This is a genomic window from Streptomyces sp. NPDC041814, from assembly GCF_055590565.1.
In genome coordinates this window covers 42,344-269,631 of record NZ_JBVJAM010000001.1, presented here as the reverse complement: position 1 = coordinate 269,631, position 227,288 = coordinate 42,344, and the positions used below count along the sequence as shown (strand labels likewise).

Here is a 227,288-nt window from a genome sequence, read left to right as displayed (position 1 = left end):
ACATCGGCAGCTCCAGCTGGAGCAGCAGCAGATCCGCCTCGGCGATGGCGGCCACCTCGCCCGGGCCGAGCGCGGTCATGGTGCCGTTGGCGCCGGGGATCACCACGATCGCGTTGGAGCCCTTGGCGTCGACCACGATGTGCGCGGTGCCGCTGGGGCCCTCGGCGGTGTGCAGCAGATCGGTGTCGACGCCGGAGTGCTCCAGGTTCTCCCGCATCCGTACGCCGTACTCGTCGTCGCCGACCGCGCCGATCATCAGCACGTCACCTCCCGCGCGGGCGGCGGCGACGGCCTGGTTGGCGCCCTTGCCGCCGGGGATGGTGCGGAACTCCCGTCCGGTGACGGTCTGGCCGCGCTCCGGAGCCCGGTCGACGTAGGCCACAAGATCCATATTGGTGCTGCCGAGCACCGCGATTCTTGTCATGGGCGGAGTGCCTCCTCGTGGGTGAGCCGGTGGGTCAGGGCGGCCAGGGTGTCGAAGCCGGTCCCGTCGAAACCGGGGACGGACGTGGCGAGCCGGTTCTTCAGCGGGGTGGTCCACCGGTCGGGCAGCGCGTCCGGCCGCCCGGCGAGCAGTCCGGCGAGCGAACCGGCGGTCGCGCCGTTGGAGTCGGTGTCCCAGCCGCCGGACACCGCCTTGCAGACCGAACCGGTGAAGTCGCCGTCGGCGTGGGTGAGGGCGGCGGCCAGCAGGGCCGCGTTGGGCAGCACATGCACCCAGTGGTACCTGCCGTACGCCGCGTGCAGCCGGTCCACGACCGTATCGAAGTCCCGCTCCTCGCGGGCGGCTTCGATGCCGTCCCGTACCGCTGCCGCGAACCGCGAGCGCGGCGGCACCACGCGCAGCCCGGTGGCCAGACAGCCGTGCACGTCGGTCTCGCCGGTGGCCGCCTCGGCCAGTGCCGCCGCCGTGAACATCGCGCCGTAGACACCGTTCCCGGTGTGCGTGAGGACCGCGTCCCGGTACGCCTGCCCGGCGGCGCCCGCCGGGTCGCCGGGCCGGGTCCAGCCGTGCATGTCGGCCCGGATCTGCGCGCCGATCCACTCCCGGAACGGGTTGCGGTGGCGGGCGGTGTCCGGGGGCTCGATGCCGTCGAGCAGATTGCGGTACGCGATCCGCTCGGCGGTGAACGTGCGCCCTGCCGGGAGCTCGTCCAGCCACAGCCGGGCCAGGTCCGCGGTGGTGAACGCGGTGCCGTGGCGCTGGAGCAGCAGCAGGGCGAGCAGCGGATGGTTGAGGTCGTCGTCCTCGGGCATCCCGTCGATGTTCTCGGCGAGCGAGGTGGCCGCGGAGCGCCGGTTCCACGGGTAGGTGGCGGCCAGCGAGGGGGGCAGGCCCCGGGCGGTGAACCAGGTGTTCAGCGGCCAGTTGCCGGTGGCCCGGGCCAGGGCGCGGATGCCTTCCAGCGGAAGCTTCTCGACCGGTTTGCCCAGCAGGCAGCCGGCGGCCCGGCCCAGCCAGGCGGCGTGCAGCCGCTCCCGCCCGGCCGGCCGCACGTCGCGGGCGCGCGGCCACTGCGGGCAGGCGGCCCGGATCGCGGCCAGGCCGTCCGGCTCGTCAGCGGCCAGCGGGGATTCGAGCAGGGCGAGTTCGTCCAGCAGCCGTTCGGCGACCGCGCGCAGTCCGGGCGGGGCGGCGGCGCCGGACGCGCCCGCGCGCTCCGGGGCGGGGGAGCCGCCGGCCTCGTACCACCGGCGGGCGATGTCGCGGGCGTCGCGGCCGTCCTCGGCGGCCTGGCGCAGCTCGTGGCCGACCAGGTCCTCCGGCTGCACCCAGGTCACCCGCACCGCCGTGGTCACGGGGTGCCCGCCAGCGTCGCGAAGGCGGCCTCGTGGGCCCGGCGGCGGGCGGTGTCCCGGGCGAACACCTCGCGGGCCACCTCGGCCAGGGTCCGGGCCGGGGCGCGCAGATCGAGGCGGCTGGCCTCCGCGACCGTCGCGGCCCATTCGGCGGGGACGGCGCTCTCGCCGTGCAGGGCGCCCGCGAGCGCGCCGCTCATGGTGGCGATCGAGTCGCAGTCGCGGCCGTAGTTGACCGAGCCGAGGACCGCCTGCCGGTAGTCCCCGTCGGCCGCCAGCAGCATGCCGAGGGCGACCGGCAGTTCCTCGATCGCGTGCAGCCGGGACGGGCGCCGGGCGCCGAGCGAGGGCGCGCGGTAGTCGGGGCCGACGGTGTCGAAGGGGGCGACGGCCGCGCGCACCGGGACGAGCGCCGACTCCACGTCCCGGTGGCGGGAGGCCGCCTCGCAGACGGCCTCGATCGCGGCGCGGGTGCCGTCCTTGGCGAGCGACAGGCACGCCTCCACGACCGTGGCGGGTGTCGCCCCGGGCACGCAGGCCGCGGCGAGCCCGGCCGCGAAGACGCCCGCCGCCTCCCTGCCGTAACTCGACTGGTGGGCGCCCGCGACGTCGATCGCCTCGGCGTACGCCGCCTGCGGATGGGCGGCGTTCACCAGGCCGACCGGGGCCATGTACATCGCCGCCCCGCAGTTGACGATGTTCCCGGAGCCCGCCTCGCGCGGGTCGACATGGCCGTAGTGCAGCCGGGCGACGATCCACTTCTCCGCGAGGAAGACCCGCTGGAGCGGCAGCGCCTCGGCCTCCAGCTCGGGAATCCAGCGCGGTTCGCCGATCATCTCCGGCACGAGGTGGTCGGCGACCGCGTACGCGTCGAGATGGCCGCGCACCTTTCCGTACACCCGGACCAGCGCGTGCGTCATCAGGGTGTCGTCGGTGACGTGCCCGTCCCCCTTGTGGTACGGGGCGATCGGGCGGGCGGTCCGCCAGTCGTCGCCGTCCCAGGGGCCGACGATCCCGGTGATCCTGCCGCCGTGCCGGGCCGTGATCTGCTCCGGGGAGCGGCCCTCGACCGGGCCGCCCAGCGCGTCGCCGACGGCGGCGCCGACGAGGGCGCCGGTGATCCGGTCATCGAGCGTGGGCGCCCCGGGAGTCCCGGGCGTCGTGGCTGTCGTGGGGGAGGGGGACGTCGTGGGCGCCAGGGGCACGGTGGATGTCATGTCCGAATTGTCCACCCGTGGAGGCTGGTTCCGTGGCTGCCAGCAGCCCGGCGAGTTCGATCAGATCCGTACCGGCGAACCGGGGGAGGGCACAGCCCGCCAGCGTCCGGCAGGTCTCGCGCCAGCCGTCGGGCACGGAGGCGATGGAGCCCAGCGCCCCGGTCAGCGCACCAGCCAGGGCGGGCGCGGAGTCCGCGACCCGGGACAGGCAGGCCGCCGCGGGCACGGCCTGCGCGATGTCGCCCCTCGACGCGGCGGCCAGCGCGAGGGCGACCGGTACGGTTTCGGCGGCGGCGATCCCGTAGCTGTAGACGTGGTCCACGATCTGGTGTTCCAGGACCGGGACGAGCGCGAACGCCCCGGCCCGCTCCCCGGCGAACTCCCGGGCGATCCGCACCGCGTGGGCCGCGTTGCGGGCGATCTCGGTGCCGTCGGGAAGCTGGGCCAGCGCGGCGTCGACCGCCGTGTCCACGTCCGCCCCGCCCAGCGCCTCGGCGCTCGCGGCGGCCATCGCCCGCGCCCCGTGGACCCCGTCGCCGTCCTGCGTGAAGCGCGCGTCGAACTCCGCGAGCTCCGCCGCCGCGTGCGGGTCGCCCGGGTGGACGACCGCCAGCACGGCCGCCCGCACGCATGCGGCGTCGTCGAAGTAGTGCGGGTTGTCGTGCCCGGTGGCGGGCGGCCGCAGCCCGGCGGCGAGGTTCCCGAGCCCGGCCCGCACCGAGATCCGGGCGCGCAGCGGCAGCACGGCCGCCTCCACCTCGGTCGCCCGGGCCGCGGCGGCGGCGACCTCGGCGGCGAGCGAGTTCCAGGCCCCGGCGACGGCGGCCCGTACGTGCCGGTCGTCGGCGGCGGGGGCGACCCGGGTCCGCCCGGGCCCGGCGGCCGGGGCGTCCCGCGCCCGCCCCGCCGCCAGCACGGTCCCCGCCGCGAACGCGGCCCACTCGGCGTCGTCGGACGGCCCGAGCCGCAGTGGCTCGGGCGGCTGGTTGAGCGCGATGGGCACGGGGAGCGTGGTCGTCGCGTTCTGCTCGGCGAAGGTGTCCAGCTCCCGGGTCAGCCGCCGGGTCCACTCCGGCATCCGGGCCGCCCGGTGCCGGGCAGCGGGCCACCCGGCGGCATCCCCGGCCGCCAGCCCGATGAGCAGCCCTTCGACGCGGGCGCGCCGGTCCCCGCTCACCGGGACACCGCCCCGGTGCCGAGTCCCCGGCGCGACTCCCCGGCAGCCGGGACGGGGTTCGGCGCACCGGCCGCGCCGTCGCCCGGTGCCGGGGCGCGATCCCGTGGTCCGTCCGTCGTGGCCCCCTCGGCGGCCCCGGCGAGCAGGTCCGCGACATCCACCACGTGGTACCCGCGCATCGACGGCAGGCAGCTGCCGCGTACCGGGCCGATCGCGTCCGACCAGAGGGGCGGGATCGCCGAAGCGCCGTGCAGGGCGCCGGAGAGGGCCCCCGCCACCGCCGCCGTCGTGTCGGCGTCGCGGCCCATGTTGACGGCCATCAGCACCGCCGTACGGAAGTCGCCGCGGGCCGCCGCGAAGGCACCGAAGGCCAGGCCGACCGCTTCGGGGGCCAGGTCCGTCCACGGGTAGCCGCCGACCACCACGGCCGAGCGGACCGCGCGTTCGCCGGTGAGGCGGTCGGGGTGCGGGCGCTGCGCCGCCGTCACCGCGCGGCGCAGGGAGCGGGCCGTCCAGGAGTCCATGGGGACGACCGAGAGCGCGGCGGCGATCACCGAGGTGACCGAGGCGCCGGTCATCGCGGCGGCCACCCCGGCGGCCACCGCCTGCCCGCCGTAGATGCCCTCGCCCTCATGGCTGACCGTGCCGTCGACCGCGACCAGCCGGGCCGCCTCGGCGGGGCGGCCGGCCGCGAAGATGCCGAAGGGCGCGGCCCGCATCGCCAGCCCGTCGCTCCAGGCGTGCCGGTGCTGGGCGGAGATCGGCGCGGCCAGACCCCGGCGCAGGTTCTCCAGCGTGCCGCGCTCGCTGAAGCCGGCGCCCCGGAACGGCCCCTCGTCCAGGTCGGCGATCCACAGCCGCCAGGCCCGCTCGACGTCGGTGACGGTGAGCTCCGAGCCGTGCCGGGCCAGCAGCAGCCCGGAGAAGATCGCGTACTCCGTGTCGTCGGTGCCCGCAGGGTCCTCGCTGACGAAGCCCTCGATCCGGCCCCAGCGGCGGCGGATCTCGGAGGGCCGCATGTTCTCCGCCGGGGCGCCGAGCGCGTCGCCGACCGCGAGGCCGAGCAGCGCGCCCCTGGCCCGGTCGACGGGCCCGCCCGGTTCCGGGTCCGCCGGAAGCCGTGCCGTCTGTGCGCCGCCCGCCCGCGGCGTCGTCGGATTTCCTGCGACCGTCTCCATCGCGTCGACCCTTCGCTCGTACCGAGCCAGTACTCGTCCCTGTGGGATCCGTTCCACGCCGAGCGGGGACGAAGGCCGGAAACACACACAAAAGGGCCACTCGGATGACAGCTTCCGGACAGCAAGGCAAGCCGTACCTATCTGGTTACACAGGGTGGTAAGTACGGCCTTCCTTGCTGGCAGGAGTGATTTTTCGTGCGTACTTTCGATGGTGTCGAGCGGGGAAGGGCGGGCAGAAGGCCCATCTCCGGAGCAGGGGAGAGGGACAAGCCGTGGCCATCATCGAGACCGACGCCGTACTGCACGAGGCGCACCGGGACAACCACACGCACCGTGACGTCAACGGCGGCTGGCTGCGTCCGGCGGTCTTCGGGGCGATGGACGGGCTCGTCTCCAACCTGGCCCTGATGACCGGCGTCGCCGGCGGCGACGTCTCGCACCGCACCATCGTCATCACCGGCCTCGCCGGACTGGCCGCCGGCGCCTTCTCCATGGCGGCCGGTGAGTACACCTCGGTGGCATCGCAGCGCGAGCTGGTCGAGGCCGAGCTGGACGTCGAGCGGCGCGAACTGCGCAAGCACCCCGTGGACGAGGAGCGGGAGCTCGCCGCGCTCTACGAATCCCGGGGCGTCGAGCCCGCGCTCGCCCGCGAGGTGGCCCGACAGCTCTCGCGCGACCCGGAGCAGGCCCTGGAGATCCATGCCCGCGAGGAGCTGGGCATCGACCCGGGCGACCTGCCCTCGCCGCTGGTGGCCGCCTTCTCCTCGTTCGGCGCCTTCGCGCTGGGCGCCCTGCTGCCGGTGCTGCCGTTCCTGCTCGGCGCCGACGCGCTGTGGCCCGCCGTGCTGCTGGCGCTCGCCGGACTGTTCGGCTGCGGTGCGGTGGTGGCCCGGGTGACCGCCCGCAGCTGGTGGTTCAGCGGACTGCGCCAGCTGGCGCTGGGCGGCGCGGCCGCTGCGATCACGTACGGCCTGGGCGCCCTGTTCGGCGTGGCCGTGGGCGGCTGACCCCGCGCTCTTGTCCCACGCGCTTCCTCCTCGTAACGGGCCGGTTCACGCAACCGGCCCGTTACGCGTACGCCACGCGTGTGACGTACGTCTTGGCCCGCGCCCCTGGGCACGGCCGTGCCGCGCACCGTAAAATGAGTCCCTATGCAGGGCTGCACATAAGTAGCCACTATCCGGCGGTTTCGTTTTCTCCGCCACCGGGCATGAGCCGTAGACACCGCAGGCAACGACGCCTGCTCTCCGCGTCTCCCGGGCGCCGATCCTCCGACAGCGACCCACTCCACCGTCATCGACGGTGTCCGCATGTTGGAATGGTTCATCCGCTTTTTGAGAAGCGCCCCATCATGTAATCTGCACGAAATTTCGCAGAGGGCCAACGTCGTCCCTCGGCAATGCATATGCCACGACGACGACGGGAGAGCCGATGCGCACCGACGCCTGGTCGCCCATGGACGGTCGCCCCGCCCCCCAGGGGATGTACGACCCCCGCAACGAGCACGACGCCTGTGGCGTGGGGTTCGTAGCCACTCTGACCGGTGTGCCCGGCCACGAGATGGTCGAGCAGGCTCTGACCGTGCTCCGGAACCTCGAACACCGCGGTGCCACCGGCTCGGAGCCCGACTCCGGTGACGGTGCCGGCATCCTGCTCCAGGTCCCGGACACGTTCCTGCGCGCCGAGGTCCCCTTCGCGCTCCCCGAGGCCGGCGCCTACGCCGTCGGCATCGCCTTCCTGCCCGCCGACGACTCCACCGGGGCCGTGCGCGAGCTGGAGAAGATCGCCGCCGAGGAGGGCCTGACGGTCCTCGGCTGGCGCGACGTCCCGGTCACCCCGGACATCCTCGGCAACGGCGCCCGCGCCACCATGCCCGAGTTCCGCCAGCTCTTCGTGGCGGACGGGGAGAGCACCGGCATCGCCCTGGACCGCAAGGCGTTCCTGCTGCGCAAGCGCGCCGAGCGCGAGGCCGGGGTCTACTTCCCGTCGCTCTCCGCCCGCACCATCGTCTACAAGGGCATGCTCACCACCGGTCAGCTGGAGCCCTTCTTCCCGGACCTCTCCGACCCCCGGTTCGCCACCGCGGTCGCCCTGGTCCACTCGCGCTTCTCGACCAACACCTTCCCGAGCTGGCCGCTCGCCCACCCGTACCGCTTCGTCGCGCACAACGGCGAGATCAACACGGTCAAGGGCAACCGGAACTGGATGAAGGCCCGCGAGTCCCAGCTCGCCTCCGGCCTCTTCGGCGACGCGCCGCTCGACCGGATCTTCCCCGTCTGCACCCCGGACGCCTCCGACTCCGCGTCCTTCGACGAGGTCCTGGAGCTGCTCCACCTCGGCGGCCGCTCGCTGCCGCACTCGGTGCTGATGATGGTCCCCGAGGCGTGGGAGAACCACGACTCCATGGACCCGGCACGCCGCGCGTTCTACCAGTACCACTCCGCGATGATGGAGCCCTGGGACGGCCCGGCCTGCGTCACCTTCACCGACGGCGTCCAGGTCGGCGCGGTCCTCGACCGCAACGGTCTGCGCCCCGGCCGCTACTGGGTCACCGACGACGGACTCGTCGTCCTCTCCTCCGAGGTCGGCGTCCTGGACATCGACCCGGCCAAGGTCGTCCGCAAGGGCCGCCTGCAGCCCGGCCGCATGTTCCTCGTGGACACCGCCGAGCACCGCATCATCGAGGACGACGAGATCAAGGCGTCCCTCGCCGCCGAGCACCCCTACCAGGAGTGGCTGGAGAGCGGCGAGATCGAGCTGGAGGACCTCCCCGAGCGGGAGCACATCGTCCACACGCACGCCTCCGTCACCCGCCGCCAGCAGACCTTCGGGTACACCGAGGAGGAGCTGCGCGTCATTCTCGCCCCGATGGCCCGCACCGGCGGCGAGCCCTTGGGCTCCATGGGCACCGACTCGCCGATCGCCGCGCTCTCGGCCCGCCCCCGGCTGCTCTTCGACTACTTCACTCAGCTGTTCGCGCAGGTCACCAACCCGCCGCTGGACGCCATCCGCGAGGAGCTCGTCACCTCGCTGCGCTCCGTCCTCGGCCCCTCGGGCAACCTCCTGGAGCCGGGCGCCGCGTCCTGCCGCAGCGTCGCCCTGCCCTTCCCGGTGATCGACAACGACGAGCTGGCCAAGCTCATACACATCAACGCCGACGGCGACATGCCGGGCATGAAGGCCGCCACGCTCTCCGGCCTCTACCGGGTGCACGGCGGCGGCGACGCGCTGGCCGCCCGGATCGAGGAGATCTGCAACGAGGTCGACGCCGCCATCGAGGACGGCGCCCGCCTGATCGTCCTGTCCGACCGGCACTCCGACGCCGAGCACGCGCCGATCCCCTCGCTGCTGCTCACCTCCGCCGTCCACCACCACCTCATCCGCACCAAGCAGCGCACCCAGGTGGGCCTGCTGGTCGAGGCCGGGGACGTCCGCGAGGTCCACCACGTCGCGCTGCTGATCGGCTACGGCGCCGCCGCGGTCAACCCGTACCTCGCCATGGAGTCCGTCGAGGACCTGGTCCGGGCCGGCACCTTCATCGAGGGCATCGAGGCCGAGCAGGCCATCCGCAACCTGATCTACGCGCTGGGCAAGGGCGTCCTCAAGGTCATGTCCAAGATGGGCATCTCCACGGTCGCCTCCTACCGCGGCGCCCAGGTCTTCGAGGCGGTCGGCCTCGACCAGTCCTTCGTGGACCGCTACTTCAACGGCACCGCCACCAAGATCGGCGGCGCCGGCCTCGACGTCATCGCCAAGGAGGTCGCGGCCCGGCACACCAAGGGCTACCCCGCCTCCGGCATCTCCGCCTCGCACCGCGCGCTGGAGATCGGCGGCGAGTACCAGTGGCGCCGCGAGGGCGAGCCGCACCTGTTCGACCCGGAGACGGTCTTCCGCCTCCAGCACTCCACCCGCAACCGCCGGTACGACATCTTCAAGAAGTACACGGACCGGGTGAACGAGCAGTCCGAGCGGCTGATGACGCTCCGCGGACTGTTCGGCTTCAACTCGGACCGCCCCTCGATCGACATCGAGGAGGTCGAGCCCGTCTCGGAGATCGTCAAGCGCTTCTCCACCGGTGCCATGTCCTACGGTTCCATCTCGCGCGAGGCCCACGAGACCCTCGCCATCGCGATGAACCAGCTGGGCGGCAAGTCCAACACCGGTGAGGGCGGCGAGGACGCCGACCGGCTCTACGACCCGGCCCGCCGCTCGTCCATCAAGCAGGTCGCCTCCGGCCGCTTCGGTGTCACCAGCGAATACCTGGTCAACGCGGACGACATCCAGATCAAGATGGCCCAGGGCGCCAAGCCCGGCGAGGGCGGCCAGCTGCCCGGCCACAAGGTCTACCCGTGGGTCGCCAAGACCCGGCACTCGACGCCGGGCGTCGGCCTCATCTCCCCGCCGCCGCACCACGACATCTACTCCATCGAGGACCTGGCTCAGCTGATCCACGACCTCAAGAACGCCAACCCGCAGGCCCGCATCCACGTGAAGCTGGTCTCCGAGGTCGGCGTCGGCACCGTCGCGGCGGGCGTCTCCAAGGCGCACGCGGACGTGGTCCTGATCTCCGGCCACGACGGCGGCACGGGCGCGTCCCCGCTGACGAGCCTCAAGCACGCGGGCGGCCCCTGGGAGCTCGGCCTCGCCGAGACCCAGCAGACCCTGCTGCTCAACGGCCTGCGCGACCGCATCGTCGTGCAGACCGACGGCCAGCTCAAGACCGGCCGCGACGTCGTCATCGCCGCGCTGCTCGGCGCCGAGGAGTTCGGTTTCGCGACCGCGCCGCTCGTCGTCTCCGGCTGCGTCATGATGCGCGTCTGCCACCTCGACACCTGCCCCGTCGGCATCGCCACCCAGAACCCGGTGCTGCGCGACCGCTTCTCCGGCAAGGCCGAGTACGTCGTCAACTTCTTCGAGTTCATCGCGCAGGAGGTCCGCGAGCTCCTCGCCGAGCTCGGCTTCCGCACGATCGAGGAGGCCGTCGGCCACGCCGAGCTGCTGGACACCGACCGGGCCGTCACGCACTGGAAGGCACAGGGCCTGGACCTCGCCCCGCTGTTCTACGTCCCCGAGCTGCCCGAAGGCGCGGTCCGGTACCGGAACACCGAGCAGGACCACGCCCTCGACAAGGCCCTCGACAACGAGCTGATCAAGCTCGCCGCCGACGCCCTCAAGGCCGACAGCCCCGAGGCCGCCCAGCCGGTCCGCGCGCAGATCGCGATCCGCAACATCAACCGGACCGTCGGCACGATGCTCGGCCACGAGGTCACGAAGAAGTTCGGCGGTGCGGGCCTGCCCCAGGACACCATCGACATCACCTTCACCGGCTCCGCGGGCCAGTCCTTCGGCGCCTTCCTGCCCAGCGGCATCACCCTGCGCCTGGAGGGCGACGCCAACGACTACGTCGGCAAGGGCCTGTCCGGCGGGCGCGTCGTCGTCCGCCCCGACCGCGGCGCCGACCACCTCGCCGAGTACTCGACGATCGCGGGCAACACCATCGCCTACGGGGCCACCGGCGGCGAACTGTTCCTCCGCGGCCGCACCGGTGAGCGCTTCTGCGTCCGCAACTCCGGGGCCACCGTCGTCTCCGAGGGCGTGGGCGACCACGGCTGCGAGTACATGACCGGCGGCCACGCCGTGGTCCTCGGCGAGACCGGGCGCAACTTCGCGGCCGGCATGTCCGGCGGCGTCGCGTACGTCATCGACCTCGACCGCGACCACGTCAACGCCGGCAACCTCGGCGCGATCGAGGAACTGACCGACACCGACAAGCAGTGGCTGCACGACGTCGTGCGCCGCCACCAGGAGGAGACCGGCTCCACCGTCGCCGGGAAGCTCCTCGCCGAGTGGGACACCGCGGTGGCCCGCTTCAGCAAGATCATCCCGTCCACCTACAAGGCAGTGCTCGCCGCCAAGGACGCCGCTGAGCTCGCCGGTCTCTCCGAGCAGGAGACCACCGAGAAGATGATGGAGGCGGCGACCAATGGCTGACCCCAAGGGCTTCCTGACCACCGGCCGCGAGGTCGCCAAGACCCGCCCCGCCGATGAGCGCGTCAAGGACTGGAACGAGGTCTACGTTCCGGGCTCGCTGCTCCCGATCATCAGCAAGCAGGCCGGCCGCTGCATGGACTGCGGCATCCCGTTCTGCCACAACGGCTGCCCGCTCGGAAACCTCATCCCCGAGTGGAACGACTACGCCTACCGCGAGGACTGGACCGCCGCGTCCGAGCGGCTGCACGCCACGAACAACTTCCCGGAGTTCACCGGGCGGCTGTGTCCGGCCCCCTGCGAGTCGGCGTGCGTGCTCGGCATCAACCAGCCGGCCGTCACCATCAAGAACGTCGAGGTCTCGATCATCGACCAGGCGTGGGACCGCGGTGACGTGACCCCGCAGCCGCCGGAGCGCCTGTCCGGCAAGACCGTCGCCGTCATCGGCTCGGGCCCGGCGGGTCTCGCCGCCGCCCAGCAGCTCACCCGGGCCGGCCACACGGTCGCCGTCTACGAGCGCGCGGACCGCATCGGGGGCCTCCTCCGGTACGGCATCCCCGAGTTCAAGATGGAGAAGTCGCACATCAACCGCCGCATCGAGCAGATGCGCGCGGAGGGCACCAAGTTCCGCACCGAGACCGAGATCGGCCGGGACATCGACGCCGCGAAGCTGCGCCGCCGCTACGACGCCGTGGTCATCGCCGCCGGTGCCACCGTCTCGCGCGACCTGCCCGTCCCGGGCCGGGAGCTGAACGGCGTGCACTTCGCGATGGAGTACCTGCCGCTCGCCAACAAGGTGCAGGAGGGCGACCTGACGGTCTCCCCGATCACCGCCGAGGGCAAGCACGTCGTCGTCATCGGCGGCGGCGACACCGGCGCCGACTGCGTCGGCACCGCGCACCGCCAGGGCGCCCTGTCCGTCACCCAGCTGGAGATCATGCCCCGGCCGGGCGAGGAGCGGAACGCCAACCAGCCCTGGCCGACCTTCCCCATGCTCTACAAGGTCACCTCCGCGCACGAGGAGGGCGGCGAGCGGGTCTACTCCGTCTCGACCACCCACTTCGAGGGCGACGAGGAAGGCAACGTCCAGGCCCTCCACCTGGTCGAGGTGGAGTTCAAGGACGGTAAGCTGGAGCAGAAGCCCGGCACCGAGCGGGTCATCCCCGCGCAGCTGGTCACGCTCGCGATGGGCTTCACCGGCACCGACCAGGCCAACGGTCTGGTCCAGCAGTTCGGTCTGGAGCTCGACGAGCGCGGCAACATCGCCCGCGACCAGGACTACGCGACCAACGTCGACGGCGTCTTCGTCGCCGGTGACGCGGGCCGCGGCCAGTCCCTCATCGTGTGGGCCATCGCCGAGGGCCGCTCCGCGGCACGCGGCGTGGACCGCTTCCTGACCGGAGCCAGCGCACTGCCGGCCCCGATCCGCCCGACGGACCGTGCCCTGACGGTCTGATACGGCACACAGACGTCCCGCACAACGGCGTGCGGAACTGAACGCGGCGCCTGCCCGTCCCCGACCGGACGAATCGGCAGGCGCCGTGGCGCGTCCGGGGACAGGTGCGGCTCAGGCGGTCAGCGCCAGCGCGCAGGTCGCCGCCGCCGTCGCCGTCCCCGCGAGCACCAGGCCGGTCAGCGCGAAGCGCCGTACACCGATCCGCGTCCCCTGGAACCGGCACCGCTCGAACCACAGCAGCGTCGCCAGCGACCCCCACGGGGTGACCAGCGGGCCCGCGTTCACCCCGATCAGCAGGGCCAGCAGCTGATGGTGGTTGCCCGCCGGGACGACCGCCTCGCCCGCCACGTACGCCGGAAGGTTGTTCAGTACGTTGGCGAGCCCCGCGCCCGCCCCGGCGGTACGGAGCATGCCCGCGAGGCCGTCGTCCGAGCCGAGCGCCCGCACCAGCACCTCGTGCAGCCCGTGCGCGTTCACCGTCTCCACCACCAGGAACATCCCCGGCACCAGGACCAGCAGCCGCCACGGGACCAGCGAGAGCCGCAGCTCCTCGCGCCGCCGCACCGCGTACGCCACCACCACGACCGCCATCGCCACCAGCGAGGCCGACCACAGCGGCACGTCCGCCACCAGGATCGCCAGCAGGAACCCGGCGCACGCCACCGAGCAGACGCCCAGCAGCACCCGGTCGTCGGGCGACGGCACCGCGGGCGGGGTGTACGTGTCGGCGCCCCGCCGCCCCCGGCGCCAGTAGAAGACCCACAGGCACAGGGCCGTCATCCCGATCGCGGCCAGCTGCGGCAGCCACATCACCCCGGCCAGACCGGCCGGGGACAGCGCCACCCGGTCCGCCGCCAGCAGGTTGGTCAGATTCGACACGGGGAGCAGCAGGCTCGCCGTGTTGGCCAGCCACACCGTCGTCATCGCCAGCGGCACCGCCGCGATGCCCACCCGCCCGGCCAGCGCCAGCATCACCGGGGTGAGCAGCACGGCCGTCGTGTCGAGGTTCAGGGTGATCGTCGTCAGCGAGGCGAACGCCACGCACAGCCCGAACAGCAGCGGATAGCGCCCCCGCCCGGCCCGCGCCACCCAGGCCGCGACCACGTCGAAGACCTGCGCCCGGCCCGCCAGCTCCGCCAGCACGATCACCGTCGCCAGGAACGCCAGCAGCGGCCCGATGCGCCGCAGCTGGTCCTGCGCGGGCCCGGAGGGCAGCAGCCCGGTCGCCGCGAAGACCACCCCGAGCAGGAGCAGCCCTCCGGCCAGCCAGTCCAGGGGATGCAGCCGCCGCGCCAGGGCACGCGAGCGCTCCGTGAAGTGATCGTTCCGCATGCCGGTCATCGTGTCAGACGGGTGCGCCCCGGCCCGGCTCAGCCGGTCAGCGCCGACGTCTTGAGGACCACCAGGAGCACCAGCACCGCCGCCAGCACCACGCACCCGGCCGCCTGCACCGCCGTACGCCGCCCGGCAGGGGCGTACGCGTACACGACGGTCACCGCGGCACCGGTGACCAGCCCGCCCAGGTGCGCTTCCCAGGAGGTCAGGGCCGCCGAGAGCAGCATCCACACCAGGAACCCGGCCAGGAAGCCGTTGACCGCCCGCACGTCACGGCCCAGGCGGCGGCCGACGACGTAGAACGCGGCGGCCAGACCGAGGACCGCGCCCGAGGCGCCCACCACCTCGTCCGACGGCGAGACCAGGTACACCAGCACCGAACCGCCCAGCGCGGACAGCAGATACAGGGCGAGGAAACGGGCCCGGCCCAGCTGCTCCTCGACGACCCGGCCGAGATTCCACAGGGCGTACATGGTGAACACGATGTGCAGCACCCCGAACGGCAGCCGGACCGACGACGAGCCGTCCGGCGGCAGGTGGAGGAAGGACCCGGTCAGCAGCCGGTACCACTCGCCGTGCGCCACTCCGGTCCAGTGGAGGCCGGAGAAGCTCCCGTCGGCGGGCAGGTACTGGATGCTCGGCCCGTCCAGCCCGGCCCCCGTCATCGCGAACCGCCCGGCCACCACCGGGCGTATCAGTTCCGCGAGATACGCCAGCACGTTGAGACCGATCAGCGCGTACGTGACGACCGGCACCGCCCGCGACATCGGGGGATGGCGGTAGCTCGTGCTGGCGGCGGCCTCCATGGCCGGCTCCTTCGTCTGTACGGGATCGGGGGCCGGTGGGGGGTCGGCGGCGATCAAGATAGCGAACCCGCGACGGCGGGCCCGCCCCGGGCTCCGCACCCCTCGCGGGCACCCGAACGGGTGGGCCGCAGCAGGACCGGCGGGAATCCGGACAGAGGATGACGGGATTCCCGGGTTCCATGGCGCCATGACCACGAGCACCTGGACCGACTTCCGTACCGCCGAGCCCGACTTCGCCGACACCGTGCGGCGGAGGTTCGCGCTCTACAAGCACCACGTCCTCGCCACCCTCCGCAAGGACGGGTCGCCCCGGCTCACCGGCCTGGAGGTGGACTTCTGGGAGGACGAGCCGCACCTCGGCATGATGCCCAACTCCCGCAAGGCCCTCGACCTGCGCCGCGACCCCCGCTTCTGCGTGCACGCCAACCCCGGGCCGGACGCCGAGATGGCCGACGGCGACGTCCGGATCTCCGGGCACGCCGTCGAGGTGACCGACCCCACCGTCCTCGCCCGCTTCATCGAGGAGCGCACCCCGCCCGAGCCCTTCCACCTGTTCCGCGTCGAGCCCACCGAGGTGGTGCGGGTGGGGCTGGAAGGCGGCGACACCATCGTCGTCAGCACCTGGCGCCCCGGCCGCCCGCTGCGCACGATCCGACGGGGCAACGAGGGCTGACCGGGCCGCCTCCCGACATCCCGCTGCGGCTCGTGCTAAGGTGGACGTGTTGCAGTTTTGGTACCCATGAACTTTATGTGCGCCTGACGGAATGCTTCGTCAGGCGCTTTATTGTTTTCCGGCTTTCTCCGGATGGGGCTCAATGCGGCGACTTGGAATTCGTAAAGTGCGAATTTCCGGCACTGCACCTCCTTAGGAGATCGACATGGCTACTGGAACCGTGAAGTGGTTCAACTCTGAAAAGGGCTTCGGCTTCATCGAGCAGGACGGCGGCGGCGCCGACGTCTTCGCCCACTACTCGAACATCAACGCCCAGGGCTTCCGTGAGCTCGTCGAGGGCCAGAAGGTCAGCTTCGACGTCACGCAGGGCCAGAAGGGCCCGCAGGCGGAGAACATCGTCCCGGCCTAATTTTCGCCGGACGCGTACCTCGCAGCCGGGGCCCGCACCGTCAAGGTGCGGGCCCCGGCTCGTGCTGTCCCAGGAGGACAATCCCGATATGACCCGCTCCGAACGCCAGGACCGTCCCGCTCGCAACCGCCCGTCCAGGGCGCGCGGCACGGACCGGGCACAGGCAACCGCACAGGGTTCCGGCAAGGGAACCGGAAAGGCGTCGCCCCGTCGCAGGGCCACGCCGCCGCAGGGCGAATTCGCGCTGCCCGAGACCATCACCCCCGCACTGCCCGCCGTCGAGGCGTTCGCCGAGCTGGACATGCCCGCAGCCCTGCTGAAGACCCTTGCCGCGCAGGGCGTGACCGAGCCGTTCCCGATCCAGGGCGCCACGCTGCCCAATTCGCTGGCCGGCCGTGACATCCTCGGCCGGGGCCGCACCGGCTCCGGCAAGACCCTCGCCTTCGGCCTCGCGCTCCTGGCCCGCACCGCCGGCCGCCGCGCCGAGCCGAAGGCCCCCCTGGCCCTCGTGCTCGTCCCGACCCGCGAGCTCGCCCAGCAGGTCACCGACGCGCTGACGCCGTACGCGACCTCGGTCAACCTGCGCCTGGCCACCGTCGTCGGCGGCATGTCGATCACCCGGCAGTCCGCCACGCTGCGGCGCGGCGCCGAGGTGCTGGTGGCGACCCCGGGCCGGCTCAAGGACCTCATCGAGCGCGGCGACTGCCGCCTGGACCAGGTCGCGATCACGGTCCTGGACGAGGCCGACCAGATGGCCGACATGGGCTTCATGCCCCAGGTCACCGCCCTGCTCAAGCAGGTCGAGGCGGACGGCCAGCGGATGCTGTTCTCCGCGACCCTGGACAAGAACATCGACCGCCTGGTCAAGATGTTCCTCACCGACCCCGTCGTGCACTCGGTCGACCCGTCCGCCGGTGCGGTCACCACAATGGAGCACCACGTCCTCCATGTCCTGGACGAGACCGACAAGAAGGCCGTCGCGACCCGGATCGCCGCCCGCGAGGGGCGCGTGATCATGTTCGTGGACACCAAGCGCGCGGCGGACCGTTTCGCCAAGCGGCTTCTCGCCAGTGGGGTACGCGCTGCCGCCCTGCACGGCGGACGCTCGCAGCCGCAGCGCAACCGGACCCTGGACCAGTTCAAGAACGGCCAGGTCACGGCGCTCGTCGCGACGAACGTGGCGGCCCGGGGCATCCACGTGGACGACCTCGACCTCGTCGTCAACGTGGACCCGCCCACCGACCACAAGGACTACCTCCACCGGGGCGGCCGCACCGCCCGCGCCGGTGAGTCCGGCAGCGTCGTCACCCTCGTCCTGCCCGACGAGAAGCGCGACATGACCCGCCTGATGCGCGACGCGGGCATCGACCCGCGCACCACCCGCATCCGCTCCAGCGACGAGGAGCTGACCCGCATCACGGGCGCCCGCGAACCGTCCGGCGTCGCGGTGGTCATAGAGGTCCCGCAGCCGACGCAGCCGAAGCCGCGCACGCGGCCGGCGGGTACGGGCACCCGCTCGGGCAGCCGCGGCCGGGGACGAGGGGCCGGCGCGTCCCGCAGCACCGGTGCGTCGTCCCGCGGCGCCGGTGCGTCCCGCGGCACCGGCGCCTCCAGGGGCACCGCGCAGCGCACCCGCCGCGCCGCGTAGCACTCGTCGCCGGAGGGGCGGATCAAGCCCCTCCGGCGATTGAGGAGCGGGGGCCCGGGAGCAGAGCCCCCGGTCGGTGACCGGTCACGTCGTGCAATCCAGCACCGCGCGGCACAGAGCGCACCGCACCCGCACCCGCCCCCGCACCGGAACCCGGTTCCGCTGATGGCAGACGGGGCAGGGGAACGCCACCCGCAACCCGTCCCCGCCCGCCTCGAAGGCGTACGAACCCCCCGACACCACCGCGCCGCGCTCCGACGCGGCCCGGTCCCGCGCGTACCGCCGTCGCCCCGGCCACCGCGCGGCCGTCAGCGGCGCCCGTGCCGCATCCCGCAGCGCCCGCGCCCGGCCCTCCGTGTACGCGGTGTACGCCTGCGGACTGGTGAACCACGGCGAAGGGTCCTCGCCGAACAGCAGCGCCCGCTTCGCCAGCACGTACCCGAACTCCTCCGGCGTCAGGTAGCCCAGCTTCTGGCTGGACGTCGCGTCCTCGCGGAACGCGTCGAGGAGCAGCCACCCCGCCCCCAGGTAGGCCGCCGCCGTGTCGGTCAGGATCTCGTTGTCGCGGGTGCCGGGGAACTCCAGGCCCAGCCGGTGCAGCAGCACATGCGCGACCTCGTGCGACAGGGCCGCCCCGATGTCCCGCCGATGGGTGCGGAAGCGGTCGTTCAGCTCCACGAAGTACTCCGGCCCCGCCGCCAGTTCGATGCTGCCCGCGTGCTCCATCGACTGGAACGCCACGATCACCCGGGCGTCCGGCAGCCGGTAGTGGCGCACCATCGCCCGGGCCACCCGCTGCGCGCCCAGGTGCAGATCCTCCGCGTCGGAGAACGCGGCGTCGACCGGTGCGAGGCTCGTCGCGAACCGCTGGACGCCGTCGGCGGACAGCCTGCGGTACAGCGCGGTGATCGCCGAGCGAACCGTCTCCAGATGCGGGAACCCGTGCTCGACCGGGCTGCGGCGGGGGCTGTCCGGCATGTCCGTACCCCCGCTCGTCGCTCCGGTCCCGACTCCTCACCCCTGTAGACGGGGAAGCGTGCCCCGGGGTTGTCAGCCGCCCGTCCGCACCGGCAGCCCCGGGCCCAGCATGACGAACGGCGCGCCCGCGCCCTCCGTCTCCAGCACCCACACCTCGTTGACCCCGTCCCGCAGCACCGGACCCGGCACGTACAGCGTGTGCTGCGGGCCCGCCGACCAGTACCGTCCCAGGCAGAAGCCGTTCACCCAGACGAACCCCCGCGTCCAGCCCGGGAGTTCGAGCCCCGCGTGGTCCGCCCCGGCTGTCAGCCCGAACGTGCCCCGGTACAGGCCCGGCCCGCCCTCCCCGTCGACCGGCGCGAACGGCACCCCCGCCACCGCGCCCGGCTCGTCGAACGCGTCCAGCCGCAGTGCCCGCGCCCGCACCCCGTGCAGATACTGGCGCTCGTGCAGCACGCCCCCGGTGATGCCCTTCGGCTCGCCCAGGCGCGGCCCGTAATTGACCCGGCCCAGCGACTCCACCCACAGCTCCACATCGGCGGGCCCGGCCACCGGTTCCTCCAGGACGGCGGCCCCCTCGCTCAGGACACCCCTGCGCACCCCGTCCACGTACACCACCGCACGGTCCCGCAGCCCGGAGACGCCCAGCGGATACGGGCGGCGCGGACCCGGCACGGCGACCCGGTAGCGGACCAGGCCGCGGTCGACGCCCAGTTCCTCGAACGTCGGCGGCACCCCGGACTCCGCCGCCTCCTCGTCGCCCAGCGCCTCCAGCACCGTGTTCAGCGGCGCCCACTCGGTCAGCTCCGCCCGGACCGGGGCGGCGAGCCCCACGGGCTCGGGCGGCAGCGGGGGCAGCGGCCCGTCCGCGTACCCGGCGAGGACGTTCCGGAACAGCCGGAACTTCTCCGTGGCCCGGCCGTACTCGTCCACCGGCGCGTCGTAGTCGTACGACGTCACCGTCGGCAGCAGCTCCTCGTCCTGGAGCGGGCCGGAACGGTTCGCGCCCGCCCAGCCCGCGAAGTTCGTGCCGCCGTGCGCCATGTAGACGTTCACCGACGCCCCGCACTCCAGGATCTCCGCCAGCGCACCGGCCGCCCGCGCCGGATCCCGTACCACCGGCGGCGCTCCCCAGTGCTCGAACCAGCCGCACCAGAACTCCATGCACATCAGCGGACCCGACGCCCGGTGGCGGCGGAGCACCCGGAACGCCTCGCGGGCGCCCGAACCGAAGTTGGCGGTGGCGAGCAGACCGGGCACCGAGCCGCCGGTGAGCATGTGGTCCTCCGGCCCGTCCGAGGTGAACAGCGGCACGGACACCCCGTACGCGCGCAGCAGCTCAGCGACCCGGCGCAGATACACGCCGTCGGTGCCGTAGCTCCCGTACTCGTTCTCGGCCTGCACCATGATCACCGGGCCGCCGCGGTCCGCCTGCCGCTCGGCGACCTGCGGCAGCAGTTCGGCGAACCAGGCCCGGACCGCGTCGAGATACCCCTCGTCGCGGGTCCGCACCCGGCGCCCGAACCGGCCGGTCACCCAGGCGGGCAGACCACCGTTCTCCCACTCCGCGCAGATGTACGGGCCCGGGCGCACGATCGCCCACAGGCCGGCCCGGTGCGCCGCGTCCAGGAAGCGGCCCAGCGCCCCGGTGTCCCGGAAGCGGCCGGGCACCGGCTCGTGGAGATTCCACGGGACGTACGTCTCCACGCAGTTCAGGCCCATCGCCCGCAGCATCGCGAGCCGGTGGTCCCACTGGCCCTCGTGCACCCGGAAGTAGTGCAGGGCCCCGGACAGCAGCCGTACGGGCTTCCCGTCGAACCGGAAGCCGTCGTCCCCGACGGTGAAGTCAGCCATGGTGCCCGTTCTCCTGATGCGCGGAATGTCTCGGTCCAGCCTCACCCCTGGTGCGCGGCCGGTCCATGGACAAAGATCTTGGCTGTTTGGACACGTGTTGCCTGACCAGAGGGCCGGACCGGGGAGGAAGAGGCCGATGTACCACACCTGGATGCGCTTCTTCACGCCCAGTCCGCTGCACCACCGCCTCGGCCTCGTCTGCCTCGGCGTCGGGCTCCAGCACGGCGCCCTGCCGACCGTCGGGCCGCGCACCCTGGACCACCACGTGGCCGTGGTCGTCCACTTGGGCAGCGGCTGGTTCGCCGGGCCGGACGGGCGGCGGGTGCCGGTCACCGCGCCCAGCCTCATCTGGCTGACCCCGGGCACCCCGCACCACTACGGCGCCGACCCCGCGACCGGCTGGGACGAGAGCTTCGTGGACTTCACCGGGCCTGCCACCGCCACGTACACCGAGCTCGGCTACATCGAGCCCGACCGCCCCCTGGTGCCGCTCGCCGACACCGCCGCCCCGCGCGCCGCCATCGGCCGGATGGTCCGGGCCGCCCGGCGCGGCAACCCGCTCCTGGAGGTCGAGACCGGGGCCGCCGTGCACGAACTCCTCGTCGCCCTGCGCCGGGCCCGCGCCGACGTCGGCCCGGACGGCGACCCGGTCCTCCAGGCCCTCGCCCGGGACGCCTTCCAGCCGCTGTCCGTAGCCGAGCACGCCGCCCGGCACGGGATGACCTCGGCCGAGCTGCGGACGGCGGTGCGCCGGGGCGCGGGATGCAGCCCGAAGGACTACCTCCTCACCATCCGGCTCGGGCGCGCGAAGGAACTCCTCGCCACGAGCGACCTGCCGGTCGCGGCCGTCGCCCGCCGCATCGGCTACGACGACCCGGCCTACTTCTCCCGTCTCTTCGCGCGGCGCGTCGGCATCGCCCCGGTCCGCTTCCGGGAACAGCAGGGGCGCACGGTCCCGGGCGGCTGGAGCGACCGCGTCCCGGACCCCGAACACCCGCCGACGATCACGTCGTAGCCCGTGCGCCCCGCCGCCTCCACGCGATCCAGGCGGCGACCAGCAACGCGAGGCCCGTGGCCGCGACCGTCATCCCCGCCGTGGCCGACTCGTTGACGTGGTCGCCGTTCCCCTCGGGCGCGGGAAGCCCCGCCGCCGCGTAATGGGGGAGGAGCAGCAGACCCAGTCCCACCGGCGCGGTCACCGCCCAGCGGGCGTCTTCACGACGTGCGGACCGGGACCACAGCAGCGCGCACACGGTGAGCACCACCGCGCAGCCCAGCGCCGGCAGCACGGTGTGAACCAGCCACTCGGAGAGCAACGGGCGCCAGTACCATTCCGACGCGGGCCTCGGCCCGTCGAAGTAGTACAAGGTCCGCGGCTGCGGCGGACCCAGGAAATCGCGCAGCGAACCGGGCACCAGCCCACCCAGCAGCCCGCCGGCGAAGAGCCCTGCCGCGCGTGGCAGCGCGCTGCCGGTCCCGCGGACGAGCCGGACTCCCAGCACCGCACACCAGCCGGCCAGCAGTCCCAGGAACACGCCCTTGACCGCGCCGTAACCGATCGGCGTCCACGCGGTCCACGGATAGTCGTCCATACGGGCGGAGCGCGCACATCCCGCCAGGCACCAGGCCACCGCCCCCGCCGCCACCCCCCAGGGCACGACCCCGGCCACCCTCGGCCGCGTCCCGCCGGCGTTCACCGCTCCCGACCGGTCGGCCTCGTCCATTCAGCCCCCTCACCAGGACAGGGGCACTCCACCCCCTCGCATCCGACGGGACGCCGCAACAGCCGCTCCGGTTGCGGCCGGGCCGGTCGCGTCCCGGACCCCGAACACCCGCCGACGATCTCCTCGTAGCCCCGTAAGCTCGCTGCCCATGACCACGAACGACATCGACGCCTCCGTACGCGTCGAACTCGACCGGCTGCGCCAGAGCATCGACAACATCGACGCCGCCGTCGTCCATATGCTGGCCGAACGCTTCAAGTGCACCCAGCAGGTCGGCCACCTCAAGGCCGCCCACCAGCTCCCCCCGGCCGACCCGGCCCGCGAGGCCCGCCAGATCGCCCGCCTGCGCGAGCTCGCGGAGAGCGCCCACCTCGACCCGGCGTTCGCCGAGAAGCTGCTCAACTTCATCGTCGCGGAGGTCATCCGCCACCACGAACGCATCGCGGAGGAGTCCGCGAACGGCGCGGAGGCGACCGGGGGACGTTAGCCTCCCCGGCCGCCTCCGCGCCCACGCCCGTCCGTCAGGGCGAGATCTCCTCCAGCGGCCGGTTCGCCGTCTCCTCCGCCAGGGTGCCGGCGACCACCGCGCCGAGCACCGCCACCGCGGCGAGCATCACGAAGACCGCGACGACGCTGTCGTTCGCCGCGTAGACGACGCCGACCAGGATCGGGCCGAGGATCACGCCCAGGCGGTTGACCGCGCCGCCGACGCTGCACCCGAGCGCCCGCATCCGGGTCGGGTACAGCTCCGGGGTGTACAGGTACAGGCAGATGTTGGAGCCGAAGAAGCCGACCGCCGAGAGCGAGGTCCAGATCAGGACCTGGACGGGGGAGCCGGCGCCGAGCGCGGCCAGGGTGAGCAGCAGGGCCGCCGAGGCGCCGAGGCAGATCGCGAAGACCTTGCGGCGGCCCAGGACGTCCACCGTGAGCGCCACGATCAGGCAGCCGAGCAGACCGGCGACCGAGGTCACCGTGGAGTAGAGGAGGGCGTCGGAGAGGCCGAGGCCGTACTCGTCCTTGTAGATGCTCGGCAGCCAGGACGTCACGCCGTAGTTCACGAAGTAGCCGGTGAACCAGATCGCGCCGACGACCAGGGTGCGGCGCCGGTAGCGGCCGGTGAACAGCCCGCGCAGGCCGGTCGCCGCCCGCTCCGCCGCGGTGGCCGCGGCCGGGGCCTGCTCCGGGGCGCCCGGAGCGCCCGGGGCCGGGAGCGGCCGGCCCGTCGCGGCCGCCACCTTCGCCTCGATCCCGGTCATCACCGCTTCCGCCTCCGCGAGCCGGCCCCGGTCCGCCAGCCAGCGCGGGGACTCCGGGACGCGCCGCTGCACGAGGAAGGCCAGCAGGCCGGGGACGGCGGCGACCACGAACATCGTGCGCCAGCCCGCGGCCGGGACGACCCAGGCCGCGACCAGTGCGCCGACGGTCAGACCGGCCGGGAAGACCAGCTCGTACAGCAGGACGAAGCGGCCCCGCTTGAAGCTGCGCGTGATCTCGCTGATGAAGGCCGCCGCCACCGGCACCTCACCGCCGATCGCCAGCCCCTGCACGAACCGGAGCGCCAGGAACGGGGTGAGCGAGGTGCAGGCGGTCAGGGCCAGGCTCACCAGGCCCGATACGGCGATGCAGTACGCGATGACCTTCACCCGGCCGTAGCGGTCGGCCAGCCGCCCCGAGAGCAGGGCCCCGACGAGCATGCCGACCGAGCCGACGGTCAGGACGGCCGTGGCATCGCCGGTGCTCAGGTGCCACTCGTCCCGGAGTTCGGGCAGCGCGTAGGCGATCAGGAGCTGGTCGAAGGCTTCGAAGAAGGTGACCACACCCACGATCAGGCGGACGGTGACGTGCCAGCGGGAGGGCGGCAGCCGCTCGAACCGGGCCGCGATGGCGGCGCGGGTGGTACCGGCGGGCGAGGGGCCCGGCGCGGCGTCCTGTGAGATGTCGGTGCTCATCCAGGGTTCCTCCTGCTCCGCGGGGGCCCGGAGCGGTTGGGGGAGCCAGGTGTACGTGTTCGCAGAGGCAGTGGTGGGCCGAGCGTACGGGTGGGGGAGCGGTACGCGGTGCCCGTGAGGCGGTGACATCGCCCACGAACCTCTGTAAGCACCTAGCTTCTTAGGGCTTAAGTTCTATCGGTCCGGGGGTGGCGGCCGTCAAGGGCCGGGGAGCAAAAGACTTTTTGCCCGGGCTTTTTGTCCAGGGGGGCTTGCGGGCAATTACTTAAGTGCTTAGCTTTTTAGCCCTGAGGTACCGGCTCCGGCCGGACCGGGAACCGATCACGACCGCAGGAGGCCAACCGATGCTTGCCGACGAGGTGTTGGTCGCAGGACAGTGGCGCCAGGGCCGGGGCGCCCCCATCGAGACCGCCGACCCGGCCACCGGCCGGATCATCGCCACCGTGCACGCCGCGTCCCTCGAAGACGTCGAGGAGGCCGCCGCCGCGGCCACCCGGGCCGCCCGGGACCCCGCCTGGCGCGAACTCCCCGCCCACCTCCGCGCCCGGCTGCTGCACCGCGTCGCCGAACTCGTCGAGCGGGACGCCGACCGGCTCTCCGCCCTCCAGACCGCCGACACCGGCAAGTGCCGCGCCGAGACCCGCGCCCTGGTGCTCAGCGCCGCCGGCACGTTCCGCTACACCGCCGCCGCCCTGGAGACCGCCGAGGACGCCCTCACCCCGGCCCGCGGCCCGTACGTCACGATGAGCGTCCACGAACCCATCGGCGTCGTCGGCGCGATCACCCCCTGGAACTCGCCGATCGCCAGCGACGCCCAGAAGCTCGCCCCCGCCCTCGCCGCCGGAAACGCCGTCCTCCTCAAGCCCGCCGAGTGGACCCCGCTCGTCGCCCTGGCGCTCGGCCGCCTGGTCCACCAGGCACTCACCGAGGCCGGGCTGCCGACCGCCCTCCTCTCCGTCCTGCCGGGCCGCGGCAGCGTCATCGGCGATGCGATCGTCCGCCACCCGGCCGTCGGCAAGGTCACCTTCACCGGCGGTACGGAGACCGGGCGCACCCTCGCCCACGCGGCCGCCGACAAACTGATCCCGGTCTCCCTCGAACTCGGCGGCAAATCACCGACGATCGTGCTGGAGGACGCCGACCTCGAACAGGCCCTCGCCGGCGTCATGTACGGGATCTTCTCGTCCAGCGGGCAGAGCTGCATCGCAGGCTCCCGCCTCTTCGTCCACCGCTCCCGCTACGAGGAGTTCCTCGGCGAACTCGTCGCCCGCACCGAGAAGCTGCGCGTCGGCCCCGGCACCGACCCGGACACCCAGGTCGCCCCGCTGGTCCACCACCGCCACCGCGACAGCGTCGCCGCCTACGTCGACCTCGCCCGCGCGGAGGGCGCCACCGTCCGGTGCGGGGGAGCGGCCCCCGAGGGCGAGCGCTACCGGGACGGCGCCTACTACCTGCCCACCGTCCTGGACGGCCTCCCGAACACGGCCAGGGTCTGCCGGGAGGAGATCTTCGGACCGGTCCTGGTCGCCCTGCCCTTCGAGGACGAGGACGACCTCGTCGCCCAGGCCAACGACAGCGTCTACGGCCTCGCCTGCGGCATCTGGACCCGCGACCACGCCCGCGCCTGGCGGCTCGCCCGCCGTATCGACGCGGGCACCGTCTGGATCAACACGTACAAGCAGTTCAGCGTCTCCACCCCGTTCGGCGGGCTGAAGGACAGCGGCATCGGCACCGAGAAGGGCCGCGACCTCATCCGCGGCTACCAACGGCAGAAGTCCCTCTACTGGGCCACCGACACCACCCCGCTGCCCTGGGCCGCCGCCCACTGACACCGCACGCGCCCCACCCACCCGAGCGGGAGGACACCCATGCCCCACGACCAGCCGATAGCCCGGCTCCGCGCCCTGCGCTCCGTCGAACTCCACACACCCGCCCTCACCGAGTCCGCCGACTTCTACGCCGAGGTCTGGGGCCTGGAACCCGTCGAACGCGACACCGACGCCACCTGGCTGCGCGGCACCGGCGAGGAACACCACGTCCTGCACCTCACCCGCGCCGAGCGCAACGGCCTCGGCCGCATCAGCTTCGCCGTCGCTACCCCCGCCGAGATCGACGAGGCCGCCCGCCGCCTGCTCGCCCGCGGCATCGTCCCCGTCGCCGGACCCGGCCCCCTCGACCAGGTCGGCGGCGGCTACGGACTCCGCTTCACCGACCCCGAGGGCCGGCTCATCGAACTCAGCGCCCAGACCCACGCCGTCACCCCGCGCGGCCGGGACGGCGCCGTCCCCGTCGGCGTCACCCACACCGTCCTCAACACCACGGACATCGACGCAGCAGTCGCCTTCTACACCTCCGTGCTCGGACTGCGCGTCTCCGACTGGTCCGAGCACCAGATGGCCTTCCTGCGCTGCAACGCCGACCACCACTGCATCGCCTTCAACCAGGCCGAGTGGGCCTCCCTCAACCACGTCGCCTACGAGATGCCGTCCGTCGACCACTTCATGCGCGGCCTCGGCCGGCTCCGCCACCACGGCATCACCCCCCAGTGGGGGCCCGGCCGGCACGGACCCGGCAACAACACCTTCTCCTACTTCACCGACCCGGCCGGACTCGTCTGCGAATACACCTCCGAGGTCGCCCAGATCGTCGAGGACGCCTGGATCGCCAAGGTCTGGCGCCGCACCCCCGACCTCTCCGACCTCTGGGGCACCGCCGGACCCCCGTCCCCGGCGATCCGCCGCCACATGGCGGGCACCCCCGACCCCGGCCCCCTCACCACCGCACCGGAAGAGGTCACCGCGTGACCACCACCCTCACCCCCCGCCCCGACACCCCCGCCCGCCCCGGCCCCACCGTCCGCCGCGTCGCCCTCGTCGGCTGGGGCGCCATCGGACGCGTCGTCGGCACCGCCCTCGCCGAGGGCCGCGTCCCCGGCGCCGAACTCACCTGCGTCATCGACAACCGGCCCCTCGTGGACGCCCCCGCACCCCAGCTGTCCTTCGAGGACGCCCTCGCCGTCTGCGACCTCGTCGTCGAAGCCGCCGGCCAGGCCGTCGTACGGGAATGGGCCGAGCGCGTCCTCACCAGCGGCGCCGACCTGCTCATCGCCTCCACCGGCGCCCTGGTCGACCCCGCCCTCACCGGCCGCCTGCGCGCCGCCGGACCCGGCCGCGTCTACTTCACCGGCGGCGCCGTCGGCGGCCTCGACCTCCTCCAGGCCGTCCGCGGACTCGGCCCCCTCACGTCCGTCACCCTCACCACCACCAAGCTGCCCGCCACCCTCCACCAGCCCTGGATGGACGACGAGCTCACCACCCGGCTGCGCACCACCACCGAACCCGTCGAGGTCATGCGCGGCACCGCCCGCGACGTCCCGGTGAAGTTCCCCAAGTCGACCAACGTCGCCGCCTCGGTCGCCCTCGCCACCGGCGACCCGGACCTGGTCGAGGTCGTCGTGGTCGCCGACCCGGACGCCACCCTCACCCGGCACGTCATCGAGGCCGAGGGCCCGCACGGCAGCTACCGCTTCGAGGTCGCCCACCGGCCCGACACCGCCAACCCCGCCACCAGCCAGGTCGTCCCGCACGCCGTGCTCCGCAGCCTCGGCGCCGTCGTCGGCCGGGCAGGACAGATCCTGTGAACGCCGGAATCCACACCCGCGAAGCCGGCGACCCCGACGCCCCGCTCCTGCTCTGCCTGCACGGCATCGGCTCCTCCTCCGCCGCCTTCACCCCCCAGCTCGACGGCCTCGCCGACCAGGTACGGGTCGTCGCCTGGGACGCCCCCGGCTACGCGGACTCCGCCGACCCCGCCCACGCCCCAGGTCTCGACGGCTACGCGGACACCGCCGCCGCCCTCATCCGCGAACACGGCGGCCCCGCCCACGTCCTCGGCGTCTCCTGGGGCGGCGTCATCGCCCTGCGCCTCGCCGCCCGCCACCCGGACCTCGTCGCCTCCCTGATCGTCGCCGACTCCAGCCGCGGCTCCGGCACCGACCCGGACAAGGCGAAGGCCATGCGCGCCCGGGCCGCACAACTCGCCGCCGAAGGGCCCGAGGCGTTCGCCGCCACCCGCGGACCCCGCCTCGTCTCGGACGGCGCACCCCCCGGCCTCGTCGCACGCGTCGTGGCCACCATGGCCGCGTCCGTCCGCAGCCCCGGCTACGGCTACGCCGCCGACTCCATGGCCGACGCCGACCTCACCGACGACCTGCCCGCCATCACCGCACCGGCCCTCGTGCTCTGCGGCGAACAGGACACGGTCACCGGCACCGCCGAGTCCCAGGCCATCGCCGGGGGCCTGGAGAAGTCCGTCTACGTCACCCTCTCCGGCGCCGGACACCTCGCCAACCAGGAACGCCCCGAGGTGTTCAACGCCTGGGTCCGCGCCCACCTCCACGTCGTCGCCCGCGTACCCGCGTAACGACGCACCCCCACCCACCCCGACCCCCGAGGAGCATCCCGTGCCCATCGACAAGACCCCGTACGAGAACAACGGCGACCTCGCGAAGTTCACCGACTCCCTCATCGCCACCAAGGACTCCCGCGAACCCGACTGGGACACCCTCTCCTTCCAGGAGAAGGCCGGCGCGCAGTACCGCCGCGCCCAGATCCGGTACGTCGGCTCCGGCGCCACCGGCAACCACGAGAACGACAACCGCATCCTGCCCTCGGGCGGCTTCACCCTCTCCAACATGCTGCTCCCGCCGGGGGCCGAGGGCCCCGAGCACACCCACCACGACGTGGAGGAGGCGTTCTTCGTCCTGGAGGGGCAGGTCAGGGTCGGCATCCACCGGGGCGCCGACGAGACCGAATACCGCACCCTCGGCTACCGGGACATGATCGTCGTCCCCGCCGGAGTCGCCCGCTCCCTGAAGAACGAGGGCGACACCGACGCCCTGTTCTGCGTCATCATCGGCACGCGGAAGCCGCAGGTCCCGACCTACCCCGAGCACTCGCCGATGCACGGCGTCACCCGCGACTGATGGCCGCCGACGACACCCCCCGCACGGTCGTCGTCACCGGCGCCGGCCGCGGCCTCGGACTGGCCGCGGCCCGCCGGATCGGCGGCGACGGACACCGCGTCGTCATCGCCGAACTGGACGAGGCCACCGGCCGGCAGGCGGCCGGGAAGCTGCGCGCCGACGGCATCACCGCGGACTACCACCCGCTCGACGTCGCCGACCCGCACTCCGTCGCCGCCCTCGCCGACACCCTCGCCCGTGACGGCAGCCGGCTGTACGGCCTCGTCAACAACGCCGGGCTGGCCAACGCGGTGGGCGGCAAGCCGTTCCACGAGATCGACGTCGAGGCGTGGGACCGCATCATGACGGTCAACGCCCGCGGCCCCTGGCTCGTCGCCCGCGCCCTCCTCCCGCTCATGCGGGCCCACGGCGCCGGACGCATCGTCAACCTCGCATCGGACGCCGCGCTCTACGGCTCGCCCCGGCTCGCCCACTACATCGCGTCCAAGGGCGCCGTGATCTCCCTGACCCGGGCGATGGCCCGCGAGACGGGCGACTTCGGTATCACCGTCAACGCGGTGGCGCCCGGCCTCACGGAGGGGGAGTCCGCCGTGGACATCCCCGCCGAACGCCACGAGCTGTACCGGCTCAACCGGGCGATCTCCCGCCCCCAGCAACCGTCCGACCTGGTCGGCCTCATCGCCTTCCTCATCGGTGAGGAATCCGGCTACATCACGGGCCAGACGTTCGCCGTGAACGGCGGCTTCACGATGCACTGACGAATCGGAGCCCGTCCGGCGATCGAGGACCCCCACCACCGCCCGCATCCCCACCACCGCCCGCACCCCCACCCGCAGGGAGCCGCACCCATGGACCTCCACCTCGAAGGCACCCGCATCCTCGTCACCGGCGGCAGCTCCGGCGTCGGCCTCGCCACGGTCCGCGCGCTCCTCGCGGAAGGCGCCCGCGTCGCCACCTGCGGCCGCCGCCCCGACGCCCTCGCCGCCGCCCTCGACGGCCTCGCCGGACCCGACACGCTCTACCACGCCCCCTGCGACGTCACCGACGAGGCCGCCGTACGCGCCTTCACCGACGCCGCCGCCGACCACCTCGGCGGACTCGACGGCCTCGTCAACAACGCCGGCGCCTCCCGGATGAAACCCTTCGCCGAGACCACCGCCGCCGACTGGCGCGAGGAGCTGGAGCTCAAGTTCTTCGGCGTCCTCAACCCGCTGAACGCCGCCCTGCCCCACCTCCGCGCCTCCGCCGCCGCCTCCGTCGTCAACATCAACGCCGTCCTCGCCAAACAGCCCGAGACCCGGCTGATGACCACCAGCGCCGCCCGCGCCGGCATCCTCAACCTCTCCACCTCGCTGTCCAAGGAACTGGCCCCCGACGGCATCCGCGTCAACTCCGTCTGCCTCGGCCTCATCGACACCGGGCAATGGGAACGCCGGTACGCCGCCTCCGGCTCCCCGCTGGACTACCCCGCCTGGCAGGCGGAACTCGCCGCCGACCGCGGCATCGCCCTCGGCCGCCTCGGCAACGCCGACGAAGTCGCCTACGCCGTCACCGCCCTGCTCTCGCCCCGCGCCTCGTACATCACCGGCACCACCGTCGACGTCTGCGGCGGCGTCAACCGCGCGGTCGCGTAACCCACCCCTCAAACCCCCCTCAGGAGCACCCGACATGACCCGACCCAACGGCGGCGACCTGCTCGTCGAGACGCTACGAGGACTGGGCGTCGACACGGTGTTCGGCATCGTCAGCGTGCACAACCTGCCGCTCGTCGAAGCCGTCGACCGCGACCTGCGCTTCGTCCCCGTCCGCCACGAGGCCGCCGCGGTCAACGCGGCCGACGGCTACGCCCGCGCCACCGGCCGCCTCGGCTGCGCCCTCACCAGCACCGGAACGGGAGCGGGCAACGCAGCCGGCTCCCTCATCGAATCCCTCAGCTCCGGTACCCCCGTCCTGCACGTCACCGGGCAGATCGACAGCGCGTACCTCGGCTCCGGGCGCGGCTTCATCCACGAGACCAAGGACCAACTCGGCATGCTCCGTGCGGTCTCCACGCACGCCGTCACCGTCACCGACGCCGAGAGCGCCGGCGACCTCCTGCGCGACGCGGCCGCCCGCGCCCTCACCGCCCCGCACGGCCCGGTCAGCGTCGAGTGGCCCATCGACCTGCAGTTCGCCCCCCAGCGGCTCACCGGCACCCCCGTCCCGCCGCCCGCCACCCCGGCCCTGCCCGAGGCGGCGCTCCTGGACGAGGCGGCCGCCCTGCTGTCCGCCGCCCGCCGCCCCCTCCTCTGGGCCGGTGGCGGCGCCACCAGCGCCCGCCCCGAGGTCGGGGCACTCCTCGACGCCCTCGACGCCGGGCTCGTCACCTCCAACTCCGGGCGCGGCGCCGTACCCGAGTCCGACGAGCGGGTCCTCGGCAACTACGCCACCGCACCGGCCGGCCGCGCCCTGCTCGCCGAGGCCGACGTCCTGCTCACCATCGGCACCCACTTCCGCTCCAACGAGACCGCCGACTACGGCCTCGGACTCCCCGCCACCCACATCCAGATCGACCTGGACCCGGCCGCCCCCGGCCGCGTGTACCCGGCGACCGTCGCCCTCACCGGCGACGCCTCCGCCGTCCTCGCCGCCCTCCTCGGCCGCGTCACCAGCGGCAGCACGGAGCCGGGCTGGCCCGGCCGCGTACGCGAGGCCCGGAACGCCGCCCGCGCCGCGCAGCGCCACGCCATCGGCCCGCAGGCCGCGGTCAACGACGCGATACGCGACGCCTGCCCGCCCGGGTCCGTCATCGCCCGGGACGTCACCATCCCGTCCTCCACCTGGGGAAACCGGCTCCTGGAGATCACCGACCCGGCCACCAACGTCTTCCCGCGCGGCGGCGGCATCGGCCAAGGGCTCGCCATGGGCATCGGCGCCGCACTCGGCCGCCCCCGCACCCCCACCGTCGTCATCGCCGGCGACGGCGGCCTCGCCGTCCACCTCGGCGAACTCCTCACCCTCGCCCAGGAGAAGCCCGACCTCACCCTCCTCGTCTTCAACGACGGCGGCTACGGCGTCCTGCGCAACATGCAGGACAGCCACTTCCCCCGCCGCTCCGGCGTCGACCTCACCACCCCCGACTTCGCCCTGCTCGCCGCCGCCACCGGCCTCCCGTACGCGCGGATCGCCACCGAGGCCGACGCCGGACCCGTCATCAAGGAAGCCGTCGCGACCCCGGGCCCCACCCTGGTGGAGATCGACCTCGCCGCACTCGGCCCGATGACCACCCCCTTCACCCCGCCCGTCAAGCTCCCCGCCGCCGCCGACACCGCCGCAGAAGGAGGCAACCCGTCATGACATCCGCCGAGGAGCCCCGGCTCGACCTGCTCGTCCACCGCATGACGTGGGAGGCCGACGGAGTCCTGAGCATCGAACTCACCCACCCCGACGGCAAACCCCTCCCCGCCTGGCGGCCCGGCGCCCACATCGACGTCCACACCGGCGGCCACATCCGCCAGTACTCACTGTGCTCCGACCCCGAGGACACCGCCCGCTGGCGCATCGGCGTCCTGCGCGAACCAGCCTCCCGCGGCGGCTCCGCCCACATCCACAGCGAACTCCGCCCCGGCCGGACCGTCCACGTCCAGGGCCCCCGCAACCACTTCGCGCTCGACCCCGACGCCCCCGGCTACCTCTTCGTCGCCGGCGGCATCGGCATCACCCCGCTCCTGGCCATGGCCCGCGAGGCCACCCGCACCCGCACCCCCTGGCGGCTCGTCCACGGCGGCCGCACCCGCGCCTCCATGGCCTTCACCGCCGAACTCACCGCCCTCGCCGGACAGCCCGGCGGCAGCGTCGAGTTCATCCCCCAGGACGAACAGGGCCACCCCGACCTCGACACCCTGCTGGGCGGCCTCGCACCCGGCACCCAGGTCTACTGCTGCGGCCCCGAACCCCTCCTCGCCGCCGTCGAGGAACGCTGCCCCGACGCCCGAACCGAACGCTTCGCCGCACCCGCCGCCGCACCCCGCGACGGCGAGGACACCGGCTTCGACATCGTCTGCTCCCGCACCGGCCGCACCGTCGAGGTCGCCCCCGGGACCTCCGCGCTCGACGCCCTGGAGAACGCCGGCATCCCCATCGCCTCCTCCTGCCGCGACGGGATCTGCGGCACCTGCGAGACCAAGGTCCTCGAAGGCACCCCCGACCACCGCGACTTCCTCCTCAGCGAGGGCGAACGCGCCGCCGGCGCCTCGATGATGCTCTGCGTCTCCCGCTCCCGCACCCCCCGCCTCGTACTCGACCTCTGACCCGCCCGAAGGGAGCCGACATGACCGGCCCGCAGTACCTCGACCCGCACCAGGCCCGCCCCGCCGAGCCCACCCCGTACGAGAAGAAGCTCGCCGCCGTCATCGAGGAGGTCTTCGGCGGCGGAGCCCACGACCTGCCCGGACTCGTCGCCGGACTCAACGCCCGCGACCTGCCCGCCCCCGACGGCAGCCCCTGGACCGAGGACACCTTCCGCACCGAGATGCGCCGACTGGGAGCGTGAGACAGCCATGACCACCGCCACCACCCCGACCCGACCCTCCGAAGTCGCCCGCCCCGGCGACCGCACCGCCGACCGCCTCTTCGCCACCGGCATCCGCAACCAGTGGTACGCCGTCTGCCCCTCGGACTTCGTGCCCGCCGGCGGCATGAAACGGCTCACCCTCCTCGGCGAGGAATGGCTCCTCTTCCGCCGCGCCGACGGCACCCTCCACATGCTGGAGGACCGCTGCCCCCACCGCGGCGCCCGCCTCTCCCTCGGCAAACACCTCGGCGACCGCATCGCCTGCTGGTACCACGGCGTCCAGGTCGACGGCACCGGCACCGTCGCCGCCGTCCCCGGCCTCCCCGGCTGCAACCTGGAGGGCAAACAGCTCGTCGCCGCCCCCCACCTCATCGAGACCGGCGGCGCGATCCTCGCCTACTTCGGCGACCACGCCCACCCCGAACCCGTCCCGCTCACCCTGCCTGAACCCCTCACCGACCCCGGCACCTCGGCATTCCTCTGCTACGCCGAGTGGAACGTCAACTGGCGCTACGCCGTGGAGAACCTGCTCGACCCCATGCACGGCTCGTTCCTCCACCGCGACTCGCACAGCATGGCCGAGGGCCAGACCACCGCCCGCTTCCGCATCCGCGAGACCGAACGCGGCTTCTTCTTCGAGAAGACCGACCAGAGCGGCGTCAACTTCGACTGGGTCGAGCTCTGCCGCACCGGCGTCGACTGGGTCGACCTCACCATCCCCTACCCGCCGACCGCCGGCCCCGGCGGACCCTTCGGCATCGTCGGCATGGCCACCCCCATCGACGAGGACCGCTGCGCCGTCTTCTTCTGGCGCTACCGCAAGGTCACCGGCTGGCAGCGCGACACCTGGCGCTTCCTCTACAAGACGCTCCTGGAGGACCGCCACTGGGAGGTCCTCGAACAGGACCGCGTCATGCTGGAGGACCTGCGCGCCGACGCCGACCAGGCGGAGAACCTCTACCAGCACGACCTGGGCGTGGTCCGCGTCCGCCGCATGTACCGCACGGAAGCGGAATCCCAGGCGGCGACGGCCTGACCGGCGTCCTCGATCGCCGGCCGCGTCAAGCGCGTCCGGCGATCGAGGACACCTCCTCCGCGCAGGGCGACAGCGCCCGAATGCAAGCCTGTCCGGCGGTTGAGGACATCCCCGCGCCGGGACCCCGGTGCCCCCGCCGAGCGCCTACTCCCCGCCCTCCGCGGCAAGCACAGACCGCTCCAGCTTCCCCAGCAGCCGCGCCAGCTCCACGCACTCCGCCTCCGACAACCCCGCCAGCATCCGCCGCTCGTTCTCCAGATGCTCCGAGAACAACGCGTCGATCAGCGACAACCCCTCGTCCGTCAGCCGCGAGTGCACCACCCGCCGGTCCTGCGGATCACGCTCCCGCCGGATCAGCCCGTCCTTCTCCAGCCGGTCTATCCGCAGCGTCACGCCCGCCGAGCTGATCAGCCCCGAATCGGCCAGCTCACCCGCCGTACGCCGGAACGGCGCCCCCGCCCTGCGCAACGCCGTCAGCACGTCGAAGCCGGCCATCGACAGCCCCTTGCGCTCCACCGGCCGCGAGATCGCCGTGCTGTACCGCAGGAACGCCCGGTGCAGCCGGCCGAAGACCTCCAGCGGAGCCGTATCCAGCTCCGGCCGCTCCCGCCGCCAGTCCGCCACGATCGACGCCACCGCGTCCGCCTGCTCCGCCATCCCGGCCACACCTCCGCGCAGGTACACAATGGGGTAAGAATCTTAGCCCTCAAAGGACCCCGGCAGCCGTCCGCCCCCAGCGGAACCCGCCTGCGCGCCGCCCGGCCGATACGGCAGCATGTCCCCATGTCCGTACTGACGCGCGATGAAGCGCAGGCCCGAGCCCAGATCCTCGACGTACAGCGATACACGATCGACCTCGATCTCACCGCGGGGGAGGAGACCTTCGACTCCCGCGCCGTCATCGAGTTCACCGCCCGCCAGGCCGGTGACACCTTCATCGAGCTCAAGCCCGCCACCCTGCGTTCGATCAGCCTCGACGGGCAGCCGCTGGACCCCGCGGACCTCACCGAGAACCGGTACCCCCTCACCGGCCTCACCGAAGGCCCGCACGAGATCCGCGTCGACGCCGCCATGCGCTACTCCCGCACCGGCGAGGGCATGCACCGCTTCACCGACCCCAGCGACAACGAGACATACGTCTACACCCAGCTCTTCATGGAGGACGTCCAGCGCGTCTTCGCCGCGTTCGACCAGCCCGACCTCAAGTCGGTCTTCGCCCTCACCGTCACCGCCCCCGAAGGCTGGACCGTCCTCGGCAACGGCACCGCCGAACACACCGGCGAAGGCCGCTGGACCATCGCCCCCACCCCGCCCCTCTCCACCTACCTCGTCGCCGTCGCGGCCGGCCCCTGGCACTCCGTGACCACCGAGCACGCCGGACTCCCCTTCGGCATCCACTGCCGCCGCTCCCTCGCCCCCCACCTCGACGCCGACGCCGACGAGATCCTCGACATCACCCGGGCCTGCTTCGACCGGTTCCAGGAGAAGTTCACCGAGCCCTACCCCTTCGACTCGTACGACCAGGCGTTCGTCCCCGAATTCAACGCCGGCGCCATGGAGAACCCCGGACTCGTCACCTTCCGCGACGAATTCATCTACCGCTCCGCCGTCACCGACACCGAACGCCAGACCCGCGGCATGGTCATCGCCCACGAAATGGCCCACATGTGGTTCGGCGACCTCGTCACCCTCGCCTGGTGGGACGACATCTGGCTCAACGAGTCCTTCGCCGAATACATGGGCTACCAGACCCTCGCCGAAGCCACCCGCTTCACCGACACCTGGGTCGACTTCGGCGTCGCCCGCAAGGGCTGGGGATACGACGCCGACCAGCGCCCCTCCACCCACCCCGTCGCCCCCGACCCGGCCGACGTCCCCGACACCGCCTCCGCACTCCTCAACTTCGACGGCATCTCCTACGCCAAGGGCGCCTCCGCCCTGCGCCAGCTCGTCGCCTGGCTCGGCGAGAAGGACTTCCTCGCAGGCATCAACACCCACTTCGCCCGCCACAAATTCGGCAACGCCACCCTCGCCGACTTCATCGACAACCTCGCGTCCGCCACCGACCGGGACGTCCACGCCTGGGCCGACCAATGGCTCCGCACCACCGGCGTCGACACCCTCACCGCCCACACCACCGAGACCGACACCACCTGGTCGCTCACCGTCGACCACCGGGGCACCCGCCCCCACCGCATCAGCGTCGGCGCCTACGACCACAGCCTCGACACCCAGCACGGGCCCACCCCCCTCGTCCTGCGCGAACGCTTCGACACAGGCATCCCCGAGGAAGCCCCCGCCACCCGCCCCGGCCGCCGCCCCGCCCTCGTCGTCCTCAACGACGAAGACCTCACCTACACCAAGATCCGGCTCGACCCCCACTCCTGGAACACCGTCCTGGACAGCCTCTCCGGCATCCCCGACGCCCTCACCCGCGCCGTCATCTGGAACGCCGCCCGCGACATGGTCCGCGACGGCGAACTCGCCCCCAGCACCTACCTCGAAGCCGCCCGCGCCCACCTCCCCTACGAAACCGACCTCGCCCTCCTCCAAGGCGTCCTCGCCTTCGCGGACACCCAGGTCGCCGGCCGCTACACCGCCCCCGACGACCGGCCCACCGCCCTCGCCACCCTCACCGCCCTCTGCCGCGACCTCATCCGCCGCACCGAGGACGGCACCCACCCCGGCCTGCGCCTCACCGCCGTCCGCCACCTCATCGACGCCGCCACCCAGCCCGACACCATCCAGGGGTGGCTCGCCGACGACACCGTCCCCGGCGGACCCGAACTCGACCCCGAACTCCGCTGGCGCATCCTCACCCGCCTCGCCGTCCTCGGCGCCACCGACGAAGCCGCCATCGACGCCGCCCTGGAGGACGACCCCAGCGCCACCGGCCAGGAAGGCGCCGCCCGCTGCCGCGCCGCCCTGCCCACCCCCGAGGCGAAGGCCGCCGCCTGGGACGCGATGTTCCACGACGACAGCCTCTCCAACTACCTCTTCACCGCCACCGCCCAAGGCTTCTGGCAACCCGAACAGACCGACCTCGTACGCGCATACGTGCCCCGCTTCTACCCCGAGGCCGCCCAGCTCGCCGCCCGCCGCGGTCCCGCCATCGCCGAAGCCGCCGGCCGCTACGCCTTCCCCGTCCACGCCGTCGACACCGACAGCCTCCGCACCGGCGAAGAAGCCCTCGCCGACCCCGCCCTCATCCCCGCCCTCCGCCGCAAACTCACCGACCAGATCGACGACCTGCGCCGCGCCCTGAACGTACGCAACGCCAACTGACCCACCCCTCCCACCACCCGTGCCCGGCCCGCCCTCACCCCGAGGAGCGCGCCGGGCACGCCCATACCACCCCCACCCCGGACAACGCGCCCCCGCCCGCGCCCCGCCACCCTTTCGAGTTCAGATCACCCGGTCCCCGGCCGCGCCACCCGAAACCCGGACAAGCTGGCACGCACACCCATGCCCGCACCCCGCCCCCGCGCGCCCGAAGGACCACCCCACCCCATGCCCGTACCACCCCTCGCCGGCTCCACCACCGGACCCGACGCCCTGCGCCCCCTCCTCGACACCGTCCTCACCGCCCTCGCCGAAGGCGCCCGACGCCGCGACGGCCCCCTCCCCGCAGGCGGACCCGACACCGTCACCCCACGCACCCGCACCGCCCTCACCCCCCTCATCCCGGACCAGGGCACCGGCGCCCACGACGCCCTCGCCACCCTCGTCCAAGCCCTCACCGAAGGCGCCGCCGACCCCGCCCACCCCCTCTGCGCCGCCCACCTCCACACCCCGCCCCTCGCCCTCGCCGCAGCCGCCGACCTCGCCGCCTCCGCCCTCAACCCCTCCATGGACTCCTGGGACCAGGCCCCCGCCGCCTCCACCCTCGAAGCCGACACCACCGCCGCGCTCGCCGCCGAGGTCTACCCCCACCACCCCGCCCCCGACGCCCTCGTCACCACCGGCGGCACCGAAGCCAACCAACTCGGCCTCCTCCTCGCCCGCGAACGCCACGGCCCCGTCCAGACCATCACCGGCGCCAACGCCCACCACAGCATCACCCGCGCCGCCTGGCTCCTCGGCCTCCCCGAACCCCTCACCGTGCCCGCCCCCACCGGCACCATCGACCTCCACGCCCTCCACGACACCCTCGCCCGCAACCACGGACAAGGCCCCCTCCTCGTCACCGCCACCGCAGGCACCACCGACACCGGCCAGATCGACCCCCTCACCGACATCGCCGACCTCTGCGCCCACCACGGCGCCGAACTCCACATCGACGCCGCCTACGGCGGACCCCTCCTCTTCAGCCCCGCCCACCGCCACCGCCTCCGAGGACTCGACCGCGCCGACAGCGTCACCCTCGACCTCCACAAACTCGGCTGGCAACCCGCCTCCGCCGGCATCCTCGCCGTCCCCGACCGCCACGACCTCCACGCCCTCCACCACCAGGCCCCCTACCTCAACGCCGACGACGACACCGAAGCCGGCCTCCCCGACCTCCTCGGCCGCTCCCTGCGCACCACCCGCCGCCCCGACGCACTCAAGATCGCCGTCACCCTCCGCGCCCTCGGCCGCACCGGACTCGCCGACCTCGTGGACCGCACCTGCGCCGCCGCGCACACCCTCGCCGACCTCATCACCGGCACCCCCGGACTCGAACTCCACCACCGCCCCACCATCAGCACCGTCCTCTTCCGCCCCACCGACGCCGACGACCACACCGTCGCCACCATCCGCCGCACCCTCCTCACCCGCGGCCACGCCGTACTCGGCCGCACCCACACCCACGGCCGCCTCTGGCTCAAAGCCACCCTCCTCAACCCCCACACCACCCCCGACGACCTCCACCACCTCCTCACCCTCGTCACCCACCTCACCGCCGAACTCAAGGAAGGCAGCACCCTCCGATGACCGCCGCCCCGGCCACCCCCGACCCCCTCCGCACCCACGACCTCGTCGGCATCGGCATCGGCCCCTTCAACCTCTCCCTCGCCGCCCTCGCCCACGGCCTCCCCACCCCCCTCACCACCGCCTTCTACGAACAGCGCCCCGCCTTCCACTGGCACCCCGGACTCCTCATCGACGGCGCCACCCTCCAAGTCCCCTTCCTCGCCGACCTCGTCACCCTCGCCGACCCCACCAGCCCCTGGAGCTTCCTCAACTACCAACGCACCCAGGACCGCCTCTACCCCTTCTACTTCGCCGAGCGCTTCCACATCCACCGCGCCGAATACGACGCCTACTGCCGCTGGGTCAGCACCCAACTCCCCGGCCTCCACTTCCGCCACCAGGTCGACGCCATCCGCTGGGACCCCCAGACCGCCCGCTTCGACGTCGACCACACCCAACTCGACGCCCACGGCGAAGCCGAATCACTCGGCCGCACCCACACCCGCCACATCGCCCTCGGCATCGGCACCGAACCCCACATCCCCGACCCCCTCAAACCCCTCACCGACACCGGCAACGCCCCCGTCATCCACTCCGCCGACTACCTCCACCACCGCGACCGCCTCCTGACGGCCCGCCACATCACCGTCATCGGCTCAGGACAATCCGGCGCCGAGATCTTCCTCGACCTCCTCCGCGCCCGCCCCACCGGCAACGAAGGACTCCACTGGCTCGCCCGCACCCCCGCCTTCGCACCCATGGAGTACTCAAAACTCGGCCTCGAACACTTCACCCCCGACTACACCCGCTACTTCCACGCCCTCCCCGAAACCGTCCGCGACACCCTCGTCCCCCAGCAATGGCAGCTCCACAAGGGCATCGACCACGACACCATCGCCGCCATCCACGACGAGCTCTACCGACGCACCCTCCACGGCGGCTGGCCCGACGCCACCCTCACCCCCGGCGTCACCGTCCGCACCGCCGGACGCGTCGCCAACACCCGCGTCGAACTCCACCTCGAACACACCCAGCAATCCACCCGCACCCGCCTCACCACCGACGCCGTCGTCCTCGCCACCGGCTACCGCGAACGCCCCCTCGACACCCTCCTCCACCACCTCACCCCCCACCTCCGCCGCGACACCGCCGGCCGCCCCCGCATCGACGCCCACCACCGCCTCGACCTCGGCCCCGCCGTCACCGGCCACATCTACGTACAGAACGCCGAACGCCACACCCATGGCGTCGGCGCCCCCGACCTCGGCCTCGCCGCCTGGCGCAGCGCCACCATCCTCAACAACCTCACCGGCACCACCCCCTACCCCCTCCCGAAGCGCACCGCCTTCACCACCTTCGGCCTCACCCAACCCGCCATCCCCACCCAGCAACCCACCCTCGTCCCCCTCACCCACCCCTGAACAACAAAAGGGCGGCCGCCCCACCTCCCCGAAAACAGGGGAGACGGAACGACCGCCCGCACCAACCACCCGCCTAGAACACCGGCACGCCGTCCCGCGTCAGCTTCCAGTCCACCGAAGCGAACTCCGCAGGATCCACCGAACCCTTCGCCTGCACCCAGGCGATGATCGTGTTCCGGATCTCCTCCGAATTCGCCCACAGCTGCTTCGCCGCCGGAACATGCGGGAAATTGCCGCCACCGCTCGCCCGGTAGTTGTTCACCGCCAGCACGAACTCCGCCTTCGGATCCAGCGGCTTCCCCTCGAACGACAGATTCACGATCCGCGAACCCACCGGCTTCGCGATGTCGATGTCATACGTCAGCCCCGACACCGCGTCGTAGTTGTAGTCCGGAGTGTTCTCCGCATTCGTCAGCTTCTCCGGATCCACCGGAGCACCCGCCGCCGTCTGCACGTAGTACTTCGCAGAGAACTCCAGGTAATCCACGATCTGCGCACCCGTCACCAGACGCGCCTCCAGCGTGTTCTCGAACGGATACAGACCCGCCGCATCCTTGATCGTCACGTTCCCGGCCGGAATCCGCGCCGTACGCGAGAAGCACGACGCCTGCGACAACACCGGCAGCTCCGCGTACTCACCACCCGCCAACGCCGCCTTCACCGTCTCCGCCTGGACCACGTTGATCAGATCGATGATCGGCTCGTCCTTCCACGCCGCCTCCGCCGTGGTCATCTCCGACGCCGCCGTACCGATCACCTGATTGACGTACGCCACGACCTTCTCGTGCTCGTCCGCCAGCAGCTTCGTGATCTTCCGGTCCTCCACCGCCGTGTTCGAGTTCAGCACCCGCGAACCGGCCTTCTCGACCACCCAGCGGCCCTTCTCCCACACCACCTCGAAGTCGAACAGCGTCAACCGCTGCCCCCACTTCAGCGGCTCCGAGAGCACGACCTTCTTCCCCGACTCCTTGTTCTCCACGAAGTACTCGGGAATCTCCAGGTGCGCATGCCCCACCAGGATCGCGTCGATCCCCGGCACCTGCTCCGCCACCAGACCCGCCGCGTTCTCCACATACGGAATCTGGTCCCCGTACGACGACGTCCCACTGTTCCCCGAGTGCGCCGCCACGATCACCACGTCCGCACCCATCGAACGCAGCCGCGGCACAAACTTCGCCGCCTGCTCCTCAAGACCCGGGAACACCATCTTCCCGCTCACGTTCGCCTTGTCCCAGATCGCGATCCCCGGGTTCGTCAGCCCCAGGATCCCCACCTTCACATCACGCCCGTGCGGCGTCCGCAGCTTCTTGATGACGTACGGCGCGAACGCCGGCCGCAACGTCTTCGCGTCCAGCGCGTTCGCCCCCAGCAGCGGGAAGTCGCACTGCTCCTCGAACTTCCGCAGCACCGGAATCCCATAGTTGAACTCGTGGTTCCCCAGCGCCGCCGCGTCATAGCCGATCGCATTCATCGCCTGTGCCATCGGATGCACCGGACCACGCTTCGCCGTGATCGGGTCGATCTTCGCGTAGTAGTACGAGAGCTGCGTCCCCTGAATCGTGTCACCCGCGTCGATCATCAACGTGTTGTGACGGCCCTTCTCCCGCCGCACCTCCTCCACCAGCGTCGAGATCTTCGCCAGACCCACATCGTTGTGAGCCTTGTCGTCGAACTCGGCATCCGTGAAGTAGTCCCAGTTGAAGACGTTCCCATGCAGATCCGTCGTCCCCATCACGGTGAACGCGTACCGCTTCTGCGGACGCCCATGACCCTGCCCACGCCCATGCGCCACGGCGGGCGACGCCGCGCCACCCACCACCACCGCCCCCGCGCCGGCCGCGGCCGATGTCCCCAGGAACGTCCTTCGGTTCAGCGGCATCTCGTCTCCCACATTTCGGTTCACTTGGTGCGAAGTTCTGATCTACACCGTCCAACAACGCGCGTAGATAATCACCCACGCACCACCCCCGGCAACACCCCCGGCAGGTTTCCGTTCCATGACCACACATCGACAGAACCCCGACCGGCCGCCAACACCCCTACTGTCACACCCGGATGCCACAGTGGACCCATGACCGAGCCCGCACAGCCCTACGGCACCCCCGACCAACCCCGCCTCGCCGTCCGCGGCGAAGCCCGCCTCGAAGTCGACCCCGAGATCGCCCGCCTCTCCATCACCGTCACCGCCCGCGGCAAGGACCGCCGCGCCGCCCTCGAAGACCTCACCCGGCGCAACGCCACCGTCCTCGAACTCGCCCGCACCTACGGCGACGCCGTCGAGAAGATCGAAACCGGCGCCCTCTCCATCCACCCCGAACTCGTCCAGCGCGGCCGCGACGAAAAGATCCGCGCCTACCACGGCCGCGTCTACATCACCGCCGTCCTCAACGACTTCACCGCACTCGGCGAATTCGTCACCCGCGTCGGCGACCTCGACATGACCCACGTCAGCGGCCCCTGGTGGGCCCTGCGCCCCAGCTCACCCGCCCACGGCGAGGCCCGCCGCCAAGCCGTCCGCGAAGCCGTCCAGCGCGCCCGCGAATACGCCGGGGCACTTGGCGCGGAGCTCGCCGCCCTGGTCGAACTCGCCGACATCGGCGCGGAGAACGCAGCACCCGTCGCGTACGCCAGGACCGGCGGCTACGGCGGCCCGGTGCCCGCCCCCGCCGGAGGGGGTGCCCCGCCGCCGCCCCCCGTCGACCTCGAACCGCAGCGGCAGACCGTGTTCGCGCAGGTGAACGCCCGCTTCACCATGACCCCACCGAAGCTCTGAATCACCGCCCACGGGGACACCGGCGCGTGCTCATCCGAGCACGCCGCCGCACAATTCAACACTTGTCAATAACCCTTCATCCAAAGGTGGTTGGACAGTCATACGGAGCCAATTACCTACCCATAGGTAAGGTCTAGGCTCGAACCATGCGCCGAGCCAAAATCGTTTGCACCCTGGGACCCGCAACCGACTCATACGACCAGATCAAGGCCCTGGTCGAGGCGGGAATGGACATCGCCCGCCTCAACCTCAGCCACGGCAGCTACGCCGAACACGAAGAGCGCTATCAACGCGTGCGCAAAGCGTCCGACGAGGCGCACCGCAGCGTGGGCGTCCTCGCCGACCTTCAAGGCCCGAAGATCCGCCTCGGACGCTTCCGCGAAGGACCCGTACTCCTTGAACGCGGCGACGACTTCACCATCACCGTCGAGCCGATGGACGGCGACCGCAACGGCTGCGGTACGACGTACAACGGCCTCGCCGCGGACGTCACCCCCGGTGAGCGCATCCTGATCGACGACGGCCGCGTCACCCTGGAGGTCATCGAGGTCGACGGCCCCCGCGTCCGCACCACCGTGGTCGAGGGCGGCATGGTCTCCGACCACAAGGGCCTCAACCTCCCCGGCGTCGCCGTCTCCGTCCCCGCGCTCTCCGAGAAGGACATCGAGGACCTGCGCTGGGCCATCCGCACCGGCGCCGACATCATCGCCCTCTCCTTCGTCCGCAGCGGCCGCGACATCGAGGACGTCCACCGCGTCATGGACGAGGAGGGCCGCCGCCTCCCCGTCATCGCCAAGGTCGAGAAGCCGCAGGCCGTCGACAACATCGAGGACATCGTCGCCGCCTTCGACGGCATCATGGTCGCCCGCGGCGACCTGGGCGTCGAAATGCCGCTGGAGCAGGTCCCGATCGTCCAGAAGCGCGCGATCAAGCTCGCCAAGCGCAACGCGAAGCCGGTCATCGTCGCGACGCAGATGCTCGACTCGATGATCGACAACTCCCGGCCCACCCGCGCCGAGGCGTCCGACGTCGCGAACGCCGTCATCGACGGCACGGACGCGGTGATGCTCTCCGGCGAGACGAGCGTCGGCAAGTACGCGATCGAAACGGTCCGCACGATGGCCCGCATCGTGGAGGCGGCCGAGGAGGACATCCTCGCGAAGGGGCTCCCGCCGCTGACGGAGCGCAACAAGCCCCGCACCCAGGGCGGCGCGGTGGCCCGCGCGGCGGCGGAGATGGGCGACTTCCTCGGCGCGAAGTTCCTGGTGGCCTTCACCCAGAGCGGCGACACGGTGAAGCGGCTGTCGCGCTACCGCTCCCCGATCCCGCTCCTGGCCTTCACCCCGGACCCGGCCACGCGTTCCCAGCTCAACCTGACCTGGGGTGTCGAAACGTTCCTGGGCCCGCACGTGGACTCCACGGACGCGATGGTGGCCCAAGTGGACGAGGAGCTCCTGAAGATCGGCCGCTGCCAGAAGGGCGACGTCGTGGTCATCACGGCAGGCTCCCCGCCGGGTGTCGCGGGCTCCACGAATCTGGTGCGCGTGCACCACATCGGCGAGGACGACAGCCCGAAGTAGGGCGGCTCAGTATTTCGGCCCGACGTGAGCGTCCATGAGTGCGACGGACGCCCGTCGGGCGACGGAGATGTTGAATGGGTCGCTGCCCCGAGCGAGCGTGGTCCATTCGACGCCTACGGCGGTGAGTGTGTCGCTGAAGAGCTTGCGGATGTCGTCCGATTTGTTGCTGAAGAAGTAGCGCGGGTACTCGTAGCGCTTCCGTTCGCCTCCGACGAGGCGGGTGGTCCAGTTGGTGATGCGGCATCCGTCGGAATGGATCAGCCCTCGGATGAACTCCCAGGGGTTGGCGTTCACGATCTCCTGCTGCCAATGGGCCAGTGCGATGATGCGGTCATGCTTCTTGCCGGGACCATGCTGCGGGAACAGGCAGGGCCAGTGCCTGCTGTAGCTGGTCACTGCGACACACCCCTGCTTCTGTGCGAGATATACGGAACCAGACGGATGGACGGCCGCGATAGCGTTGCGGCATTCCTCGATGAGCCCCGGCCACGCGTCGGCGCAGGCAATGCGCAAGTAGTAGCCCAGGCCTCGTGGGTGCGCGCTGACACAGCCGTCGCCCAAGTACAGCCCTAGTAGGTACGAGTAGTTGGCGGGGTCACTGGGCGGGAACGGCACGGGCGCGCAACGAGGGCACTCGGTGTGCCCCACGATGCGGGGCAGCGGCTCGATGCGCGTGAGCCAGGCGCGTATCGCGGCCCGCGAAATGCCGGTCTGCTTGCTCACGGAGTTCTGGCTGAAGCCCTGATCGAGGAGGGCGAGTGCGTGCTTGCGCGTTTCCAGGTCGTACACACGACCGAGCCTGGTAGGTGTGCGACGCGCGAGGGGTGAAACGACGGTGTGGTCACACGATGTCGTGAATCAGCGACGTTTCCCTGCAACCTTGCAATCGAAGGAAAAGTGCCCCGAGTCGGACTCGAACCGACACTGTATGGGTTTTGAATCCATTGCCTGCTGCCAATTGGGCTACCGGGGCCAACAGAATCGAAGGCTTCCTTCGACCCGCTGCGCGACCACCATACCGCAGCTGGGTAGGCTCAAGGCAGCTGTACCTGCCCTGGACCAAGGAGCCCCGTGACCACCCCCGAGTCGCCCCAGCCCGTCGCCGATGACGACAAGTCGCACGTTCCGCCGCTGACGACCCGCGTCGTCATCGCCGAGGACGAGGCACTCATTCGCCTCGACCTCAAAGAGATGCTCGAAGAAGAGGGCTACTCCGTCGTCGGCGAGGCCGGGGACGGGCAGCAGGCCGTCGAGCTGGCGCGGGAGCACAAGCCGGACCTGGTGATCCTCGATGTGAAGATGCCCGTGCTCGACGGGATCTCCGCCGCCGAGAAGATCGCCGAGGAGTCCATCGCGCCGGTCCTCATGCTCACCGCGTTCTCGCAGCGCGACCTCGTGGAGCGGGCCCGGGACGCCGGGGCGATGGCGTACCTCGTGAAGCCGTTCAGCAAGAGCGACGTCGTCCCGGCGATCGAGATGGCCGTCTCGCGGTTCTCCGAGCTGAAGGCCCTGGAGAACGAGGTCGCCGACCTCGCCCAGCGGCTGGAGACGCGGAAGCTGGTGGACCGGGCGAAGAGCATTCTCCAGACGGACTACGGGCTCTCCGAGCCGGAGGCGTTCCGGTGGATCCAGAAGACGTCCATGGACCGCAGGCTGTCGATGCAGCAGCTCGCCGAGGCCCTGATCGAGGACGCCGAGGAGAAGAAGAGGGCCGCCGAGTAGGCCCCGCAGAGCAGAGGAAAGGCCCGCGCCAGACAGGCGCGGGCCTTTCTCGTACGCGTAAGCGCTCAGTCCTCGCCCAGGTACGCCTTGCGGACGGACTCGTCGTGGAGGAGGTCCGCCCCGGTGCCGGAGAGAACGATCTTGCCGATCTCCATGACGTGGCCCTGGTCGGCGAGCGACAGCGCGGCCTGGGCGTTCTGCTCGACCAGGAGGATCGTCGTGCCGGAGGCGCGGAGCTCGACGATGGTCTCCATGATCTTCTGCATCATGATCGGGGAGAGGCCCATGGAGGGCTCGTCGAGCATGAGCAGCTTGGGCTGGGACATCATCGCCCTGCCCATGGCGAGCATCTGCTGCTCGCCGCCGGAGAGCGTTCCGGCGGCCTGCTTGCGGCGTTCCCCGAGGATGGGGAAGAGGTCGTAGGCGCGCTGGACGTCCTTCTCGATGCCGGCCTTGTCGTTGCGGAGGTAGGCGCCGAGGAGGAGGTTCTCCGTGATCGTCAGCCGGGGGAAGATGTGGCGGCCCTCGGGGGAGTGGGCGAGGCCCAGGGAGACGATCTTGTGTGCGGGGATGTTGGTGAGCGGTTTGCCCTCGAAGAGGATGCGTCCGGCGAGGGGTTTGAGCAGCCCGGAGAGGGTGCGCAGGGTGGTGGTCTTGCCGGCGCCGTTGGTGCCGATGAGGGTGACCACCTGGCCGGCTTCGACGGTGAACGAGATGCCCTTGACGGCTTCGATCTTGCCGTAGGCGACGCGGAGGTCCTCGACCTCCAGCAGTGCGGTCATCGGTTGTCCTCCTCTTCCGTGCTCGTGTCGGTGCTCGTGCTCGTGTGGGCTTCGGCTTCGGCCTTCTCGACCTCGGCGACCTCGTCGGCGCCGGGGGCGCCTTCGAAGGGGGTGCCGAGGTAGGCGGCGATGACGCGTTCGTCGCTCTGGACCTCGGCGGCGGTGCCTTCGACGAGCTTTTCGCCCTGGACGAGGCAGGCGACGCGGTCGCAGAGGTTGAAGATGAAGCGCATGTCGTGCTCGATGACGAGGACGGCGATGCCCTGGTCCCGGATCGCGAAGATGAGTTCTTCGGTGACGCGGGTCTCCTGCGGGTTCATGCCGGCGGTGGGCTCGTCCAGGAGGAGGAGTCCGGGGTCGCTGGCGAGCGCGCGGGCGATTTCCAGTTTGCGCTGGTCTCCGTAGGGGAGGTTGCGCGCGAGGTGGTCGGCCTTGTCCTGGAGGCCGATGAACTCCAGGAGTTCCATGGCGCGTTCGCGGCTGGAGTTCTCGGCGGCCCGGTAGCCGGGCAGGTGGAGCAGGGCGGACCAGAGCCCTTCCTTGGTCCTGGTGTGGCGTCCGACGAGCACGTTTTCCAGGACGGTCATGTTGGCGAAGAGCCGGATGTTCTGGAAGGTGCGGGCGATGCCGGCTTTGGTGACGAGGTGGGGTTTGGGCGGCAGGACGGTGCCCTTGTAGCTGACCTTGCCCTCGGTGGGGACGTAGAGGCCGGTGAGGCAGTTGAAGAAGGTGGTCTTGCCTGCGCCGTTGGGGCCGATGAGGCCGACGATCTCGCCGCTGTTGACCTGGAGGTCGACGTTTCGGACGGCGGTGAGGCCGCCGAAGCGCATGGTGACGCCGCTGGCGTCCAGGACGGTCGTCCGGGTGGCGGTTTCTGTGGTGGTGGTCATGGTGTTACGCCCCCGCCTTGGCGATGCCGGCGTCCGTCTCGTCGGACTTCCGGGGTGTGGGCACGTCGAGCTGGTCGTTCTCGTGGAATTCGAGCTGTTTCCTGCGGTCGGCGATCAGGCCCTCGGGCCGGAAGCGCATCAGGAGGACGAGCGCGATGCCGAAGAGGAACAGCTGGTAGTCCTGCATGAACTGGAGCTTGGCCGGGATGAGGTAGAGCAGTGCGGCGCCGACGAAGGGTCCGCTGAGGGTTCCCATGCCGCCGAGGATGACGGCGGCGAGGAGGAAGGCGGAGTTCGGTGGTACGGAGCCGGCGAACTGGTACTGCTCGGGCGTCACGGTGTAGTTGACGTGTGCCTGTACGGTGCCGGCGAGGCCGGCGAGCGTGGCGCCGAGGGCGAAGGCGAGCAGCTTGAGCCGGAAGGCGTTGATGCCCATGGCGGTGGCGGCGGTTTCGTCTTCGCGGATGGCGACCCAGGCGCGGCCGATGCGGGATTCTCCGGAGCGGCGGAAGACGAGGACGACCACGGCGGTGACGACGAGCATCAGCAGGTAGTAGTTGGCGGGCCTGCTGAGGGTGAAGGGGCCGACGTCGTGGCTGAGGGCGAAGTCGATCCCGAAGAGGTTGAGGTCGGGGATGCTGGGGATGCCCTGGGAGCCGTTGGTGAGGTCGGGGCCGCTGTTGCCGTTGAGGTTGTTCACGGTGACGCGGAAGATCTCACCGAAGCCGAGCGTCACGATGGCGAGGTAGTCGCCGCGCAGTCGCAGGGTCGGGGCGCCGATGAGGACGCCGAAGATCATGGAGACGACCGCTCCGGTGAGGACGGCGGCCCAGAACGGGAACTTGACGCCGATCGCGGAGAGGGGTGCGCCGGAGACGAGGGCGGCGGTGTAGGCGCCGACGCCGAGGAAGGCGACGTAGCCGAGGTCGAGGAGGCCGGCGAGGCCGACGACGACGTTGAGGCCCAGGGCGACGGTGGCGAAGATGAGGATGTTGACGCCGATGAGGGCGTATTCCGCGGTGTCCTGGGTGAAGGGGAAGCAGAGCGCGGCGACGAGGGCGGCCGCGAGGGTGACGTTGCGGTGCTTGGTGGTCAGCGCGGTGAGCCGGGCGATGAGTCCGGCGCGGGTGAGTGCGGTGAAGGCGAAGCCCGCGGTGATGAGGAAGCCGATGAACTGTTCGGAGTCCTCGGTGGGGATGTCGATGCCGTAGGTGAAGACGTAGAGCGCGAGGCCGAAGGCGACCGCGATGATGATGATCTCGGCCCAGGCCGGGAGGGCCTTGGCGCGGGGCGCGGACGGGGCGGCGAGGCTGTTGCGGAAGCGCTGCCAGGCGTTCGGCGCGAGCCCGTCCTCGGAGAGCGGGACGTCGTAGGGGAGGGCGAGGGAGGCGATGACGGCGACGAGTGCGCCGATGCCGCTGACCCAGGCTCCCGGTTCGAGGTTGACGACGCCGCCGAGCTCGTAGGAGATGGCGCCCATGGCGTAGCCGGTGGTGCAGAAGGTGGCGAGGGCGAGGAGGCGGATGGGGCTGTTGGTGCCGGCGGGGGTGAGCCAGCGCAGTCCGGGGATGCCGTAGCCGGTGAGGGCGAAGAGCAGGGTGAGGATCGCGCCGGTGAGGGTGAGGACTTGGAGGCCGCCGGGGTAGCCGGTGACGGTGAGGTCGCCGGGGAATTCGGAGGTCCAGGTCCAGGGGAGGAGGGTGCCGGCGAGGGCGGCCGCGGCGCCGGTGAGGGTGGCGATGCGGGCGGCGGGGGCGGGGAGGGGGAGCAGTGCGGTGGTCATCCGTATCACGCCCTGTCCGCGACGCGTTCGCCGAGCAGGCCCTGGGGCCGCAGCAGCAGGACGACGATGAGGAGGACGAAGGCCCACACGTCCTTCCAGGCGCCGCCGCCGAAGAGGTCCATGCCGGGTACGTCGCTCATGTAGCCGGTGGCGAGGGATTCGGCGACGCCGAGGACGACGCCGCCGAGCATGGCGCCGTAGATGTTGCCGATGCCGCCGAGCACTGCGGCGGTGAACGCCTTGAGGCCCATGAGGAAGCCCATGCGGAAGCCGATCTGGCCGTTCTTGAGCCCGTAGGCGACGGCGGCGACGGCGGCGAACGCGGCACCGATGGCGAAGGCCATGACGATGATGCGGTCGGTGTTGATGCCCATGAGCTTGGCGGTGTCGGGGTCCTGGGAGGTGGCCTGCATGCCGCGGCCGGAGCGGGTCTTCGAGACGAAGAGCCCGAGGGCGATCATGCAGACGGGGGCGGAGATGAGGACGAAGAGGTCACCGCGCTGGATGTGGGTGCCGAAGAGTTCGAGGGCGTCGCCCTTGAACTGGGGGAAGGGGTGGTCCTTGGTGGCGTCCGGGTACCACTTCCAGATGGCCTGCTGGAGTGCGAGGGAGAGTCCGATCGCGGTGATCAGCGGGGCGAGCCTGGGGGCGTTGCGGAGGGGCCGGTAGGCGAAGCGTTCGGCGGCGACGCTGATGGCGACGGAGCATATGACGCCGCCGATGATCATGAGGGGGACGATGGCGAGGAGGTTGGAGCCGGCCGGCATCCAGAGGTACACGGTGAGAGCTCCGAAGCCTCCGATCATGAAGATCTCGCCGTGGGCGAAGTTGATGAGCTGGATGATTCCGTAGACCATCGTGTAGCCGATCGCGATGAGTCCGTACATCGCGCCGAGGATGAGTCCATTGGCCAGCTGTTGCGGCAGTTCGTGCACCGCAGGGCCTCCGTGGAGTGGTTCGGATATGGCACCGCGCGGGAGTGCTCGTAGCGCTCCCGCGCGGTCTGGGGTCGGTCGGGCGTGCCCGGGAGGGGTTACGGCTTGTAGGCCTCGCTGAGCTTGGAGACCCACTTGCCGCCGTCGACCTGGTAGGCGGTCATCATGGTGTTGGTGGTGTCGCCGTACTCGTCGAAGGAGACCGGGCCGGTGACGCCGTCGAACTTGACCTTGCTCATGGCGTCGAGCACCTTGGCGCGGGCGTCGTCGGGGAGCTTGCCGTCGTTCTCGGAGACGGCGAGCTTGACGGCCTCGATGATGGCCCAGGTGGCGTCGTAGGTGCCGCCCCCGTAGGCCTCGTAGGCTTCCTTGTAGCCGGCGGTCTTGTAGTCCGCGATGAACTTCTTGGCGGAGTCGAGTTCCTCGACGGGCTTGCCGACGGAGGTCGCGATGTCGCCCTGGGCCTTCTTGTTGAGCTTGATGAAGTCGGCGCTGTACATGCCGTCGCCGCCCATGAGGGGGATCTGGACGCTGTCCTTGAGCTGCTGGCTCAGGGGTGCGCCGGCGGGGTACTCGCCGCCGTAGTAGACGGCCTTGGCGCCGGACTTCTTGACCTTGGTGACGACGGCGTTGAAGTCGCGGTCGTCGGGGTTGACGTGGTCGGAGCCGGCGATCTTGCCGCCGAGGCCGGTGAAGGTCGCCTTGAAGGAGGCGGCGAGACCGGCGCCGTAGGGCTTCTGGTCGTCGATGAGGTAGACCTGCTTGATCTTCGCGTTGTTGTAGAGGTACTTCGCGGCGAAGGCGCCCTGGATCTGGTCCGTGGTGGCGGTGCGGAAGTAGGTCTTGAAGGGGCGCTTCTTGTCGCCGGTCTTCCAGTTGTCGCCCTGGGTGAGCTCGGTGCCGGTGTTGGCGGGGGAGACCTGGGTGAGGCCGGCGTCGTTGAGGGGTTTCTGCATCGACTGGGAGACGCCGGAGTTCAGCGGGCCGACGACACCGACGACCTTCTTGTTGTCGATGAACTTGGTGGCGTTCTGCTGGCCGACGGAGGGCTGGGCCTGGTCGTCGAGCGGCTGCACCTCGAAGGTGATGCCGGGGACGGTCTTCTCCTTGTTCGCCGTTTTGGCGGCGAGGTCGGCGGAGTTCTTGATGCCGAGGCCGAGGGCGGAGAGGTCACCGGTGAGCGGCGCGTCGACGCCGATCACGACGGTGGTGTTGGAGCCGCCGCTGTTGCCGTCGCTCTTGTTGTCGTCGTCGCGCGACCCGCAGGCGGTGAGCGTCAGTGCACCGGTGGTGAGCACTGTGGTGAGGATGAGCAAAGAACGGTGTCGCACGAAAGGTCCTTTCCCTGGCGCGGCCTCCTCTGCTTGAGGTGCCGTGTCGTTCGCCGGGCCGTACTGGATTGGTACAGGGCCGTGCTTGCAGACGCGCCCGGCGGCGCGGTGACTGGCCGTGACTCTAAGGGCAGTGGTGGGGGTCGGGAGGGGTGCCGGCCAAGGATGTGACTGTCTTGTTATGCCCTTGAGCAAGGCTTGAGGTGGGTGGGCGGACATGTACGGCTTTTTACCGGACCGTGAAGTGACCGCAATGTGAGAACGCGCAGCTCTGCTAAGGGGCTTGAGGTGATCTTGCTGCTGTCGCCCGGTGGGGGTCCGGTGCGGGGGTGCGGGGGCATGGCGAAGGGCCCGGTGGCTTCGGGGCCGGGCTGGTCGCGTCGCGGCTGAGTGCGCCACTTGGGGCGTTGGTCACGCTGCGTTACGGCGGCGGGGGTGCGGCGACGCGGTGTGGTGGTGGGGGCGGGTCAGGTGTGGGCAGCTGAGTGGGCCACGGAACGGGGCTTCGGGTCAAGGGGGTTGGGGCCGTGTGCCGCTCAATTTCCTTGATCGTGGCGGTGGTTGTGCCCGGATATGCCGCTGCCCGGCCGTTTTGGGTGACGGCCGGGCAGGGGTGGTGGGGTGTGGTGCGCGGTCAGGCGGCTCCGGGTGCGGGGGCGTCGCGGAGCAGGCAGGTGAGGCGCGCGGTGCAGACCCGCTTGCCCTGTTCGTCGGTGATGGCGATCTCGTAGGTGGCGGTGGTGCGTCCCCGGTGCACGGGGGTGGCGGTGCCGGTGACGAGGCCGCTCCGTACCCCTCGGTGATGGGTGCAGTTCAGGTCGACGCCCACGGCGAGCTTGGCCGGGCCGCCGTGCAGCATGGACCCGACGGAGCCCAGGGTCTCGGCGAGGACGGCGGAGGCGCCGCCGTGCAGGAGTCCGTACGGCTGGGTGTTGCCCTCGACGGGCATGGTGCCCACGACGCGCTCGGCGGAGGCTTCGAGGATGCGGACGCCCATGCGTTCGCCGAGGTGGCCTGCGGAGAAGAGGGCGGGCAGGTCGACGCCGAGTGCGGCGTACTCGTCGATGATCTCCTGGGGGAACTGGGGTGTGGTGTGCTCGCCCATGGGTCCGCCTTTCGTCTCGGTGCGGTGCTCGTATGCGTCGTTCTTATCAGACGCCTGAGCGGGCGCTTAGTGCGCGGGCTCGAAGCGCACCACGACGGACTTGGAGGCGGGGGTGTTGCTGGTGTCGGCGGTGGAGTCGAGCGGGACCAGCACATTGGTCTCCGGGTAGTACGCGGCGGCGCAGCCCCGGGCGGTGGGGTAGTGGACGACGCGGAAGCCGGGGGCGCGGCGTTCCACCCCGTCCTTCCACTCGCTGACCAGATCGGTGTACGACCCGTCGGCGAGCCCGAGGGCGGCCGCGTCCTGCGGGTGTACGAGGACGACGCGGCGGCCGCCCTTGATGCCCCGGTAGCGGTCGTCCAGGCCGTAGATCGTGGTGTTGTACTGGTCGTGGGAGCGCAGGGTCTGGAGCAGCAGCCGGCCTTCGGGCACTTCGGGGGACTCGACCGGCGCGGCGGTGAAGTTGGCCTTCCCGGTGGCGGTGGGGAAGCGGCGGGAGTCGCGGGGGCCGTGCGGGAGGGTGAAGCCGCCGGGGTGGGCGATGCGCGCGTTGAAGTTCTCGAAGCCGGGGACGACGCGGGAGATGCGGTCCCGGATGGTGGCGTAGTCCTTCTCGAACTCCTCCCAGGGCGTGGTGGACGCGGGCCCGAGGACGGCGCGGGCGAGGCGGGCGACGATGGCGGGTTCGGAGAGGAGGTGGGGGCTCGCGGGGGTGAGGTTGCCGCGTGAGGCGTGGACCTTGCTCATGGAGTCCTCGACGGTGACGAACTGCTTGCCGCCCGCCTGGACGTCCTTGTCGGTGCGGCCGAGGGTGGGCAGGATCAGTGCGCGGGCGCCGGTGACCACGTGGGAGCGGTTGAGTTTGGTGGAGACGTGGACGGTGAGGCGCGCGTTGCGCATGGCGGCCTCGGTGACGTGGGTGTCGGGGGTGGCGGCGACGAAGTTGCCGCCCATCGCGAAGAAGACCTTGGCGTCGCCGTCGCGCAGGGCGCGGATCGCGCGGACCACGTCGTAGCCGTGGTGGCGCGGTGAGGTGATTTCGAACTCCTTGTCGAGGGCGTCGAGGAAGGCGGGCGCGGGCCGTTCGAAGATGCCCATGGTGCGGTCGCCCTGGACGTTGGAGTGGCCGCGCACGGGGCAGACGCCGGCGCCGGGGCGGCCGATGTTGCCGCGCAGCAGGAGGAAGTTGACGACCTCGCGGATGGTGGGCACGGAGTGCTTGTGCTGGGTGAGGCCCATGGCCCAGCAGACGACGGTGCGCTCCGAGGCCAGGATCATGGCGAGGGCCTGTTCGACGGCGGCGCGGTCGAGCCCGGTGGCGGCGAGCGTCGTGTCCCAGTCGGCCTCGGCCGCGGCGGCGGCGAACTCCTCGTAGCCGTGGGTGTGTTCGGCGACGAACGTCCGGTCGACGGCGCCCTCGGTCTCCAGGATCAGTTTGTTGAGGAGGCGGAAGAGGGCCTGGTCGCCGCCGATCCGGATCTGGAGGAAGAGATCGTTCAGCGGGGTGCCCTTGAGCATGCCCTGGGGGGTCTGCGGGTTCTTGAAGCGTTCGAGTCCGGCCTCGGGCAGCGGGTTCACCGAGATGATCTTCGCTCCGGCCGCCTTGGCCTGCTCCAGGGCGGAGAGCATCCGGGGGTGGTTGGTGCCGGGGTTCTGCCCGGCGATGATGATCAGGTCGGCGTGGTGCAGGTCCTCCAGGGACACCGAGCCCTTGCCGACGCCGATGGTCTCGGTGAGCGCGGAGCCCGAGGACTCGTGGCACATGTTGGAGCAGTCCGGCAGGTTGTTGGTGCCGAACTCGCGGGCGAAGAGCTGGAGGAGGAACGCGGCCTCGTTGCTGGTGCGCCCGGAGGTGTAGAAGACCGCCTCGTCGGGGGAGTCGAGGGCGCCCAGTTCCTCGGCCATGATGGCGAAGGCCCGCTCCCAGGTGACCGCCTCGTAGCGGTCGGCGCCCTCGGGGAGGTGGACGGGCTGGGTGATGCGGCCCTGCTGGCCGAGCCAGTAGCCGCTGCGCCCGGCGAGGTCGGAGACGGGGTGCGCGGCGAAGAAGTCCGGGGTGACCCGGCGGAGCGTGGCCTCCTCGGCGACGGCCTTGACGCCGTTCTCGCAGAACTCGGCGGTGTGCCGCTTGTCGCCCTCGGGCCAGGCGCAGCCGGGGCAGTCGAAGCCGTCCTTCTGGTTGACCTTGAGGAGGGTCTGCGCGGTGCGGCGCAGGCCCATCTGCTGCTGGGCGACGCGCAGGCTCTGGGCGACGGCGGGCAGCCCGGCGGCGGAGTGCTGGGCCGGTCCGACCCGGGGGGCGTCCTGGACGGGGTCTCCTGCGGGCGGCTTGCTGGCCATGGTGCTCCCCTTCGAGCCGGCTGCGGGGCCCGGGAGGTGTCTCGCGGGTCCGCCGTGTGGGTTTCCTTCTCCCTCCGATCCTGGCACGGGGTGCGGGTGGGGCGCCGGGTGAGGCGTCGCGGGCGGCGGCCGGTCCGGATTGTCAGTGGTCCGTGGCAGGATCGGGGTGTGGCTGAGACGGCATCGAAGAAGACGGCAGACAACCGACCGCGCCTGCTCCTCATGGACGGGCACTCCCTGGCGTACCGGGCGTTCTTCGCCCTGCCCGCGGAGAATTTCACGACGGCGGCGGGCCAGCCGACGAACGCCGTGTACGGCTTCATGTCGATGCTGGCGAACACCCTGCGTGACGAGGCGCCGACGCACTTCGCGGTGGCGTTCGACGTGTCCCGCAAGACGTGGCGCGCTCAGGAGTTCCCCGAGTACAAGGCGAACCGGTCGAAGACGCCCGACGAGTTCAAGGGTCAGGTCGAGCTGATCGGCGAGCTGCTGGACGCGATGCACGCGGACCGGTTCGCGGTCGAGGGCTTCGAGGCGGACGACGTCATCGCCACGCTGGCGACGCAGGCCGAGGCGGCCGGCTTCGAGGTCCTCATCGTCACGGGCGACCGCGACTCCTTCCAGCTGATCACGGACAACGTGACCGTGCTCTACCCCACCAAGGGAGTCTCCGAGCTGACCCGGTTCACACCGGAGAAGGTCGTGGAGAAGTACGGCCTCACCCCCCGGCAGTATCCGGACTTCGCGGCGCTGCGCGGTGACCCGTCGGACAACCTTCCGAGCATCCCCAAGGTCGGTGAGAAGACCGCCGCGAAGTGGATCAACCAGTTCGGCTCGTTCGACGAGCTGATCGCCCGGGCCGATGAGGTCAAGGGCGTCGCCGGGCAGAATCTCCGCGACCATCTCGACGCGGTGAAGATGAACCGCGTGCTGACCGAGATGGTCCGGGACGTGGAGCTGCCGAAGACCCCGGAAGGGCTGGAGCGGGCCCCCTACGACCGCACGGCGGTCACCGGCATCCTCGACATACTGGAGATCCGCAACCCGAGCCTGCGCGAGCGGCTGCTCGCGGTGGACCCGGGCGCCGCGGAGGCCGAGCCGCCGGCGCCCGCCGCCGGGATCGAGCTGGACGGGACCGTGCTCTCCACCGGCGAGGTGGGCGCCTGGCTGGCGGAGCACGGCGCGCAGCCGCTCGGCGTCATGACGGTCGACACCTGGGCGCTCGGCGCGGGCACGGTCACCGAGATCGCGCTCGCCGCCGCCGACGGTTCCGCCGCCTGGCTGGACCCGGCGCAGCTGGACGAGGCCGACGAGCAGGCGTTCGCCGCCTGGGTCGCGGACCCGGCCCGGCCCAAGGTCATGCACAACGCGAAGAGCGCGATGCGGGTCTTCCCGGAGCACGGCTGGCATCTCGACGGCGTCACGATGGACACCGCGCTCGCCGCGTATCTGGTGAAGCCGGGCCGCCGTTCCTTCGCGCTGGACGCGCTGGCCGTGGAGTATCTGGGCCGGGAGCTCGCCCCGGCCGCCGCGGCCGACGGCCAGCTGGCGTTCGGCGCCGACGACCGGGCGGAGGCCGACGCCCTGATGGCGCAGGCCCGCGCGGTCCTGGATCTCGGTGACGCGTTCACGGAGCGGCTGAAGGAGGTCGGCGCGGCCGAGCTGCTGCACGACATGGAGCTCCCGACGTCGATCCTGCTCGCCCGCCTGGAGCGGCACGGCATCGCGGCGGACCGGGCGCACCTGGAGGGCATGGAGCAGCAGTTCGCCGGTGCCGTCCAGCAGGCGGTGAAGGAGGCGCACGCGTCGGTGGGCCGGGAGTTCAACCTCGGTTCGCCCAAGCAGCTCCAGGAGGTCCTGTTCGGGGAGCTGGGCCTGCCGAAGACCAAGAAGACCAAGACCGGTTACACGACGGACGCGGACGCGCTGGCCTGGCTGGCCGCCCAGACCGAGCACGAGCTGCCCGTCCTCATGCTCCGCCACCGCGAGCAGGCGAAGCTGCGGGTCACCGTCGAGGGCCTGGTGAAGACGATCGCGGCGGACGGCCGTATCCACACCACGTTCAACCAGACGGTGGCGGCGACCGGCCGCCTCTCCTCCACCGACCCGAATCTGCAGAACATCCCCGTCCGCACGGACGAGGGCCGGGCGATCCGTCGCGGCTTCGTCGTCGGCGAGGGCTTCGAGACGCTGATGACGGCCGACTACAGCCAGATCGAGCTGCGCGTGATGGCCCACCTCTCCGAGGACGCGGGCCTGATCGAGGCGTTCACCTCCGGCGAGGATCTGCACACCACAGTCGCCTCGCAGGTCTTCGGCGTCGAGAAGACGGCGGTCGACCCGGAGATGCGGCGCAAGATCAAGGCCATGAGTTACGGCCTGGCGTACGGGCTCTCCGCCTTCGGCCTCTCCCAGCAGCTGAACATCGAGGCGGGCGAGGCCCGGGTCCTGATGGACACCTACTTCGAGCGGTTCGGCGGGGTCCGGGACTATCTGCGCCGCGTGGTCGAGGAGGCCCGGGCCACGGGATACACGGAGACGATCTTCGGCCGCCGCCGCTATCTCCCCGACCTCAACAGCGACAACCGCCAGCGCCGCGAGACCGCCGAGCGGATGGCGCTCAACGCCCCGATCCAGGGCACCGCCGCCGACATCGTCAAGGTCGCCATGCTCCACGTCGACCGGGCGCTGACCGAGGCGGAGCTGAAGTCCCGGATGCTGCTCCAGGTGCACGACGAAATCGTGCTGGAGATCGCCGCGGGCGAGCGGGAGCAGGTCGAGCGCATCCTGCGCCACGAGATGTCCACGGCGGTGCGGCTGCGCGCCCCGCTGGACGTGTCGGTCGGCGTCGGCGGCGACTGGGAGTCAGCGGCCCACTGACCGCTTCCGGCCGGGGTCCGCAGGGGCCCCGGCCGCCTCCGCCTCCCACCGCGCCGGGGCCGCCCGCACCGCCGCCGCGTACAGCAGGAGCCCCGCCGCGAGGCCGGCGCCCGCGCCGAAGCAGGCCGTCGGGATGATGTCCAGCGGCGTGTCGACGTGCCCGTAGTACGCGTACCAGCGGGCGCACCGGTGGGCGGTGCCCAGGACGGCGCAGAGACCGATGCCGGTGAGTGCCCAGCCCCGGGCCCGTCCGCTGAGGGCCGGCACGGAGGCGGGCGCCGGCCGGTCACCGGTGCGCCGCAGCCCCGACAGGGTGAACCAGGCGAGCAGGAGCAGGGCCGGGGCCGATGTGCCGTACTGGACGAGCGTGAAGACCGGGTATCCGGCCACGCTGCCGTCGAGCCCGGGCACCAGCCGTACGCCCCACCGGTCGTGATGGGTGAAGGCGTCCCACACGACGTGGGTGGCGGACCCGATCACCGCCGACACCGCGAACCACGCGGCGTCCCGCACGCCAAGCCCCCACCGTCCGGGGCCCGTCGGGGCCCCGCCGCCGCGCAGCCAGGCGTGCACGCGCCCCCGCCACCGCCGGGGCAGCAGCGCCACCAGCGGGTCGCGCAGCAGCAGCCACAGCCCGAGTGCCAGCGCGGTGATCAGGACGTCCACGGTGACGACACCCCACACCGCGTGCGTGATCTCCCCGAACTCCATCGCGCCCGGAACCAACGAGTCCGCGAAGTACGTCAGATCGGGGGCGAACGACCCGGCGACCAGGGCGGATGCGAGCAGCGGACCGCGGCCCGTGCCGTCGCGCCGGATCCCCGGGAGCACGGCGGCGGCATGGCTGAGCGTGAAGGGCATGCGGGCAGTATGCGTGACCCGGAGGGGCAGGACCGGGGTGTCCCGGCGGGCAGGAAGATCCGTCACGGGGATGTCCGCGCGTGGACAACTTGTGTTCAGGAAGGTGAGAAAGCGGTAAGAACCGGCCCGCCCACTGTGTGCGTGCCGCAGGAGTTGCCGTAGGGTCGCCTGAGTCCAGGCGCAGGGGAGCGCCGACAGCGACGAGGGGGAGGGCCCACACGTCATGGCAGCGCAATTCGGTCGCCGACTGTACAGAGGAGCGGCCACCACCGCCGTGGCCGCCGTCGCCGTGGCGGCGCTCTCCGCCTCGCAGGCCCCCGGCGCCCCGTCCCCGCTGGCCGCGGACGGCGAGCAGCCGGCCGCCGGCTCCTCGACCCCCGCCGACCCGGGCGGCGGCGTCTCCGGCGACTCGCCGTACTACACGGACCTGCCCCCGCTGAACACCCCGGAGAAGCCCGGCAGTTCGGCCGACATTCCGGTGACCGGCCCCGCCGAGTCCGGCATACCCGCCTCCGTTCTCGCGGCGTACAAGAAGGCCGAGCGGACGATCGCGGGCACGGACGCGGCGTGCCGGCTGCCGTGGCAGCTGCTGGCCGCGATCGGCAAGGTCGAGTCCGGGCAGGCCCGCGGCGGCCGGGTCGACGCGCAGGGCACCACGCTCTCCCCGATCCTCGGCCCCGCCCTCGACGGCAACGGCTTCGCCCTGATCAAGGACACCGACAACGGCGCCTACGACGGGGACCGGACGCACGACCGGGCGGTCGGCCCGATGCAGTTCATCCCGTCCACCTGGGCGACCTGGGGCCAGGACGGCAACGGCGACGGCCGCAAGGACCCCAACAACGTCTACGACGCCGCGCTCGCCGCCGGACGCTATCTCTGCGCCGGCGACCGCGACCTGTCGGCCGCCACCGACCTGGACCGGGCGGTCCTGAGCTACAACCACTCCGACGTGTACCTGCGTACGGTCCGGTCCTGGTTCACGTACTACAACCGCGGCACGCACGAGGTGCCCGACGGCACCGGTGTCCTCCCGACCGGCCCCACCAGCCGCGACCCCGGCCCCGGGCGACGGCACGGCGGCCCGTCGAGCACCCCGTCCCCGTCCCCGACGCCGTCGCCGTCCAAGACGCCGAGGCCGGGCACGTCCACCGAGCCCACCAAGCCGTCCGAGCCGAGCCCCGAGCCCTCCAAGCCGAAGCCTCCGACGCACACCCCGACTCCGGCGCCCAGCCCGTCCCAGCAGGTGGCGGTGGTGCAGAACGACGGCACCGGCACGCTGACCGCCGCCGCCGGCGAGAAGTTCGCCGGAACGGCGAAGGTGCTGGCGCGCGACGGCGCCGGCAAGCCGGTCGCCAAGGCGCAGGTGACCTTCACCATCAGCGGTGACACCGACGCCGCGTTCGACGGCGGCTTCACGTCGGTCACCCTCCGCACCGGGACCGACGGCAGGGTGTCCTCGCCGGTGCTCCTCGCGGGCGAGAAGACCGGCGGGTTCACCGTGCGGGCCGCCGTTCAGGGCACCTCGGCCGCCACCACGTTCAAGGCGACCGTCACCGCCCGCCAGGCCGACGCCATCGCCAGGACCGGCACCACCGAGCTGACCGCCGTCGCCGGGGAGACCTTCGACGACATCACCGTCGCCGCCACCTACAAGGGCAGGGCCGCGGGCAAGGTCGCCGTCACCGCCACGATGATCACCGACGGCGACGACCCGGCCGTGAACGACGAGGGCCCGTACTGCACGAACGACGCGGGCGACCCCGTCCGCACCATCGAGCTCACCACGGCGGCCGACGGCAGCCTGAAGCTCCCGAAGTTCTACGCGGACGGCCCCGCCGGCACGTACAAGCTGCGCCTCACCACCGAGGGCGGCGCCACGGTCACCATCGACCTGACCGTCGAGGAGCGCGCGGCCACCGCCGCCTCCTGACGCGGACCGGCCCGGTCAGCCCCTCCGCCGCTCCCGGCCGAGGGGCTGACCCGCGCTCACTCCCGCTTCAGCCGCGCCTTCGTGAACCGGGTCGCCTCCGTCGTCGTCGGGTCCTCCGGCCACGGGTGCTTCGGATAGCGGCCGCGCAGCTCCGCCCGGACCGCCTTGTAGCCGTCGCGCCAGAACGACGCCAGGTCCGCCGTCACCGCCGCCGGCCGTCCGGCGGGGGAGAGCAGGTGGACCAGGACCGGCACGCCCGCCACCTCCGGGGTCTCCTGGAGGCCGAACAGCTCCTGGAGCTTCACCGCGAGCACCGGCTGGTCCCCGCCGTACTCGACCCGGATCCGCGAACCGCTCGGCACTCCGATCCGCTCCGGCGCCAGCTCGTCCAGGCGGACCGCCTCGCCCGTCGTCCACGGCAGCAGCCGCCGCAGCGCCTGCCCCGCGTCGATCGCGGCCAGGTCCGAGCGCCGCCGCGCCCGCGACAGCTCGGGCTCCAGCCAGGCCCCGGGGTCCGTGAGCAGCGCCCCGTCCGACACGTCCGGCCACGGCTCACCCAGCACCCGGTGCAGGAAGGCCAGCCGCTCCCGCAGCTGCCCCGCGTCCCGGCTCCACCGCAGCAGTTCCGGGCCCTCCCGCCGCAGACCCGCCACCAGGGCCTCGCGGACCAGCGCCGGATCGGGCTGCTTCAGCGGGCGGGCGGCCAGCTCGACGGCCCCCAGCCGCTCCACCCGGCGGGCCACCACGTCGCGGCCGTCCCAGCGGACCTCCTCGCCCGCGAACCGCAGCGGCCCCGCCGCCAGGAGCGCGGTGTCCTCGTCGATGACGGCCGCCAGGCGCACCCGGGCGGACGCCGCGTGCGCCGGCCGGTCCGCGACCGCCACGGCCAGCCAGGGCGCCCCGCGCAGCCCGGACCCCTCGCCCGGCTCCGCGCCCGTGCCCGACGCCATCAGGAACGCCCCGCCGCCCCGGGCCCGAGCCACCCGCTCCGGGAACGCCAGGGCGGCCACGAGCCCCGCCGCCGCGTCGTCCGCGACGGTCCGGCCGCTGCCGCCGTCGCCCTTGAGCGCGGACGACAGGCGCCGCACCTCCTGGCGCCAGCGGCCCGCGTAGGCGTCCTGGCCCCGGCGCGCGGTGCGCAGCGCGGCCGCCAGGTCGTCCCCGTACGAGCGGGGCGGTTCCTCGCTCAGCAGCGCCACCACCTCGGCGGCCCGGCGCCCGCCCACCTCGGCCGCGCCGTCCAGCAGCGCCCGGGCCAGCCGGGGGTGCAGCCCGAGCCGGGACATCCGCACGCCCCGCTCGGTGACCCGGCCGTCCGGGCCGACCGCGCCGACCGCCCCGAGCACCTCGCGCGCGGCGGCCATCGCCCCCTCCGGCGGTGGGTCGAGCAGGGCGAGCCCGGAGGCGTCCGGATCGCCCCAGCAGGCCGTCTGGAGGGCGAACGCCGTCAGGTCGGCCACCCTGATCTCCGGGGCCGGGAACCGGGCGAGCCGGCCGTCCTCGGCCCGGTCCCAGCAGCGGTACACCGTCCCCGGCGCCTCGCGGCCCGCCCGCCCCGCGCGCTGCCGGCCGGCCGCCTGCGAGGCCCGTACGGTGGTCAGCGCGCTCAGCCCCCGGGCGTGATCGGTGCGCGGCTCCCGGGCGAGCCCCGAGTCGACCACCGTCCGCACCCCGGGGACCGTCAGCGACGATTCGGCCACCGAGGTCGCCAGGACCACCCGCCGCCCCTCCGAGGACCCGGCCAGCACCGCGTCCTGCACGGCCGCCGGGGCCCGTCCGTGCACCTGGAGCACCTCGGCCGCCACGCCCGCCAGCTGCCCGGCCACCCGGCCGATCTCGCCGACGCCGGGCAGGAAGCACAGCACGTCGCCGTCCCGCTCGGCGAGCGCCCGCCGCACCACGGAGGCGACATGGCTCAGCAGCGCCGGGTCGACCCTCATCCCGTGCGGCGGCCGCACCGGCGCGGACGGCGGGGCCCACACCACCTCCACCGGATGCGACACCCCCCGCGCCTCGACCACCGGGGCGTCCCCGAGCAGCCGCGCCCAGCCCTCAGCGTCCGTCGTCGCGGACGCCGCCACCAGCCGCAGGTCCGGGCGGAGCGCCGCGCGCACGTCCAGCAGGAACGCGGCCACCGTGTCCGCGTCCAGATGGCGTTCGTGGCATTCGTCGATGATCACGGCGTCCACCCCGGCCAGCTCCTGGTCGCGCTGCAACCGCTGGAGCAGCACCCCGGTGGTGACGACCTCCACCACGGTGTCCGGGCCCACGACCCGCTCGCCGCGCACGGTGAACCCGACGCGCTCCCCGGTCCGCTCGCCCAGCAGCCACGCCATGCGGCGGGCCGCCGCGCGGGCGGCGATCCGGCGCGGCTCGGCGACGACGACCCGGCGCACCGGGCCCGCGCCGGTCAGCCCGGCCAGGGCGAGCGGGACGAGGGTGGTCTTGCCGGTACCGGGGGGTGCGCACAGCACCGCGGTCCCGTGGTCGTCCAGCGCCTGCCGGAGGGCGGGGACGGCGGTGCGGACGGGCAGCCGGTCGAGGGCGTCGGTGCGGATCACGCCCCCAGTCTCGTACGGCGTGCCCCCGGGCCCCGCACCGGCCGCCGGCTCAGTCCCGTACGCAGACGAAGATCGCGGTCCCCGGGATCAGGTTGCCGCGCAGCGGGGACCAGCCGCCCCACTCCTGGTCGTTCCAGGCGGGCCACTCCGGCTCGACCAGGTCCACCAGCCGGAAGCCGCCCGCGACCACGTCCCGGACCCGGTCGCCCAGTGTGCGGTGGTGCTCGACGTAGACCGCTTCGCCCTGCTCGTCCTGCTCCACGTAGGGCGTGCGGTCGAAGTAGGAGGCGGCCACCGACAGGCCCTCGGGGCCGGGCTCGTCCGGGAAGGCCCAGCGGACGGGGTGCGTCACGGAGAAGACCCAGCGGCCGCCGGGGCGCAGCACCCGGTGGACCTCGCGGAAGACCTGGACCGGGTCGGCGACGAAGGGCACCGCGCCGTAGGCGGAGCAGGCCAGGTCGAAGGAGGCGGTGCGGAACGGCAGCCGTCCGGCATCCGCCTCGACCAGCGGGACGTCCGCGCCGATGCGCAGGGCGTGCTGGAGCTGGCGGTGGGACAGGTCCAGGGCGACGGGGCGGGCGCCCCGCGCGGCCAGCCAGCGGGAGCACTGCGCCGCGCCGGCGCCGATCTCCAGGACGTCGAGCCCCTTCAGCGCGGCGGCGGGGCCCAGGAGCCCGGCCGTCTCCTCGTCCAGGCCCTCGGGGCCCCAGACGAAGCGGTCGTCGCCGAGGAAGGCGCCGTGGTCGCTCTGGTACTCGTCGGCGTTGCGGTCCCACCAGCCGCGGCTGGCCCGGCTGCTCTCGGCGGTCCCGGCGCTGCGGCGGGTCGCCTCGGGTTCGGCGGCGTACATCTCTTGGCTCATCGTGTCCGTCGTTGTAGTTTGCCTTCACCCCGTCGTACGCGGTACGTACCAAGGGGGCCTGCGCGGCGCTGCTCCGGTGTGTCCGGACGTCGCCGGACACGATCTGGCCTCGGTGAACCCGAGTTGTGCCGGATATGGGGCTTTCCGCCCGCGGTGTCCGCCTTCGCGCATTGACCGTGCCCTGCTGCCCCCGTATGCTACAAGTTGCGCTGCGAGCCTGCGCTCCTCAGACCTAGCAGGCCGCGCTCGCATCTGTTGCTAGTCCCCTCGGTTCACGAGGCGCCTTCCGGTCACGGAATTGGCGCTTCCCGGGCTGTCCGGCTTAGGCAGAGGCGATACGGGCTTTCGGCGTAGCAGTACCTACGACTCACTGTCCGTACCGGAGCCCTTTCCCACATGACGAGCAGCACCGAGACCACCGCCACCACTCCGCAGGTTGCGGTCAACGACATCGGCGACGCGGACGCGTTCCTCGCGGCGATCGACGAGACGATCAAGTACTTCAACGACGGCGACATCGTTGACGGTGTCATCGTCAAGGTTGACCGGGACGAGGTTCTCCTCGACATCGGTTACAAGACCGAAGGTGTCATCCCGAGCCGCGAGCTCTCGATCAAGCACGACGTCGACCCGAACGAGGTCGTCAAGGTCGGTGACGAGATCGAGGCCCTGGTTCTCCAGAAGGAGGACAAGGAAGGCCGCCTGATCCTCTCGAAGAAGCGCGCTCAGTACGAGCGTGCCTGGGGCACCATCGAGAAGATCAAGGAAGAGGACGGCATCGTCACCGGTACCGTCATCGAGGTCGTCAAGGGTGGTCTCATCCTCGACATCGGCCTCCGTGGCTTCCTCCCGGCGTCGCTCGTCGAGATGCGTCGCGTCCGCGACCTCCAGCCGTACGTGGGCAAGGAGCTCGAGGCCAAGATCATCGAGCTGGACAAGAACCGCAACAACGTGGTTCTGTCCCGCCGCGCCTGGCTGGAGCAGACCCAGTCCGAGGTCCGCCAGACGTTCCTCACGACCCTCCAGAAGGGTCAGGTCCGCTCCGGCGTCGTCTCCTCGATCGTCAACTTCGGTGCCTTCGTGGACCTGGGTGGCGTCGACGGTCTGGTGCACGTCTCCGAGCTGTCCTGGAAGCACATCGACCACCCCTCCGAGGTTGTCGAGGTCGGCCAGGAGGTCACCGTCGAGGTCCTCGACGTCGACATGGACCGCGAGCGCGTCTCGCTGTCGCTCAAGGCGACGCAGGAAGACCCGTGGCAGCAGTTCGCCCGTACGCACCAGATCGGGCAGGTCGTCCCCGGTAAGGTCACCAAGCTCGTTCCGTTCGGTGCGTTCGTCCGCGTGGACGAGGGCATCGAGGGCCTGGTCCACATCTCCGAGCTGGCCGAGCGCCACGTGGAGATCCCGGAGCAGGTCGTCCAGGTCAACGACGAGATCTTCGTCAAGGTCATCGACATCGACCTTGAGCGCCGTCGCATCAGCCTCTCGCTGAAGCAGGCCAACGAGGCCTTCGGCGGCGACCCGGCGTCGGTCGAGTTCGACCCGACCCTGTACGGCATGGCCGCGTCCTACGACGACCAGGGCAACTACATCTACCCCGAGGGCTTCGACCCCGAGACCAACGACTGGCTCGAGGGCTTCGAGGCTCAGCGCGAGGTCTGGGAGACCCAGTACGCCGAGGCGCAGCAGCGCTTCGAGCAGCACCAGGCCCAGGTCATCAAGTCCCGCGAGGCCGACGAGGCCGCTGCCGCCGAGGGTGCTGCCACCCCCGCCGGCAACACGCAGGCTGCCTCGGGCACCGGCGGCGGCTCCTACTCCTCGGAGTCCTCGGACAACTCCGGCGCCCTGGCGTCGGACGAGGCCCTGGCCGCGCTCCGCGAGAAGCTGGCGGGCGGCCAGAGCTGACGCTCTGTCCCTCCGGCCGGTCATCGGCTGCGGTAGGTAAGTGACCGTGAGGCCCGCTCCCTTCGGGGAGCGGGCCTCACGTGTTTCCGGAGTGAAAGAGCGTGTACGGGGAATGACCGGAGTACCCGGGGCGTTCTTCTCCAGGAACACAAGGAGGAGCGGTAACCGTGCCTGATCCGCAGAGTTTGTACGAATGGGAGCCGAAGGGCCTGGCTGTGGTCGACATGGCGCTCGCCCAGGAGTCGGCCGGCCTGGTCATGCTCTACCACTTCGAGGGCTACATCGACGCGGGTGAGACCGGCGAGCAGATCGTTGACGGCCTGCTCGAATCGCTGCCGCACCAGGTCGTGGCCCGCTTCGACCACGACCGCCTGATCGACTACCGCGCCCGGCGTCCGCTGCTGACGTTCAAGCGCGACCGCTGGGCGGCGTACGAGACACCCGCCCTGGAGGTCCGCGTCGTCCAGGACGCCACGGGCGCGCCGTTCCTGCTGCTGTCCGGGCCCGAGCCCGACGTGGAGTGGGAGAGGTTCGCCGCGGCCGTCGAGGAGGTGGTCGAGCGCCTCGGCGTCCGCCTCGCGGTCAACTTCCACGGCATCCCGATGGGCGTCCCGCACACCCGCCCGGTCGGCATCACCCCGCACGGCAACCGCACCGACCTCACGCCCGGCCACCGCAGCCCCTTCGAGGAGGCGCAGGTCCCCGGCTCCGCCGAGGCCCTGGTCGAGTACCGGCTGATGGAGGCGGGCCACGACGTGCTCGGCGTCGCCGCCCACGTGCCGCACTACGTCGCCCGCTCCGCCTACCCGGACGCGGCGCTCACCGCGCTGGAGGCGATCACGGCCGCGACCGGCCTGGTCCTGCCGTCCGTCGCACACGCCCTGCGCACCGAGGCGCACCGCACCCAGACGGAGATCGACCGCCAGATCGGCCAGGGCGACGAGGAACTGGTCTCGCTGGTCGAGGGCCTTGAGCACCAGTACGACGCGGTCGCGGGTGCGGAGACCCGGGGCAACCTGGTCGCCGAACCGGCGGACCTGCCGTCGGCGGACGAGATCGGCCTCGAATTCGAGAAGTTCCTCGCCGAGCGCGAGGGCGACATCTGACCGGCCCACCCCGTGCCCGTTGCCCGTCACCCCCGCCCGCGGGGGTGACGGGCAACGGGCACTAGGCTGCCGGGCATGCTGAAAGTGGGCCTGACCGGTGGCATCGGAGCCGGTAAGAGCGAAGTGTCCCGGCTGCTCGTCGGCCACGGTGCCGTCCTCATCGACTCGGACCGCATCGCCCGCGAGGTGGTCGAGCCCGGCACCCCCGGACTCGCCGCCGTGGCCGAGGAGTTCGGCCCCGGCATCCTGACCCCGGACGGCACCCTGGACCGGCCCGCGCTCGGCGCGATCGTCTTCGCCGACCCGGACCGCCTCGCCGCGCTCAACGCGATCGTCCACCCCTTGGTCCGCGACCGCTCCGCCGAACTGGAGAAGGCCGCCGGACCGGACTCCGTGGTCGTCCACGACGTCCCGCTCCTCACCGAGAACGGCCTCGCCCCCCTCTACGACCTGGTCATCGTCGTCGACGCCGCCCCGGAGACCCAGCTCGACCGGCTCGTCCGGCTGCGCGGCATGACCGAGGAGGACGCCCGCGCCCGGATGGCCGCCCAGGCCACCCGCGAGCAGCGGCGCGCCGTCGCCGACGTGGTCATCGACAACGACGGACCGGTGGAGGAGCTGCGGGCCCGGGTCCGCGAGGTCTGGGCGGAGCTGGCCCGGCGTGCGGCGGAGGCGGGCTGAGCCGGGGCCGTAGCGCACCCGCCGGTCCCGCCGCACCGGAATACCCGCAGCCGCCCCCGTGTTCACCCCGGGACGGACCAGGGAAGGATGCCACCGTGCCCGAGAGGACCCCGGAAACCGACGTCATCGACTTCCGCGCGGCCGAGCAGCTGCTCGCCGCGCGCGACCCCCGGGGCGCCGTGCGGCTGCTCGACTCGGTGATCGCCGCCCACCCGGAGAACACCGCCGCCCGCCTGCTGCGCGCCCGCGCCTTCTTCGCGGCGGCGCAGTTGCGCCCCGCCGAGCTGGAATTCGAGCTGGTGCTGGAGCGCGAACCGGACAACGCCTTCGCGCACTTCGCCCTCGCCCGCACCTTCGAGCGCTCCGGCCACCCCGAGCGCGCCACCCGCCACTTCCGCCTGGCGGCGGCGCTCGACCCGAACCCGGAGTATCTGCGCGCGGCCCGGTTCGAAAGCTAGGGCGTACCCGGCGGTGGGCCCTTGCCGCCGCGCGGGCCGTGGTCGGGGTCGTACGGGGGGATGGAGCGGCCCGGCTGGTAGTGCGGGCCCTGGCGCAGCCGGTGCGCGACCACGCACAGGTCCAGCAGGACCAGCACGAGCAGCACCCCGCAGACGGCGGCCCAGCCGGTGCGGCCGTTCACGGCGAAGGCCGTCACCCCGAAGACGGCCCAGGCCAGGCCCCATAGACTCAGCCAGAGCCGCATCCGCAGCGGGCTGCGGGCGGTCGTCGGTTCATTGCCGGTACGCATGGCATCGCCTCCCTACCAGCATGGACCCACGGCCGGGCAGGTGCGGCACGACGGTGCGGAAGGGCGGGGCCGACGGTGATCGGTACGACGACGGGGGCGGGGCTCACGGCCCGCCGGGCCAGGGTGCGCGGATGTCTGCTGGGCGGGGCGATCGGGGACGCCCTGGGCAACCCGGTCGAGTTCCTGTCGCTCGCGGGCATCCGGCGGGCGCACGGCGAGCAGGGCGTACGCGGCATGACACCGGACGACGAAGGGGTCGTCGGCCGGATCACGGACGACACCCAGATGACGCTGTTCACCGCCGAGGGGCTGATCCGGGCGCACTCGCGCGCCATGGCCAAGGGCATCGGCGGCGCCGAGACGGGCATCGTCAGGAACGCGTACCTGCGCTGGCTGGACACCCAGAACCACCCGAAGCCGCCCCACGCCCCGGAGGGGCACCCCGTCCGCAACGGATGGCTCCGGCAGCAGCCCTGGCTGTACGCCCAGCGGGCGCCCGGCAACGCCTGCCTGACCGGCCTCGCGGCCGGCCACATCCCGGACCCGGCGGGTCCGGTCGGTGAGCCCGGGCCGGTCAACACCGGGTCCAAGGGCTGCGGCACGGTCATGCGGTCCGCGCCCTTCGGCCTGACCGGCGAGGACCCCGCCACCGGCTTCGCGCTCGCCGCCCGGTGCGCGCAGATCACCCACGGCCACCCCACCGGCGCGTACGCGGCCGGGGCGCTCGCGGCGATCGTCGGGTATCTCCTGGAGGGCGACTCGCTGCCCGGTGCCGTGCTGCGGGCCATGGAACTGCTCGCCCGGCACCGGGGCCACGAGGAGACCACCGCCGCCCTGCGCGCGGCCGTCGACCTGGCCGCGCGGGGCGGGCCGAGCGCCGAGCGGGTGGAGTCCCTGGGCCAGGGCTGGGTGGCGGAAGAGGCGCTGGCTATCGCGGTGTACTGCGCCCTCGTCCTGCCGGAGCCCGGCCAGGTCGCCGAGGCCCTGCTGCTCTCCGTCAACCACTCCGGCGACAGCGACTCCACCGGCGCGGTCTGCGGCAACCTCCTCGGCGCCCACCACGGCGACACCCGCCTCCCTCCGCACTGGCTGGTGCGGACGGAGGGACGCGGGGTGATCGCCGAGGTGGCCGACGACCTGTGCCTGGAGTTCGAGCACGCCGTCGAGTGGCCGCAGGACCGCTACCCGGGCTGCTGAATCCCGGTCCGGGCCGGGCGGTCAGTCGGTCAGCAGCTTCGCCCGCAGCGCCGCCACGGTGGCCGCGTCGAGCTTCAGCCCCTCCCGTACGTACGCGTCGAAGTCGCCGTAGATCTGGTCCACCTCGGCGTACGCGGCGCGCAGCCAGCTCAGCTCCACGGCCTTCGGGTCGCCGGTGTACTGGTTGCTGGCCAGGAAGTCCGCCTCGACCGTGGCCCGGGGGACACCGAGCAGGGTGAGCAGGACGGCCGTGCCCCAGCCGGTGCGGTCCTTGCCCGCGCTGCAGTGGAAGACCGTGGCACCGGAGGTGTTCGTGGCGACGGCCGTGACGAGGTCGTGGAAGGCGTAGTCCGCGCCCACGAAGTTGACCATGAACGGGTAGCCGATGGACTGGCCGAGGTCCGACGAGCCGGAGAAGAGCCCGGCGGCGATGGCCTCCGCCAGGGTCATCAGGGCCGAGTCGTGGAAGCGGATGCCGTGGGCGAGCGAGACGACGTCCGCGACCTGGTAGCGCACCCCGGCGGGCAGCCGGTCCGGGGCGTCGTGGCGTTCCTGGGCGTTGCGCAGGTCCACGTCGAGCGTGAGCTGCTGGGAGACCAGCCGCTGCTGGTCGGCGTCGGTGAGGCCGCTCAGCTTGTTGGAGCGGTAGACCAGGCCCGGGCGCACCCAGCGCCCGTCCGTGGTGCGGTAGCCGCCGATGTCCCGGAAGTTCCGGGCGGAGGCCAGGCCGAGCGAGCGGTCGGCGACGACGAGCGGGCTGCCGCTGTCCGGGACCAGGCGGAAGTACCAGCGCCCGGCCTCCGGGAGTGTGCCCGGGGCGACGGTCAGCGAGCCGGTGCCGGGGGCCGTGCCGAGCACGGTGCCGGTGGTGGCGTCGGGCGAGGTGACGGCGGTGACGGTCACCGACCCGGCGGGCGAGGCCCAGGACAGGGTGTGGCCGCCGTCGGCGGTGCGGGTGGCGGTGGCCGCCGTGAACGGGACGGCGGACTGCGCGACGGCGGCCGGAGCGGTCGCGGGCGGCGCGGCGAGGGCGGCCGGGGCCATGACCGTACCGGTGAGAAGGGCGGTGGCGAGGACGGCTCCGGCGATGCGGTGCGTGCGCATGGTGCTCCTTGTCGTGGCCCTGCGGGGCAGGGGAGGCGTCAGGAGGTCGGTGTGGCGGTGCACGGGGTGGTGCCGCAGACATTGATGACCCGGCCGGTGGTCAGGAAGGTGGCCTTCTGCTGACGTGCGGCGGGCGAGTTGCGGGGATCTTCGTGCGGGTCGTGCCCGTACGCCGGTCCGGCGGGCGGGGTGTTGGTGACCGGGGGCGTGGGCGTACCGCTGTCCCAGACGGTCATCGCCGAGCCCCGGTACGGCCATGGGCGCGGGCCGATGCGCCGGATGCCCCAGTACGGGACGGCGTCCGGGCTGCGGCCCGGGGCGAGCGCGGGGGTGAGCAGCCGGGCTCCGATGGTGCGCGCCTCGACGTCGGCCGCCGCGTTGGCGACCTGGTGGTCGCCGTACGCGATGTGCATCAGGACCTGGTGGCGGTCGGTGAGGTGGTTGGCGTACGCGTTGGTCTCGCCCCGGTCCCAGACCATCTGGAAGAGCTGGAGGACCAGTTGCTGGTGCAGCTTGTCCGGGTAGGCGGCGTCCAGGACCTGCTGGAACGGGGCGAAGTCGGCGCTGCGGTTGAGGAGCAGGCCGTAGTTCATGCCGGTGACGCCGAGCACTCCGCGCCGGATGTCGGCGGAGGCGGCGACGAGCGCGCCGCCGAGGATGCCGCCCTGGCTGTTCCCGTCGTACGCGAGGCCGTGCCGGGTGTCCACGAGAGGGCGCCCGTCGGCGGTGCGGAACGCCGGGTCGGCGGTCAGCCCCTCGGCGTGGATCAGGGCGCGGCCGAGGAAGAGGGCGTTGAGCATGCCCTGTTCGCTGCGCTCGGGTACGGCGGGGAAGAGGCTCGAGTCGGCGAGCGCGGCCAGCACGACGGGGATGTCGTCCTTGGCCATCCCGATCCAGTCCGTGGCGCAGAACGTGAAGTCGTGCTCGGCGGCCATGTCCCTGACGTTGCCCGCGCCGACCTCGTTGCGTGAGCCCAGCAGCCCGTGCCCGTACAGCGAGGGGTGCGAGGGGCTGCGGAAGGCGGCGTGCGGGATCTCGCAGCGGAACGCGGCCGTCTGGGTGCTGCCTGGCAGTGCGCGCGGGGTGCCGTTCCGGTCGCGGTTCAGCAACGCGCCGGGTGGCCCGCCGGGTGCGTCCAGATAGCCCGGGACGGTGATCTCGCCGGTGACCTCGCGGGCGATCCGGGCGTCCTGCTCCTCGGTGAAATCGGTGACCCCGGTGACCGTGAAGGCGGGCGAGCGGTCGCCGAGCGCGCGGAACGCGTCGTCGCGGAGGGTGAACAGGTCGCCGGTGAGGCTGCGCGTGGAGGCGACCGTGAAGTCCCAGGCGAGGTTGAGCCCCTGGGTGCGGACGCCCGCCCGGCGCAACGCGGACAGCGCGGGCCGCAGCCGGTCCTGGCGGGCGCGCAGCGGATCGTGGGCGGGCAGCCGTTTCCCGGCGACGGCGGCGAAGGGGGCGGCGGCCGGAATCGTACGGCCCGACCCGTCCTTGAGGTGGCGCAGCGCCACGGCGTAGTGGTGGCCGTCGAGGAAGTTGCGGGCCGGGTGGATCAGGAGGGCCCGGCGCGCGGGGTCGGTGGCGTTGCTGTCGGGCTCCGCCCAGTACGGCCACCGCTCACCGGTGGTGGTGTCCAGCAGGACGACCGGCGCGTCCCGGTCCAGGGACCGGCCGATGTCGGTGAGCGGGGCGGCGCCGGTCTTCGTCAGGTCGAGGCCCGGCACCTGGGCGATCAGCGTGGAGCCGGGCGAGAAGCCGTCGGACCGGTTCCAGGCGGCCGGGTCGACGGCCCGCCCCGTCGCGGGCCGGGGCAGCATCGAGGCGTCGAAGGCCACCCGGCGGCCCGTGTCGGTGCGCGGGTCCGGCCGGGTGTACCAGTCGTCGGGGAACGGCAGCAGGCACTCGGCGGGTGCCAGCGGGTCGCAGCCCCGCGCCGGGGGAGGATCCGCCGGGGCCGCGTGGGCGGGCGGGGCGAGGAGCGCGGCGGCGCCGAGCGCCGCGGCGAGCAGTCCGCTGAGCATCCGCTGCCGCATGGGTCAGCTCCCCTGGAGGTGGGCGCCGATGATGCGCGCGTAGGCGGCCTCACCGCGCTGGTTCGGGTGCAGCGGGGCGGCCGAAGCGGTCGGCACGTATCCCTCGACCCACTTGTCGGACGGGGCCTGGCAGGCGTCGTGCCCCTTGCTCGGCGTGGCGACGTCGATGTACTCGGCGCCGTGCGCGGCGCTCTGCTCGGCGATCACCGCGTTCATCCGGTTCACGCTGCCCTGGAGGAAGTCCGCGTCGACCGGCAGCACGGGCTGCAACGGCCAGCAGCCGCCCGGCTTGATGTAGAGCCCGTACCCCGTCACGAGGACCCTGGCCTGCGGCGAGCGCTGGTGGATTCCGTCCAGTACGGCTCCGAGGCGCGGCGCGAACGCGTCGATCCGCTGCGCCACCTGGTCGACCCCGCCCTCGGTCAGCTTGTCCCTGCACGGCGTCGCGGTCGGGTCGAGCTGCATGCAGTCCTGTGCGATGCCGACGAGACCGGCGTCGTTGCCGCCGATGGTGAGGGTCACCAGGTCGGTGTCGGCGCGCAGCGCGTCGAACTGGGGCGCCGCCGAACCCATCGGCACGTCGAGCAGCGACAGCGACTGCTTCTCCGTCATGTGCTTGGACTGGGCCCCGCTGCATGTGACGTCGCGCAGCGAGGCGCCGATGCTCGCCGCCAGCTCGTGCGCGTAGTTGTGGGTGGAGCGGCCGCAGGCCAGCGGTCCCGTGATGCCCGGGATGAGCGGCCCGGAGGCCATGGAGTCGCCGAGGGCGACGTACTGCACGGGGTCGTCGGCGCTCGCCGCCCAGGCGCCGGACGCGGTGGTGCCGACAGCCAGGGAGGCCAGGGCGACCGCGGTGGCGGCGCCTCCGACCGTACGACAGAACGTTTTGTTCCGGGACGAGTTCATGACGACCTCCGGTGCGCGATGAGTGGGGGGCATGGCGGGTGTCGCCGGTCATCATGCAGACTCGAAGGCCGTCGTTTAACTGGTGGGTAACGCAGACTTCGCCGGGGGCTTTTGTGACGCGTGACAATGAACGGGCCGCGGACCAGCGGCCGTTGGCCATCGCCGGACGCCCCGTGGCGGTACGGCTGCGGGCCCGCGTCCCCGCCCTGACCACCCGGGTGGTCGCCCGTCTTCTCAGTGACCTCCCGGTCTACGCGGAGCTGCCGCACGAGGAGATCGCGGGCGACATCGCGGACATCGTCCAGCACAACCTGCGGCTCTTCGCGGACGTCCTCGAACACCGCAGGGCCGCCACCGACGGCGAACTCGCCCAGCAGCGGGACTCGGCGGCCCAGCGCGCCGAGGAGGGCGTGCCGCTGGACGCGATCCTCACCGCCTACCAGGTGGGTGTCGCGATGTGCTGGGAGGAGACCGCGCAGGACGCCGGGCCGGGGGACCTGCCCGCCGTGCTGGAGATCATGGACCGCATCCTCGTCCTCCAGCAGCAGCTGACCTCCGCGGTGAGCGGCGCCTATCTGGAGGCCCGGCAGATCCTGGACAGCCAGGAGCACGGCGGCCGGCACGCGCTGATGGCCGCGCTGCTGACCGGAGAGGACCTGGACGGTTTCACCCGTCGCACCGGCCTGCGCCCGGCCGCCCGCTATCTGGCGATGACGCTCGCGCTGGCCCCGCACCCGGACGAGGCGGGTGCGGGGCTGCCGCAGGGGGCCGGTTCCGCCGCCGGTTCCGGGGCGGGCGCGAGCGTGGCCGCCCGGCGGAAGATACGGCGCATCCGGACGGCCCTCGACCGGTTCGCCGGGACGCCCGCGCTGACCGCGCTGGACGCGTCCGGCGGCACCGTGCTGCTGCCCGTCGCGGAGCCGCCGCGGTGGGACGGGCCCGGTGGGCTGCGCGAACTGATCGCCGAGGCGACCCGGGCGGCGGGGGTCCCCGTCACGGCCGCCGCCGAGACCGCCTCACCGGACGGGGTGCCGGCGGCGGTGGCCCGCAACGCCGAGATCGTGGACCTGGTGGCCCGCACCGGCCGGGCCCCCGGCCTCTACCGGCTGTCCGACGTGCTCCTGGAGTACCAGCTGAGCCGGCCCAGCGAGGCGCTGCGCGGGCTCGCGGGGCTGCTGAGCCCGCTGGACGCCAAGCCGGAGCTGCTGCACACGCTGGAGACGTACCTCGGACACGGCCTCGACCGCCGGGCCGCGGCGGCCGCGCTGCACGTCCATCCCAACACCGTCGACTACCGCATCCGCCGCATCGACCGCCTCACCGGCCTCTCCCCGGCCCGCCCCGCCGACCTCCAGCACCTGAGCGCCGCCCTCGTCGCGCGCCGTTCGGTCCGGGGGCCGGGAACGACCGCCCCGGCGCGGTCGTTCGGCGGGTATGAGCGGACAACTGGTGCGTGAGGGCCACTCAGGGACCGGGCCGGGCGCGATCACCCCGGACGGCTGCGCGGTCGAGCTGTACACCCGGCTGGCCGTGGGCGACGAGCCGGACGTGATCGAGGCGGCCGTCCCCGCCGGCGCCCACATCCTCGAACTGGGCTGCGGGGTGGGCAGGGTGACGCACCCCCTGGTCGAGCGCGGCTTCCGGATCACCGCCGTGGACGAGTCGCCGCAGATGCTGGAGCGGGTGCGCGGGGCGCGGACGGTGTGCGCCCCGATCGAGTCCCTGGACCTCGGCGACGAGACCTTCGACGTCGTCGTGCTCGCGTCGTTCCTGGTGCACGCGGGCGACCCCGGGGTGCGCGACGGGCTGTTGCGGACCTGCCGCCGGTACGTGCGCGACGGGGGCGTGGTGCTCCTCCAGCGGGAGGGCGCCGACTATCACGACGGGCTCCCGCGCGTGCGCGTCCACCCCGCGGGCTACACCGTGCGCATCGTCTCCTCGGTGCCGGCCGGCGACGGGGCGCGTTCGGTGCGCGCGGAGTACGAGTTCCCGGACGCCCGGTGGACGCAGACCTTCCGGTCCCGTCCGCTGACGAAGGAGGAGTTCGAAGGGCACCTTGCGAGGGCGGGCCTGAGAGTGGACCGCTGTCTCACGGACGACGGGGTCTGGGTGCGGGCGGTGCCCGTGTAGCGGTCAGTGGATGGTGCTGAAGCTGCGCCAGGGGCGGGCGTTCGGCGCGTTGACGTCCGAGAAGGTGGTCGCGAGGTACGTGGTGCCCGGGCCGGTGCAGTTGGGCGTCCGGTACAGCACGATGTCGACCAGGGTCTCGTTGGCCACCTCTTTCGCGCCGGCCGGGGCGAGCCGGTGGCAGCCCTTGACCGAGGGGCTGTTCACCTCGATCACCGCGTCCCGCTCGGTGGTGTAGATGACGGGGCCGACCGCGGTCCGGCCGAGGCCCGAACAGCCTGCGACGGTGAGGGTCAGGAACACGGCCTGGGCGGCGATGCCGAGCCGGCGGCGTCGGCGGTCGATCACGGGCATGGGCGGATCCTCGTCTGTCTCGTCACCACGCACACCGCGGGTGTACGTGCCGGTGCCGCTCACCCTGCCCGCATCCCCGGGCCCCGGCATCCGGGGAGCGGCCGGGCGGGGGAGCACGGCACCACCGGGCACCCCCGCAGGGGCTCGCCCCAAAGCGGAACCGGGCATACCGTGGTACTAGCGCACGAAGAGGTGCGGCGCCGATCGCCGGGTTCCTCCGGCTGGCAGGGGGCCGTCATGGTCCAGGCACTCGTGATCGCGGTGGTCGCGGCAGTGGCGCTGGGCGCCCTGTACCTGGCGGCGGCCGCCAGGGTCGTCAGGCAGTACGAACGGGGCGTGGTCCTCAGACTGGGCCGGCTCCGCGACGAGGTGCGCCCGCCGGGGTTCACGATGGTGCTGCCGGGCTTCGACCGGCTGCGCAAGGTCAACATGCAGATCGTGACCATGCCCGTGCCGGCCCAGGACGGGATCACCCGGGACAACGTCACGGTCCGGGTGGACGCCGTCATCTACTTCAAGGTGGTCGACCCGGCGAGCGCCGTCGTGGAGGTCGAGGACTACCGCTTCGCGGTCTCGCAGATGGCGCAGACGTCCCTGCGTTCCATCATCGGCAAGAGCGATCTGGACGACCTCCTCTCCAACCGGGAGAAGCTGAACCAGGGCCTGGAGCTGATGATCGACAGCCCCGCGGTCGGCTGGGGCGTGCAGATCGACCGCGTCGAGATCAAGGACGTCTCCCTGCCGGAGACCATGAAGCGCTCCATGGCCCGCCAGGCCGAGGCCGACCGTGAGCGGCGCGCCCGGGTCATCAACGCCGACGCGGAACTCCAGGCATCCAAGAAGCTGGCCGAGGCGGCCTCCGAGATGTCCGCCCAGCCGGCCGCGCTCCAGCTGCGACTGCTCCAGACCGTGGTGGCCGTGGCGGCCGAGAAGAACTCCACGCTGGTGCTGCCGTTCCCGGTGGAGCTGCTGAGGTTTCTGGAACGCGCCCAGCAGGGGGCGCCTCCGGCGCCCGCGCCCGAGGCCGTGCAGGCGCCGGACTCCGGCCCGCCCGCCCCGGACGTCATGCGGCCCACGGACTCCCGCGCGCCGGATACGCGCCTGGCCGCTCCCTCCGAGGATCCCCGCACACCGGACCCGCGCCCGGCCGCCTCCTCGAAGCCGTACGCCCACCACTGACCGCTCCGCGCGGCCGCTCTCCGGCCGCCGTCCGCCCCGTACGAGCTGCGGGAACGGCGGCGGCCGGGCCTCGCCGGAGTCCGTTGTCAGAGCCCCCGCCTAGACTCGCGGAGCAGTGGGACCAGTACGGGGATCCGTGCTGACCAGGGACGAAGGGCGCGAGGGGAGGGACCGATGAGCACCGCACCACCGCGGGACGCGGACGACAGCCGTCTGCTGCGCTGCGCCGCCGTCTTCCTGCCCGGTACGCCGCCGCGCCGGGGCCGCGTCGCCTTCTGGGACCCGCTCGACGCCCCGCTCCCCGAGACCGAGGGCGCCCGGAGCGAGGAGATCACCGTCGTCCGGCCGCACGGCGCCGGGAACGAGGTCCGCACGCAGGCCGTGCCCGCGCTCCTGCTCACCGTCGCCGACGCCCTGCCCCTGCTCGCCCGCGCCCGCCACCTGCGCTCCGCCCACCCGGCCACCCGCGCCTGGGGCGCCGCCGCCCTGCACGCGCTGCACCTGGTGGCCGGCGGCCGGATGCTCCCCGGGCTGACCGCCGACGACCACGACGCCTGGCGGGCCGGCCCGCGCGACGCCGGTGACGTCGCCCACCTGCGCGCGGTGGCCGCCGCCCTGCCCTGGGAGGGGCACGCCGTCCCGCTGCCCGGCCCGCCCCAGCCCCGGCTGCCCGACCCCGAGGCGCTGACCGGCGCCTTCCTCGACGCCGTCGCCGACACGCTGCCCCGGACGCCCGCCGCCGCGTTCGCCGTGGGCGCCCCCTTCGCGGCGGCCGAGCCCCAGCACCTGCCCGGGGCCCGGGAATGGGCCGTCGAGGTCGCCTCGGGCCTGGACGCCGGGGTCCGGGTGTCGCTCCGCCTGGACCTCTCCGCGTACGAACTCTTCGACGCGAACGGCCCCGACGGGGCGGCGGGCACCCCGGACCGGCACGCCGCGGCCGCCGTCACCCAGGTGCACAGCCTCGCCGACCCCACCTACGTGGTCGACGCCGCCGCCCTCTGGGCCGGTGAGGCGGGCGAGCCCTTCGGCCCCCGGGCCCGGGTCGACACCGCGCTCGCCCTGCGGCGCGCCGCCCGCGTCTGGCCCCCGCTCGAAAGGCTCCTGGACCAGCCGGTCCCCGATGTGCTGGCCCTCGGCGAGGACGAGCTGTACGAACTGCTGGGCGTCGCCGGGAGCCGCCTCGCCGCTGCCGGGGTGAGCGTCCACTGGCCCAGGGAGCTGGCCCGCAGCCTCACCGCCGCGGCCGTGGTCAGGCCCGCGCCCGGGACGGCCACCGACGGCACCGCCTTCTTCGACGCCGAACAGCTCTTCGCGTTCGACTGGCAGCTCTCGCTCGGCGACGAGCGGCTGACCGAGGCCGAGATGGACGTGCTCGCCGAGGCCCACCGCCCCGTGGTGCGGCTGCGGGACCAGTGGGTCGTCGTGGACCCGGCGCTGGTCCGCAAGGCCCGCAAGCGGGAGCTGGGCCTGCTCGACCCGGTGGACGCCCTGGCCGTCGCCCTGACCGGCAGCGCCGAGGTGGACGGCGAGCAGGTCGAGGCGGTCCCCGCCGGAGCGCTCGCGGAGCTGCGCAACCGCCTCCTCACCGACGACGCCCCGCTCGCCCCGCCGCCAGGACTCCACGCCACGCTCCGGGACTACCAGCTGCGCGGGCTGGCCTGGCTGGACCGGATGACCTCGCTCGGCCTCGGCGGCTGCCTCGCCGACGACATGGGCCTCGGCAAGACGATCACCCTGATCGCCCTCCACCTCCACCGCGCCCACCCCGCGCCCACCCTGGTCGTCTGCCCCGCCTCCCTGCTGGGCAACTGGCACCGCGAGATCAACCGCTTCGCCCCCGGCGTCCCCGTGCGCAGATTCCACGGCGCCGGCCGCACCCTCGCAGGAGCGGACCGGGGCTTCGTCCTCACGACGTACGGCACGATGCGCTCCAGCGCCGCCGAGCTCGCCGCCCACGGCTGGGGCCTGGTCGTCGCCGACGAGGCGCAGCACGTCAAGAACCCCCACTCCTCCACCGCGAAGGCCCTGCGCACCATCCCGTCCCCGGCGCGTGTCGCCCTCACCGGCACCCCCGTGGAGAACAACCTCTCCGAGCTGTGGGCGCTGCTCGACTGGACCACGCCCGGACTGCTCGGCCCGCTCAAGGCGTTCCGGGCCCGCCACGCCCGGATCGTGGAGAACACCGGCACGGCGGCCGGCCTCGGCAACGACGAGGCGGTGGAGCGGCTGTCCCGGCTCGTCCGGCCGTTCCTGCTGCGCCGCAAGAAGTCCGACCCCGGGATCGCGCCCGAGCTGCCGCCCAAGACGGAGACCGACCACCCCGTCTTCCTCACCCGCGAGCAGGCCACGCTGTACGAGGCCACGGTGCGCGAGACCATGGCGCACATCGAGGCGTCCGAGGGCATCGCCCGGCGCGGCCTGATCATGAAGCTGCTGGCCTCGCTCAAGCAGATCTGCAACCACCCCGCGCAGTATCTGAAGGAGGACGCCGCCCGGCTCACCGGCCGCTCCGGGAAGCTCGCCCTCCTGGACGAACTGCTCGACACCATCCTCGCCGAGGACGGCTCCGTGCTCGTGTTCACGCAGTACGTGACGATGGCCCGGCTGCTGTCCGCCCATCTGACCGCCCGCGCGATCCCCTCCCAGCTCCTGCACGGCGGTACGCCGGTGGCCGAGCGGGAACGGATGGTGGACCGCTTCCAGTCCGGCGAGGTCCCGGTCTTCCTGCTCTCCCTGAAGGCGGCGGGCACCGGGCTCAACCTCACCCGGGCCGCCCACGTCGTCCACTACGACCGCTGGTGGAACCCGGCGGTCGAGGAGCAGGCCACGGACCGGGCCTACCGCATCGGCCAGACCCAGCCCGTCCAGGTGCACCGGCTGATCGCCGAGGGCACGGTGGAGGACCGGATCGGCGAGATGCTGCTCGCCAAGCGGGCGCTGGCCGACGCCGTCCTCGGCAGCGGCGAGAGCGCGCTCACCGAGCTGAGCGACCGCGACCTGGCCGACCTCGTCTCCCTCCGGAGGCCGTCATGAGCCCCGCCCCCCGCGGCCCCGGCGCCCCCCGCCCCACCACCGGACCGCTCGCCGCCCGCCGCGACACCCGCCCCGGCGCCCGCTCCCGCCCCGGCCCCGACGACCTGCGGCGCACCTTCGAAGCCGTCCCGGCGCGCACGTCCGGGGAGGGCGAGCCGTTCGCGGAGAGCTGGTGGGGCCGGTCCTGGGTGGCGGCGCTCGAAGCCCTGTCGATGGACGGCCCGCGCCTCGCCCGGGGCCGGGACTACGCGGACGGCGGCCACGTCGCCGCGATCACCGTCACACCGGGGCACGTCGTCGCCTATGTGCACGGCAGCCGTCCCCGCCCGTATCGCGCGGAGCTCCGGCTGCGTACGTTCTCCGACCCCGACTGGGACACCCTGCTCGACGCGGTCGCCGCCCGGCCCGGCCACCTCGCCTCGCTGCTCGCCAAGGAGATGCCGCACTCGCTGGCCGACACGGCGACCGACGCGGGTATGACCCTGCTGCCCGCCCCGGGCGACCTCGACCCCGCCTGCACCTGCCCCGACCGGGGCCGCCCCTGCAAGCACGTCGCGGCCCTCAGCTACCAGATGGCCCTCCTGCTCGACACCGACCCGTTCGTCCTGCTCCTGCTGCGCGGCCGGGGCGAGCGCGAGCTGCTGGAGGAGCTGGCCCGGCGCAACGCCGCGCACTCCGCCCGCGAGCGGCCCCCCGCCCCCGACACCCCGTCGGTCCCCGCCGAAGAGGCGCTGGCCGACCGCTTCCTCCCGCCGCTGCCCGCGCCGTTCCCCGTCGACCCGCACCCGGGCCGCCCGCCTGCCTACCCCGTCCTTCCGGGCGCCCGCGACCCGCTCGCCCTGGACCAGCTCGCGACCGACGCGGCGGCCCGCGCCCACGCCCTGCTGACCACCGGCCACGACCCGCTCGCCGGGCTCACCACCTGGCAGGACGCCGTCCGCCTCGCCGCGGCCGGACCCACTGCCGGTCTCACCGCGACGACCCGCGCCCTCTACCGGGAGCTGGCCTCCGCCACCGGCCGCAACACCACGGAACTGGCCCGCGCCGTGGCCGCCTGGCGGCAGGGCGAGGCCGAGGGCCTCGCGGTCCTGGAGACCCCGTGGGACCCGCCGGCCGGGCCGTTCGACCGTGCCCGCCCGGCCCTGGCCGCCGCCGGCTTCCCCCGCTTCCAGCCCTGGCGCAACCACCTCACGCACCCCGGCGGCGCCCTTCAGCTCCGCTTCGGCCGCGACGGCCGCTGGTACGGCTACGAGTCGGACCCGGGCCAGGACGAGTGGTGGCCGCGCGCCGCCCCGGACCACGACCCGGTCGGCGCGCTCCTGGAGCTCACCGGCGGCTGAGGGGGCCGCCGCTCAACCTCCGCACCCGGCCGGCAGCACCGCGTCGACCACGGCGGCGGCGAACCCGGCCGGCACGGGCTCGTTCCGGAGCGCCGCCCGCACCCACACGGCCCCGGTGATCAGGTCGAGCAGCAGCTTGGGGTCGGCCCCCGGAGGCAGCTCCCCGCGTGCGGCGGCCCGTTCGAACACCGGCTGCTCGCGCGCGAACCGGTCGGCGAAGAAATCCCGGGCCAGCGCGCCGAGGTCGTCGTCGGCGGGTCCCGTCCCCGAGGCCAGGGCCCGCACGACCGCCCGCGTCCGTACGCCGGTGACCAGGGCGGCCACCTGCTCCGTGAGGGCGATCAGGTCCCCGCGCAGCGAACCGGTGTCGGGGACGTCGATGTCCAGCACCGGGGCCCGGAGCAGCGCCGCCCGCAGCAGCGCCGCCTTCGACGGCCACCAGCGGTAGATCGTCGTCTTGTTGACCCCCGCCTCCTGGGCGACGGCCTCGATGGCGAGCCCCGCGTACCCGCGCTCGGCGAGCAGCCGCAGTGTGGCGTCGAAGATCGCCTCGGCGGCGCGGGGGCCCTTCCCGGGGCGGGGGTGCGGGGCAGGGGTGGGCATGGCGGCTCCGGAAAAAAGTGCAACGCAACGTTGCGTTGCATTATAGGCTGAGACCGGTCACCGGAACACGACACACAGGGGGACGCTCATGAAGGACGACCGGGACTCCGGGGTTTCCGCAGCCGTGACCTGGGGGCTGCTGGCCGCCTGGGCGGTCAACGACCTGGAGGAGATCGCCACCATGGCGGGCTGGCACCGGACCGCGCGGCCGCGGCTGAAGAAGCGCCTGCCGTGGGTGCCCGACCGGGTATGGGACCGGGCGGAGCTCTCGCAGCGCGAGGTGAACGCGGCCATCGGCCTGATGGGCGTGCTCATCGCGGCGGCCGCCGCCGACGGGGCGCGCACGGGCGGCCGCAGCCCGTTCTTCCGTACCGTCCTGGCCGGATTCGGGCTCCACGGGGTGGTGCACCTGGCCCAGTCGGCGGCGTACGGGGGCTACACCCCGGGCGTGGCCACCTCGCCGACCGTCGTCATCCCGTACTCGCTCTGGGCGCTGCGCCGTCTGCGCGCGGCGGGCATCCCGGTCGGCGGCGCCCGCGACGCGGCGCTCGGGCTGGCGCTCCTCCCGGCCGCCGTGGCGGGCGCGCACGCGGCGGCCAGGGTGCTGGCCCGGCCCCGTGCGGCCGGCGCGTGACGTGACCGGGCCGGCCCGGCCCCCGTACACCCTGCGCGGGAGCGCGCCGCCCTCAGAAGTCCGCCGTCAGCCGCTCCTCCAGCCGGCCCACCGAGTCCTGGGCGTACGCCTTCTCGTACGCGTCGCGGATGCGCTCGATCTGGCGGCCGCGCAGCCGGGCCTCGGAGGCCGGGTAGAGCAGGGTCAGCTCGTAGCTGCGCTCGCGCTCGATGACGCCGTGGGAGTCGCGCCACTGCCCCCGGCCGTCCTGGATGGTCAGCCCGTTGGGGAAGCGCGGGGTGACCTCCTCGTCGATGAACGCGAGGAACTGCCGGTCGGTCACCACCGGGCCGCCGTCCGGGCGTTCGGTGCCGAAGAGCAGCCGGGTCTCGATGTAGTCCTTCCCCCGTACGGCCTCCGCCACCGCCGGGCGGGGCTCCGGCGAGGCACCCGAGCCGAGGGTGGCGTACGCGACGGGCGTGCCTACCGCCAGGACGGCGAGCCCCGCCGCGGCGGCGACGAGTGCGGCCCGCCTGCGCGGGCGGTGAGGGTCATCGGGGGTACCGGCCGGGTCGCTCGCGGCGGCCGTGCGGGACAGGAGAGGCATGGGGGAGCCCTTCGATCCGGAGACGGGGGAGGCGCAATCGCGCGGGCCTCACTGTCGCAAGCGGGCCCCGGCGGAGGGCGGCGGAAGCCGGGCGTCACCCGGAAACCACCCGATCGGGCGGGCGCGCACCGGCGCGCGGAAGGGCGCCGGCCGTACCGGAAAACCCTTGGCCCAGGTGTCGTTGGCGCTGCTAGCTTCCTGGACGTGGCGAAACTCAATCAGATCATCGCAGTGGAGAAGGGCGTCAAGTCCAAGGCACACCAGGACCTGACGGCGGCCCATCACGGCCTTCAGAAGGCCGGACTCCTGGCCGGGATCTCCCGGACCTACCAGCCGAAGGACGAGGAGGGCGAGCAGCTGCCGCCCGAGTCGACGCCGGTGCAGGTCAAGGCCGAGGACGTGCTGCGGGAGACCGCGAAGACGCTCACCCGACTCTTCGACGTGACCGCCACGAAGGACTGGGCGAACTGCGAGGCCCGCGCCGACGTGACCGTCGACGGCCGCGTCCTCGTGAGTGGCGTACCGGTGTCCTACCTGCTCTTCCTGGAGAAGCAGCTCGTCGACGTCAACACCTTCGTCCGCAAGCTGCCGGTGCTCGACGCCTCCGAGGCGTGGGCCCAGGACCCGTCCACCGACGCCTGGAAGACCGAGCCGGTCCGCACCCTGCGCACCAAGAAGGTGCCCCGCAACCACGTGAAGGCGGAGGCCACCGAGAAGCACCCGGCGCAGGTCGAGGTGTACTACGAGGATGTGCCGATCGGCTACTGGACGACCGTGAAGTTCTCCGGGGCGCTGCCCGCGCGCCGGGTCAACGAACTGCTCGACCGGGTCGAGAAGCTCCAGCAGGCCGTCAAGTTCGCCCGCGAGGAGGCCAACGGCGTGGACGTCACGGACCGGAGGGTGGGTGACGCCGTCTTCGGTTACCTCTTCGGGTGACCGACCATGGATCCCCCGGCGGCGGTCGAAGCCGTCGGGGTGCGCGAGGAGCGCAAAGCTGAAACTGAAGTTTGTCGTGACGAAGCGGTTCCGGTGGAGGTTCGAGTCCTCCCCCCGGCACTTCCGCGCTCAGCGCGGATGCGGGCCGGGGTGGCCCAACTGGCAGAGGCAGACCGTGATCAATCTCAGACTCTCGCTCCAGGCTCAGCATGCGCCGCCTATCGCCGGATCAAACGGGCCCGTGCCCGTGGGCGTCGAGATGCCGGTTCGACTCCGGCCCGTGGAGCTTCGGTCCGCGGTCGTCTAAAGGCAGGACGCGACGACATAAAACTGATACGGGACCTTAAACGTGCCGGCGTGCGATGCAGGCGGCAATCACAGGGCTCGGGGGCCGGCTACGCCCCCGGGCCCGCTCCTCATTCGGCGGGCCCCGTGGGCCTCACTGCCGGTACCCCGCCAGGAACCGCCCGATCCGGCTGATCGCGGCGTCCAGGTCGTCCGCGTGCGGCAGGGTCAGGATGCGGAAGTGGTCGGGGCGCGGGTAGTTGAAGCCGGTGCCCTGGACGACCTGGATCTTCTCGCGCAGCAGCAGGTCCAGGACGAACTTCTCGTCGTCGACGATCGGGTGCACCTTCGGATCGATGCGCGGGAAGGCGTACAGCGCGCCCTTCGGCTTCACGCAGGACACGCCCGGGATCTCGTTCAGCTTCTGCCAGGCGCGGTCGCGCTGCTCGTACAGCCTGCCCCCGGGCACCACCAGGTCCCGGATCGACTGCCGGCCGCCGAGCGCGGCCTGAATGGCGTACTGGGCGGGGGCGTTGGGGCAGAGCCGCATCGAGGCCAGCATCGTGAGCCCCTCCAGATAGCTGCGGGCGTGCTGCTTCGGGCCCGACACCACCATCCAGCCGGAGCGGAACCCGGCCACCCGGTACGTCTTCGAGAGCCCGCTGAAGGTGAGGCAGACCAGGTCCGGGGCGAGCGTCGCCACGCTGTGGTGTTGGGCGTCGTCGTACAGGATCTGGTCGTAGATCTCGTCGGCGAAGACCATCAGGCCGTGCCTGCGGGCCAGGTCGAGGATGTCCGAGAGGACCTCGCGCGGATAGACGGCGCCGGTCGGGTTGTTGGGGTTGATGATCACGACGGCCCGGGTGCGGTCGGTGATCTTCGAGGCCATGTCGGCGACGTCCGGGTTCCAGTCGGACGCCTCGTCGCACGTGTAGTGCACGGCCTTTCCGCCGGCCAGCGTCGTGACCGCGGTCCACAGCGGGTAGTCCGGGGACGGGATCAGCACCTCGTCGCCGTCCTCCAGAAGCCCCTGGACGGCCATCGAGATGAGCTCGGAGACACCGTTGCCGAGGAAGACGTCGTCCACGCCGACCTCGGTCAGGCCCATCGCCTGGTAGCGCTGGACCACGGCACGCCGGGCGGACAGGATGCCGCGCGAATCCGTGTAGCCGTGGGCCTGCGGGAGCATCCGGATCATGTCCTGGACGATCTCCTCCGGCGCTTCGAAGCCGAAGAGGGCCGGGTTGCCCGTGTTGAGCCGGAGCACGCTGTGACCCGCCTCCTCCAGGGCGTTGGCGTGCTCGATGACGGGGCCCCGGATCTCGTAACAGACCTCGTTGAGCTTGCTGGACTGGCGGAATTCCATGCGGTGCCTCCCCGACCCGATTGCGATACTTGGTTTTACCAAGCTCGGGCTTGGAAAGTCCAACAACATGTCTAGACTGCGTCGCATGCCACGTCAGCCACAGCCAGCGACCCGCCCGGCCCGCCGCCGGAGTTACGACCAGTTCTGCGCCGGCGCCCGCGCCCTGGACGCGGTCGGCGACCGGTGGACCTTGCTGATCGTCCGTGAACTGCTGGCCGGTCCCCGCCGCTACACCGACCTCCACGCCGACCTGCCCGGCGTCAGCACGGACGTCCTGGCCTCCCGGCTCAAGGACATGGAGCAGAACGGCCTCGTCACCCGCCGCAGGCTTCCGCCCCCGGCCGCCGCCACGGTGTACGCGCTCACCGCGCGCGGGCACGGACTGCTGCCGGTCCTCGCCGCGCTCGCCGAGTGGGGCGCCCCCGCACTGGCCGAGCGGCGGCCCACGGACGCGGTCCGGGCCCACTGGTTCGCGCTCCCGCTGCTGAGCGCCCTGAAGGGGGCGGCCACGGGCGTGCTCGATGTCCGTCTGGACGAGGGCGAGTTCCACATCCGCACGGGCGAGGTGGGCGCCGGTGAGCCGGTGTACGGGGACGGGCCCGCCGCGGACGCCGACGCGCGCATCGTCCTCGACGCGGAACTGTGCCTCGCGCTGGGGCGCGGCGAGCCGACGTTCGCGGAGGCGGTCGGGGACGGCCGGATCGAGGTGCACGGGGACAGCGCGCTGGCCAGGGAGCTGCGCGGCGTCTGACGGCCGGCCGGCCGGGCTGGGCCGGATGCCGGTGGCGTGATTCCGACGGTCCTCTTCCGGGTAGCGTCCGGGCATTTGAGATGTCCGTGACATGCGAGACAGGAGAGACCCATGGGGAACGGCGTACAGCGGGTGCGGCAGAGCCGGTGGGGCAGGGCGTTCGTCGTCGCGGGGTGCGTGGCCGCGCTCGCGTTCGTGCCGACGGCGGCCGGAGCCACACCCGGCAGCGGGGTGACCGCGACCGTCGTGGCCAAGGGCACCTCGGCGGGCAAGCTGAAGGTGACGGCGCCGAAGGGCCGGGCGGACGTCACCTTCCGTACGATCACCATCGAGCCGGGCGGCTCCACCGGCTGGCACACCCACAGCGGTCAGCTGATCGCCGTCGTGAAGTCCGGCACGCTGACCCGCACCCTGGACGACTGCTCGGTCGAGGTGTCCCCCGCAGGCACGTCGTTCATCGAACCGTCGGGGAAGAAGCACCGTCACATCGGGCGCAACCTGGGCACCGAGCCGGTAGTCCTCTGGGTGACCTATCTGCTGCCCGAGGGCAGCGAACTCTCCGACGACGCCGACGCGGTGGACTGCGGGCCGGGGGAGTGACACCCCGGGGGACACCGCCCGCCGAGGTCAGCGGGCGAGTGTCTCCCCGTACGCGCCGAGCCCGGCGATCACCAGCCCGTCGCGGAGGGTCAGCACCTCGTACACCCGGCCGCCGATCTGGTTGCGGTAGTCGATCACCAGCGTGTCGACGCTCGCCCGGACGTCCATCACCTCGAACTCCAGGTCCGGGATGAGTTCGAGCCCGCGGGCCCAGTACGCCCGCAGGGCGTCCTTGCCGCGCACGGTCCCGGAGGGATCGCCGGTGAACCGCGCGATCATGGGGGAGCTGAAGGTCACGTCCTCGTGATAGTGCGTCAGGATGCGTTCCAGGTCGTGGGAGTTCCAGTCGTCCTGCCAGCGCGCCGCGAACTTACGGGCGAATTCAAGATCCATGGCCCCGACCGTAAACCTGGCGGCGGGTTCCCGCGGCGGTATTCCGGCATCCGGCCACCGGGCGGGACGCGCGATGATGGACGGGTGCGATTCGAAGCGATCACCCGGGAACGGCTGACGGACGCGCTCGCCGGGCACGCCGACGCGCTGGAACCGGCCGACGGCGGACCCTGGCTGAAGATCGCCGTCGACGGGGCCCCGGCCGCCCGCCCCGGCGACCTGGCCGAAGCGGTCGCCGAGGCGCTGCGGCTCCGGGGCCGCGCCGTGCTCCCCGTCTCCACCGCCGGATTCCTGCGGCCGGCGAGCCTGCGGTACGAGTACGGGAAACGGGACCCGGACTCGTACTTCGGCAGCTGGTTCGACACCGGCGCCCTGTGGCGCGAGGTGTTCGGCCCGCTGGAACCGGGCGGCAGCGGACGGGTGCTGCCCGACCTGTGGGACCCGGAGACGGACCGGGCCACCCGCAGCCCGTACCACCGGCTGCCGGAGGGCGGGGTGCTGATCCTGCACGGCCCGCTGCTGCTCGGGCACTGGTTCCCCTTCGACCTCTCCGTCCACCTGAGCCTCTCGGCGGGTGCGCTGCGGCGGCGCACGGCGCAGGACGAGCTGTGGACCCTGCCCGCCTTCGAGCGGTACGAGGACGAGGTGGCGCCCGCCGCCGGCGCGGACGCGGTGGTGCGCGCGGACGATCCGGGGCACCCGGCGTGGACGGGGCTGCGGTGATCGCGGGGTCCGGGCGCCGGTGAGGCGTGCGGTCCGGCTGCGGTGGGGCGTGCCGTCAGGGCCGCGGTGAGGCGTGCGGTCCGGCTGCGACCCGGGCGCGCCGCGCCGCGTCTCACTCGCCCGGCAACGGCGGCCGCCCGCCCACCGTCGCGACGGCCTCCGCCCCCGCCCGGCAACCCGCCGCCGCGGCCGCCGCGTCGCCCGCGCCCGCCAGCCGCGCCGCGAGGAAGCCGCCGGTGAACGCGTCGCCCGCCCCGGTCGAGTCCACGGCCCGCCCGACCGGCTGGGCCGGGACCCGGCCGGTCACCGTGCCCCCGGTGGCCAGCAGCGCCCCGCCCTCGCCGAGCGTCACGACGACCCGGCGGTCGGGCATGCTCAACTTGGCGGCCGCGTCCGCCGGTTCCGGCAGTCCGGTGAGCAGCCGGGCCTCGTCCGCGTTGGGCAGCAGCAGGCCGGCCCGCTCGGTCAGGGCGAGGAACCGGTCGACGCCGAGACCGGCCAGGAAGCCCGCCGATGCGGGGTCCACGCTCACCGGAACGTTCCGCCGTGCGGCCTCCCGCAGAGCGAGCAGGGCCGTCGCCCGACTCGTGTCGGCGAACAGCAGATAGCCCGACAGGTGGAGGTGCGCGACCCCGTCGAGCAGCGCGGGCGACCAGTCCTCGGGAGAGAGCCGCAGCACCGCGCCGCTGTCGGTGAGGAAGGTGCGCTCTGCGGCGGCGTCCACCAGGGCCACCACGGTCGCGGTCGGCGCCTCCTCGTCCACCGCGAGCAGCCCGCGCACCCCCGCCCGGCGCAGCAGCCCGCGGTGCCAGTCCGCCGAATCGGCGCCCACCCGGGCCAGCAGCCGCACGTCCCGGCAGCCCGCGCGCGCCGCCCAGCAGGCCACGTTGGCCCCCGCGCCGCCCGCCCGGGTCCGGATCACGGCGGCCGTGTCCGTGCCGTGGGCCAGCGCCGAGCCGTGCCGGGCCACCACATCGGTGACCACGTCCCCGACGACGAGGAGGCCGCCGCTCACCGCGCCGTCCAGGCGGTGGCGATGCGGGCGGCGAGCGCCACATTGCCCCGGACCGCCGCGAGATTGGCCTCCAGCGAGGCGCCCCCGGTGTGCCGCACCAGATGGTCCAGCAGGAACGGTGTGACGGCCTGCCCCGTGACCCCCCGCTCCCGGCAGGCCGCCAGCGCCTCGGCGAGCACCCGGTCGTGCAGCCCGGGGTCCAGCTGCTCGTCCTCCGGTACGGGGTTGGCCACGATCAGCGCGGCCTCGGGCCCCAGCGCGTCCTGGGCGCGCATCACCTCCGCGACCTCCCCGGGCGAGGTCACCGTCCAGTCGACCGGCTCGCCCGAACTGCTCAGATAGAAGCCGGGGAACGTGGCCGTGCCGTAGCCGAGCACCCCGACGCCCAGCGTCTCCAGCCGTTGCAGCGTGGCCGGGACGTCCAGGATCGACTTCACGCCCGCGCACACCACCGTGATCCCGGTCCGGGCCAGCAGCCGGAGGTCCGCCGACTCGTCCTGCGTCTCCGTCCAGCCCCGGTGCACCCCGCCGAGCCCGCCGGTCGCGAAGACCCGCAGCCCGGCCCGGGCCGCCAGGAAGGCGGTCGCCGAAACGGTCGTCGCCCCGCTCGCCCCGGAAGCCAGTGCCGGGGCGAGGTCGCGGTGGCCCAGCTTCCGCATCCCCGGGTCCTCGGCCACCCGTTCCAGCTCGGCCTTGTCCAGACCGATCCTCGCCCGCCCGTCCAGCACCGCCACGGTCGCGGGCACGGCCCCGGCGGACCGGACGAGCCCTTCCAGCTCACCGGCGACCCGCAGATTGCGGGGGCGGGGCAGACCGTGGGCGATGATCGTCGACTCCAGGGCGACGACCGGCCGGTGCGCGGTGAGGGCGGCCCGCACCTCGGCGGAGAGGACCGGCGCGTAGGGGGTGGTGTCGGGGGGCGCGTTGAGTGACATGTCCACATCCCTGTCGCGGGTGGGCGGGACTCAAACGTGAGCGGCCCCGGCCGGTGGCGCGAAACTGCCCGTCAGCAGCCGCACACCGGGGCCTAAGGTCGGCCCATGCCTTCCTCGCCCCGTCAACCCGCCGCCTCCGTACGTGACTTCTACGACGACCTCGCCTCCGACTACGACCTCATGTACGCCGACTGGCAGGCGAGCATCGAGCGCCAGGCCGCCGCGCTCTCCGGCCTCATCGCCGCCGCGCTCGGCCGGGGCGCCCCGTACGACGTGCTGGACTGCGCCTGCGGCATCGGCACCCAGGCGCTGGGCCTGGCCGCGCTCGGACACCGGGTGACCGGAAGCGACCTGAGTCCCGCCGCCGCGGCCCGCGCCGCGAAGGAGGGGGCCGCGCGCGGCCTGGACCTGACCACGACCGCCGCCGACATGACACGGCTGCCCTTCGCCGACCGCTCCTTCGACGTCGTCGTCTGCGCGGACAACTCGCTGCCGCACCTGCTCACCCCGGAAGAGGTGGCGGCGGCTCTCCGCGAGATGTGCAGGGTGCTCCGCCCCGGCGGCGTACTGCTGCTCTCCACCCGGCCGTACGACCGGCTGCGCCGTGAGCGGCCCGCGTCCACGCCGCCGCAGGTCAGGGAGGAGGCCGACGGCCGGGTCGTCACCTTCCAGCTGTGGCACTGGCGCCCGGACGGCGAGCGCTACGACCTGGAGCACTTCCAGCTGCGTCCCGCGGCGGAGGGGGACGATGCCTGGGACGTGCGCACGCGCCGCACCTCGTACTGGGCGCTCGGGCAGGACCAGCTCACCGGATTCGCCAGGCGGGCCGGTCTGACGGAGCCCGCCTGGCACGAGCCGGAGGCCACGGGCTTCTTCCAGCCGGTCCTGGTGGCGCACCGGCCGGACGCGGACCCGGGCCCGGCCTGACGGCACCGGTCAGAACAGCGGTTCCGGCAGCACCCCTTCCAGCGCCAGCAGCTGCCGTTTGGTCTCCAGGCCGCCGCCGAAGCCGCCGATCCCGCCGTCGCTCTCCACCACCCGGTGGCACGGGACCACCACAGGAAGAGGATTGGACCCCATCGCCGCACCCACCGCCTGGGCCGCGCCCGGCTGCCCGACCCGCTCGGCCAGTTCCCCGTAACCGGCGACCGCCCCGTACGGCACGCCCCGCGCCAGCTCCTGCAGCACCTGGCGGTTGAAGCCGGCGGTCAGCGACCAGTCCAGGGCGAGCGAGAACTCGCGCAGCGTCCCCGCGAAGTACGCCCTGAACTGGCGCACCGGCTCGGCCAGCCGCGCGGAGCCGGGGGCCTCCACCGGCTCCGCGCCGAGCCGGGCGCGCAGCCGGTCCAGCGCCCTGTCCCGTATCTCCGGGCGGGCGTGGAAGACGACGCTCACCAGCCCCGTCTCCGTCGCGGCCAGCATCAGCGGACCGATGCCGCTCCCGACCACGGCCCACTCGACGACCCCGTTGCTGTCCATGCCACCACCGTACGGCGGCCCACTGACACCGGGACCCCGGCGTCCTCAGCCCCGCGTGGCCGCGCGCACCACGTCGGGGGTGTTCGTGATGATCCCGTCCACCCCCATGCCCTCGACCCGGCGCGCGGCCGCCGCGTCGTTCACCGTCCACGGGTTCACCTGGAGCGTCTTGCCGTGCGGGCCCTTCAGGGCGTGCACCGCCGTCACATAGCCGCCCGAGAGGCCCGTGTACGAGGGGTTGACCTGGTCGGCGAACTTCGCGTACGCGGGCAGCTCGGAGACGGCCGGGGCGCCGAGGAAGCCGGTGACCACGTCCGGGCGCAGCGAGTGCACCGTACGCACGCTGTCGGCACCGAAGCTCTGGATCACCAGGCGGTCCCGGACATGGCTCAGGTCCAGCCAGCCCTCCTCGCCCAGCACCCGGAGGGTCGCCCGCTCGATCCCCGGGTAGCTCTCCGGGCTCTTGACCTCCAGCAGGAGGTTCTGGCCGTTGCGGCCGAGCCGCTTCAGATACTGGCGCAGGGTCGGCACCCGCGTCCCGGCGTACGCGGGCCCGAACCAGCCGCCCGCGTCCAGCCGGGAGATCTCGGCGGCCGTGAAGTCCTTGACCGCCCAGGGCGCACGGTCCGGGAACACCTCCTCGGCGTTCGTGGTCCGCCTGAGGTCGGTGTCGTGGATGACGACCGCCACCCCGTCCCTGGTGAGCTGGACGTCGTTCTCCACCCAGTCGAAGCCCAGCGCGTCGGCCTTGTCCACGGCCGTGAGCGTGTTCTCGGGGGCGTACGCGGAGGCGCCCCGGTGGGCGTAGACGCGCGGGTGGTCCGCCGTGGCGGAGGCGGCCCGGCGGACCGGGGCGACCTCCTGGACCGGGTGCCGGGTCAGCGGGGTGTCCGCCACCGGGGTGCCCGGGTTCGGCATCAGCAACGTGCCGGCGCCCATGACGGCAGCGGCGGCGACGGAGGCGGTAGCGGTGCCTGCGTACACGTGGACTCCTTGCGTCAGAGTTGCGGACGGCCCGAGCGTCCCAGCCGTCCCCGAACGGGGGACAGGCGAAGGATGGCCACCGTGTGAACGCCCCTCGGGACCTCGCCACCTGCCGTCGGCCCGGCCGATAAGATGCGGCACTTCTGTTGTGTCTGCCGGGCCTTGCGCCCGGACGACGGGCCCTGGGATCGTCCTGACCCGGGCTTGCTGCTGCGAAGGGCGTACGAGGATGCAGGGCACAATCGACGGTTTCAGCTACGGGGCGGTGACCCCCGCGGCGGCGTTCCTGATGGCGTGCCTCGGTGCGGCGCTGGGCCTGCGCTGCACCACGCGGTCACTGCGTACCGAGCGTTCCTTCAGGGCCGGCTGGCTGGCTCTCGGGGCGACCTCCATAGGGTCGGGCATCTGGACGATGCACTTCATCGCGATGGTGGGCTTCTCCGTCGAGGAGGTGCCGATCGGGTACGACAAACCGATCACCTTCGCCAGCCTCGCCGTCGCGATCGTCATGGTCGGCATCGGGATCTTCCTGGTCGGGTACCGGGGCGCCACCCGCATGGCCCTGGTGACGGGAGGCACGATCACCGGGCTCGGTGTGGCCTCCATGCATTACCTCGGCATGGCGGGAATGCGCCTTGATGGGCAGTTCGAGTACGACACGGTGACCGTCGCCCTCTCCGTGGTCATCGCCGTCGTCGCTTCGACCGCCGCGCTGTGGGCCGCCGTCTCCATCCACGGCTTCCTGCCCAGCCTCGGCGCGAGCGTCGTGATGGGCGTCGCCGTGAGCGGCATGCACTACACCGGCATGGCCGCGCTCCGGGTCCATCTGCACCCCTCCGCGCCGGCCGCCGCCCACGCTTCCGGGGAGAGCGCGGGCTCGCTGCTGGTGCCCATGCTGCTCGGCCCCGCCTGCTTCCTGGTGCTGGCCGCCGTCGTGGTCATGTTCGATCCGCTGGTGGTCATGGGCACGCCCGACTGGGACGACCCGCGCGCCGCGCGGATGCCCGGTGTCCCGGCCCAGCGCCAGGTCCCGCGCTTCGGCACGTACGCCGACCCGGCCTCCTTCCACTCCCGCCCGCGCGACGCCGTGGAGCCCGCGGACTGGTGAACCGGGCCCGTTGTCAGTGGCGGGTCGTACGGTGGTTGCATGCGGCCAGTCTCGAAGATCGAACGTACGGTGGCGCCTTTCGAGGTCGTCAGTCCCTTCCAGCCCAGCGGCGACCAGCCCGCGGCCATCGCCGAGCTGGAGAAGCGCGTCCGCGCAGGTGAGAAGGACGTCGTGCTCCTCGGTGCGACCGGCACCGGCAAATCCGCGACCACCGCGTGGATGATCGAGAAGCTCCAGCGCCCCACGCTGGTCATGGCGCCGAACAAGACGCTCGCCGCCCAGCTGGCCAACGAGTTCCGCGAGCTCCTGCCCAACAACGCCGTCGAGTACTTCGTCTCGTACTACGACTACTACCAGCCCGAGGCGTACGTCCCGCAGTCGGACACCTACATCGAGAAGGACTCCTCGATCAACGAGGAGGTCGAGCGGCTGCGCCACTCCGCGACCAACTCGCTGCTCACCCGGCGCGACGTCGTTGTGGTCGCCTCCGTCTCCTGCATCTACGGCCTCGGTACGCCGCAGGAGTACGTGGACCGCATGGTGCAGCTCAAGGTGGGCGAGGAGATCGACCGCGACGCGCTGCTGCGCCGCTTCGTGGAGATCCAGTACACGCGCAACGACCTGGCCTTCACCCGGGGCACCTTCCGGGTGCGCGGCGACACCATCGAGATCTTCCCGGTCTACGAGGAGCTCGCCGTCCGCATCGAGATGTTCGGCGACGAGATCGAGGCCCTGTCCACGCTGCATCCGCTGACCGGCGAGGTCATCAGCGAGGACCAGTCCCTCCACGTCTTCCCCGCCAGCCACTACGTGGCGGGTCCCGAGCGCATGGAGAAGGCCGTCAGCGGCATCGAGCGGGAGCTGGAGGAGCGCCTGGCCGAGCTGGAGAAGCAGGGCAAGATGCTGGAGGCCCAGCGGCTCCGCATGCGCACGACGTACGACATCGAGATGCTCCGCCAGATCGGCACCTGCTCCGGCGTCGAGAACTACTCCATGCACTTCGACGGCCGTTCCCCCGGCACCGCTCCCAACACCCTCCTCGACTACTTCCCGGAGGACTTCCTCCTGGTCCTGGACGAGTCGCACGTCACGGTCCCGCAGATCGGCGCCATGTACGAGGGCGACGCCTCCCGCAAGCGGACCCTGGTCGACCACGGCTTCCGGCTGCCGTCGGCCCTGGACAACCGCCCGCTGAAGTGGGAGGAGTTCCTCCAGCGGATCAACCAGACGGTCTACCTCTCCGCCACCCCGGGCAACTACGAGATGTCCCGGAGCGACGGTTTCGTGGAGCAGATCATCCGCCCGACCGGCCTGGTCGACCCCGAGGTCGTCGTCAAGCCCACCGAGGGCCAGATCGACGACCTGGTGCACGAGATCCGGGCCCGCACCGAACGCGACGAACGCGTCCTGGTCACCACGCTCACCAAGAAGATGGCGGAGGACCTGACCGACTACTTCCTGGAGCTCGGCATCCAGGTCCGCTACCTCCACAGCGACGTCGACACGCTGCGCCGCATCGAGCTGCTGCGCGAGCTGCGCTCCGGCGAGTACGACGTCCTGGTCGGGATCAACCTCCTGCGCGAGGGCCTGGACCTGCCCGAGGTGTCGCTCGTGGCCATCCTCGACGCCGACAAGCAGGGCTTCCTGCGCTCGGGCACGTCGCTGATCCAGACGATCGGCCGCGCGGCGCGCAACGTCTCGGGCCAGGTCCACATGTACGCGGACAAGGTCACCCCGGCCATGGCGCAGGCCATCGACGAGACCAACCGCCGCCGCGAGAAGCAGATCGCGTACAACACCGAGCGCGGCATCGACCCGCAGCCGCTGCGCAAGAAGATCAACGACATCGTCGCCACCATCGCGCGCGAGGAGGTCGACACCGAGCAGCTGCTCGGCACCGGCTACCGCCAGGGGAAGGAGGGCAAGGCACCCGTGCCCGCCCTCGGCAAGCACGCCGTCCCGGGCGACGGCAAGGCGGCGACGGCCGGGAAGTCGGCGAAGGCGGGCAAGGCGGGGAAGGCGGGCCGGGACGCGGCGGCGGTCACCGACCGCCCGGCGACCGAACTGGCCGGGATCATCGAGGAGATGACGGACCGGATGCGCGCCGCCGCCGCCGACCTCCAGTTCGAGGTCGCCGCCCGGCTGCGCGACGAGGTGGGCGAGCTGAAGAAGGAGCTGCGCCAGATGCGCGAGGCCGGTCTGGCCTGAGCGGCCGGGCGGCATGTTGCAGGACCGACACAAAACGGCCCAGGCCCTCCGCGCGGCTGACACCACTGCGTAGGGTGCTGGGAAACCGCACAAGGACGGTTGCGGGGAATGCGGAGAGGGGACAGCGCGTGACGGTCAATATGACCAAGGGCCAGGCCATCAGCCTGCAGAAGAGCGACGGGGGGACCCTGACCGCGGTACGGATGGGGCTCGGCTGGCAGGCGGCGCCGCGCCGCGGTCTGTTCGGCTCGCGCACCCGGGAGATCGACCTGGACGCCTCGGCGGTCCTGTTCGCCGACAAGCAGCCGGTCGACGTCGTGTTCTTCCGGCACCTCACCAGCGACGACGGCTCGGTGCGGCACACCGGGGACAACCTCGTGGGCGGCGCCGGCTCCGGCGGCGACGACGAGGCGATCCTCGTGGACCTCCAGCGGGTGCCGGTCCACATCGACCAGATCGTCTTCACGGTGAACTCCTTCACCGGCCAGACGTTCCAGGAGGTGCAGAACGCCTTCTGCCGCATCGTGGACGAGACCAACGGCCAGGAGCTCGCCCGCTACACGCTGGACGGCGGCGGGCAGTACACCGCGCAGATCATGGCGAAGGTGCACCGCGCGGGCAACGGCTGGAAGATGACCGCCATCGGCACCCCGGCCAACGGCCGCACCTTCCAGGACCTCATGCCGGCGATCCTGCCGCACCTGTAGGACGGCACACCGGACCACGAGGTCCGCATCGCGGTACGCGCAGCTCCCGGCGGCATCGGCCACCGGGAGCTGCCCGCATACTTCACCAACACCAGCGGTAACACGTCGAGGGGACAGGGCAATGACGGCCGAGCTGGTCCGGGGGCAGAACCACACCTTGCCCCAGACCCGTCTGGAGATCCGGATATCGGCCGGGGCGCCCGTCGTGGCCGGTGCCACGCTCGGTGACGAGCACGGCAGAGTGGCCGGCGTCGAGTGGATCGCCCACCCCGGATCGCCGCAGCTGCACGGCCTCGAAGTCTCCCGGCAGGCCGCCGCCGACCACCGCCTCGCCGTCGACCTCGACGCCCTGCCCGACGGGGTCCACCGGGTCACGGTGCTGATGGCCCTCCCGCTCGGCGCCGGCGGCCCGACCCGGTTCGGCGCCGTCGCCTCGCCCTTCGTCGCGGTCACCGGCCTCGACGGCGCCGAGATCGCCACGTTCACCCTCACCGGCCTCGACAGCGAGTCCGCGGTCGCCGCCCTGGAGCTGTACCGCCGCCAGGGCGCCTGGAAGGTCCGCGCTGTCGGCCAGGGATACGCGGGCGGCCTCGCGGCCATGCTCGCCGACCAGGGCGTGGACCGGGCCGCCGAGCTGGCCGGGACCATCCAGGAGGCGGTCGCCCGCGGCCTCGCCCGCTCGGTGGCCCCGCCGCCGCCCCGCACCCCGGAGGGCGACCGGGTCAGGCACGCGCCCACCCCGGCGCCGGGCCACGGGCAGCCGCCCGTCCCGCCGCCCCCGCCGGCCGCCTCCCCGCAGCCCGAGCCGCTGGCGGAGCCGGCCGCCCCGGGCACCCCGGTCAACTACGCGCACCCCCGCCGCCAGCCCACCGCGCCCCCGCCGCCGCCCCCGGCAGCGCCGCCCGCCCAGCCGGGGCAGCCCGCCCAGCCCGTCGCCGGGGACGCCACCGGCTGGTCCATGGACGAGCGCCTGTACAACCAGGTGTGGGGCATGTTCGAGGACCTGGCCCGCGCCGTCGCCGCCTACCGCAGCGCCGTCGACTTTGCCGAGTCCCGGATGGACCAGGAGCTGGAGCGCACCCTGTCCGACCCGCGCAGCCGCATCGGGGGCGCGGGCGACAGGGCTCGCGAGGAGGCCCGCGCCAAGCGCGACGAGCTGACCGCCCGCGCCCGCGAGTCCCTGGACCGCGACCTCGCCCAGCTCGACGCCGAGTCCGCCGTCGTGGAGCCGGCGCTCCCCGCCCCCTACGCGGGCTGGGACAACCCCGTCTGGCACGGGTACCAGGTGCCGATGGAGATCCCCATGGCGTTGCGCATCGGCGATCTTCACCTCCCGGAGCGCGCCGACCTGCGCATCCCGCTCCTCGTCCGGCTGCCGCTGGAGCGGGGCATGTGGATCGACAGCGGGCGCACCGCCTCCGAGGCCGCCGCACTGACCGGCACGGACCAGCTGCGCAGGCTCGCGATGGAGACCGCCGTGCTGCACGCGTCCCGGCTGCTGGCGGTCTACCCGCCCAACGAGTTCACGGTCCATGTCATCGACCCGGCCGGATCGGCCGCCGCGGCGCTCGCCCCGCTGGTCCGCTCCGGGGTGCTGCCCTCGCCGCCCGCCACCGGGGCGCAGGGCGTCTCCTCGGTCCTCGCCCACCTCACCCGGCGGGTGGACCTGGTGCAGATGGCGCTCCGGGCCGGTGCCGCCGACTCGCTGCCGCCGGACCTGGACCCGGCCGAGCAGCTGCTGATCGTCAACGACTTCCCGCACGGCTTCGACGACCGGGCGGTGACCCAGCTGCGCTACCTCGCCGACGAGGGGCCGTCCGTGGGCGTCCACCTGATGATGGTCGCGGACCGGGAGGAGGCGTCCGAGTACGGCCCGGTCCTGGACCCGCTGTGGCGCTCGCTGCTGCGGGTCACCCCGGTCGCGGACGACCATCTGGCCGACCCCTGGGTCGGTCACGCGTGGACGTACGAGCCGCCCAGGACGCCGCCGGGGAGCGCGGTCCTGGACCAGGTGCTGGAGCGGGTCGCCCAAGCCCGCCGCACCGGTGGGCGCTGAGCTGCCGGGTCCCGTCACGCCTTGGTAAATAGCCTCTGACCTGCACTCTTGGAGATCCTTTAGGTTTCTCTTTACCTTTCCTTGGTATTTCCTGTACCGTTCATGGAGCGGAGGGGAGTACTCCCATACGCGGCGTTCCCGTCAGTACGGACTGTGACCGGTCCCGGGGCGCCGGCCCCGGTGCGCATCCCGCGCGCCCGGGTGGAAGAGACCTCCGGCAGCGACGACGCTGATCAGTAGCCCGTAGCGAACTGCCGGAGGCGCAGTGGACGTTTCATGGACCCTCTGGGCGCTGACCATCTTTGGTCTGTGCGCCCTCATCGCCGTCGACTTCTTCATCGGGCGCAAGCCCCATGACGTGTCGACCAAGGAAGCCGGGATCTGGACGATCATCTGGATCGTGCTGGCCGCCCTCTTCGGCCTCGGCCTGCTCGTCTTCGGTGAGACCCAGGCATCGGGCGAGTTCTTCGCCGGTTACATCACCGAGAAGTCGCTCAGTGTCGACAACCTCTTCGTCTTCGTGCTGATCATGGCGAAGTTCTCGGTGCCCTCCCACCTCCAGCAGCGGGTGCTGCTGATCGGCGTGCTGATCGCCCTGGTGCTGCGGGCGGCCTTCATCGCCGCCGGAGCCGCGGTCATCGCCAACTTCTCGTGGATCTTCTACATCTTCGGCGCGTTCCTGATCTACACCGCCTGGAAGCTCATCCAGGAGGCGCGGGCCGACGAGGAGGACGAGGAGTTCGAGGAGAACCGCCTCCTGAAGAGCATCGAGCGCCGCTTCGGCGTCGCCGACCGGTACCACGGCACCAAGCTCTTCATCCGCAACAACGGCAAGCGCGTCATGACCCCGCTGATGGTCGTCATGCTCGCCATCGGCACCACCGACGTGCTGTTCGCCCTGGACTCCATCCCCGCGATCTTCGGCCTCACGCAGGACCCGTACATCGTCTTCACCGCGAACGCCTTCGCCCTGATGGGCCTGCGCCAGCTGTACTTCCTGATCGGCGGTCTGCTGAAGAAGCTGGTCCACCTCAGCTACGGGCTGTCGGTGATCCTCGGCTTCATCGGTGTGAAGCTGGTGCTGCACGCCCTGCACGAGTCCGGGGTGCACGTCCCCGAGATCTCCATCCCGGTCTCGCTCGGCGTGATCTGCGGGGTGCTGATCATCACCACCGTCACCAGCCTCATGGCCAACAAGAAGGCCGAGGCCGAGGCCCGCGAGGCGAAGACCGGGGACCGCGTCTAGGGCGTGCCAGGCGTCGCCGGACAGGCGGGACTTTCGAAACACGCCATGGCCGCGGTACGGGGACGGACGGCCCCGCCTCACCAGCCCCGGGCGCGCCACTCGGGCAGGTGGGGCCGTTCGTCCCCCAGCGTGGTGTCGCGCCCATGGCCCGGATAGACCCAGGTCTCGTCCGGCAGCGGCGCGAAGAGCTTGGTCTCCACGTCGTGCAGCAGGCTCGCGAACGCCTCGGGGTCCTTGTGCGTGTTGCCGACGCCGCCGGGGAAGAGGCAGTCCCCGGTGAACAGGTGCGGCGCCCCGTGCGGGTCGTCGTACAGGAGCGTGATCGAGCCCGGGGTGTGACCGGTGAGGTGGCGGGCGGTGAGCGCCACCTCACCCACCCGGATCGTGTCGCCGTCCTCGACCAGGACCTCGGTCGGCACCTCGATGCCCTCGGCGTCGAACCGCCCCGCGTGGGTGCGCGCCCCGGTCGCCGCGACCACCTCGCCCAGCGCCCGCCAGTGGTCGCGGTGCCGGTGGGTGGTGACCACGGAGAGGATCGAGTCGTCACCGATCAGTCGCAGCAGCGTCCCGGCCTCGTCGGCCGCGTCGATCAGCAGCTGCTCGCCGGTGCTCCGGCAGCGCAGCAGATAGGCGTTGTTGTCCATGGGGCCCACGGCGACCTTCGAGATCATCAGATCCGTCAGCTCGTGCACGTCGGCGGGCCCGCCGACCCTGACCGCTCCGCTGTACGTCATGTATCTCAGCCTATAGCGGGGGCAGCGCCGGAAGCCCGCCGCCGTCGACCGTCAGCGCCGCGCCGTCGCGCCGCCCGCTGAGCCAGCCCAGCAGCCCGGCGGCCGTGCCCCGCACCGCGACCGGCCCGCCCTCCGCGCCCCCGCCGGTCGTCCACACCCGCCCGGTGTCGTCGGCGAGCGACGTCGGCACGACCTCCGGGTGCCCGGCGAACCGCTCGGCCAGGAAGCCGATCTCCCGCGCGGTGAACTCGTCCGGCAGGTCCTCCAGCTCGTAGCCGATGCCCAGATCGACGTGGTGCAGCTCCACCTCGGCGCGGCGCCGGAAGGGCACGCGGGCCGCGGAGTCCGTCACGCCGTTCCGCAGGGTCACCGTGCGCGACCAGTCCGCGGACTCGGCCGCCGCCGCCACGAAACGGGCCGCGCTCGCCGTCAGGTCGGCCAGCTGCTGCGCCCGGGGCCGGGGGGCGTCCCGCTCGATGTCCCGGTCGCGGGTTTCGCTGTCTGCGTACATCGGCAGGCCGCGGAGAACATTTGCGAGCGCGTCGGCGTTACGGGAGAGGTGCGCGATGACATGACCGCGGCTCCAGCCCGGCAGCCGTGACGGCTCGGCCAGCGCCGCGTCGTCCAGTTCTCCGGTGGCTCCGAGCAGCCGATCCGTCGCTTCCCGGAGTGCTGCCAGGTCGTGCGCATGATCAGTCATGGGGCCGAGCCTAGCCTCGGCCACTCGTTCGGGTGAAGGAGTTCTCAGCCGTCCGCAATTCGAATGTGCGTGCTATACGCTCGAAGTCGAAAGCTTCGTACACCGCTGTGGCGCCCCCCATACCCTGGGCCAGGGGCTCAGTTCCCCCGCTTCTCTCTAGAAAGGTGCGGACCGGCGTGGCCGACCGTCTCATCGTCCGTGGCGCTCGCGAGCACAATCTCAAGAACGTCTCGCTCGACCTCCCCCGCGACTCCCTCATCGTCTTCACCGGGCTCTCCGGGTCGGGCAAGTCGTCGCTCGCGTTCGACACGATCTTCGCCGAGGGCCAGCGGCGCTACGTGGAGTCGCTCTCCTCGTACGCCCGGCAGTTCCTCGGCCAGATGGACAAGCCGGACGTCGACTTCATCGAGGGCCTGTCGCCCGCCGTCTCCATCGACCAGAAGTCGACCTCGCGCAACCCGCGCTCGACGGTCGGCACCATCACCGAGGTCTACGACTACCTCCGGCTGCTCTTCGCCCGGATCGGCAAGCCGCACTGCCCCGAGTGCCACCGCCCCATCTCGCGCCAGTCGCCGCAGGCCATCGTGGACAAGGTCCTCGGCCTGCCCGAGGGCAGCCGCTTCCAGGTGCTCTCGCCGCTGGTGCGCGAGCGCAAGGGCGAATTCGTGGACCTGTTCTCCGACCTCCAGACCAAGGGCTACAGCCGTGCCCGGGTGGACGGGGCCACGATCCAGCTCTCCGAGCCCCCCACGCTCAAGAAGCAGGAGAAGCACACCATCGAGGTCGTCATCGACCGCCTCACCGTGAAGGACAGCGCCAAGCGCCGGCTGACGGACTCCGTCGAGACCGCGCTCGGCCTCTCCGGCGGCATGGTCGTGCTCGACTTCGTGGACCTCCCCGAGGACGACCCCGAGCGCGAGCGGATGTACTCGGAGCACCTCTACTGCCCGTACGACGACCTCTCCTTCGAGGAGCTGGAGCCGCGCTCCTTCTCCTTCAACTCCCCGTTCGGCGCCTGCCCCGACTGCACCGGCATCGGTACGCGCATGGAGGTCGACCCGGAGCTGATCGTCCCGGACGAGGAGAAGTCCCTGGACGAGGGTGCCATCCACCCCTGGTCCCACGGCCACACCAAGGAGTACTTCGGCCGCCAGATCAACGCGCTGGCCGAAGCCCTCGGCTTCCGTACGGACATCCCCTGGGCCGGGCTGCCGCAGCGCGCCAAGAAGGCCCTGCTGCACGGCCACAAGATCCAGACCGAGGTCCGCTACCGCAACCGGTACGGGCGGGAGCGCGCCTACACCACCCCGTCCTTCGAGGGCGCCGTCCAGTTCGTCAAGCGGCGGCACTCCGAGGCCGAGAGCGACTCCAGCCGGGAGCGCTTCGAGGGGTACATGCGCGAGGTCCCCTGCCCGACCTGTGAGGGCACCCGGCTGAAGCCGATCGTCCTCGCGGTCACGGTGATGGAGAAGTCCATCGCCGAGGTCTCCGCGATGTCCATCAGCGAGTGCGCCGAATTCCTCGGCCGCCTCAAGCTGAACGCCCGCGACAAGAAGATCGCCGAGCGGGTCCTCAAGGAGGTCAACGAGCGGCTGAGGTTCCTCGTCGACGTCGGCCTGGACTACCTCTCGCTGAACCGCGCCGCGGGCACCCTGTCCGGCGGCGAGGCCCAGCGCATCCGGCTCGCCACCCAGATCGGCTCCGGCCTGGTCGGCGTGCTCTACGTGCTGGACGAGCCCTCCATCGGGCTCCACCAGCGCGACAACCACCGGCTGATCGAGACCCTGGTCCGCCTCCGCGACATGGGCAACACGCTCATCGTCGTGGAGCACGACGAGGACACCATCAAGGTCGCCGACTGGGTGGTCGACATCGGCCCCGGCGCCGGTGAGCACGGCGGCAAGGTCGTCCACTCCGGCTCCCTCAAGGAGCTCCTGGCCAACGACAAGTCGGTCACCGGGCAGTACCTCACGGGCAAGCGGTCGATCCCCGTGCCCGACGTGCGGCGGCCCGTGGACCCCTCGCGGCTGCTCACGGTGCACGGCGCCCGGGAGAACAACCTCCGGGACATCGACGTCGCCTTCCCGCTCGGCGTGCTGACCGCCGTCACCGGCGTCTCGGGCTCCGGCAAGTCGACGCTGGTCAACGACATCCTCTACACCCACCTGGCCCGCGAGCTGAACGGCGCGAAGTCGGTGCCCGGCCGGCACACCCGGGTCGACGGGGACGACCTGGTCGACAAGGTGGTGCACGTCGACCAGTCGCCCATCGGCCGTACCCCCCGGTCCAACCCGGCCACGTACACCGGTGTCTTCGACCACGTCCGCAAGCTGTTCGCGGAGACGATGGAGGCCAAGGTCCGCGGCTATCTGCCCGGCCGGTTCTCCTTCAACGTCAAGGGCGGCCGCTGCGAGAACTGCTCCGGCGACGGCACGATCAAGATCGAGATGAACTTCCTGCCCGACGTGTACGTCCCGTGCGAGGTCTGCCACGGTGCGCGCTACAACCGGGAGACCCTGGAGGTCCACTACAAGGGCAAGTCCATCGCCGAGGTGCTGGACATGCCGATCGAGGAGGGCCTGGAGTTCTTCGAGGCCGTCCCCACGATCGCCCGCCATCTGCGCACGCTCAACGAGGTCGGCCTCGGTTACGTGCGGCTCGGCCAGTCCGCGCCGACGCTCTCCGGCGGTGAGGCGCAGCGGGTCAAGCTCGCCAGCGAGCTCCAGAAGCGCTCCACCGGCCGCACGGTCTACGTCCTGGACGAGCCGACCACCGGTCTGCACTTCGAGGACATCTCCAAGCTGATCAAGGTGCTCTCCGGCCTCGTCGACAAGGGGAACTCGGTGATCGTCATCGAGCACAACCTCGACGTCATCAAGACCGCCGACTGGGTCGTGGACATGGGCCCCGAAGGCGGCAGCGGCGGCGGTCTGGTCATCGCCGAGGGCACCCCGGAGTACGTGGCGGGCGTCCCCGCCAGCCATACCGGGAAGTTCCTCCAGGACATCCTGGATGCCGACCGGGTCAGCGAGGCCGCCGTCCCGGCCGCGCGCAAACCCGCCGGGAAGAAGGCCGCGAAGTCCGCCCCGGCCGCGAAGAAGACAGCGACGGCCAGGACGGCTGCAGCCAAGAAGACGGCCACCGAGAAGACGGCAGCCAAGAAGACGGCCACCAAGAAGACGGCCCGGGCCCGCAAGGCCTGACGCCGGCGACACACCGTACGAGGTGGCGGCCCCTCCGCGGGGCCGCCACCTCGCCGCGTTCCCGGCCACGACCGGCCACGACCGGCCCCGGCGCGGGAGCGTCCGTCTCCGCCGGTATCGTCGGTTACGTCACCGATGCCGCGGCCGCCCCGGGCAGCCCCGGCACGGTTTCCCGATCTGACCGCCCGACCCGTGGAGACCGCATGTCCGGCCAGCCCGCCGCCCGCCGCACCGTGCTGAAGGGCGCCGCTCTCGCGGGCGTCGCCGGGCTGGGGGCCGCCGCCTGCTCGACCGACTCGAAGCTCGGCCACGCCCAGACGCCGACCCCCACCGCCCCCGTCGAGCTCGGCACGCCCGACGAGATCCCCGTCGGCCAGTCCAAGCTCTACCGCGAGCAGCGCGTCGTCGTGGCCTGCCCGGCCAAGGGGGAGTTCAAGGCGTTCAGCGCCCAGTGCACCCACGCCGGCTGCCTGCTGGACAAGGTCGAGAAGAACGAGGGCCACTGCCCCTGCCACGGCAGCCGCTTCGACACCACGACCGGCAAGGCCCTGCACGGCCCCGCGACCGTGCCGCTGCCCGCCGTCCCGGTCCGCGTCGAGGGCGGAAAGCTGATCGCGGGCCCGGACGCCTGAGCCGCTTCCCGCCCCGCCCGCGGACCTACTCCCAGTCCCAGTCGATCCCCACCAGCCCCGGCCGCACCCCCTGCTCCACCAGGTGCACGGTCCGGTGCCGGCCGGTCAGCGTGAGCTCCGCCCTCGCTCCGCGGGGCGCGCCCGCCGACGCCTGGGCGAAGCTCCGGCACCGTACCGGCAGCGCCTCCTCGGCGAAGCCGACCTGGAGCACGTACTGCCCGCCGCCGAAGGTGAAGCCGCGCATGTACTCGCCGCACGGTCCGCCCGTGCCGTCCTCGAAGCCGTAGCCGAAGAGGTACGTGTCGCCCGCCCGCAGCCGGGTGTCGAAGAGCAGCTCGGCGACCAGCACCCCCGTCTCCCGGTCCCAGCGGACCCGGCCCGTCCGGCAGTTCTCCCGGGCGCGCACCCCCACCCGCGCCGGATCGCACCCCGGGTCCCCCACGTACACCGCGAGATAGCGGTCGATGCCGTCCCGGTGGGCGCGCACCACGTGCTGGGAGGTCCGCCGCAGCATCTCGCGCCCCGGGCCGATCCGTACCCGCTCCTGGTGGCCCACCGTGTGCAGCCCGCCGTCCGCGGGTGACTCCAGCTCCGCGAGCAGCCGCTCCACGGCCCCGGACGTCTCCACCAGCGAGCGGTACGTGCGTGCGGGCGGACGCTCGGTGTCCGGGCGGGGCTCCTCGGCGTCCAGGAGGCCGAGCAGCGAGTTCGCCGGCAGGGCGAGGACCTCTTCCAGGGCCTTCACGGCGCGCAGCGACTCCGGGCGCTGCGGGCGGCGGGCGCCCTGCTGCCAGTAACTCAGGCTGGTCACGCCGAGCTTGATCCCCCTGTGCGCCAGATGGTGCCGGACCCGCTGGAGCGGCAGCCCGCGCACCGACAGCGCGGTGCGCAGGGCCAGGTGGAACGGTCCGGTGTGCAGCACCTGCGCCAGTTCGGCCTCGGTGTGCCGCATGGGTCCTCCAGGTGAACGTTCACGCCGGCCGGGCTCGGGGCCGCGCCGACGGGTGGTGGTCCGCAGGTGGCCGGGGGCGCGCGTTCACACCTCGGCCCCGGGCGTTCACACCGCGGTGTTCACCCGCATTCAAGCGTGTTGACCCGTCCCCGACAACGGTTGATGCTCCTCCACAGCGTCCGGACGCGCTCCTCACAACCCCCACCCCCCGCCCCGGGAGGAACGCCATGCGCAACCCAGGCACCAGGCCGGCCCGGCTGTCGGTGACAGCCCTGCTGGCCGCCCTGCTGCTCGCCGTCCCCACGGCGACCGCCACCGCCGCCGACCAGCCCCGCACCGCCACCGCGACCGCCCAGGCCGTCGCCGCCGAGCGGACCGCGTCCGCCCCGACGACCGCCCTCGCCGCCACCGGGCGGCTGAACATCACGATGCAGGCCCAGCAGAAGACCAACTGGTGCTGGGCCGCGTCCGGCAACACCATCGCCACCTGGTACGGCCGCTCCTACAGCCAGAACCAGTTCTGCAACGCCGCGTTCGGCCGCGCCCAGGGCTATGAGTGCCCCAACTCGCAGGCCGCCCTCGACAACGTGCAGAACGCCCTGTACTGGGCGGGCATCAACCCCGGCTCGTACGTCAGCGGCTGGCTGCGCTACTCCACCGTGCAGACCGAGATAGCCGCCGGGCGCCCGGTCGAGACCCGCATCCAGTGGTCGTCGGGCGGCGGCCACATGCACGTCCTCTACGGCTACGACGACGCCAACAGCCTCGTCTACTGGGGCGACCCCTGGCCCTCCAGCAACCGCTACAACTGGGCGTCGCACGCCTGGTACGTGAACAACAGCGAGTTCTCCTGGACCCACTCGCTCTACCGGATCGGGGCGTGACGCCATGACCACCACGAACCCCCGGCGCGTCCGCCGCCCCCTCGCCGCCGCCCTGGCCGCCGCCGGTGTCCTGGCCGGCACGGCCCTCCTCACCGCCGCCCCGCAGGCCGCGGCCGCCGACGGCCCCCAGGCCGGTCCCGCCGCCCTGGCCGCGGCGCACGAAGCGGCCACCGACGCCACCACCCTCGACACCCTGTCCCGGTTCTTCGCCCGCGAGGGCGCCGTCACCGAGAAGGCCGCCGCACCCCGCATCCAGGGCGAGGCGGTGGCCGTGCGCACCCTGTCCGCCGAGTTCGTCGCGGGAGAGCCGGGCGCTCCCGTCGCCTCCCTCGACTACCTGGCCAGCACCGCCGTCTCCTCGGACGGGCAGAAGGCGTCGCTCTGGACGCTGCCGGCACCCGGCAAGGGCGGTGAGATGCAGGTGGTGAACATCGCCACCGGCGACGACGAGGCCCGCTACACCGCGGCCGGTGCCCGCAAGCTGCCCGGCGGCACGGTCTTCCACGAACCCCAGATCGACGCCTGGTACGTGCAGAAGGGGAACAAGGTCCTCCCGCTCGACCAGGACGCCGTGCGGGCGGTCGGCAAGCGGGGAACGACGCTCACCGCCTATCGCACCCGGGTGCACGCCGCCTACGCGGACAAGCTCCCCGGCTCCGCGTACGCCCGCAAGGGCGAGGCCGGCGGCTACGGGCCCGACGCGAAGAAGGGGACCGGCCCCGCCATCGCCGCCTCCGCCACCACCGCGACCGCCCTGACCGCCGGCTCCACCGCGGCCGCCGGGGGCGCCGTCGCCGTACTCGCCCTGTGCGGCGTCACCGCCCTGCGTCTCCGGAGCCGCCGCAGGACCGGGTGACCCGCCCCGCCCCATGACCCCGCGCTCCGGGACAGGTGCTCCCCACCCCTGCCCCGGAGCGCGGCGCCGTCCGGGCACCCCGCGCTGTCATTGCCCGCAAGTAGGGTGGGGAGCATGGCAGACCCCTCCAGCTACCGCCCCAAGCCGGGACAGATCCCCGACTCCCCGGGGGTCTACAAATTCCGCGACGAGCACCGCCGGGTGATCTACGTCGGGAAGGCCAAGAGCCTGCGCCAGCGCCTGGCCAACTACTTCCAGGACCTCTCCGGCCTCCACCCGCGTACGCGCACGATGGTGACCACGGCCGCCTCCGTGGAGTGGACGGTCGTCGCCACCGAGGTCGAGGCGCTTCAGCTGGAGTACTCCTGGATCAAGGAGTTCGACCCCCGGTTCAACGTCAAGTACCGCGACGACAAGAGCTACCCCTACCTGGCCGTCACGCTCAACGAGGAGTTCCCCCGCGTCCAGGTGATGCGCGGCGCCAAGAAGAAGGGCGTGCGCTACTTCGGTCCGTACGGGCACGCCTGGGCGATCCGCGAGACGGTCGACCTGATGCTCCGCGTCTTCCCCGTCCGCACCTGTTCCGCCGGGGTCTTCAAGAACGCCGCCCGGACCGGCCGCCCCTGCCTCCTCGGCTACATCGGCAAGTGCTCGGCCCCCTGCGTCGGCCGCGTCACCCCCGAGGAACACCGCGAACTGGCCGACGACTTCTGCGACTTCATGGCCGGCCGCACCGGCACGTACATCCGCCGCCTGGAGAAGGACATGATGGCGGCCGCCGAGGAGATGGAGTACGAGCGGGCCGCGCGGCTGCGCGACGACGTCGAGGCGCTCAAGCGCGCGATGGAGAAGAGCGCCGTCGTCCTCGCCGACGCCACCGACGCCGACCTCATCGCGGTCGCCGAGGACGAGCTGGAGGCCGCCGTCCAGATCTTCCACGTGCGCGGCGGCCGGGTCCGCGGCCAGCGCGGCTGGGTCACCGACAAGGTGGAGAACGTCGACACCTCCGGCCTCGTGGAGCACGCCCTCCAGCAGCTGTACGGGGAGGAGAGCGGCGACGCCGTCCCCAAGGAGGTCCTGGTCCCCGCCCTGCCCGAGGACCCGGCAGCGGTCTCCCAGTGGCTCGCGGACCGGCGCGGCTCCCAGGTCAGCCTGCGCATCCCGCAGCGCGGCGACAAGAAGGACCTGATGGTCACCGTCCAGCGCAACGCCCAGCAGGCCCTCGGACTGCACAAGACCAAGCGCGCGTCCGACCTCACCACCCGCTCCCGGGCCCTGGAGGAGATCGCCGCAGCCCTGGACCTGGACACCGCCCCGCTGCGCATCGAGTGCTTCGACATCTCCCACCTCCAGGGCGACGACGTCGTCGCGTCCATGGTGGTCTTCGAGGACGGTCTCGCCCGCAAGGGGGAGTACCGCCGCTTCCAGATCAAGGGCTTCGAGGGCCAGGACGACGTCCGCTCGATGCACGAGGTCATCAGCCGCCGCTTCCGCCGCTACCTCCAGGAGAAGGAGCGCACGGGGGAGTGGGAGGAGAGCCCGGCCGCCACGGGCCCGGTCCCGGCGCCCGGCTCCGCCGACGGGACCGCGCCCGCCGCCGACGAGTCCCGCGAGGACGACGGCCGCCCCAAGCGCTTCGCGTACCCGCCGCAGCTCCTCGTCGTGGACGGCGGGCAGCCGCAGGTCGCCGCCGCCAAGCGGGCCCTGGACGAGCTCGGCATCGACGACATCGCGGTCTGCGGCCTCGCCAAGCGCCTCGAAGAGGTCTGGCTCCCCGAGGACGACGACCCGGTGGTCCTGCCCCGCTCCAGCGAGGGCCTCTACCTCCTCCAGCGCATCCGCGACGAGGCGCACCGCTTCGCCATCACCTACCAGCGCGCCAAGCGGGCCAAGCGCATCCGCGCCAGCCCGCTGGACGCCGTCCCCGGCCTCGGAGACACCCGGAAACAGGCCCTGATCAAGCATTTCGGCTCCGTCAAGAAGCTGCGGCAGGCGACAATCGAAGAGATCTGCGAGGTTCCCGGGATAGGCCGCAGGACAGCGGAGTCCGTGGCCGTCGCCCTCGCGGCGGCCGCCCCGGCCGCACCCGCCGTGAACACGGCCACAGGAGAGATCATGGAAGAGGACGACGGGGGCAGCACGAGATGACCGAGCGCGAACATGAACACGTGCACGACCGCACGGACCGAGCAGACGGAGCAGCACACGTGAGTACGGGCACCCCGACCGAGACGGGCGACGCCGCGGCGGCCATCCCGGAGCTGGTGATCATCTCCGGCATGTCCGGCGCCGGGCGCAGCACAGCGGCCAAGTGTCTGGAGGACCTCGGCTGGTTCGTCGTGGACAACCTGCCGCCCGCGCTGATCCCCACCATGGTGGAGCTCGGCGCCCGCTCCCAGGGCAACGTGGCCCGGATCGCCGTCGTGGTCGACGTGCGGGGCCGCCGCTTCTTCGACAACCTGCGCGAATCCCTCGCCGACCTGGACGCCAAGGGCGTCACCCGCCGGGTGGTCTTCCTGGAGTCCTCCGACGACGCGCTGGTCCGCCGCTTCGAATCGGTCCGCCGCCCCCACCCGCTCCAGGGCGACGGCCGCATCGTGGACGGCATCGCCGCCGAGCGCGACCTGCTGCGCGAGCTGCGCGGCGACGCCGACCTGGTGATCGACACCTCCAGCCTCAACGTCCACGAGCTGCGCGCCAAGATGGACGCCCAGTTCGCCGGCGACGAGGAGCCGGAGCTGCGCGCCACGGTGATGTCGTTCGGCTTCAAGTACGGCCTGCCGGTCGACGCCGACCTGGTGGTCGACTGCCGCTTCCTGCCGAATCCGCACTGGGTGCCGGAGCTGCGCCCCTTCACCGGGCTCAACGAGGAGGTCTCCTCGTACGTCTTCGACCAGCCGGGCGCCAAGGAATTCCTCAACCAGTACACCGAACTGCTCCAGCTCGTCGCCGCGGGCTACCGCCGCGAGGGCAAGCGCTATGTGACCATCGCGGTGGGCTGCACGGGCGGCAAGCACCGTTCGGTGGCCATGTCCGAGAAGCTGGCGGCCCGGCTCGCCACGGAGGGGATCGAGACCGTGCTCGTACACAGGGACATGGGGCGCGAGTGACCAGTCGCAATCTGCGCCTGCGCCGGCTGCGGGGCGCGGCGCCCGCACTCTCCGTGCGCAAGCGCGGCGCCCAGCCCAAGGTCGTCGCCCTCGGCGGCGGCCGGGGCCTCTCGGCCTCCCTCACCGCGCTGCGCCGGATCACCGGAGACCTGACCGCCGTGGTCACCGTCGCCGACGACGGCGGCTCCAGCGGGCGGCTGCGCGAGGAGCTGGGCGTCCTGCCCCCCGGCGACCTGCGCAAGGCGCTGGCCGCCCTGTGCGGCGACGACGAGTGGGGCCAGACCTGGGCGCAGGTCATCCAGCACCGTTTCCAGTCCAAGGGCGAGCTGCACGAGCACGCGGTCGGCAATCTGCTGATCGTGGCCCTCTGGGAGCAGCTGGGCGACCACGTCCAGGCCCTGGACCTGGTCGGCAAGCTGCTCGGCGCGCACGGCCGGGTGCTGCCCATGTCCGCCGTGCCGCTGGAGCTCCAGGCCCTCGTCAAGGGCCACGACCCGGACCGCCCGGAGGACGTGGACACCGTGCGCGGCCAGGCCACCGTCGCCCTCACCCCGGGCGAGGTGCAGTCCGTGCACCTGGTCCCGGCCGACCCGCCGGCCGTCCCCGAGGCGGTCGCCGCCGTCCGGGACGCGGACTGGGTGGTCCTCGGCCCGGGCTCCTGGTTCTCCTCGGTCATCCCGCACCTGCTCGTCCCCGAATTGCTGGACGCCCTGATCGAGACGAAGGCCCGAAAGGTCCTCTCGTTGAATCTCGCACCGCAGCCCGGTGAAACAGAAGGCTTCTCACCGCAGCGTCATTTGGAGGTTTTGGGACGACACGCCCCTAAACTCGCCCTGGACGTGGTGCTGGCCGACGAGGCCGCCGTGCCCGACCGCGAGTCCCTCGCCGACGCAGCCAAACGGCTCGGTGCCGCGGTCGAGCTGGCGCCCGTGGCCTCACCCGACGGCGTTCCGATCCATGATCCGGAGCTGTTGGCCGCCGCGTACGACCGTATTTTTCGGATGCATGGAAGGATCGGCCCATGGCGATGACGCCGGCGGTGAAGGACGAAGTCTCCCGGCTTCCCGTGACCCGGACCTGCTGCAGGAAGGCAGAGGTCTCGGCGATTCTCCGGTTCGCGGGCGGCCTCCACCTGGTGAGCGGCCGGATCGTGATCGAGGCGGAGCTGGACACCGCGATGGCGGCGCGCCGGCTCAAGCGGGACATCCTGGAGATCTTCGGGCACAGCTCGGAGCTCATCGTGATGGCCCCCGGCGGGCTGCGGCGCGGCTCGCGCTACGTCGTACGGGTGGTGGCGGGCGGCGACCAGCTGGCGCGCCAGACCGGCCTGGTCGACGGCCGGGGCCGCCCCATCCGCGGCCTCCCCCCGCAGGTGGTCTCGGGGGCCACCTGCGACGCCGAGGCCGCCTGGCGAGGGGCGTTCCTGGCACACGGCTCGCTCACCGAGCCGGGCCGCTCCTCCTCGCTGGAGGTCACCTGCCCGGGCCCGGAGGCCGCGCTCGCCCTGGTCGGCGCCGCCCGCCGGCTCTCCATCGCGGCCAAGGCCCGTGAGGTGCGCGGTGTGGACCGGGTCGTCGTCCGCGACGGCGACGCGATCGGCGCCCTGCTCACCCGGCTCGGCGCCCACGAATCGGTGCTGGCCTGGGAGGAGCGCCGGATGCGCCGCGAGGTCCGGGCCACCGCCAACCGCCTCGCCAACTTCGACGACGCGAACCTGCGCCGCTCCGCCCGGGCGGCGGTCGCCGCGGGCGCCCGGGTGGGCCGCGCCCTGGAGATCCTGGGCGAGGAGGTCCCGGAGCACCTGGCGGCCGCCGGGCGGCTGCGCATGGAGCACAAGCAGGCGTCGCTGGAGGAGCTGGGCGCCCTCGCCGACCCGCCGCTGACCAAGGACGCGGTCGCGGGCCGCATCCGCCGGCTCCTCGCGATGGCCGACAAGCGCGCCCAGGACCTGGGCATCCCCGGCACGGAATCCACTCTCAGCGAAGAGCTGGCCGACGGCCTGGTCGGCTGAGCCGTACCGGCGGTACGGCCCCGACGAGGGGAACGGCCCGCCGGCCCGCGGCCGTTGACGCTGCGTAACCGCCGCGGAGAACGCCGCGGGGCGCCGGGAGGCCCGTGTTCCTACTGGGGAGTACGGGCCTTCCGCGTTCTTACGGCGCCGCTCGATGTCACCCCGGCGGCTCCGGAGAGGTAGGGTCGGAGGCGGTCGGGGACATCCCATACAACTCGCCGGCGTCGAAAACCGGCGTACCTAACGAGGAGATCGGTTCGTGACGATCCGCGTAGGCATCAACGGCTTTGGCCGCATCGGTCGTAACTACTTCCGCGCGCTGCTGGAGCAGGGTGCGGACATCGAGATCGTGGCTGTCAACGACCTGGGTGACACCGCGACCACGGCCCACCTGCTGAAGTACGACACCATTCTGGGTCGCCTCAAGGCAGAGGTCAGCCACACCGCCGACACCATCACCGTCGACGGCCACACCATCAAGGTGCTCTCCGAGCGCAACCCGGCCGACATCCCCTGGGGTGAGCTGGGCGTCGACATCGTCATCGAGTCGACCGGCATCTTCACCAAGAAGGCCGACGCCGAGAAGCACATCGCCGGTGGCGCGAAGAAGGTCCTCATCTCGGCTCCGGCCAAGGACGAGGACATCACCATCGTGATGGGCGTCAACCAGGACAAGTACGACGCGGCCAACCACCACGTCATCTCCAACGCGTCCTGCACGACCAACTGTGTCGCCCCGATGGCCAAGGTTCTGGACGAGAACTTCGGCATCGTGAAGGGCCTCATGACGACGGTCCACGCGTACACCAACGACCAGCGCATCCTGGACTTCCCGCACTCGGACCTGCGCCGCGCCCGCGCCGCCGCCGAGAACATCATCCCGACCACGACGGGCGCCGCCAAGGCGACCGCCCTGGTCCTGCCGCAGCTCAAGGGCAAGCTCGACGGCATCGCGATGCGCGTCCCGGTCCCGACCGGCTCGGCCACCGACCTGGTCGTGACCCTCCAGCGCGAGGTCACCAAGGACGAGGTCAACGCCGCGTTCAAGAAGGCCGCCGACGACGGCGACCTCAAGGGCATCCTGTACTACACCGAGGACCCGATCGTGTCCTCGGACATCGTCAGCGACCCGGCGTCCTGCACCTTCGACTCCTCCCTGACGATGGTCCAGGAGGGGAACACGGTGAAGATCCTCGGCTGGTACGACAACGAGTGGGGCTACTCCAACCGTCTCGTGGACCTCACCGTCTTCGTCGGCGGCCAGCTCTGAGCACCGCCGTTCCGGCAGGCATCTCGATGTGAGTACGGGGCTCGAACAGCGCGACGCTGCGCTGTTCGAGCCCCCTCGCATGCTCACTCGTCCTCCAAGGAGTCCAGACAGATGAAGACGATCGACGAACTTCTCGCCGAAGGGGTCGCCGGCAAGCGGGTATTCGTCCGCGCCGACCTCAACGTGCCGCTCAGCGGCAGCACCATCACCGACGACGGCCGCATCCGCGCCGTGGTCCCGACCGTCCGCAAGCTGGCCGAGGCCGGCGCCCGGGTCGTCGTCGCCTCGCACCTGGGCCGCCCCAAGGGCGCCCCGGACCCGGCGTTCTCGCTGGCCCCCGCCGCCACCCGGCTCGGCGAACTGCTGGGCGCCGACGTGGCGTTCGCGACGGACACGGTCGGCGAGTCCGCCCGCGCCACCGTCGCCGCGCTCACCGACGGCCGGGTCGCGGTCATCGAGAACCTCCGCTTCAACCCCGGCGAGACCTCCAAGGACGACGCCGAGCGCGGCGCCTTCGCGGACCAGCTCGCCGAGCTCGCCGACCTGTACGTGGGTGACGGCTTCGGTGCCGTCCACCGCAAGCACGCCTCGGTCTTCGACCTCCCGGCCCGCCTCCCGCACGCGGCCGGCGACCTCATCGCCACCGAGGTCGGCGTCCTGAAGAAGCTCACCGAGGACGTCCAGCGCCCCTACGCGGTGGTCCTGGGTGGCGCCAAGGTCTCCGACAAGCTGGGCGTCATCGACCACCTGCTGGAGCGCGCCGACCGCATCCTCATCGGCGGCGGCATGGCGTACACCTTCCTCAAGGCCCAGGGCCACGAGGTCGGCAGCTCGCTGCTCCAGGAGGACCAGATCCCGGCGGTCCAGGAGTACCTGCGGCGCGCCGAGGCGAAGGGCGTGGAGTTCGTGCTCCCCGTCGACGTCGTCGTCGCCCCCGCCTTCCCGGACCTGAAGACCAAGGCCCCGGCCCACCCGGACACCGTCGCCGCCGACGCCATGCCGGCCGGGCAGATGGGCCTGGACAACGGTCCGGAGACCAACAAGCTCTACGCATCGAAGCTCGCCGACGCGGCCACCGTCTTCTGGAACGGCCCGATGGGCGTCTTCGAGCACCCCGACTTCGCCGAGGGCACCCGGGCCGTCGCCCAGGCCCTTGTCGACTCCTCGGGCTTCAGCGTGGTCGGCGGTGGCGACTCCGCCGCCGCGGTCCGCATCCTGGGCTTCGACGAGAACGCGTTCGGACACATCTCGACCGGTGGCGGCGCCAGCCTCGAATACCTTGAGGGCAAGACGCTTCCCGGCCTCGCCGCTCTGGAGGACTGACCTTTCATGACCACTCGCACCCCGCTGATGGCGGGCAACTGGAAGATGAACCTCAACCACCTTGAGGCCATCGCGCACGTCCAGAAGCTCGCCTTCGCCCTGGCCGACAAGGACTACGACGCCGTAGAGGTCGCCGTCCTGCCGCCCTTCACCGACCTGCGCTCCGTGCAGACGCTGGTCGACGGCGACAAGCTGAAGATCAAGTACGGCGCCCAGGACATCTCGGCGCACGACTCCGGCGCGTACACCGGTGAGATCTCCGGCCCCATGCTCGCCAAGCTGAAGTGCACCTTCGTCGCCATCGGCCACAGCGAGCGCCGCCAGTACCACGGCGAGACCGACGAGGTCTGCAACGCCAAGGTGAAGGCCGCGTACAAGCACGGCCTGACGCCGATCCTCTGCGTCGGTGAGGGCCTGGACGTCCGCAAGGCCGGCGACCAGGTCGCGTACACCCTCGCGCAGCTCGACGGCGCCCTGAAGGACATCCCGGCCGAGCAGGCCGAGTCCATCGTGGTCGCCTACGAGCCGGTCTGGGCCATCGGCACCGGCGAGGTCGCCACCCCGGAGGACGCGCAGGAGGTCTGCGGTGCGATCCGCGTCCGCCTCGCCGAGCTGTACTCGCAGGAGCTGGCCGACGCGGTCCGCATTCAGTACGGCGGCTCGGTGAAGTCCGGCAACGTGGCCGCGATCATGGCCCAGCCCGACGTCGACGGCGCCCTCATCGGCGGCGCGGCGCTCGACGCGGACGAGTTCGTCAAGATCGTCCGCTTCCGCGACCAGTGAGTATGCGGTAGCGCGGATCCGTCGTACCCTTGCGGGGGCCGCGGAGGGCGACCTCCCGGCCCCCGTTGTTCGCACACGCAGTCGGTATTTCCGGAAAGTAGGGACCAGCCGTGATTCTGGGGTTCGAGATCGCCCTGATCGTCTTCAGCCTGCTGCTGATGCTGCTGGTGCTGATGCACAAGGGTAAGGGCGGCGGTCTTTCCGACATGTTCGGTGGCGGCATGCAGTCCTCCGTCGGCGGCTCCTCGGTCGCCGAGCGCAACCTCGACCGCATCACCGTCGTGGTCGGTCTGGGCTGGTTCGCGTGCATCGTGGTGCTTGGTCTGCTCATCAAGCTGGACAACTGACCCGCGGCACGCGTTTCCCGGTGACGGTGTAACTCCTTTCACTGGACGCGCGTTGGGCCTTACGTAGACTGGGGCATCTTCGAGCACCATCACGCAGGGAGTTACGACCGTGGCAAGTGGCAACGCGATCCGGGGAAGCCGGGTCGGGGCGGGGCCGATGGGGGAGGCCGAGCGCGGCGAGTCCGCGCCACGGCTCCGCATCTCCTTCTGGTGCTCGAACGGGCACGAGACTCAGCCCAGCTTCGCCCATGACGCGCAGGTACCGGACACCTGGGACTGTCCGCGCTGCGGATTCCCGGCCGGCCAGGACCCGGAGAGCCCGCCCGACCCGCCGCGCACCGAACCGTACAAGACGCACCTCGCGTACGTACGCGAGCGCCGCAGCGACGCGGACGGCGAGGCCATCCTCGCCGAGGCCCTGGCGAAGCTCCGCGGCGAGATCTGACCACAGCCGGACCTTCGAGGGAGCCGGGCGCCACCCCGGCGCCCGGCTCCCTCGTGTCTACAGCCAGCCCCGCCGCACCGCCTGCGCCCCGGCCTGGAAGCGGCTCGTCGCGCCCAGCCGCTCCACCAGCTCCGCCGTGCGCCGCCGCAGGGTCCGCTCGCTCACCCCGAGCTGCCGCGCTATCGCCTCGTCCTTGAAACCCGAGTTCAGCAGGGACAGCAGCGCCCGCTCGGCGGGGGAGAGGTCCGGCCGGTCCGCCGTCGGGGCCGGGGCGAAGACCGGGGCGCCCTGGAGCCACTTGGCCTCGAACAGCTCCACCAGGGCGTCGCAGAGCCGGGACTGCCGGACCAGGACCGCGGCGGTGCGCACGGACTCCTCGTTCGACGTCAGCGGGATCATCGCCGCCCGCCGGTCGGCCATCACCATCTTCAAGGGCACCCGGGGCACGATCCGGGCCTGCTCACCGAGCGCGGCCAGCTCCTTCACGGGCTCCGCCCGCCCCGGCAGGCTCAGCACCTCGGCCTCGTACACCGCCCGTACGGTCACGCCCCGGGCCAGGGCGTCGCGCTCCATGTCCGACACCCGCGAGGCCTGGGAGAGGTAGGGCGGGGCGTCGAAGGCCAGGATCTCCTGCTCGGCGCCGGCGATGAGGCCGCGCAGCCGGTCGCCGACCGCCGTCGGGCCCTCGATCACCTCCACCAGGCGCCGGGGGTCGGTGCGCAGGACGCGCTCGTGGTACTCCGCCGCGTAGGACTCCAACGCGGACGCGGCGGCGTCCAGTTCGGACTGCCGGGCGCGGATCAGGGCGGTGAGGCCGTGGCGCGGGTCGATCGCCGTGTAGCGCGCCGGGCGTCCGGTGACCGTGGCGAGCCCGGACGCGACCAGCCGGTCCAGCGACTGCCGTGCCTGATGCGGCGTCAGGTCGTGCGCGTCCGCCAGCTCCTGCGGTGAGAGGCCGAGGCGGTGCAGCAGCAGCCGGTAGGTGCGCTCCGCGCCCTCGTCCAGCCCGACCGGCTCCAGCATGTCCGCCTCCTCGTCGCCCCGGGGTTCCCCGGACTCAACCGGATGTGCCCCCGGACGCTACCCCGTGGCCGGGACCGGCTGTTGACCGGGACCGGCCACGCGTAACCCTCGTCCCCATGACGGGCCCTTGAAAGAGTGCGGACAACCCCCCGAAGCACCCACGTGGAGTCCACCCCTCTGATGAGTCCCATACGACTGAGTCCCCTACGGCGCAGGTCACCGGGCATACGCTCGGCCTGCCTGGCGGCCGTGCTCGCCACGGCGGGCGCCCTGCTCAGCACCCCCTCGGCCCAGGCCGACCCCGGCAGCGACCGGCCCGTCCGGCTGACCGCCGGAGCCCTCGCGGCCCTCAGCAAGCAGTACACCCAGCGCAGCGACGGCACCCCGGGCCTGGTCGCCGCCGCCCGGGAGGCCGGCTCCGGCACCCGGGACGAGCCCACCGGGACCGGTGAGCAGAGCGGCGGAACAGCCGCCCCCGCCGAAGGCACCGCCAAGGCGCTGAAGACGAAGGCGAGCTGGGAGACCCCGCGCGGCGCCGCCAGCACCCTGGCCCTCGGCGGCACGCAGGACTGGGTGGGCATCTTCAGCGGCGGGGCGGTCACCCGCTACGACGCCGACGGCGCCCCCGTGTGGCAGCGCACCAGCCACTCGCTGTTCACGGACTGGCAGGTCAAGCCGGAACTCGCTTACCAGCCGGAGGAGTTCAGCCCGGTCCTGCACCAGGGGTACAACCCGTACCAGCCGACGCTCAGCGGCTCCCACCCCTTCGCCCAGGGCGACTTCAACCACGACGGCGTGGACGACATCGCGGTCGCCTACAGCGTCGGCGACTCCCCGGCCCGCCCGTTCACCAGCCCCGGCTCGCAGCTCTCCTCGGGCACCTTCGTCTCGCTGCTCGACGGCCGCTCCGGCGCCATGCTGTGGCACAAGCTGCTGCCCGGGTACGTCGGTTCGCTGAGCGCCCAGGACGGCAAGCTGATCGCGGCGAACGTCACCGGACCGGACTGGGGCAACAACCCGGTGGCCGAGGCCGGCGACAGCCGCAGCTCCCTCATCGCGTACGCCTTCGAGAGCGGCGCCCGCGGAGCGGTCACCGGCCGCACCGCCTGGACGTACAGCACCAAGGCCCCCTTCGCCCTCTGGTCGGACATCGAGACCATGGGCCGGGGCAGGGTCGCCGTCTCCTGGACCGACACCCCGATGGGCCTGGGCAGCCCCCGGCCCGCCGCAGGCCACGTCATGGTGCTCGACACCGGCGAGGGCAAGGTCCTCACCGATGTGAAGACGCCCGGCTACCCGCGCATCGTGCACAAGGACCCCGGCTCCGACCGGGTCCTGGTCGCCGAGCAGAACGACCCGCTGGACGCGGTGCGCTGGGACCTCACGGCCGTCGACGTCAGGACCGGCAAGCGGTCCGTCCTCACCTCCCGGGACAACACCGTCCCCGAGGCGTTCGTCGTCAACGAGGACGCCCACGGCAAGCAGGCCCGCTACGCCGTCGCGGAACTCGGCATCAACGCCGACCTGACCGACGGCACGAGCTCGGTCTCCGGCTGGGACGAGCACGGCCGCACCACGTGGACCTACCGCACCCGCAGCACCGTGGGCCGGCCCAACGCCCCGGCCCTGTCGCTGACGGTCGACCCGGACGGCCGGGGCCAGGTCTACGCGGCCGTCGCCGACCCGGTCGCCCAGACCCGTACCCGTACCGACGGGCCGGAGCACAGCCAGCTCGTGGCGATCGACGCGACCAGCGGCCGTACCCGGTGGGTCAAGGAGGGTGCCGTCGTCGGCAGCCAGGTCACGCCCTACCGGGGCTCCATGCTGACCGTGGGCTACGACCTCACGGCGTACACGGTCGGCTCCGACGGTGACGCCGAGCCGCTGCCGCTCCTCGGCGACGCCTACACCGGCGTGGCCACGGACGTGAACGGCGACGGCGTCAAGGACATCGTCGTCGGCGGACAGAGCCGGGGCGTCTTCGCCCTGGACGGCCGCACCATGGACCGCACCAGCCCCCGCATCCTGTGGAAGCAGCCGCTCAGCGCCTCGATCCGCGAGCTGACGCTCGACACGGTGACGGACAGCCGCGGCCGTGCGGCGCAGCGCATCGTCGCCGCGACCTCGCACGGCTTCGCGGTCCTCACGCCGAAGGACGGCAAGCCGCTCTCCGACGTGAACACCGGCACCTTCCAGGCCGGAGTCGCCGTCGCCGACGGGCACGTCATCGCCTCAGGCGACGAGCTCTCCGCGTACACCGCCGAGGGCCGCCGGGTCTGGAGCTACCGCCCCGAGGGCACGGCCGGCAAGACCGTCGTCTACTCCGTGCCCGCCACGGCCGACGGCCGGATCTACCTGGAGTACGGCGGCGTCCGCACGGCGTTCGGTACCGGCGCGAGTGACCCGGCGCCGACCGCGGTGGCACTCGACGCGGCCAAGGGATCCGAAATCTGGAGCATGAAGCCCCAGGGCCTCGCCGCCACCTGGATCGAGCAGCAGTCCGGCGTCTTCGCCGACAAGAACATCCCGGGCGCCGACGGCCACGCCGTCGCCTTCGCCTGGGGCGGCGACCAGCCGTCCACGGTCACGCACCTCGTGCAGACGGTCGACGGGCGCACCGGCGAGGTGCTGACCAACTACAGCTCTCCCGGTTCGGCGACCTTCCTGAACTTCGCCGCGTCGGCGCGCCACGGCCTGGTCGAGCTGCTTCCCCACGCGGCGATCGTCCACCCGGCCGAGGGCGGCGAGCCCTACCTGGTGCGCATCCTCGCGTTCCCGTACCAGGGCACGTTCGCCACGACGGGAAGCGGTGACGAGACCTTCGTCGCCGGGGCCCTCGGCTTCCTCGGGTACGGCCAGCCGTTCGAGAAGAAGGCGGGCGGGTACGTCAACCCCGTGATCAGGGAGTTCGCTCTCGCGGCGGGAAGCGTGGTGCCGGCCGACCTCGACGGGGACGACGCCACCGACCTGATCGCGCTCCAGCGCGACTGGAGCGGCTACGCCCTCAGCCAGAACGTCGGCGGATACGGCGACAACACCTACGCGATCGACAGCTACCAGCACGGCGTCTCCGTCCTGGAGCTCACTGACGCCCCCGCGGCCGGAGCCGCCAAGGCCCCTGCCGCCCGCTCGGCCAAGGCCGGCGCCCCGGCCGAGGTCGCCCCCGTCGAGACCCCGACCCTGCCCATCGGCCGGGCCACCCCGTCCATCGACATCCACTCCAGCACCCCGGCCGCCGGCGCCAACGCCGACGAGGTCACCAGGGGCTACACACCGCAGCAGATCCGGACCCGCCTCGGTCTGACCGGCGACGGCGCCGGTCAGACCGTGGCGATCACCGTCGGCTACGACTACCCGAGCGCCAAGGCCGACCTGAACCACTTCGCCGAGCACTTCGGGCTGCCGCAGACCTGCGACACCGTCGCCGAGGGCACCGACTGCTTCGACTTCGAGCAGGTCTACGCGACCGGTGAGAAGCCCGCCGCGAACACGAGCTGGGCGCAGGAGGCGGCCCTCGACATCGAGTGGGCGCACTCGGTCGCCCCCAAGGCGAAGATCGTGCTCGTCGAGGCCGCCGACGCCACGGCGTCCGCCCTGTCGAAGGCCATCGACGTCGCCGCCTCGTACCACCCGGCGGCCGTCAACAACAGCTGGGGCATGTCGGAGTACTCCGAGGAGTCCTTCTACGACAAGCACTGCAAGCTGACCGACTCGGTGTGCACCCAGTCCACCGGCGACTTCGGTTACCCCGCCGGCTACTCCAGCACCAACCCGTACGCCCTCGCCATCGGCGGTACGAAGCTGGTGCTCGACGCCGAAGGCAACACGACTAGCGAGACCGCGTGGGCGTCCACCGGCGGCGGACTGAGCTACTTCGAGCCGCGCCCCGCGTACCAGGACGGCGTCCAGCCGTCCGCGTACCGGGCCACCCCGGACGTCAGCTTCGTGGCCGACCCCAACACCGGCGTCGCCGTCTACACCTCGGCCACGGGCAAGGGCACCTGGATGCAGGTGGGCGGCACCAGCCTCTCGTCGCCGGTCTGGGCGGGCATCATCGCCGCCACCGACCAGCTGAGGGCCGCCGCCGGCAAGCAGCCGCTCGCCGTGGCGGGCCCGGCGGGCGACACCGCCCACGCCGCGGTCTACGGCCTGGGTGGCGCGCTGCGCGACATCACCGCGGGCGGCAACGGCTACTGCGGTGCCGAGTGCACCGCGGGACCGGGCTACGACACGGTCACCGGCCTCGGCTCGCCGAACGCCGGAGTCGACAGGGCGCTGGCCGCCCGGAAGTGACCCCCGCACCGAGCTGACCGGAACACCGGGCCCGCCCTCCCGAGGGGCGGGCCCGGTGTCGTCGACCGCCACGACCTGGACAGGGAGGAAGAGATTCGTCCTGATCAATTAGGTTGGGAGGCATATCGCGGGGCACCGTCCGTACGCAGGTACGAGAGAAGGCAGAAGTCCGACATGAACGCGTCCGACAAGCACGCAGGGAGCCGCACACGGCTCACCCAGACGGCCGAGTGGCAGGCCCTGGCCGGGCACCGGGAGAAGCAGGGAGGCGCATCGCTGCGCGAGCTCTTCGCCGCGGACCCGGCGCGCGGATCCGGGTACGTGCTCCGGGTCGGCGACCTGCACATCGACTACTCCAAGCACCTCGTCACCGACGAGACGCTGACCCTCCTGCGCGAACTGGCCGCGGCCACCGACGTGTTCGGTCTGCGCGACGCCATGTTCCGCGGCGACAAGATCAACACCACCGAGGACCGGGCGGTCCTGCACACCGCGCTGCGCGCCCCGCGCGACGCCGTCATCGAGGTCGACGGCGAGAACGTGGTCCCGGCGGTGCACGCGGTGCTCGACAAGATGGCGGCGTTCTCCGACCGGGTCAGGTCGGGGGAGTGGACCGGCCACACCGGCAAGCGCATCAAGAACATCGTCAACATCGGCATCGGCGGCTCGGACCTGGGCCCCGCCATGGCCTACGAGGTGCTGCGCTCCTTCACGGACCGCTCGCTCACCCTCCGCTTCGTCTCCAACGTGGACGGCGCCGACCTGCACGAGGCCGTCCGCGACCTCGACCCGGCCGAGACGCTGTTCATCATCGCCTCGAAGACCTTCACCACGATCGAGACGATCACCAACGCCACCTCCGCCCGCAACTGGCTCCTCACCGGCCTGGGGGCCGGTCAGGAGGCCGTCGCCAAGCACTTCGTCGCGCTGTCGACCAACGCGGAGAAGGTCGCGGACTTCGGCATCGACACGGCCAACATGTTCGAGTTCTGGGACTGGGTCGGCGGCCGCTACTCGTACGACTCCGCCATCGGCCTCTCGCTGATGATCGCCATCGGCCCGGAGCGGTTCCGCGAGATGCTCGACGGCTTCCACCTCGTGGACGAGCACTTCCGCACCGCCCCGGCCGAGGAGAACGCCCCGCTGCTCCTCGGCCTGCTGGGCGTCTGGTACGGCGCGTTCTTCGACGCCCAGTCGCACGCGGTGCTGCCCTACAGCCACTACCTGTCCAAGTTCACCGCCTACCTCCAGCAGCTGGACATGGAGTCCAACGGAAAGTCCGTCGACCGCGACGGCAACCCCGTCGACTGGCAGACCGGGCCGGTCGTCTGGGGCACCCCCGGCACCAACGGCCAGCACGCCTACTACCAGCTGATCCACCAGGGTACGAAGATGATCCCGGCCGACTTCATCGGCTTCGCGCAGCCGGTCGAGGACCTGCTGCCCGGCCTGGTCGCCCAGCACGACCTGCTGATGGCCAACTTCTTCGCCCAGACCCAGGCCCTCGCCTTCGGCAAGACGCCCGACGAGGTACGTGCCGAGGGCGTCCCCGAGGAGCTGGTGGCGCACAAGACGTTCCGGGGCAACCACCCCACGACGACGATCCTCGCCGACCGGCTCACCCCGTCCGTCCTCGGCCAGCTGATCGCGCTGTACGAGCACAAGGTCTTCGTCCAGGGCGCCATCTGGAACATCGACTCCTTCGACCAGTGGGGCGTCGAGCTCGGCAAGGTCCTCGCCAAGAAGATCGAGCCCGTCCTGACCGAGGGCAAGGGCGGCGAGCAGCTGGACAGCTCGACCGCCGCGCTCGTCTCCACCTACCGCGAGCTGCGGGGGCGCTGAGCCCCGGTCCCGAGGGGCCCCGCCTTTTCGGGCGGGGCCCCTCAGCCGTGCGTCGTGTCGATGACGCAGAAGCGGTTGCCCTCCGGGTCCGCCAGCACCACGAAGTCCGGGTCCTCCGGATACAGCTCCCAGTCGACCTCCGCCGCGCCCAGCGCGAGCAGCCGGGCCACCTCGGCGTCCTGCTCCTCCGTGTACAGGTCGAGGTGGACCCGGGGCACCTCCTGCACCGGGGAGTCGCTGCGGCCGAGGGCGAGCCCGGTGCCCGGCCCCTCGGCGGGGACCAGGACCACCCAGTCGTCGCCGGCCGGCTCCCGCTCCACGTAACCCAGGGCCGCCTTCCAGAACGCCGCCGCCCGCGCCACGTCCGACGCGCCCATCACCACGGTTCCGATACGCATGGGGCCGAGCCTTTCACGCTTCACCGCGGGAAAGACGCCGGGCCCGGCCCGCCCCGAAGGACGAACCGGGCCCGAGGGCAACCCCGCTGACGGCCGGTCAGGCGGAGGCCGGGGGGTACAGGGCGCGCGGGAGGCGGGAGGCCGCCGCCGCGTCCAGCAGCCACAGCGTGCGGGCCCGGCCGTACGCACCGGCCGCCGGAGCCTGGATCTCGCCGGCCCCGGACAGGGCGATGGCGACCGCCTCCGCCTTGTCCTCGCCCGCGGCCAGCAGCCACACCTCGCGCGCCGCCCGGATGGCGGGCAGCGTCAGCGAGACCCGGACCGGCGGCGGCTTGGGGGCGCCGTGCACACCTACGACGGTGCGCTCGGTCTCCCGCACCCCGGGCAGTTCCGGGAAGAGCGAGGCGACGTGCGTGTCCGGGCCGACGCCCAGCATCAGCACGTCGAACTCCGGCACCGGGCCGTGGTCCTGCGGGGCCGCGGCGGCCGCCAGCTCGGCCGCGTACCCGGCGGCCGCGGCGTCGGCGTCCGGGCCGTAGGGGCCGTCCGACGCGGGCATCACGTGCACCCGCGAGGGGTTCAGGGGCACGGCGTCCAGCAGGGCCTCGCGGGCCTGCGTGACATTGCGCTCCGGGTCGCCCTCCGGCAGGAACCGCTCGTCGCCCCACCACAGGTCCAGCCGCGACCAGTCGACCGCGTCCCGGGCGGGCGCGGCGGCGAGCGCGGCCAGCAGGCCGTTGCCGTTGCGTCCGCCGGTGAGCACCACCGACGCGTCGCCGCGCGCGGCCTGGGCGTCCACGATCTTCGTGATCAGCCGGGCCGCGGCGGCCTGCGCCATCAGCTCCTTGTCGCGGTGCACGACGAGCTGCGGGACTCCGGTCACTTCGCGGCCGCCTTCTTCGCGGGGGCGGCCTTCTTCGCGGCGGGGGCCGGGGCCTGCGCCGGCGCCTTCGCAGACTCGCCGGAACCCGCCTTGTGGAGGCGGTCCACACCGAACTTCACGGTCGACTCGTAGATGTTGTCCGGGTCGAGCCGCCGCAGCTCCTCCGCGAGGAGCTCCGCCGTCTCGCGCCGCTTGAGCGCCACCGCGCGGTCCGGCTGGCCCACCATGCAGAGCGTGGCGAGCGAGCCGTCGGCCCGGTCCAGGACGATGTCGCCGCTCTTGGTGACCATCCGGACGGCCGTGAGACCGGGACCGCCGGACGTGGTGCGCTCCACCGGGACGCCGAGCCGGTCCGCGAGCCACATGGCCAGCAGCTCGCAGCTCGGATTGTCCGACTCGCCCTCGACCGTGGCCGAGACGACCTCCGCCGGCTGCTGGTCGAGCGCGGCGGCCAGCATCGAACGCCACGGCGTGATGCGCGTCCAAGCCAGGTCCGTGTCACCGGGCCGGTACGTGGCGGCGCGCACCGCCAGCTCGTCCAGCGGGTGCTCGGCCGAGTAGGTGTCGGTGATCCGGCGCTGGGCCAGCGCGCCGAGCGCGTCCTTCGCCGGGTCGGCGGGGGAGTCCTGCGGCCACCACGCCACCACCGGGGCGTCCGGGAGCAGCAGCGGCAGCACGACCGACTGGGCGTGGTTGGCCAGCTCGCCGTGGAGCCGCAGCACCACGGTCTCGCCGGAGCCCGAGTCGGAACCGACCCGGATCTCGGCGTCGAGCCGCGCGTCGCGGCGGGTGCGCGGCGAACGGCTGAGGCGCTTGATGACGGCGATGATCCGCGAGGGGTGCTCCCGCGAGGAGTCGCTTGCCGCCTTCAGCGCGTCGTAGGCGTTCTCCTCGTCGGTGACGATGACGAGGGTGAGGACCATCCCGATCGCCGGGGCGCCGACCGCGCGCCGGGCCGAGATGAGCGCCTGGTTGATCTTGCTGGACGTGGTTTCGGTGAGATCGATCTTCATGGCCGGCGCCAGCTCCGTCCGTCGCGTGCGAGCATCTCGTCCGCCTCGGCCGGACCCCAGGTGCCGGCCGGGTACTGGGCGGGCTTGCCGTGCTTGTCCCAGTACTCCTCGATCGGGTCGAGGATGTTCCAGGAGAGCTCGACCTCCTGGTGGCGCGGGAAGAGGTTGGCGTCGCCGAGCAGGACATCGAGGATGAGCCGCTCGTACGCCTCCGGGCTGGACTCCGTGAAGGACTCGCCGTACGCGAAGTCCATCGTGACGTCCCGGACCTCCATCGAGGTCCCGGGCACCTTGGAGCCGAACCGCACCGTGACGCCCTCGTCCGGCTGCACCCGGATGACCAGGGCGTTCCCGCCCAGCTCCTCGGTGGCGCCGGACTCGAACGGCAGGTACGGGGCGCGCTTGAAGACGACCGCGATCTCCGTGACCCGGCGGCCGAGCCGCTTGCCGGTGCGCAGGTAGAACGGCACGCCCGCCCAGCGGCGGTTGTTGATCGTCAGCTTGATCGCGGCGAAGGTGTCGGTCTTCGACTTGGGGTCGATGCCGTCCTCCTCCAGATAGCCGACGGCCTCTTCGCCGCCCTGCCAGGCGTGCGTGTACTGGCCGCGCACGGTGTGCTTGCCCAGGTCCTCGGGCAGCTCCACCGCCGTGAGCACCTTGAGCTTCTCGGCGACCAGGGCCTTCGGGTGGAAGGAGCCGGGCTCCTCCATCGCGGTCAGCGCGAGCAGCTGGAGCAGGTGGTTCTGGATGACGTCGCGGGCGGCGCCGATGCCGTCGTAGTAGCCGGCCCGGCCGCCGATCCCGATGTCCTCGGCCATCGTGATCTGCACGTGGTCGACGTAACTGCGGTTCCAGATCGGCTCGAACATCGTGTTGGCGAAGCGGAGCGCCAGGATGTTCTGGACGGTCTCCTTGCCGAGGTAGTGGTCGATCCGGAAGACCTCGTTCGGCGGGAAGACGTCGTGCACGATCTGGTTGAGCTCCTGCGCGCTCTTCAGGTCGTGGCCGAACGGCTTCTCGATGACGGCGCGGCGCCAGCTGCCTTCCTTCTGGTCGGCCAGCCCGTGCTTCTTGAGCTGCTGGACGACCTTGGGGAAGAACTTCGGCGGGACGGACAGGTAGAAGGCGAAGTTGCCGCCCGTGCCCTGCGCCTTGTCCAGCTCCTCGATCGTGGCCCTCAGGGTCTCGAAGGCCACGTCGTCGTCGAAGTTGCCCTGCACGAAGCGCATGCCCTGGCTGAGCTGCTGCCAGACCTCTTCGCGGAAGGGTGTACGGGAATGCTCCTTGACGGCGTCGTGGACGACCTGGGCGAAGTCCTCGTCCTCCCAGTCGCGGCGCGCGAAACCGATGAGCGAGAAGCCCGGCGGCAGCAGGCCGCGGTTGGCCAGGTCGTAGACGGCGGGCATCAGCTTTTTACGGGACAAATCGCCCGTGACGCCAAAGATGACCAGGCCCGACGGCCCCGCGATGCGCGGGAGCCGTCGGTCCTGGGCGTCACGGAGCGGGTTGGCTCCGGGAACACCAGACAAAGTGGTCAGCCCTTCGAGGGGGCGAGGCGCTGCAGCTCCGCCTCGGTCGACTTGAGCAGGTCGTTCCAGGCCGTCTCGAACTTCTCGACGCCCTCGTCCTCCAGCACCTGCACGACGTCGTCGTAGTCGACGCCGAGCTTCTTGATCGCGTCGAGGTCGGCGCGGGCCTGGTCGTACGCACCGGCGACGGTGTTGCCGGTGATCTCTCCGTGGTCCGCCACCGCGTCCAGAGTCGCCTCCGGCATGGTGTTGACCGTGTTCGGCGCGACGAGGTCCACCACGTACAGGGTGTCCTTGAGGGCCGGGTCCTTCACACCGGTCGAGGCCCACAGCGGACGCTGCTTGTTGGCGTGCGCCTTGTCCAGGGCGGCCCAGCGCTCACCGGCGAAGACCTCCTCGTACGCCTCGTAGGCGAGACGGGCGTTGGCCAGGGCGGACTTGCCCTTCGCGGCCTTGGCCTCGTCGCCGCCGATGGCGTCCAGGCGCTTGTCGATCTCGGTGTCCACACGGGACACGAAGAAGGACGCCACCGAGTGGATCTTGGAGAGGTCCAGGCCCGCGGCCTTCGCCTGCTCCAGGCCCGCCAGGTAGGCGTCCATGACCGCGCGGTAGCGCTCCAGCGAGAAGATCAGCGTGACGTTCACGCTGATGCCCCGGCCGATCGTCTCGGTGATCGCGGGCAGGCCCGCCTTGGTCGCCGGGATCTTGATCAGCGTGTTCGGGCGGTCCACCAGCCAGGCCAGTTGCTTGGCCTCGGCGACCGTGGCCGTGGTGTCGTGCGCCAGACGCGGGTCGACCTCGATGGAGACCCGGCCGTCCTGGCCGTCCGTCGCGTCGAAGACCGGGCGCAGGATGTCGGCCGCGTCCCGGACGTCCGCGGTGGTGATCATGCGGATCGCTTCCTCGACGGTCACCTTGCGGGCCGCGAGGTCGGTGAGCTGCTGGTCGTAACCGTCGCCCTGCGAGATGGCCTTCTGGAAGATCGAGGGGTTGGTCGTGACCCCCACGACGTGGCTCTCGTCAATGAGCTCGGCGAGGTTGCCCGAAGTGATCCGCTTGCGCGAGAGGTCGTCGAGCCAGATCGCCACGCCCTCGTCGGAGAGGCGCTTGAGTGCGTCTGTCATGAGAAATGCATCTCCTACTAGTCGTATACCGGTCAGCGCGTGGCGGCGGCGAGGGATTCCCGGGCGGCGGCGGCGACGTTCTCGCCGGTGAAGCCGAACTCGCGGAACAGGACCTTCGCGTCCGCCGACGCACCGAAGTGCTCCAGCGAGACGATCCGGCCGGCGTCTCCCACGTACCGGTACCAGGTCAGACCGATGCCCGCCTCGACGGCCACGCGTGCCTTGACCGACGGAGGGAGGACGGAGTCCTTGTAACCCTGTTCCTGCTCCTCGAACCACTCGACACACGGCATCGAGACCACGCGGGTCGGAATTCCGGCCGCCTGGAGCTCCTCGCGCGCCTCGACGGCGAGCTGGACCTCGGAGCCGGTACCGATCAGGACGACCTGCGGCGAGCCGCCCTCGGCCTCGAAGAGCACGTAGCCGCCCTTGGCCGCGTCCTCGTTCGCCTCGTACGTCGGCACGCCCTGGCGGGTCAGCGCGAGGCCGTGCGGTGCGCCCTTGCCGAAGACCTTGGTGTAGCGGCGCAGGATCTCGCGCCAGGCGATGGCGGTCTCGTTGGCGTCGGCCGGGCGCACGACGTTGAGGCCCGGGATGGCGCGCAGCGAGGCCAGGTGCTCGACCGGCTGGTGGGTCGGACCGTCCTCGCCGAGACCGATCGAGTCGTGCGTCCACACGTAGGTGACCGGCAGGTGCATCAGCGCGGACAGGCGCACGGCGTTGCGCATGTAGTCGGAGAACACCAGGAAGGTGCCGCCGTAGATGCGCGTGTTGCCGTGCAGCGCGATGCCGTTCATCGCGGCGGCCATGGCGTGCTCGCGGATGCCGAAGTGGATCGTGCGGCCGTACGGGTCGGCCTCCGGCAGGGGGTTGCCCGCGGGGAGGAACGACGACGTCTTGTCGATCGTGGTGTTGTTCGAACCGGCCAGGTCGGCGGAGCCGCCCCACAGCTCGGGGATGATCCCGCCGAGCGCCTGGAGCACCTTGCCGGACGCGGCGCGGGTGGCGACGCCCTTGCCCGTCTCGAAGACCGGCAGGCTGTCCTCCCAGCCCTTGGGCAGCTCGCCCGCGGCGATGCGGTCGAAGTCGGCGGCGCGCTCGGGGTTGGCGGCGCGCCAGGCGGCGAAGCCCTTCTCCCACTCGGCCTTCGCCTCGCGGCCCCGGTCCAGGGCGCGGCGGGTGTGCGCGATGACCTCGTCGGCGACCTCGAAGCTCTTCTCCGGGTCGAAGCCGAGCACCTTCTTGGTCGCGGCGACCTCGTCGTCGCCGAGTGCCGAGCCGTGCGAGGCCTCGGTGTTCTGGGCGTGCGGGGCGGGCCAGGCGATGATCGTGCGGGCCGCGATGAACGACGGGCGCTCGGTCTCGGCCTTGGCGGCCAGCAGCGCGTGGTAGAGGCCCTCGGGGTCCAGGTCGCCGTTGGGCAGCTGGTCGACGCGCTGGACGTGCCAGCCGTACGCCTCGTAGCGCTTGACGGTGTCCTCGGAGACCGCGGTCTCCGTGTCGCCCTCGATGGAGATGTGGTTGTCGTCCCACAGCAGGACCAGGTTGCCCAGCTTCTGGTGGCCGGCCAGCGAGGACGCCTCGGCCGAGATGCCCTCCTGGAGGCAGCCGTCACCGGCGACGACCCACACCATGTGGTCGAACGGGGAGGTGCCGGGGGCCGCCTCCGGGTCGAACAGGCCGCGCTCGTAGCGGGCGGCCATGGCCATGCCCACGGCGTTGGCGACGCCCTGGCCCAGCGGGCCGGTCGTCGTCTCGACCCCGGTGGTGTGGCCGTACTCCGGGTGCCCCGGGGTCTTGGAGCCCCAGGTGCGGAACGACTTCAGGTCGTCCAGCTCCAGGCCGTAGCCGGCCAGGTAGAGCTGGATGTACAGGGTCAGGCTGCTGTGGCCCGCCGAGAGCACGAAGCGGTCGCGGCCGGTCCAGTCCGCGTCCGCCGGATCGTGCCGCATCACCTTCTGGAAGATGGTGTAAGCGGCGGGAGCCAGGCTCATGGCCGTGCCCGGGTGGCCGTTTCCGACTTTCTGTACGGCGTCCGCGGCGAGGACGCGGACGGTGTCCACGGCCCGCTGGTCCAATTCGGTCCACTGGAGGTCTGTGGTGGTCGGCTTGGTGCTCACCCTGAGTCAGGGCTCCTCTCCAACTGTTGTAGACCGGTGACTGTGACCGCACCGGATGCTGTCGAGCCTACCCCCGTCCGTACCCGTGTTTTCCGGCTCCTACCAGGGTGCGGGCGGCCCGTGGAATCCGCCTCCCGTATGAGCGGAAGGGCTCACCGATGGGCTTCTCCGATGAGCGCGGAGACCCACTCCTGGGCGCTCCGAAGAGCGGCCCGGGGCGCGGTTGCGAGCACCCCGGAAGCGGGTCGCGCGAACCCTGCGACACCAGTGCGTCACTCGTGCGTACGAGGCGGTCCCCGGCGGCCGTCCGCGCCACATCAACACGACCCCACCCCCGCGAAGGGCGGCCTGCCCCCAACGTCTACAGTGGTCGGGTTCGCGCAAGTCTTCACTGGGCCCTCACGCCCGGAGCTTGCTGGGATTTCTCTGTCAGGGGTGTGCGTGACGGCCGTCGAGTCCCGACCCGCAGGGGTCGCCTTGACTCCGAGCCCAGGGGGCCAACGCCCATTCGGGGCCCGTGTCAAGGCATTCGTGGCACTGACCAAGCCTCGGATCATCGAGCTGTTGCTGATCACCACTGTTCCGGTGATGTTCCTGGCCGCTCAGGGTGTACCCGACCTGTGGCTCGTGCTCACTACCACCATCGGCGGCTACCTGTCCGCCGGCGGTGCCAATGCACTGAACATGTACATCGACCGCGACATCGACGCGCTGATGGACCGCACGTCGCAGCGCCCGCTGGTCACCGGCATGGTGAGCCCGCGCGAGTGCCTGGCGTTCGGCATCACCCTCGCGGTGGTCTCGACGGTCTGGTTCGGGCTGCTGGTCAACTGGCTGTCGGCGGCGCTGTCGCTGGGAGCCCTGCTCTTCTACGTCGTGATCTACACGATGCTGCTGAAGCGCCGCACCGCGCAGAACATCGTCTGGGGCGGCATCGCGGGCTGCATGCCGGTCCTCATCGGCTGGTCCGCCGTGACGAACGAGATGTCCTGGGCCGCGGTGATCCTCTTCGCCGTCATCTTCTTCTGGACGCCGCCGCACTACTGGCCGCTGTCGATGAAGGTGAAGGACGACTACGCGCGCGTAGGCGTCCCGATGCTCCCGGTCATCGCGTCCAACCGGGTGGTGGCCCGCCAGATCGTCGCCTACAGCTGGGTGATGGTCGCCGTCTCGCTGCTGCTCACCCCGCTGGGCTACACCGGCTGGTTCTACACGGCCGTGGCGCTGCTGACCGGCGGCTTCTGGCTCTGGGAGGCGCACGCGCTGCTCAGCCGGGCCAAGGCCGGGGTGACGGGCGCGAAGCTCAAGGAGATGCGGCTGTTCCACTGGTCGATCACCTATGTGTCGCTGCTCTTCGTCGCCGTGGCGGTGGACCCCTTCCTGCGGTAGAACCCCTGCTCCGTCCGACGGGCGGGGAGCGTGGCCGATGCCACGCTCCCCGCCCGTCGCCGGTTGATCTACCCGCCGGTAGCATCCTGTCCATGGCAGAGACGGCAGAGGCTGAGACCCAGCAGGTGGACGGCAGGCGGGCGGCGCGCGCGGAGCGCAGGGCGGCCCGGCTGGCCAAGCAGATCGGCGCCTTCGCGAAGGCGCACGGCGGTGCCGAGGGGCAGGTCGCCTACCTCGGGCAGATGGGCGCCCGCATCGTCCTGGTGGGCGACGACGGCGACTGGGGCGACCTGGTCGCACCCTCGTACGAGATCGCCGAGAGCGCCGCGCGGAAGTCCGGGATCACGCTCCACGAGTCCTTCGACGGCGAGTTCGCGGCGAAGGTGCGCACGGGCCCGTACGAGTGGAGCCGGATGGCCGGGATCCAGGTCGGCGGCCCGTCCAACGCGGCCTGAGGAACCACGAACGGACCGGGGCTCCCGCTCCGGCGGCGTAGAGCCGTGGAGCGGGAGCCCCGGTCCGTTCGTGTGCCTGCCCGGGTCAGCCGGCCGCGGCGGGCTCCGCCTGCTCGACCACCGGTGCCGGCACCCCGGCGGCGGCCACCGGCCGCTCCCGCAGCGACAGCAGTACGCGGACGACTCCGATCCACACCAGGCACGAGCCGAACATGTGCAGTCCGACCAGGATCTCCGGGGTGTCGGTGAAGTACTGCACATAGCCGATGACGCCCTGTGCCATCAGGATCAGGAACAGCTCACGCGTCCGGTGCAGCGGCCCGACGGGCGCGTCCACGGCCTTCAGGACGAACCAGAGCGCGACGGTCAGCGCCACCACGACCCAGGCCAGGTCCGCGTGCAGCTGGGCGACCATCTTCCAGTCGACCGGGATGCGGTGGACGTCGCTGGAGTCGCCCGCGTGCCGCCCGGCGCCGGTGACCACCGTGCCCACGGCGATCAGGAGCCCCGCCGCGACGGCCAGCAGCCAGGCCAGCTGTGCGACCGCCTTGCCCACCAGCGGGCGCGGTGCCTCGTCCCCCTCGCGGGTGCGCTGCCAGGTCATCAGGGCGACCGTGAGCAGCGCGGTGGAGAGCAGGAAGTGCGCGGCGACGGTGTACGGGTTCAGCCCGACGAGCACGACGATGCCGCCGAGAACCGCGTTGCCCATCACGATCCAGAACTGGACCCAGCCGAGCCGGGTGACGCCGCGCCGCCAGGGCTTCGCGGAACGGGCCGCGATGATCGCCCAGCCGACGGCCGCGCACAGCACGTACGTGAGCATCCGGTTGCCGAACTCGATGGCGCCGTGGAAGCCCATCGCGCTCGTCGCCGTCAGGCTCTCGTCGGTGCACTTCGGCCAGGTCGGGCAGCCGAGGCCGGAGCCGGTCAGCCGGACGGCGCCGCCGGTCACGACGATGACGACGGCCATCACGACCGCGGACATGGCCGCGCGGCGTACCGTCCGGGGCTCGGGCGTCCAGCGCTCGGCGATGTACAGGAGCGGATTGCGCAGGGCTTGAGCGACTTCGGCTCGGGTCAGCTTGGGCACGCGCACCATGGTAGGACGCCGCTTGTGCAAGCTTTCACGAGGGGGACGAGTTACGCGTAACGGCGACGGAACGCGTTTGCGGCCTCACTCCCAGCGGAAGAAACGGGCCGCCGCGCCGAGCCCCAGCACCGTCCAGACCGCGAGGATGCCCAGGTCGCCCCACGGCATTCCGGCGCCGTGCTGGAGGACGTCCCGCAGCCCGTCCGAGAGGGCCGAGATCGGCAGCAGGCCCAGTACCGTCTGGACCGCGTCCGGGAACTTCTCCAGCGGCACGATCACCCCGCCGCCCACCAGGAGCAGCAGGAAGACCAGGTTCGCCGCGGCGAGCGTCGCCTCCGCCTTCAGCGTCCCGGCCATCAGCAGCCCGAGCCCGGAGAAGGCGGCGGTCCCCAGCACCAGGAGCAGCAGCACTGCGAACGGGCTGCCGTGCGGCGACCAGCCGAGCGCGAAGGCGATCACCGTCAGCAGGACCACCTGAAGGATCTCGGTGACCAGCACGGACAGCGTCTTCGCGGTCATCAGCGCCCAGCGGGGCAGCGGTGAGGCGCCCAGCCGTTTGAGCACCCCGTAGCGCCGCTCGAATCCGGTGGCGATGGCCTGGCCGGTGAAGGCGGTCGACATGACGGCCAGGGCCAGCACGCCGGGCGTCAGGAAGTCGACCGGCTCGCCCGCGCCGGTGTCCACGATGTCCACGGCACTGAACAGCACGAGCAGCAGCGTCGGGATGACCACGGTCAGCAGCAGCTGCTCGCCGTTGCGCAGCAGCATCCGCGTCTCCAGCGCGGTCTGCGCGGCGATCATGCGCGGCAGCGGGGCGGCGCCCGGCCGGGGGGTGTACGTACCGGCGCTCATGCGCGCAGCTCCTTGCCGGTCAGTTCGAGGAAGACGTCCTCCAGGGTGTGGCGTTCGACGGAGATGCCGGAGGGCATCACGCCGTGCTGCGCGCACCAGGAGGTGACGGTGGCCAGCAGCTGCGGGTCGATGTCGCCCGTGATGCGGTACGTGCCGGAGCTCAGCTCGTCCGCCTGCGTACCGTCGGGCAGCGCCTTGAGCAGTGAGCCGAGGTCGAGCCCGGGGCGGCCGGTGAAGCGCAGGGTGTTCTCGGCACCGCCCCGGCACAGGGCCTCGGGGGAGCCCTGGGCGACGATCCGGCCGGCGTCGATGACGGCGACCTCGTCGGCCAGCTCCTCCGCCTCGTCCATGAAGTGGGTGGTGAGCACGACGCTCACGCCGTCGGCGCGCAGCTCCCGGACCAGGTCCCAGGTGGAGCGGCGGGCCTGCGGGTCGAGCCCCGCGGTGGGCTCGTCCAGGAAGACCAGCTCGGGCCGGCCGACGACCGCCATGGCCAGGGCGAGCCGCTGCTGCTGGCCGCCGGAGAGCCTGCGGTAGGAGGTCCGGCCGCAGGAGCCGAGGCCGAGGCGTTCGATCAGGGCGTCGACGTCGAGCGGGTGGGCGTGCAGCTTCGCCATGTGGCGGAGCATCTCGTCGGCGCGGGCGCCGGAGTAGATCCCGCCGGACTGGAGCATCACGCCGATCCGGGGGCGCAGTCGCGCGGCGTCGGCGACGGGGTCGAGGCCGAGGACCCGGACGGTCCCGCCGTCGGGGCGGCGGTATCCCTCGCAGGTCTCGATGGTGGTGGTCTTGCCGGCGCCGTTGGGGCCGAGCACGGCGGTGACCGCGCCGGCCGGGATCTCCAGGTCGAGGCCGTCCACCGCGGTCTTGGCGCCGTACCGCTTCACCAGGCCGCTGATCCGGACGGCCGGGCGGGGCTCGCTGTTCATGGCGAATGAGTCTAGGCAGCCGTCCGCCGGTCCCCGGCCCCGGGGCTTGATTAGGTGACCCTAAGTGATGGAGGGCACCATTGATCGTTTCGGACCGTGGTTGTCACGGCCGGAGGAATTACGCAACAATGGCGTTGTGAAATACGCGGGCGAGGCTCCTCAGGAGGAACTCGCGACCGGTGAGCGCTCGACGCGCAACCGCGTCGCGCGGTCCATCCTGGACCACGGCCCGTCCACCGTCGCGGAGCTGGCGAAGCGGCTGGGGCTCACCCAGGCCGCCGTGCGCCGCCATCTCGACGCGCTCGCCTGCGACGGCGTGGTCGAGGCCCGCGAGCAGCGGGTGTACGGGGCGCGGACCCGGGGCCGTCCGGCCAAGGTGTTCGCCCTCACCGACTGCGGCCGGGACGCCTTCGACCAGTCCTACGACACGCTCGCCGCGGACGCTCTGCGCTGGATCGCCGAGACCGCGGGCGAGGAAGCGGTCATGGCGTTCGCCCGGGCCAGGACCGCCGAGCAGTCGGCGGCCTACCGCGCGGCGATCGAGGCCGCGGACCCCGAGGCGCGTACGGAGGCGCTGGCCAAGGCGCTGTCCGCCGACGGGTACGCTGCTACGGCGCGCAGCGCGCCGGGCCCGCAGCAGGGTGAGCAGCTGTGCCAGCACCACTGCCCGGTCGCGCATGTCGCCGAGCAGTACCCGCAGCTGTGCGAGGCGGAGACGGAGATCTTCTCCAGCCTCCTGGGGACCCATGTGCAGCGTCTGGCCACCATCGCCCACGGCGACGGGGTGTGCACGACGTACATTCCGCGCAGCGGACACCCCACCCCACAGACCACCGATTCAGCATCTGCAAGCACGGCCGGGAGGAACCCCGCATGACGCTCCCCACGGAGACTGCCCACCCTGAGCTCGAAGGCCTGGGCACGTACGAATTCGGCTGGGCCGACTCCGACGAGGCAGGCGCGGCGGCCAAGCGCGGCCTCTCCGAGGCTGTCGTCCGCGACATCTCGGAGAAGAAGAACGAGCCGGACTGGATGCTGAAGCTGCGGCTCAAGGGCCTCCGCCTCTTCGGCAAGAAGCCGATGCCGAACTGGGGCTCGGACCTGTCGGGCATCGACTTCGACAACATCAAGTACTTCGTCCGCTCCACGGAGAAGCAGGCCGCGTCCTGGGACGACCTGCCCGAGGACATCAAGAACACCTACGACAAGCTCGGCATCCCGGAGGCGGAGAAGCAGCGCCTCGTCGCCGGTGTCGCCGCGCAGTACGAGTCCGAGGTCGTCTACCACCAGATCCGCGAGGACCTGGAGGAGCAGGGCGTCATCTTCGTCGACACCGACACCGCGCTGAAGGAGCACGAGGAGCTCTTCAAGGAGTACTTCGGCACCGTCATCCCGGTCGGCGACAACAAGTTCGCGTCGCTGAACACGGCCGTGTGGTCCGGCGGATCCTTCATCTACGTTCCCAAGGGTGTCCACGTGGACATCCCGCTCCAGGCCTACTTCCGTATCAACACGGAGAACATGGGCCAGTTCGAGCGGACGCTGATCATCGTGGACGAGGACGCCTACGTCCACTACGTCGAGGGCTGCACGGCCCCGATCTACTCCTCCGACTCGCTGCACTCCGCGGTGGTCGAGATCATCGTGAAGAAGGGCGGCCGCTGCCGCTACACGACGATCCAGAACTGGTCGAACAACGTCTACAACCTGGTCACCAAGCGCGCCGTGGCCTACGAGGGCGCGACCATGGAGTGGGTCGACGGCAACATCGGCTCCAAGGTCACCATGAAGTACCCGGCCGTCTACCTGATGGGCGAGCACGCCAAGGGCGAGACCCTGTCCATCGCCTTCGCGGGCGAGGGCCAGCACCAGGACGCCGGCGCCAAGATGGTCCACATGGCCCCGAACACCTCGTCCAACATCGTCTCCAAGTCGGTGGCGCGAGGCGGCGGGCGTACCTCCTACCGCGGCCTGATCGAGATCGGTGAGGGCGCGCCGGGCGCGAAGTCCAACGTCCTCTGCGACGCGCTGCTCGTGGACACGATCTCCCGGTCCGACACCTACCCGTACGTCGACGTCCGCGAGGACGACGTGTCGATGGGCCACGAGGCGACCGTCTCCAAGGTCTCCGAGGACCAGCTCTTCTACCTGATGAGCCGCGGCATGACCGAGTTCGAGGCCATGGCGATGATCGTGCGCGGCTTCGTCGAGCCGATCGCGAAGGAGCTCCCGATGGAGTACGCCCTGGAGCTCAACCGGCTGATCGAGCTGCAGATGGAGGGTTCGGTCGGCTAGTACGCCGCCGAACACGTCCTCGAAGAGTTCTTGACTGAGAAAGCGAGCACTACGACAGCCATGGCTGAGGCTCAGAACATCCCCGCGGGGTCCACCACCGCCGGTTCCATCGCGGTGGCCGCGGAGTCGACCGTCGCCACGCGCATGAGCGCACCCCCGTCCTTCGACGTAGCGGACTTCCCCGTCCCGCACGGCCGTGAGGAGGAGTGGCGGTTCACCCCGCTGGAGCGGCTGCGCGGCCTGCACGACGGCACCGCCGCCGCCACCGGCAGCGGTGTGAAGGTCGCCGTCGAGGCCCCCGCGGGCGTCGTGGTCGAGACCGTCGGCCGCGACGACGCCCGGCTGGGCAGGGCCGGCAAGCCGGTCGACCGGGTGGCCGCGCAGGCGTACTCCTCCTTCGAGCAGGCGCACGTCGTCACGGTCCCCAAGGAGGCCGTGCTGAGCGAGCCGATCCGGATCGCCGTGCACGGCGAGGGCGGTGTCGCCTACGGCCACCAGGTCGTGGAGCTGGGTGCCTTCGCGGAGGCCGTCGTCGTCATCGACCACACCGGTGACGCGGTGCTCGCCGCCAATGTCGACTACGTCCTGGGCGACGGCGCCAAGCTGACCGTCGTCTCCGTGCAGGACTGGGACGAGAGCGCGGTCCACGTCGGCCAGCACAACGCGCTGGTCGGCCGGGACGCCTCCTTCAAGTCCGTCGTCGTCACCTTCGGCGGCGACGTGGTCCGGCTGCACCCCCGGGTCGCCTACGCGGGCACCGGCGGCGATGCCGAGCTGTTCGGCCTCTACTTCACCGACAAGGGCCAGCACCAGGAGCACCGCCTCCTGGTCGACCACAACACCCCGCACTGCAAGTCGAACGTGGCCTACAAGGGCGCGCTCCAGGGCGACGAGGCGCACGCGGTGTGGATCGGCGACGTGCTCATCCAGGCCGCCGCCGAGGGCACCGACACCTACGAGATGAACCGCAACCTGGTCCTCACGGACGGCGCGCGGGTCGACTCCGTGCCGAACCTGGAGATCGAGACCGGCGAGATCGTCGGCGCCGGCCACGCCTCCGCGACCGGCCGCTTCGACGACGAGCAGCTGTTCTACCTCCAGTCCCGGGGCATCCCGGCCGAGGAGGCCCGCCGCCTCGTCGTCCGCGGCTTCTTCGCCGAGCTGGTCCAGCAGATCGGTCTGCCGGACGTCGAGGCCCGGCTGCTCGACAAGATCGAGGCCGAGCTGGAGGCGTCGGTCTGATGGCCTTCGTCAAAGCCTGTGCGCTGAGCGAGCTGGAGGACGACACCCCCAAGCGGGTGGAGCTCGACGGCACGCCGGTCTCCGTCGTCCGCACCGAGGGCGAGGTGTTCGCGATCAACGACATCTGCTCGCACGCGAACGTCTCGCTGTCCGAGGGCGAGGTCGAGGACTGTTCGATCGAGTGCTGGCTGCACGGATCGAGCTTCGACCTCCGCACCGGCAAGCCGTCCGGCCTTCCCGCGACGCGCCCCGTCCCCGTATACCCCGTCAAGATCGAAGGGGACGATGTGCTCGTCTCCGTCACCCAGGAGTCCTGAGTCACCCATGGCAACGCTTGAAATCCGCGACCTGCACGTCTCCGTCGAGGCCGACAACGCCACGAAGGAGATCCTCAAGGGCGTCGACCTGACCGTGAAGCAGGGCGAGACCCACGCCATCATGGGCCCCAACGGGTCCGGCAAGTCCACCCTCGCGTACTCCCTCGCAGGCCACCCCAAGTACACGATCACCAGCGGCACGGTGACCCTGGACGGCGAGGACGTCCTGGAGATGTCCGTGGACGAGCGGGCCCGCGCCGGCCTGTTCCTCGCCATGCAGTACCCGGTCGAGATCCCCGGTGTCTCGGTCTCCAACTTCCTGCGTACCTCCGCCACCGCCGTCCGCGGCGAGGCGCCCAAGCTGCGTACCTGGGTCAAGGAGGTCAAGGAGACGATGGCGCAGCTCCAGATGGACCCGGCCTTCGCCGAGCGCAACGTCAACGAGGGCTTCTCCGGCGGTGAGAAGAAGCGCCACGAGATCCTTCAGCTGGAGCTCCTCAAGCCGAAGGTCGCCATCCTGGACGAGACCGACTCCGGTCTGGACGTCGATGCCCTGCGCATCGTCTCCGAAGGCGTCAACCGGGTCCGCGAGACCGGCGAGGTCGGCACCCTGCTGATCACGCACTACACCCGGATCCTCCGGTACATCAAGCCCGACTTCGTGCACGTGTTCGCCAACGGCCGGATCGCCGAGTCCGGCGGCGCCGAGCTGGCCGACAAGCTGGAGAACGAGGGCTACGAGGCATACGTGAAGGGTGGCGCTGCCGCGTGACATATCTGCCGGGCCTCCTCGACACCGAGGCGATCCGCAAGGACTTCCCCCTCCTGGACCGCACGGTCCACGACGGCAAGAAGATCGTGTACCTGGACAGCGCGGCGACCTCGCAGAAGCCGCGCCAGGTCCTCGACGCCCTCAACGAGTACTACGAGCGCCACAACGCCAATGTGCACCGGGGCGTGTACACGATCGCGGAGGAGGCCACGGCGCTGTACGAGGGCGCCCGTGACAAGGTCGCCGCCTTCATCAACGCGCCCAGCCGCGACGAGGTCATCTTCACGAAGAACGCCTCGGAGTCGCTGAACCTCGTGGCCAACATGCTCGGCTGGGCCGACGAGCCCTACCGGGTCGACCACGAGACCGAGATCGTCACCACGGAGATGGAGCACCACTCCAACATCGTTCCCTGGCAGCTGCTCTCGCAGCGCACGGGCGCGAAGCTGAAGTGGTTCGGCATCACCGACGACGGCCGGCTCGACCTGTCCAACATCGACGAGGTCATCACCGAGAAGACGAAGATCGTCTCCTTCACGCTGGTCTCGAACATCATGGGCACGCACAACCCGGTCGAGCAGATCGTCCGCCGCGCCCAGGAGGTCGGTGCGCTCGTCTGCGTCGACGCCTCCCAGGCGGCCCCGCACATGGTGCTCGACGTGCAGGCGCTCCAGGCCGACTTCGTGGCCTTCACGGGTCACAAGATGGTCGGTCCGACCGGCATCGGCGTGCTCTGGGGACGGCAGGAGCTCCTGGAGGACCTGCCCCCGTTCCTGGGCGGCGGCGAGATGATCGAGACCGTGTCGATGCACTCCTCGACCTATGCGCCCGCGCCGCACAAGTTCGAGGCCGGTACGCCCCCGATCGCCCAGGCCGTCGGCCTCGGCGCGGCCGTGGACTACCTCTCGGCGATCGGCATGGAGAACATCCACCGCCATGAGCAGGCCATCACCGCCTACGCGGTGAAGCGCCTCCTTGAGGTGCCGGACCTGCGGATCATCGGCCCGGCCACCGCGGAGGACCGCGGCGCGACGATCTCCTTCACGCTCGGCGACATCCATCCGCACGACGTGGGGCAGGTGCTGGACGAACAGGGCATCGCGGTCCGGGTCGGCCACCACTGCGCCCGCCCGGTCTGCCTGCGGTACGGAATTCCTGCGACGACGCGAGCGTCGTTCTATCTGTACTCCACGCCCGCCGAGGTCGACGCCCTGGTGGACGGCCTGGAACACGTCCGGAATTTTTTCGCCTAGACGCGGCTGGGGATTGACTCGTGAAGCTGGATTCCATGTACCAGGAAGTGATCCTGGACCACTACAAGCACCCGCACGGGCGCGGTCTGCGGGACGGCGACGCCGAGGTGCACCACGTCAATCCGACGTGTGGTGACGAGATCACGCTGCGGGTGCGGTACGACGGCGAGACCATCGCCGACGTGAGCTACGAGGGCCAGGGCTGCTCCATCAGCCAGGCCAGCGCCTCCGTGCTGAACGACCTGCTGGTCGGCAAGGAACTGGCCGAGGCGCAGAAGATCCAGGCCGCGTTCCTGGAACTGATGCAGTCGAAGGGGCAGCTGGAGCCCGACGACGCGATGGAGGAGGTGCTGGAGGACGCGGTCGCGTTCGCCGGTGTCTCCAAGTACCCGGCCCGGGTGAAATGCGCGCTGCTGAGCTGGATGGCGTGGAAGGACGCGACGGCGCAGGCGCTGTCCGAAGGGAAGACCGCATGAGCGACAACGAGACCGTGACGACCAAGCCCGCCTCCGAGGAGGAGGTCCGCGAAGCGCTGTACGACGTGGTCGACCCCGAGCTGGGCATCGACGTCGTCAACCTGGGGCTGATCTACGGCATCCACATCGACGACGCCAACATCGCCACCCTCGACATGACGCTGACGTCCGCGGCCTGTCCGCTGACCGATGTCATCGAGGACCAGGCGAAGTCCGCGACGGACGGCATCGTCAACGAGCTCCGGATCAACTGGGTCTGGATGCCGCCGTGGGGGCCCGACAAGATCACGGACGACGGTCGCGAGCAGCTGCGCGCGCTCGGCTTCAACGTCTGAGCATCCGCGTACGACGCGTACGACCTGAAAACGGCCCCGGCTTCCGCCGGGGCCGTTTCGGCGTTGTGGGCACGGGGCGCGCCGGGCAGACTCTGTCCATGGCTCTTCGCTTCTACCAGCTCGCCGTCGATGCCCACGATCTCCCCGCCCAGGCGCGTTTCTGGTGTGCCGCCCTGGACTGGCGGGTGCTCTACGAGGACGCGCACGAGATCGTCATCGGTGCCGACGAGACGGCGCTGCCCGGCATCTGCTTCGTGCCCGTGCCCGAGGACAAGGCGGTCAAGAACCGGCTGCACATCGACCTCTCCCCGGACGACCAGGCCGCCGAGGTCGAGCGGCTGATCGGGCTCGGTGCCCGGCGCATCGAGGTCGGCCAGCCGTCGGACGTGACGTGGGTGGTGCTGGCCGATCCCGAGGGCAACGAGTTCTGCGTACTGCGTCCGAAGGAGAAGCTGACCGACTAGGGCGTGTACGGCGGTGGCACGGCGGCGGCCTCGGTGAGGACCGGGGCCAGGTTCTCGGTGCGGATGCGCCGGTCCACGTACAGCAGGCCCGTCACCAGCGGCGGGAACACGGCGACGATCAGCTGGCCCACGAGCTGGCCGAGCGCCGCGAGGACCAGGTAGCCGCCGAGAGCGGTGATGATCGCGGCCGGGTGCGTGTTGTCGTCCACGGTGGTGCTGCCGAGTGCGCCGGTGAACATGCCGAGGAAGTTGAACGGCAGCTGGATGATGTAGCTCACCGCGGAGGCGATGAGGCTCGCGAGGAGCATCATGCCGAAGATCCGCCACCAGTCGCCGCGCACCAGCAGGGCCGAGCGGCGGAGCGACGCCATGGGGCCCTGGTTCTCGAAGACGGCGGCCGAGGGGGCGAGCGACATCCGCACCCAGAGCCAGAGGACCAGCGGGACGAGGGCGAGGAAGCAGACCGCGCCCACGACGATCAGCGTCACCGCGCCCCCGCCGCCGTCCGTGGCGACCGCGGCGATGATGCCCGCGGTGAGCGCGCCCACCGCCAGCACCATCGGCACCATCGTGATCAGCCCGGTCAGCAGGAGCGTGCCGATCACCGCGGGCGTCCGCGCCCAGGCCCGCCGCCAGACCGCGGAGAACGTCGTGGGGCGGCCCAGTACCGCTTCCTGGAGGACCGCCGGCACCGCCGCGTAGACCACGGCCGAGGCGATCACCATCGCGAGGAGCCCGAGCAGCGCGACCACGCCGAACGCCACCAGCACCGGGACCACGTCTCCCGAGGCGGCGCTCTCGCCCTCGTCCAGGTCGAACAGCCGGTCGAGATGGTCCGAGACCGCCCCGTAGGCGACGGCGACCGCCACGCCCACCACGACCAGCGCGCCGCCGTACAGCGCGGCCCCCACCGCGAAGAGCTGCTTGCCGTAGCGGCCCAGCGTCGAGAACGCGCCGTTGAATATGTCCCCGAGCTTCAACGGCCCCAGGGGTATGACCCCCGGCTTCGGCGGCATCCAGCCTCCGCCGCCCCAGCCGCCCCACCCTGCGTCCTGCGCCACTGCTGCTCCCGCCCGTCTGTTCGATCTGTGCTGAACGGACCACGGTAGCGGCAAGGCGTTGCGTACACTTGTACACATGGGATACGGACTGCTCGCCGCGGCCATCGCGGCGGAGGTGGCGGGGACGACCGCCATGAAATACAGCGAGGGATTCACCCGGCTCTGGCCGTCCCTGATCACCGTCGCCGGTTATCTGCTGGCCTTCTCGCTGCTCGCCCAGACCCTCAAGACCCTGTCCGTCGGCACCGCCTACGCGATCTGGGCGGGCGTCGGCACCGCGGCCGTGGCGCTCATCGGGATGTTCTTCCTGGGCGAGTCCGCCACGTTGCTCAAGGCGCTCGGCATCCTGCTGGTCATCGCCGGTGTGGTGGTGCTCAACCTGGGCGGGGCGCACTGATGGCCCGCCGCTACGACCCCGAGCGGCGCGACCGGATCATCGACGCGGCGCTCCGGGTGGTCGGAGAGCGGGGCATCGCCGGGCTGAGCCACCGCTCCGTCGCCGCCGAGGCGGATGTGCCGCTGGGGTCGACCACGTACCACTTCGCCTCGCTGGACGAACTGCTGGTCGCCGCCCTGCGCCGGACCAACGAGAACTTCGCCGCCGTCCTGCGCGAAAGCCCCGCCCTCGCCGACCCGGACGCGGACCTCGCCGCCGAACTCGCCCGGCTGCTCGGGGAGTTCTTCGCGGGCGGACGCGGCCGGGCCGAGCTGGAGTACGAGCTGTATCTCGCCGCCGTGCGCAGGCCCGCGCTGCGCCCGGTCGCCGCCGAGTGGACCGACGGCGTGACCGCGCTGCTCCGCCCCCGCACGGACCCGGCCACCGCGCGCGCCCTGGTCGCCCTGATGGACGGCATCTGCATCCAGGTGCTGCTCACGGGCGGCGCGTACGACGAGGCGTACGCGCGCGAGATGCTGGGGCGGGTCGCGGGCTGAAGCCCCCTCAGCGCAGGGTCGGTCCGGCGAACCAGCGGACGATGCGCGGGGTGGCCGTCACGGTGGACCCCGGGTGGCGCGAGCCGTGATGGTCGGCCGTGCCGAGATCGACGACCGGGGCGTGCACGCCGTTCCCGGCCAGTGCCGCGCGGCGGCGGTCGGTGTTCTCGGTGGTCGCCTGCTCGTCGCCGGACGCCATGCGGAGGCGCACCGGCACGCATTGGCGGATGCTCCCGGCCTCGTCGGGGGCTACCCCCCGCATGGGTCAGCGACTTCCCGCGTCCCGCGCCGCCGCCAGGGCCGCTCGCACGCTGTCCTCGATGTCGGTGACCGGATACTGCACGTCGCGGACCGTGCGGTCTCGGTCCACCAGCAGGGTCAGCCGCTTGGCGCGGACGACCCCGCCCGCGCGGAACGTCGGCAGCCGCAGCGCGGCGGTCAGCTCCAGGTCGGCGTCGGACAGGAGCGGGAAGCGCAGGCGCTCCGCCTCGGCGAAGGCCGCCTGTTCGTCGGGGCGTTGCGTCGAGACGCCGTGCACGCTCGCGCCCGCCGCCGTGAAGTCGGACAGCCGGTCGCGGTAGGTGCACGATTCGAGCGTGCAGCCGCGGGCGCCGGGGATGCCGGACCAGCCCGGGGGATAGGACTCCTGGCGGGCGTAGGCACCGGGGAAGAAGTACAGAACGGTGTACGGGGTGGTGGCGACCGGGTCCCGGCGGTCACCGTCCGCGCCCGGCAGGGTCAGCTCCGGCACGCGCGTCCCGCGCAGCGCGTGCACGCGTGCGGCCTCCCGCGAGGACTCCTCCGTGGTCGCCATCGTCTCCCCGTCTCCCATCACCCAGGCGTCGCCCCAGTCCTGGAGCGCGATCAGTACCGGCAGCAGGGCGCGGCCGCGCGGGGTCAGCCGGTACTCGTACCGCGCCGGCCGCTCCTGGTACGGCTCCCGGGAGAGCACTCCCGCGTCGACCAGCAGCCGTAGCCGTTCCGTCAGGACCTTGCGGGAGACGCCGAGTTCGCGCTGGAGGGCGTCGAACCGGTGCACGCCGCGCGCCGCGTCCCGCACGATCAGCAGGGTCCACCAGTCGCCGACCACGTCGAGCGCCTGTGCGATGGCGCAGTCGGCGTCGGCCTGGCTGACGCGCTGGGGCATGGGGCCTCCTCGTGCTCCGGGACTGCCATTCAACTCCATCGGGCCGCGTTGACCTGCGGAATCCATGCTGCCATAGTCAGTTCCCAAAAGGAACTCACTGGCTTCGCCGGTGGTGTTCCGCCGGATTGCGCTGGGGAGGGTGTCGGATGGGGATACTGAGAGGCGTGCCGCGCACGGTGCGGCTGCTGGCCTTCGGGGCGTTCATCAACGCCGTGGTGAGCTTCACCTTCGTCTACCTCTTCGTCTATCTGACGGGCCCGCGCGGGCTCTCCGTCGCGCAGGCCGGGCTGCTCACCGGCATCGGCGGCATCGGTCTGGTCGCGGGGAACTTCACCGGCGGCTGGTTCGGCGACCGCTACGGGCACCGCCGGATGCTGCTGCTCGGCGCCTGCGTGAGCGGTGCGGTGCTCGTGGCCCTGCCCCTGCTGCCGCTCGCCGCGCTGTACGCCGCGCTGCCGCTCGCCCAGTACGCGAGCGGCGTCGTGCGCGCCGCGAACTCGGCACTGATCGCCGTCTCCGTCCCGGAGGGCGGCCGGCGCCAGAGCTTCGCCCTGACCCGCTTCGCCTCCAACGGCGGCTTCACCCTCGGACCGCCCGCCGGAGCGCTGATCGCCGCCCGCTTCTCGTACGACTGGCTGTTCCTCGTCGACGGCGTGGGCACCCTGCTCTTCGCCTGTTACGCGGCCCGCATCCTCCCCGCCCGGGGCACCGCGCACTCCCGCCCCGCGCCCCCGCCGGCCGGCGCCCCGGGGCTGTGGCGCGAACTGCTGGCCCGGCCCGCCGTGCCGGTCCTGCTCGCCGCGATCGTCTGCGTGGACGTCGTCTACCGCCAGCAGTACTCCACCCTGCCCGTCTTCCTCGCGGACCACGGCCACGGCACCGCGTTCTACGGCTGGCTCATCGCCGTCAACGGCGGGGTCATCCTCTGCCTGGAACTGCCCGCCGCCCACGCCCTGCGCGCCCGCGCCCCGCTGGGCATCATCGGCGCCGGACTGCTGCTGGTCGCGGCCGGGTACGCGCTGCTGATCCCGGGTGCCGGGGCCGGGTACGCCATCCTGATGATGGTCTCCCTCACCCTCGGCGAGATCCTGTACAAGACCCCCGCCACGGCCTACGTCGCCGACCAGGCGCCCGCCCACGCGCAGGGCCGCTTCCAGAGCCTGTACGCGGGAGCCTCGATCAGCGGCCAGGTCCTGGCTCCGCCCCTCGGCGGTGCCCTGTACGCCGCCGCGCCCGGACTGCTCTGGCCCGCCTGCGTGGTGCTCGCCTGTGCGGCGGGGTGCGCGGTGCTCGCGGCCCGGCGGCTTTCCGTGCCGGCCGGGACGGCGGTGGTGGCCGAGGGGCCCGGTCCGGCGGCGCGCCGCCCGGACGCTGGGACGGGTTCGCCCGCGCGGCCCCGGTCCGGTTAGGTTTCTGGTCATGACCGACACGACTTCCACCCGTACCACCGGCGCCGTCGCCGCCGGCCTCGCCACCATCGCCGGCGACGGTTCCGTCCTCGACACCTGGTTCCCCGCCCCCGAGCTCACCGCCGAGCCCGGCCCCGCCGGAACCGAGCGGCTCGGCCCCGACCAGGCCGTCAACCTGCTCGGCGAGGGCGCCGCCAAGGCCATCGGCGTCGACGCCCGCCGCGGGGTCGAGGTCGTCGCCGTGCGCACGGTCATCGGATCCCTGGACGACAAGCCGCTCGACGCCCACGACGTCTACCTGCGCCTGCACCTGCTCTCGCACCGCCTGGTCCAGCCGCACGGGCAGAACCTGGACGGCATCTTCGGCCACCTCGCCAACGTCGCCTGGACCTCGCTGGGCCCGGTCGCCGTGGACGACCTGGAGAAGGTGCGGCTCAACGCCCGCGCCGAGGGCCTGCACCTCCAGGTCACCTCCGTCGACAAGTTCCCGCGCATGACGGACTACGTGGCGCCGAAGGGCGTGCGGATCGCCGACGCCGACCGGGTCCGCCTCGGCGCGCACCTCGCCTCCGGCACGACCGTGATGCACGAGGGCTTCGTCAACTTCAACGCCGGCACGCTCGGCACGTCCATGGTCGAGGGCCGCATCTCCGCCGGCGTCGTCATCGGTGACGGCTCGGACATCGGCGGCGGTGCCTCCACGATGGGCACGCTCTCCGGCGGCGGCAAGGAGCGCATCGTGATCGGCGAGCGCTGCCTGGTCGGCGCGGAGGCCGGGGTCGGCATCGCGCTCGGCGACGAGTGCGTCGTGGAGGCCGGTCTGTACGTCACCGCCGGCACCCGGGTCACCATGCCGGACGGCCAGGTGGTCAAGGCCCGCGAGCTCTCCGGCGCCTCGAACATCCTCTTCCGCCGCAACTCGGTCACCGGAGCCGTCGAGGCCCGTCCGAACAACGCGGTCTGGGACGGCCTCAACGACGTCCTGCACAGCAACGACTGAGAGGTCGCGCGGACAAGACGGGGTGGTGGTGCCCCGGTGGCAGGACAGGCACAGGTTCTGACGATCACTGAGCTGCGACGCTCCGTGATCGTGGGAGGGACCTGTGCCTGTGTCGCCTTCACTCCACCTCGCCGGCGCCATCGTCCCGTACGGAGCCTGATCCGCCAGGCATGGACGACCCACCGCCGGGACACCCGTCCCCGACGCCGCCCATGACGGATCACCGATCACCAGGGCACGGGGGTTCCGTCCCAGGAGAAGAAGCCACCGGTGGGGCCGTCGTCCGGCAGCAGGGCCAGGCGGAGGGCCCCGCGCGCCGCCTCGGCCGGGTCGCCGCCGACAGCCGCGGCCCGGGAGTTGAGATCGGTGGCCCGCACGCCGGGGGCGAGCGCGTTGACCTTGAAGCCGTCCTCGGCCAGCGTCTGGGCGTAGAAGACGGTGAGGGCGTTGAGGGCGGCCTTGGACGACCGGTAGGCGGCACCGTTGCCGTTTCCCGGGGTGAACTGGGGGTTGGGATTCGTGCTCCAGGTCAGCGACGCGGTGCCACTGGAGATGTTGACGACGCGGGGGTGCGGGGACCGGCGCAGGGCGGGCAGGAAGGCATTGGTCACCGCCAATACCCCCATGACGTTGGTCTCGTACGTGCGCCGGTATTCCTCGACGAGGGTGTCGGCCGGCGAGGCGAGAGACGGTGAGATGCCGGCGTTGTTGACCAGTACGTCCAGGCGTTCCACCTGAGCTGCGGCTTGTGCGATGCCGTCGGGATCCGTCACGTCGAGGACCAGCAGCCGGGCGCCGGGACCGATCTCCTCGACGGCCCGCTGTCCGCGCCCCGGGTCGCGGGCCCCCACGTACACGGTGAGGCCCTCGGCCGCGAGGAGCCGGGCGATGTGCTTGCCGATGCCCTTGTTGGCACCGGTGACCAGAGCTGTGCGATCGTTCATGGAAACTACGGTCCCCCGGCGGCGGGTGCCCTGCCAGGGACTGTCTGTACCAGGTAGGCGGCAGGAGGTGGCATGGCGCGGCAGGAGCTGGCCCGCTTCCTGCGGGAGCGTCGGGCGGGCCTGCGTCCGCCCGAGGCCGGGCTGACGACGACGGGCACCGCCCGCCGTACGCCGGGCCTGCGCCGTGAGGAAGTGGCGGAGCTCGCCCACATGTCGGTCGACTACTACACGCGGCTGGAGCAGGCCCGGGGACCGCGGCCATCGCCCCGGATCCTGGACGCCCTGGCCCAGGTCCTGCGGCTCACACCGGCCGAGCGCAGCCACCTGTTCCGCCTGGCGGGATCGAACGCGCCGCCCGGCCGCAATGCCGTGCGGCGGGTGCGCCCGCACGTGGCCCGGATGCTGGAGCGGCTGCCGGAGACCGCTGCCGTCGTCACCGACGCGGCGTACGGCGTCGTCGCCTGGAACCCCTTGGCCCAGGCGCTGCTCGGCGGCGACCTGGGGCGCGGGACGACGAACCTGGCCCGGCGCCGCTTCCTGGGCCAGGGACGGATGTATGAGAGCTCCAGCGCCGAGGAGTTCGGGAACATCGTGGTGGCGCGGCTTCGCCGGGCCGCCGACCGCTACCCGCACGACCCGCGGGTGACCGCCCTGCTGGCCGAACTGCACGTCGGCAGCGAGGAGTTCCGGCAGATCTGGCAGACACGTCCGGTCCACGCCCCCGGGCACCGTACCAAGACCCTGGACCACCCCGAGGCCGGCCCGCTGCGGTTGAACTGCGACGTCCTGCTCGTGCCCGAGGACGACCAGGAAGTCGTCCTGATCACCGCCGACCCCGGATCACCCGCCGTGCGGGCCCTCCACAGGCTGGCCGGGCGGGCGGCCTGAGGCGAGAGGCGTGACAACGCGCGAGCTCTAAGCGGCCACGAGGAGTTCCTCGTACGCCGCACGCAGCCCGTCGGACGCCTCGCGCCCGGCGGGCTGCAGCGGTTCGCGGACCGGGCCCGCGGCCAGCAGCGCCTTCGCGGTCACCGTGCCGGGCAGCCCGGACGCCATCATCAGCGCGGTCAGCGGGGCGAGGCGCGCGTTCAGCCGGGCCGCCCCGGCGGTGTCCCCGGCGTCGAACGCGTCCAGTACCGCCCGCATCCGGCCCGGCACCACGTTGGCGACCGTGCTGACGTACCCGGAGCCGCCCACCGCGTACAGCGGCAGGTTCAGCTCCTCGCAGCCCGAGTAGTAGGCGAGCCCGCCGGACGCGATCACCCGGGTCGCCGTCAGCAGGTCCTGCGAGCAGTCCTTCACGGCCACGACGCGCGGGTGCTCCGCGAGCCTGAGCAGGGTCTCCGGCTCGATGCGGGTGCCGGTGCGGCCGGGGATGTCGTACAGCATCACCGGCAGGCCCGCCGCGTCCGCGATCCGCCGGAAGTGCGCCTCCACGGCCGCCTGCGGGGGCCTGCTGTAGTACGGGGTCACCACCAGGAGCCCGTCCGCGCCCGCCCGTTCCGCCTGGTGCGCCAGCTCGACCGTGTGCCGCGTGTCCGCGGTGCCGACGCCCGCCACCAGCGGCACGTCCGGGCCGACCGCGTCGCGTACCGCGCGCAGCAGATCCGCCTTCTCCGCGTCGGAGGTGGTCGGGGACTCGCCGGTCGTGCCACTGAGCACCAGCCCGTCGCAGCCGCCCGCGACCAGCGCGGCGGCGTGCGCGGCGGCGGCGTCCCGGTCGAGGGCGCCGTCCGCGGTGAAGGGCGTGATCATGGCACAGAGGGCGCGGCCGAAGGGGCGCGGGCGGGCAGCGGCGGAAGGCGTCATGTCCGCAGTCTCGGTCCGCCGGACCGTGAAGGTCCACTTAGATCTGCTGCGGGTGAAGGTGAAGCAACGCTCAAGTGTACGGTCCGACCGTGCGGCGCGGGCGTCCGGGCGCTCGGACGGCGAGCACGGCGGGCAGGTCGGAGCGGGCGGCGGTACGCGGAGGTACGCCCCGGATTCCGGCACGGGCGGCCCGGTGCGACGCGGGCCGGTCCGGGGCGCCGGACCGCGTGACCGCATTCCGGTCGGCGCGCGGCGAAATGCGTCTAGGCTTGGGGCGTGTTCCGGAACTGCGGCCCCCGCCGGGCGGCGCGGAACACGTTCTGGCCCCGGTCCCGTATCCGGCCCGGCGGCCGACATCCCGTACGTTCCGAGGAGACCCCCTGATGTCCGCAGAGCGCCCGACCCTGCCGCCGGTCCGGCTGCACACCGAGGCCGAGCTGGCACGGGACGCGCTGGCCGCGCCGCTGCTCGCCCGTGCCGCCCGGCTCGCCCGCTGGGCCGGTCCGGACACCAGGGTCGGCGCCGGCGGCGAGCTGGTCGACGCGCAACTGCCCGCCGCCGCCGAACTCCTCGGCCTCACCCCCGACGAGGACGGCGCGGCCGAGGCCAGCGAGGCGTGGCGGCTCGCCGTCGACACCGGACTCGTCGACATCGAGGACCCCGCCGGGGAGACGGGCGACCCGGACGACGGCTTCGGCGGAGAGGGCGGCTTCGGCGAGGACGAGGAGCCCGGGGCCGGGGGCGAGGAACCGGCCGGGACCGTCACGCCCGGCGAGAACCTGGCGCTGCTGACCGGGGGTTCCCCGGCGGACGTCCTCGCGATCTGGCTCGACGGCCTGGAGGCCGCGTACGCCGACGCCACCGCGCCCGCCTTCGACGACTTCGCGGACCTCATCGGCGAGGACGGCTCGGTCGACTTCGACGCGCTCGACTGGGACCCGGAGACCGAGACGGAGTTCCTGGACGGCGTCCTCGGCAACCTGTACCTGCTCACCGTCGGCGAAGGGGCGGACGGGGCCGCCGTGCCGCTGCCCGCGCTCGCCGCCTCGGTGATCGTCCCCGACGACATGGGCGAGCCCACCGACGACATCCTGGAACAGGTCTCGGACGCGATGATGCGGCTGGACGACCAGTTCCGGGTCCTCGAACCGATCGGCATCGTCGAGTACCAGCCGGTGGACGAGGCGCTGCTGGTCGAGGAGGGCGAGGACGCCCCGGCCCCGGGCGACGAGGAGGACGTCACCCGTTACGGCATGGTCCGGCTGACCCCGCTCGGCCTCTACGGCATCCGCGCCCGCATGCTCGACGCCGGGGTGGACGCCCCGGCGATCGGCGACCTCGCGGACAAGGGCGCCGACGCGCTCCTCGGCGGCGTCGCCCACTACCCGGAGGCCGCGGCCCGCGCCGAGATCCAGCTGTGGCTCACCCGCCGGGGCGCGGACGGCGCCGCCGCCGAACTGCTGGACGCCGCACGGGGCGCGGACGAGCTGGGTCCGCTGCGCCGCCTGCACTGCCAGCAGGCGCTCGCCCTGGTCGGCGCCGAGGCGGAGCCCGCCGTGCGCGCGGTGCTGGACGACCCGGAACTCGGCGGCCTGGCCCGGGTCTGGCTCGCCGAGCGCGGCGCGGAGGGCGTCCCGGCGCCCTCCGAGGAGATGATCTTCTGGCTCGCCATCGACACGATCGCCGCCCAGCTGGAGGCCGCCGGCGACCTCGAAGAGCTCCAGGGCCTGGTGGAGGGCCTGTCCGGCCGGCACAGCGGCTTCTTCGAGGAGGCGTGGCGCGTCGACCACCCGGCCACGGCGGACGTCCTGGAGGCGATGGGGCGGCTGCACAGCGACAAGAAGCAGGCCAAGGACGCCCGCAAGGCCGCGTTCAAGGCGCGTTCGCGCGGCGGTTCGGCCGACTGAACGGCGTACCACGACGGGGTGCGGGGCGACCGAAGTTCACCGAACGGGTCGCCCCGAAGTCGTCGCGGGTTCAACTGGTGTTGGGGAACGGACGGAACGGTGAGCCCGTCAACAGCACGCCCCCGCAGCACCAGGAGTACGTGATGGCCTTCACGCGCAGGGAATTCACCAGACAGTCCGCCCTCACCGGCGCCGGCATCGCCCTCACCGGAACCGTCGCCGCGCTGGCCACCGCGCCCGGCGCCCTCGCCGCCGGGGACCCGGCCCACGGCCACGGCCATGGTCACGACGACCACGACCACGGCCACGACCGCGAACCCGGCTACGGCCCGCTGCGCTCCGACCCGAAGGGCATACTCGCGCTGCCCGCCGGTTTCTCGTACCGGATCATCACGCACTGCGGGGTCACCAAGCTGGAGAGCGGTGAGTACACCCCGTCCAACCACGACGGCACGGCCGCCTTCGAGGGCCCGCGCGGGGTGACCCTCCTGGTCAACAACCACGAGCTCAAGGGCACCCGGGCCGAATGGGAGCACCCCGTGCCCCTCACCGACGGCCTGGTCTACGACCCGGTCGCGGCGGGCGGCTGCACTGTCGTGGAGACCCGCCGCGACGGCCGCACCGCCGAGTGGGTCGGCATCGCCGGCACCTCGACCAACTGCGCGGGCGGCGCGACTCCCTGGGACACCTGGCTCACCTGCGAGGAGACCGAGGACAAGGCCGGCAAGAACGGTCTCCTGAAGGACCACGGCTACGTCTTCGAGGTCGACCCGTACGACAAGCGCGCCAACCGCTCGCCGCGCCCGATCAAGGCGTTCGGCCGGTACGCGCACGAGGCGGTCGTCATCGACCCCAAGCAGGGCCACGCCTACCTCACCGAGGACGCGTCGGGCCCCAACGGGCTGCTCTACCGCTGGGTGCCGCCGCACGGCTTCCGGCACGGCCGGGGCAAGCTGCGCACCCTCGCCGACGACGCGGGCGTGCTCCAGGCGTTCAAGTGCTTCGACAAGACCGGGAAGTTCGTCGACGACCTCTCGCGGGCCACGAAGACCGGCACCGTGTACGGCGTCGACTGGGTGGACGTGCCGGACCGCGACGCGAAGTCCGTCTCGGTGCGCAAGCAGTTCGCGGACGGCGCGGTCACCCGCGCCCGCAAGCTGGAGGGCATGTGGTGGGCCGACGGCGGCGCGTACATCGTATCCTCCTTCGCCCGTAGCGAGAGCCCCGTCCAGCACGACGGCCAGGTGTGGTTCTACGACCCGAAGCGCCGCACGCTGACCCTGAAGGTGCTCCTGGGCGTCAACCCGGACCCGTCGAAGGACGGCGCGTTCGACGGCCCGGACAACATCACCGTCTCGCCGCACGGCGGCCTGGTCATCGCGGAGGACGGCGAGGGCGTCCAGCACCTCTTCGGGGCCACCGAGAGCGGCCGTACGTACGCGATCGCGCGCAACGAGCTGAACATCGGCAGCGCGGAGGAGCCGGAGTACAGCGAGTTCACCGGGGTCACGTTCTCGCCGGACGGGCGCACGCTGTTCGCCAACATCCAGACCCCGGGGATCATGGTCGCGATCACCGGTCCGTGGAAGCGGCAGCCCAACCGTTAACTGCTGGGCATGGCGTCGGGCTCTCCGGGGGCGCATACTCGACTTAATGAAACAGTCAGCCGGCTCCCGGCGCCACCTGCCGTCCAGTCCCTTCAACCGCCCGGCCCAGGCGGCCCCACCGGTCGAATTGTTCGACGTGGGTGACCGGGTCTCGCACGACCAGTTCGGTCTCGGGCGCGTCCTCGCCGTCGAGGGCGACAACGACGCGGTGCTCATCGACTTCGCGGGCCGCCAGGGCCGCATCATGAGCCCGTACTCCAAGCTCACCAAGCTCTGAGGCCGTCACAGGGGCCGTCCGCCAGCCGCGCGGACGGCCCCTTGACCATGCTCGGGGGCCGGGGCGCGGGGCCCTACAGCGCCTGGGCGGCCGGTTTGACCATGCCCCGGACGGTCCGGGACTTCACGAAGTCACCGATCGCGGTCATCTCCCACTCGCCGGAGAACTGCTTGATCAGCTTCGCCATCAACACGCCGGTCTGCGGCTCGGCCCCGGTCAGGTCGAAGCGGACCAGCTCCTCGTCCGTGGCGGCGTCCACCAGCCGGCAGTACGCCTTGGCGACCTCGGTGAACTTCTGGCCCGTGAACGAGTTGACCGTGAACACCAGGCCGGTCGCCTCCGCGGGGATCTGCCCCAGGTCGACGGTGATCACCTCGTCGTCCCCCGCGCCCTCACCGGTGAGGTTGTCCCCGGAGTGCTTGATCGCGCCGTTCAGGATGGACAGCTTGCCGAAGTAGCAGCTGTCCAGGTGGTTGCGCCGGGGCCCGTACGCGATGACCGAGGCGTCCAGGTCGATGTCCTTGCCCCGGAAGGCCGGCTCCCAGCCGAGGCCCATCTTGACCCGGGAGAGCAGCGGGCGCCCCGCCTTGACCAGCGAGACCGTCTCGTTCTTCCGGAGGCTGACCCGGCCCTTGTCCAGGTTGATCCGGCCGGGTGCGGCCGGTGCGGGCGCGGCCGGTGCGGGGGTGGCCGGGGGCGCGGGGGCGGTGACCGGCGCCGGGGCGGCGACCGGGGCCGGGGGCGCCGGGGCGACCGCCGGGGGAGCGGGCGTGGCGGCGGGCTCCTCGACCGAGACGCCGAAGTCCGTGGCGATGCCCGCCAGGCCGTTCGCGTAACCCTGGCCGACCGCTCGGACCTTCCAGGCGCCGCCGCGCCGGTAGATCTCCATGATCACGAGCGCGGTCTCGGCGCCCAGCTGGGGCGGGGTGAAGGAGGCGATCACGGAGCCGTCGTCCGCGTTGCGCACGGTGGCGGTCGGCTCGACGCCCTGGAAGGTCCGGCCTGCGGCGTCCGGGCTTGCCGTGACGACGATCTTCTCGATGCCGGGGGGCACCGTCGCGGTGTCCACGACGACGGCGTCCGGCGCGCTGCCGCCGCCGGAGCGGTAGCTCACGCCGGGGCCCGTGGGCTGGTTGTAGAAGATGAAGTCGTCGTCGGAGCGCACCTTGCCGTCGGCGGTGAGCAGCAGGCCCGAGACGTCGAGCCGCACGGGCGCGGCGACGTCCACCGCCACGCGGACGGCGTTGAGCGGGAGGTTCGAGCCGGGTGTCATTGCGGTCATGTCCGGATGAACGAACGACCCGGCTTTGCCGTTCCCTTACCTTTCGACGGCTTCGCCCGGACGGCGGAATGCCAATGCCCCCTTCCGGGCCCTGCTCAGTGCGGCCAGACCGGCGGGTTGGTGCAGAAGTGGCCGCCGAGGTGGGCGTGGTCCGGGTTGGCCGGGTCCAGCTCGCCCTGCTCCGCGACGAGCTTCGCCGCGTACGGCTCCGAGTCGTCCTGCGGCTCGTAGCCCAGCGCGCGGGCCGAGGTGAGGTCCCACCACAGGCGGGTGTTGTCCGAGGAGCCGTGCACGACGGTGTGTCCGACGCCCTCGGCGGTGAGCGCGGCGTCGAAGAGCCGGGCGCCGTCGGCCGGGCTCATCCACACCGAGAGCATCCGTACGGAGGTCGGCTCCGGGAAGCAGGAGCCGATCCGGACGGAGACCGTCTCGATGCCGTGCAGGTCCCAGTACAGCTGGGCGAGGTCCTCGCCGAACGACTTGGAGAGGCCGTAGAAGGTGTCGGGGCGGCGCGGGGTCCCGATCGGGATCAGCGGATCGCCGGGGAGCGGGCGCGGCGTGAAGCCCACCGCGTGGTTGGAGGAGGCGAAGACGACGCGCCGGACGCCGGCCTCGCGCGCCGCCTCGTACAGGTTGTACGTGCCCTCGATGTTGGCCTTGAGGATCTTCTCGAAGGAGGCTTCCAGGGAGATGCCCGCGAGGTGGATGATCGCGTCGACCCCGGTCACGGCCGCGCGCAGCGCCTCCCGGTCCCCGAGGTCGGCCGTGATCGCGTCCGGCTCGCCCTCGATCGGCACCATGTCGAACAGGCGCAGCGTGTAGCCGTGGGCGGGCAGCAGCTCGCGCATCAGCGTGCCGAGGCCGCCGGCGGCGCCGGTGAGCAGGACGGTGCGGGGCTTTTCGGCGGGCATGCGGGGTCTCCTCTTGGATCAGATTCACATGCGTGGACAAGGTATGCGGGGGTCCGGGGGGCGTCAAGGGAATCCTGGGAGGGGTGGTCCGGACCGGGGCGTCGTCGCCTTGACCCGGGCGCCCCGCCGGGCCTAGCTTAGGCATCGTTCATAGATATAGACACCAATCAGAGATGCGCACGCCTCAGGAGGCGCCCGTGAGCTCAGACCCGCTGGCCGCCCGGCTCACCGCCGTTGCCGGGCCGCTCTTCTTCCCCGTCACCGCGTACGACGCGGCCGGCGGCGTCGACCTCGACGCCTTCCGGACGCACGTCCGCCAGGGCATCGACGCGGGCGCGGCGGCCGTCTTCGCGTGCTGCGGCACCGGGGAGTTCCACGCCCTGACCCCCGAGGAGTTCCGGCGCGTCGTCGGCGCCGCCGTCGAGGAGACCGCGGGGCAGGTGCCGGTCGTCGCGGGCGCCGGGTACGGCACCGCGCTGGCCGTCCAGTTCGCCCGGCTCGCCGAGGAAGCGGGTGCGGACGGACTCCTCGCCATGCCCCCGTACCTGGTCCACGCGGACCAGCAAGGGCTGCTGGCCCACTACACCGCGCTGGCCGGGGCGACCGGCCTGGAGACCATCGTCTACCAGCGCGACAACGCCGTCTTCACCCCGGAGACCGTGCTCGCCCTGGCACAGACCCCGGGGATCATCGGCCTGAAGGACGGCTACGGCGACCTGGACCTCATGCAGCGCATCGTGAGCGCGGTGCGCACCGGGCTGCCCGGGCAGGACTTCCTCTACTTCAACGGGCTGCCCACCGCCGAACTCACCGGCCTCGCCTACCGGGGCATCGGCGTCACGCTGTACTCCTCGGCCGTCTTCGCCTTCGCCCCGGACATCGCGCTCGCCTTCTACCGCGCCCTGGACTCCGGCGACGACGCCCTGGTCAACGCACTGCTCGACTCCTTCTACCGGCCACTGGTCGAGCTCCGGGCCCAGGGCCGCGGCTACGCCGTCTCCCTCGTCAAGGCGGGCGTCCGGCTGCACGGTCTGGACGTCGGGCCGGTGCGCAGCCCGCTCACCGAGCCCCCGCCCGCCCACATCAAGGAGCTGACGGAGATCGTCGCCGCCGGCCGCGCCCTGCTGGAGGGGCGCGGATGAGGACGTCCGCCTTCCTCTACCCCTGGGACGTCGTCGGCGACCCGGACGCCGCCGCCCGCATCGCGGACCTCGGCGTCCAGCAGGTGACGCTCGCCGCCGCCTACCACTCCACCCGGGCGCTGACCCCGCGCCACCCCGGCCACCGCATCGTCACGGCCGAGTACGCGGCGGTCCTCTACCCGCCGGACGAAGGCCGCTGGGCGGGCCGGGAGCTACGCCCGTACCGGCAGGCGTGGATGGCCTCCGACGACCCCTTCGCGGAGGCCGCCGAAGCGCTCTCCGGCGCCGGTCTCGACGTGCACAGCTGGGTGGTCCTCGCGCACAGCTCACGCCTGGGCGCGGACCATCCGGACACCTCCGTGGTCAACGCCTACGGAGACCGCTACCCGTGGGCGCCCTGCGTCGCGCGCCCCGAGGTCCGCGCGTATCTGGTGGACCTGGCGGCGGAGGCCGCGGTGCGCGACGGGGCGCTGGGCACCGAGCTGGAGTCCTGCGGCTGGTACGGCTTCGCCCATCTGCACGCCCACGACAAGGTGGCGGGCGTCGGGCTCGGGGACGCGGCGCAGTACCTGATGTCGCTCTGCTTCTGCGCCGTCTGCCGGGCCGGTTACGCCGGACAGGGCCTCGACCCCGCAGAACTGGCCGCCGCCGTGCGCCGGGCCCTGGAGCCGGTCTGGTCCGGGTCCGGATCACCGGAAGCCGGCTGGGACGCCGTCGGGAAGCTGCTCGGCGCCGACCTCGCGGAGGCGACGCTGCGGTGGCGCACCGGGGTGGCCCGGAGCCTCCAGGAAGCGGTGACCGGAGCGGTACGCGCGGCCGCGGCGCCCGGGTTCCAGGTGCTGCTGCACGCCGACCCCGCTCCGTACCGCTGCGGGGCCAACGCGGGCGTCGACCCCGGGCACATCCTGTCCGTGGCGGACGGGGTGGTCCTGCCGTGCACGGGGACGGACGCGGCGCGGGAGGCGGTGCTCGGGCCGTTCGCCGGCGCCTCCGACGCGGTCGTCGCCGCCAACCTCACCGTGGTGCGCGGCATGGGCGGCGGCCCGGACACGCTGGAACGGGACGCCGCGCACGCCGCCTCGCTCGGTGCCGACCAACTCCGGCTGTACCACGCGGGCCTGGCCTCGGACCCGGACCTGGCGACCGTCAGGGGGGCGCTCTCACGCCTCGGCTGAGACCGGCGGGCCGGCGGGTGCCAGGGGGCCCCGCCGGCCCGTCACCAGCAGCGCCGCCGTCAGGACCGCCCCCGCCCCCACCAGCGGCAGCAGCACCCCGGCGTCCACCCGCGCCACAAGCCCCGCGCCGATCCCCAGCGCCACCGCGTTCGGGGACATCATCAGCGTGTCGGCGGTCGCCGCCGTCCGCCCCAGCACCGCGTCCGGGGTCTCCCGCTGCACCGCCGTCAGCGCGGCGATCAGCACGCACGGCAGACCCGCCCCGATCAGCGCGCACGCGGCGAGTGCCATCGCGTCGGACGGCACGGCCCGCAGCCCCACCGCGACCCCGAACACCGCGATCCCGGCCGCCGCGAACACCCGCCCCGGCATCCGGCGCATCAGCGCGCCCGCGAACAGCCCGATGGTGACGGACCCGATCCCCTGGGCGACGGACAGCACACCCGCGTACGCGGGGGAGCGGCCGAGGACGTCGTCCACGACGGCGTACAGAGTGGCCCCGTTGAGCCCGGCGCACAGCATCGTGGCCGAGGCGGCGAGGACCAGGGGGCGCAGCACCGGGGACCCCCACAGCTGCCGCAGCCCCGCCGCCCGGCCGCCCGGACCCGGAGGGGCGGAGCGCTGTGTCCGCCGTACCCGGAGCAGCGCGTAGAGACCGGCCGCCAGGGCGAACGAGACCGCGTCCAGGAGTGCCACGGCGCCGCCGCCGAAGCGGGCGTAGAGCCCGGCGCCGGTCAGCGGGGCCACCAGCTTCATACCCTCGTTCGCCGTCATCCGCAGGCCGTTGAAGTCGCCCAGCAACGCGGGTGGCACCGTCCCCGCGACCACGGCCGCCTCCGCCGCGTCCATCAGCACCGTGAGGCACCCGTACAGCACCAGCACCGCGAACAGCAGCCAGACCCGCCCCTCCGCGCCCACCAGTGCGAGCGCCGTCATCAGGGCCGCCAGGACGACGTTCGTGCCCACGAGGAGCGGCTTGCGCGGCAGACGGTCCGCCACCGCTCCGAGCAGCGGCCCGGACAGGACCGGCAGCCAGACCGCGAACAGGGCGAGCGCCGCCAACGCGTCCGATCCCGTCAGCGACTTCACCCAGATCCCGGCCGCCAGCGTCATCGCCGAGCTGCCGAATCCGGAGACCACGACCGCCGTGAGGAACAGTCCCGCCGTCCGGTCCCGCAGCACCCGACCCACCGCCATCACACCCACCGCACCTTTCCGACCTGCGCTTTCTCCATGCGGTCAGGCTGGCCGCTGAGGGCCCGGCACGGCATCGGGCAGATGCCCTACCCCGGGGAACTCCCGGGCGGCGGAACGGAATCCGTGTACGGCGCATGTCCCGGTTCCACGAAGTTCTTTCGTCAGAAGCGTTGACGAAACATTCGCGGCGGCCCTAGCTTCATCGCGTCGTACTCCGTACGTCATATATGAGACGCGATACGCGAGATGTGAGAGCCCTTCACCCATGACCTTTGCGCCCACCCCGATTCCGTCCCGCACCCAGTACGTGCTGGAGGCGGTCAAGCACGCGATCCTCACGGCACAACTGAGGCCGGGGCAGGCGCTCGTGGAGACCGAGCTCGCCGCGCAGTTCGGGGTCTCTAAGACCCCCGTCCGCGAGGCACTGAAGACCCTCGCCGGCACCGGACTCGTCGTCATGAGCCAGTACAAGGGCGCCACCGTCCGGCTGGTCGACGCGGCCATGGCCCGCGAGGTGTACGACGTCCGGCTGCTGCTCGAACCGGAGGCGCTGCGCCGATCGATCACCCGCAAGGCGTCGCTCGACGAGGCGCAGGAGGCCCTGGAGCGGGCGGACGCGGCGGGCGACAAGGCCGACCGCTCGCTCGCCAACCGGGACTTCCACCGGGCGCTCTACCTGCCCTGCGGCAACCCGCTCCTCGCCCGGATGCTGGACGAGGTCCGCGACCAGGCGGCGCTCGTCTCCACGGTCGCCTGGTCCACCATCCCCTCCTGGGAGCGGGAGGCGGCCGAGCACCGGGAGATCCTGCGGCTCGCGCTCGCCGACGACGCGGACGCGGCGGCCGGGGCCCTGCACGACCACATCGCGTCGTTCGTCCGCCGCGCCTTCCCCGACGACGAGGACGGGGGCGGCGCGGCGTGAACCGGCACACCGACGAAAGGCCAGTCCGCATGGACCTCACCCCGCTGAAGGCGGCCCTCGCAGATGTCGTGGCGATCCCGGTGACCCCGTTCGCCGGGGACGGATCCATCGACACGACGGCGCACCGCGCCCTGCTGCGGAGACTGCTCGACGGCGGCGTGCGCATCGTCACCCCGAACGGCAACACCGGGGAGTTCTACGCGCTCACCCCCGAGGAGCGGCGCACCGTCACCGAGCTGACCATCGACGAGGCCGGCGGCCGTGCCGCAGTCCTGGTCGGCGTCGGACACGACGTGCCGACCGCCGTCGCCGCCGCCGAGCACGCCCGGGACGCCGGGGCCGAGATGGTGATGGTCCACCAGCCCGTCCACCCGTACGTCTCGCAGGACGGCTGGATCGACTACCACCGGGCCATCGCGGAGGCGGTGCCCGGGCTCGGGGTCGTCCCGTACATCCGCAACCCGCACCTGGACGGCGCCTGCCTGGCCGTGCTCGCCGACAGCTGCCCCAACGTCATCGGGGTCAAGTACGCGGTGCCGGACGCGGCCCGCTTCGCCGCCTTCGCCCGCGACGCCGGCCTGGAGCGGTTCGTCTGGGTCGCCGGGCTCGCCGAGCTGTACGCCCCGGCCTACTTCTCGGCCGGCGCCACCGGCTTCACCTCCGGGCTCGTCAACGTGGCGCCCGGCGTCTCGCTGGCCATGCTGGAGGCGCTGCGGGCCGGCGACCACCCGGCGGCCATGAAGGTCTGGGAGCAGATCCGCCGCTTCGAGGAGCTGCGCGCCGACCGGCAGTCCGCCAACAACGTCACCGTCGTCAAGGAGGCACTGGCCGCGCTCGGGCTGTGCGACCGCTCGGTGCGCCCGCCCAGCCGGGTGCTGCCCGAGGCACAGCGCGCCGAGGTCGCCGACCAGATCGCCGGGTGGTCCATATGACCGCCCGCATCGCCCCCGAGGACCTGCGCAGCCACCAGTGGTACGGCACCGACGGGCTCCGCTCCTTCAGCCACCGCGCCCGCACCCGTCAGCTCGGCTACCTCCCCGAGGAGCACCTGGGCAAGCCGGTCGTGGCGATCCTCAACACCTGGTCGGACATCAACCCCTGCCACGTACACCTGCGCGACCGGGCGCAGGCCGTGAAGCGCGGGGTGTGGCAGGCGGGCGGCTTCCCGCTGGAGTTCCCGGTCTCCACGCTCTCGGAGACCTTCCAGAAGCCGACCCCGATGCTCTACCGGAACATGCTGGCGATGGAGACCGAGGAGCTGCTGCGCTCCTACCCGGTCGACGGGGCGGTGCTGCTCGGCGGCTGCGACAAGTCCACCCCGGCCCTGTTGATGGGCGCCGCCTCCGTCGACCTGCCCGCCGTCTTCGTACCGGCCGGGCCGATGCTGCCGGGGCACTGGCGCAACGAGGTCCTGGGCTCCGGCACCGACATGTGGAAGTACTGGGACGACAAGCGCGCCGGGCTCATCGGCGACTGCGAGATGGGCGAGCTGGAGAACGGCCTCGCCCGGTCGCCCGGCCACTGCATGACCATGGGCACCGCGTCCACCCTCACCGCCGCCGCCGAGGCGCTCGGCGTCACCGTCCCCGGCGCCTCCTCGATCCCCGCTGTCGACTCCGGCCACGACCGGATGGCCGCCGCGTCCGGGCTGCGCGTCGTCGAACTGGTGTGGCAGCAGCGGAAGCTGTCGCAGATCCTCACGGCGGAGGCGTACGAGGACGCCGTCGCGACCGTCCTGGCGCTCGGCGGGTCCACCAACGCGGTCATCCACCTCATCGCGATGGCCGGCCGCTCCGGCATCAAGCTCACCCTGGACGACTTCGACCGCATCGCCCGCACGGTCCCGGTCCTGGCCAACCTGCGCCCCGGTGGGAAGTACCTGATGGAGGACTTCCACTTCGCCGGCGGGCTCCCCGGCTTCCTGGCCCGGCTCACCGACGTACTGCATCTGGACCGGCCCACCGTCGCGCACGACACCCTGCGCGAACAGCTCGACGGGGCGCTCGTGCACAACGACGACGTCATACGGGAGCGCTCCAATCCGCTCGCGGACGAGGGCGGCGTGGCCGTGCTGCGCGGCAACCTCTGCCCGGACGGCGCGGTCATCAAGCACATCGCCGCCGAACCGCACCTGCTGCGCCACACCGGGCCCGCGGTCGTCTTCGACGACTACAAGGAGATGCAGCGCACCATCAACGACCCGGCGCTCGCGCTCACCCCCGACCACGTGCTCGTCCTGCGCAACGCGGGCCCCAAGGGCGGCCCCGGGATGCCCGAGTACGGCATGCTGCCGATCCCCGACTACCTGCTCAAGCAGGGCGTACGGGACATGGTCCGGCTCTCCGACGCCCGGATGAGCGGCACCAGTTACGGCGCCTGCGTGCTGCACATCGCGCCCGAGTCCTACGTCGGCGGGCCCCTCGCCCTCGTCCGCACCGGTGACCTCGTCACCCTCGACGTCGGGGCGCGGCTGCTGAACCTCGACGTGCCCGACGAGGAACTGGCCCGCCGCCGCGCCGAGTGGACGCCGCCGCCCGTCCGGTACGAGCGCGGCTACCAGGCGCTCTACCAGGACCAGATCACCCAGGCCGACACCGGCTGCGACTTCGCCTTCCTGGCCCGGCCGGGAGAAGTGCCCGACCCGTACGCCGGCTGAACGGCCCTCAGGAATTCCGGCGCCCCCCTTGTTCGGTATACCGAACGCCATACGGGAAGCGCTTGCGCACTACACGCACCACCGGCTCCGCCGTATCACCGCACGACCCGCACCCCCGTACAGAGAGAACGGAGACGTGTCATGGCCCAAGCCTCCGCCGCGGCCACACCGCCCAAGGTGCCCAGGCGCCGCTCCGCGAGCCCCCGCCGGCTGCCGTATCTGCTGATCGCCCCCGCGGGGCTGCTGATGCTCGGCTTCATCGCCTACCCGGTGGTCAGCGTCTTCTACTACAGCCTCCAGAACTACAACGTCACCAAGCCCTGGCGGAACGGCTTCGCCGGCTTCGACAACTTCACCCGGATCTTCACCGAGGACGACCAGTTCTGGACGACGCTCGGCTTCAGCGCCCAGTGGGTCTTCGTCCAGGTCGCGCTCCAGCTCACGCTGGGGCTCGCGCTGGCCCTGATCGTCAACCAGACCTTCATCGGCCGGGGCATCTCCCGTGCCATGGTCTTCTCGCCGTGGGCCGTCTCCGGGGTGCTGACCAGCACCATCTGGATCCTGCTCTACAACTCCTCGACCGGCTTCAGCCGCTACCTCGCGGACGCCGGGATCGGCGAGTACGGCACCTCGGTGCTCTCCGACACCGGCACCGTCTTCTGGGCCGCCACCGTCGCCGAACTCTGGCGCGGCGTCCCCTTCTTCGCCATTCTCATCCTCGCCGACCTCCAGTCCGTCTCCAAGGAGCTGTACGAGGCGGCCGCCGTGGACGGCGCCGGACGGATGCGGCAGTTCTTCCACATCACCCTGCCCCACCTGCGCGACGCGATCATCCTGTCGACGCTGCTGCGCGGGGTCTGGGAGTTCAACAACGTCGACCTGCTCTACACGCTCACCGGCGGCGGACCGGCCGGCGAGACCACCACCCTGCCGCTCTACGTCGCCAACACCGGCATCGAGGGCCACGACTTCGGCTACGCCTCCGCGCTCACCACCGTCGCCTTCGTGATCCTCCTCTTCTGCTCGATCGTCTATCTGCGCCTGAGCAAGTTCGGAGGCGACCACAAGTGACTGCCGCCCTCGCCGAGAAGAACGGCACCCACGCCGCACGGCCGGCCGCCCCCGAGGGTCCGCCGCCCGCCGCGCCCCGCCGCAGGCCCGGCCGCGAACGCGCCTTCGACGACGTACCGCGCTGGCAGATCTACGTACCGCTCGGCATCTACCTGATCTTCACGCTCGTCCCGTTCTACTGGATGTTCCTCTTCGCCGTGCGGCCGGCGGGTTCCACCTCGCTGGTGCCGTGGCCGATGACGGGGGAGCACTTCTCCAAGGTCTGGAACGAGCGCAGCTTCGCCGTCTTCTTCCAGAACAGCATGATCGTCGGCGTCTGCACCCTGGTCGCCACGACCCTCGTCGCACTGGCCGGCGGCTACGCCCTCGCCCGGTTCGACTTCAAGATCAAGAACGGCTTCATGCTGGCGCTGCTCTGCTCGCAGTTCATCCCCGGCGCGCTGATGCTCGTCCCGCTCTTCGAGATCTTCAAGAACCTCCAGATGATCAACTCCCTGGGGAGCGTGGTCATCGCCGAGACGGTCTTCCAGCTGCCGCTCTCCATCATCCTGATCAGCGGATTCATCAAGAACGTGCCGCCCTCGCTGGAGGAGGCCGCCTGGGTGGACGGCTGCTCGCGCTTCCGGGCCTTCTGCGCGGTCGTGCTGCCGCTGCTGCGCCCCGGGCTCATCGCCGTCGGCTCCTTCGCCTTCGTGCACAGCTGGAACCACTTCCTGTTCGCCCTGATGTTCCTCAGCGAGCAGGACAAGCAGACGATCCCGGTCGGCCTGAACACCCTCATCGGCGCGGACAGCGTCGACCTGGGCGCGCTCGCCGCGGGCGGGGTGATCGCCGCGGTGCCCGTGGTGATCGTCTTCGCCTTCATCCAGAAGTGGCTGATCACCGGCTTCAGCGCCGGCGCCGTGAAGGGGTGACGGACATGACCTCGCTGCCCCCCACCGCCACCCCCGTGCCCATCGTCCTCGCGGGCGCCCGGGGCCACGGCCGCTGGCACCTCGCCAACATCCGCCGCCTCCAGCACCAGGGCCTCGTCCGCCTCGCAGGCATCTGCGAGCTCACCCCGCTCGACGCCACCGAGCTCGACGCCTTCGCGGACGAACTCCCCGAGCAGTCCGCCGACTTCGGTGCCCTGCTGGACTCCACCGGGGCCCGTGCCGCGGTCATCTGCACCCCCATCCAGACCCACACCGCCCTCGCCCTGACCGCCGCCGGGCGCGGCGTGCACCTCCTCCTGGAGAAGCCGCCCGCCGCCACCCGCGCCGACTTCGACCGCATCGTCGCCGGGGTGCGCGAGGCGGGCACCGCCTGCCAGGTCGGCTTCCAGTCCTTCGGCTCGCACGCCGTCCCCGCCATCCGGGAACTCGTCGCCACCGGCGCCATCGGCGCCGTCCGGGGGTACGCGGCGGCGGGCGCCTGGGTCCGCGACGACGCCTACTACCGGCGGGCGCCCTGGGCCGGAAGGCGCCGCATCGGAGGCACCGAGGTCGTGGACGGCGTCCTCACCAACCCGCTCGCCCACGCCGTCGCCACGGCCCTCGAACTCGCCGGGACCACCGCCGAGGACGTCACCGCCATCGACACCGAGCTCTTCCGCGCCCACGACATCGAGGCCGACGACACCTCCTGCGTTCGTGTCACCACCGCGTCCGGGCCGCCCGTCACCGCCGCCGTCACCCTCTGCGCGGAACAGGCGGGGGAGCCGTACGTCATCGTCCACGGCGACCGCGGCCGCATCACCTTCTGGTACAAGCAGGACCGCGTCCTCGTCCAGCGCGCGGGCCACGGCCCCCTGGAGACCGTGCACGGGCGCACCGACCTCCTGGAGAACCTGGTCGCCCACCTGACGGAGGGCGCCCCGCTCCTCGTACCCCCGGAGCGCACCGGCGCCTTCATGGAGGTCGTGGAGGCCGTACGGACCGCGCCCGAACCGCGCCCGCTGCCGTCCGGCGCCTGGCACACCGCCCCCGTGCCCGGCACCGGGGCCACCCGCCGGGTGGTGCGCGGCATCGACGCCCTGGTCGCGTCCGGTGCCGAGACCCTCGCCCTCTTCTCCGAACTCGGCGCCCCCTGGGCGCTCAGCGAGGTGACCTCCTCATGACGAACACCGCCCTGCTCAGCTGCGCCGGCCGCCCCGTCGGCCGCTACACCTACCTGCCCGCCGACGCGGGCCGCCCCTACCTGCACCCGGTCACCACCCTCGCGGGCACCCCCGTCACCGAGGAGCGCCCCGCCGACCACGTCCACCACCTGGGCGCCTCCGTCGCCGTCCCGGACGTCTCCGGGCACAACTTCTGGGGCGGGCGCACCTTCGTCCGGGGCCGGGGGCCCACCGCGCTCGACAACCACGGGACGCAGCGTCACCTCGGCTGGAAGCTGTGCGACCCGGACGGCTTCGTGGAGGAACTCGGCTGGGAGGCCGGCGGCGGCGAACTGCTGCGCGAGCACCGCACGGTGGCCGCCGCCGCGCTCTCGGACACCGCCTGGGCGCTCGACTTCTCCTTCTCGCTCACCAACCCCGGCCCCGGCGACCTGTCGATCGGCAGCCCCGCCACCAACGGCCGCCCCGGCGCCGGATACGGCGGCTTCTTCTGGCGCGCCCCCAAGGAGGCGTCCGCGCCCGCCGTGTTCGGCCCGACGGCGGACGGCGAGGAGGCGGTGCACGGACGGCCCGCCGACTGGGTCGCGCTCTGCGGCGACGGCTGGTCCCTGGTCTTCGCCGGGGCCACCGAGGAGACCCGCCGCGACCCGTGGTTCGTGCGCACCGCCGAGTACCCGGGGGTCGGCTCGTCCCTCGCCGCCGCCGAACGGCTGCCCGTCCCGGCCGGCGCCACCGTCGTACGCCGGATCGTCACGGTCGTCGCGGACGGCCGCCTCGACCGGGCCGGTGCCGACGCCCTCGTCCGCCGGGCGGTGACCGCGTGACCGCCACCCGCCCCTGGACCGCCGACCTCGGTGACGGCACCTACCGCAACCCGGTCCTGGACGCCGACTGGTCCGACCCCGACGTGATCCGCGTCGGCGACGACTTCTACCTCACCGCCTCCAGCTTCGGCCGCGCCCCCGGGCTGCCGCTGCTGCACTCGCGCGACCTCGTCAACTGGACGCTGACCGGGCATGCCCTGGACCGCCTGGAGCCCGCCGCCGAGTTCGCGGGGCCCCGGCACGACTGCGGGGTGTGGGCGCCCTCGCTCCGGCACCACGCCGGACGGTTCTGGATCTTCTGGGGCGACCCCGACCACGGCATCCAGCAGATCAGCGCCGAGGACGTCCGGGGCCCGTGGACCGCGCCGCACCTGGTCAAGGCGGGGCGCGGGCTGATCGACCCGTGCCCGCTGTGGGACGAGGAGACCGGCGAGGCGTACCTCGTGCACGCCTGGGCCAAGTCCCGCTCCGGGATCAAGAACCGGCTCACCGGACACCGGATGAGCCCCGACGGGCGGGAACTCCTGGACGAGGGCAAGACCCTGATCGACGCGGACACGCTGCCCGGCTGGTTCACCCTGGAGGGCCCCAAGCTGCACCGCCGCGACGGCGAGTTCTGGATCCTCGCCCCGGCGGGCGGGGTCGCGACGGGCTGGCAGGGCGCCTTCCGCTCCCGCGACTTCTTCGGGCCCTACGAGGAGCGCGTCGTCCTCGCCCAGGGCAGGACCGGTGTCAACGGCCCGCACCAGGGCGCCTGGGTGGACACCCCGGCCGGTGAGGACTGGTTCCTGCACTTCCAGGAGCGCGGGGCCTACGGCCGGGTGGTGCACCTCCAGCCGATGCGCTGGGACGGTGACGGCTGGCCGGTCATCGGGAACGCGGGCGAACCCGTCGCCCGGCACCGCAAGCCCGCCCTGCCCGCCCAGCCCGTCGACGCCCCGGCCTGCGACGACGGCTTCCCGGGCGGCCGCCACGGCAGGCAGTGGCAGTGGACGGCGAACCCGCGCCCCGGCTGGACCGTGGAGCACGCCGGGGACGGGCTGCGGCTGAGCTGCGTACCGGCCCAGGACGCGCACGACCTGCGGCTCCTGCCCCACGTACTGGTCCAGCGGCTGCCCGCCGAGACGTTCACCGCCGAGGTGGACCTCGCCCTCGACAGCGAGGTGCCCGGGGCGAAGGCCGGGTTCGCCGTGCTCGGGGACGCCTACTCCTGGATCGGGCTCGAACGGCAGGCGGAGGGCGGGGTGCGGCTGGTGCACCGGTTCGCCGAGGCGACCGCCACCGCCGAGCGCGACGCCGGGCACGCCAGGCCGGCGCCCTCGGGCACGGCGCGGCTGCGGATCGAGGTGGCGGCGGGGGCCCGCTGCCGCTTCCTTGCCGACACCGGGGACGGCGCCGGGTTCCGGCCCTCCGGGCAGGTCTTCGCCGCCACCCCGTGGCGCTGGGTCGGTGCGCTGCTCGGGCTGTTCGCCTCCGCGCCGCCCGGGACGGGCCCGACCGGGACCGCCCGCTTCAACAGCTTCCACGTAACCGCGTAACCGGACTCCCGTCCGGCGCGCAACCCCCCACGCACGCGTACGAACCGAGAGAACCGAGAGAGAAGAGCCGATCATGAACATCTCGAAGACGCAGCGGGGGCGCGCCGCGGCCGCCGTCTCCCTCGCGGCGGTGCTCGCCCTGACGGCGACCGCGTGCGGCGACGACGGCAGCGACAGCGGCGACGAGGGCAGCGGAAAGGGCGAGATCACCTTCTGGGACAACAACGGCGGTCCGCGCACCGCCGTCTGGAAGGAGATCATCCAGGACTTCGAGAAGAAGTACCCGGACATCAAGGTCAAGTACGTGCCGATCCCGATCGCCGACGTGCAGTCCAAGTACGACACGGCCATCGCGGGCGGCGGGGTGCCGGACGTCGGCGGCGTCGGCACCGCCTACCTGGCCAACATGGTCTCGCAGGAGGCCCTGGAGCCGCTGGGCGACCGGATCAAGGACTCCTCGCTCAACGGCAAGCTGGTCGAGGGCATGGTCGAGAGCGTCAAGGACGCGGCCGGCCGGGACGGCGAGATGTACACCGTGCCGACCTCCGCGAACAACGGCGCGCTCTGGTACCGCACCGACCTCTTCAAGGCGGCCGGGCTGCAGGCGCCGACCACCTGGGCCGCGTTCTACGAGGCCGCCGAGAAGCTGACCGACGCCAAGAACAACAAGTTCGGCTACACCATCCGCGGCGGCGCCGGCTCCATCGCCCAGGCCATCGACGCGGCGTACGGGCAGTCCGGGATCACCGAGTTCTGGAACGGCGACAAGACCACCCTCAACGACCCCAAGAACGTGGCGGCGCTGGAGAAGTACGCCGCCCTGTACAAGAAGACGACGCCGTCCGCCGACGTCAACAACGACTTCACCAAGATGGTCGCCCAGTTCGACACCGGCACCATCGGCATGCTGAGCCACAACCTCGGCTCCTACCAGGACCACCTGAAGGCCCTCGGCAAGGACAAGTTCGCCGGCATACCCAACCCGATCGGCGACGGCGGCACCCGCGTCCAGGTCTCCAACCCGGTCGACGGCCTCGGCCTGTTCCAGGCGAGCAAGAACAAGACGGCCGCCTGGAAGTTCATCGAGTTCGCGGCCTCGCACGAGTCCAACAGCAAGTGGAACGAGTCGGCGGGCGCCATCCCCGCCAACACCGAGGCCGCCAAGGACCCGTGGATCAGTGAGGCCGCGCCGACCGAGCTCGCCGCGAAGGCCCTCACCGACGGCTCCACCAAGATCGTGCAGCTGCCGTACTACCTGCCCGACTGGAACAACATCAGCAAGGCCGACAACGAGCCGGAGTTCCAGAAGCTGCTGCTCGGCAAGGTCACGGCCAAGGCGTTCCTGGACAAGATGGCCGACGAGCTCAACGCCGCCCAGAAGGAGTGGAAGGAGCGGAGCAACGGCTGATCCGGCCCCCGGCGCGGGGCCGGGCGCGGGACCGTCGTGCGGACGGCCCGCCCCCGCCCCGCCACCCCTGCCCTCCTGCGTACCCACCCAAGAGAGAGGCAGTTCCACCGTGTCCCTCACCCGCAGGCAGACCGCGGCCGCCCTCGCCGCGCTGCCCCTGGCGCTCGCCGCCACCCCCGCCGCGGCGCACGGCGCCCGCCCCCGGACCCGCACCGTGCACATCGCGGGCGACTCGACGGCCGCGCAGAAGTACGCCGACGCCGCACCCGAGACCGGCTGGGGCATGGCCCTGCCGTTCTTCCTCGGGCCCGGACTCACCGTGGCCAACCACGCTATGAACGGCCGCAGTTCCAAGAGCTTCATCGACGAGGGGCTGCTCGCCGCCCTGCTGCCGGGCGTCCGCCCGGACGACCTCCTGCTGATCCAGTTCGGGCACAACGACGAGAAGACGGAGGACCCGGCGCGCGGCACCGATCCGTACACGACCTACCAGGACCGCCTGCGCGTCTACATCGCCGAGGCCCGCGCCCGGCGCGCCCGGCCCGTGCTGCTCACCCCGGTCGAGCGCCGCAGGTTCGCCGCGGACGGCACCGCCAGGCCCACCCACGGCGACTACCCGGCCGCGATGCGCGCCCTGGCCGCCGAGGAGCGGGTCCCCCTGCTCGACCTGCAGGCCCGCACCCTCGCCCGCTGGCAGGAACTCGGCCCGGACGGCACCGAGGCGTACTTCAACTGGCTGGAGCCCGGCGAGTCGCCCAACTACCCCGACGGGCGGCAGGACAACACCCATTTCCGGCCCGCCGGTGCCATCGAGGCAGCCCGGATGACGGCCCGTGCCCTGCTCGACGCGCGGGTGCTCGCCCCGCGTGAACTGCGCCGGCTCGGCGCACACGTACCCGAGACGTGGATCAGCTGGCCGCAGGCCGCCTGACGCCGCGCCACCCCTCCCCCCCCTTCCTCTCCCTTCCACAGGTCCCGCACCAGAACCGAGGATTTGTCATGTCCACACACAGGACTCGTGCCCGTGCCATCGCCGTCGCGATGGGCAGCGCCTCGCTGGCCCTCGCCCTGACCGTCCCCGCCCAGGCATCCCCGCAGCCCCACGGCAAGAAGGGCATCGAGCGCGCCGTCCTGGCCGAGGGCGACGGCTGGGCCTCCGCCGAGGGCTCCACCACCGGCGGCGCCGCCGCGACCCCCGACCACGTCTACACCGTGCACAACCGCGCCGAACTCATCGCCGCCTTCGAGGACGCGGGCGACGCACCGAAGATCGTCCGGATCGCCGGGACCGTCCACGGCAACGCCGACGCCGAGGGCAACCCGATCGGCTGCGAGGCCTACCAGACTGACGGCTACACCCTGGACAAGTACCTCGCCGCCTACGACCCCGACACCTGGGGCCGCGAGGAGGTCCCGTCCGGGCCGATGGAGGACGCCCGGCTCGCCTCCGCCAAGCTCCAGAAGGCCGCCGTCAACGTCTACGTCCCGTCCAACACCACGCTGATCGGCGTCGGGAAGGACGCCACGGTCATCGGCGCCTCGATCCAGATCCAGAACGTCTCCAACGTCATCGTCCGCAACATCTCCTTCGAGGACACCTACGACTGCTTCCCGCAGTGGGACCCGACCGACGGCGACACCGGCCACTGGAACTCCGAGTACGACAACCTCGTCGTCTACGGCTCCGACCACGTCTGGGTCGACCACAACACCTTCAGCGACGGCGACCGCCCGGACGCCGACCAGCCCCGCTACTTCAACGAGCTGTACCAGCAGCACGACGGGCTCTTCGACATCGTCAAGGGCGCCGACCTGGTCACCGCCTCGTGGAACGTCCTCAAGGACCACGACAAGACGATGCTCATCGGCAACAGCGACAAGGCCGGTGCCACCGACCAGGGCCGGCTCCGCGTCACCCTGCACCACAACCTGTTCAAGGACGTCAACGAGCGCGCGCCCCGCGTCCGCTTCGGCCAGGTCGACTCCTACAACAACCACTTCGTCGCCACGAAGGGCAGCGTCTACGGCTACTCGTACGGGATCGGCGCCGAGTCCCACCTCGTCGCCGAGCACAACGCCTTCTCGCTCAGTGGTGAGTTCGACAAGGCGAAGATCATCAAGAAGTGGTCCGAGTCCTCGCTGACGGCCTCCGACAACTGGGTCAACGGCCGCCGCACCGACCTGATCGCCGTCCACAACGCGGGCGTCCCCGAGGAGCAGCTGACCACGGGCGCCGGCTGGACCCCGACCCTGCGCAACCGGGTCGACCACCCGCTGCTCGTGCCGCTCGTCGTGGGCCTCGGCGCGGGCGCGGCCCGGCTGCCCGGCGCCTGACCAGCCGCCCCTTCCTCCGCCGGCGCCCGCGCGGCGCCGGCGGAGGCCGCCCCCGCAAAGGAGCACCCATGCCCACCCGACGCACCGCCCTGGCCCTCCTCGCCTCCTCCGCCCTCGCCCTCGGCACCGCCTCGCCCGCCGCCGCGCACGGCCGCCCCTTCGGCCGGTACGGCTCGCCCGCCCGCCGCCCCGACCGCGCCACCCTGTACGTCGACGCGCGCGGCCGGGGCGACCACACCACCGTCCAGGCCGCCGTGGACGCCGCCACCGGCACCGGGCGCACCCTGGTCATCGCCCCCGGCACCTACCGGGAGACCGTCGACATCCCCGCCGACCGGACCGGCCTCACCCTGATCGGCGCGAGCGGCGACCCGCGCGACACGGTGATCGTGTACGACAACGCCAACGGCACCCCGCGCCCCGACGGCTCGGGCACCTACGGCACCAGCGGGTCCGCCACGGTCACCGCCCGGCCCGCCGGGCTCACCGCCCGCGACCTGACCTTCGCCAACGACTGGCTGCGCGCCGACCACCCCGACTACACCGGCACCCAGGCCGTCGCCATCAAGGTGACCGGCGACCGCTCGGCGTTCCACCGCTGCCGCTTCCTGGGCCACCAGGACACGCTGTACGCGGACTCGCCGTCGCTCACCGACTTCGCCCGGCAGTACTACCGCGACTGCTACGTGGAGGGGGACGTCGACTTCGTCTTCGGACGGGCCTCCGCCGTCCTGGACCGCTGCCACTTCCGCACCCTGACCCGCACCGACCTGGCCGCCGCGCCCTACGGCTTCGTCTTCGCGCCCAGCACCGCCGGGGCCTCCCCGCACGGCTTTCTGGTCCTGCGCTCCCGCGTCACGAGCACCGCCCCCGACGGGTACTTCAAGCTGGCCCGCCCCTGGGTGCCGTCCTCCGACCTCACCGCGCACCCCATGCTGACGGTGCGCGAGAGCCACCTCGGCGCGGGCATCGACGCGGACGAGCCGTACGGCACCATGTCGGCGGGCTTCCCGTGGCAGGACCAGCGGTTCGCGGAGTACCGCAACACGGGCCCCGGCGCGCGCGTCACCGTCCCGGCCAACCGCCCGCAGCTCACGGCGTCCGAGGCGCGGGAGCACACCCCGGCCGCGTGGTTCGGTGACTGGCGGCCGTAGCAAGGGGCCTCGCCGGTCAGCGCGCACGCCCGAAGTGGTCGCCCACCGCCGCCTTCCCGCCCGAGGCGCGGACCGCGTGGGCGGTCACGTAGTCGCCGGTGGCGTCCCGGTCGCCCTCCGCGTGGTTGTACTGCCCGGCGAACGTGTGCGTCCCGGCCGGGACGGTCCGGCCGGGACGCAGCGTCCACCGGTAGACCAGATAGCCGCCGCTCTCGTTCACCGAGACGGTGAAGTCGGGCTCGGGCAGGGAGCGCCACGAGCCGGTGCTGTTGACACCGCCCGTCAGGGCGACCCGCAGCTCCACGGTGAGCGCGGTCAGCGACTCGGTGGTCCGCAGGGTGACGTTGCTCTGCGCCCAGTACGGGTTGCTGTTCGGGTCCACCACGCCGCCGGTCCACAGCGGACCGTCCTCGGGACGCAGCCCGCCCGGGGCCGTCGCGGCGGGGGAGTCCGGGGCCGGTGAAGGCGCCGAGGCCACCTGCCCGCCGCGCGCCCGGGCGTCGTCGCCCGCCGAGGTGACCGCGAACGCGCCGGCCGCCAGCACCCCGCAGACCGCTGCCGTCGCCCCGGCCACCCGCAGCCACGGGCGCACCGCGCGCGGCGGGCGCACGGACCGGGGTGCCGGACGGCCGCCCGCCATCCCGCGCTCGACCCGGGCCAGCATCCGGGCCCGGTCGGGGCGGTGGGCCTCGGCGGCCTCCCGCAGCCGCCCGGACAGTTCCTCGTCCTTCACCGGTCTCCTCCGCTGCGCTGCGCCGCGACGGCGACCCGGACCCGCGCGGCGGGCGCCTCGGGGCTGATCGGCAGGACGTCCCCCAGCAGCCGCTGCAGTTCCGCGACGCCGCGCGAGGTCTGGCTCTTCACCGTACCCACCGAGATCCCCAGCACCAGCGAGGTGTCGCGCTCCGAGAGGTCGAAGGCGTGCCGCAGCACCACACAGGCCCGCTTGCGGAACGGCAGCCTCCGCAGCGCCTCCTGCACGTCCACCACCGCCGGCACGTCGGGCCCCTCCGCCGCCCCGTCGTCCCCGCCGCCGCGCGGTGCCCAGAACAGGGCGATCCGGCGCCGCTCGCGCACCGCGCTGCGAATGCGCGTCCTGGCCAGATTGGCGACGACGCCCCGCGCGTACGCCACGGGGTGCCCGGCCTCGCGGACCCGGTCCCAGCGGTGCCAGAGCGCGAGCAGGGCGTCGGCCGCGAGATCGTCGGCGGCATCCGCCTCACCGGTCAGCAGATGGGCGAGGCGGGCCAGTTCCGCGTAATGGGCCTCGAAGAACTCATGGAACTCGGCGGCGGCATCGTCGACTGCTGTGCCCACGGCTACCCCGTCCCCTGCGCTCGCACGCCCGGCCCGTCCGGATACGCCCCCACCGGGGCGTGAGCGTACCGCAAGCGCTTCGACAGGAGGAGAGGGGCAGGGCTACCGCCGGAGCGCGGCCTCCATCATCTTCCTGGCGACCGGCGCCGCGAGCCCGTTGCCGCTGACCTCCGACGCGGTCGAACCGGAGTCCTCCACGATCACGGCCACCGCGACCTCCTGGCCGCCGGACTTCGCGTACGAGGTGAACCAGGCGTACGGGGTGTTGCTGTTGTCCACGCCGTTCTCGGCGGTGCCCGTCTTGCCGCCGACCTCGGCCCCGGCGATCCGGGCGTTGGTGCCGGTGCCCTTCTCCACCACGGTCACCATGGCGCTGCGCAGCTGCTTCGCGGTGTCCTCGGAGACGATCCGCTTCGTGTCGCCGTCCGCGAAGTCCTCCAGCGTGCCGCCGTCCCCGTCGGTCACCTTCGAGACCATGTGCGGGGCGGCCAGCTCACCGCCGTGGGCGAGCGCGGCGGAGACCATCGCCATCTGGAGCGGCGTCGCGGTCACCTCGAACTGGCCGATGCCCGACAGCGCCGTCTGCGGCTTGTCCATGTCCGTCGGATACACGCTCTTGGACGCCCGGACCGGCACATCCAGCTTCTCCTCGTTGAAACCGAACTTCTCCGCCATCGCCCGCACCTTGTCCTGGCCCAGGTCGGCGGCGACCTTGCCGAAGACGTTGTTGCACGAGTACTGGAGGGCGACGCGCAGCGAGGCGTTCTCGCAGGGGGCGGAGGCGCTCTCGTTCCGCAGCGGGGTGCTGGTGCCCGGCAGGGTGTACGGGACGGGGCTCTTCGTCGCCTCGTCCACGGAGTCGTACAGCCCGTTCTCCAGTGCCGCCGCCGCCACGACCAGCTTGAACGTCGAACCGGGCGCGAGCGGCTGCCGCAGCGCCCGGTTGACGAGCGGCTTGTCCTTGTCGGCGAGCAGCTTCGACCAGGTGTCGCCGTCGTTCGTACCGCTGATGTCCGAGGGGTCGTACGACGGGGACGACACCATGCCCAGGATCTGCCCGCTCCTCGGGTCGATCGCCACGGCCGCGCCCTTGTCGTCGCCGAGCGCGTCGCTCGCCGCCTTCTGGACGTCCGGGTCGATCGTCGTCACCACGTCACCGGGCGCCGACCGCTTCCCGGTGAGCGCGCCCAGCGGACTCTTCAGCCGGTCGTCCGTGCCGTCCAGCACATGGCTGTAGATCCCTTCGAGCTGGGTCGAGCCGTACGCCTGCGAGCTGTAGCCGGTGACGGACGAGTAGAGGTCGCCCTGCTTGTAGGTGCGCTTGTACGCGAGATCGCTGCCCTCCGTCCGTTTCGAGCCCGTGACCGGCGAACCGGCCACGATGATGTCGCCCAGCGGCTGCGCGTACTGCGCGATGATCTTCCGCCGGTTGTGGTCGTCGTCTGCGAGCGCCTTGGCCTGGTACGACTGCACCCAGGTCGCCCGCCCGAGGAGGGCGAGGACCAGCAGCAGGCAGAAGACCGAGGCGCGCCTTATCGTCTTGTTCATCCCGCTTGGGTGACGAGCGGCGTCCGGCGTGGCGTTCCCGGATGTGCCGCTTCTCACCGATTCCTCATACGGTGACCACGGCGTGCACGGCCGTACGGGCTCAGCCCGGCGTGATGAACCCCGACTCGTACGCCGTGATCACCGCCTGGGTACGGTCCCGGGCCCCGGTCTTCGCGAGGACCGCCGCCACATGCGTCTTGGCCGTCGCCGGGCCCACCGCCAGCCGGTCCGCGATCTCCGCGTTCGTCAGCCCCGCCGCGATCAGCCGCAGCACCTGCGCCTCCCGCTCGGTGAGCCGCGCGGCCCACGGCGGGGCCGGGGCCGGGGCGCGCGTCCCGTACGCGGCGGCGAGCTGCCGCACGGCGGACGGGAAGAGCAGCGAGTCGCCGCACGCCACCAGCCGGACCGCCTGCACCAGCTCCTCGGCCGCCGCCCGCTTCAGCAGGAAACCCGCCGCCCCCGCGCGCAGCGCCTCGTACACATAGGCGTCGTGCTCGAAGGTGGTGACGACCACGACGCGCGGGGCCGGGTCGAGACCGGCGAGGATCTGCTCGGTGGCCCGGATGCCGTCCGTCTCGGGCATCCGCACATCCATCAGCACCACGTCGGGCCGCAGCGCCCGCACCACGGAGACCGCCTCGGCGCCGGTGGCCGCCTCGCCGACGACCTCCAGGCCGTCCTCGGCGCCCAGGATGGCCCGCAGCGCGGTGCGCACCATGCGTTCGTCGTCGGCGAGGACGATCCGGACCGGCGTGCTCATCGTGGCTCCTTCGCGCGGGTGTGCAGGGGGAGGCGGGCGGCCAGCCGCCACACGCCGTCGTCGCGGGGCCCGGCCTCGGCGGCGCCGCCGAGCAGCAGGGCGCGTTCCGCGACACCGGTCAGGCCGCGTCCGCCGCCGGGGCGGGCGACCGGGGGCCCGGGCGGGAGCGCGCTGTCCAGGACGAGCGTCAGCTCGCGGGGGCCGACGCCGACGCGCAGCCGGACCGGCGAGCCGGGGACGCCGTGCCGCAGGGCGTTGCTCAGGCCCTCCTGCACGATCCGGTACGCCTCGGCCGAGACGGGCCGGGGCACCGTGCCGGGGTCGCCGTCGGTCTCGTGGCGCACCGGCAGCCCGCACCGGGCGAGCAGCCCGCCGAGCGCGTCGAGCCCGGGGCCCTCGAACGCGTCGGACCCGTCGCCGTCCTGCCGCAACAGGCCGAGGACCGCGTCGAGTTCGCCGACCGTGCGCCGCGCGGTCTCCTCGATCGCGGTGAGCGCCTGCCGGGCGAACTCGGGGTCGCTGTCCAGGACCCGGCGGGCGGCCCCCGCCTGGAGGGTGACGGCGCTCAGCGCGTGGCCGACCGAGTCGTGCAGCTCCCGGGCGAGCCGGTTGCGCGCGGCCAGCTCGGCTGCCCGGCGCTCGGCGGCGGCGAGCCGGTCGTCCGGGGCCGGGCCGAGCAGCACCGGCGCCCGGTTCGCGAGGAGGGCCCCGGCCGCGGCCGCGCACCCCGCCAGCGCGACGAGCATGGCCGCCCCGGCCAGGGGCGCGACGGCCAGGACCCAGGTGTGGTCCAGGGCCGGGCGGGCGCCCAGGGCGGCGGACGCGCGGAGGGCCGGGACGAACGGCAGCGCCGTCACGCAGACCGCGAACGGGACGAGCGCCAGGGTCATCCCGCTGACGATCCCGCCGAGCCCCACGTGCAGCGTGAACCAGGCGGCCGAGCGCACCCGCGCCTGCCGGGACACGGCGGGCCCGTCCGCGAGCGGCCGGTGCGGGGCCGGAGCGCACAGGGCCCGGGCGGTGGCCACCGAGAGCGGCCGTGCGGTGGGCAGCAGCGCGGTGACGGCGGCCATCGGCAGCGCGTAGCCGAAGGCGGAGAACTGGGCGGAGAGCGAGGTGAAGGCGTTGGTTCCGGGCGCGTACAGGCCGACGACCACCGTGCCGACCAGGAAGTACGGCATCAGCAGGGCGCCGCCGATGATCAGATGCAGCCAGCGCAGCCGGGCGCGCCGGCCCACCAGCCGGACTATGAGCGGGGTCATGCCGAGACGCCTCGCGAACCGGCCGCACGCTCCGCGAGGAAGTACGCGCCGAGGGCCACCACCAGCGTTCCGACCAGCATCTGCACAGCGTAGGTGAGCACCATGCCGGGCGTGGCCCTTTCGGCGGCCTCCCCGGCGGAGCCCAGCGCGGCCAGGCAGAGCCAGCCGCCCCAGCAGGCCGTCGCCCCGGACCCGCCCCAGGCCAGCGCGAGCGGCACCCGCAGCGGCAGCGCGGACCGGCGGAAGGCAAGGAGCAGGACCCCGGCCACGGTGGCCGCGATCCACAGCACGTACACCGCCTCCAGCACATGGAAGCCGCTGTCCCGCCCGGCCGCCCTGTCCGGGGTGAGGCCGGCCGTCGAGCCCGCCGCCCAGAGCAGGTGCGCGGTGCCGGGCGCCAGGGCGAGGAGCGACGCGGCGACGGCGGCCGCCCGCAGCGCGGGGGCGGTCGGGCTCGCGGGCAGCTCGCCCAGCGTGCCCCGCCAGAGGTGGCCCCAGCGGTCGCGGGCGTAGAGCACGAACAGGGTGCCCAGGGACAGGCCCTGGAGGATGAAGCCCCCGTAGACGACGCCGAACACCCACTCGTGCAGGAACGGCCGGCCGGCGGCCTCCGCGCCGCCGGTGTCCCCGCCCAGCGCCCGGACCAGCAGCTGCGCCGGATAGCCGGTCATGATCGGCAGCAGCAGCCCGGTCGCCGTCCACATCGGCAGCGCCAGCAGCCACGCGGGCACCCGCCGCCCCCAGGGCCGGGTGAGCAGCAGGGCCAGGACCACCACCGCGCCGTCCATCAGCACGGAACCGCCGTTGGCGACGGCCATCAGGGCGCGGTGGTCCAGCAGCACGCTGCCGTCCGGGATTCCGATGCGGCTGCCCGCCACCCACGCGATCTTGAGCGTGATGTACGGCAGGCAGGAGGCGATCGCGACGGTACGCAGCGCGGTGCGGGCGGAGACGGAGGTCATGGCCCCCACGCTGCCGGGCGGCGCGCTCCCGCACGTCCTGCCCGGCGACGATCCGTCTCCGCCGCACGGCGGAGACGGGCCCAAAGCCTCAGAGCCTGCGGGTGGCGAGCGTCAGCCGGTCCCGCGCGTCGAACAGCGCGTCCTTGACCATCTGTTCGTGGGCGGGCGTGAGCCGGGCGACCGGCACCGAGCAGCTGATGGCGTCCCGGGCCGGGGTGCGGTACGGGACGGCGACGCCGAAGCAGCGCAGCCCCAGCGTGTTCTCCTCGCGGTCCACCGCGTACCCCTGCTCGCGGATCTGGTGCAGCTCGTCGATGAGCTTCTCCCGGTCCGTCAGGGTGTGCTCGGTGAGCGCGGGCAGCGTCTCGGGCAGCATCTTGCGGACCTGCTCGTCGCTGTAGGTGGCGAGCAGTGCCTTGCCGAGCGAAGTGGAGTGCGCGGGCAGGCGGCGGCCGACGCGGGTGAAGGGGCGCAGATAGTGCTGGGACTGGCGGGTGGCGAGGTAGACCACGTTGGTGCCGTCGAGCCGGGCCAGGTGGATGGTCTCCGTGGTGTCGTCGGAGAGCCGGTCGAGGGTGGGGCGGGCCGCGGCGACGACCTCGTCGCCGTCGATGTAGGAGGTGCCGACCAGCAGGGCCCGTACGCCGATCCCGTACCGCGTGCCGGTGGCGTCCGTCTCCACCCAGCCCAGCTCCACCAGGGTGCGCAGCAGCATGTAGAGGCTGGACTTCGGGTAGCCGACGGCCTCCTGGACCGCGGCGAGCGAGTGCATGCCGGGCCGCCCCGCGAAGTACTCCAGCAGCTCGACCGTCCGTACCGCGGACTTGACCTGCGCCCCACCCGACTCGGGAACCGACATCGCCCTGCCCCTTTCACCCCGCCGACGAAACCCTGCGACTTCTTGCCAACACCGAACGCCCGGAAATAGAGTCGCTTCACATTCACGTTCAGGAACGCTGTTCAGAATACCGAACAGCTTATACCGGACGACTTCTGATGTGCGGCAGTGGAGCGGAAGGAAACACGGTGGCAGCAGCACCAGTCTGGAGCGTCGACCCCCGCACCGGGAACCCGCGCGAGCAGGTTGCGGTGGAGGCCACAGCGGAGGAGGTCGACCGCGCGGTACGCGCCGCCCACGCGGTACGCGACTCGCTCGCCGACCGCACCGCGCGCGCAGCGTTCCTGCGGACGGCCGCCGAACTGCTCACCGAGGCCGGGGACCACGTCATCGAGGCCGCCGACGCCGAGACGGCCCTCGGCCCGGCCCGGCTCACCGGTGAACTCGCGCGCACGGCAGCCCAGCTGCGGGCCTTCGCGGAGGTCGTGGACGAGGGTGCCTTCCTCGACATCCACATCGACCACGCGGACGCCACCCGCACCCCGCCCTGGCCCGACCTGCGCCGCTACAAGATCCCGCTCGGCGTCGTCGCGGTCTACGCCGCCAGCAACTTCCCGCTCGCCTTCTCCGTCCCCGGCGGCGACACCGCCAGCGCCCTCGCGGCCGGCTGCCCTGTCGTCGTCAAGGCCCACCCGGACCACCCGGCGACCTCCGAGCTCTGCGCCTCGATCCTGCGCCGGGCCGCCGCGCGCACCGGACTGCCCGAGGACGTCGTCTCGCTCGTCCACGGCTTCGAGGCGGGCGTCGCCCTCGTCCGGCACCCGCTCGTCGCCGCCGCCGGGTTCACCGGCTCGGTGCGCGGCGGGCGCGCCCTCTTCGACGCGGCCGCCGCCCGCCCCGCACCCATCCCCTTCCACGGCGAGCTGGGCTCCCTCAACCCCGTCGTCGTCACCGGGGCCGCCGCGGCCGAGCGCGGCGAGGAGATCGGAGCGGGCCTGGCCGGCTCGATGACCATGGGCGCGGGCCAGTTCTGCACCAAGCCCGGATTCGTCCTGGTCCCCGAGGGCGAGGGCGGCGACCGCCTCCTCAAGGCGCTCACCGAGGCCGTCAGCGACACCGAGGCCGGCGTCCTGCTCGACCACCGCATGCGCGACGCCTTCCTCGCCGGGGTCGCCGAGCGCGCCGCGCTCCCCGGGGTCGAGGCGCCCGTCACCCCCGGCGCCGGCGGCGAGCACACCGTCGCGGCCGGCTTCCTGACCGTCCCGGCCCGCGAACTCACCGCCGAGGGCCCGCACGACGCGCTTCTGGAGGAGTGCTTCGGGCCCGTCACCGTCGTCGCCCGCTACGCCTCCGAGGACGAGATCACCGCCGTCCTGACCCGCCTCCCCGGCAATCTCACCGCCACCCTCCACATCGCCACCGAGGAGGCCGGAGGCGGCGCGGCGGACCTCCTCGCCGCGCTCACCCCGCTCGCCGGGCGGGTCCTCGTCAACGGCTGGCCGACCGGCGTCGCCGTCGCCCCGGCCCAGCACCACGGCGGCCCCTACCCGGCCACCACCTCCACCTCCACCTCGGTCGGCGCCACCGCCATCGAGCGCTGGCTGCGCCCGGTCAGCTACCAGACCACCCCCGACGCGCTCCTCCCGCCCGAGCTGCGCGACGCCAACCCGCTGGGCCTGCCCCGCCGCGTGAACGGAACCCCCGCGTGAACCTCCCCGAACTCCCCTTCGCGCTCCGGCCGTACGGCCCCGACGGCGGCTGGGCGTACGAGAACGGCGTGCTCACCGGCCGCGCGGGCGCCCGCCAGGACCGCTTCGTCCCGCCTGGCGGTGCCGGCCTGGACCCGGCGAGCGACGCGCCCCGGCTGCTCGGCGCCGCCCCGGCGGGCGACTTCCAGCTCATCGCCCGGGTGAAGGTGGGCTTCGCCGCCGCCTTCGACGCGGGCGTGCTCTACCTCCACACCGGCGACCGGGAATGGGCCAAGCTCTGCCTGGAGCTGTCCCCGGAGCGCCCGACCATCTGCACGGTGGTCACCCGGGGCCACTCGGACGACGTCAACTCCTCCGTCGTGGACGGCGACACCCACTGGCTTCGGCTGAGCCGTACGGGACACGCCTTCGCCTTCCACGCCTCGGCCGACGGCGAGAAGTGGACCTTCGTCCGCGTCTTCTCCCTCGGCACCCCGGAGCAGGCGGCCACCGCCTCCGTCGGCTTCCTCGCCCAGTCACCCACGGGCGAGGGCTGCGAGGTGGCCTTCGACCGGATCGTCTTCCGGCCGGAGGGCCCGGCCGACCTGCGCGACGGCAGCTGACGGGCCGGGGCGCGGAACCGGCGCCCCGGCGCGCACGTCCTCCCCACCATGATCCGTACAGCGACGCAGGACGACCTCGACGCGATCGTCGCCCTGCACACCGAGGCCAGGGCCACCTACTACAGCGGACATCTCGCCGTGGAGGAGTACGCGGGCCCGGCCGAGGTGGGCCGGGCCCGGGACGGCTGGGCCCGCGCCGTGGACCGGGAGGACGCCACGGTGCTCGTCGCCGAGGAGGACGGTGCCCTCGTCGGCATCGCCGCCCACTCGGTGCGCGACGGATGGACGTACCTCACCCAGCTCCACGTCTCCCCGGCCCACTGGCGCGAGGGCGTCGGCAGCGCCCTGCACCTCGCGTGCGTCGCCGACTGGCGGCGGCGCGGCGTGACGCGGGCCCGCCTGGAGGTCTTCGAGCCCAACAAGCGGGCCCAGGCGTTCTACTCGGCCTGCGGCTGGGTCGCCGACCCGGAGACGCCCCGGCACGGCGACCATCTGGTGCTGCGCCTCGCGGTGCCGGAAGCGCCCGGGAGAGGCTGAGCACAAGGGGGGCGGCCCGGGAATGACACGGGCCCGTCATGCGTTGGGCCGGGGAGCGGAGGGTGCCTCCGCGCCCCGCCGCAGTCGTCGATCAGTCCGGAGAGAAGAAGAGTCATGCGCGTCGAGATCTGGAGCGACATCGCCTGCCCCTGGTGCTATGTCGGAAAGGCCCGTTTCGAGAAGGGTCTCGCGGGCTTCGCCCACCGCGACGACGTCGAGGTCGTGCACCGCTCCTTCGAGCTCGACCCCGGCCGCGCCAAGGACGACATCGAGCTGGTCACCGACATGCTGGCGCGGAAGTACGGGCGCACCCCCGACGAGGTCCGCTCCATGGAGGCCAACGTCGCGGCCAACGCGCGGGCCGAAGGGCTCGGCTACCTCACCGAGGGCCGCGACCACGGCAACACCTTCGACCTCCACCGCCTGCTGCACCTGGCCAAGGCCCGCGGCCGGCAGGACGAGCTGCTGAACCGTGCCTACCGGGCCAACTTCGCCGAGGAGCGGTCCGTCTTCGACGACGCCGTCCTGGTGGAGCTGGCCGTGGAGGCGGGACTCGACGCCGAGGAGGCGCGTGCCGTGCTCGCCGACCCGGAGGCGTACGCCGACGAGGTGCGCGCCGACGAGAAGGAGGCGGCCGAGCTGGGCGCCAACGCGGTGCCGTTCTTCGTCTTCGACCGGCGCTACGGCATCTCCGGCGGCCAGCCCGCGGAGGTCTTCGCCCAGGCGCTGGAGCAGGCGTGGAAGGACCGCCCGGTGACCGCCGCCGGCGACGCGGCGGCCTGCGACGCCGACGGGGCCTGCGAGGTCCCCGGAGCGGTCCGGAACGCCTGACCCCGCCGCGCGGGCCGTTTCCGGCGGCCCGCGCGCCCGGCGCCGGACACATAAGCATCGCTTGGGGTTTTCCGTGAATTTTTGTCAATTGACCCCAGGTCGGTGAAGGTTCACGCTGAACGCATGACGATCTCTCCGCTCAGCCGGGCCGCCGCCGCCGAGTTCGCCCCCGAGACCACCTACCTCAACACCTCCACCTGCGGGCTGCTGCCCCGCCGCACCGTCGACGCCGTGAAGGCCCTCGCCGAGGAGGGCGCCTCCGGCCGCCGCGTCGGTTCGGGCGACTTCGAGGCGGTGAACCGCGCCCGGGACGGCTTCGCACGGCTCGTCGGCGTCGGCGCCGACCGGGTCGCCGTCGGCAGCTCGGTCGTCGCCCACGTCGGGCTGATCGCGGCCTCGCTGCCCCCGGGGGCCGAAGTGCTCGCCCCTGAAGGGGAGTTCAGCTCGGTCGTCAGCCCCTTCGCGGTCCGCGGCGACCTCGACGTGCGGTACGTGCCGCTGGACGGGCTGGCCGCGGCCGTGCGCCCGTCGACCGCGCTCGTCGCCTTCTCCTCGGTGCAGTCGGCGGACGGCCGCCGCGCCGACCTGGACGCGGTCCGGGCCGCCGCGGCCGCCCACGGCGCCCGCACCCTGCTGGACGCCACCCAGTCCGCGGGCTGGCTGCCCCTCGACGCCGGGGCCTACGACTACACGGTCACCGGCGGCTTCAAGTACCTGCTCTGCCCGCGCGGTACGTCGTTCCTCACCGTCACCGAGGAGGCGCAGGAGGACGTGCGGCCCGTCGACGTGGGCATGGCCGCCTCCGAGGACCCGTGGGGCAGCGTGTACGGCCCGGTCACCAAGCTGGCCTCCGACGCCCGCCGCTACGACGAACCGCCCGTCTACCTCGCGTACCACGGCGCCGAGCACTCCCTCGCCCTGCTCCACGAGATCGGCGTCGACGCCCTGCACGACCACGCCGTCGCGCTGGCCGACCGCTTCCGCGCGGGGGTCGCGGCCCTCGGGCACCCGGCCGTCCCCGCGGACACCGTCGTCGTCGCGGTGCCCGGGCTCGGCGACCGGGCACCGGAGCTCCAGCGGGCCGGGGTGCTGGTCGCCGGGCGGGCCGGCAATCTGCGCGCGTCCTTCCACCTCTACAACACCGAGGCGGACGTGGACCGCGCGCTTCAGGTGCTCGCCGGCTGACGGGCCCCGGCCGCGCACCCGGTCACGCCGAGTCGCGGTGGACCAGCTCCGTCGGCAGGATCACCGCGGCCGGGTCCTCCCCGCCGATCTGCGCCAGCAGCACCCGTACCATCTCGGCGCTGATCCGGTCCCACGGCTGGCGGATCGTCGTCAGCGCCGGCCGGGAGGCGAGCGCGGCGGGGGAGTCGTCGAACCCGCCCACCGCGACGTCGTGCGGCACGCTGCGCCCGGCCTTGTCCAGGGCCGCGAGCACGCCCTGCGCCATCAGGTCCGAGGCCACGAACACCGCGTCCAGGTCCGGTGCCCGCTCCAGGAGCAGTGCCGCCGCCGCCTCGCCGCCCGCCCGGCTGTAGTCGCCGGAAACGATCAGAGCGTCGTCGGCGGGCAGCCCGCAGTCGGCCAGCATCTCGCGGTAGCCGGCGAGCCGCTCGACGCCGCCCGGGGTGTCCTGCGGGCCGCTGACCGTACCGATCCGGCGGCGCCCCGACTCGTACAGGAAGCGCACCATGTCCCGGGCGCCGTCCCGGTCGGCGGCCGCCACATAGCTCACCTTCGAGCCCTGCCCGAGTGGCTTCCCGCATGCGACGAGGGGCACCCCGGCCTCGTGCAGCTGGGCGGCGACCGGGTCGCCGGAGTGGCTGGAGACCAGCAGGACCCCGTCCACATGGCCGGCGATGTACCGCATGTTCCGGCGGCGCTCGGCCTCCGTGCCCGCGATCATCAGCAGCAGCGGGATGTCGTGCGCGGCGAGCGCGCTCGTGCAGCCCCGCAGCAGCACATTGAAGTTCGGGTCCTCGAAGAACCGCTCCTGGGGCTCGGTGAGCAGGAACGCCACCGAGTCCGAGCGGCCCGTGATCAGCGACCTGGCGTGCCGGTTCACCGTGTAACCGGTCCTGCGGATGGCCGCGTTGACAGCGTCGAGCGCGGTCGGGCTGACGTTGTGACCGCCGTTGAGCACCCGGGAGACCGTGCCCCGGGAGACCCCCGCCTCCCGCGCCACGTCGTGGATCGTCGGCGGCCGGCGGCGTTCCGTACCGGTCTGTTCTGTGCGGCTCATCGTGCGTGATCTTTCATCAAGTGGGCTCCTGGCGGCGCCTGTCAGGACTTTACGGCTCCGGAGAGCAGGTCGAGGCTCCAGAACCGCTGGATGACCAGGAACAGGGCGATCAGCGGGACGATCGCCAGCAGCGCCCCCGTGATCACCAGCGTATAGAGGGCCGGTGTGGTGGACCCCTGCTGGAGCAGGGTGAACAGCCCGAGCGTGACCGGGAACTTCTCGTCGTCACCGAGCATGATGTACGGCAGCAGGAAGTTGTTCCAGATCGCGACGAACTGGAAGAGGAAGACCGTCACCAGGCCCGGCAGCATCATGGGCAGGGCGATGGTGCGGAAGATCCGCCACTCGCCGGCCCCGTCCATCCGCCCGGCCTCGATCACATCGCCCGGCACGGCCGCCGACGCGTAGATGCGGGCCAGGTACACCCCGTACGGGGAGAGGATCACGGGCAGCATCACCGACAGGTAGGAGTCGGTGAGGTCGGCCTTCGCCATCAGCAGGTACTGCGGCACGGCGAGGATCACCGGCGGCATCAGCACCCCGGCGAGCAGGATGTTGAAGATGCTTTCGCGGCCCCGGAAGCGGTACACCGCCAGGGCGTACCCGGAGACCGCGGAGACCGCCGTCGACAGCAGCGCGCCCACGCCGGCGTAGAGCGCCGAGTTGGCCATCCACCGCCAGTACACCCCGTCCCGGTACGCCGACAGGTCGGCGACGTTGTCCGCGAAGCCGGAACCGGGCAGGAAGGTGAACGAGGAGAACAGCTCGCTGCCGGACTTCGTCGAGGCGACGAGGATCCAGGCGACGGGGAGCAGGCAGTAGACGGCGCCCAGCAGCAGGGCCGCCGTGGGCACGAGGGCGAACCGGCGACGGGTCGCGGGCACGGGTCCCGGGTGCGTCGTGATCACTGGGGTCCCTCCTGCTTCGTACGGGAGTTGGCCGCCCGGAGGAATCCGAAGGACAGCGCCAGGGTGACGGCGGCGATGATGACCGCCTGGGCGGCCGCCGCGTAGATGTCGTTGTTGACGAACGCGTCCTGGTAGACCTTCATCAGCGGACTCCAGGTGGTGGAGAGGGAGTTGGTCAGCGGCTTCAGCGTGGTCGGCTCGTTGAACACCTGGAGCGTCGCGATGATCGAGAAGAAGAAGGTCAGCACCAGCGAGGGCGCCACCATCGGGATCTTGATCCGGAGCGCGATCTGCAGCTGGGAGCAGCCGTCGAGGCGGGCCGCCTCGAAGATCTCACCGGGGATGGCCCGCAGGGAGGTGTAGATCACGATCATGTTGAAGCCGGTGCCGCCCCAGACCGCGATGTTGGCGAGCGCGGCGTAGAGCGGCCCGCCGTCCAGGAGGTCCGGGGCGGGCAGCCCCGCCTTGTCCAGGACGAAGTGGAACGGACTGACGTCCGGCAGGTAGAGGAAGCCCCACATCAGGGCGGCGACCACACCCGGGATGGCGTACGGGAGGAAGATCGCCAGCCGGGTGAAGCCGCGCAGCCGCAGCCGTTCGGTGTCCAGGAGCAGGGCGAAGAGCAGGGCCAGCCCGAGCATCACCGGGACCACGATCGCGCCGTAGCCGAGGATGCGCAGCGCGCCGTGCAGCAGCTCGGAGTCGGAGAGCGCCTCGCGGTAGTTGGCGAAGCCGGCCCAGACCTCCTCGCGCGCGCCCCGGCCGAGCCCCAGTCCGCTGACCTCGGTACGGCGGACGGAGAGGTACACGGCGTAGCCGATGGGCAGGGCGAAGAAGAGCAGGAACAGCACGGTGGCGGGGATCAGGAACGCGTACGGGGCGCTCTTGACCCCGTACGGCTTCCGGCGGCGTGCGCGTGTCACTCGGAGACTCCGAAGCCCTGCTTCTTCAGGTCGGCGAGGGTGGCGTCCTGCATCGCGGTGAGGGCCGGCGCGAAGTCCGCCTTGTTCTTGGCGGCCTTGGCGAAGTTGTCCTTGAAGGCGGAGTACGCGACGTTCACGTTCGGGCCCCAGGCGGCCGGGGCGGTGCCCTTGGCGATCTTGGCCGCCTCGGTGTAGAAGTCCGGCTGGCCGGCGAAGTAGGCCGGCGGCTTCGCGAGCGCCCCGCCGGTCTGGGCGGCGGTGGCGGCGGGGTAGATGCCGCTCTCCTTCACCAGGGCGGCGAGCGCGGCGGGGTCCGTGTTCAGCCACTTCGCGAAGGCGGCCGCGGCCTCCTTGTGCTGCGAGTCGTTGGTGACCGCGGTGGAGGAGCCGCCCCAGCTGCCGGTGACGTTCTCGCCGGCGGTCCACTGGGGGAGCGGGGCCATCGCCCACTTGCCCGCGGTGTCGGGGGCCGCGGTGGTCAGGGTGCCGGGCGCCCAGACCGCGCTGACCCAGGCGATCTGCTTGCCGGTGTTGAGCGCCTTGTTCCAGGCGGGGGTGTACATCGGCTGGTTGTCGATGGCGCCCTCCTTCACCAGCCCGCCCCAGAAGTCCGCGACCTTCCGCGTGGCCGGGTCGTCGATGGCGACCTTCCACGTGTCGCCGGAGGTGGTCCACCACTTCGCGCCGGCCTGCTGCGCCAGGCCCGCGAAGAGACCGGAGTCGTTGGAGGAGAAGGTGGTGAGGTCCTTGTCCGGCGCCTTCTTCTTCAGCGCCCGGGCGGTCTCGGCGAACTCGTCCCAGGTGGTGGGCACGGACAGCCCGTACTGCTTGAACAGGTCCTTGCGGTAGTAGAACATCAGCGGTCCGGAGTCCTGCGGCAGCGCGTACAGGGCGGCCGAGCCCACGGTCGCCTGCTGCCAGACACCCTCGGCGAACTGGTCCTCGACGTCGCCGGCCTCCTCGGATATGTCGGCGAGCACGTCGTTGGAGACCAGCGTGGGCAGCGCCTGGTACTCCGCCTGCACCAGGTCGGGGGCCTTGTGTGCCTTCGCCGCGGTGATGATCTTGGTGACCAGGTCGTCGCCGGACGCCTGCTTCTTCACCGTGACCTTGATGCCGGCCTTCTTGCCCTCGCCCTTGTTCCAGATGTCCGCGACCTTGTCCAGGCCGGGGGCCCAGGCCCAGTAGGTGAGCGAGACGGGACCGGACGCGGCCGGCCCGTCGCCGTCGTCCGACGAACCGCAGCCCGTGAGCAGTGCGGTGGCGGCGAGCGAGGCGGCCGCGCAGGCCGCGACGATGCGGTACTTCATGGAGGTCTCCCCTGACGAGAACCGAGGGTGCAGCGCCTGATGTGCGCTGTGAGCGTTCACAGTAGAGAAACGAAACCAACACTTGTCAATGGTTGTTGCTGTGCGGTTATGTTGGGCCTGCGCCGCCGGGAGGGTGTGTGCACGTTCCCAGAATTTGTACCAAGAGCTCAGGAGACGCCCATGCCGCACACCCCTCGCGCGACTTTCCCGAAGGGTCTGCACCAGCTGGCCTTCGGCGGCGACTACAACCCCGAGCAGTGGCCGGAGGAGGTCTGGTCCGAGGACATGCGCCTCATGCGGGAGGCCGGCGTCACCATGGTCAGCGTCGGGATCTTCTCCTGGGCCCTGCTGGAACCCGAGCCCGGCCGCTACGACTTCGGCTGGCTCGACCGGCTCCTGGACCTGCTGCACGTCAACGGCATCCGCGCCGACCTCGGCACCCCGACCGTCGCCCCGCCCGCCTGGTTCTACCGCGCGCACCCCGACGCGCTGCCGGTCAGCAGGGACGGGGTCCGTCACGCCTTCGGTTCACGCGGTGCGATCTGCCACAGCAACCCGGACTACCGGGCGGCCGCGGCCCGTATCACCGAACAGCTCGCCCGCCGGTACGGGAGCCACCCGGCGCTCGCCCTGTGGCACGTCCACAACGAATACGGTGTCCCGGTCAGCGCCTGCTACTGCGACCACTGCGCCGCCCACTTCCGCCGCTGGCTGACCGCCCGCCACGGCACCGTCGAGGCCGTCAACGAGGCCTGGGGGACCGCCTTCTGGGGCCAGCGCTACCGCGGCTTCGACGAGATCGACCCGCCCCGCACCACCCCGACCGTCGGCAACCCCGCCCAGCAGCTGGACTACGCGCGCTTCGCCGACGCCACCATGCGCGAGAACTTCCGCGCCGAGCGCGACCTCCTGCACCGCCACGCCCCCGGCATCCCCGTCACCACCAACTTCATGACCGCGCTCAGCCAGTGCGAGTCGGTGGACTACTGGGCCTGGGGGCGCGAGGTCGACCTCGTCACCAACGACCACTACTTGATCACCGACGGCCGCCGCACCCACGTCAACCTCGCCATGGCCGCCGACCTCACCCGGTCCGTGGCGGGCGGTGCCCCCTGGCTGCTCCTCGAACACTCCACCGGCGGCGTCAACTGGCAGCCCCGCAACCCCGCCAAGCGCCCCGGCGAGATGGCCCGCAACAGCCTGTCCCACGTCGCCCGGGGCTCCGAGGGCGCGATGTTCTTCCAGTGGCGGCAGTCCCGGCGCGGCGCCGAGAAGTTCCACTCGGCGATGCTCCCGCACGCCGGCACCGACTCCCGGGTCTGGCGCGAGGTCTCCCGGCTGGGCGCGGACATCGGCCTGCTGGACGGCATCCGCGCCACCCGCACCGTCGCCGACGCGGCCATGGTCTGGGACTGGCAGTCCTGGTGGGCGCAGTCCCTGGAGTGGCGACCCAGCCAGGACCACGACGCCCGCGAGCGCGCCGACACGTTCTATGCCTCGCTCTACGACCGCCACCTCACCGTCGACTTCGCCCACCCCGACGCCGACCTCTCCGGCCATCCCCTGGTCGTCGTCCCGGCCCTCTACCTCGCCACCGAGGAGACCGGCCGCAACCTGCGCCGGTACGTGGAGGGCGGCGGCACCCTCGTCGTCTCGTACTTCTCCGGCATCGTCGACGCGAACGACGCCGTGCACCCCGGTGCGTACCCGGGCCCGCTCCGGGACGTGCTGGGGCTGAGCGTCGAGGAGTTCGCGCCCCTCGCCGAGGGGGACACGGTCCGCCTCATCACCCCCGAGGGCGCCCCGGACGGCCCGGAGCTCACCGGCGACCTCTGGTCGGACGTGGTGATCCCGCGCGGCGCCGAGACCGTGTGGTCCTACGCGAACGGCATCCCGGCCGGCCGCCCCGCCGTCACCCGCCACCGCCTCGGCGAGGGCACGGCCTGGTACATCTCCACCCGGCTGGGCGGCGCGGACCTGGACGCCGTCCTCGACCGGGCCTGCGAGGACGCCGGCATCGCGCCCCGCACCGCCCTCCCGTACGACGTCGAGGCCGTCACCCGGACCGGCGAGAGCGGCACGTACCTCTTCGTGATCAACCACACCGGGGACGAGGCGAAGGTTCCGCTCACCGACCCCGGCACCGAACTCCTCACCGCCGAGCCCGTGTCGGGCGAACTCGCCGTTCCGGCGGGTGCCGTCCGCGTCGTCCGGCTCGGCGGCTGAGTCCGCACGACCGCTCCACCCCCAGGCAACTCCCGCGCACGGTCGAAGGGACACCTACGATGTACGCAATGAAGCACGGCCGGAAGAGGGCGGCGGCGCTGGCCGCCTCGCTCTCCGGACTTCTGCTGGCCGCCCTGCCCGCCCAGTCCGCCCACGCCGCCACCACCCTCGCCAACCCCGGATTCGAGTCGGGCTCCACCGGCTGGTCGACCTACTCGGCGGGCGGGCAGAACGCCGCCTCGTTCACCGAGGGCGGCGGCCACGGCGGCAGCACCCGGCTCAGCCACTGGTCCGCCTCGGCCTACAAGGTGGAGACGTACCAGTACCTCACCGGCCTCACCGACGGCAGCTACACCCTGACCGCCTGGGTGCGCTCCGGCGGCGGCCAGAACTCCGCCTACATCGCCCTGCGCAACTGCGGCAGCGCCGAGCAGCGCACCGACCTGCCGCCCACCGCCAACGGCGCCTGGATCCGCCTCGTCACCTCCGTGAAGGTGGTCGGCGGTGCCTGCACCATCAGCTTCAACTCCGATGCGCACGCCGGGGAGTGGGCCAACTTCGACGACATCTCCTTCGCCCGCGGGTCCACCGGCCTCACGGTCAGGGGCGGCGACCTCTCCACCCTCCCGAAGAACGAGGCACACGGGGCCGTCTACCGCTCCGCGAGCGGCACCACCGGCGACGCGATGGGCCTGCTGAAGTCCGCCGGGATGAACTACGTCCGCCTCAAGGTGTGGGTGAACCCGGCCGACGGCTTCAACGACAAGGCCCACGTCCTGGCCATGGCCAAGCGCGCCAAGGCCCTCGACATGAAGGTGCTCGTCGACTTCCACTACTCCGACAGCTGGGCCGACCCCGGCAAGCAGAACAAGCCCGCCGCCTGGTCCGGACACGGCTACGCGCAGCTGCGGACGGACGTGTACAACCACACGTACGACGTGCTGAACGCGCTCAAGGCACAGGGCACCACCGCCGACATGGTCCAGATCGGCAACGAGATCAACGCCGGCATGCTCTGGCCCGAGGGCTCCACCGACCACTGGTCCCAGCTCGCCGGCCTCCTCACCTCCGGCGCGAACGCGGCCAAGGCCGTCTCCTCCGGTACGCGGGTGGCCCTGCACCTGGCCAAGGGCGGCGACAACGCGGGCACCCGCTGGTGGTTCGACAACGCGGTCGCGTACGGCGTGCCCTTCGACGTCGTGGCGCTCTCGTACTACGGCTACTGGCACGGGCCGCTCTCCGGCCTCCAGACCAACCTGGACGACGCCGCCGCCCGCTACGGGAAGCCGGTGATGGTCGCCGAGACCGCCTACGCCCACACCCTCGCGGACGCCGACGGCCTGGAGAACAACATCGCCACCGCGGACCAGCTGGTCAGCGGCTACCCGGCCACCCCGGCAGGCCAGGCCGCCAACTTCCGGGACGTGCGACACGTCGTCGAGGCCGTCCCCGGCGGCCGGGGCCTGGGCGCGGTGTACTGGGAGCCGGCCTGGACCGCCGTCAGCGGCAGCGGCTGGGACCCGGCCGACCCGTCCTCCGGCAACGCCTGGGAGAACCAGGCCCTGTTCGGCTACGACCAGAAGCTGCTGCCGGCGGCGAACTGGTTCTCCCACCGGTAGCCGAAGGGGTCAGGCCAAGGGCGCGCTCTGCCACTTCCACGAGGTGACGCGCTCGCGGCCGGGCAGCTCGCCGCGGCCGGTGGACCAGAGCAGCACGGCCCACCGGTCCTTGTCGTCCGGGGCTCCGGGGAAGAGCCGGGCCAGCGCCCGGTCGCACAGCCCGGCGGGCGGCTCCCAGGAGACGCCCAGGCCCGACGCGATGTCATGGGCGTGCACCAGGGTCTCCACGACGCCCATGGCCGCGAAGCCCTCCGGGTCGGAGACCCCGTACCCGTGGTACGAGCGGAGGGCCGGCGAGGCCGTACGCGCCATCGCGGCCAGCAGCGCGCCGCTCGCCTCCACGGTCTGGAGCAGCCCCGTCACACCCGCCTCCGGGTCCGCGAAGACCGCGTTCCACGGGCCGCCCTCGCGCCGGGGGGCCCAGTGGTACGGCACCTCGGTCTCCACCGACGGCGTACGCGGGCCCAGCTGGACGGCGTACGCGAAGAGGTCGTCGCTCAGGTGCTCCGCGGTCTCCCGGCAGTCCCAGGTCAGCGTCCCGGCCGGGACACCCCAGTCGGCGTCCGAGGCGGCGGCGAGCGTGTCGACCGTCAGCCGGACCGCCTCGGTCACGTCGTCGGCGGTGACCGGCAGCCGCGTACCGGTGAGCGCCGCCCGTTCACCCGCGCCGCACTCCACGCAGAACTCGTTGCCCTCCGGGTCCGCCAGGGTCGCCCAGCCCCGTCCGTTCGGCTTGCGGTGGTCGGCGACCAGGGTGGCGCCGAGGGCCAGCAGCCGCTCGACCTCCTCGTCCCGGGTGCGGTCCTCGGGCTTGATGTCCAGGTGGACGCGGTTCTTGGTGGTCTTCTTGTCCGGCACGGTGACGAAGAGGAGGGCGGCGCCCGGCGCTTCGACCAGGGCCTCGGGGTCGCCGGGGTGGTCCTCGTCGGAGAGCGGCGCGCCGAGCACGGCCGACCAGAAGGTGCCCAGGGTGTAGGCGTCGGCGCAGTCGATGGTGATGTGCTGTACGTGGGATGTCATGCGCCCACTGTTCCTGCCGCCCCCGCCCCGGTCCACCGGGATATGCCGGAGGGGGTGGCACGGGAATCCGTACCACCCCCTCCAAGGCCCTGCCGGGCCCTACTTCACCGGGGTGAAGTCGCGCGCCCCGATGAACTCCGGGCGGCGGACCGGCGCCGCGAACGGCTCCTGCGCGGCGTTCTCCACGCTGTTGAACACGATGAACACGTTGCTGCGCGGGTACGGCGTGATGTTGTCGCCCGAACCGTGCATCGCGTTGCAGTCGAACCAGGTCGCCGAACCGGGCCTGCCCGTGAAGAGCCTGATGCCGTGCCGGTCGGCCATCTTCGTCAGCGCCTCGTCCGACGGAGTGCCCGCGTCCTGCATCTGGAGCGACTTCTTGTAGTTGTCCTTCGGCGTCTCACCCGCGCAGCCGAGGAACGACTTGTGCGAGCCGGGCATGATCATCAGCCCGCCGTTGGTGTCGTGGTTCTCGGTCAGCGCGATCGACACGGACACCGTCCGCATGTTCGGCAGACCGTCCTCCGCGTGCCACGTCTCGAAGTCCGAGTGCCAGTAGAAGCCCGAAGCCCCGAACCCGGGCTTGACGTTGATCCGCGACTGGTGGACGTAGACGTCCGAACCGAGGATCTGGCGGGCCCGGCCCACCACCCGCTCGTCGGCGACCAGCCGGGCGAAGACCTCGCTGATCCGGTGGACCTCGAAGACCGACCGCACGGACTGCGACTTCGGCTCGATGATGGAGCGCTCGTCGGCGCGGACGGCCGGGTCGGTGATCAGCCGCTCCAGCTCGGCGTGGTAGCCGGCCACCTCGTCCGGGGTGATCAGCTGGTCGACGGTCAGGAAGCCGTCGTGCTCGTAGCCCTGGAGCTCCTTGGCGCTGATCGGACCCGGCGCGCCCGGCGCGGACCAGATGACCGGGTCCTGGCGGGGAGTGGTCATCTCGGCGGCGCCGCGCGAGGGGTACAGATCGGTGCGTACGTCGGTGGTCATGGGTTCAGCCCTCCTCGGTCAGCAGTGGATAGACACCGTTCTCGTCGTGTTCCTCCCGTCCGGTGACGGGCGGGTTGAAGACGCAGACGCAGCGGAAATCGGACTTGGGCCGCATCGTGTGGCGCTCGTGGCCGTTCAGCAGGTACATGGTCCCCGGCGTGATCCAGTGCTTCTCACCGGTCTCGTCGTTGGTCAGCTCGGCCTCGCCCTCGACGCACAGGACCGCCTCGATGTGGTTCGCGTACCACATCGACGTCTCGGTGCCGGCGTACATGATGGTCTCGTGGAGCGAGAAGCCGACCTTCTCCTCGGCGAGCACGATGCGCTTGCTCTCCCAGGTGCCGGAGGCGGCCTTGATGTGCCGGTCGGTGTTCTCGACGTCGGCGAACGATCGGACGATCACGGTGGTTCGATGCCTTTCTCTCTACGGGGGTGAGGGGTGCTGTCCGGACCGTCAGGCGGTCTCGCGGACGGCACGGGCCAGCGTGCGCAGGCCCTCGTCCAGCTCCTCGGGCGTGATGGTGAGCGGCGGCAGCAGCTTCACGACCTCGCTCTGCGGGCCGGAGGTCTCAAGCAGCAGCCCCAGCTGGAACGCGCGGGCACAGACGGCGGAGGCGCGCGCCGGGTCCTCGAACTCCAGTCCCCAGACCAGTCCGCGGCCCCGGAACCGGGCGCTGTCGTGCTCGCCGCAGATGGCCAGCATCGTCTGCTCGATCTGCTCGCCCCGGGCCAGCGTCTGCTTCTCCATCTGGCCGTCCGCCCAGTAGGCGTCCAGCGCGGCGGCCGCGGTGACGAACGCGGGGTTGTTGCCGCGGAAGGTGCCGTTGTGCTCGCCGGGCTCCCAGACGTCCAGCTCCGGCTTGAACAGGCAGAGCGACATGGGCAGTCCGTAGCCGCTGATGGACTTCGACAGCGTCACGATGTCCGGCGTGATGCCGGCCTCCTCGAAGGAGAAGAAGCCGCCGGTACGGCCGCAGCCCATCTGGATGTCGTCCACGATCAGCAGCATGTCCTGGCGGTGGCACAGGTCCTGGAGCGCGCGCAGCCACTCGGCGCGGGCCACGTTGATGCCGCCCTCGCCCTGGACGGTCTCCACGATCACGGCGGCCGGGTGGTTGAGCCCGGAACCCTGGTCCTCCAGAAGCCGCTCGAACCAGAGGAAGTCGGGGACCTGGCCGTCGAAGTAGTTGTCGAACGGCATCGGCGTGCCGTGCACCAGCGGGATGCCGGCGCCGGCCCGCTTGAACGCGTTGCCGGTCACGGCGAGGGAGCCGAGCGACATGCCGTGGAAGGCGTTGGTGAACGAGACGACGGACTCGCGTCCCTTGACCTTACGGGCGAGCTTCAGCGCCGCCTCGACGGCGTTGGTGCCCGTGGGGCCGGGGAACATGACCTTGTAGGGCAGGTCGCGGGGGCGCAGCACGACGTTCTGGAAGGTGTCCAGGAAGGCGCGTTTGGCGGTGGTCGCCATGTCGAGGCCGTGCGTGATGCCGTCGCGTTCGATGTAGTCGATCAGCGCGCGCTTGAGCACCGGGTTGTTGTGCCCGTAGTTGAGCGAGCCGGCACCGGCGAAGAAGTCCAGGTACGAGTGGCCGTCCTCGTCGGTCAGCCGGGCGCCCTGGGCGCGGTCGAACACGGCGGGCCAGCCGCGGCAGTAGCTCCGGACCTCGGATTCCAGGGTCTCGAAGACGCTGAGGGCAGGCGGGGTGATGGTCACAGCGGGTCTCCTGCGTGAGGGGGTGTGACGGGCGGCGTTGAAGGAAGCTGCGGCGGGCGGGAAGCGCGCGCTCAGGCGTGGAACGGGCCGATGCGGTACAGCACTTCCGGTAGATGGGTGCCTTCGGGGAAGAGTCCGCCGTCGAAGAGCACCTCGCGCTCCAGGGCCACGTCGTGGCGCCGCGCGTAGGAGGTGAACAGGCGGTCCGACGCGGTGTTGTCCGGGGTGACGGTCGTCTCGACCGAGGCCAGGCCCTGTTCGGCGGCGACCCGCGCGGTCAGGGAGTCCAGCAGCTTCGCCGCCAGGCCCGTACCGCGGTGGCCGTGGTCGACGGCCACCTGCCAGACGACGAGCGTCTCGGGGCGGTCCGGCCTGATGTACCCCGTCACGAAGGCGACCGGGGAGCCGGTCTCGTCACGGGCGACCACGGAGGTCGCCGCGAAGTCACGACACCACAGCAGGTAGCTGTACGAGGAGTTGAGGTCCAGGACCTCGGAGTCGCGGGCGATGCGCCAGATCGCGGCTCCGTCCTCCACTCGTGGCGTGTCGATCGTAAGGAATTCGCTTCGGGCACTTGCAAAATCTGCTGGTGCGGCGGTCATGGCATTTGAATTTACCCAGCAAGTTTTTAAATTGCATCGACGTGAGGGGTTGGGTGAGACAGGTGTCTGTGTTATCAGGCGGGTGCGCGCACCGGCGCGAGCAGCCTTTGTTTTCTGGCGTTATGTCCGGTATTTATCGGGCAAATCTCCGGCTGTGTGGAGTCGGTCACAAGCTCATAACTCTCCCCACACACAACCGGAATGGGGTACGGAAACGGCTTGAAAACTGAGGCGTTTAGTCCTGGAAGAAGCGGGCATAAGAATGCGGGGAGCTGTTCTGATTCGGACAGCTCCCCGCATTCTTTAATGGACGTGCTTTTTATGCGCTGGGCCAGGTTTCCGAAACGGCCTTCCGGGCAGCCTCCAGATCGACCTGCCGGCCGGTCCCGGCCAGCGCCGCCCCCAGAGCCGCGAGCGAGGAGAGCACCGCGCCCCGCGTCGCATCCACCCCGTAGTGATTGACCCGGATCATCTCCTTGGCCAGCGCGCCCCCGCCCGCGATGAGCGGCAGCGAGGGCTCGCCCGCGAGCGCCCGCGCGACCAGCTCGGACGCGTCCACGCCCTCGGGCGTGCGCAGCGTCGTCGCCACCGGCGCCGCGTCCCGGGCCTCGTGGACGTAGGGGGTCAGGCCGCCGCCCAGCGCCACCGCACCGGCCCGGGTGGCCGCCGCGGCAGCCGCGTGACGGGCCATCACCGCGTCCGCGCCCTCCGCCTCGATCCGCTCCACGCACGCCTCCAGGGCGAGCATCTCCAGCTGGGCCGGGGCGTGCAGCAGCGCCTTGCGACCGCCGTCGATCCAGCGCTCCTTCCAGTCGAGGAGCGAGAGGTAGGACCGGCGCGGCGCCTGCGGGTTGGCGGCGATCCGCTCCCAGGCCCGCGCGCTCACCGACACCGCCGAGACCCCGGCGGGCCCGCCCATCGCCTTCTGCGCCCCGATCACGCACAGGTCCACGCCCCAGGCGTCCGGCAGCAGAGGCTCGGCGCCCACCGAGGCGACCGCGTCCAGCATGAACAGCGCGCCGTGCGCCCGGACCACCTCGCCGATCTCCGCGACGGGGTTGGTGTTCCCGGTCGCCGCCTCGGCGTGGACCAGCGAGACGAAGTCGATCTCCGGGTGCGCGGCCAGCGCCTCGGCGACCTGGTCGGCGGTGACGGCCGTGTGGAACGGCACCTCCAGGTCGATGACCTCGGCCCCGCAGTCGCGCAGCCAGTTCCCGAAGGTCTGCCCGTAGGGCCCGGTCACCACGTTCAGCGCCGTCGAACCGGGCCGGGCGCCGCCCCGGATGCAGCCCTCCAGGGGCAGCAGCGCCTCGCCCTGCATGATGACGACGTCCTGCTCGGTGGCCAGCAGACCGGCCACCCGCCGCTCGATCGCCGCGAAGTGCGCGGCGGTCAGCGGAGCGAGGTCGAGGAAGGGGTGCGTCACGGCGGTGCTCTCTTCGGTTTCGGTCGGCGGGCTCCGGCCTGGTGACCGGGCGCCTCCGAGAGTACCCAGCAGCGTCCGGACGGGCCGGGACAGGGCATGTCGCACCCGGTGGGCCCCTCGTACAGTGCTGTGCATGAGTGATCACGAGGCATCGCGGGTGCTGCATGTGAAGGGGCGGGTGCTCGTCGGACCCGAGGAGGTCAGGGACGAGGTCTGGGCGGTCGGCGGCCGGATCACCTACGAACGGCCGCCCGGCGCGGACGACGCCGTCACCGTCACCGGCTGGGCCCTCCCCGGTCTGGTCGACGCCCACTGTCACGTAGGACTCGACCACCACGGCGCGGTGGACGCGGCGACCAGTGAGAAGCAGGCCCTGGACGACCGGGAGGCCGGGGCGCTGCTCCTGCGGGACGCGGGCTCGCCCGCCGACACCCGGTGGATCGACGACCGCGAGGACCTGCCGAAGATCATCCGGGCCGGCCGCCACATCGCCCGGCCCCGCCGCTACACCCGCAACTACGCCTGGGAGGTCGAGCCCGACGAGCTCGTCGCCCACGTCGCCCAGGAGGCGCGCCGGGGTGACGGCTGGGTGAAGCTGGTCGGCGACTGGATCGACCGCGAGGTGGGCGACCTGACGGCGCTCTGGCCGCGCGAGGCGGTCGAGGCGGCCATCGCGGAGGCGCACCGGCTGGGCGCCCGCGTCACCGCGCACTGCTTCGCCGAGGACTCGCTGCGCGACCTGGTCGAGGCCGGGATCGACTGCGTCGAGCACGCCACGGGCCTCACCGAGGACACCATCCCGCTCTTCGCGGAGCGCGGAGTGGCGATCGTGCCGACCCTGGTCAACATCGCCACGTTCCCCTCGCTCGCGCAGAGCGGCGAGGCGAAGTTCCCGCGCTGGTCCGCCCATATGCGCCGGCTCCACGAACGCCGTTACGACACCGTGCGCGCCGCCTACGACGCCGGGATCCCGGTCTTCGTCGGCACCGACGCGGGCGGGGTCCTCGCGCACGGCCTGGTGGCCGACGAGGTGGCGGAGCTCGTCAAGGCGGGCATCCCGGCCCTGGAGGCGCTGTCCGCGACGACGTGGGGGGCGAGGGCCTGGCTCGGCAGGCCGGGCCTTGAGGAGGGGGCGCCGGCCGACCTCGTGGTGTACGACGAGGACCCGCGGGCGGACGTGCGGGTGCTGGCCGGGCCGCGCCGGGTCGTTCTGAACGGCCGCGTGATCGCCTGACGCACACCGGGTTGACCAGCAGTGACCCGAGGGCGGCCCGCTCGTTGATCCTTCTCCGCGCCTGCGGAGAGCCGGCGTCACGGGCCGCCCTCGCGCGGTCCGAAACGCTCCGGCGCTCAGTGAAACGGGTGAACCCGAGGAACGCACGTGCCGGAATATTCGAATACAGGCGCGGAAACCCCCCTTTGGAGTGAACTGGCCTCAGGTGTCCGCCAGTTCACCCTCTGTGCGTAAAGATTCACGGAGTCGAGGCCACCGGTGCCCGCGATGTCCCCCATTGGACGGCGCGCCGGTGGCTCCATGTCTCCTGTGGGGGTTCCACCATCTTGAACAGCAACACCTTCCGCCTCGCCGCCCTGGCGGTCGCCGCAGCTCCTGTCGCCGCCCTGGTCGCGGTCCCGGCTCACGCCGCCCCCGCGACGACCACCACGGCCGGCGGCGACGGGAAGGCGAGCGCGGTCGTGCTCCGTACCGCGCTCGACGTCTCCCTCCTCAACAAGACGGTCGACGTGCCGTTGAAGGTGACCCTCAACGAGGTCCAGGCACCGCGCAGCGCCGAGCAGACCGCGCTCAGCGTGCGGCTCGACGGGGTGGACCGCGGAAAGCCGTTCAGCGTCCTCAAGGCCGACGTGGCCACCGCGAAGGCCACCGCCGACAAGCACCGGGCGGCCGGCTACAGCAACCTCGCCAACGCCCGGGTGAGCCTCCCCGGGCTCACGGCGTTCCCGCTGATCGCGGTGGAGAAGGTCACCTCGAAGGCGGTCTGCGAGACGGGCGGCCGGCCGGTCGCCGAGTCCAACGTGCTCGGCCATGTGTCGGTGCTCGGCAAGCGGGTCACGCTCACGGCGGGCGGCACCACGCGGGTCGCGGTGCCGCATGTCGGCGAGGTGACGCTCGACCTGTCGAAGACGGAGACCACCTCGCGCACGGCCGCCGCTGTGGCCCTCCGGCTGAAGGTGTCGGTCAACCCGCTCGAACTGAACGTCGCGGACGTCAAGGGCGAGGTCACGCTCGCGGAGGCCACCTGCGAAACCCCGAAGGGCCACGGCGGCCACACGGGCGGCGGCGGCAACGGGGGCAACGGCGGCAACGAGAACGGCGGCGCGACCGGGGGCGGTTCGACGGACGGCGGCTCGGGTGACGGCGGCAACGAGAACGGCGGCTCCACGGGCGGCGGCGACAAAGCCGGCTCCACCGGGGGCGGCGACGTGAAGACCCAGACGGGTACGGACCAGGCCCCGGCGGCCACGGACGCCGACCTGGCCGAGACGGGGAGCAGCTCCAGCACGCCGTACATCGCGGGCGGCGCGGCATTGCTGCTGGCGGCCGGTGCGGGCGCCATGGTCCTGACCCGCCGCCGCGCCCGAGGCTGACGGCCCGAGGGGAGGGGCCCAGGGGGAGGGGTGGTGAGCGGTGCTCCGAGGGGGGAGCGCCGCTCACCTGTCGGAGCATCGCTCACTTGGCAGAGCATCGCTCACTTGGCAGAGCGCCGCGCCCCGGGTGGGGCGCCGTCATGGGCCGGAGCATCGCTCACCGGCGCGAGCGCAACCGGCCATTCGGAGCGCCGCTCACCCACGAGAGCACAGCCCGCCGCTCGGAGCACCGCTCACGACAGGGGCGCCGCCCCGCGATCCGGGGCAGCGCTTACAGGCGAGACCACCGCTCCCAGGCGAGAGCCCCGCCCGCCACCCGGAGCACCGCTCACCCACAAGCACACCGTCCGCCCCCCGGAGCGCCCCTCTACCGCCCCGCCACAGTCAGCGCCTGGAGCGCCAGATCCAGCGCCTGCAGGAAGCGGTTGGTCGTCGTCCGGTCGCGTACCGCCAGCCGCAGCCAGTCGTCCCCGAGCCCCGGAAACGTATCTCCTCGCCGCGCCGCGAACCCCAGCATCCGCAGCCGCTCCCTTATCTCGGCGGCCCCGTCGATGCGGATCAGGACGAACGGCCCCTCGGCCGGCTCCACCACCCGGATCTCCGTGAACTCCCGCAGCCCGGCGACCAGATGCGCCCGGTCGACCACGATCCGGTCCGCCGCACCGGCGGCCTCCGCCAGCGCGCGCGGCTCCACGCACGCCTCCGCCGCCGCCAGCGCGGGCGACGACACCGGCCACAGCGGCTGCGCCTCCTCCAGGGTGCGGATCGTCTCCGGCGCGGCCGCCACGTAACCGATGCGCAGCCCGGCGAGCCCCCAGGTCTTGGTGAGACTGCGCAGGACGACGAGCCCGGGGACGTCCGTGCGCCCGCACAGGGCCTCGCGCTCGCCCGGCACCGCGTCCATGAACGCCTCGTCCACCACCAGGGTCCGGCCGGGACGCGCGAGGCGTTCGAGGACGGCGGCGGGATGGAGGACGGACGTCGGGTTGGTCGGGTTGCCGACGACCACCAGGTCCGCTTCGTCGGGCACGTCCGCCGGGTCGAGCCGGAAGTCGTCCTCGGCCCGCAGCAGCACCCGCCCCACCTCGTGCCCGGCCGCGCGCAGCGCCGACTCGGGTTCGGTGAACTGAGGGTGCACCACATACGGCCGCCGGGCGGGCAGCGCACGGGCGATGAGGACGAACGCCTCCGCCGCGCCCGCCGTCAGCAGCACGCGCTCGGGCGGAAGTTCGTGGCGCGCGGCAACGGCATCGCGGGCCTCTCGGCCGTCCGGGTACGCGGCGAGCGTGCCCAGGGAGCCGGCTATACGTTCCTGCAGCCAGGCCGGAGGGGTGCCGGCCCGTACGTTGACGGCGAGATCGGTCAGATCCCGGCCCCGTCCGCGTACTTCCGCGTCGCCGTGGTGACGCAGATCGTGGGTGCCCGCGCCTGTCGCGTCGGGACTCTCAGTGGGAGTGTGCATGACCGCCGTGGTGGGGGTGTGGTGTGGGGGTGTGCGCCGTGGCCTGGGTGGACTCCGGCAGGATGACTATGCGCCCCGCACCCGGTTTCACGCAACGGTCCCGACGGGCCGGCGCGCGACCGCGCAGGTGGCCATCGACGGGCGGCCGTCGCGCGGCCGTGACGTCCTTTTGGGGACGAGGAGTTGGCCGCCCTCGGCGAGAGCGGCGGCCTCGGCCACCGAGGGGGTGCCGAGGGCGGCGAGTGCCGCGCCGGAGGGGTGCGGCACGGGGACCAGGGCGAGCACGTCCGCCGGGTACGCGCGGAGCGGAACCCCGAGCCGGGCGGCGGCGGTGAGGAGCCCCGGCTCACGGGCCTTCGCCGTCACGGTGACCAATTCGGCGATCTCCGTGAGCCCTGCCTCCCGCAGCACCCCCAGGACCAGCCCGGTGACTTCGTCGGCGGAGACGCCCCGTGAGGCGCCGACGCCGACGACCAGCGCGCCGAGATGCGTGGAACGGGGTGCATCGGCTAGCAAGAGGCCATGGCGGTGTTCGTCGCGCTCGGCGCGTTCCTGATGACCCTGGCGGGCGGCTGGGTCGCCCAGCGCGTCAGCGACCGCCGCCACCTGGTCCTCGGTCTGGCCGGCGGGCTGATGCTCGGCGTGGTCGGCCTGGACCTGCTGCCCGAGGCGGTGGAGGCGGCGGGCGGCCTCGTCTTCGGCGTCCCGGCGGCGCTGCTGCTGTTCGTCGGCGGCTTCCTCGTGGCCCACCTGGTGGAGCGGCTGCTCGCGGTGCGCCAGGCGGCCCACGGAGCGGCCGAGGAACGGGTACCGCAGGTCGGGCTGACGGCGGCGGCCGCGATGGTCGGCCACAGCCTGATGGACGGGGTGGCGCTCGGCGCGGCCTTCCAGGTCGGCGGCGGGATGGGGGCGGCGGTCGCGCTCGCCGTGATCACGCACGACTTCGCGGACGGCTTCAACACGTACACGATCACCAGCCTGTACGGGAACGCCCGCCGCAGGGCCCTCACGATGCTCTTCGCGGACGCGGCGGCCCCCGTCGTCGGGGCGGCGACCACGCTGCTGTTCACCCTGCCGGAGGAACTGCTCGGCTGCTATCTCGGCTTCTTCGGCGGCGCGCTGCTCTACCTCGCCGCCGCCGAGATCCTGCCCGAGGCCCACCACGACCACCCGGCCCGCTCCACGCTGCTGTGCACGGTGGCCGGGGTGTGCTTCATCTGGCTGGTGGTGGGCCTCGCCCAGTGACCCCGTCACCCCCGGCACCGCTCGACGAACCGCGCGGCCGTGCCGGGCGAGGCGGCCCAGTGGGTGTGCAGATAACTCGCGTGTACGTTGCCCCGGACGAACCCCTCGACGCGCCGCTCGGGCCGGTGCATGCCCCAGGCGGGCTCGTCGCCCGCCCCGGGCTCGATGACGGTCCGGTGGAACTCGTGCCCCCGCATCCGCGCCCCGGCGGGCGCCAGCACGTTGTCGGTGAGCGCCACGGCGTCCCGGTACCCGAGCGTCAGCCGCTTGGTCATCCGCGCATCGGCGTCGAGCACCCCGCACATCGGCAGCCCGTCCAGAGACCGCGCCAGATACAACAACCCGGCACACTCGGCGGCCACCGGAGCCCCCGAGCGCGCCAACTCCGCCACGGCCTTCCGCAACGCTTCGTTGGCCGACAGCTCGGGCGCGTACACCTCGGGGAACCCGCCCCCGATGACGACGCCCCGGGTCCCCAGCGGCAACGCCTCATCCCGCAAAGGATCAAAGGTCACGACGTCGGCCCCGGCAGCGGCAAGCAGCTCGGTGTTCTCGGCATACGAGAACGTAAAGGCGGCCCCACCGGCAACGGCAACGATGGGCCGCGAGGCCGCCCCACCCGGCTCCATCGCCGCGCCACCGAGCACCTTCGCCGTCCCACCCAGCTCCTGAGCCGTACCACCAAGCCCCTCCGGCGCTTGAGGAGCGGGGTCCGGGGCAGGGCCCCGGTTACGGGAAGAGTGGGGTCTCCCCGGCTCGAACGAAGCTGAGAGCTTGGGGATGGGGAGGGGAACAGCCCCGCCGAAGGCGCCCCCCACCGCCGCGTCCGCCCCCCAAGCCGCCTCCGACAACGGCGGAGCCGACCGCGCCAACGCCAACAACCCCTCCAGGTCGCACCCCGCAGCCACCTGCCCCGCCATAGCCGCGACAGCGGCCACCGCATCGGACCGTCGCTCCGCCACCGGCACCAACCCCAGATGCCGCGACGGCACAGCAACCCCCTCCGCCCGCCGCAGGGCGCCCAGCACCGGAACCCCGGACTCCTCCAACGCCTCCCGCAGCAACGCCTCGTGCCGGTCCGATCCCACCTTGTTGAGGATCACCCCGCCGATCCGCACCCCCGCGTCCCAGGACGCGAACCCGTGCACCAGCGCCGCGACCGACCGCGACTGCGACGACGCGTCCACGACGAGCACCACCGGCGCCCGCAGCAGCTTCGCCACCTGCGCGGTGGACGCCAGCTCACCGAGCCCCGAGGCGCCGTCGTACAGGCCCATCACGCCCTCGACCACGGCCAGCCCGCAGCCCCGCGCGCCGTGCGCGAACAGCGGGGCGATCAGCTCGGGCCCGCACATGTACGCGTCGAGGTTGCGCCCCGGGCGCCCCGTCGCCAGCGTGTGGAAGCCGGGGTCGATGTAGTCGGGGCCCACCTTGTGCCCGGACACGGCGAGCCCGCGCGCGGCGAACGCGGCCATCAGCCCCGTCGCGACGGTGGTCTTGCCGCTCCCGGACGAGGGCGCGGCGACGACCAGGCGGGGGACGTTCACCACTCGATGCCCCTCTGGCCCTTCTGCCCGGCGTCCATCGGGTGCTTGACCTTCGACATGTCCGTCACCAGGTCCGCCGCGTCGAGCAGCGCGGCGGGCGCGTTGCGGCCGGTGATCACCACGTGCTGCGTACCGGGGCGGTCGCGCAGCACCGAGACGACCTCGTCGGTGTCGATCCACCCCCAGTGCAGCGGATAGGCGAACTCGTCCAGCACGTACAGCCGGTACGTCTCGGCGGCCAGGTCGCGCTTGACCTGCTCCCAGCCCTCCCGGGCCTTCGCCTCGTTGTCCGTCTGGTCGTCGCGCTGGACCCAGGACCAGCCCTCGCCCATCTTGTGCCAGGCGACGGACCCGCCCTCGCCGCTCGCGCCGAGGACCTTCAGCGCGTTCTCCTCGCCGACCTTCCACTTCGCCGACTTGACGAACTGGAAGACCCCGATGGGCCACCCCTGGTTCCAGGCGCGCAGCGCGAGCCCGAAGGCCGCCGTCGACTTCCCCTTGCCGATGCCGGTGTGCACCATCAGCAGCGGCCGGTTGCGCCGCTGCCGGGTGGTGAGTCCGTCGTCCGGCACGCTCTCCGGCTGTCCCTGCGGCATTACGCGACCCTCCTGTCGGTGTGCCCGGGGCCCGCGCCCCGGACGTCCTTGACCAGCCCCGCGATCGATTCGGCGCGCAGCTCGTCCAGCGTGACTGCGGTGCCGCCCAGGTCCGCGGCGAGGCGAGCCGCGAGGCCCAGCCGTACCGGGCCCGCCTCGCAGTCCACGACGACCGACGCGGTGCCCTCGGCCGCGTGCAGCCGGGCGGCCCGCGCGGCGAGCGCCACCGGGTCCGGCCCGCCGGTCGCCCGCCCGTCCGTCACCACGACCAGCAGCGCCCGCCGGGACGGGTCGCGCAGCCGCTCCACCCGCAGCACGTCGTGCGCCTTCAGCAGCCCGGCGGCCACGGGGGTGCGCCCGCCCGTCGGCAGCGACTCAAGGCGGGCCGCCGCCGCTTCGACCGACGAGGTCGGCGGCAGCGCGACCTCCGCCTCCCGGCCCCGGAAGGTGACCAGGCCGACCTTGTCGCGCCGCTGGTAGGCGTCCATCAGCAGGGACAGCACCGCGCCCTTCACGGCGCCCATGCGCTGCCGGGCGGCCATCGACCCGGAGGCGTCCACGACGAACAGGACGAGATTGCCCTCGCGCCCCTCCCGCGTCGCCTGCCGCAGATCGTCCCGCCGCACCACGAGCCCCCGCCCGGAGCGGCCCCGCGCACGCTGGTGCGGGGCGGCGGCCAGGACCGTCGCGGCCAGATGCAGCTTGGTCAGCGCGCCCTCGGGCCGCCGCGCACCGGTCGTCCGCCCGTGCTCGGTGCGCGCCCGGGACCGCCGCCCCGCAGCGCCCTCGCCCAGACCGGGCACGCTGAGCATCTTCGTACGGAACGGCTCACCGGCCCGTGCGGGCTGCTGCTCACCGCCCTGGCCCGGTACGGGCGCGCCCGAACCGGGCGGCGTGTCGTCCGCCCCGTCGACGAGTGCGGTCGGCGTGTCGGGCACGTCTCCCGGCGGCAGCCCGCCGCCTCCGCCTCCGCCGTCGCCCCCGTCACCGGGCCCGTCCGGTTCCGGCTCGTCGTCCCCGCCGCCGTTCTGCTCCAGCGTGTCGTCCAGCTTGTCCTCGTCGAGGCCCGGCGCGTCGAAGGGATTGCGCCGCCTCCGGTGGGGGAGCGCGAGCAGCGCCGCCTGCCGGACGTCCTCGGCGCGTACGTCGGTGCGCCCCGCCCACGCCGCCAGCGCGGTCGCGGTCCTGGCCATGACGATGTCCGCCCGCATCCCGTCGACCTCGAAGGCCGCGCAGGTCGCCGCGATCTGCCGCAACGCCCGGTCACCGAGCACCACTTGGGGCAGCAGTGCCCGCGCGGCGGTGATCCGGCCCCGCAGCTCCGCCTCCTCGTCGGCCCAGCGCGCCGCGAAGCCCGCCGGATCGTCCTCGTAGGCGAGCCGCCGCCGCACGACCTCCACCCGCTGGTCCGTCTCCCGGGACGCCGCGACCTCGACGGTCAGCCCGAACCGGTCGAGCAACTGCGGCCGCAACTCGCCCTCTTCGGGATTCATCGTCCCCACGAGCAGGAACCGCGCCGCATGCCGTACGGAGACGCCCTCGCGCTCCACGTACGAGGCGCCCATGGCCGCCGCGTCCAACAAGAGGTCGACCAGGTGGTCGTGGAGGAGGTTGACCTCGTCCACGTACAGGATTCCGCGGTGCGCGTCCGCGAGCAGCCCCGGTTCGAACGCCTTCACGCCCTCCGCGAGGGCCCGTTCGATGTCGAGCGCCCCGACGAGCCGGTCCTCGGAGGCGCCGACCGGAAGCTCCACGGTCCGCGCCGCCCGCGACACGCCGGCCGCGTCCTCGTGCGGGCCGTCCGGACACGCCGGGTCGGGCGAGGCGGGGTCGCACGAGAAGCGGCACCCCGGCACGACGGGGACCTCGGGCATCAGCGCGGCCAGCGCGCGTACGGCGGTCGACTTGGCGGTGCCCTTCTCGCCGCGGACCAGGACCCCGCCCACGGCCGGGCTGACCGCGTTGAGCAGCAGCCCGAGCCGCAGGTCGTCCTGGCCGACGATGGCGGTGAAGGGGTAGGGCGTACTCACAGGGCCTCCTTGACGGGGATGGCGGGCGCGCCGGGCGGGATGAACGGCAGACCGGACGGCGCGCCCGACTCGATGAGCCGCCACAGCGCGTCGGTGTCCGCGTGCTCCTCGATCAGGTCGCCGAGGCGGTCGAGCTGTTCCTCGCGCAGCGCGGCGAAGCAGGTGTCGGGGGCGGGCACGAAGCGGCGGCCCGCGATCCGGGCGACCTCGGTCAGGAACCGGCGGCGGAACGCGTCGCTCTCCAGCGAACCGTGCCAGTGCGTCCCCCACACCGCCCCGGAGCGGCAGCCGTCCAGCGGGGTGCCCCGGCCGTCCGTCAGGAAGGGTTCGCCGCCGCGCACATCGGCGACCCCGTGGTGGATCTCGTAGCCCTCGACGGGCTCACCGAGCGCCACTCCGGACGGCCGGGCCAGGGTCTTCTCGCGCTCGAAGCGGACGCGCACGGGCAGCAGGCCCAGCGCGTCGACCCGGCCGGCGCGCGACTCCACCTCGTCCTCGACGCGCTCGCCCAGGATCTGGTAGCCGCCGCAGATGCCGAGCACCGGCCGCCCCTCGGCGGCGCGCCGCCGCAGCGCCCCGGCGAGCCCGCGCTCGCGCAGCCAGGCGAGCGCCTTCACGGTGCCCCGGGTGCCCGGCACGATGACGAGGTCGGCGTCGGCCAGCTCCTCGGGCCGGTCCACGAAGCGGACGACGACGCCCGGTTCGGCGGCCAGCGCGTCCACATCGGTGAAGTTCGACATCAGCGGGATCGCGCACACGGCGACGCGCAGGACGTCCTCGCCGTGCGGCGGCGCGACCGTCGACTCGCGCACGGTGCCGCGCAGCGACACCCTGAGGCCGTCCTCCTCGTCGATGCCGAGCCCGTGCGCGAAGGGCAGCACCCCGTACGTGGGACGGCCCGTCAGATCGCGCAGCATGTCGAGCCCCGGCTCCAGCAGTGAGACGTCGCCCCGGAACTTGTTGACCAGATATCCCGCGATCAGCTCCTGGTCCTCCGGCGCGAGCAGCGCGGTCGTCCCGAAGAACGAGGCGAACACCCCGCCGCGGTCGATGTCCCCGACCACCATGACCGGGAAGCGCGCGGCCCGGGCGATGCCCATGTTCACGATGTCCGTGCGGCGCAGATTGATCTCGGCGGGCGAGCCCGCGCCCTCGCAGATCACCGCGTCGTACGTGCTCCGCAACTGCTCCAGGCAGTCCGTGACGGTGGACAGCAGGCGCTCCTGCCGCCCGCCGTGGTAGCCGCGGGCGCTCATCTCGCCGACCGGCCGCCCCATCAGGACGACCTGGCTGGAGCGGTCGCCGCCGGGCTTGAGCAGCACCGGGTTCATCAGGGCGGTCGGCTCGACGCGGGCGGCCTGGGCCTGCATCGCCTGGGCCCGGCCGATCTCGGCGCCCTCGCGGGTGACGAAGGAGTTCAGCGACATGTTCTGCGCCTTGAACGGGGCGACCTTCACCCCCCGGCGCACCAGCCAGCGGCAGATGCCCGCCGTGACGACGCTCTTGCCCGCGTCCGATGTGGTCCCGGCGACCAGCAGTCCGCCGCTCATATCGCTCTCCGTCCAGCAGTACGGGATCCGTGAGGTCTCCGGGCCCGGCGCGCGAGGGCCGCCGCGCCCAGCCGGGCGGCCACGGTGACGCCGAGGGCGAGCACGCCCACCCGGCGCGACAGGCGCACGGCGCGCTCGATGTCCCCGGTCTCCACCGCCCGCCCGGCCTCCCCGTTGAGCACGGGCCGGTGCTCGACGCGCCCGCCGTACGCCAGGGTCCCGCCCAGCCGTACGCCGAGCGCCCCGGCGAACGCGGCCTCCACGGGCCCCGCGTTGGGGCTCGGGTGCTTCGCGGCGTCCGCCCGCCAGGCCCGTACCGCCTCCCGGGGACGGCCGCCGGAGGCCACGGCGAGCACGGCGGTGAGCCGGGCGCCGGGCCAGCCCGCGAGGTCGTCGAGCCGGGCAGAGGCCCAGCCGTACCTCAGGTGGCGGGGCGACTTGTGGCCGACCATCGCGTCGAGCGTGTTGGCGGCGCGGAAGCCGACGAGCCCGGGGACACCTGCGAGGGCGCCCCAGACGAGGGCACCGACCACGGCGTCCGAGGTGTTCTCGGCGACGGACTCGACCACGGCCCGCGCGATCCCGGGGCCGTCCAGCGCCCGCGGGTCGCGCCCGCACAGGTGCGGCAGCCGCTCCCGGGCCGACTCGATGTCGCCCGCGGCGAGCGCCCCGCCGATGGCCCGGGCCTCCCGCCCCAGCGACGTACCGCCGACGACGGACCAGGTGGCGGCGGCGGTCAGGGCCACGGACGCGGCGGGGTGGCGGCGCAGGGCGCGGGCGGCGAGCGCGGCGCTCCCGGCGGCGCCCCCGGCGCAGATCAGGGTGTGCAGGGCGCCCCGGCCGCGGTGGTCGCGCCAGAGCCGGTCCTCGACGGCCGCGGCGGCCCGCCCGAAGGCGGCGACCGGGTGCCCCCTGCGAGGGTCACCGAGCAGCAGGTCGCCGATCAGGCCGGCGGTGGCGCCGTACGCGTAGATGCGATCGGCACGCACGGTTCAGCCGGCCGTGCCGGAGTCCGCCGACGAGGGCTGTGGGAAGAGGTGCGCACGGCAGCCGGGCATGGCGATATGTCCTCACTCAGGGTCCGCGCCCTGGTTCGACGTGACGGCGACAGGGAGTCTCCTGGCTTCCGGATCGGCGGATTCCCCCGGTCTTCCAGCCCGCTCGCGCGGGCCGTGACGTGCGGTGGGGGACCGCTCCCCGGTGACAGTGGCGGGACCGCGCCGGATTCGCACCGGCTTCCTCTGCTGTCGCCGTAATGGCTCCGGCAGTCCACCACGCCCCGCGAACGCCCGTCAACTCGCCGTTGACCTGCGACGGCGCGCCGTGGGCGGACGCACATCGGGCCGGACGCGCACGAGGTGCGTCCGGCCCGATGGGGTGGTGAGGCGTCAGGCGACGATCAGATAGATGCCGTACGCGACCGCCGCCGCGCACAGCCCGAAGCAGACGTACGCCCCGGCGCGCGCCAGCAGGACCGATCCGCCCGCCGTACCGCCCTCGGCGGCCGTTTCCGGCTGCCTGGAGAGGCCGACGATGCCGAGCGTGAAGAGGCCCACCAGGGCGACGGTGGCGACGAGGGAGACGCCGAAGACGGTGCCCAGAGCTGCCCAGTCGATGTTCATACGGGGTGTCCTTTACCGGAGTACCGGGGTCTGTCAGACCGTGGCGGGTCGGGCCGGATCGGCGGCGACGGGACCGGCGGGCGCCGGAATGGTGGCGGCGAGGTCGTGCGCCACGGTGGGCGGCGGGCTCACGGCGGCGATGGCCTGGGTGACGACACCCGCGGGCTCGGCCGGGGCCGCGTCCTCGGTGCCGGGTGCGACGTCGCCGTGGCCGACGGGCTTGCGGCGGGAGAGCATCCAGATCGCCCCGGAACCGGCGACCAGGAGGGCCGCGACGACCACGACGCCCCAGGTGCCCTGCTTCGTCAGGAACTCGGCGCCCGCGCCGACCAGGCCGGCGGCCGGCAGGGTCAGGCCCCAGGCGACGAACATCCGGGTGGCGGTGGACCAGCGGACCACACCCCCGGCACGGCCGAGGCCCGCGCCCATCACGGCCCCGGAGCAGGACTGCGTGGTGGAGAGGGAGAAGCCGAGGTGCGAGGAGGCCAGGATGACGGTGGCCGCGCTGGTCTGGGCGGCGAAGCCCTGCGGGGGCTTCAGCTCGGTCAGGCCGCTGCCCATGGTGCGGATGATGCGCCAGCCGCCGAGGTAGGTGCCCATGGCGATGGCGAGACCGGCGCTCACGATCACCCAGACCGGCGGGTTGGAGCCGGGGGAGAGGACGCCGCCGGTGACCAGGGCCAGGGTGATGATGCCCATCGTCTTCTGCGCGTCGTTGGTGCCGTGGGCGAGCGAGACGAGCCCGGCCGAGGCGATCTGCCCCGCCCGGTAGCCCTTGGCGGTCGCCTTCTCCTGGGCGTCGTTGCGGATCTTCCCGCCGATCCGGTACGTGAGGCGGGTGGCCAGGAGCGCGGCGACGCCGGCCACGATCGGTGCGGCGACGGCGGGCAGCAGCACCTTGGTGACGACGGTGCCGCCGTTGACCGACGACCAGCCGGCGGACATCACCGCGGCGCCGATGAGGCCGCCGAACAGTGCGTGGGAGGAGCTGGACGGCAGTCCGACCAGCCAGGTCAGAAGATTCCACAGGATGGCGCCGACGAGCGCCGCGAAGATGACCTCGGTTCTGAGGCCGTCCTCGTTGACGATCCCGCCGGAGATCGTCTTGGCGACCTCCACGGACAGGAACGCGCCGACCAGATTGAGAACGGCGGACATCGCGACCGCCGTCTTGGGTTTGAGGGCGCCGGTCGAGATGGTCGTGGCCATCGCGTTGGCGGTGTCGTGGAAACCGTTCGTGAAATCGAACACTAGAGCTGTCACGATCACTATCGCGAGCAGCAGCGTGATGTGTTCCATTTACCCAGGCAATCGTTCGACGTCATTGGCACGTGGAACGTAGGCAACTTGAGTGAACGGAAGATGAACTGAGCAGGGCGCTGTGGTGACCTCCGCGACGGTGCCCGGGTGGCGCCCGGGGCGGGGCCGGAAAGGATCTTCGTATGAGTGACCGAGAGCACGTCGCGATCGCCCGGGGATGGGAGGCGGTCATGGCCGCGGCCCGCCGCACGGCGGCCGAGGGACTGGTCGTCGGAACCTCCGGAAACGTCTCGCTCCGGGTCGGCGACACGGTGCTGGTCACGCCCAGCGGAGTGCCGTACGACCGGCTGGGCCCCGAGGATCTGACCGGCGTCGATCCGGAAGGCAACCAGACCTTCGGGGCTCTGGCCCCCACCAGCGAACTTCCCCTCCACCTCGCCGTCTACCGGAACACCGACGCCAGGGCCGTCGTGCACACCCACGCGGTCCACGCCACCGCCGTCTCCACTCTCGTCACCGAGGTCCCCCCGGTGCACTACGCCGCCGCGATGCTCGGCGGCACGGTCCGCGTCGCCCCCTACGCCCGCTACGGCACCCCCGAACTTGCCGCGAACATGCTCACCGCCCTCCGCGACCGCACCGGCTGCCTGCTCGCCAACCACGGCACCGTCACCTACGGCGCCACCCTCGACGAGGCGTACGACCGCACCGCCCAGCTCGAATGGCTCTGCCACGTCTGGCTCACCGCGAGCGCCGTACCCGGCCGCACCCCGGCCCTGCTGTCCGACGGCCAGCTCGGCGAGGTCCTGGAGGCGCTGAAGGGGTACGGGCAACCAGACCGGGACGGCACCGGACGGCGCTGAAGGGGGACGGGCGGCACCGGACGGCCCTGCCCGCTGGCATTGCGGCGCCCGGACCCCGACACTGAGGGTGTGCGCCCGGTTACCGCGACGGCAGTGGCCGTCACCACACTCATCGGCGCCGGTGCGGCAGCGGTCGCGGCCGGCCGGTTCGCCGGCGACGTCGCCCTCAGGACGCCGCCCGGCCGACCGCTCCCCGCCGACCGCGAACTCACCGTCCACGCGACGGCCGCCGGACAGGTCACCCTGACCCGGTCCCTCACCTCGCTGCGCCCCGGCACGTACGGGCTGACCGGCAAGGACGTCCACGCCGTCGTCGGGCCCGTGCTCGACCGGGCCCACCAGGCCGCCGACACAGTCGTGCGCCGCCTGGAACGCGTCGACCACGGCATCCTGGCCCCCGGCGACAAGGTCCGCCTCACGCCCCAGGTGTACAGCGGCGACCCCGGCAGCGCGCTCGGCCTGGCCTTCCGCGAGGTGCGGATCCCGGGCGAGCTGGGTGAACTGCCCGGCTGGTACGTCCCGGCGCCCCGCCGCACCTGGGTCATCACCGTCCACGGCATCGGCGCCACCCGCGAGCACCCGCTCAACCTCCTGGAATTCCTGCACGGCAGCCAGCTGCCCGTGCTCGACCTCGCCTACCGGGGCGACCCGGGCGCCCCCCGCTCCCCGGACGGGCTCGGCCACCTCGGCGAGTCCGAGTGGCGCGACCTGGACGCCGCGATCCGCTTCGCCGTCCGCAACGGCGCCGAGCAGGTCATCCTGTACGGCTGGTCCACCGGCGCGTCCATGGCGCTGCACGCCTGCGTGGGCTCCGCGCTCCGCGACCGGATCTCCGGTCTCGTCCTCGACTCGCCGGTGCTGGACTGGAACGACACCCTGCGCGGCCTGGCCGCCGCACGCGGGGTCCCCGCCGCGCTGCTGCCGCTGGCCGTCCGGGCCGCCCAGGGGCAGACCGGACTGCACGGCACCGCCCTCCTGGACACCTCGGTCCCCGTCACCCTGCACGTCCCCACGCTCGTCCTGCACGGCCCGGACGACACCCTGGCCCCCTGGATCCACTCCCGCCGGCTCGCCGCCGCCCGCCCCGAGCTGGTCTCCCTGCACACCGTGGACCGCGCTCCGCATGCGGCGATGTGGAATGCCGATCCGGCCCGCTACGAGGAGACCCTGCGCCGCTTCCTCACGCCCCTGATGTGAGGTGATGCGCCGGTTCGGCCGATTGGTCCCGGCCGGTGCGCGGGTCCGTCAACGCCGGTGACCCAGGTTCCGTTTGGGCTTTCGGGCCGTCAGGGGCAAGACTGCTCCCGTGACGTCCCGTACCCCGCGCGACTCCAGGCTGCGTCTTGTCCGCCCGCGACCCCTCACCACCGCCCGCAGGGCCGTGACCACCCGGCGCACCAGGCCCGCGCCGCGCCCGCCCGAGGGCACCCCACCCCGGGCCGAGCTGGCCCGCCAGGCCCGGACGGTCCTCGCCGACGCCGTACGGATCGCCCGCTGGGCGGCCGACGGGGCGGCCCCCGGCACCACACCGCCGGCCGCCCTCGATCACGCCGCCGCCGCACTGGACATCTCCCCGGCGCAGGTGCGCTCCGGCTGGGACCGGGCACGGCTCGCCGGACTGGTCGAACTCCACGGCGACACCGCCCGGCCCGGCTGGCGGCTGCGCGCCTGGGACCGGGACGACTCCGCCGTGCTGCGCGGCTGGGTCGCGCTCTTCGACGCCTGGTCGCTCGTCCACCCCGCGCCCCGGGGCGTCGAGTCCACCGCCGTCGCCGAGGCCGTCGAGGCCGTGCCGCAGGTCCTCTCGCTGCTCCAGCTCTCGGCCGGGCCCGTCACCGTGCCGGCCCTCCTCGACCTGCTCGGCCAGCGCGTCGCGGAACTCCACGAGGAGCGCTGCGAGGTGCCGTACGGCCCCGAGCCGCTGCCCGCCCCCGCCCAGCCGGCGCCCACCGCACACCCCCCGGCCCTCGTCGCCCGCCTGCTCGACTGGGCCCTGGAGGGCCTGGCCGACGTCGGGGCGCTCACCCTCGGCGCGGGCCAGGCCACGCTGACGCCGCTCGGCAACTGGGCGGTCTGGGTCAAGCTGGAACAGATCTGCGTCGCCGCCCAGAGCCCCGCCGGCAACATCGAGCAGGCCGCCGCCGACATGCTCCTCGGCTGCGCCCGCCTCACCCCCGGCCCCGCCCGCGCCGAATACCGCGCCTGGCTGGCCGCCCGCCCCGTCGGCAGCGCCGTCGCCGAACTGCTCGACGTCGCCCGGGGCGAGGACGCCCTCCTGCGCGGCCTGGCCTTCGAGGCCCTGCGCGTCGTCGGAGCCCCCGCCGAGCCCGAGGTCCGGGCCGTCCTGGCCGACCCCTCACTGCGCCCGTACGCGCTGCTCTGGCTCGCCGAGTACGACGGTACGGACCCCGAGGACGCCCAGGAGGTGCTCAGCCGCGAGGAGGCCACGTGGCTCTGGGTCGACACGGCGGCGGCCGTCGCCGACCACGGTGAGACGGGCCTCCTGGTCCGCCACCTCGACTCGGCGGTCCAGGGCACGGTCCCGGCCCTCCTGGACGAGGTGCGCGCCGTCGGCCACCCCCGCACCGTCCAGGTCCTGGTCGCCCTCGCCGCGGCCCACCCGGACCCGGCCCTGGCCAAGGCGGTCCGCAAGGCGGCCTTCCAGGTCCACACGGGCGGTTCCTGACCCGGGGGCGCTGCCCCCCCGGGGCGGCGCCCCGGTCAGCGGAACGTGTCGCAGTCCCCCATGTCCCCGCTCCGGAACCCGGCGGTGAACCACTCCTGCCGCTGCGCCGCCGACCCGTGCGTCCAGGACTCCGGCGTGACCCGCCCCTGGAACCGCTCCTGGATCCGGTCGTCCCCGACCGACGCCGCCGCGTCCAGGCCGTCCCGGACATCCGCGCGGGTGACCTCGGTGATCAGCGGCCGCCCGGTCGACTCGTCGGGCGTGGTCGTCGCGTGGTGCGCCCACACCCCCGCGTAGCAGTCCGCCTGCAGCTCCACCCCGACCGCGTCGCTGTTCTCGCCGGTCCGCCCGTCCTGGGCCCGGCCCAGCGTCCCCATCTGGTTCTGCACGTGGTGCCCGTACTCGTGGGCGACGACGTACGCCTGGGCGAACGGCCCGCCGCTCGCCCCGAACTTCGTCCGCAGCTCGTCGAAGAACCCCAGGTCGAGGTAGACCTGCCGGTCACCGGGGCAGTAGAACGGCCCCACGGCCGAGGTCGCGGAGCCGCAGGCAGTGCCGACCCGGTCGGTGAACAGGACGGTGCGCGCCGTGGCGTACCGCGCGTCGCGCCGGGCGAACTCCTGGTCCCAGTAGTCCTGCACACTGTTGACCACCGCCACGATCCGGCAGTCGTCCTTCGTGTTGGCGTCCCGCCCGGTCCGGCACTCCCGCGCCACCTGCCCCGCCGAGGACGCGGTCGCCGTCGGGGAGTCGCCCGACGAGAGCCCGAGCTGATCGGGGCCCACCCCGAAGAACAGCCCCAGGATCAGCGCGATCACCCCGGCGATGCCCCCGCCCACGGTGGCCCGGCCGCCCGGGACGCGGCTGCCGCGTACGTCCCTGACCTCCGACGTGTCCAGACCGGCGTCGTCGTCGAACTGCATCGCACACCCTCCGCCACGGATCACGGCTCCTTCGCCGAGTATCCGGTCATACGCCCCGTAATGCCCTGTTCACGGCCCGCGCCCGGGCGGGCGGACCGGCGTGGGAGCACGCGGAAAAGTCGGTGGACACCGCCAGTAGACTGGTTTCCATGGCAGTTCTCCTTGTGCGTGTGCGTGAGTAGCGGCGTCGATCCGTCACCACCCGTCGTTCCTCCGCCCTTCCTTCCGCCCTGGAGTACCTCCCCGTGATCACCGCTTCCGGCATCGAGCTGCGCGCCGGCGCCCGTCTGCTCATCGAATCCGCCAGCTTCCGCATCGCCAAGGGCGACCGCATCGGCCTCGTCGGCCGCAACGGAGCCGGCAAGACCACCCTCACCAAGTGCCTCGCGGGCGAGGGCGTCCCCGCCGCGGGCACCATCACCCGCTCCGGCGAGGTGGGCTACCTTCCGCAGGACCCCCGCACCGGCGACCTCGACGTCCTGGCCAGGGACCGGGTCCTGTCCGCCCGCGGCCTGGACGAGATCCTGCGCAAGATGCGGGAGAACGAGGACCGGATGGCGAACGGCAAGGGCGCCACCCGCGAGAAGGCGATGAAGAAGTACGAGCGCCTGGAGACGGAGTTCCTCACCAAGGGCGGTTACGCCGCCGAGGCCGAGGCCGCCACCATCGCCGCCGCGCTCAGCCTGCCCGACCGGGTGCTCGGCCAGCCGCTGCACACCCTCTCCGGCGGTCAGCGCCGCCGCGTCGAGCTGGCCCGCATCCTCTTCTCGGACGCCGACACGCTGCTCCTGGACGAGCCGACCAACCACCTCGACGCGGACTCGATCGTCTGGCTGCGCGACTACCTCAAGACCTACCGCGGCGGCTTCGTCGTGATCTCCCACGACGTCGAGCTGGTCGAGACGGTCGTCAACAAGGTCTTCTACCTCGACGCCAACCGCTCCCAGATCGACGTCTACAACATGGGCTGGAAGCTCTACCAGCAGCAGCGCGAGGCCGACGAGAAGCGCCGCAAGCGCGAGCGCCAGAACGCCGAGAAGAAGGCCGCCGCCCTCAACGCGCAGGCGGACAAGATGCGCGCAAAGGCGACGAAGACGGTCGCCGCGCAGAACATGGCCAAGCGTGCCGACCGGCTGCTGTCCGGCCTGGACGAGGTCCGGGTCGCCGACAAGGTCGCCAAGCTGCGCTTCCCCGACCCCTCGCCCTGCGGCAAGACGCCCCTGATGGCGGAAGGGCTCTCCAAGTCCTACGGCTCGCTGGAGATCTTCACCGACGTCGACCTGGCCATCGACAAGGGCTCCCGCGTCGTCATCCTCGGCCTCAACGGCGCCGGCAAGACCACGCTGCTGCGTCTCCTCGGCGGCGCCGAGAAGCCCGACACCGGCCGCGTCGTGGAGGGCCACGGCCTCAAGCTGGGCTACTACGCCCAGGAGCACGAGACCCTGGACCCGGACCGCACGGTCCTGGAGAACATGCGCTCCGCCGCCCCCGACCTGGATCTCGTCGCCGTCCGCAAGACGCTCGGCTCGTTCCTGTTCTCCGGGGACGACGTGGACAAGCCCGCCGGGGTGCTCTCCGGCGGCGAGAAGACCCGTCTGGCCCTGGCGACCCTGGTCGTCTCCTCCGCCAACGTGCTCCTGCTCGACGAGCCCACCAACAACCTGGACCCGGCCAGCCGCGAGGAGATCCTCGGCGCGCTGCGCACGTACAAGGGCGCGGTCGTCCTCGTCACGCACGACGAGGGCGCGGTCGAGGCCCTCCAGCCGGAGCGGATCATCCTGCTCCCGGACGGCATCGAGGACCTGTGGGGCGCGGACTACCGGGACCTGGTCGCCCTGGCCTGATCCCCGGGACTGGATCATTCGGCCTACTCGTGATCCGTCATCTGTGTGAGTAGGTCTCGTACCTCGGCGCGGCGCCCGGCAGATAGCTGCCGGGCGCATCCATGTACGCCCCCTTGCCCGTGTGGCCCCTGACCTGGACGTTCCTTCCCCGGAGCCCGCACGACCTCGCACGCGGCCCGTTGGAATGAGGCATTCCGGTCGCACCGGCGCACTCCCGGGGCGCGAAACCGGTCGCAGAGACCTTGCCGAATGGGTGGCCAGGAAGCGCCCGAGGGGTGATCATGAGAGTCCAGAGCGCACTTCCCATGAGGAGGCACGGGTGGCCGAGACTCTGAAGAAGGGCAGCCGGGTGACCGGCGCCGCGCGCGACAAGCTCGCGGCAGACCTGAAGAAGAAGTACGACTCCGGTGCGAGCATCCGGGCGCTGGCCGAGGAAACGGGCCGCTCCTACGGATTCGTCCACCGGATGCTCAGCGAATCCGGAGTGACGCTCCGCGGACGCGGCGGCGCCACACGAGGCAAGAAGGCCGCGGCGGCCTGACGGCCGGCAGCGGATCGGGGCACGTCACGGGACGGCTCCGGGAGGTCCCTGGTTCCGGGTGCGTCCACCCGGTCGGCCGCAGGGTCGATCCGGTGGTTACTGTTCAGTCACTTAGCTCCATGTGCTGACTGCACCCGAACCGGAGGCCCCGTATGACCTCGCTCGACTCCGTGCTCGACCAGGACGGCGTCCGACTCACCGTCGACGACGCGGTTGCCACGGTGACCCTCACCAATCCGGCGAAGCGCAACGCCCAGTCTCCCGCTCTGTGGCGGGCGTTGACCGAAGCCGGACGGGCCCTGCCCGGCAGTGTGCGGGTCGTCGTGCTGCGCGCCGAAGGCGTGTCGTTCTCCGCCGGACTCGACCGCCAGGCGTTCACCCCCGAGGGATTCGACGGCGAGCCGTCGTTCCTCGACATGGGGCGCGGCCCGGAGGCCGAGCTCGACGCGCTGATCGCCGAGTACCAGGAGGCGTTCACCTGGTGGCGCCGCAACGACCTCGTGTCGATCGCGGCCGTCCAGGGCCACGCCATCGGTGCCGGCTTCCAGCTCGCCCTCGCCTGTGACCTGCGCATCGTCGCCGAGGACGTCCAGTTCGCCATGCGCGAGACCAGCCTCGGCCTGGTGCCCGACCTCACCGGCACGCACCCGTTGGTGCACCTCGTCGGGTATGCCCGCGCGCTGGAGATCTGCGCCACCGGCCGCTATGTCCACGCCGAGGAGGCGGAGCGCACCGGCCTGGCCAACCTCGTCGTGCCCGCCGCCGACCTCGAAGGCGCGGCCCGCGACCTGGCGGGCGCCCTGCTGGCCGCCCCGCGCGACGCCGTCATCGAGACCAAGGCCCTGCTGGGCGGCGCCCTCTCGCGTACGTACGAGGAGCAGCGCGCCGCCGAACGGGCCGCGCAGGGCCGCCGTCTCCGCGACCTGGCGAGCGCCCTCGGCTGACGCACGCGCGGACCGGCCGGAGGCGTGACCCCTCCCGCCGGTCCGCACCCGCGCCCGGGGTCAGCCCGCCGCGCCGTCCTCCGTGACCGCCGTGACCAGCACCGCGACCGCGGGCCGCCCCCCGGCCGCCTCCGTCACCGCCTCGCGCACGGCCCGGGCCACGTCCAGCGCGCGGTGGCCGCTCTCCGTCGCCAGCTCGACGCGCACATGGTCCTCGCCCGTCCGCACCGCCGGGCCCAGCACACCGGTCAGCGCCGCCACCCCGGCCACCGAGGCGGCGGCCCGCCCCGCGGCGTTCTCCGCCTCCACTGGGCGTACCTCCACCGCCTCCGGCTCCACCCGTTCGGGCGAGCCGTCGAGCAGTCCCGTCACCCGCAGGTCCACCTCGGAGACCACCAGGCCGAGCCGTCGCGCGGCGGCCGACAGGAGAGCCGCGCGCAACGCGTCGGCGGCTGCGGGCAGGGGCCGGTCGGCCGTCGCGGTCATCGTCGCCTCGATTCGCAGGGGCCCCGGCGGCAGCGCGCTCGGGGGCGGGGGCACTTGGGCGGCGGGGGCCGCGTCCGGGTCGGCCACGGCGATCCGCAGCTCACCGAGGACCGGGCCGGGCTCCGGGCCCGCCGCGGCCCGGCGCAGCACAGCGACCGCGGCCCGCTCCGCGATCCAGGCGCCATCCGCCGGACCCCCCAGAGGGAGCAGTCGGCCCAGCGAGAGCCGTTGCCGTACCGCAGCCGTCCACGCATGGGCCCTGTGCGGGCCGTCAGCCGTCGTCATGGCCACCAGACTGCCGTATCCACGGCGCGAGTCGGGGCAAGCGCCCTTAATGTGGGCAAAGTAGTCAAATCTGCCCCGAAGGGAAGAGTGGCGATGACCGAGACCCCGCAGCGGAACCGACCCGAGAACTCCGACAGCAACGCCTCGGGCGGCAGCAGCCTGACCAAGCGCGGCGGAGGCGACCCCGGCACCCGCGGCCGCACGACCATCGCGGACGGAGTTGTCGAGAAGATCGCCGGAATGGCGGCACGCGACGTCGTCGGCGTGCACGCGATGGGCAGCGGCCTGTCCCGTACGTTCGGCGCGGTCCGCGACCGGGTCCCCGGCGGCTCCAAGTCCGTCACCCGGGGCGTCAAGGCCGAGGTCGGCGAGACCCAGACCGCGCTGGACCTGGAGATCGTCGTCGACTACGGCGTGTCGATCTCCGACGTCGCCCGCGATGTCCGGGAGAACGTCGTCGCGGCCGTCGAGCGCATGACGGGCCTGGAAGTGGTCGAGGTCAACATCGCCGTCAGCGATGTGAAGCTGCCCGACGAGGACGACGATGACGACGAGTCAGAGTCCCGCGTCCAGTAGTCCCGGCGTCCCCGAGCGGTTGAGGAGCACACGATGAGCATGGCTGTGGCCGGTCTGCTGGCCGGCATGGCGCTCGGTTTCGCCGGGTACTTCGGCGGGTTCGGAGCCTTTGTGCTGGTGGCCGCCCTCGGAGCGGTCGGCTTCGTCGCCGGCCGCTTCTTCGACGGCGACCTGGAACCCGGCGACTTCTTCCGCAGTCGCGAGCGCGGCGACCGACGGAGGTGACGGAGGTGTCGGGGGCGAGCGGCCCGGTCCCGGCCGGGGAACGGGGAGAGACGCGGATCGCCGACCGGGTGGTCGCGAAGATCGCCGCCCAGGCGGCCAAGGAGGCGGTCGACGCGGCCCCGAAGGAGGCGGCGTCGCCGCGTGCCACGGTCACCGTGCACCGCGACACCGCCCGCGTACGGGTGAGCCTGGAGCTGGGATATCCCACTGACATCGGCCACCAGAGCGGTGCCGTGCGTCGGCGGGTCGCCGAGCGGGTAAAGGCGTTGGCGGGGATGGAGGTGCCCGAGGTGGCCGTCCAGGTCGAACGCCTGCATCCCACCGGAGCGAGCCTGGCGGCACAGGGGAGGATTCGATGACCGAGCCCCACGACCCGGACGACGGCACGCGGCGACCGCCGGAGGCCGGGGCGGTGGAACACGGCAGTGTCCTCGCGCTCGACCAGTCGGCCTCCGCCGCGGCCTACGACCCCGCGCCCGGCAAGGAACGGCCCGAAGGCGGCGCGGGGCGCTTCTGGGCCGCCCGCCGCATCCCCGCGGGCATCGTCGCCGTGGTGGTCCTCGGCGCGAGCGGCCTGCTCCTCTACGACGTGGCGGCGGTCCGCGCCGGACACTCCGCGATGCAGTGGCGCCGCACCCTGGCGGACGAGCTCGCGACGCGGCGGCTGGACGACGTCTGGGTGCTGACCGGCGCCTCCGTCGCGGCCGCCCTCGGGCTCTGGCTGCTGCTCCTCGCGCTCACGCCAGGGCTGCGCGACCTGCTGCCGATGCGCCGCGAACACACCGACGTGCGCGCCGGGCTCGACCGGACGGCGGCGGCCATGGTGCTGCGTGACCGGGCCGTCGAGGTGGCCGGCGTCCAGTCGGTCCGGGTCCGCATGGGCCGGAGCAAGGTGGGAGTGCGTGCCGTCTCGCACTTCCGAGAACTGGACGACGTACGGGCCGATCTGGACACCGTGCTCTCCACAGGCATCCGGGAACTCGGACTCGCCAGGCAGCCGAGCCTGTCGGTCCATGTCCGCCGGCCGGCGAAGAAGGGGTGAACGGCGTGCTCAGGACCGTCAACCGGGTACTGCTGGGGCTCGCCGGACTGGTGCTGGTCTGCGTGGGCGGCGGCGTGCTCGCCGCGGCGGCGGGCCTGTCCGTGCCGTCCTGGTGGCCCTGGTACGGCAAGAACGACGTCCTGCTCAGCGAAGCGGACCGGGACCGCTGGCGCGGCGAGGGCTGGTGGTGGCCGACGGTGATCGCGGTCCTCGCCGTCCTCGTGGTCCTCGCCCTGTGGTGGCTGCTCGCCCAGCTCCGCCGCTCCCGTCTCAACGAGGTGCTGGTGGACAGCGGCGACGGCGAGGGCGCCCTGCTGCGCGGCCGCGCCCTGGAGGGGGTGCTCGCCGGGGAGGCGGGCGCCCTGGACGGGGTCGCCCGCGCCCAGGTCACCCTGACCGGCAAGCGCTCCACCCCGGCCGCCCGGGTCCGGCTGCTGATGGAGCCGCACGCCGCGCCCGACGAGGCGCTGGAGCGGCTGAGCGGCGAGGCGCTGGCCCACGCCCGGGACTCCGCCGGGCTCGACCGGCTGCCCGCCGAGGTCCGGCTCAAGGCCGTCAAGCACCGGGCGGCGCGGGTGAGCTGAGGGCGGGGTGGGGGGGGGGGGCCCCCCCCCCCCCCCCCCCCCCCCCCAACCCCCCCCCGGGGCCGCCGCCCCCCCGCCCCCCCCCGGCCCGCGGGGGCCGGGGGGGGGGGGGCCCCCCGACCCCGGC

The 227,288-nt window shown here is 72.5% G+C and carries 201 protein-coding genes, 2 tRNA genes, 1 pseudogene and 1 riboswitch (1 of these 205 cut by a window edge); of the genes and pseudogenes, 118 read left to right on the top strand and 86 right to left on the bottom strand.

The features are described 5' to 3' along the window. The 5 genes in view from rbsK to ACZ6C6_RS01210 are tightly spaced (each overlapping or abutting the next) and all read right to left on the bottom strand, a layout consistent with a single transcriptional unit that may run on beyond the window. Window positions 1-424, bottom strand: partial view of a ribokinase gene (rbsK, locus tag ACZ6C6_RS01230; protein WP_469197875.1) — the start only. The gene continues 461 nt to the left of window position 1, outside the view; only the first 424 of its 885 coding nucleotides appear in the window; the start codon lies at window positions 422-424; the stop codon falls past the left edge of the window. After that, window positions 421-1,800 (bottom strand): ADP-ribosylglycohydrolase family protein, encoded by a 1,380-nt coding sequence (locus tag ACZ6C6_RS01225; RefSeq protein WP_469197874.1) that lies wholly within the window; start codon window positions 1,798-1,800, stop codon window positions 421-423. Before ACZ6C6_RS01225 ends, rbsK begins: the two co-directional genes overlap by 4 nt. Continuing rightward, complete coding sequence (locus tag ACZ6C6_RS01220) at window positions 1,797-3,017, bottom strand: ADP-ribosylglycohydrolase family protein (RefSeq protein ID WP_469197871.1); 1,221 nt, start codon at window positions 3,015-3,017, stop codon at window positions 1,797-1,799. The genes ACZ6C6_RS01225 and ACZ6C6_RS01220 overlap by 4 nt, the downstream gene beginning before the upstream one ends. Continuing rightward, the gene (locus tag ACZ6C6_RS01215; RefSeq protein ID WP_469197869.1) at window positions 2,926-4,194 is read right to left on the bottom strand and encodes an ADP-ribosylglycohydrolase family protein; all 1,269 of its coding nucleotides are present in this window, start codon (window positions 4,192-4,194) and stop codon (window positions 2,926-2,928) included. The genes ACZ6C6_RS01220 and ACZ6C6_RS01215 overlap by 92 nt, the downstream gene beginning before the upstream one ends. After that, entirely contained in the window at window positions 4,191-5,372 is a 1,182-nt protein-coding gene (locus tag ACZ6C6_RS01210; protein WP_469197867.1) for an ADP-ribosylglycohydrolase family protein, read from the bottom strand. Before ACZ6C6_RS01210 ends, ACZ6C6_RS01215 begins: the two co-directional genes overlap by 4 nt. A 272-nt stretch (window positions 5,373-5,644) precedes the next feature. Here ACZ6C6_RS01210 and ACZ6C6_RS01205 point away from each other — a divergent pair, with 272 nt between their 5' ends. From ACZ6C6_RS01205 to ACZ6C6_RS01195, 3 genes are all read left to right on the top strand, one after another. Beyond that, window positions 5,645-6,379, top strand: coding sequence for a VIT1/CCC1 transporter family protein (locus ACZ6C6_RS01205; protein ID WP_164400470.1), 735 nt, complete (start codon window positions 5,645-5,647; stop codon window positions 6,377-6,379). A 424-nt stretch (window positions 6,380-6,803) separates the two neighbouring features. Beyond that, window positions 6,804-11,363 (top strand): glutamate synthase large subunit, encoded by a 4,560-nt coding sequence (gltB, locus tag ACZ6C6_RS01200; protein WP_469197866.1) that lies wholly within the window; start codon window positions 6,804-6,806, stop codon window positions 11,361-11,363. Then, entirely contained in the window at window positions 11,356-12,816 is a 1,461-nt protein-coding gene (locus ACZ6C6_RS01195; protein ID WP_469197864.1) for a glutamate synthase subunit beta, read from the top strand. Before gltB ends, ACZ6C6_RS01195 begins: the two co-directional genes overlap by 8 nt. A 111-nt stretch (window positions 12,817-12,927) precedes the next feature. On the opposite strand, the gene ACZ6C6_RS01190 is transcribed toward ACZ6C6_RS01195, so the two are convergent. Both ACZ6C6_RS01190 and ACZ6C6_RS01185 read right to left on the bottom strand, forming a co-directional pair. Further along, window positions 12,928-14,148, bottom strand: coding sequence for an SLC13 family permease (locus ACZ6C6_RS01190; RefSeq protein ID WP_469197862.1), 1,221 nt, complete (start codon window positions 14,146-14,148; stop codon window positions 12,928-12,930). Window positions 14,149-14,186: 38 nt separating this feature from the next. After that, on the bottom strand, window positions 14,187-14,957 hold the full coding sequence (locus ACZ6C6_RS01185) for a rhomboid family intramembrane serine protease (protein WP_469197860.1): 771 nt from the start codon (window positions 14,955-14,957) through the stop codon (window positions 14,187-14,189). A 187-nt stretch (window positions 14,958-15,144) separates the two neighbouring features. Between ACZ6C6_RS01185 and ACZ6C6_RS01180 the strand changes: the two genes are divergently transcribed. The 3 genes from ACZ6C6_RS01180 to ACZ6C6_RS01170 all read left to right on the top strand — a co-directional run bounded on the left by ACZ6C6_RS01180 (window position 15,145) and on the right by ACZ6C6_RS01170 (window position 17,687). Next, the gene (locus ACZ6C6_RS01180) at window positions 15,145-15,630 is read left to right on the top strand and encodes a pyridoxamine 5'-phosphate oxidase family protein (protein ID WP_469197858.1); all 486 of its coding nucleotides are present in this window, start codon (window positions 15,145-15,147) and stop codon (window positions 15,628-15,630) included. A 205-nt stretch (window positions 15,631-15,835) separates the two neighbouring features. Beyond that, a complete protein-coding gene (locus ACZ6C6_RS01175; RefSeq protein WP_018104519.1) occupies window positions 15,836-16,039 on the top strand; it encodes a cold-shock protein in 204 nt (67 codons plus the stop codon). 88 nt (window positions 16,040-16,127) lie between these two features. Then, window positions 16,128-17,687, top strand: coding sequence for a DEAD/DEAH box helicase (locus ACZ6C6_RS01170; RefSeq protein WP_469197856.1), 1,560 nt, complete (start codon window positions 16,128-16,130; stop codon window positions 17,685-17,687). An 84-nt stretch (window positions 17,688-17,771) separates the two neighbouring features. Here the strand turns inward: ACZ6C6_RS01170 and ACZ6C6_RS01165 are convergent, their stop codons facing one another. Together ACZ6C6_RS01165 and ACZ6C6_RS01160 are read right to left on the bottom strand one after the other, a co-directional pair. Then, window positions 17,772-18,665 carry a hypothetical protein gene (locus ACZ6C6_RS01165; protein WP_469197854.1) on the bottom strand — a complete coding sequence of 298 codons (894 nt, stop codon included), beginning with the start codon at window positions 18,663-18,665 and terminating at the stop codon, window positions 17,772-17,774. 72 nt (window positions 18,666-18,737) lie between these two features. Continuing rightward, window positions 18,738-20,519 (bottom strand): beta-galactosidase, encoded by a 1,782-nt coding sequence (locus ACZ6C6_RS01160; protein WP_469197852.1) that lies wholly within the window; start codon window positions 20,517-20,519, stop codon window positions 18,738-18,740. Window positions 20,520-20,655: 136 nt separating this feature from the next. On the opposite strand from ACZ6C6_RS01160, the gene ACZ6C6_RS01155 reads away from it, so the two are divergent. Beyond that, window positions 20,656-21,534, top strand: a complete 879-nt coding sequence (locus tag ACZ6C6_RS01155) for a helix-turn-helix domain-containing protein (RefSeq protein ID WP_469197850.1) — start codon at window positions 20,656-20,658, stop codon at window positions 21,532-21,534. Here the strand turns inward: ACZ6C6_RS01155 and ACZ6C6_RS01150 are convergent. Further along, complete coding sequence (locus ACZ6C6_RS01150) at window positions 21,524-22,243, bottom strand: hypothetical protein (protein WP_469197848.1); 720 nt, start codon at window positions 22,241-22,243, stop codon at window positions 21,524-21,526. The genes ACZ6C6_RS01155 and ACZ6C6_RS01150 overlap by 11 nt on opposite strands. Before the next feature lie 148 nt (window positions 22,244-22,391). Here ACZ6C6_RS01150 and ACZ6C6_RS01145 point away from each other — a divergent pair, with 148 nt between their 5' ends. Then, window positions 22,392-22,730 carry a chorismate mutase gene (locus ACZ6C6_RS01145; RefSeq protein ID WP_365686689.1) on the top strand — a complete coding sequence of 113 codons (339 nt, stop codon included), beginning with the start codon at window positions 22,392-22,394 and terminating at the stop codon, window positions 22,728-22,730. A gap of 34 nt (window positions 22,731-22,764) precedes the next feature. Here ACZ6C6_RS01145 and ACZ6C6_RS01140 read toward each other — a convergent pair whose 3' ends face one another. Further along, window positions 22,765-24,192, bottom strand: a complete 1,428-nt coding sequence (locus tag ACZ6C6_RS01140) for an MFS transporter (protein WP_469197845.1) — start codon at window positions 24,190-24,192, stop codon at window positions 22,765-22,767. Between the two features lie 344 nt (window positions 24,193-24,536). Between ACZ6C6_RS01140 and ACZ6C6_RS01135 the strand changes: the two genes are divergently transcribed. The 11 genes from ACZ6C6_RS01135 to ACZ6C6_RS01085 all read left to right on the top strand — a co-directional run bounded on the left by ACZ6C6_RS01135 (window position 24,537) and on the right by ACZ6C6_RS01085 (window position 34,764). Beyond that, on the top strand, window positions 24,537-26,021 hold the full coding sequence (locus ACZ6C6_RS01135; protein WP_469197843.1) for an aldehyde dehydrogenase: 1,485 nt from the start codon (window positions 24,537-24,539) through the stop codon (window positions 26,019-26,021). A gap of 39 nt (window positions 26,022-26,060) precedes the next feature. Further along, complete coding sequence (locus ACZ6C6_RS01130; RefSeq protein WP_469197842.1) at window positions 26,061-26,996, top strand: VOC family protein; 936 nt, start codon at window positions 26,061-26,063, stop codon at window positions 26,994-26,996. Continuing rightward, complete coding sequence (locus ACZ6C6_RS01125) at window positions 26,993-27,832, top strand: aspartate dehydrogenase domain-containing protein (protein ID WP_469197840.1); 840 nt, start codon at window positions 26,993-26,995, stop codon at window positions 27,830-27,832. The genes ACZ6C6_RS01130 and ACZ6C6_RS01125 overlap by 4 nt, the downstream gene beginning before the upstream one ends. Further along, window positions 27,829-28,614, top strand: a complete 786-nt coding sequence (locus tag ACZ6C6_RS01120; RefSeq protein ID WP_469197838.1) for an alpha/beta fold hydrolase — start codon at window positions 27,829-27,831, stop codon at window positions 28,612-28,614. The genes ACZ6C6_RS01125 and ACZ6C6_RS01120 overlap by 4 nt, the downstream gene beginning before the upstream one ends. A gap of 40 nt (window positions 28,615-28,654) precedes the next feature. After that, window positions 28,655-29,176 (top strand): cupin domain-containing protein, encoded by a 522-nt coding sequence (locus ACZ6C6_RS01115; protein ID WP_469197836.1) that lies wholly within the window; start codon window positions 28,655-28,657, stop codon window positions 29,174-29,176. Then, window positions 29,176-29,934, top strand: coding sequence for an SDR family oxidoreductase (locus ACZ6C6_RS01110; RefSeq protein WP_469197834.1), 759 nt, complete (start codon window positions 29,176-29,178; stop codon window positions 29,932-29,934). Before ACZ6C6_RS01115 ends, ACZ6C6_RS01110 begins: the two co-directional genes overlap by 1 nt. Window positions 29,935-30,024: 90 nt before the next feature. Next, window positions 30,025-30,810, top strand: a complete 786-nt coding sequence (locus ACZ6C6_RS01105; RefSeq protein ID WP_469197833.1) for an SDR family oxidoreductase — start codon at window positions 30,025-30,027, stop codon at window positions 30,808-30,810. Window positions 30,811-30,844: 34 nt separating this feature from the next. Then, window positions 30,845-32,512 (top strand): thiamine pyrophosphate-binding protein, encoded by a 1,668-nt coding sequence (locus tag ACZ6C6_RS01100; RefSeq protein WP_469197831.1) that lies wholly within the window; start codon window positions 30,845-30,847, stop codon window positions 32,510-32,512. After that, window positions 32,509-33,465 carry a PDR/VanB family oxidoreductase gene (locus tag ACZ6C6_RS01095; protein ID WP_469197829.1) on the top strand — a complete coding sequence of 319 codons (957 nt, stop codon included), beginning with the start codon at window positions 32,509-32,511 and terminating at the stop codon, window positions 33,463-33,465. Before ACZ6C6_RS01100 ends, ACZ6C6_RS01095 begins: the two co-directional genes overlap by 4 nt. Before the next feature lie 20 nt (window positions 33,466-33,485). Beyond that, the gene (locus ACZ6C6_RS01090; RefSeq protein ID WP_469197827.1) at window positions 33,486-33,707 is read left to right on the top strand and encodes a recombinase-like helix-turn-helix domain-containing protein; all 222 of its coding nucleotides are present in this window, start codon (window positions 33,486-33,488) and stop codon (window positions 33,705-33,707) included. 7 nt (window positions 33,708-33,714) lie between these two features. Beyond that, window positions 33,715-34,764: a Rieske 2Fe-2S domain-containing protein gene (locus ACZ6C6_RS01085; RefSeq protein ID WP_469197825.1), complete on the top strand. Its 1,050-nt coding sequence runs from the start codon at window positions 33,715-33,717 to the stop codon at window positions 34,762-34,764. 144 nt (window positions 34,765-34,908) lie between these two features. Here the strand turns inward: ACZ6C6_RS01085 and ACZ6C6_RS01080 are convergent, their stop codons facing one another. Then, a complete protein-coding gene (locus tag ACZ6C6_RS01080; protein ID WP_469197824.1) occupies window positions 34,909-35,421 on the bottom strand; it encodes a MarR family winged helix-turn-helix transcriptional regulator in 513 nt (170 codons plus the stop codon). Window positions 35,422-35,547: 126 nt separating this feature from the next. Here ACZ6C6_RS01080 and pepN point away from each other — a divergent pair, with 126 nt between their 5' ends. From pepN to ACZ6C6_RS01065, 3 genes are all read left to right on the top strand, one after another. Further along, window positions 35,548-38,049: an aminopeptidase N gene (pepN, locus tag ACZ6C6_RS01075; RefSeq protein WP_469197822.1), complete on the top strand. Its 2,502-nt coding sequence runs from the start codon at window positions 35,548-35,550 to the stop codon at window positions 38,047-38,049. 225 nt (window positions 38,050-38,274) lie between these two features. Continuing rightward, complete coding sequence (locus tag ACZ6C6_RS01070; protein WP_469197820.1) at window positions 38,275-39,678, top strand: pyridoxal phosphate-dependent decarboxylase family protein; 1,404 nt, start codon at window positions 38,275-38,277, stop codon at window positions 39,676-39,678. Further along, entirely contained in the window at window positions 39,675-41,078 is a 1,404-nt protein-coding gene (locus tag ACZ6C6_RS01065; protein ID WP_469197818.1) for a lysine N(6)-hydroxylase/L-ornithine N(5)-oxygenase family protein, read from the top strand. The genes ACZ6C6_RS01070 and ACZ6C6_RS01065 overlap by 4 nt, the downstream gene beginning before the upstream one ends. A gap of 73 nt (window positions 41,079-41,151) precedes the next feature. Here the strand turns inward: ACZ6C6_RS01065 and ACZ6C6_RS01060 are convergent, their stop codons facing one another. After that, window positions 41,152-42,957: a bifunctional metallophosphatase/5'-nucleotidase gene (locus tag ACZ6C6_RS01060; RefSeq protein WP_469197816.1), complete on the bottom strand. Its 1,806-nt coding sequence runs from the start codon at window positions 42,955-42,957 to the stop codon at window positions 41,152-41,154. Window positions 42,958-43,149: 192 nt separating this feature from the next. Here ACZ6C6_RS01060 and ACZ6C6_RS01055 point away from each other — a divergent pair, with 192 nt between their 5' ends. Further along, complete coding sequence (locus ACZ6C6_RS01055; RefSeq protein WP_469197815.1) at window positions 43,150-43,851, top strand: SIMPL domain-containing protein; 702 nt, start codon at window positions 43,150-43,152, stop codon at window positions 43,849-43,851. A 146-nt stretch (window positions 43,852-43,997) separates the two neighbouring features. Then, a complete protein-coding gene (gene pyk / locus ACZ6C6_RS01050; protein WP_469197813.1) occupies window positions 43,998-45,431 on the top strand; it encodes a pyruvate kinase in 1,434 nt (477 codons plus the stop codon). Window positions 45,432-45,437: 6 nt separating this feature from the next. On the opposite strand, the gene ACZ6C6_RS01045 is transcribed toward pyk, so the two are convergent. Next, window positions 45,438-46,220 carry a transcriptional regulator gene (locus ACZ6C6_RS01045; RefSeq protein WP_469197811.1) on the bottom strand — a complete coding sequence of 261 codons (783 nt, stop codon included), beginning with the start codon at window positions 46,218-46,220 and terminating at the stop codon, window positions 45,438-45,440. Between the two features lie 109 nt (window positions 46,221-46,329). Then, window positions 46,330-46,404: transfer RNA gene (locus ACZ6C6_RS01040), tRNA-Leu, on the bottom strand. 98 nt (window positions 46,405-46,502) lie between these two features. Between ACZ6C6_RS01040 and ACZ6C6_RS01035 the strand changes: the two genes are divergently transcribed. Further along, window positions 46,503-47,153 (top strand): ANTAR domain-containing response regulator, encoded by a 651-nt coding sequence (locus ACZ6C6_RS01035; protein WP_311313004.1) that lies wholly within the window; start codon window positions 46,503-46,505, stop codon window positions 47,151-47,153. A gap of 65 nt (window positions 47,154-47,218) precedes the next feature. Here ACZ6C6_RS01035 and ACZ6C6_RS01030 read toward each other — a convergent pair whose 3' ends face one another. The 7 genes from ACZ6C6_RS01030 to ACZ6C6_RS01000 form a co-directional block, all read right to left on the bottom strand. After that, window positions 47,219-47,935 carry an ABC transporter ATP-binding protein gene (locus ACZ6C6_RS01030; protein ID WP_383749027.1) on the bottom strand — a complete coding sequence of 239 codons (717 nt, stop codon included), beginning with the start codon at window positions 47,933-47,935 and terminating at the stop codon, window positions 47,219-47,221. Next, a complete protein-coding gene (locus ACZ6C6_RS01025; RefSeq protein ID WP_469197808.1) occupies window positions 47,932-48,825 on the bottom strand; it encodes an ABC transporter ATP-binding protein in 894 nt (297 codons plus the stop codon). The genes ACZ6C6_RS01030 and ACZ6C6_RS01025 overlap by 4 nt, the downstream gene beginning before the upstream one ends. A gap of 4 nt (window positions 48,826-48,829) precedes the next feature. After that, a complete protein-coding gene (locus tag ACZ6C6_RS01020) occupies window positions 48,830-50,608 on the bottom strand; it encodes a branched-chain amino acid ABC transporter permease (RefSeq protein WP_469197806.1) in 1,779 nt (592 codons plus the stop codon). 5 nt (window positions 50,609-50,613) lie between these two features. After that, window positions 50,614-51,543, bottom strand: coding sequence for a branched-chain amino acid ABC transporter permease (locus ACZ6C6_RS01015; protein WP_469197804.1), 930 nt, complete (start codon window positions 51,541-51,543; stop codon window positions 50,614-50,616). Between the two features lie 98 nt (window positions 51,544-51,641). Continuing rightward, a complete protein-coding gene (locus tag ACZ6C6_RS01010; RefSeq protein WP_469199261.1) occupies window positions 51,642-52,859 on the bottom strand; it encodes a branched-chain amino acid ABC transporter substrate-binding protein in 1,218 nt (405 codons plus the stop codon). Window positions 52,860-53,508: 649 nt separating this feature from the next. Next, a complete protein-coding gene (locus ACZ6C6_RS01005) occupies window positions 53,509-53,979 on the bottom strand; it encodes a PaaI family thioesterase (RefSeq protein ID WP_469197802.1) in 471 nt (156 codons plus the stop codon). Window positions 53,980-54,045: 66 nt separating this feature from the next. Then, complete coding sequence (locus ACZ6C6_RS01000; protein WP_469197800.1) at window positions 54,046-56,319, bottom strand: FdhF/YdeP family oxidoreductase; 2,274 nt, start codon at window positions 56,317-56,319, stop codon at window positions 54,046-54,048. Window positions 56,320-56,487: 168 nt separating this feature from the next. Here ACZ6C6_RS01000 and polA point away from each other — a divergent pair, with 168 nt between their 5' ends. Then, window positions 56,488-59,199: a DNA polymerase I gene (polA, locus tag ACZ6C6_RS00995; protein WP_469197798.1), complete on the top strand. Its 2,712-nt coding sequence runs from the start codon at window positions 56,488-56,490 to the stop codon at window positions 59,197-59,199. Here polA and ACZ6C6_RS00990 read toward each other — a convergent pair. Further along, on the bottom strand, window positions 59,185-60,060 hold the full coding sequence (locus ACZ6C6_RS00990; protein ID WP_469197796.1) for a DUF4184 family protein: 876 nt from the start codon (window positions 60,058-60,060) through the stop codon (window positions 59,185-59,187). The two genes, polA and ACZ6C6_RS00990, sit on opposite strands and share 15 nt — an antisense overlap. 223 nt (window positions 60,061-60,283) lie before the next feature. On the opposite strand from ACZ6C6_RS00990, the gene ACZ6C6_RS00985 reads away from it, so the two are divergent. After that, window positions 60,284-61,993: a lytic transglycosylase domain-containing protein gene (locus ACZ6C6_RS00985; protein ID WP_469197794.1), complete on the top strand. Its 1,710-nt coding sequence runs from the start codon at window positions 60,284-60,286 to the stop codon at window positions 61,991-61,993. A gap of 56 nt (window positions 61,994-62,049) precedes the next feature. Here the strand turns inward: ACZ6C6_RS00985 and hrpB are convergent, their stop codons facing one another. Together hrpB and ACZ6C6_RS00975 are read right to left on the bottom strand one after the other, a co-directional pair. Continuing rightward, window positions 62,050-64,554 (bottom strand): ATP-dependent helicase HrpB, encoded by a 2,505-nt coding sequence (gene hrpB, locus ACZ6C6_RS00980; protein WP_469197792.1) that lies wholly within the window; start codon window positions 64,552-64,554, stop codon window positions 62,050-62,052. A 49-nt stretch (window positions 64,555-64,603) separates the two neighbouring features. Further along, window positions 64,604-65,404: a class I SAM-dependent methyltransferase gene (locus ACZ6C6_RS00975; RefSeq protein WP_469199259.1), complete on the bottom strand. Its 801-nt coding sequence runs from the start codon at window positions 65,402-65,404 to the stop codon at window positions 64,604-64,606. Window positions 65,405-65,812: 408 nt separating this feature from the next. Here ACZ6C6_RS00975 and rpsA point away from each other — a divergent pair, with 408 nt between their 5' ends. From rpsA to ACZ6C6_RS00955, 4 genes are all read left to right on the top strand, one after another. Continuing rightward, on the top strand, window positions 65,813-67,321 hold the full coding sequence (gene rpsA / locus ACZ6C6_RS00970) for a 30S ribosomal protein S1 (RefSeq protein ID WP_469197791.1): 1,509 nt from the start codon (window positions 65,813-65,815) through the stop codon (window positions 67,319-67,321). Between the two features lie 167 nt (window positions 67,322-67,488). Next, complete coding sequence (locus ACZ6C6_RS00965) at window positions 67,489-68,427, top strand: PAC2 family protein (RefSeq protein WP_425814541.1); 939 nt, start codon at window positions 67,489-67,491, stop codon at window positions 68,425-68,427. 75 nt (window positions 68,428-68,502) lie between these two features. Continuing rightward, complete coding sequence (gene coaE / locus ACZ6C6_RS00960) at window positions 68,503-69,108, top strand: dephospho-CoA kinase (protein ID WP_469197788.1); 606 nt, start codon at window positions 68,503-68,505, stop codon at window positions 69,106-69,108. A gap of 95 nt (window positions 69,109-69,203) precedes the next feature. Beyond that, complete coding sequence (locus ACZ6C6_RS00955; RefSeq protein WP_469197786.1) at window positions 69,204-69,566, top strand: tetratricopeptide repeat protein; 363 nt, start codon at window positions 69,204-69,206, stop codon at window positions 69,564-69,566. Here ACZ6C6_RS00955 and ACZ6C6_RS00950 read toward each other — a convergent pair. Beyond that, window positions 69,563-69,856, bottom strand: a complete 294-nt coding sequence (locus tag ACZ6C6_RS00950; protein ID WP_469197784.1) for a DUF6343 family protein — start codon at window positions 69,854-69,856, stop codon at window positions 69,563-69,565. The genes ACZ6C6_RS00955 and ACZ6C6_RS00950 overlap by 4 nt on opposite strands. A 78-nt stretch (window positions 69,857-69,934) precedes the next feature. On the opposite strand from ACZ6C6_RS00950, the gene ACZ6C6_RS00945 reads away from it, so the two are divergent. Further along, window positions 69,935-71,053, top strand: a complete 1,119-nt coding sequence (locus tag ACZ6C6_RS00945; protein WP_469199257.1) for an ADP-ribosylglycohydrolase family protein — start codon at window positions 69,935-69,937, stop codon at window positions 71,051-71,053. A gap of 21 nt (window positions 71,054-71,074) precedes the next feature. Here the strand turns inward: ACZ6C6_RS00945 and ACZ6C6_RS00940 are convergent, their stop codons facing one another. From ACZ6C6_RS00940 to ACZ6C6_RS00930, 3 genes are read right to left on the bottom strand one after another with little or no spacing between them, the layout of a single operon-like run. Beyond that, on the bottom strand, window positions 71,075-72,157 hold the full coding sequence (locus ACZ6C6_RS00940; RefSeq protein ID WP_469197782.1) for a tyrosine-protein phosphatase: 1,083 nt from the start codon (window positions 72,155-72,157) through the stop codon (window positions 71,075-71,077). A gap of 38 nt (window positions 72,158-72,195) precedes the next feature. After that, a complete protein-coding gene (locus tag ACZ6C6_RS00935; RefSeq protein WP_469197780.1) occupies window positions 72,196-74,187 on the bottom strand; it encodes a hypothetical protein in 1,992 nt (663 codons plus the stop codon). Between the two features lie 3 nt (window positions 74,188-74,190). Further along, on the bottom strand, window positions 74,191-75,093 hold the full coding sequence (locus tag ACZ6C6_RS00930) for an SGNH/GDSL hydrolase family protein (protein WP_469197778.1): 903 nt from the start codon (window positions 75,091-75,093) through the stop codon (window positions 74,191-74,193). Between the two features lie 152 nt (window positions 75,094-75,245). Between ACZ6C6_RS00930 and ACZ6C6_RS00925 the strand changes: the two genes are divergently transcribed. Both ACZ6C6_RS00925 and ACZ6C6_RS00920 read left to right on the top strand, forming a co-directional pair. Further along, window positions 75,246-76,550 (top strand): PucR family transcriptional regulator, encoded by a 1,305-nt coding sequence (locus tag ACZ6C6_RS00925; RefSeq protein WP_469199255.1) that lies wholly within the window; start codon window positions 75,246-75,248, stop codon window positions 76,548-76,550. Continuing rightward, window positions 76,528-77,223: a class I SAM-dependent methyltransferase gene (locus ACZ6C6_RS00920; RefSeq protein ID WP_469197776.1), complete on the top strand. Its 696-nt coding sequence runs from the start codon at window positions 76,528-76,530 to the stop codon at window positions 77,221-77,223. Before ACZ6C6_RS00925 ends, ACZ6C6_RS00920 begins: the two co-directional genes overlap by 23 nt. A 3-nt stretch (window positions 77,224-77,226) precedes the next feature. On the opposite strand, the gene ACZ6C6_RS00915 is transcribed toward ACZ6C6_RS00920, so the two are convergent. Then, a complete protein-coding gene (locus ACZ6C6_RS00915) occupies window positions 77,227-77,574 on the bottom strand; it encodes a hypothetical protein (RefSeq protein WP_391261204.1) in 348 nt (115 codons plus the stop codon). A 237-nt stretch (window positions 77,575-77,811) separates the two neighbouring features. On the opposite strand from ACZ6C6_RS00915, the gene ACZ6C6_RS00910 reads away from it, so the two are divergent. The 3 genes from ACZ6C6_RS00910 to ACZ6C6_RS00900 all read left to right on the top strand — a co-directional run bounded on the left by ACZ6C6_RS00910 (window position 77,812) and on the right by ACZ6C6_RS00900 (window position 83,126). Beyond that, a complete protein-coding gene (locus ACZ6C6_RS00910) occupies window positions 77,812-78,753 on the top strand; it encodes a slipin family protein (RefSeq protein ID WP_469197775.1) in 942 nt (313 codons plus the stop codon). 174 nt (window positions 78,754-78,927) lie between these two features. Next, window positions 78,928-81,786, top strand: a complete 2,859-nt coding sequence (locus ACZ6C6_RS00905; protein ID WP_469197773.1) for a DEAD/DEAH box helicase — start codon at window positions 78,928-78,930, stop codon at window positions 81,784-81,786. Further along, window positions 81,783-83,126, top strand: coding sequence for an SWIM zinc finger family protein (locus ACZ6C6_RS00900; protein ID WP_469197771.1), 1,344 nt, complete (start codon window positions 81,783-81,785; stop codon window positions 83,124-83,126). Before ACZ6C6_RS00905 ends, ACZ6C6_RS00900 begins: the two co-directional genes overlap by 4 nt. 12 nt (window positions 83,127-83,138) lie before the next feature. Here the strand turns inward: ACZ6C6_RS00900 and ACZ6C6_RS00895 are convergent, their stop codons facing one another. Further along, a complete protein-coding gene (locus tag ACZ6C6_RS00895; protein ID WP_469197769.1) occupies window positions 83,139-83,729 on the bottom strand; it encodes a TetR/AcrR family transcriptional regulator in 591 nt (196 codons plus the stop codon). Between the two features lie 88 nt (window positions 83,730-83,817). Between ACZ6C6_RS00895 and ACZ6C6_RS00890 the strand changes: the two genes are divergently transcribed. Further along, window positions 83,818-84,363 carry an HXXEE domain-containing protein gene (locus tag ACZ6C6_RS00890; RefSeq protein WP_469197767.1) on the top strand — a complete coding sequence of 182 codons (546 nt, stop codon included), beginning with the start codon at window positions 83,818-83,820 and terminating at the stop codon, window positions 84,361-84,363. Window positions 84,364-84,415: 52 nt separating this feature from the next. On the opposite strand, the gene ACZ6C6_RS00885 is transcribed toward ACZ6C6_RS00890, so the two are convergent. After that, window positions 84,416-84,949: a DUF3574 domain-containing protein gene (locus ACZ6C6_RS00885; RefSeq protein WP_469197765.1), complete on the bottom strand. Its 534-nt coding sequence runs from the start codon at window positions 84,947-84,949 to the stop codon at window positions 84,416-84,418. Window positions 84,950-85,153: 204 nt separating this feature from the next. Between ACZ6C6_RS00885 and ACZ6C6_RS00880 the strand changes: the two genes are divergently transcribed. After that, entirely contained in the window at window positions 85,154-85,885 is a 732-nt protein-coding gene (locus tag ACZ6C6_RS00880; protein ID WP_469197763.1) for a DUF7873 family protein, read from the top strand. A gap of 33 nt (window positions 85,886-85,918) precedes the next feature. Next, window positions 85,919-86,005, top strand: a tRNA-OTHER gene (locus tag ACZ6C6_RS00875). Window positions 86,006-86,324: 319 nt separating this feature from the next. On the opposite strand, the gene ACZ6C6_RS00870 is transcribed toward ACZ6C6_RS00875, so the two are convergent. After that, window positions 86,325-87,536: a pyridoxal phosphate-dependent aminotransferase gene (locus ACZ6C6_RS00870; RefSeq protein ID WP_469197761.1), complete on the bottom strand. Its 1,212-nt coding sequence runs from the start codon at window positions 87,534-87,536 to the stop codon at window positions 86,325-86,327. 85 nt (window positions 87,537-87,621) lie between these two features. On the opposite strand from ACZ6C6_RS00870, the gene ACZ6C6_RS00865 reads away from it, so the two are divergent. Beyond that, window positions 87,622-88,287 (top strand): winged helix-turn-helix transcriptional regulator, encoded by a 666-nt coding sequence (locus tag ACZ6C6_RS00865; protein ID WP_469197759.1) that lies wholly within the window; start codon window positions 87,622-87,624, stop codon window positions 88,285-88,287. Between the two features lie 111 nt (window positions 88,288-88,398). Beyond that, on the top strand, window positions 88,399-88,887 hold the full coding sequence (locus ACZ6C6_RS00860; RefSeq protein ID WP_469197757.1) for a cupin domain-containing protein: 489 nt from the start codon (window positions 88,399-88,401) through the stop codon (window positions 88,885-88,887). A 27-nt stretch (window positions 88,888-88,914) separates the two neighbouring features. On the opposite strand, the gene ACZ6C6_RS00855 is transcribed toward ACZ6C6_RS00860, so the two are convergent. Then, a complete protein-coding gene (locus ACZ6C6_RS00855) occupies window positions 88,915-89,280 on the bottom strand; it encodes a nuclear transport factor 2 family protein (RefSeq protein WP_469197755.1) in 366 nt (121 codons plus the stop codon). A gap of 84 nt (window positions 89,281-89,364) precedes the next feature. On the opposite strand from ACZ6C6_RS00855, the gene ACZ6C6_RS00850 reads away from it, so the two are divergent. Continuing rightward, the gene (locus ACZ6C6_RS00850; protein ID WP_469197753.1) at window positions 89,365-90,003 is read left to right on the top strand and encodes a nucleoside/nucleotide kinase family protein; all 639 of its coding nucleotides are present in this window, start codon (window positions 89,365-89,367) and stop codon (window positions 90,001-90,003) included. A 112-nt stretch (window positions 90,004-90,115) separates the two neighbouring features. Here ACZ6C6_RS00850 and ACZ6C6_RS00845 read toward each other — a convergent pair whose 3' ends face one another. Next, window positions 90,116-91,018, bottom strand: coding sequence for a carbohydrate kinase family protein (locus ACZ6C6_RS00845; protein ID WP_469197751.1), 903 nt, complete (start codon window positions 91,016-91,018; stop codon window positions 90,116-90,118). After that, the gene (locus tag ACZ6C6_RS00840; RefSeq protein WP_469197749.1) at window positions 91,015-91,953 is read right to left on the bottom strand and encodes a pseudouridine-5'-phosphate glycosidase; all 939 of its coding nucleotides are present in this window, start codon (window positions 91,951-91,953) and stop codon (window positions 91,015-91,017) included. The genes ACZ6C6_RS00845 and ACZ6C6_RS00840 overlap by 4 nt, the downstream gene beginning before the upstream one ends. A 105-nt stretch (window positions 91,954-92,058) precedes the next feature. Here ACZ6C6_RS00840 and ACZ6C6_RS00835 point away from each other — a divergent pair, with 105 nt between their 5' ends. Continuing rightward, on the top strand, window positions 92,059-92,880 hold the full coding sequence (locus tag ACZ6C6_RS00835) for a class I SAM-dependent methyltransferase (RefSeq protein WP_469197747.1): 822 nt from the start codon (window positions 92,059-92,061) through the stop codon (window positions 92,878-92,880). A 9-nt stretch (window positions 92,881-92,889) separates the two neighbouring features. On the opposite strand, the gene ACZ6C6_RS00830 is transcribed toward ACZ6C6_RS00835, so the two are convergent. Further along, complete coding sequence (locus ACZ6C6_RS00830) at window positions 92,890-93,432, bottom strand: methylated-DNA--[protein]-cysteine S-methyltransferase (protein WP_469197745.1); 543 nt, start codon at window positions 93,430-93,432, stop codon at window positions 92,890-92,892. A 45-nt stretch (window positions 93,433-93,477) separates the two neighbouring features. Then, window positions 93,478-94,416, bottom strand: a complete 939-nt coding sequence (locus tag ACZ6C6_RS00825; RefSeq protein WP_469197743.1) for a glycerophosphodiester phosphodiesterase — start codon at window positions 94,414-94,416, stop codon at window positions 93,478-93,480. A 229-nt stretch (window positions 94,417-94,645) separates the two neighbouring features. Here ACZ6C6_RS00825 and ACZ6C6_RS00820 point away from each other — a divergent pair, with 229 nt between their 5' ends. The 5 genes from ACZ6C6_RS00820 (at window position 94,646) to ACZ6C6_RS00800 (ending at window position 101,741) form a co-directional block, all read left to right on the top strand. After that, on the top strand, window positions 94,646-95,524 hold the full coding sequence (locus ACZ6C6_RS00820) for an MHYT domain-containing protein (protein ID WP_469197741.1): 879 nt from the start codon (window positions 94,646-94,648) through the stop codon (window positions 95,522-95,524). Window positions 95,525-95,563: 39 nt separating this feature from the next. Further along, the gene (uvrB, locus tag ACZ6C6_RS00815) at window positions 95,564-97,732 is read left to right on the top strand and encodes an excinuclease ABC subunit UvrB (protein ID WP_469197739.1); all 2,169 of its coding nucleotides are present in this window, start codon (window positions 95,564-95,566) and stop codon (window positions 97,730-97,732) included. A 128-nt stretch (window positions 97,733-97,860) separates the two neighbouring features. Then, window positions 97,861-98,439 (top strand): TerD family protein, encoded by a 579-nt coding sequence (locus ACZ6C6_RS00810; protein WP_361029331.1) that lies wholly within the window; start codon window positions 97,861-97,863, stop codon window positions 98,437-98,439. Window positions 98,440-98,560: 121 nt separating this feature from the next. Continuing rightward, window positions 98,561-100,495 carry a TerD family protein gene (locus ACZ6C6_RS00805; protein ID WP_469197737.1) on the top strand — a complete coding sequence of 645 codons (1,935 nt, stop codon included), beginning with the start codon at window positions 98,561-98,563 and terminating at the stop codon, window positions 100,493-100,495. Between the two features lie 265 nt (window positions 100,496-100,760). Further along, window positions 100,761-101,741 carry a TerC/Alx family metal homeostasis membrane protein gene (locus ACZ6C6_RS00800; RefSeq protein ID WP_469197735.1) on the top strand — a complete coding sequence of 327 codons (981 nt, stop codon included), beginning with the start codon at window positions 100,761-100,763 and terminating at the stop codon, window positions 101,739-101,741. A gap of 77 nt (window positions 101,742-101,818) precedes the next feature. Here the strand turns inward: ACZ6C6_RS00800 and ACZ6C6_RS00795 are convergent, their stop codons facing one another. Beyond that, a complete protein-coding gene (locus ACZ6C6_RS00795; RefSeq protein WP_469197733.1) occupies window positions 101,819-102,475 on the bottom strand; it encodes an MBL fold metallo-hydrolase in 657 nt (218 codons plus the stop codon). 10 nt (window positions 102,476-102,485) lie between these two features. Beyond that, the gene (locus ACZ6C6_RS00790; RefSeq protein ID WP_469197731.1) at window positions 102,486-103,175 is read right to left on the bottom strand and encodes a maleylpyruvate isomerase family mycothiol-dependent enzyme; all 690 of its coding nucleotides are present in this window, start codon (window positions 103,173-103,175) and stop codon (window positions 102,486-102,488) included. A gap of 176 nt (window positions 103,176-103,351) precedes the next feature. On the opposite strand from ACZ6C6_RS00790, the gene uvrA reads away from it, so the two are divergent. Continuing rightward, window positions 103,352-106,378 carry an excinuclease ABC subunit UvrA gene (gene uvrA, locus ACZ6C6_RS00785; protein ID WP_469197729.1) on the top strand — a complete coding sequence of 1,009 codons (3,027 nt, stop codon included), beginning with the start codon at window positions 103,352-103,354 and terminating at the stop codon, window positions 106,376-106,378. Window positions 106,379-106,581: 203 nt separating this feature from the next. Continuing rightward, window positions 106,582-107,010 carry a Rieske (2Fe-2S) protein gene (locus ACZ6C6_RS00780; protein WP_469197727.1) on the top strand — a complete coding sequence of 143 codons (429 nt, stop codon included), beginning with the start codon at window positions 106,582-106,584 and terminating at the stop codon, window positions 107,008-107,010. 25 nt (window positions 107,011-107,035) lie between these two features. Here ACZ6C6_RS00780 and ACZ6C6_RS00775 read toward each other — a convergent pair whose 3' ends face one another. Continuing rightward, window positions 107,036-107,962, bottom strand: coding sequence for a hypothetical protein (locus ACZ6C6_RS00775; RefSeq protein WP_469197725.1), 927 nt, complete (start codon window positions 107,960-107,962; stop codon window positions 107,036-107,038). Window positions 107,963-108,189: 227 nt separating this feature from the next. On the opposite strand from ACZ6C6_RS00775, the gene ACZ6C6_RS00770 reads away from it, so the two are divergent. The 11 genes from ACZ6C6_RS00770 (at window position 108,190) to ACZ6C6_RS00720 (ending at window position 118,991) form a co-directional block, all read left to right on the top strand. Further along, window positions 108,190-108,846: a papain-like cysteine protease family protein gene (locus ACZ6C6_RS00770; protein WP_469197723.1), complete on the top strand. Its 657-nt coding sequence runs from the start codon at window positions 108,190-108,192 to the stop codon at window positions 108,844-108,846. Between the two features lie 4 nt (window positions 108,847-108,850). Further along, complete coding sequence (locus tag ACZ6C6_RS00765) at window positions 108,851-109,702, top strand: hypothetical protein (RefSeq protein WP_469197721.1); 852 nt, start codon at window positions 108,851-108,853, stop codon at window positions 109,700-109,702. A 114-nt stretch (window positions 109,703-109,816) separates the two neighbouring features. Next, entirely contained in the window at window positions 109,817-111,850 is a 2,034-nt protein-coding gene (gene uvrC / locus ACZ6C6_RS00760; protein WP_469197719.1) for an excinuclease ABC subunit UvrC, read from the top strand. After that, complete coding sequence (rapZ, locus tag ACZ6C6_RS00755) at window positions 111,847-112,812, top strand: RNase adapter RapZ (RefSeq protein ID WP_365686777.1); 966 nt, start codon at window positions 111,847-111,849, stop codon at window positions 112,810-112,812. Before uvrC ends, rapZ begins: the two co-directional genes overlap by 4 nt. Then, window positions 112,809-113,843 (top strand): gluconeogenesis factor YvcK family protein, encoded by a 1,035-nt coding sequence (locus ACZ6C6_RS00750; RefSeq protein ID WP_469197717.1) that lies wholly within the window; start codon window positions 112,809-112,811, stop codon window positions 113,841-113,843. The genes rapZ and ACZ6C6_RS00750 overlap by 4 nt, the downstream gene beginning before the upstream one ends. Further along, window positions 113,834-114,823 (top strand): DNA-binding protein WhiA, encoded by a 990-nt coding sequence (gene whiA / locus ACZ6C6_RS00745; protein WP_018104603.1) that lies wholly within the window; start codon window positions 113,834-113,836, stop codon window positions 114,821-114,823. The genes ACZ6C6_RS00750 and whiA overlap by 10 nt, the downstream gene beginning before the upstream one ends. A 259-nt stretch (window positions 114,824-115,082) precedes the next feature. Next, window positions 115,083-116,093, top strand: a complete 1,011-nt coding sequence (gene gap / locus ACZ6C6_RS00740) for a type I glyceraldehyde-3-phosphate dehydrogenase (protein ID WP_073968324.1) — start codon at window positions 115,083-115,085, stop codon at window positions 116,091-116,093. Between the two features lie 111 nt (window positions 116,094-116,204). Further along, window positions 116,205-117,416, top strand: coding sequence for a phosphoglycerate kinase (locus ACZ6C6_RS00735; RefSeq protein WP_469197715.1), 1,212 nt, complete (start codon window positions 116,205-116,207; stop codon window positions 117,414-117,416). A 6-nt stretch (window positions 117,417-117,422) separates the two neighbouring features. Next, window positions 117,423-118,199: a triose-phosphate isomerase gene (gene tpiA, locus ACZ6C6_RS00730; RefSeq protein WP_365686782.1), complete on the top strand. Its 777-nt coding sequence runs from the start codon at window positions 117,423-117,425 to the stop codon at window positions 118,197-118,199. 110 nt (window positions 118,200-118,309) lie between these two features. After that, on the top strand, window positions 118,310-118,546 hold the full coding sequence (gene secG, locus ACZ6C6_RS00725; RefSeq protein ID WP_018104607.1) for a preprotein translocase subunit SecG: 237 nt from the start codon (window positions 118,310-118,312) through the stop codon (window positions 118,544-118,546). A 109-nt stretch (window positions 118,547-118,655) separates the two neighbouring features. Then, window positions 118,656-118,991, top strand: coding sequence for an RNA polymerase-binding protein RbpA (locus ACZ6C6_RS00720; RefSeq protein WP_073864697.1), 336 nt, complete (start codon window positions 118,656-118,658; stop codon window positions 118,989-118,991). Window positions 118,992-119,048: 57 nt separating this feature from the next. Here ACZ6C6_RS00720 and ACZ6C6_RS00715 read toward each other — a convergent pair whose 3' ends face one another. Beyond that, the gene (locus tag ACZ6C6_RS00715) at window positions 119,049-120,014 is read right to left on the bottom strand and encodes a LuxR C-terminal-related transcriptional regulator (protein WP_469197712.1); all 966 of its coding nucleotides are present in this window, start codon (window positions 120,012-120,014) and stop codon (window positions 119,049-119,051) included. A 249-nt stretch (window positions 120,015-120,263) separates the two neighbouring features. On the opposite strand from ACZ6C6_RS00715, the gene ACZ6C6_RS00710 reads away from it, so the two are divergent. Beyond that, window positions 120,264-124,307 (top strand): S53 family peptidase, encoded by a 4,044-nt coding sequence (locus tag ACZ6C6_RS00710; protein WP_469197710.1) that lies wholly within the window; start codon window positions 120,264-120,266, stop codon window positions 124,305-124,307. A gap of 174 nt (window positions 124,308-124,481) precedes the next feature. Further along, the gene (pgi, locus tag ACZ6C6_RS00705; RefSeq protein WP_469197707.1) at window positions 124,482-126,149 is read left to right on the top strand and encodes a glucose-6-phosphate isomerase; all 1,668 of its coding nucleotides are present in this window, start codon (window positions 124,482-124,484) and stop codon (window positions 126,147-126,149) included. A gap of 41 nt (window positions 126,150-126,190) precedes the next feature. On the opposite strand, the gene ACZ6C6_RS00700 is transcribed toward pgi, so the two are convergent. The 6 genes from ACZ6C6_RS00700 to tkt all read right to left on the bottom strand — a co-directional run bounded on the left by ACZ6C6_RS00700 (window position 126,191) and on the right by tkt (window position 133,216). Next, window positions 126,191-126,547: a VOC family protein gene (locus ACZ6C6_RS00700; RefSeq protein WP_469197705.1), complete on the bottom strand. Its 357-nt coding sequence runs from the start codon at window positions 126,545-126,547 to the stop codon at window positions 126,191-126,193. A 97-nt stretch (window positions 126,548-126,644) separates the two neighbouring features. Continuing rightward, the gene (gene pgl, locus ACZ6C6_RS00695; RefSeq protein WP_469197703.1) at window positions 126,645-127,430 is read right to left on the bottom strand and encodes a 6-phosphogluconolactonase; all 786 of its coding nucleotides are present in this window, start codon (window positions 127,428-127,430) and stop codon (window positions 126,645-126,647) included. Beyond that, complete coding sequence (gene opcA / locus ACZ6C6_RS00690) at window positions 127,427-128,443, bottom strand: glucose-6-phosphate dehydrogenase assembly protein OpcA (protein ID WP_469197702.1); 1,017 nt, start codon at window positions 128,441-128,443, stop codon at window positions 127,427-127,429. The genes pgl and opcA overlap by 4 nt, the downstream gene beginning before the upstream one ends. Further along, window positions 128,440-129,972, bottom strand: a complete 1,533-nt coding sequence (gene zwf, locus ACZ6C6_RS00685; protein WP_018104613.1) for a glucose-6-phosphate dehydrogenase — start codon at window positions 129,970-129,972, stop codon at window positions 128,440-128,442. The genes opcA and zwf overlap by 4 nt, the downstream gene beginning before the upstream one ends. Before the next feature lie 5 nt (window positions 129,973-129,977). Next, window positions 129,978-131,096, bottom strand: a complete 1,119-nt coding sequence (gene tal, locus ACZ6C6_RS00680) for a transaldolase (RefSeq protein ID WP_469197699.1) — start codon at window positions 131,094-131,096, stop codon at window positions 129,978-129,980. 32 nt (window positions 131,097-131,128) lie between these two features. Continuing rightward, a complete protein-coding gene (gene tkt, locus ACZ6C6_RS00675; protein ID WP_469197697.1) occupies window positions 131,129-133,216 on the bottom strand; it encodes a transketolase in 2,088 nt (695 codons plus the stop codon). Window positions 133,217-133,657: 441 nt separating this feature from the next. Between tkt and ACZ6C6_RS00670 the strand changes: the two genes are divergently transcribed. Together ACZ6C6_RS00670 and ACZ6C6_RS00665 are read left to right on the top strand one after the other, a co-directional pair. Then, window positions 133,658-134,605, top strand: a complete 948-nt coding sequence (locus ACZ6C6_RS00670) for a heme o synthase (RefSeq protein ID WP_073968464.1) — start codon at window positions 133,658-133,660, stop codon at window positions 134,603-134,605. Window positions 134,606-134,697: 92 nt separating this feature from the next. Further along, complete coding sequence (locus ACZ6C6_RS00665; RefSeq protein WP_469197695.1) at window positions 134,698-135,060, top strand: hypothetical protein; 363 nt, start codon at window positions 134,698-134,700, stop codon at window positions 135,058-135,060. An 85-nt stretch (window positions 135,061-135,145) separates the two neighbouring features. Here ACZ6C6_RS00665 and ACZ6C6_RS00660 read toward each other — a convergent pair whose 3' ends face one another. The 3 genes from ACZ6C6_RS00660 to ACZ6C6_RS00650 all read right to left on the bottom strand — a co-directional run bounded on the left by ACZ6C6_RS00660 (window position 135,146) and on the right by ACZ6C6_RS00650 (window position 137,931). Beyond that, complete coding sequence (locus ACZ6C6_RS00660; protein ID WP_469197694.1) at window positions 135,146-136,159, bottom strand: COX15/CtaA family protein; 1,014 nt, start codon at window positions 136,157-136,159, stop codon at window positions 135,146-135,148. Window positions 136,160-136,234: 75 nt separating this feature from the next. After that, window positions 136,235-137,002 carry an ABC transporter permease gene (locus ACZ6C6_RS00655; protein WP_469197692.1) on the bottom strand — a complete coding sequence of 256 codons (768 nt, stop codon included), beginning with the start codon at window positions 137,000-137,002 and terminating at the stop codon, window positions 136,235-136,237. Beyond that, window positions 136,999-137,931, bottom strand: coding sequence for an ABC transporter ATP-binding protein (locus ACZ6C6_RS00650; RefSeq protein WP_469197690.1), 933 nt, complete (start codon window positions 137,929-137,931; stop codon window positions 136,999-137,001). Before ACZ6C6_RS00650 ends, ACZ6C6_RS00655 begins: the two co-directional genes overlap by 4 nt. Before the next feature lie 136 nt (window positions 137,932-138,067). Here ACZ6C6_RS00650 and ACZ6C6_RS00645 point away from each other — a divergent pair, with 136 nt between their 5' ends. The 9 genes from ACZ6C6_RS00645 to ACZ6C6_RS00605 all read left to right on the top strand — a co-directional run bounded on the left by ACZ6C6_RS00645 (window position 138,068) and on the right by ACZ6C6_RS00605 (window position 145,085). Next, on the top strand, window positions 138,068-138,808 hold the full coding sequence (locus ACZ6C6_RS00645) for a helix-turn-helix transcriptional regulator (protein ID WP_469197688.1): 741 nt from the start codon (window positions 138,068-138,070) through the stop codon (window positions 138,806-138,808). Beyond that, a complete protein-coding gene (gene sufB / locus ACZ6C6_RS00640) occupies window positions 138,805-140,226 on the top strand; it encodes a Fe-S cluster assembly protein SufB (protein WP_469197686.1) in 1,422 nt (473 codons plus the stop codon). The genes ACZ6C6_RS00645 and sufB overlap by 4 nt, the downstream gene beginning before the upstream one ends. Before the next feature lie 60 nt (window positions 140,227-140,286). After that, on the top strand, window positions 140,287-141,468 hold the full coding sequence (gene sufD / locus ACZ6C6_RS00635; protein ID WP_469197684.1) for a Fe-S cluster assembly protein SufD: 1,182 nt from the start codon (window positions 140,287-140,289) through the stop codon (window positions 141,466-141,468). Continuing rightward, a complete protein-coding gene (locus ACZ6C6_RS00630) occupies window positions 141,468-141,785 on the top strand; it encodes a bifunctional 3-phenylpropionate/cinnamic acid dioxygenase ferredoxin subunit (RefSeq protein WP_018555702.1) in 318 nt (105 codons plus the stop codon). Before sufD ends, ACZ6C6_RS00630 begins: the two co-directional genes overlap by 1 nt. A 7-nt stretch (window positions 141,786-141,792) precedes the next feature. Further along, the gene (gene sufC, locus ACZ6C6_RS00625; protein WP_073968339.1) at window positions 141,793-142,557 is read left to right on the top strand and encodes a Fe-S cluster assembly ATPase SufC; all 765 of its coding nucleotides are present in this window, start codon (window positions 141,793-141,795) and stop codon (window positions 142,555-142,557) included. Next, window positions 142,554-143,810: a cysteine desulfurase gene (locus ACZ6C6_RS00620; RefSeq protein ID WP_469197681.1), complete on the top strand. Its 1,257-nt coding sequence runs from the start codon at window positions 142,554-142,556 to the stop codon at window positions 143,808-143,810. Before sufC ends, ACZ6C6_RS00620 begins: the two co-directional genes overlap by 4 nt. A 20-nt stretch (window positions 143,811-143,830) precedes the next feature. Then, window positions 143,831-144,286 (top strand): Fe-S cluster assembly sulfur transfer protein SufU, encoded by a 456-nt coding sequence (gene sufU, locus ACZ6C6_RS00615; RefSeq protein ID WP_469197679.1) that lies wholly within the window; start codon window positions 143,831-143,833, stop codon window positions 144,284-144,286. After that, window positions 144,283-144,621, top strand: coding sequence for a metal-sulfur cluster assembly factor (locus tag ACZ6C6_RS00610; protein WP_018104628.1), 339 nt, complete (start codon window positions 144,283-144,285; stop codon window positions 144,619-144,621). The genes sufU and ACZ6C6_RS00610 overlap by 4 nt, the downstream gene beginning before the upstream one ends. A gap of 98 nt (window positions 144,622-144,719) precedes the next feature. Further along, window positions 144,720-145,085 (top strand): VOC family protein, encoded by a 366-nt coding sequence (locus tag ACZ6C6_RS00605; protein ID WP_469197677.1) that lies wholly within the window; start codon window positions 144,720-144,722, stop codon window positions 145,083-145,085. Here the strand turns inward: ACZ6C6_RS00605 and ACZ6C6_RS00600 are convergent. After that, complete coding sequence (locus tag ACZ6C6_RS00600) at window positions 145,082-146,101, bottom strand: DUF7847 domain-containing protein (RefSeq protein ID WP_469199253.1); 1,020 nt, start codon at window positions 146,099-146,101, stop codon at window positions 145,082-145,084. The two genes, ACZ6C6_RS00605 and ACZ6C6_RS00600, sit on opposite strands and share 4 nt — an antisense overlap. Window positions 146,102-146,222: 121 nt before the next feature. Between ACZ6C6_RS00600 and ACZ6C6_RS00595 the strand changes: the two genes are divergently transcribed. Together ACZ6C6_RS00595 and ACZ6C6_RS00590 are read left to right on the top strand one after the other, a co-directional pair. Beyond that, complete coding sequence (locus ACZ6C6_RS00595; protein ID WP_469197675.1) at window positions 146,223-146,543, top strand: DMT family transporter; 321 nt, start codon at window positions 146,223-146,225, stop codon at window positions 146,541-146,543. Next, window positions 146,543-147,079, top strand: coding sequence for a TetR/AcrR family transcriptional regulator (locus ACZ6C6_RS00590; RefSeq protein ID WP_469197673.1), 537 nt, complete (start codon window positions 146,543-146,545; stop codon window positions 147,077-147,079). The genes ACZ6C6_RS00595 and ACZ6C6_RS00590 overlap by 1 nt, the downstream gene beginning before the upstream one ends. Window positions 147,080-147,086: 7 nt before the next feature. Here the strand turns inward: ACZ6C6_RS00590 and ACZ6C6_RS00585 are convergent, their stop codons facing one another. Further along, on the bottom strand, window positions 147,087-147,341 hold the full coding sequence (locus ACZ6C6_RS00585) for a hypothetical protein (RefSeq protein WP_469197671.1): 255 nt from the start codon (window positions 147,339-147,341) through the stop codon (window positions 147,087-147,089). A 3-nt stretch (window positions 147,342-147,344) separates the two neighbouring features. Beyond that, window positions 147,345-148,226, bottom strand: a complete 882-nt coding sequence (locus ACZ6C6_RS00580; RefSeq protein ID WP_469197669.1) for a winged helix-turn-helix transcriptional regulator — start codon at window positions 148,224-148,226, stop codon at window positions 147,345-147,347. Window positions 148,227-148,372: 146 nt separating this feature from the next. Here ACZ6C6_RS00580 and ACZ6C6_RS00575 point away from each other — a divergent pair, with 146 nt between their 5' ends. Together ACZ6C6_RS00575 and dapD are read left to right on the top strand one after the other, a co-directional pair. Beyond that, window positions 148,373-149,635: an MFS transporter gene (locus tag ACZ6C6_RS00575; RefSeq protein ID WP_469197667.1), complete on the top strand. Its 1,263-nt coding sequence runs from the start codon at window positions 148,373-148,375 to the stop codon at window positions 149,633-149,635. A gap of 10 nt (window positions 149,636-149,645) precedes the next feature. After that, window positions 149,646-150,635, top strand: a complete 990-nt coding sequence (gene dapD, locus ACZ6C6_RS00570) for a 2,3,4,5-tetrahydropyridine-2,6-dicarboxylate N-succinyltransferase (protein ID WP_073968347.1) — start codon at window positions 149,646-149,648, stop codon at window positions 150,633-150,635. A 227-nt stretch (window positions 150,636-150,862) separates the two neighbouring features. Here dapD and ACZ6C6_RS00565 read toward each other — a convergent pair whose 3' ends face one another. Then, window positions 150,863-151,579 carry an SDR family oxidoreductase gene (locus ACZ6C6_RS00565; protein ID WP_469197665.1) on the bottom strand — a complete coding sequence of 239 codons (717 nt, stop codon included), beginning with the start codon at window positions 151,577-151,579 and terminating at the stop codon, window positions 150,863-150,865. Between the two features lie 72 nt (window positions 151,580-151,651). Between ACZ6C6_RS00565 and ACZ6C6_RS00560 the strand changes: the two genes are divergently transcribed. Further along, window positions 151,652-152,467, top strand: coding sequence for a helix-turn-helix transcriptional regulator (locus ACZ6C6_RS00560; protein ID WP_469197663.1), 816 nt, complete (start codon window positions 151,652-151,654; stop codon window positions 152,465-152,467). Window positions 152,468-152,494: 27 nt separating this feature from the next. Here ACZ6C6_RS00560 and dapA read toward each other — a convergent pair whose 3' ends face one another. Next, window positions 152,495-153,388 carry a 4-hydroxy-tetrahydrodipicolinate synthase gene (dapA, locus tag ACZ6C6_RS00555; RefSeq protein ID WP_469197661.1) on the bottom strand — a complete coding sequence of 298 codons (894 nt, stop codon included), beginning with the start codon at window positions 153,386-153,388 and terminating at the stop codon, window positions 152,495-152,497. Window positions 153,389-153,771: 383 nt separating this feature from the next. Here dapA and ACZ6C6_RS00550 point away from each other — a divergent pair, with 383 nt between their 5' ends. The 3 genes from ACZ6C6_RS00550 to ACZ6C6_RS00540 all read left to right on the top strand — a co-directional run bounded on the left by ACZ6C6_RS00550 (window position 153,772) and on the right by ACZ6C6_RS00540 (window position 157,179). Then, complete coding sequence (locus tag ACZ6C6_RS00550; protein ID WP_469197659.1) at window positions 153,772-155,295, top strand: hypothetical protein; 1,524 nt, start codon at window positions 153,772-153,774, stop codon at window positions 155,293-155,295. A gap of 143 nt (window positions 155,296-155,438) precedes the next feature. Further along, window positions 155,439-156,902 (top strand): alkaline phosphatase PhoX, encoded by a 1,464-nt coding sequence (locus tag ACZ6C6_RS00545; RefSeq protein ID WP_469197657.1) that lies wholly within the window; start codon window positions 155,439-155,441, stop codon window positions 156,900-156,902. Window positions 156,903-156,948: 46 nt separating this feature from the next. Next, window positions 156,949-157,179 carry a CarD family transcriptional regulator gene (locus ACZ6C6_RS00540; RefSeq protein WP_018104640.1) on the top strand — a complete coding sequence of 77 codons (231 nt, stop codon included), beginning with the start codon at window positions 156,949-156,951 and terminating at the stop codon, window positions 157,177-157,179. 73 nt (window positions 157,180-157,252) lie between these two features. Here ACZ6C6_RS00540 and ACZ6C6_RS00535 read toward each other — a convergent pair whose 3' ends face one another. Both ACZ6C6_RS00535 and ACZ6C6_RS00530 read right to left on the bottom strand, forming a co-directional pair. Further along, window positions 157,253-158,461 carry a TerD family protein gene (locus ACZ6C6_RS00535; RefSeq protein WP_469197654.1) on the bottom strand — a complete coding sequence of 403 codons (1,209 nt, stop codon included), beginning with the start codon at window positions 158,459-158,461 and terminating at the stop codon, window positions 157,253-157,255. 95 nt (window positions 158,462-158,556) lie between these two features. Next, window positions 158,557-159,372: an NAD-dependent epimerase/dehydratase family protein gene (locus ACZ6C6_RS00530; RefSeq protein ID WP_469197652.1), complete on the bottom strand. Its 816-nt coding sequence runs from the start codon at window positions 159,370-159,372 to the stop codon at window positions 158,557-158,559. Window positions 159,373-159,569: 197 nt separating this feature from the next. Between ACZ6C6_RS00530 and ACZ6C6_RS00525 the strand changes: the two genes are divergently transcribed. Both ACZ6C6_RS00525 and ACZ6C6_RS00520 read left to right on the top strand, forming a co-directional pair. After that, window positions 159,570-160,514, top strand: coding sequence for a 5-dehydro-4-deoxyglucarate dehydratase (locus tag ACZ6C6_RS00525; RefSeq protein WP_469197650.1), 945 nt, complete (start codon window positions 159,570-159,572; stop codon window positions 160,512-160,514). Continuing rightward, a complete protein-coding gene (locus ACZ6C6_RS00520) occupies window positions 160,511-161,689 on the top strand; it encodes a hypothetical protein (protein ID WP_469197648.1) in 1,179 nt (392 codons plus the stop codon). The genes ACZ6C6_RS00525 and ACZ6C6_RS00520 overlap by 4 nt, the downstream gene beginning before the upstream one ends. Here the strand turns inward: ACZ6C6_RS00520 and ACZ6C6_RS00515 are convergent. Next, window positions 161,675-162,886: an MFS transporter gene (locus ACZ6C6_RS00515; RefSeq protein ID WP_469199251.1), complete on the bottom strand. Its 1,212-nt coding sequence runs from the start codon at window positions 162,884-162,886 to the stop codon at window positions 161,675-161,677. The genes ACZ6C6_RS00520 and ACZ6C6_RS00515 overlap by 15 nt on opposite strands. Before the next feature lie 265 nt (window positions 162,887-163,151). Between ACZ6C6_RS00515 and ACZ6C6_RS00510 the strand changes: the two genes are divergently transcribed. The 12 genes from ACZ6C6_RS00510 (at window position 163,152) to ACZ6C6_RS00455 (ending at window position 176,891) form a co-directional block, all read left to right on the top strand. Further along, window positions 163,152-163,808, top strand: a complete 657-nt coding sequence (locus ACZ6C6_RS00510) for a GntR family transcriptional regulator (RefSeq protein WP_469197646.1) — start codon at window positions 163,152-163,154, stop codon at window positions 163,806-163,808. Window positions 163,809-163,837: 29 nt separating this feature from the next. Further along, on the top strand, window positions 163,838-164,740 hold the full coding sequence (locus ACZ6C6_RS00505) for a dihydrodipicolinate synthase family protein (protein WP_469197644.1): 903 nt from the start codon (window positions 163,838-163,840) through the stop codon (window positions 164,738-164,740). Next, on the top strand, window positions 164,737-166,464 hold the full coding sequence (araD, locus tag ACZ6C6_RS00500; protein WP_469197642.1) for an L-arabinonate dehydratase: 1,728 nt from the start codon (window positions 164,737-164,739) through the stop codon (window positions 166,462-166,464). Before ACZ6C6_RS00505 ends, araD begins: the two co-directional genes overlap by 4 nt. 141 nt (window positions 166,465-166,605) lie before the next feature. Further along, complete coding sequence (locus tag ACZ6C6_RS00495; protein ID WP_365686038.1) at window positions 166,606-167,535, top strand: carbohydrate ABC transporter permease; 930 nt, start codon at window positions 166,606-166,608, stop codon at window positions 167,533-167,535. Further along, entirely contained in the window at window positions 167,532-168,449 is a 918-nt protein-coding gene (locus tag ACZ6C6_RS00490; protein WP_469197640.1) for a carbohydrate ABC transporter permease, read from the top strand. Before ACZ6C6_RS00495 ends, ACZ6C6_RS00490 begins: the two co-directional genes overlap by 4 nt. Window positions 168,450-168,454: 5 nt before the next feature. Continuing rightward, complete coding sequence (locus tag ACZ6C6_RS00485; protein WP_469197638.1) at window positions 168,455-169,633, top strand: Gfo/Idh/MocA family protein; 1,179 nt, start codon at window positions 168,455-168,457, stop codon at window positions 169,631-169,633. Continuing rightward, on the top strand, window positions 169,630-170,457 hold the full coding sequence (locus tag ACZ6C6_RS00480; RefSeq protein ID WP_469197636.1) for a DUF6807 domain-containing protein: 828 nt from the start codon (window positions 169,630-169,632) through the stop codon (window positions 170,455-170,457). Before ACZ6C6_RS00485 ends, ACZ6C6_RS00480 begins: the two co-directional genes overlap by 4 nt. Continuing rightward, on the top strand, window positions 170,454-171,995 hold the full coding sequence (locus ACZ6C6_RS00475) for a glycoside hydrolase family 43 protein (protein ID WP_469197634.1): 1,542 nt from the start codon (window positions 170,454-170,456) through the stop codon (window positions 171,993-171,995). The genes ACZ6C6_RS00480 and ACZ6C6_RS00475 overlap by 4 nt, the downstream gene beginning before the upstream one ends. A gap of 73 nt (window positions 171,996-172,068) precedes the next feature. After that, on the top strand, window positions 172,069-173,403 hold the full coding sequence (locus ACZ6C6_RS00470) for an ABC transporter substrate-binding protein (RefSeq protein WP_469197632.1): 1,335 nt from the start codon (window positions 172,069-172,071) through the stop codon (window positions 173,401-173,403). 109 nt (window positions 173,404-173,512) lie between these two features. Then, window positions 173,513-174,334, top strand: coding sequence for a rhamnogalacturonan acetylesterase (locus ACZ6C6_RS00465; protein WP_469197630.1), 822 nt, complete (start codon window positions 173,513-173,515; stop codon window positions 174,332-174,334). A gap of 68 nt (window positions 174,335-174,402) precedes the next feature. Then, the gene (locus tag ACZ6C6_RS00460; protein WP_469197628.1) at window positions 174,403-175,737 is read left to right on the top strand and encodes a pectate lyase family protein; all 1,335 of its coding nucleotides are present in this window, start codon (window positions 174,403-174,405) and stop codon (window positions 175,735-175,737) included. A gap of 68 nt (window positions 175,738-175,805) precedes the next feature. Further along, window positions 175,806-176,891, top strand: coding sequence for a pectinesterase family protein (locus ACZ6C6_RS00455; protein ID WP_469197626.1), 1,086 nt, complete (start codon window positions 175,806-175,808; stop codon window positions 176,889-176,891). A gap of 16 nt (window positions 176,892-176,907) precedes the next feature. Here ACZ6C6_RS00455 and ACZ6C6_RS00450 read toward each other — a convergent pair whose 3' ends face one another. From ACZ6C6_RS00450 to ACZ6C6_RS00420, 7 genes are all read right to left on the bottom strand, one after another. Then, window positions 176,908-177,624: a hypothetical protein gene (locus ACZ6C6_RS00450; protein WP_469197624.1), complete on the bottom strand. Its 717-nt coding sequence runs from the start codon at window positions 177,622-177,624 to the stop codon at window positions 176,908-176,910. After that, window positions 177,621-178,208: a SigE family RNA polymerase sigma factor gene (locus ACZ6C6_RS00445; RefSeq protein ID WP_469197622.1), complete on the bottom strand. Its 588-nt coding sequence runs from the start codon at window positions 178,206-178,208 to the stop codon at window positions 177,621-177,623. The genes ACZ6C6_RS00450 and ACZ6C6_RS00445 overlap by 4 nt, the downstream gene beginning before the upstream one ends. A gap of 102 nt (window positions 178,209-178,310) precedes the next feature. After that, entirely contained in the window at window positions 178,311-179,756 is a 1,446-nt protein-coding gene (locus tag ACZ6C6_RS00440; RefSeq protein ID WP_469197620.1) for a peptidoglycan D,D-transpeptidase FtsI family protein, read from the bottom strand. A gap of 100 nt (window positions 179,757-179,856) precedes the next feature. After that, window positions 179,857-180,516, bottom strand: a complete 660-nt coding sequence (locus ACZ6C6_RS00435) for a response regulator transcription factor (RefSeq protein WP_469197618.1) — start codon at window positions 180,514-180,516, stop codon at window positions 179,857-179,859. Continuing rightward, the gene (locus ACZ6C6_RS00430) at window positions 180,513-181,778 is read right to left on the bottom strand and encodes a sensor histidine kinase (RefSeq protein ID WP_469197616.1); all 1,266 of its coding nucleotides are present in this window, start codon (window positions 181,776-181,778) and stop codon (window positions 180,513-180,515) included. Before ACZ6C6_RS00430 ends, ACZ6C6_RS00435 begins: the two co-directional genes overlap by 4 nt. Then, window positions 181,775-182,740: a hypothetical protein gene (locus ACZ6C6_RS00425; RefSeq protein ID WP_469197614.1), complete on the bottom strand. Its 966-nt coding sequence runs from the start codon at window positions 182,738-182,740 to the stop codon at window positions 181,775-181,777. Before ACZ6C6_RS00425 ends, ACZ6C6_RS00430 begins: the two co-directional genes overlap by 4 nt. Window positions 182,741-182,828: 88 nt before the next feature. Next, window positions 182,829-183,599, bottom strand: a complete 771-nt coding sequence (locus ACZ6C6_RS00420) for an IclR family transcriptional regulator (RefSeq protein WP_469197612.1) — start codon at window positions 183,597-183,599, stop codon at window positions 182,829-182,831. Between the two features lie 167 nt (window positions 183,600-183,766). Between ACZ6C6_RS00420 and ACZ6C6_RS00415 the strand changes: the two genes are divergently transcribed. From ACZ6C6_RS00415 to ACZ6C6_RS00395, 5 genes are all read left to right on the top strand, one after another. Beyond that, complete coding sequence (locus ACZ6C6_RS00415) at window positions 183,767-185,287, top strand: aldehyde dehydrogenase (NADP(+)) (RefSeq protein WP_469197610.1); 1,521 nt, start codon at window positions 183,767-183,769, stop codon at window positions 185,285-185,287. Beyond that, the gene (locus ACZ6C6_RS00410; protein WP_469197609.1) at window positions 185,284-185,889 is read left to right on the top strand and encodes a DUF1349 domain-containing protein; all 606 of its coding nucleotides are present in this window, start codon (window positions 185,284-185,286) and stop codon (window positions 185,887-185,889) included. Before ACZ6C6_RS00415 ends, ACZ6C6_RS00410 begins: the two co-directional genes overlap by 4 nt. Window positions 185,890-185,937: 48 nt before the next feature. Continuing rightward, window positions 185,938-186,426, top strand: a complete 489-nt coding sequence (locus tag ACZ6C6_RS00405; RefSeq protein WP_469197606.1) for a GNAT family N-acetyltransferase — start codon at window positions 185,938-185,940, stop codon at window positions 186,424-186,426. A gap of 114 nt (window positions 186,427-186,540) precedes the next feature. Beyond that, window positions 186,541-187,257 carry a DsbA family oxidoreductase gene (locus ACZ6C6_RS00400; RefSeq protein ID WP_469197604.1) on the top strand — a complete coding sequence of 239 codons (717 nt, stop codon included), beginning with the start codon at window positions 186,541-186,543 and terminating at the stop codon, window positions 187,255-187,257. Window positions 187,258-187,380: 123 nt separating this feature from the next. After that, complete coding sequence (locus ACZ6C6_RS00395; protein WP_469197602.1) at window positions 187,381-188,442, top strand: aminotransferase class V-fold PLP-dependent enzyme; 1,062 nt, start codon at window positions 187,381-187,383, stop codon at window positions 188,440-188,442. 22 nt (window positions 188,443-188,464) lie between these two features. Here ACZ6C6_RS00395 and ACZ6C6_RS00390 read toward each other — a convergent pair whose 3' ends face one another. The 4 genes from ACZ6C6_RS00390 to ACZ6C6_RS00375 are packed head-to-tail and all read right to left on the bottom strand — an operon-like array spanning window position 188,465 to window position 192,640. Continuing rightward, entirely contained in the window at window positions 188,465-189,499 is a 1,035-nt protein-coding gene (locus ACZ6C6_RS00390) for a LacI family DNA-binding transcriptional regulator (protein ID WP_469197601.1), read from the bottom strand. A 41-nt stretch (window positions 189,500-189,540) separates the two neighbouring features. Further along, a complete protein-coding gene (locus ACZ6C6_RS00385; protein ID WP_469197599.1) occupies window positions 189,541-190,407 on the bottom strand; it encodes a carbohydrate ABC transporter permease in 867 nt (288 codons plus the stop codon). Further along, the gene (locus ACZ6C6_RS00380; protein ID WP_469197597.1) at window positions 190,404-191,330 is read right to left on the bottom strand and encodes a carbohydrate ABC transporter permease; all 927 of its coding nucleotides are present in this window, start codon (window positions 191,328-191,330) and stop codon (window positions 190,404-190,406) included. Before ACZ6C6_RS00380 ends, ACZ6C6_RS00385 begins: the two co-directional genes overlap by 4 nt. After that, entirely contained in the window at window positions 191,327-192,640 is a 1,314-nt protein-coding gene (locus ACZ6C6_RS00375; RefSeq protein WP_469197595.1) for an extracellular solute-binding protein, read from the bottom strand. Before ACZ6C6_RS00375 ends, ACZ6C6_RS00380 begins: the two co-directional genes overlap by 4 nt. Window positions 192,641-192,820: 180 nt before the next feature. Between ACZ6C6_RS00375 and ACZ6C6_RS00370 the strand changes: the two genes are divergently transcribed. Together ACZ6C6_RS00370 and ACZ6C6_RS00365 are read left to right on the top strand one after the other, a co-directional pair. Beyond that, window positions 192,821-194,866: a beta-galactosidase gene (locus ACZ6C6_RS00370; RefSeq protein WP_469197593.1), complete on the top strand. Its 2,046-nt coding sequence runs from the start codon at window positions 192,821-192,823 to the stop codon at window positions 194,864-194,866. Between the two features lie 68 nt (window positions 194,867-194,934). Next, window positions 194,935-196,485 carry a glycoside hydrolase family 53 protein gene (locus ACZ6C6_RS00365; RefSeq protein WP_469197591.1) on the top strand — a complete coding sequence of 517 codons (1,551 nt, stop codon included), beginning with the start codon at window positions 194,935-194,937 and terminating at the stop codon, window positions 196,483-196,485. A gap of 9 nt (window positions 196,486-196,494) precedes the next feature. On the opposite strand, the gene ACZ6C6_RS00360 is transcribed toward ACZ6C6_RS00365, so the two are convergent. The 6 genes from ACZ6C6_RS00360 to ACZ6C6_RS00335 form a co-directional block, all read right to left on the bottom strand. Then, window positions 196,495-197,505 (bottom strand): VOC family protein, encoded by a 1,011-nt coding sequence (locus ACZ6C6_RS00360; RefSeq protein WP_469197589.1) that lies wholly within the window; start codon window positions 197,503-197,505, stop codon window positions 196,495-196,497. Between the two features lie 99 nt (window positions 197,506-197,604). Further along, entirely contained in the window at window positions 197,605-198,498 is an 894-nt protein-coding gene (thpD, locus tag ACZ6C6_RS00355; protein ID WP_469197587.1) for an ectoine hydroxylase, read from the bottom strand. Window positions 198,499-198,502: 4 nt separating this feature from the next. Continuing rightward, window positions 198,503-198,901, bottom strand: coding sequence for an ectoine synthase (locus ACZ6C6_RS00350; RefSeq protein ID WP_073968379.1), 399 nt, complete (start codon window positions 198,899-198,901; stop codon window positions 198,503-198,505). A 51-nt stretch (window positions 198,902-198,952) separates the two neighbouring features. Then, window positions 198,953-200,215, bottom strand: coding sequence for a diaminobutyrate--2-oxoglutarate transaminase (gene ectB / locus ACZ6C6_RS00345; RefSeq protein WP_469197584.1), 1,263 nt, complete (start codon window positions 200,213-200,215; stop codon window positions 198,953-198,955). 71 nt (window positions 200,216-200,286) lie between these two features. Next, window positions 200,287-200,751: a diaminobutyrate acetyltransferase gene (gene ectA, locus ACZ6C6_RS00340; protein WP_164404379.1), complete on the bottom strand. Its 465-nt coding sequence runs from the start codon at window positions 200,749-200,751 to the stop codon at window positions 200,287-200,289. Between the two features lie 385 nt (window positions 200,752-201,136). Beyond that, the gene (locus ACZ6C6_RS00335; protein ID WP_469197582.1) at window positions 201,137-202,243 is read right to left on the bottom strand and encodes a pyridoxal-phosphate-dependent aminotransferase family protein; all 1,107 of its coding nucleotides are present in this window, start codon (window positions 202,241-202,243) and stop codon (window positions 201,137-201,139) included. Between the two features lie 133 nt (window positions 202,244-202,376). Here ACZ6C6_RS00335 and ACZ6C6_RS00330 point away from each other — a divergent pair, with 133 nt between their 5' ends. Continuing rightward, window positions 202,377-203,477 carry an amidohydrolase family protein gene (locus tag ACZ6C6_RS00330; protein WP_469197580.1) on the top strand — a complete coding sequence of 367 codons (1,101 nt, stop codon included), beginning with the start codon at window positions 202,377-202,379 and terminating at the stop codon, window positions 203,475-203,477. Window positions 203,478-203,803: 326 nt separating this feature from the next. Next, the gene (locus tag ACZ6C6_RS00325) at window positions 203,804-204,850 is read left to right on the top strand and encodes an SCO1860 family LAETG-anchored protein (protein ID WP_469197578.1); all 1,047 of its coding nucleotides are present in this window, start codon (window positions 203,804-203,806) and stop codon (window positions 204,848-204,850) included. Window positions 204,851-205,217: 367 nt separating this feature from the next. Here the strand turns inward: ACZ6C6_RS00325 and cobC are convergent. Then, window positions 205,218-206,828 (bottom strand): annotated as a pseudogene (gene cobC / locus ACZ6C6_RS00320) (Rv2231c family pyridoxal phosphate-dependent protein CobC). A gap of 6 nt (window positions 206,829-206,834) precedes the next feature. Between cobC and ACZ6C6_RS00315 the strand changes: the two are divergent. Next, on the top strand, window positions 206,835-207,557 hold the full coding sequence (locus ACZ6C6_RS00315; RefSeq protein WP_073968386.1) for a ZIP family metal transporter: 723 nt from the start codon (window positions 206,835-206,837) through the stop codon (window positions 207,555-207,557). A 5-nt stretch (window positions 207,558-207,562) separates the two neighbouring features. Here the strand turns inward: ACZ6C6_RS00315 and ACZ6C6_RS00310 are convergent, their stop codons facing one another. From ACZ6C6_RS00310 to ACZ6C6_RS00280, 7 genes are all read right to left on the bottom strand, one after another. Beyond that, window positions 207,563-209,107 carry a cobyrinate a,c-diamide synthase gene (locus ACZ6C6_RS00310; protein ID WP_469197576.1) on the bottom strand — a complete coding sequence of 515 codons (1,545 nt, stop codon included), beginning with the start codon at window positions 209,105-209,107 and terminating at the stop codon, window positions 207,563-207,565. Further along, on the bottom strand, window positions 209,101-209,700 hold the full coding sequence (gene cobO / locus ACZ6C6_RS00305) for a cob(I)yrinic acid a,c-diamide adenosyltransferase (protein WP_018104683.1): 600 nt from the start codon (window positions 209,698-209,700) through the stop codon (window positions 209,101-209,103). Before cobO ends, ACZ6C6_RS00310 begins: the two co-directional genes overlap by 7 nt. Continuing rightward, window positions 209,700-211,730 carry a putative cobaltochelatase gene (locus ACZ6C6_RS00300; RefSeq protein ID WP_469197573.1) on the bottom strand — a complete coding sequence of 677 codons (2,031 nt, stop codon included), beginning with the start codon at window positions 211,728-211,730 and terminating at the stop codon, window positions 209,700-209,702. Before ACZ6C6_RS00300 ends, cobO begins: the two co-directional genes overlap by 1 nt. Continuing rightward, on the bottom strand, window positions 211,727-213,280 hold the full coding sequence (locus ACZ6C6_RS00295) for a cobyric acid synthase (protein WP_469197571.1): 1,554 nt from the start codon (window positions 213,278-213,280) through the stop codon (window positions 211,727-211,729). The genes ACZ6C6_RS00300 and ACZ6C6_RS00295 overlap by 4 nt, the downstream gene beginning before the upstream one ends. Continuing rightward, entirely contained in the window at window positions 213,277-214,269 is a 993-nt protein-coding gene (locus tag ACZ6C6_RS00290) for a cobalamin biosynthesis protein (RefSeq protein ID WP_469197569.1), read from the bottom strand. Before ACZ6C6_RS00290 ends, ACZ6C6_RS00295 begins: the two co-directional genes overlap by 4 nt. A 124-nt stretch (window positions 214,270-214,393) precedes the next feature. Next, window positions 214,394-214,521, bottom strand: a riboswitch (cobalamin riboswitch). Between the two features lie 147 nt (window positions 214,522-214,668). Further along, window positions 214,669-214,902: a hypothetical protein gene (locus ACZ6C6_RS00285; protein ID WP_469197568.1), complete on the bottom strand. Its 234-nt coding sequence runs from the start codon at window positions 214,900-214,902 to the stop codon at window positions 214,669-214,671. A gap of 33 nt (window positions 214,903-214,935) precedes the next feature. Next, complete coding sequence (locus ACZ6C6_RS00280) at window positions 214,936-216,201, bottom strand: inorganic phosphate transporter (RefSeq protein WP_469197566.1); 1,266 nt, start codon at window positions 216,199-216,201, stop codon at window positions 214,936-214,938. A 143-nt stretch (window positions 216,202-216,344) separates the two neighbouring features. Between ACZ6C6_RS00280 and ACZ6C6_RS00275 the strand changes: the two genes are divergently transcribed. The 3 genes from ACZ6C6_RS00275 to ACZ6C6_RS00265 all read left to right on the top strand — a co-directional run bounded on the left by ACZ6C6_RS00275 (window position 216,345) and on the right by ACZ6C6_RS00265 (window position 219,711). Then, a complete protein-coding gene (locus ACZ6C6_RS00275; RefSeq protein ID WP_469197564.1) occupies window positions 216,345-217,025 on the top strand; it encodes a class II aldolase/adducin family protein in 681 nt (226 codons plus the stop codon). Window positions 217,026-217,094: 69 nt separating this feature from the next. Continuing rightward, window positions 217,095-218,222, top strand: a complete 1,128-nt coding sequence (locus ACZ6C6_RS00270) for an alpha/beta hydrolase (protein WP_469197562.1) — start codon at window positions 217,095-217,097, stop codon at window positions 218,220-218,222. 184 nt (window positions 218,223-218,406) lie between these two features. Further along, window positions 218,407-219,711, top strand: a complete 1,305-nt coding sequence (locus ACZ6C6_RS00265) for a hypothetical protein (RefSeq protein WP_469199249.1) — start codon at window positions 218,407-218,409, stop codon at window positions 219,709-219,711. A gap of 35 nt (window positions 219,712-219,746) precedes the next feature. Here ACZ6C6_RS00265 and ypfJ read toward each other — a convergent pair whose 3' ends face one another. Continuing rightward, complete coding sequence (gene ypfJ / locus ACZ6C6_RS00260; RefSeq protein ID WP_469197560.1) at window positions 219,747-220,634, bottom strand: KPN_02809 family neutral zinc metallopeptidase; 888 nt, start codon at window positions 220,632-220,634, stop codon at window positions 219,747-219,749. Between the two features lie 245 nt (window positions 220,635-220,879). Here ypfJ and ACZ6C6_RS00255 point away from each other — a divergent pair, with 245 nt between their 5' ends. The 3 genes from ACZ6C6_RS00255 (at window position 220,880) to ACZ6C6_RS00245 (ending at window position 223,963) form a co-directional block, all read left to right on the top strand. Next, window positions 220,880-222,478 carry an ABC-F family ATP-binding cassette domain-containing protein gene (locus tag ACZ6C6_RS00255; RefSeq protein WP_073968398.1) on the top strand — a complete coding sequence of 533 codons (1,599 nt, stop codon included), beginning with the start codon at window positions 220,880-220,882 and terminating at the stop codon, window positions 222,476-222,478. A 319-nt stretch (window positions 222,479-222,797) separates the two neighbouring features. Beyond that, window positions 222,798-223,019: a helix-turn-helix domain-containing protein gene (locus ACZ6C6_RS00250; RefSeq protein WP_007263382.1), complete on the top strand. Its 222-nt coding sequence runs from the start codon at window positions 222,798-222,800 to the stop codon at window positions 223,017-223,019. Between the two features lie 152 nt (window positions 223,020-223,171). Continuing rightward, window positions 223,172-223,963 (top strand): enoyl-CoA hydratase/isomerase family protein, encoded by a 792-nt coding sequence (locus ACZ6C6_RS00245; protein ID WP_469197557.1) that lies wholly within the window; start codon window positions 223,172-223,174, stop codon window positions 223,961-223,963. A 60-nt stretch (window positions 223,964-224,023) separates the two neighbouring features. Here the strand turns inward: ACZ6C6_RS00245 and ACZ6C6_RS00240 are convergent, their stop codons facing one another. Further along, window positions 224,024-224,734, bottom strand: coding sequence for a hypothetical protein (locus ACZ6C6_RS00240; RefSeq protein WP_469197555.1), 711 nt, complete (start codon window positions 224,732-224,734; stop codon window positions 224,024-224,026). Window positions 224,735-224,827: 93 nt separating this feature from the next. On the opposite strand from ACZ6C6_RS00240, the gene ACZ6C6_RS00235 reads away from it, so the two are divergent. The 5 genes from ACZ6C6_RS00235 to amaP are packed head-to-tail and all read left to right on the top strand — an operon-like array spanning window position 224,828 to window position 227,161. After that, window positions 224,828-225,310: an Asp23/Gls24 family envelope stress response protein gene (locus ACZ6C6_RS00235; protein WP_073968401.1), complete on the top strand. Its 483-nt coding sequence runs from the start codon at window positions 224,828-224,830 to the stop codon at window positions 225,308-225,310. A gap of 33 nt (window positions 225,311-225,343) precedes the next feature. Next, a complete protein-coding gene (locus ACZ6C6_RS00230) occupies window positions 225,344-225,535 on the top strand; it encodes a hypothetical protein (RefSeq protein WP_143624117.1) in 192 nt (63 codons plus the stop codon). Continuing rightward, window positions 225,532-225,894 (top strand): Asp23/Gls24 family envelope stress response protein, encoded by a 363-nt coding sequence (locus ACZ6C6_RS00225; RefSeq protein ID WP_469197553.1) that lies wholly within the window; start codon window positions 225,532-225,534, stop codon window positions 225,892-225,894. Before ACZ6C6_RS00230 ends, ACZ6C6_RS00225 begins: the two co-directional genes overlap by 4 nt. Beyond that, complete coding sequence (locus tag ACZ6C6_RS00220; RefSeq protein ID WP_469197551.1) at window positions 225,891-226,577, top strand: DUF6286 domain-containing protein; 687 nt, start codon at window positions 225,891-225,893, stop codon at window positions 226,575-226,577. The genes ACZ6C6_RS00225 and ACZ6C6_RS00220 overlap by 4 nt, the downstream gene beginning before the upstream one ends. Continuing rightward, window positions 226,574-227,161 carry an alkaline shock response membrane anchor protein AmaP gene (amaP, locus tag ACZ6C6_RS00215; protein WP_469197549.1) on the top strand — a complete coding sequence of 196 codons (588 nt, stop codon included), beginning with the start codon at window positions 226,574-226,576 and terminating at the stop codon, window positions 227,159-227,161. Before ACZ6C6_RS00220 ends, amaP begins: the two co-directional genes overlap by 4 nt. The last annotated feature ends 127 nt before the right edge of the window (window positions 227,162-227,288 follow it).

Coding starts and splice junctions, on each gene's coding strand:
- ACZ6C6_RS00650 (WP_469197690.1), bottom strand. CDS start 137,931: ATGAACAGCGAGCCCCGCCCGGCCGTCCGGATCAGCGGCCTGGTGAAG.
- ACZ6C6_RS01190 (WP_469197862.1), bottom strand. CDS start 14,148: ATGCGGAACGATCACTTCACGGAGCGCTCGCGTGCCCTGGCGCGGCGG.
- ACZ6C6_RS00610 (WP_018104628.1), top strand. CDS start 144,283: ATGAGCGACAACGAGACCGTGACGACCAAGCCCGCCTCCGAGGAGGAG.
- ACZ6C6_RS00435 (WP_469197618.1), bottom strand. CDS start 180,516: ATGAGCACGCCGGTCCGGATCGTCCTCGCCGACGACGAACGCATGGTG.
- pyk (WP_469197813.1), top strand. CDS start 43,998: ATGCGCCGAGCCAAAATCGTTTGCACCCTGGGACCCGCAACCGACTCA.
- ACZ6C6_RS00420 (WP_469197612.1), bottom strand. CDS start 183,599: ATGTCGGTTCCCGAGTCGGGTGGGGCGCAGGTCAAGTCCGCGGTACGG.
- ACZ6C6_RS00580 (WP_469197669.1), bottom strand. CDS start 148,226: ATGCCCCAGCGCGTCAGCCAGGCCGACGCCGACTGCGCCATCGCACAG.
- ACZ6C6_RS00735 (WP_469197715.1), top strand. CDS start 116,205: ATGAAGACGATCGACGAACTTCTCGCCGAAGGGGTCGCCGGCAAGCGG.
- ACZ6C6_RS01070 (WP_469197820.1), top strand. CDS start 38,275: ATGCCCGTACCACCCCTCGCCGGCTCCACCACCGGACCCGACGCCCTG.
- ACZ6C6_RS00590 (WP_469197673.1), top strand. CDS start 146,543: ATGGCCCGCCGCTACGACCCCGAGCGGCGCGACCGGATCATCGACGCG.
- ACZ6C6_RS00520 (WP_469197648.1), top strand. CDS start 160,511: ATGAGGACGTCCGCCTTCCTCTACCCCTGGGACGTCGTCGGCGACCCG.
- ACZ6C6_RS00275 (WP_469197564.1), top strand. CDS start 216,345: ATGAGTGACCGAGAGCACGTCGCGATCGCCCGGGGATGGGAGGCGGTC.
- ACZ6C6_RS00820 (WP_469197741.1), top strand. CDS start 94,646: ATGCAGGGCACAATCGACGGTTTCAGCTACGGGGCGGTGACCCCCGCG.
- ACZ6C6_RS00605 (WP_469197677.1), top strand. CDS start 144,720: ATGGCTCTTCGCTTCTACCAGCTCGCCGTCGATGCCCACGATCTCCCC.
- ACZ6C6_RS00935 (WP_469197780.1), bottom strand. CDS start 74,187: ATGCGGCAGCGGATGCTCAGCGGACTGCTCGCCGCGGCGCTCGGCGCC.
- ACZ6C6_RS01175 (WP_018104519.1), top strand. CDS start 15,836: ATGGCTACTGGAACCGTGAAGTGGTTCAACTCTGAAAAGGGCTTCGGC.
- ACZ6C6_RS01195 (WP_469197864.1), top strand. CDS start 11,356: ATGGCTGACCCCAAGGGCTTCCTGACCACCGGCCGCGAGGTCGCCAAG.
- ACZ6C6_RS00660 (WP_469197694.1), bottom strand. CDS start 136,159: ATGGTGCGCGTGCCCAAGCTGACCCGAGCCGAAGTCGCTCAAGCCCTG.
- ACZ6C6_RS00805 (WP_469197737.1), top strand. CDS start 98,561: ATGACGGCCGAGCTGGTCCGGGGGCAGAACCACACCTTGCCCCAGACC.
- ACZ6C6_RS00330 (WP_469197580.1), top strand. CDS start 202,377: ATGAGTGATCACGAGGCATCGCGGGTGCTGCATGTGAAGGGGCGGGTG.
- opcA (WP_469197702.1), bottom strand. CDS start 128,443: ATGAAGATCGATCTCACCGAAACCACGTCCAGCAAGATCAACCAGGCG.
- ACZ6C6_RS00585 (WP_469197671.1), bottom strand. CDS start 147,341: ATGCGGGGGGTAGCCCCCGACGAGGCCGGGAGCATCCGCCAATGCGTG.
- ACZ6C6_RS01185 (WP_469197860.1), bottom strand. CDS start 14,957: ATGGAGGCCGCCGCCAGCACGAGCTACCGCCATCCCCCGATGTCGCGG.
- ACZ6C6_RS01085 (WP_469197825.1), top strand. CDS start 33,715: ATGACCACCGCCACCACCCCGACCCGACCCTCCGAAGTCGCCCGCCCC.
- ACZ6C6_RS00985 (WP_469197794.1), top strand. CDS start 60,284: ATGGCAGCGCAATTCGGTCGCCGACTGTACAGAGGAGCGGCCACCACC.
- ACZ6C6_RS01080 (WP_469197824.1), bottom strand. CDS start 35,421: ATGGCGGAGCAGGCGGACGCGGTGGCGTCGATCGTGGCGGACTGGCGG.
- ACZ6C6_RS00765 (WP_469197721.1), top strand. CDS start 108,851: ATGACCACCACGAACCCCCGGCGCGTCCGCCGCCCCCTCGCCGCCGCC.
- dapD (WP_073968347.1), top strand. CDS start 149,646: ATGACCGACACGACTTCCACCCGTACCACCGGCGCCGTCGCCGCCGGC.
- ACZ6C6_RS00505 (WP_469197644.1), top strand. CDS start 163,838: ATGGACCTCACCCCGCTGAAGGCGGCCCTCGCAGATGTCGTGGCGATC.
- ACZ6C6_RS00235 (WP_073968401.1), top strand. CDS start 224,828: ATGACCGAGACCCCGCAGCGGAACCGACCCGAGAACTCCGACAGCAAC.
- ACZ6C6_RS00240 (WP_469197555.1), bottom strand. CDS start 224,734: ATGACGACGGCTGACGGCCCGCACAGGGCCCATGCGTGGACGGCTGCG.
- tal (WP_469197699.1), bottom strand. CDS start 131,096: ATGACAGACGCACTCAAGCGCCTCTCCGACGAGGGCGTGGCGATCTGG.
- whiA (WP_018104603.1), top strand. CDS start 113,834: ATGGCGATGACGCCGGCGGTGAAGGACGAAGTCTCCCGGCTTCCCGTG.
- ACZ6C6_RS00795 (WP_469197733.1), bottom strand. CDS start 102,475: ATGACGTACAGCGGAGCGGTCAGGGTCGGCGGGCCCGCCGACGTGCAC.
- ACZ6C6_RS00495 (WP_365686038.1), top strand. CDS start 166,606: ATGGCCCAAGCCTCCGCCGCGGCCACACCGCCCAAGGTGCCCAGGCGC.
- ACZ6C6_RS01100 (WP_469197831.1), top strand. CDS start 30,845: ATGACCCGACCCAACGGCGGCGACCTGCTCGTCGAGACGCTACGAGGA.
- ACZ6C6_RS01020 (WP_469197806.1), bottom strand. CDS start 50,608: ATGACCACCGCACTGCTCCCCCTCCCCGCCCCCGCCGCCCGCATCGCC.
- ACZ6C6_RS00530 (WP_469197652.1), bottom strand. CDS start 159,372: ATGCCCGCCGAAAAGCCCCGCACCGTCCTGCTCACCGGCGCCGCCGGC.
- pepN (WP_469197822.1), top strand. CDS start 35,548: ATGTCCGTACTGACGCGCGATGAAGCGCAGGCCCGAGCCCAGATCCTC.
- uvrB (WP_469197739.1), top strand. CDS start 95,564: ATGCGGCCAGTCTCGAAGATCGAACGTACGGTGGCGCCTTTCGAGGTC.
- ACZ6C6_RS00890 (WP_469197767.1), top strand. CDS start 83,818: ATGAAGGACGACCGGGACTCCGGGGTTTCCGCAGCCGTGACCTGGGGG.
- ACZ6C6_RS00540 (WP_018104640.1), top strand. CDS start 156,949: ATGAAACAGTCAGCCGGCTCCCGGCGCCACCTGCCGTCCAGTCCCTTC.
- ACZ6C6_RS00885 (WP_469197765.1), bottom strand. CDS start 84,949: ATGCCTCTCCTGTCCCGCACGGCCGCCGCGAGCGACCCGGCCGGTACC.
- ACZ6C6_RS00770 (WP_469197723.1), top strand. CDS start 108,190: ATGCGCAACCCAGGCACCAGGCCGGCCCGGCTGTCGGTGACAGCCCTG.
- ACZ6C6_RS01025 (WP_469197808.1), bottom strand. CDS start 48,825: ATGACCACCACCACAGAAACCGCCACCCGGACGACCGTCCTGGACGCC.
- ACZ6C6_RS00790 (WP_469197731.1), bottom strand. CDS start 103,175: ATGACTGATCATGCGCACGACCTGGCAGCACTCCGGGAAGCGACGGAT.
- uvrC (WP_469197719.1), top strand. CDS start 109,817: ATGGCAGACCCCTCCAGCTACCGCCCCAAGCCGGGACAGATCCCCGAC.
- tpiA (WP_365686782.1), top strand. CDS start 117,423: ATGACCACTCGCACCCCGCTGATGGCGGGCAACTGGAAGATGAACCTC.
- ACZ6C6_RS00400 (WP_469197604.1), top strand. CDS start 186,541: ATGCGCGTCGAGATCTGGAGCGACATCGCCTGCCCCTGGTGCTATGTC.
- ACZ6C6_RS00510 (WP_469197646.1), top strand. CDS start 163,152: ATGACCTTTGCGCCCACCCCGATTCCGTCCCGCACCCAGTACGTGCTG.
- gltB (WP_469197866.1), top strand. CDS start 6,804: ATGCGCACCGACGCCTGGTCGCCCATGGACGGTCGCCCCGCCCCCCAG.
- ACZ6C6_RS00440 (WP_469197620.1), bottom strand. CDS start 179,756: ATGAACAAGACGATAAGGCGCGCCTCGGTCTTCTGCCTGCTGCTGGTC.
- ACZ6C6_RS01130 (WP_469197842.1), top strand. CDS start 26,061: ATGCCCCACGACCAGCCGATAGCCCGGCTCCGCGCCCTGCGCTCCGTC.
- ACZ6C6_RS00230 (WP_143624117.1), top strand. CDS start 225,344: ATGAGCATGGCTGTGGCCGGTCTGCTGGCCGGCATGGCGCTCGGTTTC.
- ACZ6C6_RS00565 (WP_469197665.1), bottom strand. CDS start 151,579: ATGAACGATCGCACAGCTCTGGTCACCGGTGCCAACAAGGGCATCGGC.
- ACZ6C6_RS00715 (WP_469197712.1), bottom strand. CDS start 120,014: ATGCTGGAGCCGGTCGGGCTGGACGAGGGCGCGGAGCGCACCTACCGG.
- ACZ6C6_RS00245 (WP_469197557.1), top strand. CDS start 223,172: ATGACCTCGCTCGACTCCGTGCTCGACCAGGACGGCGTCCGACTCACC.
- ACZ6C6_RS01060 (WP_469197816.1), bottom strand. CDS start 42,957: ATGCCGCTGAACCGAAGGACGTTCCTGGGGACATCGGCCGCGGCCGGC.
- ACZ6C6_RS00840 (WP_469197749.1), bottom strand. CDS start 91,953: ATGTCACTCAACGCGCCCCCCGACACCACCCCCTACGCGCCGGTCCTC.
- ACZ6C6_RS00975 (WP_469199259.1), bottom strand. CDS start 65,404: ATGTACGCCGCCGAACCCGAGGCGACCCGCCGCAGCGCCGGGACCGCC.
- ACZ6C6_RS00905 (WP_469197773.1), top strand. CDS start 78,928: ATGAGCACCGCACCACCGCGGGACGCGGACGACAGCCGTCTGCTGCGC.
- ACZ6C6_RS00470 (WP_469197632.1), top strand. CDS start 172,069: ATGAACATCTCGAAGACGCAGCGGGGGCGCGCCGCGGCCGCCGTCTCC.
- ACZ6C6_RS01005 (WP_469197802.1), bottom strand. CDS start 53,979: ATGGGCGAGCACACCACACCCCAGTTCCCCCAGGAGATCATCGACGAG.
- ACZ6C6_RS00900 (WP_469197771.1), top strand. CDS start 81,783: ATGAGCCCCGCCCCCCGCGGCCCCGGCGCCCCCCGCCCCACCACCGGA.
- coaE (WP_469197788.1), top strand. CDS start 68,503: ATGCTGAAAGTGGGCCTGACCGGTGGCATCGGAGCCGGTAAGAGCGAA.
- ACZ6C6_RS01135 (WP_469197843.1), top strand. CDS start 24,537: ATGCTTGCCGACGAGGTGTTGGTCGCAGGACAGTGGCGCCAGGGCCGG.
- sufC (WP_073968339.1), top strand. CDS start 141,793: ATGGCAACGCTTGAAATCCGCGACCTGCACGTCTCCGTCGAGGCCGAC.
- ACZ6C6_RS01095 (WP_469197829.1), top strand. CDS start 32,509: ATGACATCCGCCGAGGAGCCCCGGCTCGACCTGCTCGTCCACCGCATG.
- ACZ6C6_RS00655 (WP_469197692.1), bottom strand. CDS start 137,002: ATGAGCGCCGGTACGTACACCCCCCGGCCGGGCGCCGCCCCGCTGCCG.
- pgi (WP_469197707.1), top strand. CDS start 124,482: ATGAACGCGTCCGACAAGCACGCAGGGAGCCGCACACGGCTCACCCAG.
- sufD (WP_469197684.1), top strand. CDS start 140,287: ATGGCTGAGGCTCAGAACATCCCCGCGGGGTCCACCACCGCCGGTTCC.
- ACZ6C6_RS00365 (WP_469197591.1), top strand. CDS start 194,935: ATGAAGCACGGCCGGAAGAGGGCGGCGGCGCTGGCCGCCTCGCTCTCC.
- ACZ6C6_RS01220 (WP_469197871.1), bottom strand. CDS start 3,017: ATGACATCCACCGTGCCCCTGGCGCCCACGACGTCCCCCTCCCCCACG.
- ACZ6C6_RS01055 (WP_469197815.1), top strand. CDS start 43,150: ATGACCGAGCCCGCACAGCCCTACGGCACCCCCGACCAACCCCGCCTC.
- ACZ6C6_RS00485 (WP_469197638.1), top strand. CDS start 168,455: ATGACCTCGCTGCCCCCCACCGCCACCCCCGTGCCCATCGTCCTCGCG.
- ACZ6C6_RS00535 (WP_469197654.1), bottom strand. CDS start 158,461: ATGACCGCAATGACACCCGGCTCGAACCTCCCGCTCAACGCCGTCCGC.
- ACZ6C6_RS00295 (WP_469197571.1), bottom strand. CDS start 213,280: ATGAGCGGCGGACTGCTGGTCGCCGGGACCACATCGGACGCGGGCAAG.
- ACZ6C6_RS00550 (WP_469197659.1), top strand. CDS start 153,772: ATGTCCGCAGAGCGCCCGACCCTGCCGCCGGTCCGGCTGCACACCGAG.
- ACZ6C6_RS00595 (WP_469197675.1), top strand. CDS start 146,223: ATGGGATACGGACTGCTCGCCGCGGCCATCGCGGCGGAGGTGGCGGGG.
- ACZ6C6_RS00920 (WP_469197776.1), top strand. CDS start 76,528: ATGAGCGGACAACTGGTGCGTGAGGGCCACTCAGGGACCGGGCCGGGC.
- ACZ6C6_RS00775 (WP_469197725.1), bottom strand. CDS start 107,962: ATGCGGCACACCGAGGCCGAACTGGCGCAGGTGCTGCACACCGGACCG.
- cobO (WP_018104683.1), bottom strand. CDS start 209,700: ATGCCGCAGGGACAGCCGGAGAGCGTGCCGGACGACGGACTCACCACC.
- ACZ6C6_RS00870 (WP_469197761.1), bottom strand. CDS start 87,536: ATGGAATTCCGCCAGTCCAGCAAGCTCAACGAGGTCTGTTACGAGATC.
- dapA (WP_469197661.1), bottom strand. CDS start 153,388: ATGACGCCTTCCGCCGCTGCCCGCCCGCGCCCCTTCGGCCGCGCCCTC.
- ACZ6C6_RS00480 (WP_469197636.1), top strand. CDS start 169,630: ATGACGAACACCGCCCTGCTCAGCTGCGCCGGCCGCCCCGTCGGCCGC.
- ACZ6C6_RS01145 (WP_365686689.1), top strand. CDS start 22,392: ATGACCACGAACGACATCGACGCCTCCGTACGCGTCGAACTCGACCGG.
- ACZ6C6_RS00780 (WP_469197727.1), top strand. CDS start 106,582: ATGTCCGGCCAGCCCGCCGCCCGCCGCACCGTGCTGAAGGGCGCCGCT.
- ACZ6C6_RS00630 (WP_018555702.1), top strand. CDS start 141,468: ATGGCCTTCGTCAAAGCCTGTGCGCTGAGCGAGCTGGAGGACGACACC.
- ACZ6C6_RS00370 (WP_469197593.1), top strand. CDS start 192,821: ATGCCGCACACCCCTCGCGCGACTTTCCCGAAGGGTCTGCACCAGCTG.
- ACZ6C6_RS00515 (WP_469199251.1), bottom strand. CDS start 162,886: ATGGCGGTGGGTCGGGTGCTGCGGGACCGGACGGCGGGACTGTTCCTC.
- ACZ6C6_RS00455 (WP_469197626.1), top strand. CDS start 175,806: ATGCCCACCCGACGCACCGCCCTGGCCCTCCTCGCCTCCTCCGCCCTC.
- ACZ6C6_RS00990 (WP_469197796.1), bottom strand. CDS start 60,060: ATGCCCTTCACGCTCAGCCATGCCGCCGCCGTGCTCCCGGGGATCCGG.
- ACZ6C6_RS01150 (WP_469197848.1), bottom strand. CDS start 22,243: ATGGACGAGGCCGACCGGTCGGGAGCGGTGAACGCCGGCGGGACGCGG.
- araD (WP_469197642.1), top strand. CDS start 164,737: ATGACCGCCCGCATCGCCCCCGAGGACCTGCGCAGCCACCAGTGGTAC.
- ACZ6C6_RS00830 (WP_469197745.1), bottom strand. CDS start 93,432: ATGGACAGCAACGGGGTCGTCGAGTGGGCCGTGGTCGGGAGCGGCATC.
- ACZ6C6_RS00940 (WP_469197782.1), bottom strand. CDS start 72,157: ATGCGCACGCACCGCATCGCCGGAGCCGTCCTCGCCACCGCCCTTCTC.
- ACZ6C6_RS01105 (WP_469197833.1), top strand. CDS start 30,025: ATGGACCTCCACCTCGAAGGCACCCGCATCCTCGTCACCGGCGGCAGC.
- ACZ6C6_RS01030 (WP_383749027.1), bottom strand. CDS start 47,935: ATGACCGCACTGCTGGAGGTCGAGGACCTCCGCGTCGCCTACGGCAAG.
- ACZ6C6_RS00860 (WP_469197757.1), top strand. CDS start 88,399: ATGGGGAACGGCGTACAGCGGGTGCGGCAGAGCCGGTGGGGCAGGGCG.
- ACZ6C6_RS00600 (WP_469199253.1), bottom strand. CDS start 146,101: ATGCCGCCGAAGCCGGGGGTCATACCCCTGGGGCCGTTGAAGCTCGGG.
- ACZ6C6_RS00865 (WP_469197759.1), top strand. CDS start 87,622: ATGCCACGTCAGCCACAGCCAGCGACCCGCCCGGCCCGCCGCCGGAGT.
- ACZ6C6_RS00895 (WP_469197769.1), bottom strand. CDS start 83,729: ATGCCCACCCCTGCCCCGCACCCCCGCCCCGGGAAGGGCCCCCGCGCC.
- ACZ6C6_RS00280 (WP_469197566.1), bottom strand. CDS start 216,201: ATGGAACACATCACGCTGCTGCTCGCGATAGTGATCGTGACAGCTCTA.
- ACZ6C6_RS01155 (WP_469197850.1), top strand. CDS start 20,656: ATGTACCACACCTGGATGCGCTTCTTCACGCCCAGTCCGCTGCACCAC.
- ACZ6C6_RS01140 (WP_469197845.1), bottom strand. CDS start 24,192: ATGAGCACCGACATCTCACAGGACGCCGCGCCGGGCCCCTCGCCCGCC.
- ACZ6C6_RS01180 (WP_469197858.1), top strand. CDS start 15,145: ATGACCACGAGCACCTGGACCGACTTCCGTACCGCCGAGCCCGACTTC.
- ACZ6C6_RS00915 (WP_391261204.1), bottom strand. CDS start 77,574: ATGCCCGTGATCGACCGCCGACGCCGCCGGCTCGGCATCGCCGCCCAG.
- ACZ6C6_RS00315 (WP_073968386.1), top strand. CDS start 206,835: ATGGCGGTGTTCGTCGCGCTCGGCGCGTTCCTGATGACCCTGGCGGGC.
- ACZ6C6_RS01210 (WP_469197867.1), bottom strand. CDS start 5,372: ATGGAGACGGTCGCAGGAAATCCGACGACGCCGCGGGCGGGCGGCGCA.
- ACZ6C6_RS01110 (WP_469197834.1), top strand. CDS start 29,176: ATGGCCGCCGACGACACCCCCCGCACGGTCGTCGTCACCGGCGCCGGC.
- ACZ6C6_RS00390 (WP_469197601.1), bottom strand. CDS start 189,499: ATGAGCCGCACAGAACAGACCGGTACGGAACGCCGCCGGCCGCCGACG.
- ACZ6C6_RS01090 (WP_469197827.1), top strand. CDS start 33,486: ATGACCGGCCCGCAGTACCTCGACCCGCACCAGGCCCGCCCCGCCGAG.
- ACZ6C6_RS00575 (WP_469197667.1), top strand. CDS start 148,373: ATGGGGATACTGAGAGGCGTGCCGCGCACGGTGCGGCTGCTGGCCTTC.
- ACZ6C6_RS00285 (WP_469197568.1), bottom strand. CDS start 214,902: ATGAACATCGACTGGGCAGCTCTGGGCACCGTCTTCGGCGTCTCCCTC.
- ACZ6C6_RS00700 (WP_469197705.1), bottom strand. CDS start 126,547: ATGCGTATCGGAACCGTGGTGATGGGCGCGTCGGACGTGGCGCGGGCG.
- ACZ6C6_RS00375 (WP_469197595.1), bottom strand. CDS start 192,640: ATGAAGTACCGCATCGTCGCGGCCTGCGCGGCCGCCTCGCTCGCCGCC.
- ACZ6C6_RS01065 (WP_469197818.1), top strand. CDS start 39,675: ATGACCGCCGCCCCGGCCACCCCCGACCCCCTCCGCACCCACGACCTC.
- ACZ6C6_RS00855 (WP_469197755.1), bottom strand. CDS start 89,280: ATGGATCTTGAATTCGCCCGTAAGTTCGCGGCGCGCTGGCAGGACGAC.
- ACZ6C6_RS01170 (WP_469197856.1), top strand. CDS start 16,128: ATGACCCGCTCCGAACGCCAGGACCGTCCCGCTCGCAACCGCCCGTCC.
- thpD (WP_469197587.1), bottom strand. CDS start 198,498: ATGACCACCGACGTACGCACCGATCTGTACCCCTCGCGCGGCGCCGCC.
- ACZ6C6_RS01165 (WP_469197854.1), bottom strand. CDS start 18,665: ATGCCGGACAGCCCCCGCCGCAGCCCGGTCGAGCACGGGTTCCCGCAT.
- ACZ6C6_RS00395 (WP_469197602.1), top strand. CDS start 187,381: ATGACGATCTCTCCGCTCAGCCGGGCCGCCGCCGCCGAGTTCGCCCCC.
- ACZ6C6_RS00425 (WP_469197614.1), bottom strand. CDS start 182,740: ATGACCTCCGTCTCCGCCCGCACCGCGCTGCGTACCGTCGCGATCGCC.
- ACZ6C6_RS00560 (WP_469197663.1), top strand. CDS start 151,652: ATGGCGCGGCAGGAGCTGGCCCGCTTCCTGCGGGAGCGTCGGGCGGGC.
- ACZ6C6_RS00835 (WP_469197747.1), top strand. CDS start 92,059: ATGCCTTCCTCGCCCCGTCAACCCGCCGCCTCCGTACGTGACTTCTAC.
- sufB (WP_469197686.1), top strand. CDS start 138,805: ATGACGCTCCCCACGGAGACTGCCCACCCTGAGCTCGAAGGCCTGGGC.
- ACZ6C6_RS00665 (WP_469197695.1), top strand. CDS start 134,698: ATGGCAGAGACGGCAGAGGCTGAGACCCAGCAGGTGGACGGCAGGCGG.
- ACZ6C6_RS00220 (WP_469197551.1), top strand. CDS start 225,891: ATGACCGAGCCCCACGACCCGGACGACGGCACGCGGCGACCGCCGGAG.
- rapZ (WP_365686777.1), top strand. CDS start 111,847: ATGACCGAGCGCGAACATGAACACGTGCACGACCGCACGGACCGAGCA.
- ACZ6C6_RS00545 (WP_469197657.1), top strand. CDS start 155,439: ATGGCCTTCACGCGCAGGGAATTCACCAGACAGTCCGCCCTCACCGGC.
- ACZ6C6_RS01000 (WP_469197800.1), bottom strand. CDS start 56,319: ATGGCCAGCAAGCCGCCCGCAGGAGACCCCGTCCAGGACGCCCCCCGG.
- ACZ6C6_RS00405 (WP_469197606.1), top strand. CDS start 185,938: ATGATCCGTACAGCGACGCAGGACGACCTCGACGCGATCGTCGCCCTG.
- ACZ6C6_RS01160 (WP_469197852.1), bottom strand. CDS start 20,519: ATGGCTGACTTCACCGTCGGGGACGACGGCTTCCGGTTCGACGGGAAG.
- ACZ6C6_RS00360 (WP_469197589.1), bottom strand. CDS start 197,505: ATGACATCCCACGTACAGCACATCACCATCGACTGCGCCGACGCCTAC.
- ACZ6C6_RS00950 (WP_469197784.1), bottom strand. CDS start 69,856: ATGCGTACCGGCAATGAACCGACGACCGCCCGCAGCCCGCTGCGGATG.
- ACZ6C6_RS00910 (WP_469197775.1), top strand. CDS start 77,812: ATGGTCCAGGCACTCGTGATCGCGGTGGTCGCGGCAGTGGCGCTGGGC.
- ACZ6C6_RS00430 (WP_469197616.1), bottom strand. CDS start 181,778: ATGACCCCGCTCATAGTCCGGCTGGTGGGCCGGCGCGCCCGGCTGCGC.
- ACZ6C6_RS00930 (WP_469197778.1), bottom strand. CDS start 75,093: ATGAACTCGTCCCGGAACAAAACGTTCTGTCGTACGGTCGGAGGCGCC.
- ypfJ (WP_469197560.1), bottom strand. CDS start 220,634: ATGCAGTTCGACGACGACGCCGGTCTGGACACGTCGGAGGTCAGGGAC.
- ACZ6C6_RS00460 (WP_469197628.1), top strand. CDS start 174,403: ATGTCCACACACAGGACTCGTGCCCGTGCCATCGCCGTCGCGATGGGC.
- rpsA (WP_469197791.1), top strand. CDS start 65,813: ATGACGAGCAGCACCGAGACCACCGCCACCACTCCGCAGGTTGCGGTC.